The following is a 227,570-nucleotide window of genomic DNA, read 5'->3' as shown; positions in this document are numbered from 1 at the left end:
CAGTTCGGTCCCTATCCGCCGTGCGCGTAGGATACTTGAGAAGGGCTGTCCCTAGTACGAGAGGACCGGGACGGACGAACCTCTGGTGTGCCAGTTGTCCCGCCAGGGGCACGGCTGGTTAGCTACGTTCGGAAGGGATAACCGCTGAAAGCATCTAAGCGGGAAGCCTGCTTCAAGATGAGGTATCCCACCCCACTTTGTGGGGGTAAGGCCCCCAGCTAGACGACTGGGTTGATAGGCCGGAAATGTAAGCCCGGTAACGGGTTCAGTTGACCGGTACTAATAGGCCGAGGACTTGACTACCAAGCTGCTACGCGTCCACTGTGCAACTCTGAACAAACACCCACCCACCGTGTGTGTGCCCGGGGTTGTGGTTGATATGTTCATAGAGTTACGGCGGTCATGGCGGAGGGGAAACGCCCGGTCACATTCCGAACCCGGAAGCTAAGCCCTCCAGCGCCGATGGTACTGCACTCGTGAGGGTGTGGGAGAGTAGGACACCGCCGGACAAACTTTCAGTTAGGGCCACCCCCGATCGGGGGTGGCCCTAACTGCATATCCCCATATCCCCATATCCTCCTGCGTCTGTCCCGGCCTACCCCCTACCCCGAGCCGGGTGATCATGGAGTTATTGCTGCGACACGCCGAGGTCAGTGGCAATAACTTCATGATCACCGCGGGAGGGTAGGGCACCGCGGGAAGGTAGGGCACCGCGGAGAGGTAGGGGCCCGGCGGATAGGCGGGCCCCGGGTGGCCGGAGGGCGCCGGCGTTGGGTGCCGGGGGAGCGGGGGGCAGGGCTCTCGGCGGTTGGTGGTGGTGCTGCTGTGGTGGGCCTTGGCCTAGGGTCTGGTCTGTGGGTGACGTTCTGATCCCTCTGGTCTTCGGCTGCTGTGTGGCTGTCGTGTTGGCCGCGCTCCGGTGGCTCGGCGTCCGTGCTCGTCGCCGTGGCGTCGGTGGTGAGGTCATGGGACCGTTCGAGGAGATGTGGCATCCGGCGGCGACGCGCTACCGCGCGGAGATCCGCGTACAGGAGGAGCGTGTGACGCCGAGACCGTCTGCCGATGACACCGACGGGCGGGCTCAGGAGGGCTTGGGGCCGCAGACGTAGCGCGGCTCGGCGTCGTAGCGCCAGGTGAACTTCTCCCGCTTCACCACCACACCGTCCTTCTTGATGACCCGGAAGGCGTCCTGGGTGAAGCCGTTGATGCCGTTGCTGGGAATGCACTTCGGGCCGGGTTCGAGGTGGATGAGCTTCGGCGTCGTGATGTTGCGTCGCGGGCCGTACTCCGTCTTGACGCTGTCGTAGATCTTCGTGCTCCAGATGGAGACGGTCACCGAACTCGACGTGTACGACGTGTCGATGAGCAGGCCGTACTCGGTGTTGTTGCGGAACTTGAAGTCCAGGTTCGGCCAGAAGATGGTCGACTCGATGACGGCCGGGTACCTGTCGAACCAGTACGAGTGCGGCTTGTGCTCGACGTCCTCAAGGCCGGCGTAGTAGGTGGCGTTGAAGATGGTGGTCGTGAACTGCGACGTGCCACCCCCGACGCCGGGCACCAGCTTGCCGTCCAGGATCACCGGCGCGTCCTGGTAGCCCTGCGCGTAGCCTCGCTCGCCGGTGTGCCCGTTGAGGGAGAACGTCTTGCCCGGCAGCACCACCGTGCCGTCCACCTTCTTGGCGATGGTGGCGATGTTCTGGCTGCGCGGCGACGCCATCCCGCCGGTGAAGCGCGTGGTGAAGGTCGACACCCGTTCCTTGATGCCCAGACCGGCCAGCTTCTCCTTCGTCACCTCCGGCGGCGTTTCCTTCAGCTCACCGGTCACCTCACGCCCGTCGGGTTTCGGGAGCACCGCCAACAGGTCCCGGCCCAGCGTGGCGGTGTCGAGCTGCTGCCCGGCACGCCCGTCGGTGACCGTGGGACGGCCGCCGGCGATGCTCATCGTCGCGTCCTTCGGCGGTACCTCGATGGCGTTCAGGTCGTCGCCGAGGGCCGTCCGCAGCCGCTTGACGTCCACCGCCGGGGTGAGCTTGCCGGCCTTGTCGGCGTTGAACCGGAGGCTCTTCGCGATGGCCGCCGCCGGTACCTGCACCGAACCCCGGTCGGTGCGCAGGGTGACGGGCGCGGCGACGGCAGGCTTGGCCAGTTCCGTGACCAGCCGGTCCACCTCCTCCGCGGTGGTCGCCGGCTGGCTCTCCACCAGTGGCACGGTGACCGGAGTGCCGGCCAGCCAGCCGGTGCGGACGGCGTCGGCCGAGCGCTGCGGGTCGAGGGCGAGGCCGGGCTGGGGCCGTACGACCTTGGGTGTGGTGCCCTTGTAGGTGATGGCCGGCATCGTCATCGGACGGACCTGGTCACCGAACGCCTTGCGCAGGGTCGCGTCCAGGCGGGCCGCGTCGACGGTGACAACGGGTTCGACGGTACGGGAACCGACCAGCCGACTGACCGGGTGCGCGTCGGCCTCGGCCGCTGCCGCGACGGTGGCCGCCACGTCGACGGCGAGCCCCACGTCGGCCGGTCTGATCTCGGCAGTGCGCTCCCCGACCGTGATGCGCAGGGGCGCGGTGAGGGCTGCCGCCCGCCGCTCCAGCTCCGCCCGCAACTCCCGGTCCGCCGCGCTGCGGCTCCGGCCGCCCAACTCGGTGCCGAGCACGCTCGTGCCCCGGGGGACGTCCCCGGCGTACGCCCAGGCGCCGGCGCCCGCTGCGGCGGCGAGCACGCCACCGGCTACGCCCGCTCCGAGCAGCATCCGGACCCGGCGGGGACGGCGACCGCCGTTGTCCGCCTCGCCCGTGGCCGGTGTCACCACGTCCGGCTCCTCGTCCGGCCAGGTGACCGCCGTGACCTGCACGGTGGGCCGGTCGTCGGCGGGTGGACGTTTGTCGCCGTACAGCGTCACTGCAACCTCGATCGCCAGGTGCCGCGGGAGGTCCCCCCTCCCGGAGGACACCACGGTAACCAATGCCCGGCCGTCCGCGCGGGCTGCGCCCGTCCGGTGCTGCTACCGCGTGTCGCCCGGCGTGTCGCGGCGCGTGGGGTCGGTGCCCGTGCCGGGCTGCGGGCGTGGCACGGTGGCGGGGTGGACGCTGCGGAGCGGGTGTTGGCGTACGGCGGCGGTTGGTTGGACCGGGCGGGCCCGTTACGGACCGACCCGGCCCGACTGGAGGCGTTTCTGGCCGACCCGGCGACGGTGGTGCTGCCGCTGTGGCGGGACCGTTGCCTCGTCGACGGTGACGGCCCGGTCCGGCTGACGGCCGACCGCGCGTCACTCGTCCGGTCGGCCGCCGCGGAGACCGTCTTCCTGGGGCTCGACGGGGACGTCGCGGTGTTCGCCGTGGACCTCTCCCCGCTCGGTGAGCCCGCCGCCGTCGAGATGGCCGGGGCGGCGCGGGCCGTCGACGTACGGGCGCTGGTCGGGCGACTCGACCCGGCCGGCGCGGCGACGCAGGCGTACGCGCGGGGGTTGCTGCACTGGCACCGGCAGCAGCGTTACTGCGGCGCGTGCGGTGCGGTGGCCGTCGCCGGTGGTGGCGGCCATGTGCGGACCTGTTCCGGCGCGGAGTGTGGTCGGTTGCTGTTCCCCCGCATCGAACCGGCGATCATCGTGCTGGTCGAGGCGCCCGGGGAGTCCGGGCGCTGCCTGCTGGCCCGGCACGCCGGCGCGGCCGAGGACTCGTACTCGACGTTGGCGGGCTTCGTGGAGATCGGCGAGAGCCTGGAGGACGCGGTCCGCCGGGAGATGGCCGAGGAGGCCGGGATCACCGTCACCGACGTGACCTACCAGGGGTCGCAGGCGTGGCCGTTCCCCGCGGGGCTGATGGTGGGCTTCCGGGCCACCGCGACGTCCGACGAGGTACGCGTGGACGGCGTGGAGCTGCTGGAGGCGCGCTGGTTCACGCGGGAGGAACTGCGGGAGCGGGTCGCGGCAGGTCGCCGGCTCGGTCGGGTGGACTCGATAGATCACCACCTGCTGAACGGGTGGTTGAAGGCAGGCTGAGGATCATCACCAGCGCCGTCGCCGCGGCGGTGCCCAGTGCGCACCACATGATCCCCTGGAACGTGCGTGGGGCGACGGCCATCGTCAGGACGGCCAGGACGACCGCGGCGACCCACAGGGGCGCGGACGGCCAGCGTGCGCCGGCCGCGATCTTGGCGTTGACGGCCGCGAAGACCAGCGCGTAGAGCGCGCCGGTGGCGGCGAAGAACGGGGCGTACCGACCCAGGTTGGCGTAGTCCTCGCCACCGACGAGCCGGAACGCGAGGCCGCCGGCCAGGGCCGAGGCGGCGACGAGCACGGCGCCGCAGCCGGCGACGATGGCGAGCACGGTGGTGCGGACGCGGTTGTCCCCGACGGCCAGGCGGGGAAGGGCGAGCACCACGATCACCTGCGGCGCCCAGAGGGCACCCTTGGTGAGCACCGTGCCCACGGCGTACGCGCCGGAGTCCGCCGGGGACAGCAGCTGTCGGGCGAAGATCAGATCGGCGTACGACACGGCGAGCATCGCCAGTGCTGCCGTGCCGGCGCTGGCGACCTGGCGGATCCGCAGCGCGGCACCTGCGCCGCCGTGCGGGCCCGGGGTGGCACGGTTGGCCGGTCGGGCGATCCAGATCAGCGCGGGCAGCACGAGGTACGCGGTCACCATGCCCGCCACCAGGGTGTCGACGACGTCGGCGCCGAGCACCAACGCGACGATCATGCCGCCGTACCGGCCGGCGGCGACCACGCCCATCGCCCAGGCGAGACGCAGGAAGCGCTGTTCACCCTGCAACTCGCCGAGCCATCGGGCGGCCAGGACGACCGCGACGGTGGTACCCGCGACCAGGGCCACGACCGTCACCGACAGCCGGAGGGCGGCCATCATCAGCGGGGCGGCCACGACGACAGCGCCGGCGGAGACAGCGGTGGTGACGAGGGTGACCCGGCTCGTCGGCGTGCCCGGGTGCCGGGCCCGGTGTACCGCGACCGCCATCTGCAGGCCCACGCCCGCGACGCCGGCGATCGCGACGAGGGCCGCGACGGTTGCCAGGACGCTGAGACCCTCGGCCGCCAGGTGTCGGGCGCCGAGCATCGGGAGCAGGTAGGCCAGCCCGTTCGTCACCATGGCGGCACCGGCGACCGCCGCGCCCGCCGCGGAGAGGCGGCCCGCGCCGGGGCCGGTCGTCGTGTCTGTCATCGCGCCTCGTGGGGGTGTGGCCGGGCCCCGGTGTGGGCGCCGAGCTTCGCGTCGTCGGCGCGGAGTCGCCCGTCGACGTGTGAGGCAAGCTACCGTCCGCGCTCCCCCTGTGCCTAGAGTGCTGTCCGGAGCCCCGGGAGCGACAGTGGGCCCGCTTCCCGTCCAGGTCTGTGGGGGTCCGTGTGCGCCGAGGATCAGCGGGCTCCCGTCCGGCGCTGTCGCGGGCCGTGCTCGTACTCCGTCGCTGGTGGCCGGAGGCGGTGCTCGGCGTCGGGGTGGTCCTCGCGATCCTCGGGCCGGTGCTGGGCCGGGGCTACGTCCTGCGGTACGACCTGGTGTTCGTGCCGGATCCGCCGTTCGGCGCGATGGTCTGGGGCAACGGTGCCGAGTTGCCCCGTGCCGTGCCCAGTGAACTGCTCGCGGTGGGCCTCGCGCACCTGCTGCCGTCCGACGTGGCGGAGAAGGTGCTGCTCGCCGGCGTCCTGGCGCTGGCCGGTGTGGGCGCCGCCCGGCTGGCCCCCGTCAGCCACCCGGTGGCACGGATCGCGGCGGGGCTCGCCTACGTCTGGAACCCCTGGGTGTACGGGCGGCTGCACCTCGGTCAGTGGGCGGTGGTCGCCGGGTACGCGGCACTGCCGTGGGCGTACGCCTGGGTGCTCGGGGTGCTGCGGCCGCCGGGCGGCATCGGGCCGGGCCGGCGTGCCGCCGTCGCCGGTGGGACGGCGGTGGTGCTGGGCGGTCCGGCGCTGGTGCTGGCGGCGGTGCTCTCCTGCGCGCCGGCGTTGGCCCTGGCACGGCGGTGGCGGGCGTTGGTGGCGGGAACGGCGGCGCTCGCCGGTCTCACCGCGCCGTGGCTGGTGGCGCTGACGAACCGGGGCGCTGCGGTCGATCTGGACGAGCGGGGTGTCGCCGCCTTCGCCGTCCGCGCGGACACCCCACTGGGCGTGCTCGGCAGCGTCGCCACCCTCGGCGGCGTCTGGAGCCGGCACGCCGTCGCGGTCGGGCGGGACCGGTGGCCGGTCGCGCTGCTCGCGCTGGCCCTCGCCGCGGCGGCGCTCTGGGGGTACGCCCGGGTCCGTCGCCGCTGGCCGTCGGCGGCCTGGTGGGGTCTGCTCGTCGGGGCCGCGCTGGGCGTCGTCATCGCCCTGCTGCCCGCCTGGTCGGTGGGCGCGCAGGCGATGGTCGCGCTCGTCGAGCACGTTCCGCTGGCCGGTGCGGTCCGGGACGGCACCCGGCTGCTCGCGCCGCTGGCCCTGGTGCAGGCCGTCGGCCTGGGCATGGTGGTCCAGTGGCTGGTGACGGCGGGCCTTCGACCGCTGGCCCCGGTGGTGATGGCCGCGCCGGTGCTGCTGCTGCCCGGCCTGGCCTGGGGGCTCGGCGGCCAACTGGGGACGGTGCGGTACCCGCCCGAGTGGTCGGCGGTCCGCGCGGTGGTGAACCAGGATCCGGCCGGCGGCGCTCTGGTCTCGCTGCCCTGGGCGTCGTTCCGCGCCTACGGCTGGGCGGGGCAGGTCCCGGTTCTCGATCCGGCGTCACGCGCCTTCCGCCGGCCGGTGATCGCCGACCAGGACGTGCTGGTCGGACGGGAGCGGATCCGTGGCGAGAGCCCGGCCGCGGACCGGGTGGCCCAGGTGCTGGCGGTGCCGGGCGATCCGGTGGCGGGGCTGCATCGGCTGGGTGTGCGGTACGTGCTCATCCAGACCGATCAACCCGGCGCGGCCCAGGTCGAGGCCCGCTTCGCTGCCGCCGAACCGGTCCGCCGAGATGGGACCCTGATCCTGCTACGCCTGCCTGATGCTGGTTCTTCCAGCTCGCCAGGGAGTGTCGGCATTGGTCCGGTGTTGGGTTATTCGGTACTCGGGGCCACCGTGTTGATCATCCTTTCGCACCCCGCCGCGAGACGTCGACGCATGTTACTGTGCGGTCACTTTTGTCGAAGGGACCGTCAATGAAGGCATCCTTCAATCCCCTCCTGATCGCGGTCGTCGCCGCGGCGGTGGGTGCCGTGCTGGGCATTCTGGCCGTCTCGGTCGGGACGTCCACCATCACGAACAGCGACACCAAGCCTGCGAACGTGCAGCAGCCCATCATCGTTTACGGCGATCGCTGACGGCCCGTCGTGGAGGTCCTACCTCCTGACGTGTCGTCAGATGTGGTCGTACTCGACGTCGTCGTGCCCGCGTACAACGAGGCGCTCCGGCTGCCCGACACCCTGATCCTGCTCCGGGCGGCGCTGGCCGACCTCGGTGTGCCCTGCCGGGTCACCGTGGTGGACAACGCCAGCACCGACGGCACCGCCGAGGTGGTGACGGGCGCGCCGAACGGCCCGGTCCCCGTCCGGCTGCTCTGGTGCGCCGAGCCGGGCAAGGGCTTCGCGGTACGCACCGGTGTGCTCGCGAGCGACGCGCGCTACGTCGGCTTCTGCGACGCGGACCTGGCCACCGCGCCGGACACGCTCGGGCAGGTGCTCAGTCTCCTGACCGAGGGCGTCGACGCGGTGGTCGGTTCGCGGGCGCACCCCGACTCGGTGGTGCAGGAGCGGCACAGTCTGCTCCGGCGCTGGGGCGCGGTGGCGTTCCGTGCCGCCGTCCGGCAGGTGGTGCGCGGCGTTGGCGAGACCCAGTGCGGGTTCAAGTTCTTCCGCAACGACGTCGCGCGGCGGTCGTTCGCGCCGCTGCGCTGCGGCGGGTTCGCGTTCGACGTCGAGGTCCTGGGCCGTGCGGAACGGGCCGGCGCCCGGTTGGTGGAGATCCCCGTCAACTGGGTGGACGTGCCCGGCTCACGCTTCTCCCCGGCCCGCCACGGATGGCAGAGCTTCGTCGACGTCGCGAAGATCAGTTGGCGGCTGCGCGGTGCCGATGTCGCACCCGCGATGCCGCTGCCGGTCGTCGCCCGACAGGTCGGCAGCGACGTGGCCGGGGGCGCCGCCACCGTGGGATTGCGGCCGTGAGTGTCGGCCACTCCCCGGTCGCCGCGACGCCCACCACCGAACCGGTGGTGGCGGGGCGGCGGATCGCGGTGCTCAACTGGAAGGACCCGTGGCATCCGGACGCCGGTGGCGCCGAGGTCTACGCCTGGCAGGTCGCCCGTGACCTGGTGACCGCCGGCGCGGAGGTCACCTTCGTCACCGCGCGTCCGGGCGGACAGCCCGGCGACGAGACCCGCGACGGCATCCGCATCGTCCGAGTGGGCGGGCGGTGGAGCATCTACCCCCGGGTGCTGGGCTGGCTCGCCCGACACCGGCGTCAGTTCGACGCCGTCGTGGACTGCCAGAACGGCATACCGTTCTTCAGCCCGGCGGTCCTGCCCGCGGATGTGCCGGTCGTCTGCGTGATCCATCACGTGCACGACCGTCAGTTCCGGCTCTACTTCGGCCCGATCGTCGGTCGCTTCGGCGCGTGGCTGGAGGGCCCGGTCGCCCGACGGGTCTACCGCCGAGGGGTGACGCTCGCCGTCTCACCGTCGACGGCCACCGCCGTACGGGACCGGCTCCGCTGGCCCGGCCCGGTGGTGGTCGTACCCAACGGGGCGGACGCGTCGACGTCGCCCGTCGTCGACCCGGCCGCCCGCGACACCCGACCCCGCGTCGTCTGCGTCGGCCGGGTGACCCGGCACAAGCGGGTCGACCTCGTGCTGGACGCCGTCCACCAGCTCCGGTCACGACGACCCGACCTGCGCCTGGACGTCGTCGGAGGCGGCCCGGACGTGGCCACCATCCGCCGACAGGTCGCCGAGCGTGGGCTGGACGACATCGTCACGGTGCACGGTCACCTGCCCTCCGGCGAGCGGGACGCGCTGCTGGCCAGGGCGTGGGCGCACGTCTCCGGCTCGTGGGGCGAGGGCTGGGGTCTGGTGGTGGTGGAGGCCGCCGCCGCCGGGCTGCCCACCGTCGCCTTCGACGTCGACGGGCTGCGCGACGCCGTGCGCCCGGGCCGTACCGGGTGGCTGGTCGACGAGGGCGACGACCCCGCGAGTCGACTGGCCGACGGCCTCGACCGGGCGTTGGACACTCTCGCCGTACCGGCCGCGGCCGATGCGATGGCGGCCGAGTGTCGCCGGTGGAGCGACAGCTTCCGCTGGGCCGACACCGGCCGGCGGGTCCGCGCGGTCCTCGGGGACCTGCTCGCGCCGCGCCGGGTGCCGTGGTCGGAGCGGAACGCGTCACTCCTGATCCGTACGGACCAGCCGGAGAGCCTCCTCGCCCGGGTGTCGCCCCTGCTTCCGTACACCCGGCATGTCGCGGTCGACGACCGCGGCCTGTGGATCGTCGTACCGGCCGCCGACCCGGCAGCGGTCCGGCAGGTGCTCGTCGAAGCGGGCGTCGCGCCCGAGCACGTCAGCGAGCGGGACGCCAGCGGTGAGGAACTGCTCACCGGAGTTCCGGTACGGCAGTGCTGACCGCCTGGTCGACCGCTCGTCGCGCCCCCGGCATACCGTCCGCGACGGTGTCCCTGGCGGTGTGGCGTCTGCGCGAGTTGCTGGTCTGCCTCGCGCTGATCGGTCTCTCTGTCACCCAGGAGCCCGGGCTCATCGTGCCGGACACGAAGCTGGACATGGCCCTGGACCCGGGTGGCTTCCTCGCCCGGGCGGCCCACCTGTGGACGGCGGACTGGCAGTTCGGCACGCTCCAGAACCAGGCGGCCGGCTACTTCTTCCCGATGGGCCCCTTCTTCCTCCTCGGCGAGGCGGTGGGTCTACCGGCCTGGTTCGTCCAACGGCTCTGGATGGCGGCCCTGCTCTGCGTGGCCCTCACCGGAGTGGTGCGCCTGGCCCGCGCCCTGAACCTGGGCGGGCCGGCGTCGCGTCTGGTCGCCGGCGCGGTGTTCGCCCTCTCGCCCCGCGCGCTGACCCTGGTCGGCACGGTGTCGCTGGAGCTGCTGCCGTACTGCGTCGCACCGTGGGTGCTGCTGCCGCTGGTCAAGGGGGCGGCGGGCGGCTCGCTGCGGCGGGCTGCGGCGCTCAGTGGCCTGGCCGTGGTCTGTATGGGTGGGGCGAACGGCGCCGCCGCGGCCTGCGCCGTGCTGCCGGCGTTCCTCTACGTGGTGACCCGGGCGCCCGGCTGGCGACGGGTCCGGCTGCTGGCCGCGTGGACCGTGGCGGTGGCCGCGGCCACCTTCTGGTGGCTGGTCCCGCTGGTGCTCATGCAGCGCTACGGGTTCTCCTTCCTGCCGTACACCGAGACCTCGGCGGTCACGACGAGCGTGACGTCGCTCCCCGCTGCCATGCGGGGCGCCACCCACTGGGTGGGTTACCTGGCCGTGGACGGGGTGCCCTGGTGGCGCTCCGGATGGGCGCTCGTCACGACGTCCTGGATGGTCGTGCTCACCGGCCTGATCGCCTGCGTCGGCCTGGCCGGGTTGGCCCGCAGGGACCTGCCGGAACGACGATTCCTGCTGGTCAGCGCACTGGTCGGCCTGCTGACCCTGACCGCCGGCAACCTGTCGGACGGCGGCGCGGCCTTCGCCGCCGCCGTACGGGAGGCCCTCGACGGTCCGCTCGCGGCGCTGCGCAACCTGCACAAGTTCGACGTCGTGCTCCGCCTGCCGCTGGCTCTGGCGACCGCGCACATGTTGGACACCGTCGGTCGGATCGCGGTCATCCGCCGGTTCACCCGACCCACCAACATGGCGCCCCGACGGGTGGCGCTGGGCCTCACCGCCATCGCGCTCCTCGCCGTCGCCAGTGGCGCGGGGAGCGCGGGCCTCGCGGCCGGCGGTGGTTTCTGGGCGCTGCCCCAACACTGGCGGCAGGCGACCTCCTGGCTCGACCAGCACGCCGGCCCGGGCAGCACGCTGCTCGTGCCCGGAAGCAACTTCGCCGAGTACAACTGGGGGCGTCCGCTGGACGAGCCCCTGCAACCCCTGCTGGACTCGCCGTGGGCGGTTCGGTCGCTGGTACCGGGCGGATCGGCGGGCAACGCCCGGCTGCTCTCCGCGATCGACGAGCGGCTCGCCGCCGGCACCGCCTCCCCCGGACTGGCGGACGTGCTCGGGCGGCTCGGCGTGCGGTACCTGCTCGTCCGCAACGACCTTCGCCAACCCGTCGGCGGATTCGCCTGGCCGGTCCTCGTGCACCGCGCGCTGGACAGCGCCCCGGGACTGTTCCGGGTGGCCGCGTTCGGCCCCGACAGCGGGGTACGACCGGACTTCGGTGGGGCGTGGGACTACGGGCTGCACGAGCCGTACCAGGCGGTGGAGATCTACCAGGTCGACCGGCCGGCCAGCAGAGCCACGCTGGCCGACGCGGCCCAGCCGCTCAACCTGGTCGGCGCCCCGGAGACGCTGCTGGACCTCAGTGACGCGGGCGTGCTCGGCGACCGACCGGTGCTCCTCGACGGCGACGCCCCGCCGGGCACCGCCGGAGGCACCGTGCTCGCCGACAGCCTGCGCAACCGGGAGGTCGACTTCGGAGTCGTACGCGGCAACACCTCGCGGACGCTGACCGCCGACGAACAACCCGAACCCGCCCACGACATCCTCGACCCGGCGTGGCAGGCGTCGCTCACCTCGTCGGGGTACGCCGGAATCGCCGACGTGCGGGCGTCCACCAGCGCGGCGGACGTCACCGGCCCGGCCGGGCTGCGGGACCCCTCCGCCACGCCGTTCTCCGCCGTGGACGGGGACAGCGGTACGGCCTGGCTGTCCGACGGCGCGCGCAAACCCGTCGGCCAGTGGGTGGAGGTCCGCTTCCCCGAGAAGATCCAGGCCGGATCGGTGGAGGTGCAGGTCGTCGACGACGAGGTCGTCGGTGACCCAGTGACGCGGGTCCGGATCAGCACGGCCGGTGGTTCGTACGTGCACTCGGTGGCCGACGCCGGACGAAAGCCGTTGCGGCTGGCGCTGCCGTCGGGGCGTACGACCTGGGTGCGGGTCACCATCGACGGCGTCGCCGGCCTCGACGTGCCGGGACGCCGCGCGGGCATCCGGGAGCTGCGCGTGCCCGGGGTGAGCCCGCAGCGCTACCTGCGGCTGCCGGATTCCCCCGACACCGCCCGCGCCCCGGAGGTCGTCGCGCTCGCCCGCAAGGCCGGCGACCGCTCGGCTTGCGCCGTCGTCGGCGCCCGCTACCTGTGCGCCCCCGACCTGATCCGGCAGGGCGAGGAGACCGGTCTCGCGCCCCGTCGCTTCGAACTGCCGGCGGCCACGACCCCGCACCTCACCGGCCTGGCCCGCGCCACGCCCGGCACCGCGCTGGCCGTGTACGACGAGCTGATGGGCGGGGAGACCTACGGCACGTCCAGTTCATGGTTCGTCGACCCGGTCGCCTCGTCCCGATCGCTGTCCGACGGGGACGACGGCACCGCCTGGTGGGCCGACCCGAACGACCCGCAACCCACCGTGCGGCTGCGCTGGGCCGGGATCCGGAAGGTGAGCTGGGTACGGCTGCGGTTCGCGTCGACCCTCGTCGCCGCGCCACCCAGAACGGTGCGGATCACCGGCGACAACGGCATCCGCGAGGTGGCGGTCGGCCCGGACGGTGTCGCCCGCTTCCCCGCCCTGCGTACGCGCAGCATCGTCGTGGCCGTGACCTCGACGGTGCCGCGGGTCAACCGCACGACCGCGCTGTTCGAGCCACAGCCGCTGCCCGTCGGCCTCAGCGGGGTGGACGTGGAGGGCGCGCCCGAGGCCAACCAGCCGCGTGACCTCGCCCGTACGGTGACGTTGCCCTGCGGTGCCGGCCCGACGATCGTGGTCAACGGGGTGACGGTGCCGACGACGGCCACGGGCAGCCTCCGTGACCTGCGGGACCTGCGCCCGCTGCGGTACCGGGCCTGCGCACCCGCCCCGAAATCGCGGGCGACGACGAACGACGACCGGGTGGGGCTGCGCGCCGGCCCGAACGAGGTCGCCGCGCCGCCGGACCGGTTCGTGGTCGACACCGTGATCCTCAGCGCTGAACCGCCGCGGCGGTCCACGGCCGAGCCGCCCCGCCGGGCCCTGACGGTGCTCGACTGGGACGACCAGCACCGGTCGATCGACGTCGGCGGGGGCGGCGCCAGTTACCTGGTCGTACCGGAGAACGCCAACCCGGGCTGGCGGGCCACCCTCGACGGCGTCCGGCTCGTACCGACCCGGCTCGACGGGTGGAAACAGGCGTGGTTCGTGCCGTCCGGGGCCGCCGGGCGGGTCCAACTGGTCTTCACACCCGGTGAGCAGTACACCCTCGCTCTGCGCGTGGGCGGGGGACTGCTGCTGCTGTTGCTCGTCGCGGCGCTGCTTCCCGCCCGTCGCCACCGGCCGTCGTACCCCGTGGTCCCGGCGACGATGCCGACCGCGCCGGTGCTCGCACTGGCGGTGCCGGCGCTGCTCGGCGGACTGGTCGGCTTCGGCTGCGCCGTCGTGGTCGTGGCGCTGCACCGACGTCGGGTGCCCACCCCCGGTTGGATCTGGGTGCCGGCGGCGGTGGGTCTATCCGCCTACGGGACCCAGCGGTGGTGGCTGCCCCGGGTCGGGTCGGAACGGCTGGCGGACCTGCTCGTCGTGCTCCCGACCGGCCTGCTCCTCGTCGCGGTCGCCGCCCTCGTGCTGCGGTCCCGTCGGGTCCGCGGACGGTACGAGTCGCGCCGCGAGGGCCGGTTGCGCGGCTGGGCCCGACGCCGCGCCCTGCAACGCGGGCACGGGCGCGCCGATGAGGGCGCCGGCCTCGACGGTGCCGGACCGGCGTCGGTCGTGCCGCCGGGCGAGGACTCGGCGCAGTCGCTGCGTCGGCCGCTCGATGACGTAGTACGTGGCCGTCGCGACGGGGATGGTGAGGGCAAGGGTGAGCACGAGGAGCACCCAGAACGAACTGTTCATGCGGGTGAAGCCGAGCAGGCGGATGCAGACCTCGATGGCGAGGAGATGCCAGAGGAAGATGCCGTAGGAGATCCGGCCGAGGAACCTGATCACCGGCTGGCCGAGGAGCGCTCGGGGCACCCCGCCCGAGCCCGGGCCGACGAGCGGGGCGATCACGCACCAGGCGACGAGCAGGAACACCAGGTGCTCGACGAGCGACTCGACCATCGTGGCGGGGTCGACGCCCCGTGGGCCGGCGATCGGCGTACTGGCGATCCACAGCAGCGCGCCGGCGATGAGCCACGAGGTGCCCGGCGCGAACGTGAAGATACGCAGTCCGCGCGGCGTGGCGGACCACAGGTCCTCGTCGCCTCGCCCGGTACCGCTACCGGCCAGGCCACCGAGGAACGCCGACGGGGACCTGTTCGCCGGCCAGGAGGCGAGCACGGCCAGCATGATGCCGACACCGAACCAGTCGAGAAAGGCGGGTAGCCAGAGGACCGCGAGCCCCGGTAGTGGCGAGTCGGGGCCGTGCGCGTACGCGTTCCAGGTGAGACCGGTGAGGACGAGGACGACGCCGAGAGTCAGGTGGCGTCGAGCTCGCTGAAGCGGGGTCCGACCGCCCATTCGGCGAGCGATCACCGCAATCACCGGCAGCGCCAGGTAGAAACTCGCCTCCGTGGCCAGGCTCCAGGTCTGTTCCATCCCGACCGGGAGTCGCAATGGCTGATAAATCTGTGCCAGCAGGAAGGGGATCGCCCAGTCCCAGACCGACCTGAGGTATTCGATGTTGAGCCACGTCAGTGCGACAGCCGCCATTGCCCAGTAACCGGGCAGAATGCGGAGCGCGCGATGCCAGAGGTATCTCCTAACCGGCGGTTGCGGCTGCCCGTGAATGGCGGCGAGAGCGAATGGCCGGTAGAGGAGGAAGCCCGACAGGGCGAAGAAGATCGCCACCCCGACATCCAGTCTGGCCAGCACACCTGCCAGGCGGGCGAACGAGTTGGTCAACCCGCTGAGAAATGAGACGTGGTGGACGACCACGGCGAGTACGGCGACCGCGCGGAGTCCCTCCAATGCGGGCAGCCAGCCATCCGAACGGACGGTATTGGGCGCGGACTCGCCCACTCGCCCGTTGATCGCGTCGGGTTCGACGGGTCGGCTCACAGTTCCTCGACATCCTATTTGACGGGGTGACCCCACGGCTGCGTGCCGCCGGTGTCGGTACGTCCTCGAAGGACGCGACGGACCATATCCGAAAACGGTCTCGTCATGTACTGTCAGCCGACTAGTCGAGCTTTACAAGGGGAGGAGTTTCATGCGACCTACGTCGGGTGCCATCTTGGTGGCGGCGGGCGCGTTCCTGATCGTCGGGGCGGTGGCGACGCCTCTGACCGTCGCGCCCGCTCTCGTCAAGGTGCCCCTGGACCAGAGTTCGGTGACGGTGTCGACGGCTCAGAACGCGACCGTCTTCGACTTCAAGACACTGTCCGAGCGGAGCGGGGTCAGCCTCACGGCCCACCGCGCCGTACGGGGCGATGTGGAAGCCGGGAACAGCGACCGGGCGGTCTTCAACGTCGGCGTCCGGGTCATCGACGACGCCAAGAACGAGATCACCGTCAACACGGACCGTGTCGCCCTCGACCGGCGGACGGCGGAGGCGGTGGCCTGCTGCGCCGAGGACATCAACGGCGCGGCCTTCAAGCACGAGGGCCTGACCTACACCTTCCCGTTCGGCACGGAGAAGAAGACCTACAAGTACTTCGACAACACCGCTCGCAAGGCGTACCCGGTCAGGTACGTGGGCACCGAGAAGCTCCAGGGCCTGACGGTCTACAAGTTCGAGATGACGGCCGAACCGGTCCAGATCAAGCAGATCGACGTACCGGGACGACTCGTCGACTCGACGGAGCCCACGGTGAGCGCCGGCCTCTTCTACACCAACACCCGCACCCTGTGGGTGGAGCCCGACAGCGGTGTCATCGTGAAGGGCCAGGAGAAGCAGGCGCAGACCCTGCGTGACGCCAGCGGCGTGGACAAGGTCAAGATGATCGACGCGACCCTCGCGTTCAACGAGGACACCCAGAAGCAGCAGGCCAAGGCTGCCAAGGACGCGCGCAACCAGATCAACCTGCTGACCACCGTGGTGCCGATCGCCCTCGGTGTTCTCGGCCTGATCCTGCTCCTGCTCGGTGTGTTCCTCATCGTCCGCGCGACTCGTCGCCGGCCCGACGCGACGCCCCCCGTGGCAGCCGACGACCGTCCGACGACCGACCTGCCGTCGCAGGCCTCGTCGGAGCCGGTCGAGGAGGCCACGGTGCCGGCCGGTGGGCGGCACGCCGCGGAGCGCAGCGAGCCGTAACAACCCACACCACCACCGCACGCCGACCTCGGGGCCGGCCGACCCTCGGGTCGGCCGGCCCTTCCTCGTTCCGGGTCGTGGTTTGTCGCGGATCTCTAGGAGCGCCGCACCGCGTACCGGGTGCACACCCAGTCTTCGGTGTACGGCAGGTCGGGCCGCTGCCCGACGATCCGCCCACCGTTGGTGGAGACCAGTCGCGCCATGTCGGCGTCCGGCACGGCGGTCATGCTCATCGGCGCCGGATAGTTGAGCAGGCGACGTTGCGCCCAGCTGATCAGGCGAAACGGCGCGACCTGCCAGATCAGCCCCTTCGCCGTCCGGGCCGGTTCGGTGGGCAGCCCCACGACTGCGGTTCCGCCGGGTCGCAGGACGCGGAGGAACTCGGCGAGGTAGCGGTCGATGGCGGGTCGTGGCAGGTGCTGCAACACCAGGGCGCTGTAGACCAGGTCGAAGTGGCCGTCGGGGAACTGGCTCAGGTCGGGCGCGTCGTTGAGGACGAACCGGATGTTGCCGGCGCTCCGATCCAGTCGTCGGGCGGTCTCCAGCATGGACGGCGCGATGTCGACGCCGACGACCTCGTCGGCGTACGGGGAGAGCCCCTGGGAGAGCCGGCCGGCGCCACACCCGAAGTCCAGTACGCGCTCCCACCGGGTGGGCAGTCCGAGCTGGCCGAGCCATCCGATCGTCTCCTCGACGTCGGCGCGGCCGGTGACCAGGAACTCGTCGACGTCCCACCGGCCACCCCGCTTGCCGGGCTGAACGAGCACGGCCCAGAGCGGATCCTCGGCGCCCAGCTTGGTCCAGTCGCGTCGTACGTCGTTCAGATTCACGCCGAAACCCTAGGGCATCGGGTGCCCTGCCGGCGGGGATGTTCGGATCGGGACGGTCACCCGAACGGCTCGCCCTGACCTGGGCACTTTACATCCGTTACCTGATTGTAATCCGTCGATGTGTTGGTGACCCTCTGTCGCCAGACCGAGGGTTTATGCGCGATCTATTGTGTTCGGGGACGATTTGCGAGCCACCGAATACGAACACATCGTGACCCCGACCTGCCTCTGGGTCGTCGTTGTGTTACCGCCGGGTAATCAAGGGGTTGTGGGCCGTGCCGCGCCGGGTGCACGATCAGGCTCGATCGTTACCCGCCGGGGATAGAAGACGGGCACTGCGTGGACCGCCGCGAACGGCCGCCGCGCACATCCACCCCCAGGAGGAACCCGTGCAGGATCGTTTGGACAACCAGGGTCGTATCCGGTGGCGGCGGTTCGCCGCCATGATGGTGCCCACCACGGCCGCTGCCGGCGCCATCCTCTTCGGCATGTCGACCGGCGCGATCGCGTCCGACATCACCGTCTCCGGGCAGACGTTCAAGATCGGCGCGGACCGCCTGGAGGGCGACGGCTTCACCCAGTACGGCGGCGTCGTCAAGGAGAAGGGCAAGGACGGCAAGAGTGGGACCGTGCATCCCGTCGCCCTCTCCGAGATCCGCAGCGCCGACCTCTACAACCTCTGCCAGTCCGTCCGGGCCGACCTGCCCGGCATGCCGGTGGTGCTCACCATCAACGCCGGCGAGGGCAAGCAGCCCGCCCACGCCGACGGCCTCCTGATCGCCATGGACTCGCTCGACGGCAACGCGACCTTCACCACCATCAAGATCGGTCGCGACGCCACCGACCTGAACCCGACGGCGCAGAGGGGTTCGTTCGGCCAGAACGCGGACCACGTGACCATCACCGACCTCAAGCAGGTGTCCCGGTACACGACCGCGGCGACCTTCAACCTGGTCGGGCTGCGGCTCAAGGTGAACGTGGGCGACGACGCCAAGGGCAAGGAGTGCTTCTGAGCTGAGCGCGGCCTGTGGCGCCCGCCCCACCCCCGTCCCGCCAGGAGGAGTACGTGACAACCGCCAACCCGTCCCATGTCCGGCCGAGCAGTGTGGCCCAGGCGTGGCGGAGGTTCCGTGGCTGGCGACGGAGCCGGCCGTTCTGGGGCGGTCTGCTCACCGTCCTGGCCGGCGTGGAGATGTTCGCCTCCACCCGGATGACCCTCAACGGCCTGAGCTTCCACAGCGGCGCCAGCGGGCTTCTCTCGCTGCTGATCCCGGTCATCCTGGTGACCTGCGGCCTGCTGCTCTGGTTCTCACCGGGACAGCGGCTGTTCTACTCGATCGTCGCGGCGGTCACCGCGGTCTACGCGCTGATCGGGCTCAACCTCGGTGGCTTCTTCGTCGGCCTGCTGCTCGGCATCGTCGGCAGCGCGCTCGCCTTCGCCTGGACGCCGACCCGCCCGGCACCCGACGCGACCGAGCCGACCACGACCGAGCCCGCCGAGGTCGAGCCCACCGTGACCGAATCGGACGCCGCCGTGGACGGGCCCGGGCGGAGCGTCGATCCGCGTACCTTCGGCATGGTCCTGGCGGTGCTCGGCCTCGTCAGCGGCGGCCTGGCCGTCCAGCCCCGGCCCGTGCAGGCCGCACCGATCCGTGCCGCCGCCGTCTGCCCGACCCCGCCCCGGCCGGCGAACCCGTCACCGACCCCCGGCGCGGTGACGCCGACGCCGAGCGCGAGTCCGGAGCGGGACGGCAACATCGTCACCGACATCCTGGACGGGATCGGTGACCTGCTCACCGGTGGCCACCGCCGCACCACCGCGACACCCACGACGAGTCCCACCCCCTCGGCAAAGCCGGCCGCCACACCGACGGCCCGCGCCGGGTCCACGACCTGCCCCGGCCCGGGCCGCCCGGACCGCCCGGGCGCGACAAAGCCGGGTACGACGCCCCCGGGTGCGGCGACCCCCGGCACGGCGCAGCCGGGCAAGCCGTTGCCGCGTATCGCCGCCGACCCGAACCTGCCCCGGGTGGCGCAGACTCCGTCGAAGCTCACCGGCTCGTCGGTGCGCATGACCGGGCTGCGCTTCGACGGAATCACCGAGTTGCAGACCGAGAAGGGCACCCTCGAGGTGCTGAAGTTCAGCATGCGTGAGGCGGTGACGGACGACTTCCTGCTGCGGGCCGATGGGCCGCAGGGGCGCAACCAGCGGTACGCGACCGACCGCCTGACCGTCACCGGGAACGTGGCCTTCTACGCCACCCGGTTCGTCGGCAAGCTGCTCGGCATCAGGGTCACCCTGACGCCCGACCTGCCACTGCCGGACGGACTCCCGGTCACCTCGCCCATCCCGATCACGTTCACCGACCCGGTCATCGACCTGGCCTACGTCACCAGCAACACCCTCACGGCGCGGCCGGCACTGGCGTTGACCCTCGGCTGAGCGGCGGACGATCCGGCCCGGTCACACATCGGGACGCGTGGGCTGTGCCAGCAGGAACAGAAGGATCAACGCGGCCATCGTCGCGACGACGCCAAGAAGCCACGCCACGGCCACGACGACCACGGTCCGGTTGCTGCCAGGGGAAGGCGGGAGCGCTCTGCGGCCGTAGAAACCCAGGCACAGAAGCGCGAGCCACAGTGGGACCAGTAGGGGAGCGAGCGCCGGCCAGATGGGCCAGACCGGCTCGGTGCGCAGGTCCGGGCCGTCTACCAGCACATTCCAGGTGAAGGTCACCCCCGGGAGCAGGCCGACCGTCACGAGGGTGCCGACCAGCAGGGGTGCGGGTGGCTGCCGCCGCGACACCAGCCAGAACAGAACCACGCCGGTCGCGGCACCGAGAAGAGTGCCGGCGATCGTGAAGGCGGTGAACCCGGCCGGCGGCTCCGGGCCGACATCGAGCTGAACCCCGCTCGCCGAATGCTCGAGTGCGACGGTCACGCCGTCCCGGGTGGCCGACCAGTTGTCGCAGAGGTACCCGGTCGTACGGCTTATGCCGTGCCACCCTTGCGCGGCGATGTTGTGCCCCGCCTGCTTAGAGAGCGCGCAGTCGTCAGCGCTGGTGTACCAGAACGTTGTCCGTCCCGAGCCAACGTCGTCGGCGGCGAAGCCGACACCCCACCGAGAGCCGGGCACGACCTGATCCGTGTTGGACGGCGACGCGTTGGGCAGCACCTTGCCCGCCACATCCCGGGCCTGGGCGTAGGTGGGCGGTGTGACACCCCGGCCGCCGAACCAGGAGCCCAGGCTGAGACCGACAGTGCCCAGCAGCAGCGCACCGAGCAGCGACATCGCGACGCGCCGAAGCCGAGGACTCACCTCGTACACCCCTGACTCGACAGGACGGCTCCGCCGCCGGGAGTTCGTTGTATCCCCGGCGGACGGAGCCGTCAAGGCTCGCCAGCTGTCCTAGAGTCGGGCCAGCGCCTTGCGCAGCGGGTCGAGGCCCAGCGCACCCAGGTCCAGCGCCTGCCGGTGGAACTCCCGCAGGTCGAAGTCGGCGCCCTTGCGAGCCATGGCGTCCTCGCGGGCCTGCAACCAGATCCGCTCACCCACCTTGTACGACGGCGCCTGCCCCGGCCAGCCCAGGTAGCGGTTCAGCTCGAAGCGCAGGTTCTCGTCCGGCACCCGGCAGTGCGCCCGCATGAACTCCCAACCCAGCTCGGGCGTCCACCGCTCGCCCGGGTAGAAGCCGAACGGATTGTCCTTCGGGATCTCCAGCTCCAGGTGCATGCCGATGTCGACGATCACCCGCGCGGCGCGCATCGCCTGGCCGTCGAGCATGCCCAGCTTGTCGCCCGGGTCCTGAAGGTAACCCAGCTCGTCCATCAGCCGCTCGGCGTAGAGCGCCCAGCCCTCGCCGTGCCCCGAGACCCAGCAGAGCAGCCGCTGCCAGCGGTTGAGCAGGTCGGCCCGGACAGCCGTCTGGGCGACCTGAAGGTGGTGCCCCGGCACGCCCTCGTGGTAGACCGTCGTCACCTCGCGCCAGGTGGAGAAGTCGGTGATGCCCTGTGGCACCGCCCACCACATCCGACCCGGGCGCGAGAAGTCCTCGCTCGGCCCGGTGTAGTAGATGGCCCCGTCGCTGGTCGGCGCGAGGAGGCACTCGATCCGGCGGACCTGCTCCGGGATGTCGAAGTGGGTGCCGTGCAGCTCGGCGATGGCCTTGTCGGCGAGCGCCTGCATCCAGTCGCGGAACGCCTCCTTGCCCTGGATCGTGCGCGCCGGGTCGGCGTCGAGCCTCGCCACCGCCTCGTCGACCGTCGCACCCGAACCGGCGATGCGCCCGGCCACGACCCGCATCTCCGCCTCCAGGCGGGCCAGCTCCGCGAAGCCCCAGGCGTACGTCTCGTCGAGGTCGATCTTCGCGCCGAGGAAGTACTGCGATGCGAGTTCGTAGCGCTCCCGGCCGGCGGCCTGCTTGTCGCGCCCGTACGGAGCCAGCTCGGCCCGCAGGAACTGGCCGAACTCGGCGGTCGCCGCGGTGGCCGCCGCCGCGCCCCTGCGCAGCTCGGCGGCGAGGGTGCCCTCTGCCCCCAGCCGCTCGACCAGAGCGTGGAAGAAGTTGTCCCCGCTCGGGTCGGTCCAGATGTCACACTGCTTGGCCACCTCGACGAGCTGCACCTTCGAGCTGACCTGCCCGTTGGCGAGCGCCTCACGCAGCGTGGTCTTGTAGCCCTCCAGCGCCCCGGCGAGGCCGTTGAGCCGGGTGGCGATGTTGGCCTGCTCGTCGGCCGTCGCCGTCGGCATCAGGTCGAACACCATACGGACCTCGTGCAGCCCGCTGGTGATCACGCTGACCTCGCTGGTCGTCTCACCGGCCTCGTAACGGGCCAGGTCGAGACCGAGCCGCTCCTGCATGGCCTCCTTGGCGGTGCGCTCCGCCTCGGTGTCCGGCTCGGCCGCCTCCAGCTCGGCGAGCGTCTCGCGGGTCAGGTCGGCGCGCGCCCGGTATCCGTCGGGCGAGAGGTCGTCGAGCTTGTTGTCGTGGCCGGCGATGCCGACGTAGGTCGCGCCGGTCGGGCTCAACGGCGCCCACTTGTCCACGTAGCGGTTGGCGATTTCATCAATTCGTCCCACGGTGCGACACTACGTGACCACCCGGTCCGGATGTCGATGTCAATTGTCGTGTCCAAGCAGCGGAAAGTCGGACGACTTTGTCGCACCCCTCCGGCAGAGTGTCAGGGGTGAACACCGACATCGCTCCTGACAGGGCCCCGCTGCGCGCCTGGTTGCCGGGCTTCTTCGCCCTCGCCGCCATCTGGGGTTCCAGCTTCCTGTTCATCAAGGTCGGCGTGGCCGAGCTGCACCCCGTGCAGCTGACCCTCTACCGCGTCGGCGCCGGCGCGCTGACCCTGCTGATCGTCCTCGCGGTGCTGCGCGACCGGCTGCCCCGTGAGCCCCGGGTGTGGGCGCACCTGACCGTCGTCGCCGCGTTCGGCGTGGCCGTGCCGTTCACCCTCTTCGGTTACGGCGAGCAACGGGTCGAGTCGATGCTCGCCGGCATCTGGAACGCGACGACGCCGTTGATCGTGCTGCCCCTCGCGGTGCTGGTGTTCCGGACCGAGCGGTTGACCCTACGCCGAGCGATCGGCCTCGGGCTGGGCTTCGTCGGCGTGCTCGTCGTGCTCGGGGTCTGGGAGGGCATCGGCGGGGCGCACTTCGTCGGGCAGATGATGTGCTTCGGGGCAGCGGCCTGCTACGGCGTCTCCATCCCGTACCAGAAGCGCTTCATCGCGGGCAGCACGCACTCGGGGCTGTCCCTGTCCGCGGCGCAGTTGCTGCTCGCCGCCGCGCAACTCGCCATCGTCACCCCGTTCGTCGCGGGCGCGCCGCCGCTGCCCACCGAGCTGTCGCTGAAGGTCGTGGCCGCCGTCCTGGCCCTCGGTGCGCTCGGCACCGGGCTCGCCTTCGTCATCAACATGCGCAACATCCGAGTGGCCGGCGCGAGCACCGCGTCCACCGTCACGTACCTGATTCCGATCTTCGCGGTGCTGATCGGCGCGGTGGTGCTCGACGAGCGGCTCAACTGGCACCAGCCGGTCGGCGCGCTCATCGTGCTGTCGGGCGTCGCGGTCGCGCAGGGCGTGCTCGGCCGTCGGACGCCCCGGCCGGTCGTCGGCGCGGATGCACCCGCCGCGCCCCCAGCGCCCCCAGCGCCCCCAGCGCCCCCAGCGCCCGCGGCGCCCGAGGCCGAGCCCGCCCGTCGCTGACAACGCCGGGACCGGACCCGTCGCGCCGCGCTGACCCGCACCGGTCAGGCCCGGTCGCGCGTCCACTCCACCAGCTGCTCGGCCGACCAGGTGTTGATCACCCGGTCGGCCGGCACGCCGCAGCGCGCGGCCCGCTCGCAGCCGAACCGCTGCCAGTCGAGCTGGCCGGGCGCGTGCGCGTCCGTGTCGATCGCGAAGCGGCAGCCCGCTTCCAGGGCGCGGCGGATCAGCCGCTTCGGTGGATCCTGCCGCTCCGGCCGGGAGTTGATCTCGACAGCGGTGTCGTGCTCCGCGCAGGCGGCGAAGACGGCGTCCGCGTCGAAGTCGCTCTCCGGGCGGGTCCGGGCCCGGTGCCCCTTGTCACCCGGACCGGTCACCCCCGCCGGCCGGGACGACACCATCCGACCGGTGACGTGACCGAGGATGTCCAGGTGCGGGTTGGCGACCGCCTTCAGCATGCGCCGGGTCATCTTCGACCGCTCGTCCTTCAGGCCGCTGTGCACCGAGCCGACCACCACATCGAGTCGCGCCAGCAACTCCTCGTCCTGATCGAGCGAGCCGTCGGCGAGGATGTCCACCTCGATGCCGGTGAGGATCCGGAAACCCTCCGGCAGCGCAGCGTTGACCTGCGCCACGTAATCGAGCTGACGGCGCAGCCGCGCCGCGGTCAGCCCTCGGGCCACGGTCAGTCGGGGCGAGTGGTCGGTCAACACCAGGTACTCGTGACCCAACTCGACCGCGGCCAGCGCCATCTCCTCGATGGGTGAGCCGCCGTCGGACCAGTCCGAGTGGGTGTGGCAGTCGCCCCTCAGGGCGGCGCGCAGCGCCGTGGCCTCGGCATCCAGGTCGCTGCCCTCGGTCGCCACCAGCCGGCGTAGATAGACCGGTTCCTCACCGGCCAGGGACTCCGTCACGCAGCGGGCCGTCACATCGCCCACGCCGGTCAGTTCGGTGAGGGTGCCGTTGCCGGCCCGTTCGGCGATCTCGGCCGCCGACAGGCCGGCCAGCGCCGTGGCCGCCGAACGGAACGCCCGTACGCGGTAGGTGGCCTCGTTGGCCCGCTCCAACAGGAAGGCGATCCGACGCAGGTCGGCGATCGGGTCCCGGGCAGCCATGTCAGGGAGCCTTCGGGCAGCCGTGTTCGCGTTGCCACGCGGTCACCTCGGCGGCCGGTTCCCGGTTGCCGCCGCGCCGCCACGAGTCCAGGTAGCGGGCCGGCCAGAGCACACCGCGCCGGATCCACCACCCGTCCTTACCGGTGCACGGCGGCGAGATCCCGAAGTGCACGTGACAGACGTTGTTCGCGTTGCCGGTCCGACCGACCTTGCCGAGCTGCTGTCCGGCTCGGACACGGACCCCCGCCTCGATGCCGGACGAGACGACGCTCAGGTGCGAGCCGTAGTAGCGCACCCCGTCGTCACCGAGCAGCGACACCGACAGGCCGCCGTTGTCCGGGCCCTGCGGTCCGCTCTTGGAGTACCTGTCGACGCGGCTCACCTCCAGCACCTTGCCGTCGGTCACCGCCACGAACGGCTGACCGCAGTTGGCGAACAGGTCCGTCGCCGGGTACGCCCCGTGCGTCGGGTGGTAGTCCACGTTGTCGGCGCGTACCGGAAAGACATGCCGCAGCCCGGCGCGGGGCGCGCTCGGCGACGGCTTGGCCGACGACGGCGTCGGGCTGGCCGGGCGGGTCGCTGCCGGCGCGGTCGTCGGGGCCGCGGGCTGCTCACCGGTCGCCCAGACCGCCGAGGGCGACGGCGCGGCGGCGTCCGGCGGCACCCCCGGCCGGGTGGTCGCGCAGCCGGCGGCCAGCACCGGGGCGAGCAGCAACAGGATCGGGTACGCCGGACGCACGCGGCGACCGATCGTCGGCGAGGGCATTCGGCCATCCTGACAGACCGGTACCGTGGGGACGAGCGACGCGCGTGAGGGAGGGCAGCCGGTGAGCATCGCCCAACCCGACTCCGTCCCGGATCCGGCTGCCGCTCGGCCGGCGTCGCGTACCCCGTCGGGTCTCTTTCCGGCCGGACCACCCGCCAGGCCGACCTACCGCGAACCGCACCCGGTGACCGGCGGCGGTGTCGCCTCCGGCGGCGGCGCGGCCGCCGCCTGGCTTCTGCTGTTCGGGCTCCTCGGCACCGACGTGGTGAGTTACGCGTGGTGGACGGTGGTGGCCGGCCTGCTGGCGTGGCTGACCGCCCTGGTGCTGGTGCGGTACGGCGACCGCGGAGTGGCCACGGGCGTGGCCATCGTGACCGCCGGCGGCTGGAGCATCGCCGCGGCCGTGGTGGCGGTGCGCTGGGCTACCAGCGGTGACTGGCCGTTGTGGTGAGGCAGCCCCGACCGGCCCGGATCGGGGCGTGGACGACTGCGCCGCGTGCCCGGTTGGCTGCGTAGCGAACGCCGTCTTGACGTGGCCGCCGAGACTCGGCACGCTCGGCACTATGGCCTGGACCACCCCGCGGCAGGACCCGGATCGCAACCGCCGCCGCCTCCAGTTGCTCGCCGAGTTGGCGGGCGCACGGGCGGTACGCCAGCGCAGCCGGCCGCAGCGACAGCGCACCGAGCGTCTACGCCAACTCATCGCCACCCGCCGTCGGGTAGCCGGCTGATCTCGACTTTGTCAGGTTTGGCCGGCGTCTCGGGGCGTTGACCGGTCGCCTGCCGACCCGACCGGCTAACGTGCACCCTTGACGAGTCGGCGCTGTGCCGAGGGCTTTTGGGGGAACCGTGTCGTACTTCGCTGCGGCCGTGGTGCGTGATGACAGTGGCTGGACCGCGACCGAGGTCAACCTACGGGGTGCCACCGACATCGACGAGGTCGCCGACCGGCTGCGCGACGTCGACCAGGAAGCCGACGTGTCGCTGCTCTTCGTCGAGGCCGACGACGCGTACCTGGTGATCCTGCGTCTCGACGAGGGCGAGGACCTGCGGGTCTTCGGATCGGACTCGGCGTACGCCGAGGAGTCCCGGCTGGGTCAGCTGCTGGTCGGTGACCTGAAGACGTCGGTGACCGGGCTCGACGGCGACGACGAGCCGCGCCCCGCCGGCGGCGGTGACGAGGAGAGCGAGCAGCCCGCCGTCGACCCGGAGGCCGATCCGGTGGGCGACGCCGACCTGCTCGCCAACCTGGGCATCTCCGCGCAGAAGCTGCTGACGCTCTGCGGCCACGAGGGGATGTTGCCGGCGGACGTCACCGCCGAGATCTGCGAGGTGCTCGGCTGCGCCGACGAGGTCGAGGAGCTGCGTGAGGTCTGAGCCGGCCGACGCCACCGACCCCGCGTTGGAGACGATCCGGCCGGGCCAGCCGACGCCCGGATCGGTGCGGCGCGCCGGGCCGGGTGCGAGCGAGGGCCTGGCCGACCCCGGTGGAATCGGGCGACGGCAGCGGCACGAGCTGTGGATGCGCCGAGCCCTGGAGGTCGCCGTCACCGATCCGACGACCCCCGGCGGTGGCATCGACGACATACCCGTCGGCGCCGTGCTCTACGGCCCGGACGGCGTCGAGTTGGCGATCGGGCGCAACGAGCGGGAGCTGACCGGCGACCCCACCGCCCACGCCGAGGTGCTGGCCCTGCGTCGGGGGGCCGAACGCATCGGCGAGTGGCGGCTGGACGGCTGCACGCTTGTGGTCACGCTGGAACCGTGCACCATGTGCGCGGGCGCACTGGTGCTGGCCCGGGTCTCCACGGTCGTCTTCGGCGCGTGGGAACCCAAGACCGGCGCGGCCGGCTCGCTCTGGGACGTGCTGCGCGATCGCCGGCTCAACCATCGTCCCGAGGTGTACGGCGGCGTGCTGGAGGCTGAGACCGCCGCCGTGCTGCGCGCCTTCTTCCGCTGACACCCCGCGCGGGGAAACGGTGGTCAGAGCGCGGGTAGGGTGACCGTGACGACCAGGCCGCCGCCCGGGCGGGGATGTGCCTCGGCGGTGCCGCCGTGGGCCCGGGCCACCGCGCGGACGATCGACAACCCCAACCCGAAACCACGTGTACCGGCCACCCGCTCGCGTGACAGCCGGCGGAACGGCTGGAACATCGTCTCGACGTCGTAGCCGGCGATCACCGGTCCGGTGTTGGTCACCGTCAGGGTGGGTCGCCCGTCCACCAGGGCGGTGCGCACCTCGACCCATCCGTCGCCGGCCAGGTTGTGCCGCAGCGCGTTCTCCACCAGGTTGAACGTCAGCCGTTCCAACAGCACCGGGTCGCCGTGGGTCGGCGCCGGCGCGAGCGACCGGTGCACCGGCAGGTCGGGCGCCTGCCTGCCGGCCTGGTCGATCACGTGCGCACAGACCTCCGCCAGGTCGACCGCCGTACGCTCGGTCAGCTCGTTTTCCGAGTCGGCGAGGGTCAGCAGCCCGTCGATGAGCCGTTCGTGCCGCTCGTTGACCGCCAGCAGCGACTCGCCCAACCTACGGGTCTCCTCCGGCGCGTCCGGCCGCGTCACCGCCAACTCCACCAGAGCACGGTTCAAGGCCAACGGCGTACGCAGCTCGTGCGAGGCGTTCGCCACGAACCGGCGCTGCCCGTCGAAGGAACGGTCCAACCGTTCCAGCATCTCGTCGAACGTGTCGGCGAGTTCGCGCACCTCGTCACGGGGACCGGCGAGCGCGATCCGCTCGTGCAGACCCCGACCGGCGGTGTCCGCTCCGGCGATCCGGCGGGCCGTGCCGGTGATCTGGAGCAGGGGTTGCAAGGCCCGACCGGCGAGCAGCCAGCCGAACGCGATCGCCACCGTCGACACCACGATCAACGCGATGCCGCCCTGAGTGAGCAGCGACTCCAACGCGTTGCGCTTCGCCTCGTCCTGCACCTCCTGCAACAGGGAGCGCAGGTTGTCCACGTTCTGCCCGCTGGGCGTCGTGGGGGAGGTCTTGGGCAGGTCGCGCAGGCTCACCCCGAACGGCTGCGCCGTCCGCTGATCCACCAGCACGTACGTGACGGCGAGCAGGACCACGCCGGCCAACAGGAAGAGCCCGCCGTAGATGAGGGTGAGGCGGGCGCGGATCGTGAGGCGTTTCATCGGATCTGGTACCCCGCCCCGGGAACCGTCTCGATCACCGGCGGGTCGCCGAGTTTGCGGCGCAACTTCATGACGGTCACCCGGACCACGTTGGTGAACGGGTCGATGTGCTCGTCCCACGCGCGTTCCAGCAGCTCCTCGGCGGAGACCACCGCGCCGTCGGCGCGCAGCAACTCGGCCAGCACCGCGAACTCCTTGCGGGACAGCGCCACGTGCCGGTCGTCCCGGCGTACCTCGTGGCGGGCCGGGTCGAGCTGGATCCCGGCGCGGCGCAACGTCGGCGGCGCCGCCGGGCGGGACCGGCGGGTCAACGCGTGCACCCGCGCCGACAACTCCACCAGGGCGAACGGCTTGGTCAGGTAGTCGTCGGCACCGAGCGCCAACCCCGCCACCCGCTCCCGGACCGCCGCTGACGCGGTCAACATCAGCACCCGGATCTCGCCGCCCGCGTTCACGATTGCCCGGCACACGTCGTCGCCGTGCACCACCGGCAGGTCCCGGTCCAGGACCACCACGGCGTACTCGTTGACACCCAGCCGCTCCAGCGCGGCCTCCCCGTCGTACGCCACGTCGACCGCGAACGACTCGCGGCGCAGCCACTCGGCGATCGCGTCCGCCAGCACGGTCTCGTCCTCGACCACCAGCACTCTCACCCCTCAATGGTGCTCGAAGTGCGGTAACGGCGGCATAACCGCCGACGGTAACGCCGGGGATACGCCCGTTGCCGTGCACTAGGTGTCACGTTCGGCGAACCGCGCCGGACCCGAGCGGAAGCGGACACCATGCGACGACAGATGCTTGCGATCCCGGTCCTGCTCGCCCTGGCGCTGTCCGGGTGCGGCGCGGGAGGCGACGACGGCGGCGGGGTCGCGACCGCCGGCGGGGCGAAGGCCGAGGCCACCGCGAGTGCCGCGCCGGCCAGTGACTCGGAGCGCCAACTCGCCTTCGCCCGATGCATGCGCGAGAACGGGGTGGACATGCCCGATCCGGAGCCGGGTGGCCGTCCGCGCTTTCGGCTCGGTGCGGACGCTGATCAGCAGAAGGTCCAGGCCGCCATGGAGAAGTGCCAGGACAAGCTGCCCAACGGCGGGCAGGGGCCGCAGCTCAACCCCGAGCAAGCCGAGCAGATGCGGGCGTTGGCCAAGTGCATGCGGGAGAACGGGGTGCCGGACTTCCCGGACCCGGACGCCGACGGGCGGGTTCGGATCGGGACGCAGGGCAATGCGATCAACATCGGCGACCCGGCCATGAAGGCCGCCCTGGAGAAGTGCCGGCAGCACGCCCCGCAGTTCGGTGGTGGCCGGTGAGGGGCACCCTTCGACGTCCGTGGCTGCGAGCCGCCGTCACCGGGGGCATCGTTCTGCTGCTCGCCGCCGTGGGCGTGATCGCCGCGGTGGGCTTCGGCGGCGGCGACGCTGGAGGCGATCACGCCCAGGCCGGCACCACAGCACCGGACACCGCCACCGTCACCCGGCAGACCCTCGCCGACTCCCAGACCGCGGACGGCGAGTTGGGGTACGGCACGACGCGTACCGCCACGGCGAGGCTGAGCGGCACGGTCACCGGACTGCCGGCGACGGGATCGACGGTACGGCGGGGCAAGGCGCTCTACCTGGTCGACAACGCGGAGGTGGTGCTCCTCTACGGAGGGCTGCCCGCGTACCGGACGCTCGCTCCCGGTGTCGAGGGCGCCGACGTCGCGCAGTTCGAGCGGAACCTCGCGGCGCTCGGCTACGACGGGTTCACCGTCGACGACGAGTACACCGGGGCGACCGCCGACGCGGTCCGCGAATGGCAGGACGACCTCGGTCTGGCGGAGACGGGTCGGGTCGAGCCCGGCCGCGTCGTGTACGCCGACGGTGAGGTGCGGGTGGAGAGCCACCAGGCCGACATCGGTGAACTCACCCAGCCCGGCCAGGCGGTGCTCACCTACACCGGCACGAGCCGCGTGGTCACCGTCGAGTTGGACGTGGACGACCAGCGGCTGGCCAAACGCGACGCGAAGGTCGCGGTGAAGCTGCCGGACGGCCGGACGGTGAACGGCACGATCAGCACGGTCGAGACCGTCATCCAGGCCGGTTCCGCCGGCGCCAACGGCCAGTCGGCAGAGGCGGAGACGAAGATCGAGGTGACGGTCGCGGTGACCGACCCGAAAGCCCTCGCCGGCTTCGACCAGGCAAGCGTCGACGTCACCTTCACCGCCTCGGAACGCGCGGACGTGCTCACCGTGCCGGTGGCGGCGCTGCTGGCCCTCGCCGAGGGCGGCTACGGCGTCGAGGTCGTCGACGGCGGCGCAAGCCGGATCGTGGCGGTGACCACGGGCCTGTTCGCCGACGGGCGGGTGGAGGTCACCGGTACGGGGATCGCCGAGGGAACGACTGTGGTGGTTCCGGCATGACCGGGGACGTGATCGTGCTGGACCGGGTCAGCAAGCGGTACCCCGGCGGGGTCGTCGCGTTGGACGACGTGTCGTTGCGGATCGGCTACGGCGAGCTGGTGGCCATCGTCGGCCCGTCCGGGTCCGGCAAGTCGACGATGCTGCACCTGATCGGCACGCTCGACCGGCCCTCGTCGGGCAGCGTCCTCATCGACGGGTACGACGCGGCGGCGCTCACCGACCGGGAGCTGTCCGCGCTGCGGGCCACCCGCATCGGCTTCGTCTTCCAGCATTTCCACCTGGCCCCCGGCGTACCGGTGGTGGACAACGTGGCCGACGGGTTGCTCTACTCCGGCGTACCCCTGCGCAGGCGGCGCGACCGCGCGGAGGCCGCGCTGGTCCGGGTCGGCCTCGGCCACCGGCTCGGGCACCGGCCGCACGAACTCTCCGGCGGGGAGCGGCAGCGGGTGGCCGTGGCCCGGGCGGTGGTGGGCGAACCCGCCGTGCTGCTCGCCGACGAGCCGACCGGCAACCTCGACTCGACCTCCGGCGCCGGAGTACTGGAACTGCTGCACGAGCTGCACCGGGCCGGCACCACCGTCGTGGTGATCACCCATGACCGGGAGATCGCCGACAGCCTTCCCCGGCAGGTACGGATGCGGGACGGCGCGGTACGGCACGACTCGCTCCTCGCCACGGGTGGAGTCGGCTGATGGCGGTGCTCACCCCGGCCCGGATGGGCCCCGGAGACGTCCTGCGCGTCGGTGGCGTGGGCCTGCGTACCCGACCACTGCGGGCGTTCCTCTCGGCGCTGGGCATCGCGATCGGCATCGCCGCGATGATCGCGGTCGTCGGTATCTCCTCGTCGTCCCGGGCCGAGCTGGACCGGGCGCTCGACGCGCTCGGCACCAACCTGCTAACGGTGGAACCGGGCAACACCTTGTTCGGCGCGGACGCCCAACTCCCCGAGGAGTCGGTCGCCATGATCGGTCGGATCGGCCCGGTGACCGAGGTGTCCGCGACCGGCCAGGTCTCCGACGCCAAGGTCTACCGGTCGGACCGGATCCCGGCCGCCGAGACGGGCGGGATCGCCGCCCGGGCGGCCCGACTGGACCTGCTCGGCACCGTCGGCGCCCAGGTGACCAGCGGAACGTGGCTCAACGAGGCCACCGCCCGCTATCCGGCGGTGGTCCTCGGCGCGACCGCCGCCGACCGGCTGGGGGTCGACGAGGCGGATCCGCAGGTGCAGGTGTGGGTGGGCGGGCGGTGGTTCACCGTGGTCGGCGTCCTCGCTCCCGCGCCGCTCGCCCCGGAGCTGGACACCTCGGCCCTGATCGGCTGGTCGGCGGCGACCGACTACCTGGGCTTCGACGGGCACCCGACCACCGTCTACACCCGGGCCGAGGAAGCACAGGTCGAAGCCGTCCGGTCGGTGCTCGGCGCGACCGCCAACCCGGAGGCGCCCAACGAGGTGGAGGTGTCCCGGCCCTCCGACGCGCTGGCCGCCGCCGAGGCGACCGACGCCGCCTTCACCGGCCTGCTCCTCGGCCTGGGCGCGGTCGCCCTACTCGTCGGTGGCGTCGGCGTGGCCAACACCATGGTCATCTCGGTGCTGGAACGCCGGGCCGAGATCGGCCTGCGCCGGTCGCTGGGGGCCACCCGAGGTCAGGTACGCACCCAGTTCCTCGCCGAATCGCTGCTGCTCTCCGCTCTCGGCGGGGTCGGCGGGGTGCTGCTGGGCATCCTGGTCACCGCCGGATACGCGTTGTCCCAGGGCTGGCCGACCGTGGTGCCCGCCTGGGCGATGCTCGGCGGAGTGGGCGCGACCCTGGTCATCGGCGGCTTCGCCGGCCTCTACCCGGCGGTCCGCGCTGCCCGGCTCTCCCCGACGGAGGCGCTGACCGCGGTCTGACCGGGGTGCGGGTCGGCCCGGCGTGGGTCGGCCTGGCGTGGCGCGGCCTGGTGTGGCGCGGCCTTGCGCGGCGCGGCCTTGCGCGGCGGGGCCTTGCGCGGCTTGCGCGGGTCGGCCTGGCCCGGCCCGGCCCGGCCTGGCCCGGCCCGGCGTGGCGTGGGCGAAAGAGCGTGATGACTGTGAGGCATCAAGATGCCTGTGAGTCATCACGCTCTTTCGCGCGGTGTGCCGTTTGGGAAGGTCAGACGATGATCGTGTCGAGCGCGATCTCCACCATCTGGCTGAAGGTCTGCTCCCGCTCCTCCGACGTGGTCTTCTCGCCGGTCTTGATGTGGTCGCTGACGGTCAGCACGGTCAGCGCCCGAGCCTTGAACCGGGCCGCGATCGTGTAGAGCGCCGCCGACTCCATCTCCACCGCCAGCACGCCGTAGTCGGCGAGCGTGTCGTAGAGGTCCGGCCGGTCCGTGTAGAAGGCGTCCGCCGCCAGGATCGGTCCGACGTGCATCTCGATGCCGCGCCGCTCGGCCACCTCGACCGAGGTACGCAGCAGACCGAAGTCGGCCACCGGGGCGTAGTCGATCAGACCGTCGAAGCGCATCCGGTTCATGTTCGAGTCGGTGGACGACCCGATCGCCGCCACGACGTCACGCAGTTGCAGGTCGGTGCTGAGAGCGCCGCACGAGCCGACCCGGATCAGGGTCTTCACGCCGTACTCGTTGATCAGCTCGTGGGCGTAGATGGAGGCGGACGGCATGCCCATGCCGGAGCCCTGGACGGAAACCTCGACGCCGTTCCAGCGGCCGGTGAAGCCCAGCATGCCCCGGACCGTCGAGTAGCAGGTCGCGCCCTCGAGGTAGGTCTCCGCGATCCACTTGGCCCGCAGGGGGTCACCCGGCATCAGGACCCGCTCGGCGATCTCGCCCGGCTTCGCGCCGATGTGCGTACTCATGGCAAAGATCCTGCCAGGCCGGCTCGGGCGATACCGGTTCGGCGTCCGAACCGATGGTCCTGTACCCTCGTCGGCGGTGGCGTGTCCGAGTGGCCTAAGGAGCACGCCTCGAAAGCGTGTGAGGGTTTACGCCCTCCGCGGGTTCAAATCCCGCCGCCACCGCTCGCAGCATGCGAGAACGCCCGGTCGGTCCGTGAGGACCGGCCGGGCGTTCCGCTTGTGGTCTCAGTTGCCCCCACGACACCTTGCTGAGCATCCCGGCCGCCGCCGTCGTCCGGGTCGTCGTCAGTCTTCGGCGCGGGCCGCCAGAGCAGACCGCTACCCGGGCCCGGTTGGTATTAGCCCATGCATCGATCCGGCTCTGTGACTCTGAGCGGATCGGTTTTGCGGAGAGTCGGCACACGGCGCGGTACGTGGGTGCTCGCCGGGTGGGGTCGGGGCGGCAGGATGTTGTGATGAGCTATGAGATCTTTGATCCGTTCGAGGGCGCACCGGACACCGTCGCTGTGACGGAATGGCTGGAGGAGAAGGGGTGGTCCGAGCTCTTAGGCATCGGTGGTGAGCATTCGGTCCTGCGAGTTCGGTCGTTCCGGCGGACGGTTGATGGGAGGGATGAGTTCATCGTCGATGTGTGGGACGTGGTGCAGGGGTCTCCGTGGGTCAATGTCGACAACTTCGGGGAGCTGATGGACGTGTTGGCGCGGTGGGCTCCGGCGGCTCAGGCGGCCGCTGTGGTGGCGACGGTGGACGACCTCCGCTTCTCGGGCCTTGACAAGGACGGCCTTGCCGAGTTGGCCGCCAAGGCTGCGTTTGGCGTGTCCGCCGCTCTGCCGGCGCTTCGGCGATACGAGCAGGAGCGGGCGACGCACCGCCGGCAGGTCGCGGCGCAGCGCAAGGCGGCCCGGGAGGCGGCCGCGGGGTCGTCGTCGTAGTCGCGCAATGCGGGTTCTTCCCCGTCGTTTGCGAGCAGGGCTGAACCATGTCGGCAACCTCGGCAGGATCATACCGAAATGTCAAGATCGATGGTTGCCGATCACCGGATTTCGGCAGGGAGTCGGCCCCAACCAGGTAATCACGCGGACCGAAATCCCGGACACTCTTTTGGCTTGAGTGAACGGGAAGAGGTGAAAAGATAGGTGCCATGCGCCAAGTAGCAAGTAATTATGGTTCCAAACGCACGAACCTCCCCGGCGTCTCCTCATAGATGCATGCTACGTTAGCGCTATGCAGGAGCTGTACCAGGTCGTTCCCCGGATCTGACGGAAGTAGCACCGCTTTAGAGCGATGCTGGACGTAACGGGCATAGTCCAGAAGCTGTCCTAAGGCAAGGTGGACGTGGTGGCGTGAAGCCGAGCCCTTGGCCTCCAGCAATTCCCTGCGATGCTCGTCAAAGAGATCTGTATAAAGCGGGCTCGCCAGTTCAGGAAGCCTTATCTCCTGACGAGTTGCTGAGAAGCCCGCTGAATCAAGAAAATAAACATAGCGTCGAACCAAGTCAGCTTCCCGGCGTGCCGCTTCCTTCGGTTCGGAGGCCGTTTGCGCTTCGGACGTATTCTTGAAGATTTCCTCTGTTGGCATATTCCGAATTGCAGGGCTACTAATGCGATCCTCGTTATGAATCGAATCAGGCCCTTCCGCCATCACTGGAAGAAGCCTGAACACAATTACCTTCCGCAACTCGCCGAGCCGGTCCGGTGCCTCCTCGGCATACCAAGGCTGGTTCGGGTCAACCCGGAATTCGCCGATGTAGCGGACGATTGACCGTGCCGCCTCAACGAAGAGTCGCGGTCTCAAGCCTCTGTCCAAATGATCGCGGAGCGCGGCATTTGCCCTTGTAAAAATCTGGTCGCCCACATGGCCTTCGCCGGTGTAGTGGAATGCACCGTCCGACTTCCAGCCGTCGAAGTGGTAGCCGAAGCGGCCTCCTGTGGGCGAGGAAAACAGCAGCAAGTTGTCGGTCCCGGATGCGCGTGTCATACCGCTCTGGCGTGAACCGCCGAAACGATCATGCACCTCGCGACGCGAGAGCTCTTCGCCTAATGCCAGGTCCCAATGCATTCTGCCAGATTTCTTTATTTCAGCCGCCTGTCGTCTCCAAGTGGTGAGTCCGTTCTGTACCGATTCCACATACGGATGGCTGGATCCTAGTACTCGGCGCACGTCACCAAGCAGGCTGCTCAAACTATGGATGGCTGCACTTAAGTTCCCCGATTCCGCTTGCCAGTAAGCAAGGTTGTTTCGAGTGGTGAGCGTGTCGGGATGGTCAGGGCCCAGGGTGTTTAGGCGCTCCAACAAGACCTCGAGTAGTAACTCCCCTGCTTTGGCGGGACGTCCTGCTCGCCCTACTGAAGTCGCGTAGTTGCTACGCGCACTGAGGGTCAAAGGGTGACTAGGGCCAAGGATGCGAGCGAAATCGGACGACAATTCCTTCAGTTGATCGGTGGCCTCGGCTTCATAGCCGAGATCTACCATCAACTGTGCCAGGTTATTTCTAGCTACCAGAGTATCAGGATGGTCAGGGCCAAGAACCCTCAAGGAATCGGACGCCAGTGACCTGAGGGCTGCGATGGCCGACGTGTAGTCCCCAGACTTTGCCTTCCAGTAACCGACGTTTGCGCGAGTAGCCAGAGTGTCTGGATGATCGGACCCGAGAATCCGCAGGTGGTCCTCCAGGAGTCGCTCGAAACTCTCGGCTGCCTTAACGGAGTCGCCCGCTTTACCTTGCCACGATGCGAGGTTGTTCCTGGTCGTCAAGGTATCGGGATGATCCGGGCCGAGCAGGCGTAGTCGGTCCTGCAAGAGCTGCTCCAACTGCGCTGCTGCGCCAGTTGCATCACCAGTCTCTCCACGCCAAAGCGCGAGATTGTTCCGGATCACCATGGCTCTGGGATGGTCGGTGCCCAAGCTACCTAGCGAATCATCTAGTAGCTGCTCGAGTAAATCAACTGCGCTTGCCGCGTCGCCGGCTTGGCCGAGCCAGAAGGCAAGTTTTTCCCGCATCGTCAGCACGAATGATTCATCAATGCTGCCGGTTTGTTGTGCATCTTCTAGGATCGCTTCAATCACCTGTGCGGCGCCGGCCGGGTCCCCCGCTCGGCCCTTCCATGTCGCTGCACTATCGCGCAAGGCAAGAACATCCGGGTGGTGTGCCCCGAGTTTTTCAGTGGAGGCGAGGACGAGGCGAGCGCCATAGTGGGCTGCTTCCGTGAGTCGACCCTCATCTTCCAGGCCGCGACCTGCAAGAAATAGCAGGACATGTACGCGGTGCTGAATCAGGGGAGTCAGGTGACGCGAGGCAAGAACCAGAGCATTGGTCCTGATCGCTTGAGTGCCCGGGTAACTGCCTTCAGATTCCGGCCATAGTTCGACGAGTGCGTCGGCAGCAGCTACGACCGCAGCGCTTAACTCATTACTTGTCTGTCCGTCTCGAATCACCTGCCGCACGAGAGCGTGCATGCGAACAGTCGGGAACCCGCCTGTAGTGCTGCAACTCAGGAGACCGTTCCTCTCCAATTCCGTTATCTCGGCTTCGACGGCGGCCACCGTAGGCGGATCGGCCCTGGGAATCGCCAGGAACTGACGCGCCGCTTGGCTAGTTAGCGCAACCCAAGGGACCCCGCCTCCATCGAGTACGGATACAAGGTCCAGGAGACGGCGCGTGAGCCCAATAGAAGGTACTTGAGAAGCAATTATGGCGGATACTGCCGAGGCAGTGGGAATAGCGTCGCCTGAACGGCTTGCTTCCGTCCCTGATTCACGCGTTTCAGCGAGTAGTATTTGATACTCCGCGGCGGTTATTCCTTCGTTTGCCACGTATCGCGCGGCAATGCTCAACGCCAAGGGATGCCGGCCGAGGCCTTCCACTAACCCGTCAACACCGACTAAAGCGTCTTCGTGCACGGGCTTTCCGTAGCTAGCCAGTTGCTGAGCAAAGTACCGTCTCGCTTCCTCCCGACTGAAGGGAGCGAGTTCGACTACCGCGGACGGCTCAGGCGTTTCTAGCGCTGTATTGCGCGAAGTGACCAGGAGCCGTCCACGCTCGCTCGTAGGCCAGAGACCTTGCAGGTCCTCTACGCGCGATAAGTCGTCTAACACCACCAGCCATGAGCGTCGAGTTGCGCAGAGCCAACTGGCGAAAGCAACTGCCCTCGATAGTGGGTCCTCGTTGTATTCCTCTACAGGCGCAGGCAAGGTTGCCAAACGAGCGGCAGCAAAGGTCGATACAACAGAGGAACGACTCGTAGCGTCGACCCACACTAGGATCTCAGTTCCGCGCTCTGCGGCTCGGCGGAATACCTCTATCGCGGCGGCCGTTTTTCCAGCGCCGGGCGCACCCAGGAGTTTCGTGACGCGGTTATGCTCACACGCCCTTTCTATAGCCCGTGCCGCATCTGGCCGACTATAAAGATCCGTCACGAGACGTGGAGGGTCGCCAATGCTAACCTGCCTGCGGTGCACGCTGCCTGCGAAAAAGTGGTTTACGACGGCGTTGTGGCCTCCCACTTGTACCCCTCGGGCGCCAAGCAAGTCTGCGGCAGCGCCAGTCTGATCCTTATCGCTCATTCGCGCCTCCGAGCCAGCCATCGCCGAACAAGTAGAAGTCGACAATTTTCATCTCGGCCTGCTGTCGAGTCTCGGCGGAAATGCTCTCGCTTATCCGCTTGAGTCGGCGAAGTCGTTCTCTAGTCTTCTCAAATTCGGCGTCGAAACCATCCATCGCTTCTGCGACCCGAGGGAATGCCGTCGCGATATCCCCCATGCGGCTGACAATTAGTGCTCCGCCAACGGCAACGGTGCGATAGTCTAAGGAGAAGGTTCCGCCTGGCTCGGGGGAGATCGTCGGCATGGCGTCGCTTGGATACGACCTTACGAGACCCACGACCGTCTCGCGACCCTCGAAGTGACGTAGAACCGGCCCGCCGGAAAGTCCGCCAGCCTGTTCCGGGACCGCCGCTGCAAGCTCATCGACGTGTAGCTTTATGGCTTGAGTGGTCCCCACCAAAGCTCGTACATCATGGACACGCCCGCCGAGCGAGTGCCCGTTGGGATTTAAACTTGAAATCGGGAAGCCCTCGATGCGAACATCATCGTGATAGTTGCACTCAATGCCTAACGGTAGGGCCAGGCACCCGAGGGTATGCAATGCTTCGGTGGGTCCAAGCCCGTGGAGGCGCTCTGGATCCAGGGCCATGATCGCGACGTCGAGTGTCGCCGAGTGATCATCGTACTTCACGGGCACGGTTAGCGGCTGTGCTAAGGATCCCCGGAACTGGATCCAGCACCGGGCATTAGAGCCCCCGAGGTCCGAAGCGCAATGCCACGCCGTTAGTACGTGTCCACCACGAATTACAAAGCCAGTACGGCAGTCGGCGCCGGGTCGGACCTGGCCGGTGGTTGGGTTGACCTCATCTTCTCCCAGGAGCCGGCCCACTCCGTCATACATGGCCCTACGAGGTTTGACGCTTTAGAGTGATGGCTACCTCTACGTTTGATTCACTCTTCGCCGTGAACAAAGCACTCAGGCCGGCTCCAGAACTCGCTGTGAGCTTCAGCCCGAACGTAATCTCCGCTTCGTCTATAGCGAGGTTGGCGCCCTCGGCGGTGGGATCTGGCCTCCGTGCAAGCTCCGCGCTGATCTCGTCGGCCACCAAAGCAATTTGCGACGCAACTGCTCTCGCGGCGGTTCGTACGGCTGCCTCGCCAAGCTGCGGTACTAGTCGAACGGATATCCCGAGCCGTCCGCTCGATCCCATACGATGCCGGCCGGCCGCGTCTGTGTAAACCTCGCCATCTGGGGTGTCTCCATCCAGGCCGCCAGGCGGCGTGCCTTCGCTCGCCTCGACGAGAAGGCCGACGCTGAACGTTGCAACACCGGGATGATCGAGGTTCATCTCGTTCCTAATTGTCGCGGAACCGATATCGCTGGTCGGAGTCCCGCACGAAGGGTCACCGTCCGGAAGATAGCACATGCAGCGCTCGTGGTGACCGCGTGGTCCGGCGGCTCCAGGGCGGACATGTGTGCGGGTGCAGAGGTGAAGGCTAACTGAGGTACGAGAGCGGTCGGCGGGCAAGATCCCCCGGCCGGCGGGATGGTCTCAATTGCGGTCTCGTTCGCCGCGATACGACTGCGTACGCTGCCGTTCGCTCAGGCAGCATCGCTCCTGGTGACGGCAGTTGCGGGACCTCGTTGGACGCGTGGTCGCAGACCTCGAAAGCGTGTGAGGGTTTACGCCCTCCGGGTTCAAGTCCCGCCGCCACCGCTCGTAGCAAACGAGAACGCCCGATCGATCCGTGAGGATCGACCGGGCGATCGTCGTTTCAGAGCTGCGTTTCGCCGCCGTCGACGAACAGCTCGCTGCCGGTCATGAAGCTGCTCTGGTCGGACGCGAGGAAGAGCGCCGCGTTCGCGATCTCGTCCGGGTGGGCCAACCGGCCCATGGGCACGCTGGACGCGATGGTCTCGAGCAGGGCGGGTGACTCCGCGGCGCTGGGCGCCAGGCCCGCGAGCCCGGGAGTCTCGGTGGAGCCGGGGATGAGGGTGTTGACCCGGATCTTGCGGTCCATCAGCTCTGCGGCCCAGGTGCGGCCGAACGAGCGGATGGCGGCCTTCGAGGCGGCGTAGACGCCGAACGCCGGGATGCCGCTGACAGCCGATGTCGAGCCGGTCAGCACGACCGAGGCGCCTTCGTTGAGCAGTGGCAGCGCCTTCTGCACGGTGAAGATGGTGCCGTAGACGTTGGTGTCGAAGGTGGTGGCCACGTGCTTGACGTCGATCGCGTCGAGCGGGCGGAACTCGCCGCCGCCGGCGTTGGCGAACAGGACGTCCAGCCCCGCGCCGCGCTCCTCGATCGCCCGCATCACCCGGTCCAGGTCATCGAGGTTGCCGACGTCGCTGACGATGCCTGTCGCGTTGTTGCCGATGCTGGCCACCGCCTCGTCCAGCGGGCCCTTGCGGCGACCGGTGACGAAGACGTACGCGCCTTCGGCCGCGAAGCGGCGCGCGGTGGCCAGGCCGATGCCCGTGGTGCCCCCGGTGACGAGAGCGGTCCTGCCGTCGAGCTGTCCCACGATGATCTCCTCCACAGAATTGTGTACCGAGCGGTACGGATGCGACCGTAGCAACCCCTGACCGGGGCCGCAAATTTCTGTACCGATCGGTCTTTTCGTGGGTAGGATGGGTGCCGGAGGTGAGGGGATCGTGCCGGTACGAGGGCGTCCACGCGGCTTCGACGCCGACGAGGCGCTGGAACGCGCGCTTGAGGTGTTCTGGCGTCAGGGGTACGAGGGTGCCTCGATGAGCGACCTCACCGCTGCCATGGGCATCAACAAGCCCAGCCTCTATGCCGCCTTCGGCAGCAAGGAGGAGCTGTTCCGCAAGGCCGTGGCCCGCTATGCCGACCAGGACATGGGGTACGCCCGGCACGCAATCGCCCAGGCCACCGCGTACGAGGTCGTCGCCACCCTCCTGCGGGAGAACGTGCTCGCCGTCACCCGGCCCGACCGCCCGGCCGGCTGTCTGTCGATCCAGGGCGGCACCGCCTGCTCCGTCGGGAACGCCCCGGTCGCCGAGTTCCTCGCCGCCAGCCGCCTGGCCGGTGAGCGAGCCCTCGCCGACCGGTTCGCCCGTGCCGTCTCCGAAGGCGACCTTCCGGCCGGCGCCGACCCGGCCGCGCTCGCCCGCTTCGTCATGAGCGTCACCGAGGGGCAGGCGATCCACGCCGCCGCCGGGGTTCCGCGTGAGCAGTTGCGCCAGACGGCCGAGATCGCGCTCGGCGGATTCGCCGCCGTGTCCGGCGCGCGGCGCCCCACGACTGCGGCTCACCCGGCCTGAGCGTCACGGTCGGACGAGCGCCGCCCACCTGCCGAAGAGCCGTTGCAGCCCGAAATCGAAGAGGCTGTCGGCGTCGAGGTCGATTGCCGACCGGGGCAGTCGGGCCAGGTGCGAAGACTCGCCAGCCGCGAGCAGCGGGCCCAACACGTCGGCCTGCGCCACCATCCGTTACTGCCGTCGCCTGCGGGCCGGAGGCCTTGATCCGGGCGAAGTTCTGTTCGACGTCGACTACGCCGAGGCGCTCACGCCTACCCAGCGGCGGCTCTCCGGCGGGATGGTCGCGCCTGGAGCGACTTCGCCCGCACGGGTCGACCCGGGTGGCCCTGGCAGCGCGACCGTGCCGGGTACGTGCGGGTTCTGGCCGGCGGGTCGGCCCTCCAGTAGGTGGAGGGCCGACCGCCTCGCGTCACGCGGTTGGGGCGTTCCCGTCCCGGTGGGTCAATCGGTACGAGGCGTCGACGGCATCCGTCTCCAGAAGCACCGTGACCGGACCGGCGGGCAGGGTGCAGGTGACGGTCCGCTCGACGGCCTGGCTGGTGGGCCCGCAGTATCGGATGCCCTGGCTGTCGAAGACCGACAGGCGGGCGTCACCCGAGCCGGCGGTACGCGTCCAGGTGAAGCTCTCCCGGCTGGCGTGCTGATCGGCCGGGACGGTGTAACAGGCCGCGAAGTGGTCCGCCCCGGTCGTCGCCGTGGCGCCCGCCGCGTCTGCTGGTAGGACCGGGCAGGCCGGCGGCCCGTCGACCCGGGCGAAGCCCAGGGCGTACGAGGCGGTGGCTTCCCCCTCGTCCGCGGTGAGCAGTACGGAGAAGGGCGCCTCGCCGGTCAGCTCGCAGCTGTACTGCCGCAGCGAGGAGTAGTCGCACACCTGATCGCCGGCGGCGTTCAGCACGCTGATCTCCGGTGAGTTCGCGTCTCCGGCCACCAACTCGGCGACGTGAGCTCCCGACGGGCTGGGCAGTTGGAGGCAGTTGTGCTGCCCCGCGGCGTCGAAGCCGCCCCGGAGTGGGGCGTCCTGCCAGCCGGTGTCGGACACCGGCGTGCAGTCCGACGTCTTCCACGGCAGCAGCGCGACGGCGTACAGGAAATCGTTGTCGATCACCGAGGTGGTGACACCCCCGTTGAGGACCATCGTGTACTTACCTGCCGCAGGGACCTCACACCGGATCCCGGTGCAGACCTTGATCCCGGCGGAGTCGTAGACGGTGGCGTACGCCCGGTAGTTCTCGTCGTCCACCGCCGTGACCCGGTACGCGCCGGCGCTGGGAAGGTCCAGGGTCCGGCAGCGGATGCCACCCAGACCGCCGGCCGGCGTCGAGTTGTACGTGCCCGGGGTGATGGTCGGGCAGCCGACCGCGTCGGAGAGTCGACGGACCTGGACCTTGTAGGTGAGGTCCGTGGCGTCGACGGGCCAGGTCGCCAGGTAGGAGACGACGCGGTAGGTCCCCGTTGCGGGCAGTACGCACCCGTCCTCCTCCGACCAGTCGGTACACAGCACGACACCCTGCTCGTCGACGATCGAGGAGAAGACGTCGTTGTACTGGTCCGGGGCCCGGTAGACGATGACCCGCTCGCCGGCCTCGCCGTGGAACGGTTGGCAATTGGTCTGGACCGGCGAGGTCTGGTGCACCGTCAGGGCCGGTTGGTCCCAGTTGAGCCCGGTGGAGGCGGCGCAACCTGCGGCGCGGTCGAGGCGGGCTGCCGCCACCCGGTAGGTGACCGGCTCCCAGTTCCAGTTCTGCAGCACCAGCGTGTACGCGCCGGCCGCCGGCACCGCGCAGGACCGCCAGGAGTCGTACTCCGTGCACACCACCTGCCCGGCGGGGTCGTACAGCCGCCAGTCGAGGTACTGGTTCGCGTACTGGTCCATCCGAATGATCAGCCGACCGGGGGTGTTGACCCGCAGCGACTGGCAGCCGATTCCCTGGTTCGGTCCCACGGTGCCGGTCCCGACCGCCGTGCCCGGGTCGCCGAAGGTGGCCAGGGGCAGGGCCGGGCAGCCGGCCGACTGCGAGATCCGGGGCATCTTCAGGGTGTAGGGGGCCTTGTTGCCGTACGTCTCCTGCAGGAAGAGCCGGTACGGTCCGGGCTCGCGGAGGGTGCACTCCGTCGGGTACCTCACCGCACAGATCGGCTGGAACTGGGCGTCCAGGATGTCGCCCTGGATGTCCTCGGCGCCGCCCGGATCGGCGAGGTGCAGAACCGAGCCGGTGGGCTGCGTGAAGGCGAAACAGCGGGCGGCAAGGCCGGCGGGCAGCGTGCCGCTGCGCCCGGCGGAGGCGAAGGAGAAGAAGCCCGCGGGCAGGTTGACGCACGCGGACGGGGTACGCGTCGACTCCGCCGACAGCGAGTAGGCGCCCTTGCCGGTTCCGTAGTAGAGCTTCACGGTGATCGTGTAGGTGCCGGCGTCGCCGAGCTTGCACTCGGTGAGGTACGAGCTGACGTAGCAGATGGTGCCGCCGTCGCTGCCCTTCACCTCTGCGCTGACACCATCACCGGAGATTTGGCGGAGTCGGACGAGCAGGGTGTCCTGGTCGACCGTCGAGGTGATCGTCCATTTCTGCTGTGCGGTTCCGGTGATCGACGCGCAGTTCTTGACCGTGCCCGTCGGGAGTTGGCCGCCGCAGGCGGCGGCGAGGCCGACGACGGACTTCGTGTCCGAGGTGGCTCGGCCCGGGGCCGGAGTCGTGGTCGCCGACTTCGGGGTCGTGGTCGCGGTGGACGGTTGCTCGGTGGTCAGCGCCGGTCGCGGCGACGGTTCGGCGGTCGGGGCGGCGGTGGCGGGACCGGCCAGCAGGCCCGCCCCCGTGAGGCTCAGGGCCGCCACCGCGGCCCATCTGGGAAGGTGTCTCCACAGTGGACTGAGCGCGGGTGTACGCACGATGTGTTCCCCCGTTTCTGTCGCGCGAGGTGCGCGGGCGAGGGGATGATTTCACGACGATCCATGGCGGACAATCGGCTTGCCGTCTCAGCCGAGACAGGCCGGTCAGCGGGGACAGGCCGGTCAGCGGGGCCGGGACGGGTCAAGCGTCAGCAGGGGCCGGCACCCTCGTCGAAGAGGCGGCGCGCCCACTCGGCGTACCCGGCGATGGTCTTTCGGACCGTGCGCCCGTCGTGCAGGAACAGGTACGCGCGGTCGCCGCTGCGGGCGAGCAGCCCGTCGAGCCGGTGTGTCCCCTGTGGAGCGGGCAGCCGCGTGACGGACGGGTAGCGGTCCCAGACCTCCTCGACGGGTGAGCCGGCCGTTATGCCCTCCGGTGTCCGCATCGGATCGCCGACCCACAACAGCACCAGTTTGTCCTCGACGAAGACCGGGCTGACCGTGTCGTGGCCGGCGAGCACCGGCCCGCAGGCGTCCAGGTCGGTGCGCAGGATGCCCCGACTGGTCAGCTCGGCCTCGGTGTCGCCGAACTCGATGTTGCGCAGGCCGTTCAGGTCGATGGTCTCGACGTTGCCGGCAGGCCGGTTGGCCGGCATCGGACCGGCAGGCGGCGTACCGCTGCCCGCGATCGAGGCAGCAGCCAGCAGCATGGCAATAAAAGCAAATTGTCGCAATTTCATGGAATCCCCCAGTCCCCCAACGGACCGGGGCCGTTCAGGTTGCTGCCCGTCGGCGGATTACTGGTTTTCCCACTGCTCGATGAGTTCGTCCCAGTAGTCGGCGCTGAGCCGACGCCGCCCGTGGGCCAGCCAGCCGGCCGTGTTGCGTTCCAGATGCAGCCCCAGCTCGGCGAACGGATCGATCCACGCCCCACGCTCGACGCCGAGTCGGCGGAGCGCCGCGTTGATCGGCCACTCCTCCCGTGGGCCTTCCAGGACGTCGTCGAAGCATGGACCCCAGGAGGCCGCCCCGCCCAGCCACACCGCCGCCGACTGGTGACCGACGCCGCCGCCGAACTCCGCCTCCAGGTACGCCACCGGCCCCGACCGCGACCACACCGCCAGCAGTTCGACCAGCGGAGGCGACAGCACGAGGTCGAACGGCTGCTCGGCGCTGCGGTCGTCCGCCGCGTAGTCCGGCAGCGATCCGGTCAGCTCGGTCACCAACTGCGGGGTGACCGGCAGCAGCGCGAAGTCCTGACGCAGCTCACCGAGGACGGCGTGGTCCAGCTCGGCGGTGTGCTCGCGGAGCAGGTCCGCGTCCGCGACCACCGCGCTGAGCTGGTACGCCATCGATCCTCCGCCGCCGTCCACAACCTGTGGATAGAACATGTGTACGACGGTTCCACCGCCGTCCGTGACTGGCACGGTACGCGGCGCTGCGGAACCAGGCGGCCCGGCCGGTGGATGGTCGGGGACTCAGGCGCGATCGGCGAGCTGGGCGACGAACGCGCGCCAGGCCCCCGGCGCGAAGGCGAGCGCCGGGCCGGTCGGGTCCTTGGAATCCCGTACGCCGACCACGCCGGGCAGGTTGTCGGCGACCTCGACGCAGTTGCCGCCGTTGCCGCTGCTGCGGGTGCTCTTGCGCCACCGCGCGCCGTTCAGCTCCATGATTCCGCCACTTCCGTCATCAGCTCGACCGACTGCGAGTGCGACAGCGCCTCGCCGCGCACGTTCTCCCATGCCGCCATCATGGCCGCGATGTCGTCGGGGTCGCTAGCCACTTGTCCCTGAAGCTGGTTGTCCAGGTAGCCGGCGACCCGATGGTCGTGGCTGTGCGCGATCACGAACGGCCCGTTCAGTCCGGCGTACGCGCCGACCGTGGCCGGCACGACATGCACCCGGATGTGCGGCTCGGCGCAGGCCGCGACCAGGGCCAGCACCTGCTCGCGCATGGTCGACCGGCCGCCGACCGGCCGGCGCAGGATCGCCTCGTCGACGACCGCCGTGAACTGCGGCGGGTCGTCCCGCTTGAGCACGCCCTGCCGGTTGAGCCGGACGCTGAGGTGCCGCTCGATCTCGCTCCGGGGGATCAGGCCCGCGCCGCCGAGGACCGCGCGGGCGTACGCCTCGGTCTGGAGCAACCCCGGCAGAACCGTCGATTCGTATGACCGCAGGGACACCGCCTCGCGCTCGATTTCCTGCCAGGGGCGAAACCAAATGGGGTCACGACGTCTCGCAGTGTCCGGCCAGATGTCCGACACGTCCTTGTGGAGGGCTTCCGCTGCCGCCAGGCGGTGCCGAGGATGCGGGATGCGGCCCTCGGTCAACCAGCGCGCGACGGTCTTCGGGTCGACGCCGACGGTCTCGGCGAGGGATTCGGTGGTGTGCCCGGTGTCGTTGAGCGCTACCCGCAACGCGTCGTTCACGGTCCCCTCCATCGGATGTCTCGAATATCTGAGAACCATATAGCTACGCCCTGTACCTGTCTGGTGACGCGCCGCACTGTGGTCCACAGAAGACGGCGTGGCCGGTGGAGGCGCAGCAGCCCGGCGGTCGGCGTCAGTCCGGGGTCGCCCCGACGCGGAGGCGGGGTGAACCCCTTCCACCAGCGAAGGAGGCTCGCCCGTGCCCCGTCGTCGCCACCGGAACCACCTGCCGACCCGACCCACCTGGCGATGTCAGGCCTGCGGCATCGCCTGGCCCTGCTCGGCGGCGAAGCTCCGGCTGCTCGGCGAGTACCGGGGCGATCGGGTGGCGCTGACGGTCTACCTCGCGACGCTCCTGACCGAGGCCAGCGAACAACTTCGAGACGTGGACCCGGCCCGGCTCACCGACCGCTTCCTCTCCTGGGCCCGCGCCCGGGGCTGAGGGGTTCTGAGCCGCGGTCGATGGGTCCGGGCCCGTCCCGGGGCTGAGCGGCCCGCGCTGTCCGCGCTGTCCGGGGTGATCGTGCTGTCCGAGCCGGCGCAGGCGGTCGTCAGGGTCGCCAGATCGCGATGCCGATGTCGCGTGGCCGCTCGGCGAACAGGCCGTCCCGGGCCGCCGATGTCAGCAGCTCGCGCAGGTCCGCCTCGAACGCCGGGAGTCGATCGCCGAACAGGTGCGGCGCCGAGCTGGACAGCGAGAACACCGCCGACGTCACCTCGTCCACCGACCGTTCCACGATCATCCCCTGCTCGACGGTCAGTCGGGTGGGGCCGGAGAAGCCTGCCGCGAGCATGATCTCCGCCTCGCCGCCGGGCGTGCCGGTGGGCAGCAGGCCCTGACCGGCCCGGCGGACCGGCCCCAGGTAGCGCGCGACCAGCTCGTCGATCCGTGGCCAGGGCGGGCGGGGATACGGCAGCGGGTCGTCGTCGGTCACGCCCTGGTGGGTGGTGGCGCCGACGTGGACCCAGGCTCCGTCGGGCGCGAGCATGTCGCGGACCCGCCGGGCCACCAGCGGTCGATCCATCCAGTGGTACGACTGGGCGAACGTCGCCACCCGGAACGTACCCAGGTCGGCCGGCAGTTCCTCGGCCCGCAGGTGCCGCCACTCGACGTTGGTGACCCCGACGTCGCTGGCCCGCCGCCGCGCCTCGGTGAGCATGTCCCGGTCGGCGTCCACCCCGACCGCCGTCTCGAACAGGGGCGCGAGCAGCAGCGTCACTGAGCCCGGCCCGCAGCCCACGTCCAGGAGCCGGCCGGTGCCGTCGAGGTTGAGCGCCGTGCCGATGGCCTCGGCGAGTGCGGGCGGGTACGGCATCCGACCCACGCTGTAGTGGTGCGCGCTGCCGGCGTACAACGTCTCGTCCCACTGCCACGTCGAGTCAGCCACGGCGTCGATGAGACCACAACGACAACGCCCGGCCGACCTGTTATCGGTCTGCCGGGCGCCGATCATGCTCCGCGAGCGGAGGATACGAGATTCGAACTCGTGAGGGTGTAAACCCAACACGCTTTCCAAGCGTGCGCCCTAGGCCTCTAGGCGAATCCTCCGCGAGCCAGGATACAGGCCGCCGTCGACCGGGACACCCCACCACCCCCTGAAGATCGACGAGCCGTCGGGTAGGGTTGGCGTCACCTCCCGTGCGGCGGTATCTCGTGAACCTCCCCAGGGCCGGAAGGCAGCAAGGATAAGCGAGCTCTGCCGGGTGCACGGGAGGCCTTTTCGTTCCCGGGGCGTTGATCCACACCAGGTCGGCGATGTGGGCCTGTCCCGAGACGGCGATACCGCCAACTCGGCGATGTGGAGTCGATCAAGCGCGGCATCCGCGGCACCCGTCGCAGCCCAGCCGGGGCGGCCAACCCACGGCGACCCGGGCGGCCCGGCGGGGTGGGTGGTCACCCGCGCCCGACCGGCGCAGAATGGCTCGGTCGAGAGGAGGCGGGACGAGTGACGCTGGCGCTGTACCGCAAGTACCGGCCACGTACCTTCGCCGAGGTCATCGGGCAGGAGCACGTCACCGAGCCGTTGTCGCAGGCGCTGCGTAGCGGTCGGCTCAACCACGCCTACCTCTTCTCCGGCCCGCGCGGCTGCGGCAAGACCTCCAGCGCCCGGATCCTGGCCCGATCGCTCAACTGTGAGCAGGGCCCCACTCCGGAGCCGTGCGGCAAGTGTGAGTCGTGCCGCTCGCTCGCCACCGACGGCGCGGGTTCGATCGACGTGATCGAGATCGACGCCGCCAGCCACGGTGGTGTGGACGACGCCCGTGAGCTGCGCGAGCGCGCCTTCTTCGCGCCGGCCAACAGCCGCTTCAAGATCTACGTGATCGACGAGGCGCACATGGTCTCGACCCAGGGCTTCAACGCCCTGCTCAAGCTCGTCGAGGAGCCCCCGGAGTACGTCAAGTTCATCTTCGCCACCACCGAGCCGGAGAAGGTCCTCGGCACGATCCGCTCGCGGACCCACCACTATCCGTTCCGGCTGATCCCGCCGAAGGTCCTCCGCCCGTACCTCGAGCAGCTCACCCAGGCCGAGGGCGTCTCCGTCGAGCCGGCGGTCTTCCCGCTGGTGGTCCGTGCCGGTGGTGGTAGCGCCCGGGACAGCCTCTCCGTACTCGACCAGCTCATCGCCGGCGCCGGTCCGGAGGGTGTCAGCTACGCGCGGGCCGCCGCGCTGCTCGGCGTCACCGACTCGGCGCTGATCGACGAGATGTGCGACGCGCTGGCCGCCGGGGACGGCGCCGCCGCGTACGCGACCGTCGACCGGGTGGCAGAGGCCGGGCACGACCCGCGCCGGTTCGCCTCCGATCTGCTGGAGCGGCTGCGCGATCTCATCGTGATTCAGCAGGTGCCGGACGCCGCCGCGAAGGGCCTCATCGACGGCCCCGCCGACCAGATCGAGCGGATGGCCGCCCAGGCCGCGCAGCTCGGCCCGGGCACGCTCTCCCGCTGCGCCGACATCGTCCACGACGGCCTGGTGGAGATGCGTGGCACCACCGCGCCCCGGCTGCTGCTGGAGCTGATCTGCGCCCGCATGTTGCTGCCCGGTGTGGACGACTCCACCGGCGGCCTGCTCCAGCGCCTCGAACGCATGGAACGCCGGCTCACCCTCGCCGGCACCGACGCGCCGCCGGCCACCGCCGGCTCCGCGCCCGCCACGACCCCGGGGGTACGCCCACAGTCGGCTCCCCCCGTACCGGCTGCCGCCGGCCCCACACCCGCCGCCGCCCCGACCTCCGCACCGCCGTGGGACGTCGACCCGACGGCGTCGCCGACCGGAGGCGCCGCAGGTCAGAGCGCCGCAGGTCAGAGTGCCGCAGGTCAGAGCGCCCCAGCTCGGAGTGCCGCCGGTCGGAGTGCCTCGGTCTCGGGTACGTCGGGGTCCTCCGTCGACTCGCCGATCCCGGCGTCGCCCGGCGCGTCGGCTCCCTCAGCCGCAATGGCTCCCGTCTCCCCGGCCGGCGCCGCCGATGGCTCGGCGGGTCCCGGTTCGGTGGCCCCGGGTTCGTCCGGCCCAGGTTCGTCCGGTCCTGGCGCGGCAGATGGCTCGCCGGCCCCGCGTCGGGCGGTGCCGCCGTCGGCCGTGCTGCCCGACCCGGCGACGCCCGCACCGCCCCGCCCCGGCACGCCGGCCCCCGCGCTGGACGCGGTCGCGGTACGCCGGGTCTGGCCCGACGTGGTCGGCAAGGTCAACCGGACCAACAAGCGCATCGCCGCCCTCATGCGTGACGCGGTGGTCCGCGAACTCGACGGCGACATGCTGGTGTTGACCGTGAAGTCCACCGTGCTGGCCAAGATGATGGCCGACCACGCGGCGGTGCTCACCGACGCGCTCTACGAGGAGCTGGGCGGCCGCTGGCAGATCCGCTGCGAGGTGGCCGGCGAGCGGGGCGGCACGTCCCTGTCCGGCCCGCCACGCTCCCAGCCGGCCGCGCCAACTCGATCCGCCACACCGAACGCGGCCGCCTCCAGCCCGACGAGTGCACCGCCCGTCGAACCCGGCCCGAGCGTCGCGCCGACTGCGTCAGCCGCTCCCGGCCCGACGAGCGCGCCGCCCGCGGCACCCCGTCCGAGCGTCGCGCCGACTCCGGCAGCCGCTTCTGGCCCGCCGAGCAGCCCACCGACCGCGCCGACCTCGACCACCGTCGCCAGCCCGGAGGACGACTGGCCGGAGGCGGCCCGACCCGGCGGCGGGGCTGCCGAGGCGACGGATGACGACGACTGGCCGGAGGCCGCCAGCCCCGGCGGTGTCCCGGCCGGACCGGTCCCGAGTTCCGCATCCGCCCGCAACGACGGTGGAACGAGCGGCGGCGGCCCGGCCGCGAACGGCACCCCCACGAACGGTGCCACTCCGAACGGCACCCCCACGAACGGTGCGACCCCGAACGGCGGTGGACCGGGCGGCGGCCGACCAGGCGTTCCGGCGGGTTCCGGCGGGGCGAACGGTGGTGACCCGGGCGGGCGAGGTAACTCGACACCGGGTGCCCGGCAGCCGGCGTCAGCCGGTGGCGCACCGGTGAGCAGCGCCATCGCCGCGGCTCGCGCGGCGGCGGCGGGGCGCGGTGCTCGTACCCCATCGGCGAGCCGGCCCACCGCGGACGCGGAATGGGCGGGCGAACCTCCTTACGACCCGGACTTCGACGGACCGTTGCGCGGCGGACGGCCGAGCGGTGCGGCCCCGGCGGCGAAACCCGCCTACGAGGGTTTCGATCCGGGTGACGAGCCGTTGGACGAGGTCATCGACGAGAAGACGGCCCGGGAGTCGAGCGAGGAGCAGGCGGTACGGCTGCTGCGGGAGACCTTCGGCGCTGAGAAGATCGACGAGGTGGACGCGCGGTAGCGGGCGCTTCGCCCAGCAGGACGCCGAGGCAGCAGGCCCACAGGGGGAAGGGCAGTACGGCGACGCGTTCCAGGCCGCCGATCCCGATGCCGACGTCCTGTTGGGCGATGAACAGCACGGTCCCGGCCAGCGCGGTGAGCCCGGCGGCGAGGGAGATCCGTCGCCACCGGCCGAGCACCGTGGAGTCGGGTGCGAAGCCGGCGAGCAGGAGACCGACGTTGCCCACGCCCATGATCAGAAACGCGCCCAGGACGTGCCGGTTCTCGTCGATGTCGGCGGGATGGAGGGCGACCAGGGCGTACCCGCCGGCGGCCAGCAGCAGCAGGATCTGCGCCGAGCGCACCACTGCGCCCCGGCCGAGGAGTCGCCAGGTCAGCAGCAGTCCGGCGGTGAGCAGGACGGCGGTGGCCAGCATCGCGGCGTTCATCAGCGGATGCCAGGGCGAGCAGACGAAGCGGGGTCTGGTGGTGTCCCAGATCCCGCAGTGGACGTTGCCGAGGTCGCTGATGTTGTGGATGGCCCAACTGTAGGTCGGCTCGCGCCAACGCAGGCCGGTGACCAGACCGGCCACCAGGAAGACCGGCGCGGCCACCGCCCAGCACAGCGCGGCGGCGCGTTGACTGCGGGTGAGGGTCATACCCACGAGCAGACCAGTGCGGGGGTGCCCGGCGCACTACCGCCAGACGGCCGGTTCGGGGTAGTGGTAGCCGTACCGTCGCGGGGTGGACGGTGTTTCCGTGCGCTGTCAGGATGTGCGCCGTGAAGATCACCGCGACTGCGGAGGAAGCCGCCGGCACCGGCCGGTTCGGCCGTGACCAGGCGAAGACCGCGGCGCTGGTGGTCATCGGCCTGGTGATGCTGTTCTCGGCGTGGTCGCTGCCCTGGGTGGCGGTGAGTCGCGGCGAGTACGCCGTGGATCGGATGTTCGGCCGCGCTCCCTCGAGCGAAGTGCGGACGTTCATGCTGACCGATCTGGCGGGCTACTGGCAGCCGCTGGTGGTCGGGTGGGCGGCGCTGCTGGTGTTGCTGGCGCTGGCCTGCGTCCGCCCGGTGTGGCGGTTCTGGCTGCGGTTGGCCGCGATACTGCTCGGTGTGGTGGTGGGCGTCGGCACCCTCCTGCCGGCCACGGCCGCCATCGACGTCAGCGGCTTCCCGTTGGACGATCACCCCGGCACGGATCTGCTCAACGGCGTCTCGCTCGGGCTCTTCGGGGTGGTACTGCTCGCGCGTGCCGTCACGACTCTGCCCGAGCCGCCCGCGCCCGCCGTACCGGAGGCCGCCCCTGTCGTATCCGTGGACGAGCCTGCCGCGACGAACCCGCCGATCGCGGCGAATTCGACGCCCTTCGTCTGGCAGGGCTCACGCCCGAATGTCGGGCCGGCGGCACCCTGGTGGCGGCGAACCGGACCGATCGCCGGCGTCCTGGCAGTTCTCGGCATCGCAGTCCTCCTCATCACGGTCACCTGGCGGGCGATCCATTCGGTCGACGAGCAGACCCCTGACCTCGGCGCGTTGATGGTCGCGGCTCCCGCCGGCTGGGCTTCTGCCGCGCCGGCTGCGGCGGACGATCACGTCGACCTGGGCCGTGTTCTGCCTCTCTCCGAGGCGCGGGCGCACCTGCTCGCCGAGCAGGCGGGCGGCGACGTGATCCATACGGCCGGGTCGGCCTGGACCCGTCCGGACGCGACCCTCGTGTCGATCACCCTGCTCGAATTCAGTTCGGCGGGCTCGGCGGACCAGTTCCAGCGTTCCTACAGCGACCTGCGGGAGGCGACCCCCGGCGAGGTGACGCCGCTCGCCGAATTGCCGGGATCAGCCGTCTTCGTGGATGCCGAGCGGACCGGTGTGTGGGCCGTCGCCGGCCGGGACGAGATCGTTCTGATCGTCAGCGCGGTCGGCGGCCCGCCGGGGACCGTGCCGGTCGTCGAGTCGCTGGTGCGCGAGCAGTACGACCGGCTCTGAGCGCCGCCGTCCCCGGTCCTGTCGGAAGTCCCGAGGGCCCCGGCGTGGGCGGACGCACCGGGCACGGCGACGTCGGTCCCAGCGGCTAGGCTGGTCGGCGGCCGAGCAGACGAGTGCGAGAAGGAGCCATCCGTGCGCCCAGGTGGACAGCCGAACATGCAGCAGATGCTGAAGCAGGCGCAGAAGATGCAGCAGCAGATCGCCGCCGCTCAGGCCGAGCTGGCCGAGGCCGAGCTGACCGGCACGGCCGGCGGTGGACTGGTCACCGCGACCGTGTCCGGCGCCGGCGAGCTGAAGGCCATCAAGATCGACCCGAAGGCCGTCGACCCGGACGACGTGGAGACGCTGGAAGACCTGGTGGTGGCGGCCGTGCACAACGCCGCCGAGGCGGCGCGTGAGTTGACCGAGCGCAAGATGGGCCCGGTCGCCGGTGGCATGGGCGGCCTCGGCCTGCCCGGTTTCTGAGCCGGCAGATGTACGAAGGCGCCATCCAGGATCTGATCGACGAGCTGGGGCGACTGCCGGGCGTGGGCCCGAAGAGCGCCCAGCGGATCGCGTTCCACGTCCTCTCCGCCGATCCGGCCGACGTCAACCGGCTGGCCGGCGCGCTGCGCAAGGTCAAGGAGCTGGTGCGCTTCTGCACGACCTGTTACAACGTGGCCGAGTCCGAGCAGTGCCGGATCTGCCGCGACCCGCGCCGCACCGACGAGGTGCTGTGCGTGGTGGAGGAGCCGAAGGACGTCGTGGCCATCGAGCGGACCGGTGAGTTCCGGGGCCGCTACCACGTGCTCGGCGGAGCGATCAATCCCCTCGAAGGGATCGGCCCGGACAATCTGCGCATCCGCGAGCTGTTGACCCGGTTGAGCGGCGGCGCGGTGCGGGAGTTGATCCTCGCCACCGACCCCAACACCGAGGGCGAGGCGACCGCCACCTACCTGGCGCTGATGGTGAAGCCGATGGGGATCGCGGTGACCCGGCTGGCCAGCGGCCTGCCGGTCGGCGGCGACCTGGAGTACGCCGACGAGATCACCCTCGGCCGTGCCTTCGAGGGTCGCCGCGCCGTCTGACCCGGTGGGCTACAACTGAGTGGGTCCGCGCGTCGAGCGCGGGCCCACCGGCGTACCTGGGGAGGTGGCGTGTGGCGACGCGACGCTCGGACGGGCGGTCCTGGACCCCGGCGGTCCTGGTGGCCGTGCTGGCGCTGGCCTTCGGCGGCGTCCTCGTGGCGATCGAGGTGGCGAGCCGGCGAGCGGCCGCGGACACCAGCGCCCAGGAGGCCGAGGCCGAAGTCGCGGTGACGCGGAACGCCCGGGCGTACGGTGCGGCGGTGGTCGCCACCGGTGATCGGGCGCCGACCGACGAACGGTTGGCGGCGGTCGCGGAGGGCACCCAGGTCGAGGTGCGGGAAGTCCGCCGGGCGCCTGACCTGGTGGTGACCGTGTACGGTTCCGCCCCTTTCGGCGTGGTGTTCGGGGTGAGTCACGTGAACGCCTGCCACCGTGTGACGTTCCATGACCTGGGCGCGGCCCGGGCCGGTGCGGACGTCGAGCGGTTGGAGGTCTGCCCACCGCCCGCGTCCTGATCGACCGCTCCGGATGCCCTTCGTGGCGCGCTGATCCGAGCGCCGGTGGCCGGTCTCGGCCCCCTCCCGGTCAACGTGTTCGATGTGTCGCTCGATGTGTTCGCCGTGCCGTCGACTGTCAGACGTCTGCCCAAGGTGTCGGCTTGGTAGCGATTGCCTGACGGCCGTTCCGCATCCGGTGTTACATGCCATAGCCTCCCGCACACGGACCGAGCCACAGCTCGGCGTGGTCATGCGCATGACAGAGGTGAGAGATGCAGGCGAGAAGGCTCAAATCGGCTGTGGCCATCGCGGCCGTTGCCGCTCTGGCGGTCGGCGCGGCCGGCTGCGCGGAGAGCGAGCGCGGCGGCGACAGTGGCGAGGCCAAGACTGGCGGCACCTTCATCTTCGCGGGTGCCGGTGACCCGAAGAACTTCGATCCGATCTTCAACGACGACGGTGAGTCGTTCCGGCCGGTCCGGCAGATGTTCGACACCCTGGTGAGCCACAAGCCGGGCACCGCCGAGTTGGAGGGCGGCCTGGCCGAGAGCTGGGAGCACGACCCCGAGGGCAAGGTCTGGACGTTCAAGCTCCGTCAGGGCGTGAAGTTCCACGACGGCACCCCCTTCAACGCCGCCGCGGTCTGCTACAACTTCGACCGCTGGTACAACATGAAGGGCGCCGCCGCCCAGTCCCAGATGATCTACTACATGGACACCTTCGGCGGGTTCGCGAAGAACGAGGCCGAGGGCGCCGGCGAGTCGATCTACGACAAGTGCGAGGCCAAGGACGACGGCACCGCCGTCCTCTCGCTCAAGAAGTACAAGGGTGCCTTCCCCGGCGCCTTCGCGCTGACCTCGCTCTCGATCGCCAGCCCCGAGGCGCTCAAGAAGTACGACGCCGACACCGTCACGCAGAACGGTGACTCGTTCTCGTACAGCGCGTTCGCCAACGAGCACCCGGTCGGCACCGGCCCGTTCACCTTCGGTGGCTGGGACAAGGCCAAGAACGAGATCACCCTCAACCGGAACCCGGACTACTTTGGCGACAAGGCCAAGGTGGACAAGGTGATCATCAAGGTCATCAAGGACGAGAGCACCCGCAAGCAGGAGCTCCGTGCCGGCACCGTGCAGGGCATCGACTTCCCGGCGCCGGCCGACCGCAAGGCGCTCGAGGGTGAGGGCTTCCAGGTCATCAACCGCCCGGCCTTCAACATCCTGTACCTGGGCATCAACCAGAAGAACCCGAAGCTGAAGGACCTGCGGGTGCGGCAGGCGATCGCCTACGCGCTCAACCGTCAGCAGCTGGTGCAGACCAAGGGCCCGGGTGGCGCGAAGGTCGCCGACGAGTTCATGCCGGACACCGTGCTCGGCTACGCCCCGGACGTGCAGAAGTACGAGTACAACCCGGACAAGGCCAAGCAGCTCCTCAAGGAGGCCGGCGCCGAGGGTCTGACGCTGAACTTCTACTACCCGCCGGACGTCTCCCGGCCGTACATGCCGAACCCGCAGGAGATCTTCACCGTCCTCGCCAACGACCTCCAGGCCGTGGGTATCAAGGTCAACGGTGTGCCTCGTCCGTGGAACGGTGGCTTCAAGGACGACGTGCAGCAGTTCGGCAAGCAGGACCTGCACATCCTCGGCTGGACCGGTGACTACAACGACCCGGGCAACTTCGTCGGCACGTTCTTCGGCCGGGGCAAGGTCGAGTTCGGCGACCAGTCGATGAACGAGATGTTCGACGCGATCGCCAAGGCCGACGGCACCGTCGACGACGCTGCCAAGAAGGCCGCCTGGGAGCAGGTCAACCGGGACATCGCCGCCAAGTGGCTGCCGGCCGTGCCGGTCTGGCACGCGCCGCCGGCCATCGTCGTCACCAAGGACGTCGAGGGACTGAAGGCCAGCCCGCTGACCGACGAGCGGTTCAACACCGTCAGCGTCAAGAAGTGACGCCAATCGGCTGACGCCGTAGGCGGAATCGGCCCGGGTTGGGGGTTTCTCCCCTGCCCGGGCCGATTCCGCGACCATCGAGAGTCTGGTGTGAGAGATGTTGCGAGTCATAGTCCGCCGCCTGCTGCAGTTGGTGGTGACCCTCATAGCCCTGTCGGCGCTGATCTTCATCTGGCTGCGGAATCTGCCCGGCGGTCCCGTCGAGGCGCTGCTCGGTGAGCGGGCGACGCCCGAGCGCCGCGCCCTGCTGACCAAGGCGCTCGGCTACGACCAGCCGATCCTGGTCCAGTACGGCAAGTTCATGCAGCGCGTCCTCACCGGCGACTTCGGCAACTCGATCCGTACCGGTGACCCGGTCACCGACGTCATCAGCCGAGCCTTCCCGGCCACCGTCGAGCTGGCCATCGCCGCGATGATCATCGCCGTCGGACTCGGGGTGCCGTTGGGGTATCTCGCCGCGCGCTGGCGGGGACGCTGGCCGGACAACCTCACGATCGCCGGCACCCTGCTCGGCATCTCGATTCCGATCTTCTTCCTGGGCTACCTGCTCAAGGACGTCTTCACGCAGAACATCCACTGGTTCCCGCCGTCCGGACGGCTCACGACCGGCCTGGACAACACGAACGTCACCGGGTTCTTCGTCCTCGACGGCCTGCTGACCCGGGAGTTCGACGCCAGCGCCGACGCGTTGTGGCACCTGATCCTGCCGGCGATCACGCTGGCCACGATCCCGCTGGCCGTGATCGTGCGGATCACCCGGGCCAGCGTGCTCGACGTTCTCAACGAGGACTACGTACGGACCGCCGAGGCGAAGGGGCTGCGACACCGCACCATCCGGGGCCGGCACATCCTGCGCAACGCGCTGCTGCCGGTGGTCACCACCATCGGCCTGCAGACCGGTGCGCTGCTCTCCGGCGCGGTGCTCACCGAGAAGGTCTACAACTGGGGCGGCCTCGGCACCCTGATCACGGACTCGATCAGCGGCGGCCGGGACTACCCGGTGCTTCAGGCGATCATCCTGCTGGCCGCGCTGGTCTTCGTGGTGGTCAACCTGTTGGTCGACCTCTCCTACGCCTTCATCGACCCGAGGGTGCGTGTGCGATGAGTGACCCGATCACCCAGCCCGGGACGCCGACGCCCCGCAGCGGAGAAGACAAGCCCCGACCCGGTATGAGCGAGCGCAGCATCGGCGTACTCGGCGACCGCAAGAAGGCCCGGCTGGACGAGTTGGCCCGCGCGACCGCGTCCGACCGGGGTGGCGTCAGCCTCGTCCGGGACGCCGCACGCCGGCTGCGGCGCAGCCCCGTCGCCATCGTCGGGGCCAGCATCGTCGGACTGTTCGTCCTGGTGGCGATCTTCGCTCCGCTGATCGCGCCGCATGACCCGGTGCAGCGCTTCGACGAGCTGACCAGGAATCTCACCGTGGACAGCATCCCGGGCGCCAGCAGCGAGTTCCCGCTCGGCTCCGACCCGCTCGGCCGGGACTTCCTGTCCCGCATGATCTACGGGGCCCGGCAGACGCTCTTCGTCGGCGTGCTCGCCACCCTCATCGGCCTGGCGCTCGGTGTGCTGATCGGCGCGATCGCCGGCGCCTTCGGCGGCTGGATCGACGTGGTCCTGATGCGCCTCACCGACGTGATGCTGGCCCTGCCGAGCCTGCTGCTGGCGATCACCCTGGTCGCGATGGCGAGCCGGTCGAGCCAGTGGACCGTCATCTTCGCGGTGGCGATCGTGAGCGTGCCGATCTTCGCCCGACTGCTGCGCGGCTCGATGCTCGCCCAGCGGGAGAGCGACCACGTGCTCGCCGCCCGCGCGCTCGGCGTCAAGGAGCGCAACATCGTGCTGCGGCACATGCTGCCCAACTCGCTGACCGCGGTGATCGTGCAGGCCACCCTGACCTTCGCGGTGTCCATCCTGGACGCTGCGGCGCTCTCCTTCCTGGGCCTCGGCGACCCGGACATCAACCGGGCCGAGTGGGGCCTGATGCTGGGCGTGGACGGTCAGCGTTACTTCGAGGTCCGGCCGGAACTGGCGTACTACCCGGCGCTGGCGATCATCGTGGTGGCGCTCGGCTTCACCCTGCTCGGTGAGGCCATGCGTGAGGCGATCGACCCGAAGAACCGGCGGTGACCGCCGTGCGCGCATCGCGAGCGATGAACCACAGCAGTGAGGAAGTGACCCGATGAGCCTGCTCGACGTCCGCGACCTGAGCGTCGTGTTCCAGCGGCGGGGCGAGCGACCCTTCACCGCCGTCGACAAGGTCAGCTTCACGGTGGAACCCGGTCAGACCGTCGGCCTGGTCGGCGAGTCCGGCTGCGGCAAGAGCGTGACCAGCCTGGCCATCATGGGCCTGCTGCCCAAACGGGGCAACAAGGTCACCGGGGAGGTGCTGTTCGAGGGCACCGACCTGCTGAAGCTGCGACCGGACGACATGCGTGACCGGCGTGGCCGGGAGATCAGCATGATCTTCCAGGACCCACTGTCGTCGTTGAACCCGGTCATCCCGATCGGTGTGCAGGTGGCCGAGGTGCTGGAACGCCACCAGGGCCGGGACCGCAAGCAGGCGCTGCGGGAGGCTCGGGACCTGCTCGACGCGGTCGGCATCCCCGACCCGCAGCGGCGGCTCAGCGAGTACCCGCACCAGATCTCCGGCGGGATGCGCCAGCGCGCCCTGATCGCCATCGCGCTGGCCTGCAAGCCCCGGCTGCTGATCGCCGACGAGCCGACCACCGCGCTCGACGTGACCATCCAGGCGCAGATCCTCACCCTGCTCAAGCAGTTGGTCGACGACACCGGCACCGCGCTGGTCATGATCACCCACGACCTGGGTGTGGTGGCCGGACTCTGCGACACGGTCAACGTGCTGTACGGCGGCAAGGTGGTCGAGCGGGCGCGGCGGCACGAGCTGTTCGCGCACGCCCGGCACCCGTACACCCACGGGCTGCTCAACTCGGTGCCGCGGCTGGACTCGCCGCGCGGTGAGCGGCTGCACGCGATCCGCGGGTCGGTCGCCGACAACATCCCCTGGGCCGAGGGGTGCGCGTTCGCGCCGCGCTGCGACAACGTCGTGGACGCGTGCCTGGAGGGACCCCCGCCGCTCGAACCCACCGCCACCGGCGGCGACCTGCGCTGCAACAACCCCGTCTCCGAGGAGGTGGCGGTCCGATGACCGACGAGACCACTGCGCTGATCGAGCTGCGCGACGTCAAGGTCCACTTCCCGATCAAGAGTGGCCTGCTCTTCGACCGGACCGTCGGGTACGTCTACGCGGTGGACGGCGTTTCGCTGTCCATCCGCAAGGGCGAGACGTACGGGCTGGTCGGCGAGTCCGGCTGCGGCAAGTCGACGCTGGGCCGCGGCCTGCTGCGGCTCGTCGAGCCCACCGACGGCGAGATCGTGTTCGACGGCACCGACGTGCGCGCGCTCAAGGGCGAGGCGATGCGGCAGGCCCGTCGCCGGATGCAGATGATCTTCCAGGACCCGCTCTCCAGCCTCGACCCGCGCCAGTCGGTGGAGTCGCTGCTGGTGGAGGGGCTGAAGGCGCACGGGCTGGCCGGCGACAAGGCCGAGACGAGCCGGCGACTGCGCGAGACGCTGGAGGCGGTGGGCCTGCCCGCGTCCGCCCTCAGCAAGTACCCGCACGAGTTCTCCGGCGGTCAGCGTCAGCGCATCGGCATCGCCCGGGCCCTCGTGCTCAACCCGGACCTGATCGTCGCCGACGAGCCGGTCTCCGCGCTCGACGTGTCGATCCAGGCGCAGGTGCTCAACCTGCTCGAAGATCTCCAGAACGAGCGCGGCCTGACGTACCTGATCATCGCGCACGACCTGGCGGTGGTCCGGCACATCGCCGACACGGTGGGCGTGATGTACCTCGGCGGTCTCGTCGAGGAGGCGTCCAGCGACGACCTGTACCGGGAGCCGATGCACCCGTACACCCGGGCGCTGATGTCCGCGGTGCCGGTGCCCGACCCGGTCGTCGAGGACCGCCGCGAGCGCATCCTGCTCGCCGGTGACCTGCCGTCGCCCACCAACCCGCCGTCGGGCTGCCGGTTCCACAACCGGTGCCCGTGGGCGCAGCCGACCCGCTGCGCGACCGAGCGACCGCAGCTGCGCGACGTCGTCGGCGGGCACCGGGTGGCCTGCCACTTCGCCGAGGACATCGCCGCCGGACGGATCCGGCCGCACGAGGTCGAGGTGGAGCTGGTCCGCCCGACCGACGGCACCGGCCCGGTCGACCCGCCGGGCGAGCTGATCCCCACCCCGTGACGCGGTCCGGGGCCGTCCGTCACGGACGGCCCCTGACCGGCGTACGGGAGGTCAGCCCTCGGGGCGGTTCAGCAGTCCGACCGCGACGCTGTGCACCGCGTCCAGCCCCGCCGGGTCGGCCAGCGGGGCCGAGCCGCCGGTCACCACGTACCACTCGTCCGCGTCCTTGTACTGCACCCGCAGGGTGACCTTGCCGTCCGCGTACTCGGTGCGCAGAGTCAGGTCACCGGTGACGACGCCGACCTCGTCGGTCATCACCCCACCCGGGCCGGGCACGATGTCGGCGGTCCGGCTCTGCGGGGCGCTCGCGCCGTTCGAGTCCGCGACCATCCCGGCCCCCGGCACGGCGGCCGGCGTGTCGCCGGTGCCGTCGGCGGTCATCCCGGCGGCGGACGGGGCCGTTTCCGCGTCCGTCTTCGTGTCTGTCGCCGGTTCCTCGCTCATCAACAGCCCTCCAGCATGTCGGTCAGAGCCGCCTTCTCGGCAGCGGTCACCGTCAGCTTCCAGTAGTGCTTCACCGTCACCCAGTCCTTGGCGTACTGGCACCAGTACGACCGGTTTGCCGGCTTCCACTGGGACGGATCCTGGTCACCCTTTGCCCGATTGGAGGACGCGGAAACCGCGATGAGCTGCGGACGCGTCGTGTCGTTGGCGAAGTCACCGCGCTTGGCGTTGTCCCACTCGTCGGCGCCCGAGCGCCACGCGTTGGCCAACGGCACCGTGTGGTCGATGTCCACGTCGGAGGGGTCGGTCGCGCTGCGACCGTCGTACACGCTCTCCCAGCGACCACCGACCACGTTGCAGCCGGAGAGCTTCACGTCCTTACCGTCGCGTTGCAGGATCGTGTCCCGCACGTCGCAGTTCTTGCCGGTGTCCCGCCAGTGCGGGAAGCGTTCCCGGCTGTAGCCCTTCATCGAACCAGCGGTGGCGACTGTCAGCTGGCCCAACTGTTCGACGGCGTTACCGCCGCCGCCACCCGGCGCCGGTGTGGTCTCCGCCTCCTCGGGCGGGACGCAGCCGGCCATGACGAGCGCCAGCGCCGCGACGAGCGCGGCCATCGACGCACGCGGTCCTGATCTGGTACGCACAGACGACACCTCTCCAGCTTGCGGGCTCCCGGCGCTTGCGCACAGTACCCGGGCACGGTTTCGGCGTTTCGTGGCGTCTCCCACTATGTGCAAGCAAGATTGGTGGGATGACCACTTCACCGCCGCCCGCACTGCGGATGGGCACCGCCGCCGGCCGGGGAACCCTGCTCGCCGCGGTGCTCGCCTCCGGCATGGTCTTCCTGGACACCACTGTCGTCAACGTGGCGCTGCCGAAACTCGGTCAGGATCTCGGGGCCAACGTCGCCGATCTTCAGTGGACCATCAACGGGTACCTGTTGACGCTCGCGGCGTTCGTCCTGCTCGGCGGGTCGCTCGGGGACCGCTTCGGCCGGCGGCGCGTGTTCCTCATCGGGGTGCTCTGGTTCACCGTCGCGTCGGTGTTGTGCGGGCTGGCCCAGGGCACCGGCACCCTGATCGCGGCCCGCATCGTGCAGGGCGCGGGTGGAGCGCTCCTCACGCCCGGTTCGCTCTCGGTGCTCCAGGCCAGCTTCCACCCCGACGACCGGGGTCGGGCGATCGGCGCGTGGGCCGGACTGTCCGGAGTGTCCACGGCGTTGGGACCGTTCATCGGCGGCTGGCTGATCGACGCGCTCTCCTGGCGGTGGATCTTCTTCCTCAACCTGCCGATCGCCGTACTGGTGGTGCTGGCCGCGGTGCGGTGGGTGCCGGAGAGCCGCGACGAGAACGCCTCCCGTACCCACGGGCCGGGCCGTACGCGCCGCCGCTTCGACGTGGCCGGGGCGGTGCTCGGCGCACTGGCGCTCGCCGGCGTCACGTACGCCCTGATCGACGCGCCCGCGCGTGGCTTCGCGTCGGCGCCGGTGCTGATCGCCGCACTGGTCGGCGTGGTGGCCGCGGTGACCTTCGTGCTGGTGGAACGGCGGCGCGGGGACACCGCGATGCTGCCCACCGGGCTGTTCAGCAGCCGGCTCTTTTCCGTCCTGAACGCCTTCACGGTGGTGGTCTACGCGGCGCTGGGCGGGTTCACCTTCTTCTTCGCCGTCTACCTGCAGAACGTCGTCGAGTGGTCGGCGTTCCGCACCGGGATCGCGCTGCTGCCGATGACGGTGCTGCTGCTCGTCGGCTCGGCACGGGCCGGTGCGCTGTCGGCCCGGATCGGTCCCCGGCTGCCGCTGGCCGTGGGGCCGGTGATCGCCGCTGTCGGCCTGCTGCTGCTGCGCGGCGTCGGCCCCGGCGCGTCCTACTGGACCGACGTGCTCCCCGGAGTGCTGCTCTTCGGCCTCGGACTGACCCTGGTGGTGGCACCGCTGACCGCGTCGGTGCTCGCGGCGGTGCAGGACCGGTTCTCCGGGGTCGCCAGCGGCTTCAACAACGCCGCGTCCCGGGCCGGTGGCCTGCTCGCCGTGGCCGCGCTTCCGCTGCTGGTGGGACTGTCCGGCGGCGGCTACGAGCAGAAGGCCGAGCTGACCGAAGCGTTCCGGGGAGCGCTCGCCTGGTGCGCGGGGCTGCTGCTGGCCGGCGCCGTGCTGGCCCTCGTGCTGGTGCGCCGGCCACCCCGTGCGGCGCCGCCGTCGCAGCCCTGCCACTCGATGCCCGTCGCCACACCCCCGCGATAAGAAACACCCCGAGGTGAGGAAGGGCCCCTTGTCAGCGCCTGGGCGCTGGCAAGGGGCCGTCCTTGCAGATCAGCGGCGGGCGCGGTTGACGGCGCTGGTGACCGCCTTGATCGAGGCCGTCACGATGTTGGCGTCGGTGCCGACACCCCAGACCGTCCGACCGTCCACCTCGCACTCCACGTACGCGGCGGCCTGCGCGTCACCGCCGGAGGACAGCGCGTGCTCGTGGTAGTCGAGCACCCGGACGCCCACGCCGACCGCCTGGAGCGCGTTGACGTACGCGTCGATGGGACCGTTGCCGACCGCGGTGAGCGACCGCCGCTCGCCGCCGACACCGACCTGGGCCTCGATCTCGACCTTGCCGTCGGTGGTGCCGATCGTGTAGCCGGTCAACCGGACCGCCGGGTCCGGCTGGTGGTCGAGCAGGTAGTGCGTCGCGAAGATCTCCCACATGGCGGCCGGGTCGACCTCGCCACCGTCGTGGTCGGTGACCTGCTGCACGACGCCGGAGAACTCGATCTGGAGCCGGCGCGGCAGGTCGAGCTGGTGCTCGCTCTTCATGATGTACGCGACGCCGCCCTTGCCGGACTGCGAGTTGACCCGGATGACCGCCTCGTAGGTGCGGCCCAGGTCCTTCGGGTCGATCGGCAGGTACGGCACGGCCCAGGTGTGCTCGTCGAGCGGTACGCCGGCCGCCTTGGCGTCGGCGGCGAGGGCGTCGAAGCCCTTCTTGATGGCGTCCTGGTGGGAGCCGGAGAAAGCGGTGTAGACCAGGTCGCCCGCGTACGGGTGGCGCTCGTGCACCGGCAGTTGGTTGCAGTACTCGACGGCCCGGCGGATCTCGTCGATGTTCGAGAAGTCGATCATCGGGTCGATGCCCTGGGAGAAGATGTTGAGCCCCAGGGTCACCAGGTCCACGTTGCCGGTGCGCTCGCCGTTGCCGAACAGGCAGCCCTCGATGCGGTCCGCGCCCGCCAGCAGGCCCAGCTCGGCGGCGGCCACACCGGTGCCCCGGTCGTTGTGCGGGTGCAGGCTCAGCACGACGCTGTCGCGGCGCGGCAGGCGCCGGTGCATCCACTCGATCGAGTCGGCGTAGACGTTCGGGGTGGCCATCTCGACGGTGGCCGGCAGGTTGATGATCAGCGGGCGGTCGGGCGTCGGGTCGATCACGTCGATGACCCTGCTGCACACCTCCAGCGCGTACTCCAGCTCGGTGCCCGTGTACGACTCCGGCGAGTACTCGTAGAAGATCTCGGTGTCCGGGGTGTGGATCTCCGCGTACTTCTGGCAGAGCCGCGCGCCCGTGGTGGCGATGTCGGCGATGCCGTCGCGGTCCAGACCGAAGACGACCCGCCGCTGAAGGGTCGAGGTCGAGTTGTAGAAGTGCACGATCGCGCGCTTGGCGCCGCGCAGCGCCTCGAACGTCCGGTCGATCAGGTGCTCCCGGCACTGCGTGAGCACCTGGATGGTGACGTCGTCCGGGATCATGTCCTGCTCGATGAGCTGGCGGACGAAGTCGAAGTCGGTCTGGCTGGCCGACGGGAAGCCGACCTCGATCTCCTTGTAGCCCATCTGCACCAGCAGCTGGAACATCCGGCGCTTGCGCTCGGGCGACATCGGGTCGATCAGCGCCTGGTTGCCGTCGCGCAGGTCCACCGCGCACCAGCGCGGCGCGGCGTCGACGGTGCGGGTGGGCCAGGTGCGGTCCGGCAGGTCGATCCGGAACTGCTCCTGGTACGGCTGGTAGCGGTGGTACGGCATCCGGCTGGGACGTTGCCGGGCGATCGGATCGGGTTCGGCGTCGGTGACAGGTTGAGCCATCTCGGAGTGCTCCCTGGAACATGTGGCGTCAGCAGATCGGAAGGTGTCGGCGGACTGCCGGGCGACGATGCGCGGCGGTGCCGAGAGGAAACTCAGATGTGCTGGACGGCGCGATGCGACTCCGCGACGAGGTGCCGGCCGGTCAGGCCTCGTCGCGGCGGCTAAGGAGGAGAAGCGCCTGCCACATGACCAGGTCACCCTACGTGATGGAACGAGGGGTGCAAAGGCTGGTCCGGACTATGGGATCGATGTCATCGTCGGCTCCGGGGCCTGGGAACCCAGCCTCGGCGTCCGTCGGGCCCAGGCCACGGCGGGCACGATTGCCGCCGCGACCAGCACGAAGATCGCTGCCGTCGGTAACCAACCCCAGCCGCCGGTGCTCACCCCGAGGGCGGTCAACCCGGCCGGGGCGATCAGGTACTGCACCTGCTCGCCGAGCCGCAGCGCCCCCACGTACGCGCCGCGCTGTGCGGCTGGCGGCAGGGTGGCGACGAGCCCCCAGGTGCCCGCCGAGTCGATCAGCTCGGCGAGGATCAGCAGTATCGCGCCGATCACCAGCACCACGACGGTGAGCGGGCCCCGGGTGAGCCCGGAGATCGGCAGGACCAGGCAGGACACGGCGATCAGCAGACCACCACGGCGGGAGGCCCGCGCCGCGCCCGGGGCAGTGTCGGCGCCCCGGCTGACGCGTACCTGAAGCAGCACGATCAGGACCGTGTTGAGCAGCACCAGCGCGGCGATCACCGTCTTCGGGGCGTCGGTGTGGGTGAGGATCCAGAGCGGCAGGACCGTCAGGTAGAGCACCCCGTGGGCGGTGAGCAGCCCGGAGAGCAGCGACACCGCCATGAACGGTCGGTCCCGCAGCACGGCGAGCCGGCCCATCGGCTCGACCGGCCTGGACACCTGCGGCAGCCGGGGCAGTCGCCGGACGAACAGGGCCGTGACCAGGAAGACCGCCGAGATGAACCAGACCATCGCCCGGTACGCCTCGATCGTGTCCACCGCCAGCACCAGGCCGCTGATCACCGCGCCCAGTCCGAAACCCACGTTCAACGACGACCGCTGGTACGCCATCGCCGTGACCCGTTCGGCCGGGGGGAGCGCGTTGATCGAGTAGACCTGCCGCGCCACGCCCGTCGACGCCTCCACCGCCGCCAACGCCACCACCACGGCGAGGAAACTCGCGAAGCCGCCCACGAACGGGTACGACGCGAAGAGCGCCGCGTCCAGCACCAGCCCCACCACCCACACCCGCTGCGGCCCGTACCGGTCGGTGAGGCCGCCCAGCGGCACGGTGCCCAGCAGCGACACCCCCGCCGCGATGGACAGGCCCAGCCCGACCTGGGCGGCGCTGAGCCCCAGCGCCCGGGTGAAGAAGACGGCGCTGCCGGCGTGGAACAGGCCGCTGCCGACGGCGTAGACCATGGCCTGCACGGCCAGCGCGCGGGTCAACCCGGCCGGCGGTACGACGTTCGCCACGGCAGTACGGATGGTGTCTCTGGTCCCCATGGCAGGCAAGTGAACCGTTCCCCCACGAGATCGGGCGAGCCTTTTAGGCTGGGTCGAATCCTGCGGGGGTGTGTGTGTCCGAGTTGCGGTTCAGCCTGGCCGACGTGGCGGGCGTACGGCTCGCCGTGTCGCCGGCCAACGAGACGGTCATGAGCATGTGGGCGCTGGCCAGCCCGGTCCACCACGCGGTGCACCTGCCCTGGATCGACCGCGCCCGGGTGACGCTGCGCCGCCCCGAGGTGGCCGAGCGGGTCCGACCGCTGGTGGAGCTGACCTGGCGGGGGTGCCCGCTGCCCGACTTCATCACCCCGGCGGCCCGGCCGAACGTGGAGATGGCCGACCAGCTCGACCAGATCGCCGACACGCCGTCGGCCGTGGTCGTCCAGGACCTGCTGTCGACCACCTCGCGTCGGCCGCTGAGCCCGTTCGGGCAGGCGCTGCTCGCCGACCCCCGTGGGCTGTTGCCGCAGCTCGTCGACGCGATGCGGGTCTGGTACGACGAGGCGATCGCCCCGGACTGGTCACGGATGCGGGCGCTGCTCGACGCCGACGTGGCCTACCGCGCCGCCCAGCTCGCCGAGAACGGCGCCGGCCGGTTCTTCGAGCAGCTCCACCCGAGCCTGCGCTGGCTCGGCGACCGGGTGGTCAGCGACGACCCGTTCGAGCGGGACTTCGACCTCCGGGACCGTGGGTTGGCGCTGAACCCGACGGTCTTCAGTCAGCGGCGGGTGCTGTGGAACCTGCTCGAGGAGTCGCTGCCGGCCGCCGCGTACCCGGTCCGGGCGGTCGGGACGCTCTGGGAGACGGCCGCGCCGCCACCGGGCGACCCGTTGGCCCGGGTGGTCGGCTCCGGCCGGGCCGCGCTGCTGTACCTGCTCGACGAGGCGTCCACCACCACCGACCTGGCCCGACGTACCGGGATGTCGGCCGGGAACGTCTCCGCGCACCTGACCGCGCTGCACGCCGCCGGTCTGGTCGATCGCGCCCGGCAGGGTCGGCACGTCCTCTACCGCAACACCGACGCGGCGGCGGTGCTGCTGCGCGCCAGCCGGGGCGGCTGAGAGGTCAGGCGAGCAGCAGGTCGGCGACCGGGCGGCGGTGCCGCAGGCCGGTCTCGCTGGCGCGCAGCTCGGCCGGCAGGGCGAACGGGTCGCCGAGTCGTCCGACGGCGGCGACCACCAGCGGTCGGATGCCGCCGGGCAGGTCGAGTTCGGTGGCGAGGCCGGCCCGGTCGAACCGGGTGAGCTGGCGTACGTGCAGGCCGAGCGCGGTGGCCTGGAGAGTCAGATGGGCGATCGCCTGACCGAGGTCGTACGCGGCCCGCTCGGTGTCGCCGCCGGTGTGCGCGCCGACGACCAGGGTCGCGGCGTGGCGGGCCCAGCACTGGTCGCCGTCCGGGAGGTTGATCAGGATGCGCTTGAAGTTCTCGTCGTCTCGGTGCCCGAGGGCGAACCGCCAGGGCTGCCCGTTGTCCGTCGACGGCGCCCACCGCGCGGCCTCCAGCAGCGATGCCGCCTCCTGCGGCGTCAACGTGGCGCTCGGGTCGAAGGCCCTGGGGCTCCAGCGGAAGGCGAGGAGTGGAGTCAGGTCAGCCATGCCGGCAATCGTCCCGTATGGGCGATTAGCGGGGGAAAGTGGGCTGCGGAGATGTGGGCAAGAGCACCCGTAACGGTACGAAGATCAGGACGTTCCCGCGCTCGGGCTGAGTGACGGATCGGGAGTCGGAGGGGCTGCGGTGTCCAGCGGTTCCGCGTCCACGACCGGCCCGGCCAACTGCACGGTGGCGGGGGCCGCGCCTGGCGGGGTGGCCAGCCGCAGCGTTCCGGAGGCCGTCCGGACACCGGTGGGCGTGCCGTCCGGGTCGTAGCAGTAGATGCCGACGTCCAGTGGGGCGTTGAGCGAGGCGGAGGTGGAGTCCACCGAGTAGCAGGCGCCGGTGAGGCCCTTCGGCGCTGCGGCCTCGGCAACCGCGAGCGGCGCGCGCCGGTCCGTCAGCACGTCCAGCCAGTCGGTGAGCGGATGCTGGATCCGCGGGTCCAGCCGGCGGGGGATTGCGTCGTCGCGGTCGCCGAGGCGTACGCAGCGCGCCGGCTCCGGGTGGCCCGTCGAGGGCAGGGCGCACTGGAACAGCCCGTCGGGGGTGGCGGCCAGCGAGATGTCGGCGGCGCCGCCGAGCGCGCCACCCGGCACGTCGACCCGCCAACTGCCGTCGTTCGCGCTGGTGAACACGATGGTGCGGTCGGGCTGGCCGCTCCGGCTGAACACGTACTGCGCCACCAGGTGGCGATCCTGCGCGGCCGCGGCCAGGGCGGCCAACTCGTCACGGGTGCCGTCCACCTGGATCGGCCCGGGGTCGGCCGGCGGCGGGGGCGGGGGCTGGGCGCTGTCGCAGGCGACCAGGGCTACCGGCAGGGCGAGCACGAGCGGTCCGAGCACGCGGCCGGCCGAGCGGGAGAGGACGGGCACCGGCCCATTCTGGTGGGTGCGGGGCACCTGCGGGCAACGGCGCACAGCGGTCGCCTCCCGGCGTGTCGGGGCAGCTTGTCCGCGTACCCCTGGCCTGTCGCGGACCTGGCCAAGCGCGTCGGCCGGACGGCCGCGCGGGCCGGATGGTGGGATCACCCGACCCGCCGTCGTGACCCGCCGGATACGCTCAGGGGGTCTGACACGCGCCGCCGGCCCCAATTCCGGCGGCGTCGGCACGCTCAGGGTCGCTGGGAGGGAGTGCACCGTCGTGGCACTCGTGGTGCAGAAGTACGGCGGGTCCTCCGTCGCCAACGCCGAGCGCATCAAGCGGGTGGCGGAACGCATCGTCGCCGCCCGAAAGGCCGGCGACGACGTGGTGGTGGTGGTCTCCGCGATGGGCGACACCACCGACGAGCTGCTCGACCTGGCCAACCAGGTCAGCCCGCTGCCGCCGGGCCGCGAGCTGGACATGCTGCTCACCGCCGGGGAGCGGATCTCCATGGCCCTGCTGGCCATGGCCATCCACAACCTGGGGTACGAGGCCCGCTCGTTCACCGGCTCGCAGGCCGGCGTGATCACCACTTCGGTGCACGGTCGCGCCCGGATCATCGACGTCACCCCGGGGCGGCTCAAGGGCGCGCTCGACGAGGGTTCGGTGGTCATCGTGGCCGGCTTCCAGGGCGTCTCGCAGGACACCAAGGACGTCACCACGCTGGGCCGGGGCGGTTCGGACACCACGGCCGTGGCGCTCGCCGCCGCCCTGCACGCCGACGTCTGCGAGATCTACACCGACGTGGACGGCATCTTCACCGCCGACCCGCGGATCGTGCCCAACGCCCGGCACATCAGGGACATCACCTACGAGGAGATGCTCGAGCTGGCCGCCTGCGGCGCGAAGGTGCTGCACCTACGTAGCGTGGAGTACGCCCGCCGGGCGGGGTTGCCGATCCACGTCCGTTCGTCATACTCGACCAACACCGGCACGATGGTCACCGGATCGATGGAGGACCTTTCCGTGGAGCAGGCACTGATCACCGGGGTCGCGCACGACCGCAGCGAGGCCAAGATCACGATTGTCGGCGTGCCCGACGAGCCGGGTGCCGCCGCTCGGATCTTCGACACCGTCGCCGGCGCCGAGATCAACATCGACATGATCGTCCAGAACGTCTCCACCGAGGGCACCGGCCGCACGGACATCTCGTTCACCCTGCCCAAGGCCGACGGACCGACCGCGATGGCCGCGCTCAGCAAGATCCAGGAACCGGTCAAGTTCAAGGGCCTCCTCTACGACGACCACGTCGGCAAGGTCTCCTTGATCGGTGCCGGCATGCGCTCGCACCCCGGGGTGGCCGCCGGCTTCTTCGCCGCGCTCGGCGCGGCCGGCGTCAACATCGAGATGATCTCCACCTCCGAGATCCGGGTCTCCGTGGTCTGCCGCGACACCGACCTCGACGCCGCCGTCCGCGCCATCCACGACCAGTTCGAGCTGGGTGGCGACACCGAAGCCGTGGTCTACGCCGGGACGGGTAGGTAGCGCCGATGACGGCGCTGCCCACCCTCGCCGTGGTCGGAGCGACAGGTGCCGTCGGCACCGTGATGTGCGAGCTGCTCACCGGGCGTCGCAACGTCTGGGGCGAGATCCGGCTCCTCGCCTCCGAGCGGTCGGTCGGCAAGCGGGTGCGCTGCCGGGGCGAGGAGATCGTCGTCCAGGCGCTGACCCCGGAGGCGTTCGACGGTGTCGACGTGGCCATGTTCGACGTGCCGGACGAGGTCTCCGCCGAGTGGGCGCCCATCGCCGTCGAGCGGGGCGCGATCGCGGTCGACAACTCCGGCGCCTTCCGGATGGACCGGGACGTCCCGCTGGTCGTTCCGGAGATCAACCCCGAGCAGGTCCGCAACCGACCCCGGGGCATCATCGCCAACGCCAACTGCACCACCCTCGCGATGATCATCGCGGTGGCGCCACTGCACCGCGAGTACGGCCTGCGCGAGCTGGTGCTCGCCTCCTACCAGGCGGTCTCCGGGGCCGGCCAGGCCGGCGTGGACATCCTGCACGACCAGCTCGCCAAGGTCGCCGGGGACCGGGCGCTCGGCTCGCGCACCGGCGACGTCCGCCAGGCGGTCGGCGACGACCTCGGCCCGTTCCCGGCGCCGCTGGCACTCAACGTGGTGCCGTGGGCGGGCTCGTCCGCCGACGCCGGCTGGTCCTCGGAGGAAATGAAGATCCGCAACGAGTCGCGGAAGATCCTCGGCCTGCCCGATCTCAAGGTCAGCGCCACCTGCGTCCGCGTGCCGGTCGTCACCGCCCACTCGGTGGCCGTACACGCCGTCTTCGCCACCGAGGTCGACGCCGAGGGTGCCCGCGAGGCGCTGCGCAACGCGCCGGGCGTGATCGTGGTCGACGACCCCGCGGCCGGCGAGTTCCCGATGCCCATCGACGCGGTCGGCACCGACCCGAGCTGGGTCGGCCGGATCCGCCGCGCCCTGGACGACCCCCGCGCCCTCGACTTCTTCGTCACCGGCGACAACCTCCGCAAGGGCGCAGCCCTCAACACCGCCCAGATAGCCGAACTCCTAGCCAAAGAACTCCGCACCCCGTAACCCCCCTCTGCCTTGCTCCGCGCTGCCCCGCGCGCGTCCCGCCCCCTCCCGCCCGCTCCCACCCCTCCCGCCGCGCCGATCTTGCACTTTCTGTCGCCGCAAATCGCGTGAAGGTGGGCAAAACGGCAACCGAAAGTGCAAGATCGGCGCGCTAGTGGCGCGGGCGCGGGCGCGGGCGGGGGGCGGGTGCGCGGCGGGGGCTAGGCCGCGGAGAGGTGGACTCCGTCTCGGCCTTGGCGCTTGACCGCGTAGAGGGCCTGGTCGGCTCTTTTCAGGGTGCGGTCGGGGGTTTCGCCTGGTCTCGGCAGCGCGACGCCCACGCTGATCGTGCGGCCCGTACGGCGCGCCGCCTCGGCCAACCGTTCGGCGATCCGGACCGCCTCCTCGGGGCGACTCACCTCGATCACCGCCACGAACTCGTCGCCGCCGATCCGGTACAGCTCGTCGCCGTGCCGCAGCGCGCCCTCCAGCGCCCGCGCCAACCCGACCAGCACCTGGTCGCCGGCCTGGTGCCCGTACGTGTCGTTGACCGTCTTGAAGCCGTCCACGTCGATCGCCAGCAGAGCCGTACGCCCCGGGGTGGCCGCCGCGATCCGCTGCCCGAACGGGCCGGTGTGCCGCAGCCCGGTGAGTGGGTCCGAACTGGCCTGCTCCCGCAGTCGGGCGAGCGTATGCAGCCGGTCCAGGCTGGTCCACGCCTGCCCGGCCAGCAACTCCATGAGGCTGATCGTGGTCGGGTCCGGGTGCAGGGCGCGCTCGTCGGCGACCAGCAGCACTCCGCCGGCGTCCGCCGGGCCGACCGGCACGGCGACCAGCGTGCATACCCCCGCCCGGGTCAGCGGTCGATAGTCCTCGGTCGGAGGATGCCCGGCCTCGCCCAGCGTGTATCCGGCGCCGTACCGGTGTGCCCGTTCGACCATCCTCTCCAGGGCGGCCGGGCCCGCGCCGGCCAGCTCGGCACGGATCAGGGTCTCCAGGTCATCCGGCGCCGCCGGGGACGGGCCGAGCTGACCGCCGATCACCAACAGCGCGGTGGAGAGGGTGGACACCTCCCGGGCGGCCTCGGTCGCCGCGCTGATCACGGCCGCCTCGGTGGGGGCGGCGGACAGTGCCGCGGCGTGCCGGAGCAGCTTCTCGCTGCGGCTCTCGGACGGAGGGCCGCCCAGCGCGGCGATCCGCGCGCCGAGCCGGCCCGCCAGCCGCTGTGCGGTCTCCCGCCACGGCCGCAGGTCGACCGGGTCGCTCCACTGCACGTCCAGTACGCCGATCACCCGGCCGTGCGGGTCGCGAACCGGAACGCACAGCTCGGTCGTGACGTCGGGGCGTACGGGTAGGTAGTCCGGGTCGACGGTGACGTCCGGGACCACGGCGGCGGTGCCGGTGGCGTACACCCGGCCGACGATTCCGGTGCGCGCCGGCACGGTCGCGAAGACCTGCCACGCGCCGGTCGCCGCCACGCAGCGCAGCCGGTCGTGCGCCTCGAGCAGCACCGAGATGGTGGCCGGGGTGTGGTGGGACAGTGCGCTGACCGTCCACCGACAGGCTTCCGGCGCGCTGGACGCCATCGACAGGCGGACGGTGACGTCACGGATGACTCGCTGATGATCCACTCGCACGTCGTTCCAGGTAGGGGAGGGGCTGGATCAAGCGTACTCACGTTTGCGGGGCGGCCTTCCGGCTTCGTACACATGTGCTATCCACAGGCTGTGGACGGGCCTGTGGGGAAAGGCGGCGGGCGATAGCGTGGGGGTTTCGGCGTCCCGGAGGCGAGCATGCTCATCGCGCAGATCAGCGACCCGCACCTGACCACCGGCCTGCTCGCCGCCGAGCCCGCCGCCGGGCTGCACCGGGCGCTCGGTCGCGTGCTCGCCCTGAGCCCGCGACCGGACTGCGTGGTCATCACCGGCGACCTGGTCGACCACGGCCGACCCGACGAGTACGCGGCGCTGCGCGAGTTGATCGGGCGCTTCCCACTGCCAATCCACCTGACCACCGGCAACCACGACGACCGCGAGTCGCTGCTCGACGCCTTCGGCGGCACGCCGTGGCTCGGCGGCGGGTTCTCCGCCTACTACCACGTCGACCACGAGGCGGCGACCATCGTCGTGCTCGACTCGCTCGTCCCCGGCAGCGACGCCGGCCAGCTCGGCGAGGAGCAGCTCGGCTGGCTCGACGGGGTTCTCGCGGGCCGGCCGGAGGTGCCCGCCATCGTCTGCCTGCACCACCCGCCGGTCGCGGTCGGCATCCCCGCGGCGGACTCCATCCGCCTCGCCGACGGGCCCGCGCTGGCCGAGGTGATCGGCCGGCACCGGCACGTCGTGCGGGTCGCCGCCGGGCACCTGCACCGCACGGTCACCACGGGGTACGCGGGCACGGTGCTGACCGTGGCGCCCAGCACCTGGAAACAGAGCACCCTCACCATGGCCACGGACGAGGTGATCGGCTGGGTCGCCGAGCCGAGCTCCTTCCTGCTGCACCGGATCGAGCCGGACGGCTGCGTGACCCACTCGGTGCAGGTCAGCCATTCGGCCGGCCAGACCTGCGGCTTCTGACGTCGTGCTCGTCTGGTACGTCGCGTACGGCTCGAACATGCACGCCGCCCGGCTGGCCTGGTACATCAACGGCGGCTGCCCGCCCGGCGGTCGGCGGACGTACCCGGGTTGCCGCGACACCCGCCCACCGAGCCGCTCGGCCCCCGTGTGGATGCCCGGCGGGATCTACTTCGCCGGCGAGTCCGGCGCGTGGACCGGCGGCATGGCCTTCTACGACCCGGAGCTGCCAGGCGAGGCCGCGGCGAGGGCCTACCTGGTCACCATCGACCAGTTCACCGACATCGCCGCCCAGGAGATGTACCGTCCACTGGGCGACACCGCCGACCTGCTCCCGGCGACCGGCGCAGCCGTCGACAAGGCCGTCGCGGACGGGCGGGCGATGCTCGGCCCGGGGCGCTACGAAACCCTTCTCTGCCCCGGCCGGCGTGCCGGCATCCCGATGCTCACCTTCACCGCCCCCGAACCGGCGTCCGCCGTGCCGCACCGGCCACCGGCACCCGCCTACCTGCGCATGATCGCGCAGGGGCTGCACGAGTCCCACGCCTGGCCGGCCGAGCGGATCGTCGACTACCTGGCGCAGCGCCCCGGAGTCGCGGTCGGCTGGCCGCCCGACGCCGTCGCGACACTGGTCCGCGACGCGCTCGCCACCGCGTGACCGGCCGAGCCCGGCTTCATCCGGGTCGGCGGCGATGTTTCACCGGCCGGATCGACCCGCGTGATCATCGGACCGGATGGACGGGCCGGCGGGAGTTTCGTCGTGTGTTGCGCCTCCCGCTGAGCGAGCGACGCCAGCGGAGTCCCTCGTGGACGTCGATCGCGGTGATCTGGTCGGTGACCGACGATGGGCCGATCGGTGTATTCGCAGCTCTGCCATCGTGCTCGGCTCGACGGGTCAGCGTCCGGATGAGAGGCTGGCCGGGCGGGCGACGACACAACCGCCGCCAAGCGTGATCGATCCTTCCGACGGCGTCGACAGGCGGCCGCCCGACCCACCGGCCGGGCACCGTACACGCCGATTCTCACGAGGAGTTCCATGTCCATTCCCGGGATGCGTCGGGCCGCTGTCGGCCTGACCGCGCTCGCGGTGGCTGCGCTCGGCGCGGTCGCCACCACGCCTGAGCAGGCCGACGCACGACCGAAGCCGGTCGACGTCACCCTGCTGGCTCTCAACGACTTCCACGGCAACCTCGAACCGCCGAGCGGCTCCAGCGGCACCATCGCCGGGCAGACCGCGGGCGGTGTCGAATACCTCGCGACCCACCTGGCCGAGCTGCGTGCCGCCGCCAAGAAGAAGAACACCATCACCGTCGCCGCCGGCGACCTGATCGGCGCGTCCCCGCTGCTCTCGGCCGCGTTCCACGACGAGCCGACCATCGAGGCGCTGAGCATGGCCGGCCTGGACTACGCCAGCGTCGGCAACCACGAGTTCGACGAGGGCGCCGCCGAGCTGCTGCGCATCCAGAACGGCGGCTGCCACCCGGTCGACGGCTGCGCCGACGGCACCCCGTACCGGGGCGCCGGCTTCACGTACCTCTCCGCCAACGCCTTCAAGACCGCCACCGGCAAGCCGCTCATGGCGCCGTACGCGATCCACAAGGTGCAGGGCATCAAGGTCGGCTTCATCGGGATGACCCTGGAGGGCACCCCGCAGATCGTCAGCCAGCAGGGCGTCGCCGGTCTCACCTTCGCCGACGAGGCGGAGACCGCCAACCGGTACGCCCGCGAGCTGCGTCGCAAGGGCGTACAGACCATCGTCGTGCTCCTGCACGAGGGCGGCGCCCAGGCGGCGACCGGGGGCATCAACGACTGCGTCGGCATGACCGGGCCCATCGTGGACATCGCCAACCGGATGGACCCGTCGATCGACGTGGTGGTCAGCGGCCACACCCACCAGGCGTACAACTGCAACATCAACGGCAAGCTGGTCACCAGCGCCAGCTCCTTCGGCCGCCTCGTCACCGACATCGACCTCAAGATCGACCGTCGCAGTGGGGACGTGGTCTCCGCCGCCGCCAACAACGTCGTCGTCACCCGCGACGTCGCCAAGGACCCGAAGCAGACCGCCCTCATCGACCGGTACAAGACCGTGCTCGGCCCGGTCGCCGACCGCCAGGTCGGCGTGACCACCGAGGCCATCACCAAAACCCAGGAAACCCTATTCGGTACGACCCTGGGCGAATCCCCGCTGGGCAACGTGATCGCCGACGCGCAGCTGGCCGCCACCGACGACGAACAGGGTGCGGTGGCCGCGTTCATGAACCCGGGTGGTGTCCGGGCCGACCTGAACGCTGGTCCGGTGACCTACGAAGAGGCATTCACGGTGCAGCCGTTCGCCAACAACCTGGTGACCCTCGACCTGACCGGGGCGCAGCTCTACTGTGTCCTGGAGCAGCAGTTCGTCACCGCCCGGACCCTGTACCCGTCGTCGACCGTCGGCTACGTGGTCGACCCGGCCGGCACCACCGGGACCGCGGCCGACCCGTGTGCCGGCACCCGCGTGGTCCGGGGCAGCCTCACCATCGGCGGCACCGCCGTCGACACGGCAGCCACCTACCGGGTGACGGTGAACAACTTCCTGTCCGGCGGCGGCGACGGCTTCAGCGCCCTCACCGCCGGCACCAACCAGGTCACCGGCCAGATCGACCTGGACGCTTTCGTGGCGTACCTGACCGCGCAGTCGCCGGTCTCCGCCCCGGCGCTCGACCGTATCCGCACCACTGCCGAGGTCCCCGCCGCCTGACGGCCGACCCCGCGACATCGGGCCCCGGAGCGAATGCTCCGGGGCCCGACCCGTCCCTGCTGCCGTCTGGCCGCGCTGGCGTCTGGCCGTGCATCCGCCTCGTCCCGCATCCGCCTCGCCCTGTTCCTGCCGGTCACCTGATCGCGCTCGATCCTGGAAGTAGTGGCCTCCGGGCGTCCCGATGCCACTCGATCCAGGATCGAGCGCGATCTTGCGGAAATCGGCGGATCCGCGAGCAAGATCCGCGCAACATCAGGGATGTTGCTGCTTCCCGCGCCCCGGAGACAGCAGCATCGGTGAACTTGCGCGGATCTTGGGTGGCACCCCGGGCATCCCGTGCTGGGTGCCGGGCATCCCGTGCCGGTCGCCGCGTGCCGGTGCGCGCGGCACCCCCCAGCCGGCACGCCTCCCACCCGACGCGCGCCGCGCGGCATGCGGCACCCGTGGCCACCCGGACGGGGCGGGGCGTGTCGGGCGGGGCGGGTGGCGGGTGTCAGGCGGGGGTGGGGGTCGGGTCGAGTGAGGTGGGGATTCGCGTGGTCCGGCCGTCCTGATCAGGGCTGAGCAGTCGGCGCAGCGAGAGCGCGACCAGGGAGGCGGCCAGGCAGCCGCCGACCACCGTCGCCACCCAGACCTTCCCGTCGGCGGCGCCGATCAGCGGACCGGCGGTCACCGGGCCGATGACACCGCTGATTCCGAAGATCATCGAGCTCATCGCGTTGTACCGGCCGCGCAGCTCGTCGGTGGCCAGCGCGTTTGTCAACGCGGGCATGACCGGTGACAGCATCGTCTCGCCGAAGCCGAAGATCGCCGAGCAGGCCACCACGCAGACGGCGGCCAGCAGGGCGTTCTTACCGCTGATGAGGCCAGCCGCGCCGAGGACCAGCCAGGCGGTGGCGAACACGGCGCCCACCAGGGCCAGCGCCCGGGTACGGCTGCGTCCGTCCATCCGGCGGATCACCACCAGTTGGGCGAGGACGATCATCACGGTGTTGGCGGCTAGCGCCCACGCCACCACCCGGGTTTGCACCTCGGCGACCCGCACCGCGTACGCGGCGAAGCCCACCTCGATCTGTCCGTATCCGCAGGTGGTGAGGATCAGGCCGAAGATCACCAGCCGTCGGAACGGGCGGTCGCGGAGGACGGTGAGGTAACCGCCGGGCGACGGGTCGTCGACGCCGCGAGGGTTGCCGAGCCGGTGACCCACCCCGGGCAGGGTGAGCAGGATGACCGCCGGGAGCAGGTAGGTCACCGCGTCCAGCAGGTAGATCGTCTGGAAGGTACCGAGGCGGGCGGTGTCGACGATCGCGCCGGACGTCATGCCACCGATGCCGATACCCAGGTTGAGCAGGGCGAAGTTCAGCCCGAAGACACGTTGCCGCTCACCGTCGTCGGTCAGCGAGGCGAGGATCGTGTTCTGCCCGGACCAGATCGCCGAGCTGCCGACGGCGATCACGGTCATCACCAGCAGGGCCGACCCGGCCGAGTCGACGAGCGCCAGCGAACCGGTGCCGACCGCCTCGATCACCAGGCACGGCAGTACGACCCGACGGGCGCCGAACCGGTCGATCAGCGTCCCGCCCAGCGGCGACAGGGCCAGGGTGACGGCGCCGTACCAGCCGATCACGAGCCCGGCGCGGGCATCGGTGAGCCCTCGCACGTCGGTCAGGTAGATGAACAGGAACGGCAGTGTCAGGCCCCGCCCGATCGCCGACAGCAGGGTGCCGACGAGGAGCCGGCGGGCTTCCGGACGGCGAGGCAGGGCGCGACGCAGCATGTCCGGCATTCTGTGCGGTGGGTGTGACGTCGGGCGAACCGTTTTGGACGGAGCCCGGGTGCGCGGTGACCAACGCCACGACAACCACCGGTGTCGGCCCGGTCTGCGATGCTGGCCCGATGACCGGCACCTGGCGACACCTGCCCGCTTCCGCCCGCGCCATCGCGGTGACCGCCACGGCAGCCGTCGCCGCTGCTCAGGCCCGCGACGACCAGGCGTACGACGAGGCGGTGGACGACCTGGCGGCTGACGAGCGGTCCGGTCTGGTGCTCGGGACGGTGGTCCGGCTCCTGCTGGAGGAGAGCCACCCGGACGGGTTGGACGGCGACGACGTCCGCCAGGTGCTGACGCGCTGCGTGCAGGGCGCGACGCGCTGGCGTTCGGATGTCGACCCGCACGTCGTGCTCGTACTGCTGGCTGGCGCGCTCGGGGTGTACGACCCCGAGGGTGACGACGCGCCTCCCGGCGCGTCCGCGCTGGCCCGGCATTCCCCGCTGCTCGTGGCCGATCTGCTGGCGGCGACGGGTGGGCCGTTGGACGGGTACCTGGCCGCCGCGTTCACCGAGATCGAGCGCACCGAGCGGCACGACTGACGGACGGGGGCGGCCACCCGAATGTGTGGCCGCCCCCGGTTCGGCAGGTCAGGAGGCGGAGGCCGCTACGTCGAACCAGTACCAGTTGGGGTAGTCGCTGAGCGTGCCGTCGGCGCGGACGGCGTAGACGGTCAGCTCATGGAACCCACTGGTGGTGGGCGCCCAGGTGATCGTGGCCCGGCCGCTCGCGTCGGCCGACACCTCGATCGGCTCGGCACCGTTGAAGCTGTACTGGTACGCCCTGGTGTCCGTCCAGCCCGGCGGCGGGGAGAAGGTGAAGGTGCCCTCGATCCCCACCCCGCCGACGGCCGAACCGTCGGGCGAGTAGTAGACGTCGGACTTCACCCCGGGGCCGGGATCGAAGTACACCGACCACTGGCCCGCCGCCGAGACGAACCCGTTGTCGCTGTGGCTGCGAACCGAGACACTGTGGCCGTCCGGCCTGTTGGCGACGAAGCTGAAATAGCCCGTCCCGTCCTCCTGGGCGGCCCGCATCTCCGGGTCCCTTCCGTCCAGGGTGATCTCGTACTCGCGGACGCCGGTGACTCCGGACGCCGGGACGAACTTCAACACCACCTCCTGGCCCCACTCGGGAGCACCGCTCTCCACCCGTACCGTCGGCTCACTCGGCGCTACCAGGGTGCTGTACGTCACGGTGTCGGAGACGTTGCCCGCGAGGTCGACCGAGCGGACGCTCAGGCGCTGCAGCCCGGAGCGGGGCGCGTTGAGCGTCACGGTCGCCGAGCCGCCCGGGGTGTTCGCCCGCACCGATCCGGGCAGGTCGAGAGGATGCTGGCACTCCAGCTGGCCGTAGTCGCCGCTCGCGGAGCAGCCGTGTCCGCCGAGGCTGTTCCAGGAGTACTCGAAACCGGCGATGTCCTTGTTGCCGTTGCCGGTGAAAGTGAAGATCCCCGGCACGCCCGGCGGCCCCCACTCGCCGGTGGTGTCGGACGGGTAGTTGGCCGAGGTGACGGTGGGCTCGTCGGGGCCGGTGCGGTCGTACGTGAAGAAGCACTTCTGCGACCAGGGCGAGTAGTCGGCGCCGTCGGTGACCCGGGCCTGCCAGACGTACGCCTTGCCGTCCGTGAGAAAGCCGTCGGGCAGGGTGACCGTGTTGGCGCGGCCGGAGAGGCCGTGCTCGCCGGTGAACACCTGACGAGCTTCGGAGTCGGCCTTCGGCCAGATGGCGACCTCGGTCTTCACCGCACGCTGGTCGTACTCGTCGGCGTCACTACCGACCGCTTGCAGGATCTTGGCGAAGCCGCCGATGCGCGGGTAGGGCGCGAGTTGGGTGCAGGGGAGGCCGCCGTTGTACAGGTGGGCGTTGTCGATCTGCGGCACCGAGTTGAACTGGACGTTCAGATCGACGTGGCGGTACGGGTGCAGCCCTCGGCCGTAGGACGCGTCACTCTCGTAGTGCTCCGGCACCCGGACCTCGAACGTGATGTAACGCTGGCGGTGTGCGACCGCGTCCTGCACGGCCGCGCCCACGTCGAACGTGATGCTCGCTCCCGGGCAGAACTGCACCGGAGTGAGGACCTCGCCGAGCTTGGCGAGTGGTTCGGGCGCCCGGTTCCAGGTGGGCGTAGCGGTGACCGGCTTCGTACGCCAGATCTCCACTGCGCGCCTGCTGCAGTCGGCGACGGTGCGTTCCTCTACGAACACCTTGCCGCCGTAGATCTTCTTGCCCTCGTAGGCGGAGAGGTCGAAGGTGGCGTACACCCGCGAGGTGTGGCTCTTACCCGCGGCGTCCTGCCAGGTGCCGAGCGGGACGTTCGTGGTGTTGTCCGCCGGGTACGCCTTCTTCGGCGTCGCCGAGTCGGTCCAACCGACCTGCACCGACGGCGGATCGTCGTAGTGCGGTGCCGCGACGGCGGCACTGGCGGTGGCGATGAGACCGAGCCCGCTGAGGCCCATCGTCAGTGCGAGTGCCCCACCAGGGCACGGCGTGGCCTTGATCTGATCACAGTGGATGTTCTCCCCGTGTGCCATCCGCTCCACCGAGCCGATGATCATGCGCATCAAACCTCGGGAGCTGGAGGGGCAGCAACCACCGTTCGGGCAGGCGGGGAGCCGCCCGAACGGATCGATGATCTTCCGGCGGAGTATGCCGGGAAAGCAAAGAGGGCGCATCCGAACGATCGGATGTGCCCTCTTACCTCTGGTCGGGGTGGCCGGATTCGAACCGACGACCTCTTCGTCCCGAACGAAGCGCGCTACCAAGCTGCGCCACACCCCGAGGCGTGCCGACAAATAGTAGCCCACCCGCTCCGATGGTCAAACTCGGTACCCCCCGCCGCCCGACCCGGCCAAACCGCGCACGGAGCCGTCAAGATCCGCACAACTTCCGGGATGTTGCTGCCTCCCGGACGTCCGAGGCAGCAACATCCCCGATACTGCGCGGATCTTGAGCCGCCCGACCGCCGACCGCCGACCGCCCGACCGCGCTGACCGCACGCACGCGCGCAGGCCCGAGCGTCTCGCGGGCGCTCGGGCCGAGCGGTGGGTCAGCGGGGGATCAGGGTGAGGATGCTCGCCTCGGGTGGGCAGGCGAAGCGGACCGGGGCCGTCGGGTGGGTGCCGAGGCCGGCGGAGACGTGCAGCCACGAGTCCGAGCCCGGCCACCGGTGCAGACCGCGCGCCATCGAGCGGGGCAGACCGCAGTTGGTGACCAGCGCCCCGTACCCAGGGACGCAGACCTGCCCGCCGTGGGTGTGCCCGGCCAGCAGGAGGCCGAAGCCGTCGGCGGCCATCTGATCGAGCACCCGCGGTTCGGGGGAGTGCGTGACGGCGATGGACAGATCGGCGGAGGAGGCCACCCGGCCCGACACGGCCGGGTAGTCGTCCCGGTCGATGTGGGGGTCGTCGACGCCGACGAGGTCCAGCTCCCGACCGCCGGCCTTGAGGCTCGTCCGGGCGTTGTTCAGGTCCACCCAGCCGGCGCCGGTGAACACCTGGCGCAGCTCCTCGTAGGGCAGCTCGACGCCCTCGGTGTACTCCCGGTCCGGCAGGAAGTAGGTGAACGGGTTCTTCAGCACCGGCCCGGTGTAGTCGTTGGAGCCGAACACGAACGCGCCCGGATAGTCCAGCAGCGGTTGCAGCGCCCGCAGCACGCCCGGTACCGCCCCGGGGTGTGCCATGTTGTCGCCGGTCACCACCACCAGGTCGGGGTCCAGGGCGGCCAGCGACGCCACCCAGCGCTGCTTGCGGGCCTGGTTGGGCATCATGTGCAGGTCCGACAGGTGCAGCACGCGCAGCGGCTCCGCGTCGGCCGGCAGCATCGGCACGTCGTACCGCCGCAGGGTGAACAGGTTGCGCTCGACGAGCGACGCGTACGCGAGGGTGGTCGCTCCGACCGCTGCGGTTCCGGCGGCGAGGCGGAATAGTGTGCGCTTTCGCATGGCGTTCAGGGTAGTTTGACCGTCCATGAGCACGCTGAAGGACCGCCTCACCGCCGACATGCGTTCCGCGCTCAAGGCGCGCGACGAGCTGACCACCTCCACGCTGCGGATGGCCCTGGCCGCCGTCGGCACCGCCGAGGTGGCCGGCAAGGCCAAGCGCGAGCTCACCGACGACGAGGTGCTCGCGGTGTTGACCAAGGAGGCCAAGAAGCGCCGGGAGGCGGCCACCGCCTTCGCCGACGCGGGCCGCGCCGAGCAAGCCGCGAAGGAGACCGCCGAGGGTGAGGTGCTGGACCGCTACCTGCCCAAGCAGCTCTCGGATGCCGAGCTGGCCGACCTGGTCGCGGGGGCGCTCGCCGCGGGCGGCTTCACCGGGAAGGCCCAGATGGGCCCGGCCATGAAGGCGGCCCAGGCCGCGGTGGCCGGCCAGGCCGAGGGTGGTCGGGTGGCAGCCGAGGTACGGCGACAGCTCGGCCTCTGACCCCGCCACGCGGCTCCGGTTCGACCCAACGAGACGGGCGGGCACCCCCGAGAGGGTGCCCGCCCGTTCGCGTGTGTCGCCGCTGCCTCAGCCGCCCGGACGGTTACCGGGTCGGCCGGGCGGATTGCCGGGCTGCCCCGGCTTGTTGCTGTCCGGCGGGGTGCCGCCGGCGCCGCTGCTGACCTGGATGGTGACGATGCCACCCTTGACGGTGCGCCCGTCCGGGCTGGTGCCGTGGGCGGTGCCCGCCGGGCAGGTGGACGGCACCTTCGTCTCCGATACGACCGGCTCGAAGCCCGCGCCCTTGATCCGGGACTTCGCGGTGTCCACCGGCTGGCACTTCACGTCGGGAATGCTGCGCTGCTCACCCTCGGAGATCTTCTGACCCGGGGTTTCGAAGTTGATGCGCGGCTTGCCCTTCATAGCGTCCCGCAGCGTCTCGTACACCGGCGGGTTGATGCCGTCCTTCTCCGCGTGCTTCATCTTGACGTTCGTCTGCGGCCAGTCCGGGTCGGCCATGATGCCGGCCACCGCGTACTGCTTGGTCATCGCGACCAGCGCAGCCGTCTTCTCGGAGTCGGTGGTGCCGGACTTGCCGGCCACCGGCGCGTCGACGATGCCCTTCACCACGGCGGCCGTACGGCTGCTGCCGCACTTGCTGGTCTTGGAGTTGTCGCCGACCGGACAGCGGGCGGCGTCGACGGCGGCACGGGCCACGTCGGTGCTGAACCGCTTCTCGCAGCGCGGGTTGGCGATGTCCAGCTTCTTGCCCTCGGGGTCGCGGATCTCCTGCACCGGGATCGGCTCGCAGTACTTGCCGTCCGCCGCGAGAGTCGCGTACGCGTTGGCCAGGTCCAGCGGCGTGGTGGAGGAGACGCCCAGGGTGAAGGCGCCCCACTGGTGGGCGGCATCCTTGGTGGCGGCGAAGCTGGCGTCGTTGCTGGCCCGGAACTGGATGCCGGCCCGCTTGGCGACGTCCACCACCTTCTCGGCGCCGACCTGCTGCTGAAGCGGCACGAAGTAGGTGTTGATCGACTGGGCGAACGCGGTCCACATGTTCTGCACGCCGCCGGCCTTCTTGCCGGAGTTGGTCGGGCAGTAGAAGTGGGTGCCGGGGCAGGCCGCGGGGCTGCTGCTGTCGATGATGTATTCCGACTTGAACTGCTGCGGCGCGTTGATCGAGTAGCTGAGCGGGATGCCCTTCTCCAGGGCCGCCACGATCGTGAAGATCTTGAACGTCGAGCCCGCCTGGTAGCCGGCGATGCCGTCGCCGCCGGTGAGCAGCGGGTTGACCGTCGCCGGGTAGTTGCCCCGGATGCCCCGCTTGCTCTTCGCCGGATCGCTGGAGATCCGGTTCTTCGGGTTCTTCGGGTCGTCCAGCTTGAACTGCCGGTTGACCGCCAGCGCCCGCACCCGGCCCGTGCCCGGCTCGACCACGGCGACCATGGCGGCTTCCTTGCTGGTCTCCTTCTTGGCGCGGCGGACCGCAGCGTCCGCGCCCTTCTGCGCCTGGACGTCGATCGACGTGACGACGGTGTAGCCACCGCTCTTGAGCCGCCGCTCGCGGTCGTACGAGGTGGAACCGAACGTCTCCTGCTGCATCCACCAGCGGTAGAAGTAGTCGCAGAAGAAGCCCCAGCTGTTGACGTTGGTCGCGACACAGCCGTTCGGGGTGCGCTTGTCCTGCACCTTCAGCTTGACCGCCTTGGCGGCGTCGGCCTCCTGCTGGGTGATGGCCTTGGTGTCGACCATGTTCTGGATGACGTAGTTACGCCGGTCCAGCGCCAGCGGATAACCGCTCTTGGTGGTCGGGTCGTTCGTCGTCGGCGCCTTGACCATGCCGGCCAGTAGCGCCGCTTCCTCGATCTTCAGCTTGCTCGGCGGCTTGCCGAAGTAGACCTGGCTGGCGGCGTAGATGCCGTACGCGCCGTTGCCGAACGAGGCGAGGTTGAGGTAGCGGGTCAGGATCTCGTCCTTGGAGAACTCCTTGTCGACCTGGAGGGCCAGCCGCATCTCGCGGAGCTTGCGGGCGCTGGTGTCCTCGGTCGCCGCGACGACGTCGGCCGGGTGGGTGGCCGAGTAGGCGATGGCCAGCCGGACGTACTGCATGGTCAGCGTCGAGGCGCCCTGGCGGCCGGCGCCCTCGCTCTGGTTGTTGACGAACGCGCGGGCGACACCGTTGATGTCGACGCCGTTGTGCTTGTAGAAGTCGTGGTCCTCGGCCGCGATGATCGCCTTGACCATGTACGGCGAGATGTCGGCCAGCTTCACGTCGCGGCGGTTCTCGTCGTACATCGTCGCCAGCGGCGTCTTGCCGTCCGACGCCAGCAGGTAGCTGATCTGTGGCGCGCGGGCCACCGTCAGCTCCGTGGGCAGGTTGCCGAATGTCTCGGCGCCGGCCTTCGCGGCCAGTCCGGACATCGCCACCGCGGGGAAGGCCGCCGCAGCAACCACCACGCCGGCCAGCAGGCCACATATGAGCAGCGATGCGGCGTTGGTCAGCACATTGTGGTCACGTTTCCGCATCCAGGTCACCTCGGCATGGTACGCGAGTAGGGAACGAGGGGCGCCTGGGCGTCTTTCCCCATTTCCTGCGCGCGCTGCCCTCGTTGTGCTAAACGCATGACCCCCGGTACGAGGTTGCGTGTGATCGGCGTGAGTCTCCTCCGTTCGGTGGAGGACGCGCAGCGTTTTCGTGGACCTCGGCGGGGTAACCGGCGGTCAAGAGCCCGGGAAGCCGGGAGTGTCCGGAATGATGGATTTCGCCGACAACGTTGCGTAATCGGTCGACTACAGAGCATGATGATGGCGGCGACAGCGCCACATGTCGTCCGCGCCGCCTTGGGGAAGGCGGGCCGGGCGATCGGGGGGAATTGCCGGCTGCCGTGCAACGAGGTCGGTAGGTACTGCAAGGGGGGACGAGTACACATGGGCATGATCACTGACTGGCCGTCGCTGGCGGCGTGTCAGAACGGGGACCCGGACGCGTTGTTCGTACAGGGCGCCGAACAGAACGTGGCCAAGCGGATCTGCCGGAGCTGCCCAGTTCGGTACGAGTGCCTGGCCGACGCGCTGGACAACCGGATCGAGTTCGGTGTGTGGGGTGGTATGACCGAACGTGAACGCCGGGCGTTGCTGCGTCGTCACCCCCAGGTGACGAGCTGGCGCAAGATGTTCGAGGCAGCGATGAAGAAGAACAGCAAGGACAAGGCCGGCAAGGACAAGATCCTGGTCACCGCGGCAACCTGACGCGGGTCACGACCGGCTGATCGCCGCGCCGATCGTCCGTAGCCCGTCGACGTCGTGCACGTCGGCGGGCTGCGCCGTCACCGACACCGCCGGCACCGCCGGGAACGCCTCGGTGAAGCGCGCCGCGACCCGCTGCTCGCGTACCGCCTGACGTGCCAGCGCCGCGTGCGCCCGCAGCACGTCGGCGGTGCCCTCGTGCCCACCCAGCTCGGCCAGCCGCTCCGCGGCGGCGCGACTCTGCTCGGCGTCCAGCTCCGGAACCACCGGTCGGTGCACCCGGTTGAGCACCAGGCCGGCCAGCGGCATCTTCTCCTCGCGCAGCCGGCCCGCGAAGTAGGCGGCCTCCCGGACCGCGTCCGGCTCGGGCGCCGCGACCAGCACGAAGGCCGTCTCCCGCGCCTGCAGGATGCGGTACGTCTGCTCGGCCCGCTGCCGGAAGCCGCCGAACATCGAGTCGAGCGCGGCCACGAAGCCGGACAGGTCGGTGAGCAGTTGCGCGCCGAGAACCTTCTGCACGACCTTGGAGAACATCCCGAACGACGCCGTGACCAGGCTGAACATGCTCCGCCCGCCACTGCGCGCCGGTGCCAGCAGCAGACGCAGCATCCGGCCGTCGAGGAAGCGCGAGAGTCGGGCCGGCGCGTCCAGGAAGTCCAGTGCCGAACGGGACGGCGGGGTGTCCACCACGATGAGGTCCCACTCGCCGCGCGCGTGCAACTGGCCCAGCTTCTCCATCGCCATGTACTCCTGGGTGCCGGCGAATGTCGAGCTCATGGCCTGGTAGAACGGGTTCGCGAAGATCTCGGCCGCCTTCGCCGGGTCGGTGTGCTGGAGCACCACGTCGTCGAAGGTGCGCTTCATGTCCAGCATCATGGCGTGCAGCTCACCGCCGCTGGCCTCGACGTCGATGCCCTTGACCTGCCGGGGCGTGTTGTCCAGCTCGGTCAGGCCCAGTGACTGGGCCAGCCGGCGGGCCGGGTCGATGGTGAGCACCACCGTGCGGCGGCCGTGCTGCTCGGCGGCCCGCAGCGCCAGGGCAGCGGCCGTGGTCGTCTTACCCACCCCGCCGGCACCGCAGCACACGACGATCCGCACGCCCGGGTCGGCGAGGATCTGGTCGACGTCCAGCTGCGGCGCCGCGTCTTCGGAAGGCACCAATCGAGCGTATCGGGCCGCGTCGGTCCATGCGCCCGTGCTGAGCCCAGGTGTGAGTCAATCGGCGTGGACGAGGGCCTGGGCCAGGGTCGCGAGGCCCGTACGGTCGACCCCGTCGGGCAGCAACGGCAGCTCGACCATCGGCAGCCCCAGCTCCACCAGGTCGGCGCGGAGGGAATCCTCCAGTTCGCGCCGGATGAGCTGGTCCCGTGCCTCGTCGTGCAACCCGGACACGATGTCCTGATCGGCCGGCAGCCCAGCGGCGACCAGCCCCCGCCGCAGGTCCGCCGCGGTGACCGCCGGACCGGCCGGCAGCGAGGGCCGGGCGCCGTTGACGATCACCTTCCCGATGCCGAAGCCGAGGGAGGTCAGGTCGGCGATGGCGTCCACCGTCTCCTGCACCGGCATCTCCTCCAGGAGCGTGACCACGTGCACGGCGGTCATCGGGGAGCGCAGCAGCGCGGAGACCCCCTCGCTCTGGGTCTTGATCGGGCCGACCTTGGCGAGGCGGGCCGTCTCGGCCGTCACGTTGAGGAAACGGCCGATCCGACCGGTGGGCGGCGCGTCCAGCACCACCGCGTCGTACGCGCGCCGCTGACCGGAGGTACGGGTCGTGGCCTCCTTCACCTTCCCGGTGAGCAGCACGTCCCGCAGGCCCGGGGCGATGGTGGTGGCGAAGTCGATGGCACCCAGCTTGCGCAGCGCCCGGCCCGCCGCACCCAGCTTGTAGAACATGTCGAGGTATTCGAGCAGGGCCTCCTCGGCGTCCACCGCGAGTGCGCGCACCTCGCCGCCGTCCGGCGCGTCGGCGAGGTGCCGCTCCTCGTACGGCAGTGGATCGAGGCCGAAGAGTTGGGCGATGCCCTGCCGGCCCTCGACCTCCACCAGCAGGGTGCGCCGGCCACCGGCGGCCAGCGCCAGGGCCAGCGCCGCCGCCACGCTGGTCTTGCCGGTGCCGCCCTTGCCGGTCACGACGTGGAGGCGGGCCGACCATCCGCTACCGGCCGGGTCGGACGGCCGCTCAGGTGCTCGCACCCGTCGAGCCTATCCAGGGTGACGGGTCACGCGACCTCGCAGACCCACCAACCCGTCTTCTGGACCACGGTGAAGCGCAGGTCCTGGTCGGCCACCTTCTCGTCGGCCGTGGTCATGGTGATCCGGGTGGAGACGGTGGCCCGGTCGCCGGTCTCGTTGTCGACCTTCGGGGTGGTCCACTTGAACCGGGGGTTCTGGTACGTGGAGGCGTACTTCTCCACCTCGGCGACCTTGGCGGCGATCTTCTTGTCGTCGCGCGAGGCGGCGCAGACGTGCTCGGCGGCCTTGCCGGCGTCCCGATCCTTGTAGACGGCGGTGAGGAACTCGTCGACGGCGACCGCCGGCTCCTTCGCGCCCTCGCCGGACTCGGCGTTGCGCAGGGTCAGGAACGTCACGACGCCGCCACCCACGCAGAGCACCATGATCACGGCCAGCGCGATGGCCGCGATCAGCAGACCGCGCTTCTTCTTCGGCTCGGCGGTGCCGGCGTACGGCGGGTAGCCGGGCGGAGGCGGCGGAATCGCGCCCGGGGAGACGGGCAGCGCGGAGGTGTCGGTCGGGCCGCCGCTCTGCGGGACGCCACCGGGCGGGGCGGGCGTGGTCGGTGCCCCCGGCTGGGCGGGAAGCGCCCCGGCCCCGAGCTGGCCAGCAGAGACAGGCTGACCGGAGACAGGCTGACCGGGAAAGGGCTGACCCGAGACGGGCTGGCCGGGAAAGGGCTGACCCGAGACGGGCTGGCCGGGAACGGGCTGAGCGGAGATCGGCTGGCCGGGGAGAGCAAGCTGCCCACCGGGGGCGGACTGGCCGGACCCCGCGGGTTGGTCGGGCTGCGTCGACCGGCCGGGCTGCGTCGACGGGCCGGGCTGCGTCGACGGGCCGGGCTGGGCGGGGACGACCGGCTGGCCCGGCGTGGTCGCCGCGCCGGACTCGGCGGCGGCGGTCGTCGGGTCGGACTGCCCGGGGCCGGCCGCCGCCTCGGGCTGGCGGGTGGGGTCCGGGTGGGCCGGCGGAAGAGCGCGCGGGCCGGTCTGGTCGCCGCTGGGCGGTTGGGTCATCTCGTTCCCCCGGGGGTGCGGCGCCCGGCCGCCACCCCTGGCGCCGAGCGAGATCGAGCGGGTGGCCGGGCGCTGCGCGACCGTCCGACCGAGAGGGTAGCGGCCGGCCGCCGATTCGGTGTCGCCCCTACCGCGCCGTACGTCACTTCTCGACCCGGAGAAGCGGATGGTGACATCCGACGCAGTCGGGATTCCTGCCGTCGGTCTGTCACATATGTGACTCTGGGTGACTGATCGTGCGCGTCCTGTTGGCGGAACCGCCTCCGCAGACCTACCTTCGTCCCGGTGCGGGGGACCGGAACGGTTGGTTGAACCGGACCGGAAGCGTGGTCCGACAGGTACGACCGGAGGCAGTTCATGCGCGACGCGGACAACATCCCTCGCACCCAGTTCCCGACGAACGACCGGCAACGGCGGCTCGGATCCGTGGGTGAGGTGGCCGGCGGGCTGGTCGGCAACCTGCCCATCAACGAGCGGTCGTACCGTCGGGTTTCGGAGCCGCCGGAGATCGCCCGGGCGTCGAACCGACCGGTCGAGCGGTTGCGGGACGACGACGAGCCGGGTTTCGTCATCCACCTGCCGATCCGGGTCCCCGATCTGGCGGCGGCGACCACGCTGGCCGGGCGGGTCGCGGTGTCGCTGGGCTTCCTGCCGGAACTGGACGCGGGCGAGACGACCGTGTCCAACGCGGACGACCAGAACAACCGGCACCGGGTCTTCTGCGACCTGTTGCTGCCGGACCGCTCGCGCTGCCCCCAGGGGTACGGCCACGAGGGGCCCTGTGGAGAGTTGCCGGCCACGCCGGAGCAACGTCCCGCGCCTCGTCCGGCCAGCGGACCGTAGGCTGTGCCTCGACGAAATCCGCACCACGAGGGAGCCCTCCAGCGATGCAGAAGTGGGAATACTCCACGGTCCCTCTGCTGGTCCACGCGACCAAGCAGATCCTCGACAACTGGGGTGAGGACGGGTGGGAACTCGTCGCCGTCGTCCCCGGCCCGAACCCGGACCAGCTCGTGGCGTACCTGAAGCGGCCCAAGGCGTGAGCGCCGGAACTCCGGCGCGGCGACGCCCCGCGGCCGCGGACGAGGTGACCCGATGAGCAACGGTCCCCACGCCAAACTCGCCGAGCTGGGCTTCGAACTGCCCGACGTGGTGCCGCCGGTGGCCAGCTACGTGCCGGCCGTGCAGTCCGGGCAGCACGTGTACGTCTCCGGCCAGCTGCCCATGGCTGAGGGCAAGCTCCTGGCGACGGGCAAGGTCGGCGCCGGCATCTCCGCCGAGCAGGCGAAGGATCTCGCCCAGCGGTGCGCGCTCAACGCGCTGGCGGCGGTCGACTCGCTGGTCGGCCTGGAGAACGTCGTCAAGGTGGTCAAGGTGACCGGCTTCGTGGCCTCGGCCCCCGGGTTCGTCGGCCAGCCCGCCGTGATCAACGGGGCCTCCGACCTGTTCGGCACCGTCTTCGGCGAGGCCGGCCGCCACGCAAGAAGCGCGGTAGGCGTGGCCGAACTCCCCCTGGACGCCCCGGTGGAGATCGAACTGATCGTCGAGGTCGCCTGACCCCACCGCGATCTTGCACTTTCTGTCCCGACGAATGCCGTGAACAGGCATGAAGCAACAACAGGAAGTGCAAGATCGCGGGGAGTGGGGGGCGGGGTCGTACGATCGCAGCCATGAGCGGGCACGTGACGGGGGCTACAGCGGCACTTGCCGAGGAACTGCCCAGCTGGGTTTCGCTGCTGCGCGCGCCCAACCCGGGGCCGATGACCCTCGACGGGACCAACACCTGGGTGCTGCGCGCACCGGCGGCCGGGTACGGCGTCGTGGTCGACCCGGGGCCGGCCGACGAGGGGCACCTGAAGCGGATCGCGGAGCACGGCCCGATCGGCCTGATCCTCATCACCCACGGCCACCCCGACCACACCGAGGGCGCGGCCCGCCTGCGCGAGCTGGTCGGCGCGCCGGTCCTCGCCGCCGACCCGGCCCACACCATCGGCGGTACGCCGCTGGGCGCCGACACCGCCCTCGACGAGACCCTCGGCATCCGGCTGCTGCGCACCCCCGGCCACACCGCCGACTCGGTCTGCTTCCTGGTCGAGTGCGGTGACGAGCGGGTGGTGCTCACCGGTGACACCATCCTGGGCCGGGGCACCACCGTGGTCGCCCACCCGGACGGGCACCTCGGCGACTACCTGAACAGCCTCGAGCTGCTGTCCTCGTACACCGGGATCGCGGCGCTGCCGGGCCACGGCCCGGCGCTGGCCGACTGCGCCGCCGCCGCCGAGTTCTACCTCGCCCACCGGCGTGCCCGGCTCGACCAGGTCCGGTCGGCGGTCGACACCGGCGCCCGGACGCCCGCCGACGTGGTCGCGGCGGTCTACGCGGACGTGGACCGCTCGCTCTGGTGGGCGGCGGAATGGTCGGTCCGTGCCCAGTTGGAGTACCTGGGCGTCGACAGCGGGGAATCCGCACCGGGGGTCAGTGGGTTGGAGCACACGTGACCTGCCCGGTGTGCGGAACCGTCGCCGTCCCCGGCGCACGGTTCTGCCACAACTGCGGTGCCGCGCTGCCGGCGGCCGCCACGTTGCCGGCGGCCGAGCGCCGGGTCGTCACCGTTCTCTTCGGCGACCTCTCCGAATTCACCTCCTGGTCGGAGGACCTCGACCCGGAACGCGTCGGCGCGGTCACCGACCGCGTGCTCGCCGCCCTGGCCGGTGCCGTCAAGACCTTCGGCGGGCACGTCGACAAGCTGACCGGCGACGGGATCATGGCGGTCTTCGGTGCCCCGGTGGCCCACGAGGACGACGCCGAACGGGCCGTCCGGGCCGCCCTGTCGATGCAGCGGGCGGTGCGCCGGGTGCTCGACGACGAGCGGGGCGGAGGAGCGCCGCTCGGTCTGCGGGTCGGTCTGAACACCGGTGACGTCATCGCGGGCATCCAGGCCGCCATCGAGTACACGGTCATCGGCGACACGGTGAACACCGCCGCCCGGCTGGCCGACGCCGCTGCCGTCGGCGCGGTCTACGCCGGCGGGCGCACCGCCGCCGCCACCCGGCACGTCGCCTCCTGGCGGGCGCTGCGCCCACTGCGGCTCAAGGGCAAGCGGGAACCGGTCGAGGCGTACGAGCTGCTGGGCCTGTTGGACGCGCCGGGCACCCGCTCGGGTCTCGGTGACGAGGCGCCCTACGTGGGCCGGGAGACCGAGATCGGGCGGGTCGCCGGCCGACTCGCCGAGGTGATCGACCAGGGTGACCCGCGGGTGCTGCTGATGACCGCCGAGGCGGGCATCGGCAAGTCCCGGTTCGCCGCCGAGGTCGAACGCCTCGCGGCCGGGTACGACGTGGGCGCCGGCCGGTACGCGGCGCACACCGGCGCGCGGGTGCTGTCGGTGCGCTGCGCCGCCTTCGGTGAGCGTCGTCGGCTCGCGCCCCTGGCGGACCTGGTCCGTGCCGCCGTGGGTCTCCCCACCGACGCGGCCACCGCGTTGACCCGGCCGGCCGTGGAGGAGCGGCTGCGCCGACTGGGCCAGCGTCTCGCCCGCTCCGGTGAGACCGCCCCGATCGCCAACGACCAGCTGCTCGCCCTGCTCGGCTACGCCGAACTGCCCGCGCACGGCGGCACCGACAACGGCGAGTGGGGTGCCGCGGGCACGGCCGCCGCCGACGCCGAGGCGGTGCCGAACGCGGTGGCCGACCTGCTCAGCGGGCTCGCCTCGGAAGCGCCGCTGGTGATCGTCGTGGACGACCTGCACGACGCGACGGCCGAGACCATCAGCGCGCTCGGGTCGACCCTCTCCCGACTCACCGGTCCGGTGCTCGTACTGCTGCTCGGCCGTCCCGAGCTGGTCCGTACCGCCGGTGCGTTGACCCGCGTCGCGGACGCCGAGGTGCACTCCCTGCCGCCACTGCGGGGCGCCGACGCCGCCCGCCTGCTCACCAGCTATCTCGGCGGCGGGAAGCTGCCGCCGGCCGACGCCGACCGGCTGCTCGCCACCGCCCAGGGCAACCCGTTCTACCTGGCGGAGCTGGTCACCCTCCTGATCGAGCGCGGCGCGCTGACCACCGCCGCCGGCACCCGGGACCAGGATTCGTCCGGCTGGCGGCTGGTGCCCGGCTCGCTGGGCAGCCGGCTGCTCTCCCGGGACCTGGCGGCCGTCCTCGCCGCCCGGATCGACGCGCTGCCCCCGGACGCCCGTTCCGTGCTGCGCGACGCCGCCGTCGTCGGCGACACCGTGCCGACCGGCGCGCTGGAAGCGCTCCGCGAGCAGCGGGCCGGCCGGGACGGCAGACCGTCGGCGGTGGTCGCCGTCGAGTTCGACCGGGCCGTCGAGGAGCTGCTGCAACGCCGCATGCTGCACCGCACCCGCTCCGGGTACGCGTTCGCCACCCCGCTCATGCGGGAGGCCGCGTACGCCGGGGTGAGCAAGGCGGAGCTGGCCGAGCGGCACGCCGCGCTGGCCCGCTGGGCCGCGCCGGCCGAGGGCGTCACGGCGGGCGGTTTCTCCGAGGAGGACCGCGACGACTTCGTCGCCGCCCACGTGCAGCGGGCGGCCACGCTCGCCGACGCGGTGAAACTGCGACCGGACGCGCCGGCCCGCGCCGTGGTCCCGCTCGGGATCGCCGCGCTCGGCCGGGCCGCCCGCCGGTCGCTGTCCGCCGGGGAGCCCGCACTCGCCGTCGAGTACGCCGAACGCGCGAGCGAACTGGCCCGCGACGGGGTGCCGGCGACCGACCGGGTGGTGCACGCCCGCGCGCTGTTGCAGATCGGTCGGGTCGTGGACGCGCTCGCCTTCGCCGAGAAGATCGCCGCGAACGCGGGGGACGACGCCACCCGGGCCAGCGCCCTGCTGCTCGCCGGGCAGGCCCAGCAGACCCTCGGTGACCAGGGCCGGGCGGAGACCGCCTGGCAGGAGGCGTTGCAGGTGGCCACCGCCGGAGGGCTGCCCACGCTGCGCGCCTCCGCCATGCGCCGGCTCGGCATGGGCGACTTCGTGGCCGGCCGACTGAGCCAGGCGAGCAGCCGGCTGGCCGCCGCGTACCAGGTCAGCCTCGCCGCGCAGGATCGGCGCGGGCAGGCCTGGTCGCTGCAGAACCTGGCGTGGGTGACCACCACCCGTGGTGACTTCGCCGGCACCGACGCCGTGCTCGGTCGGGCCGCACGGCTCTTCGCCGAGCTGAAGGACCCGTACGGTCGGGCGTGGCTGCGGGGCACCACCGCGTTCGCCCGGCTGCTCGCCGGTCGGCTGCGGGAGGCGTGCCGCCTGGCGCAGGTCTTCCTGCCCTTCGGCGAGCGCGTCGGCGAGGCGTGGGCGGTGGGTACGCTGCGCGCGGTCGCGGCGTTCGCCACCGCGGAGCTGGGCGACCTGGCCGAGGCGGACCGGGAGGCCCGCCGCGCGTACCGCGAGTTCGCCGCCGCCTCCGACGACTGGGGGCGCGGGTTCGCGCTGGTGGTCCGGGCCGTGGTGGCGCGCGGGCTGGGCGAGCCGGAACACGCTGCCGACCTGCTCACCGACGCCCTGGTGTACGCCGAGCAGACCTCCCACCCGCTGCTCACCGGAATGGCCGGTACGCTGCGCGGCTTCGTGGCGCTGGACATGGGCGACCACGAGACCGCCGAGCAGGCTGCCCGGGCGGTGCTGACGGCCGTCGAGCCGCACAACCCGCAGGCGCCGGCGCAGGTGGCGCCCCGGGTGCTGCTGGCCACCGCCCGACTGGCGGCCGGTGACCCGGCGACCGCGGTCGGGCTGCTCGCCCCCGTGGCGACGGCCGCCGCCACCGTGCCCTCCCTGCTGCTGTCCCGCCGCCAGACCATGGCCCGGTACGCGTCGGCGCTGCTCGCCCACGGTCAGCGGGAACAGGCGCTGGACTGGGCCCGGCGGGCGGTCGCCGCTCCCGCCGAGGACGTGCGCAGTCAGGTGATCGCGGCGAGCGTGCTCGCCGAGGCGTTGGCGGCCTGCGGCCACCCGGCCGAGGCCCGGTCCTGCGCCGACGAGGCGGTCCGCCTGGCGTACGCCACCGAACAGCGCAGCGAACGAGCAGCCGCCGAGGCCCTCCGAGAGCGCCTGACCCCCGCGGAGTCCCACCCCGCCCGGTGATCATGAAGTTACCGCGCCGACACGCCGGCGTTGGTGGCAACAACTTCATGATCAGCGCGCCGTGGAGTTCGGTGGGTTTTGGCGGTTCTGGGGATGTGGTTTGTCCCGGGGAGCGGCTAGCGTGTCACCACCGTGCGGTGGTCCACAGTGGCGACCGTCGCCGTGCCTGGGGGAGGCCCACCTTGAAGCTGCCGCGTTCCGTCGCCGGCTGGACCATCGCGGTCTTCGGCGTCCTGGCGCTCGTGATGGGCGGCGTCGGGCTGCTCTGGCCGGAGGCGCAGTTGCGCATGCTCGGGTTCGAGGTGCCGGCGACGCGTTCCTCCGGCGACTACACCGGCACCTTCCTGTTGGCGTCCTCGATGGCGGCGTTCAACATGGGCGTCTACTACCTGCTCGCGACGGTCACCGAATGGCGGGCGTTCTACCGGTTCACGGTGGTGTTCCGGTTGGTCACCTTCACCGTGTTCACCATCGCCGTACTGGCCGACATCGCGCCCGAGCGGTTCTTCGGCGTGGCCGCGTGGGAAGGGCTCGGCGCGGTCGCCACGGCGGTCGGCCTGCGGGTGGACGCCCGCCGGGGCGCGCCGGCCGCCCCCGCCACCCCCGCGCCGGCCGCTCCGGCGGACGCGGCGCGCTGAGCCACCGGCCGGGTTGGGTATTTTCAAGCGGTGACCGACACCCCGAGCGGCGGCCTGCCGGTGCCGATCGTGCCCGGTCTGACTGATTTGCGGGTCTTTGCCCGAGGTGGTTACGCCACCGTCTACCAGGCCACCCAGATCTCGGTCGGCCGTGAGGTCGCCGTCAAGGTCGAGAACCGCACGCTTGACAGCGAGCGCGACCAGGCCCGTTTTCTGCGCGAAGCGCGGGCGGCCGGGCGGATGTCCTCGCACCCGCACGTCGTGGACCTCTTCGACGTCGGCGTCACCGTCGACCAGCACCCGTACCTGATCATGGAACTCTGCGACGGGTCGTACGCCGAGCGGATGCGCAACTCGCCACTCGACCCGGTGGAGGCCCGCGACCTCGGCCTCAAGATCGCGGACGCGCTGGCCCACTCGCACGGCGCCGGGGTGTTGCACCGCGACGTGAAGCCCGCGAACATCCTCTACTCGCACTTCAACTCGGCGGTGCTGGCCGACTTCGGGCTCGCCGTGCTGGCCGAGGCCCGGGACGCCTCGGTCACCCTGGAGGTGCTCACCCCGGCGTACGCGCCACCGGAGATGTTCAGCCACAGCCCGCCGTCGCCGGCCGTCGACGTGTACGCGCTCTGCGCCACCCTCTACGCGGTGATGCACGGCCGGCCGCCACGGTGGCAGTCCGAGCGCAACCCCAGCCTGGTGACCGTGCTGGAGATGTTCAACCAGCCGATCCCCGCCCTGCCCGGAGTGCCGGACGAGCTGATCGACGTGCTGCGGCTCGGCATGGCGAACGACCCGGGCGAGCGGCCGTCCGCTCTCGAACTGCACGAGTTGCTCGCCGGCCTGCCGTTCGGCGCACCGACCGCCCCGGTGAGCGGCGCCCCGATCGGTGGGGGCACGCCGGGCGGCGGCACCCCGATCGGCGGCTCGACGCGCTCCGGCCTGTACGGCACCGCCCAGCCCGGCCCTCGTTCCGCGGTCGAGGACACCCGTCCGAGCGTGACCGGTGGCCGGCGGTGGCGGCGGCGCTGGTTCCTCGGAGGGGCCGGAGTGCTGGCGCTCGCGGCCTCGGCCACCACCGGCGCCTGGGTGGCGAGCAGTGGCGGGCCGCCGAGCCCGTCTCCCTCGGTGACCCGGGTCGCGGCGCCGGCGACCGGACCACTGCCCGGTTGTGCCGGCGCGCCGACCGTGCTGCCCAGCGGTGCTCGCTGTCTGCCCGAGTTGGAGTGCTTCGGCCCGGTACGCATCCGCGGCGAACGTGCGGAGGCGGCGCGGGTCCCCTGCGACGGCCGGCACACCTGGGAGGCGTACGCCGAGGGCATCCTGCCGGTGCCGTTGGTGGGCGCGAACCACGACGAGGTGGTCGCCGCCGAGCAGGTACGCCAGGTGTGCAGCTCCACGACCTTCCGGCTGACCACCGAGATCACCCAGCCGGCCGGCTGGCACCTGGAGGTGTTGCCGCCCGTCGACGGCAACGTCGACCGGGTCTACCGGTGCCTGGCGGGCCGGGGCGTCGACGCGCTCACCGCCCCCACTCTCACCGGTCGCTGAACCCGCCGCGCGTCCGGCCCCGGTCACGCACCGCACGCAACGCGTCCCGGCTGTCCAGTGCGTCCAGGGTGTCCGCGTCGATGCCGTACGGCATCAGGTCCGGCGGGCCGGTGGGGCTCGGCGGCTCCGCCGGCTCCGGTTCGTCACGCTGGCGGGCGGCCGACACGGCGACCGCGGTGACCGTGGCCAGCAGCACGCACAGCAGCGCGAGAACGACCCCGACGAGGTCCTGCCGACGCAGGACGACCAGCAGGATCAGCAGCGCGAGGGCACCCGGCGCCGTGACCGCCGCCACCATCCGCGCATCGATCCTGGACAGTCGATTCACCCTTCCAGCATGTCGTGACGTGGCCCGGTGTCAACTCGAGAGGCGATCCGCCACGCCGATCGCCGTCGATCGAACGGACGGGTCGACCTGACCGAACGGTATGCGTACGCACTGGACTTGTCTCGCTACTCTCGGTGTTCCGCAGGCTGCTCCGTCAGCGAGGTCGCCCATGAACATCCGTATTACCCAGTCCCGGCTCCGCTCGGTCGCGACGACGCTGGCGGTCGCCCTGACCCTCACCCTGGCCGCCGCCGCCGGGTGCGACAGCCGCAAGGAGCCCGACCTGCCGTCCGTGCAGGAGAAGATGCGCGAGTCGCACATCTACGGCCAGGCCAAGCTGCGCATCGGTGTCGCCACCAACGAGCCGCTGATGGGCGACCTCCGCAACGGTCAGCATGTCGGCTTCGACGTCGAGATCGGCCGGTACATCGCCGCCTCCCTCGGCTACGAGGGCGAGCAGCAGTTGGAGTTCGTGTCGGTGGCCACCGAGGACCGGATTCCGTACCTCCAGGGCGGCACTGTCGACCTGGTGGTGTCCAGCTTCTCGATCACGGAGGAGCGCGAGAAGCTCGTCAGCTTCGCCGGGCCGTACTTCGTCACGACCCAGGAGGTGCTGGTGCCGGTCCGGCTCAAGGACGACATCCGCACCATCGAGGACCTGCGGAACCCCAAGTACAAGATCTGCACCAGCGGTGGCTCCACGACCGAGGCCGAGTTGGAGAAGCGCCAGGTCAAGGCGTTGGTGGTGAAGGACGTCTGGGACTGCGTGAACGGCATCCGCGCCGGCCGGTACGACGCCGTCAGCTCGGACGAGACGATCCTCGCGGGCTTCCTCGCCACGTACCCCAAGGAGTTCGAGATCGTCGACCTGCCCTTCGGTACGAGCGAGCTGCTGGGCATCGGCGTGCCGATCGGCGACCCGGCGCTGCGTGACCTGGTCGCGTTCTTCCTTCAGAAGAGCTATGAGCAGGGCCGCGACGGGGAGGCGAGCCCCTGGCAGACCGCGTACAACCGGACCCTGGGTCCGTGGCTGAAGGCGGAGAAGCGCCAGCCGCAACCGTTGGAGGTACCGAATCTGGTCGACTTCGACGACAAGGCGCCCCGGCGGTGAGCGCGGCGCGGACCGCGACGGGTGACGCGGGCGCCGAGGGTCCGGTGCCGACGCCACGCGCGTCAGTACCGGCGGACCACGTCGATCCGGGCGTCGACGACGGCCCGCACGCCCAACCCACCGCATCGGCCGCCGACGTCGAGCGAGCCGCCGACGTCGAGCGAGCCGCCGACGTCGAGCGAGCCGCCGACGCCGAGCGAGCCGCCGACGCCGTGCCGGTCCGGTGGGATCCGGCGGAGCGGCGGGCGCGGGCCAGCCAGTCGTTCTGGACCGCCGTCGTGGGCGTACCGGCGATCTTCTCGGTGCTCCGGCTCGGCGTGGAGGCGGGCGGGGAGCTGCAGACCACGCTGTTGCTGGTCGCCAACGTCGGGACGGTCAACCTGCTCGCGGGTTTCCTCACCACCGCGGCCCGACTGCTCTCCACCGGGCTGGTCGCCGTCTTCGCCCTCGGCGCGGTGCTGGCCGTGAGCGTGGAGCGCCTGCCGCCCGGCACCCGACGTCGGCCACTCTTCGCCCGCTGGGCGGACCTCACCCCGGCCTGGTTCGTGCTGGCCAGCTTCCTGCTGGCCCTGCTCACCTGGCCGTTGCTCTACCTGCCGCTGCTGCTGCCGGCGTTCGCGGCCGCGTTCCAGCTCCGGCCGGAGCGGTTGCACGAGTGGGTCGTACCCCGGTTGCTGGCGATCGTCGCGCTGTTCGCCGGGTACGGGTGGCTGATGGTGCCGACGCTGCGCGACGCCGGCGCGCAGGGTGAGCTGCTGGTGCTGGCCCTGCTCGTGGTCCCGCCGGTGCTGGTGCTCTTCATCGCCGGGCCGCTGCCCGGCGTGGTCATCCGCCCGCTGGCGTCGGTGACCGAGGTGGCGGTGCTGGTCATGCTCGTCTGGGCCGCGCTGCCGGTGATCAGCACACCGGTGCTGCCGCTCACCGTCACCACGGTGGGCGCCGAGAACGGCCCGACCGAGGACGTACGGGGGCACGTGGTGACCACCGATGACGTCAACATGGTGATCCTGCAGGAACGCGGCGGGGTCCGGTACGTGCCCGTCGGTCTCGTCCGGGCGCAGGTGCTCTGCCCGAGCGAGGAGGAGTTGCCCCGACACCGGCTACGCATCCACGACTTCCACGTCGAGGACTCGCTGCTGGAAGGGCTGGGCCGCCGCGTCCGCCCCGTGCACCGCATCGACGCCGCCTGCCGTGCCCCCGGGCTGACCGTCGCCGCGCCCCCGGGTTGACCCTCGCCGCCGATTCAGTAGGACTTCTCCTGACCCAGGACGTGCTGGGCGACGAAGTTGAGGATCATCTCCCGGCTCACCGGGGCGATCCGCCCCGCCCGTACCGCGCCGAGGAGCGTCGCCACCCCGTATTCGGTGGTCATGCCGGCCCCGCCGAGGGCCTGCACGGCGGTGTCCACGGCGAGCGCGGCGGCCTCGCCGGCCGCGTACTTGGCCATGTTGCCGGCCACCCCGGCCTCCAGGTCGCGGCCGGCGTCGTACAGCGTGGCCGCCTTCTGGATCATCAGGCGGGCCAGCTCCACCTGCACGGCGGCGTGTGCCAGCGGATGGGACACCCCCTGGTGCGAGCCGATGCTCCGGCCACCCCAGACCCTGCGCGTGGCGGTGTACTCGCTGGCGCGTTCGATGGCGTACCGGCCGGTGCCGGCACCCATCGCCGCCACCGTGATCCGCTCGGGGTTGAGCCCGCTGAACAGCGCCGGCAGCCCGGCGTCCAGCGATTCGCCGACCAGCGCGTCGGCGGGTACCCGCACGTCGTCCAGGTAGAGCAGGAACTGGTTCTCCGGAGACACGATCTCCATGTCCAGCTTCGACCGGGTCAGCCCGGCCGCGTCGGTCGGCACGAGAAACAGGGCGGGCTTGAGCTTCCCGGTCGAGGAGTCCTCGGTCCTCGCGACGACGAGCACGTGACCCGCCTCGTCGACCCCGGAGATGTAGCACTTGCGGCCGTTGAGGACCCAGTCGTCGCCGTCGCGGCGCGCCACCGTGCCGAGGCGGTGGAAGTTGGAACCGGCCTCCGGCTCGGTGATCGCGAAGACGATCTTCGCCGAGCCGTCGGCGAGACCGGGCAGGTGCCGTTTGCGCTGGTCCTCGGTGCCGTGTCGGGCGATCACGGTGGCCGCGATGGCGGGGGACACCACCAACAGCAGCAGCGGACAGCCGGCCGCCGCCAGCTCCTCGCAGACGATGGCCAGCTCGGTGATGCCGCCGCCCCCGCCGCCGTACTCGGTGGGGATGTTGACCCCCAGGTAGCCGAGCCGGCCCGCCTCGGCCCACAGCTCGGTGGTGTGTTCACCGGCCTTCGCCTTCTCGACGAAGTAGCCGTGCCCGTACCGGCGGCCGAGCGCCCGTACCGCGTCGCGCAACTGGTCCTGTTCGGAAGTGAGGTCGAAGGTCATCAGTGGTCCTTTCCGAGAACGGCCAGCACGGCGCCCGTCCGCACCTGACCACCGGCGGGTACCGGTAGTTCGGCGACCACGCCGTCGGTCGGTGCGAGCACGGGATGTTCCAGCTTCATCGCTTCCAGGGTGAGCAGGAGGTCGCCGGCCGCGACGCGCTGGCCGACCTCGACGTGCACCCGGGTCACCGCGCCGGGCAGCGGCGCGAGCAGCGACCCGGCGGCCAGCTCCGCGGTCGGCAGTGGGAGACGCGGCAGCTCGGCGAGGCTCGCCGCCCCGTCCGGGCCGTCCACGAAGAACTCCGACCCCGCCCGGTGTACGCGGTACGACCGCCGCACCCCGTCGACGTCGAGCACCACCCGGTCGGGCGTGGCCGCGACCAGCTCGACCACCGGCCGCTCGGCGCTGTCCTCGGCGGCACCGGGTTGGCCGGCGGTCCGGCGCTCGTCGGTGTCGCGCGTGTCGCCGTGCTGCGCGACCGACCACTCCGCCAGCCGGCCCGTGCGGTCGAGCCGGTAGTGGACCTCGATCTCGCCGTCCGGGCCGGTGAAGCGGGTGACCTGTCCGACGGCCGGCACGTTGCGCCAGCCGGAGGGGAGACCGGCGAGGACCGGCGCGGTCGATCGACGGTGTGCGGCGCCGGCCAACGCGGCGGCGAGCGCGGTGACCGGGAGCTGGTCGGCGGGGAGCAGCGGCGCGAAGACCTCCGGGTGCCGGTCCAGGAAGCCGGTGTCGATCTCGCCGGCCGCGAACTCCGGGCTGCGGAGCACCCGGACCAGCAGATCGCGGTTGGTGGCGACACCGTGGATCTCGGCCCGGGCCAGCGCGCCGGCCAGCGCGCGGATCGCCTCCGAACGGGTCGGCGCCACGGCGATCAGCTTGGCGAGCAGCGAGTCGTAGTGCACGCCCACCACCGAGCCCGCCACCACGCCCGAGTCGAGTCGCAAGCCGACGCGGTCGACCCCGCCGAATTCGCCGTCCACCCCTGGTATGTGGAAGCGGTGCAGCGTGCCGGTGGCGGGCCGCCAGCCCTGCGCCGGCTCCTCGGCGCAGAGCCGCACCTCGATGGCGTGGCCACGCGTGGCGGGTTGGTGGTGTGGCGCGGGCAGCGGCTCACCCTCGGCCACCAGCACCTGCATCCGGACCAGGTCCAGCCCGTCCGGGGTGGTCAGTTCGGTGACCGGGTGCTCCACCTGGAGTCGGGTGTTCATCTCCAGGAAGTGGACCGCCCCGTCGGGCGTCAGCAGGAACTCGACGGTGCCCGCGCCCACGTAGTCGACCGCCCGACCGGCGGCCTCGGCCGCCTCGTGCAGACGCTCCCGCACCTCGGCCGGCACGAGACCGGGCGCCTCCTCGATGATCTTCTGGTGCCGGCGCTGGATCGAACACTCCCGGACGCCGAGCACGTGCACGCTCCCGTGGGTGTCGCCGAGGATCTGCACTTCCACGTGCCGGCCGCGCTCGACGTACCGCTCGATGAAGACCGTGCCGTCGCCGAACGCTGCGGCCGCCTCGCGACGCGCGGAGGCGACGGCCTCGGCAAGCTCGGCGGCGTCCCGGACGATCCGCATGCCCCGCCCGCCACCGCCGGCGGACGCCTTCACCAGCACCGGGAAGTCGGTGACCTGGTCGGCGTCGGTCCAGCTCGGCAGCATCGGCACGCCCGCCTCGGCGAGCAGCGCCTTGGCCGCCAGCTTGTCGCCCATCGCGGCGATGACCTTGGCCGGCGGACCGACCCAGGTCAGGCCCGCGTCGGTCACCGCCGCCGCGAACTCGGCGTTCTCGGCGAGGAATCCGTAACCCGGGTGGACGGCGTCCGCGCCGCTGCGCCGGGCCGCGTCCAGGATGAGATCCACCCGCAGGTACGTCTCGGCCGGTGTGGCGCCCGGCAGCCGGACCGCCTGGTCGGCCTCCGCCACGAACGGCGCGTCGGCGTCCGCGTCCGAGTGCACGGCGACGGTCTGCACACCCATCGCCCGGCAGGTGGCGAAGACCCGACGGGCGATCTCGCCCCGGTTGGCCACGAGCAGTCTGGTGATCATTGGCGGCCCCCTCTACATCCGGAAGACGCCGAAGCCGTCGGCGCCCTTCACCGGTCCGCTGTGGATCGCCGAGAGGCAGAGCCCGAGGACGGTACGCGTGTCCCGCGGGTCGATCACCCCGTCGTCGTAGAGCCGGCCGGAGAGGAACAGCGCGCCGGACTGCGACTCGATCTGCTGCTCGACCATCATCCGCATCGCCGCGTCGGACTCCTCGTCGTAGTCACGTCCACGGGCGGCGGCCGCCTGCCGGGCCACTATCGACAGCACGCCGGCGAGCTGCGCCGGGCCCATCACGGCCGACTTGGCGTTCGGCCAGGTGAACAGGAATCTCGGCTCGTACGCCCGGCCGCACATGCCGTAGTTGCCGGCCCCGTACGAGGCACCGAGGTTCACCGTGAGGTGCGGCACCGTCGAGTTGGACACGGCGTTGATCATCAGCGCGCCGTGCTTGATGATCCCGCGCTGCTCGTACTCGGTGCCGACCATGTAGCCGGTGGTGTTCTGCAGGAAGATCAACGGGGTGTCGGAGGCGTTGGCGAGCTGGATGAACTGGGCCGCCTTCTGCGCCTCCGCGCTGAACAGCACCCCTCGCGCGTTGGCGAGCACACCGACCGGATAACCGTGCAGCTCGCCCCAGCCGGTGACCAGCGAGTCCCCGTACGCCGGCTTGAACTCGTCGAAGTCGCTGCCGTCCAGGATGCGGGCCAGCACCTCACGCGGGTCGAACGGCACCTTCAGATCGGAGCTGACGATGCCCAGCAGCTCCTCCGGGTCGTACTTCGGTGGCTGCGGCGCCGCCGTGCGTGGCGCGGGACCCTGCTTGCGCCAGTTCAGCCGGCGTACGCACTGCCGGGCCAGGCGGATGCCGTCACGTTCGTCCTCGGCCAGGTAATCGGCCAACCCGGACGTGCCGGCGTGCATCGCCGCGCCGCCCAGCGACTCGTCGTCGGTGACCTCACCGGTGGCCATCTTCACCAGCGGCGGCCCGGCCAGGTAGACCTGCGACCGGTCCCGAATCATGATCACGTGGTCGGACATTCCAGGCACGTACGCGCCACCGGCCGTCGCGTTGCCGAAGACCACGCTGACCGTGGGGATGCCGGCCGCCGAGAGGCGGGTCAGGTCACGGAACACCCGACCGCCGGGGATGAAGATCTCCGCCTGCGTGGGCAGGTCCGCCCCGGCCGACTCGACCAGGTTGACCATGGGCAGCCGGTTGGCCAGGGCGATCTCGCCGGCCCGTCGGGTCTTCGCCAGTGACCAGGGATTGACCGCGCCGCCGCGTACCGTCGGGTCGTTGGCGACGATCAGGCACTCCACGCCCTCGACGACCCCGATGCCGGTGACCACGCTGGCCCCGACCGGGAAGTCCGTACCGTAGGCGGCGACCGGCGACAGTTCGAGGAACGGGCTGTCCGCGTCGACGAGCAACTCGATCCGTTCCCGGGGCAGCAGCTTGCCGCGCGCGTGGTGCCGCGACACGTACTTCTCACCGCCGCCGGCCCGCGCCTGGTCGAGCGTGGCGTCCAACTCGGCCAGCCGTTCCACGAGGGCCGCCCGGTTCGCCGCGTACCCGGGCGCGGCCGGGTCAATGGCGCTGTCCAGAATCGTCACCGTGCCTCCTTCGTTCGCGACTGCGGGGCTCGCAAGCCCGGCTCACTCCTCGCGCTCACAGAGCCACCCTTCGTTCGCGACTGCGGGGCTCGCAAACCCGGCTCACTCCTCGCGCTCACAGAGCCACCCTTCGTTCGCGACTGCGGGGCTCCGCAAACCCGGCTCACTCCTCGCGCTCACAGGCCCATGCCCTTCGCGATGATCTCGTTCATGATCTCGGTGGTGCCGCCGCCGATGCCGAGGATCCGGGCGTCGCGGTAGTGCCGTTCCACCTCGGCGTCGCGCAGGTAGCCGAAGCCACCGTGCAGTTGCAGCGCCTGGTCGACGACGTGGTCGCAGGCGGCCACGGCCACGTTCTTCGCCATCGCCACCTCGGTCACCACCGGCTCGCCCGCAGCTACCCGGGCGGCCACCTCGTGCACGTACGACCGGGCCGCCTCGGCCCGCGTGTGCATCTCGGCCAGCCGGTGCCGGACCACCTGCCGGCCGACCAGCGGACGCCCGAAGGTCTGCCGGTCCCGGCACCAGCGCACCGCCAGTTCCACACAGCGTTGCGCGGTCGCGTACGCCTGCGTCGCCAGCGAGAGCCGCTCCGCCGCGAAGTGCTGCATGATCGCCAGGAAGCCGGTGTTCTCCGCGCCGATCCGGTTGGTGACCGGCACCCGGACGTCCACGAAGGACAGCTCGGCCGTGTCCGAGCAGTGCCAGCCCAGCTTCTCCAACCGGCGTCCCACGGTGAACCCGGGCGAGTCCTTGTCGATCACGAGCAGGGTCAGCGCACCGCTGCCGGGGAAGTCGGTGCACACCGCCGTGGTCACGAAGTCTGCCCGGTGACCGCTGGTGATGTACGTCTTCGACCCGTTCACCACGTAGTGGTCGCCGTCCCGGATCGCGGTCGTGCGGATGCCGGCCACGTCCGAACCACCGTCCGGCTCGGTGATGGCCAGGGCGCCGATCATCGTGCCGGCCAGGGTGGGCCGCACGTACCGCTCGATCAGGCCGTCGTCGCCGGGGGAGGAGGCGCCGGTGAGCCGGCCGCCCAGCGAACCACCGGTGCGGGCGCCGACCGCGGCGACCATGTGCGGCAGCGCGATGCCGTGCGTGAACAGGGCCGCGACCAGCCCGGACGACCCGCCCGAGCGGATCAGCTCCTCGGTCACGATGATCGAGTCGAGCAGGTCGCCGCCGCTGCCGCCGACCGACTCGGGAAAGCCGATGCCGAGCAGGCCCAGCTTCGCGGCGGTGGCGTGCAGCGCCCGGGGGACCTCGCCGGCCCGCTCCCAGTCGTCCAGGTGCGGCAGCACCTCCCGGGTCACGAACGCCCGGGTCAGCTCGCGGAGCTGTCGGCGCTCCGGGGTGTCCACGATGCTCATCGGGAAACCTCCGCCGGCAGGTCGACGATCCGCGCGCGGAGCAGCTCACCGAGCGCCTTGGCCTGCGGGTCGAACCGGGTGGACGCGGCGACCCCGGCCCCGAGCAGGCCCTCGATCACGAAGTTCACCGCGCGCAGGTTCGGCAGCTCGTAGCGCCGGACGGTCAGTGCCGCCGTCTCCGGCAGCAGCTCGGCCAGACGGTCGACGGTCAGCCAGGGGCGCAGCCACGCGTACCCGGCATCGGAGCGCGCCCAGACGCCGAGGTTGGCGTCCCCGCCCTTGTCCCCGGAGCGGGCGCCGACCAGCTCGCCGAGAGCTCCGCGTCGGGTCCGGCCGCCGACCGCCGCGTCGCCACCCGGGGCCGTCTCGTCCGGCGTGATCGGGGCCGTGCGGACCGGCGGGGCGATCGACACCCGCTCGCCGCCGGGCAGGACCGCCACCTGCGCCACCTCGTCCTGCGGCACGGCGTCGGCGGTGAAGACGCCGTACGGGGTGGCCTCGCCCGGCAGGGTGGTCAACGTGCAACCCGGGTACGAGGCGAGCGCCAGCTCCACGGCGGCCGCCGAGAAGGCCCGTCCGGCCCGCGTCCGGTCACTGTCGCGCAGGTGTACGTGCAGCAGGGCGCTCGCCGCCTCGGTGTCGACGGCATCGGGGTGATCGGTGCGGGCGAGCGTGAACTCCAGCCCGTCCCTGCCGACCGCCTCCTCGATCTGCCCTCGTACCAGGGCCGCCTTCGCCTCGATGTCGAGGCCGCACAGGACGAACGTCATCGAGTTCCGGAAGCCCCCGAGGTTGTTGACGCCCACCTTGAGCGTGGGCGGCGGTGGGGTGCCCCGCACACCGCTGACGCGTACCCGGTCCGGTCCGTCGGGGTGCAGTTCCACCGTGTCCAGTCGGCTGACCACGTCCGGCCCCAGGTACGCCGGCCCGCCGACCTCGTACAACAGTTGGGCGGTGACGGTCTCCACGGTGACCGCGCCACCGGTGCCCGGATGCTTGGTGAGTACGGCGGAACCGTCGCGGTGCACCTCGGCGATCGGGAAGCCGGGCCGGCGCCCGCCGTCGGGCAGCTCGGTGAAGAAGCTGAAGTTGCCGCCGGTGACCTGTGCGCCGCACTCGACGAGGTGCCCGGCGACGGTGGCCCCGGCCAGCGCGTCGAGGTCGTCACGGCTCCACCCGTACCGCGCGATGGCCGGCCCCACCACCAGCGACGCGTCGGTGACCCGGCCCGTCACCACCACGTCGGCCCCGGCGTCGAGACAGGCGGCGATCCCGAACGCGCCCAGGTACGCGTTGGCGGTGAGCGCGTCGGCGCGCGGGAGTGCGTCACCCTCGACGTACCCGACCTTCGCCGCCAGGCCCAGGCGGCCGGCGAGAGCCTCGATGGCGGCGGCCAGGCCGGCCGGGTTCAGCCCGCCGGCGTTCGTCACGATCCGTACCCCCCGGTCGAGGGCCGTGCCGAGGCACTTCTCCGCCTGGCGGAGGAACGTCTTCGCGTAGCCGAGGTCGGGGTCACGCAGCCGGTCCCGACCGAGGATCAGCATGGTCAACTCGGCCAGGTAGTCACCGGTCAGCACGTCCAGCTCGCCGCCGTCGAGCATCTCCTGCCAGGCGGTGAACCGGTCACCGTAGAAGCCGGAGGCGTTGCCGATACGGATCACGGGCGTACTCCGTCTCCGCCGGCCGGCGTCCGGCCGTCGCCCGGCGGCCCGGCGAAGGCCTGGGCCACGTCGAGCCATTCGTCGGCGACCGGGCCGGTGGGCCGCAGGGCGAGATCCGCCCGGTGCCGGCGCTGGGTGACCAGGAGGCAGAAGTCCCGGGCCGGACCGCTCACCCGGTCGGTGGCGTCCGCCGCCCCCCAGACCCAGGTGTCGCCGCCGGGCGCGGCCAGCTCGACCCGGACCGGCGTCGTCGGCGCCTCCCGACCGTGGGCGGCGAAGCCGTGCCCGAGGGTACGAACACCGAGGTGCGCCACGTGGCGGAGGCGGTCGGTGGGCGGGCGGACGACACCGAGGGCGTCGGCCACGTCCTCACCGTGCGCCCACGTCTCCATGATCCGGGCAGTCGCCATCGAGGTGGCCGACATCCGGGTGCCGTACCAGGGCAACTTCTCGCCGGACGGAACGGCGGCCAGGGCGTCGGTGAGAGCGGCCCGGCCGACCCGCCAGCGGGCCAGCAGGTCGACGGGGGGTGCCAGGAACTCGTCGACCCCGGCGTCCACCAGCCGGGTCACGTCCGGCGCGGCGGTCACCGTGGCGTAGAACGCCTCGACGTCGGTGGCGGCCAGCAGCGCCATGTGATCGGTCCAGGTGAGGTGGGCGATCTGGTGCGCGATGGTCCAGCCCGCCGCCGGGGTCGGGCTGGCCCAGTCGGCCACGGACAGCGGCGCGACCAGCGCGTCCAGGTCAGCGGATTCGTCGGCCAGGTCCGTGAGCAGGTCGTTGAGGTCGACCATGGTGCCTCCGGTCGGTGGGGCCGGTGCGGCCGGCGGTCAGGGCGTGAGCAGGGTGGCGAGCTGGCGTTTCCAGGTGACGAGCAGGGCGGTACGGCGGGCCGAGTCGTCGCTGAGCAGGTTGGCCACTCCGAGCCCGCGCATCAGGTCGAGGGTGGCCTGCACCGCCTCGCGGACGCCGGGTCGGCGCTCGTCGACCCCGAGCAGCGCGACGGTGAGGCGGTGCATCTCCCGGCCTACCGTCGCCTCCAGCGGCACGAGGGCGTCGCGAAGCTCGCGGTCGGTGCGGGCGGCCACCCACAGTTCGAGCGCGGCGACGAAGAGCGGCCCGGTGAAGGCCACCCCGAGCAGGTCGATCACCCGATCCAGCCGTTGCGGGCCGGCCGGTAACGCCTCGGCCTCGGTGCGTAGCTCGTCGGCCCGGCGCTCGGCCAAGTGGGCTACGGCGGCCGTGACCAGCGCGGCCTTGGTGGGGTAGTGGTGCAGTTGCGCGCCCCGCGAGACGCCGGCCCGGGCGGCCACGACGGTGGTCGTGGTGCCGGACCATCCGTGCTCGATCAGGCAGTCGACGGTCGCCTCCAGCAGGCGGGCCTGGGTGGCGCGACTGCGCTCCTGCTGCGGGACACGCGTCGATGCGGCGGGGGTTGATGCGGGAGACACGCGAACAGCCTGTGGCCTCAGAAACAAACAGTCAAGACTGACTTTTTGTGGAGAGTGCTCGTTCGGCGGCGGGGCGGGGTCTCGTTCGTGCGGCCTGCGCCTTGCGGCCTGCGCCGTGCGGCCTGCGCCGTGCGGGCAGGCTGCGCGCGGTGCGAGGTCGGCACATGCTGTGTGCTCGCTTTGGAGCTGATGTCACAAACGAATTGCCGGCCGTTGCCGAGGGGCATCCGGCTGTCGCCCGCGCTGATGTCGTTGACGATTCAGCTCCAAAGGCACTCCGACCCTGTACCCCGAGGTCTCGGGGGAGCGGCGATTCGCCGGCCCGCCAACCGGGGTCAGCGGCCGTCGCGGGGGCCGAAGACGGCCAGCGCGTCGGCGTCGCTGTGCTGGGAGCGCAGGTACTCGTCGGCCCAGGCCGCGGCGTCGGGGAAGGCCGATTCGGCTGCCACCCGGGCGCACGCCGCCTCCACGTCGAAGGCGGTACGGCGTAACTGGACGCCCGGCCCGAGCAGGGCCCACCATGCGCCAGCGCCCCCGTACGGCATGCCGACGCTGCCCGGGTTGACGACCAGCCGTCGGTCGACCAGCCGGGCGAAGGGCATGTGGGTGTGCCCGCAGACCACCGTCGAGATCTCGGCCGGCAGACCCGCGAACACCTCGGCCCAGCGCTCCATCCGCGAGTCGACGAGCACCACCTCCTCGTCGTCGCGGGGGGTGGCGTGACAGAACAGGGTCGGACCGAGGCCGTCGATCTCGAAGGTCGCCGTCGTCGGCAGCGCGGCCAGCCGAGCGACCTGGTCGTCCCGGAGTTGGCCGGCGGCCCAGTTCGACACCTCGATCGAGGCGGGTCGGCCCGCGCGGGCCTCGACCAGCTCACGTTCGCAGTTGCCACCTACCCAGCAGGCCCGGTCGCCGAGGTCGGCGAGCAGATCCAGCACCTCGACCGGCTGCGGGCCGGCCGCGATGTCGCCGGTCAGCACGACGAGGTCGGCGGCGGCGACGTCCGGCTCGGCCAGCACGGCCTCCAGCGCGGGCACTACGCCATGGATGTCGGAGAGCACGGCGACGGTGTTCAGCATGGTCCCACCCTCGCCCCGCCGGTCGCCCCCGACCCAGCGATTCTGCGCCGGGCAGACAAAGACGTCCCCGCCTTGGCCGTCGGGAACGGAAGGCGGGGACGTACCGATGTCTCAGACGCGGGCGCGGCGGGCCAGACGCTCCGGGTCCAGGATGATGATGCTCTTGCCGTCCAGCCGCAGCCAGCCGCGCGAGGCGAAGTCGGCCAGCGCCTTGTTGACCGTCTCCCGGGAGGCGCCGACGAGCTGGGCGATCTCCTCCTGGGTGAGGTCGTGGGTCACGCGCAGGACGCCGCCGTCGCGGGTGCCGAAGCGCCCGGCCATCTGGAGCAGATTCTTGGCCACCCGGCCCGGCACGTCCGTGAAGATCAGGTCGGCGAGCGAGTCGTTGGTCCGGCGCAGCCGCCGGGCGAGCACGCGGAGCAGCTGCTCGGCGATCTCCGGGCGGTTGTTGAGCCACGGCCGCAGCGCCTGCTTGCGCAGCCGTACCAGCCGGGTGTCGGTCACGGCGGTGGCCGTCGCCGTACGCGGACCCGGGTCGAAGAGCGACAGCTCGCCGACCATGTCCGACGGGCCCATCACCGCGATCAGGTTCTGCCGACCGTCCGCCGCCCGGCGGCCGACCTTGATCTTCCCGGACAGCAGGATGTAGAGGCTGTCACCGGGCTCGCCCTCATTGAAGACGATCTCGCCCTTGCGGACCTCGATCGTCTCCATCTCCTTGGCGAGCGCCTCGGCAGCTTCCGGGTCGACACCCTGGAAGATCCCGCTGCGGGCCAGTACCTCGTCCATTGCGCACCTCCGGTTGCGCGTGCCGTCCGTCGGCCGGGGCCGCCGTCCGCTGATCCCCTCGCGCGCCGCCAAGTCTAGGCGCACGTGAGCACGAATCAGAGGTCGCCCCTGGAATCTTGATCGTTGGGCGTAACCTGCCCGACGTGCTGAGGGACCCGATTCTGACCAGCCGCGTCGAGGGCGGGCGGTCCGTGCCGCTGCTCGTCTGGCGGGCCGACGGCCCCCTGCGGGCGGTCAGCAGCGGCCCGCTGGGCGGTGGCGTCGGCGTCCGGCAGTGGGTGCTGAACGCGACCGTGCCCATGTCGTACGACCGGGACGACCCCGCCGCCCACCTGGCCGCGCTCGCCGCGGACCTGGCCCTGGACGGGCCCGGGGTGGGTCTGCTGACCGGCGTCGACGTGACCGAGGTGGTGGCCCGGACGGACACCGGGGTGCGGGCGTGGGCGACCGTCGGACTCGGCACCCCGGTGCCCGCCGCCGCGCCGGCCGCGGGAGCGCTCACCCAGCGGGTGGGCACGGTGAACATCGTGGTGTACGTGCCGGCCCGGCTCGCCGACCCGGCGCTCGTCAACGCCGTCGCCACCGCCACCGAGGCGAAGACGCAGGCGATCAGCGAGCTGGGGTTGCCGGGAACGGGCACCCCCACCGACGCGGTCACCGTGCTCTGCCCGGTGGACGGGCCGGAGGCCGCGTACGGGGGGCCACGCTCGATGTGGGGCGCCCCATTGGCCCGAGCCGTCCATGCCGCCGTGCGCGCGGGCGGGGAACGGCCGGTCGTGCCCTGGTCAGACCGGCTGACCGGCTGAACTTCCGGCCGATCGGCCCTCGTCGGCGCGTTCCTGGGTCGGTAGGGTCGCGGGCGATGTACGCTACCGCCCCTTCCGCGTCCCGCCCGTTCCGCCGCGTCGCCGTCGGCCTCGCGGCGCTGCTGGCCGCCCTGCTCGTCGCCGGCTGCGCCGACAGCGGGGAGGACCCGGTGTGGCAGCCCGGCGCCGGTGGCGGCGGCACGGGCGCGCCGGTGAACACGGCCGGCCCGAAGCCCAGCGGCGGCGCGACGGCCTCCGGCGGCGCCATCTCGCTCTCCGCGACCGGCGACATCATCATGGGCAACGCGCCCGGTCGACTGCCCGCCGCCGGTGGGAAGGGCTTCTTCGACTCGGTCACCGGGGCGCTCAAGGCCGACCTCGTCATGGGCAACCTGGAGGAGCCGCTGACGGTGGACACCGGCACCGGCAAGTGCGGGGCCAACTCCACCCGCTGCTTCCAGTTCCGGGCCCCGCCCGAGTACGCGGCGCACCTGCGCGACGCCGGCTTCCGGGTGCTCAACCAGGCCAACAACCACGGCTACGACTACGGGCCGAAGGGCTACGAGAACACGCAGAAGGCGCTGAAGAAGTACGACCTGGAGCACACCGGCGCGCCGGGTGAGATCACCGTGGTCGACGTCAAGGGCGTCAAGGTCGCCGTGGCCGGCTTCTCCTCGTACGTCTGGTCCAACAGCCTGGTCGACATCGCCAAGGCCAGGACGGTGGTCGCCAAGGCGGCCACCATGGCCGACCTCGTCGTGGTGCAGGTGCACATGGGCGGCGAGGGAGCGGACAAGACCCGGGTGAAGCCGGGCACCGAACTGTTCCTGGGCGAGAACCGGGGCGATCCGGTCAAGTTCTCCCACGCCATGATCGACGCTGGCGCGGACCTGATCGTCGGACACGGGCCGCACGTTCTGCGGGGCATGGAGTTCTACAAGGGGCGGCTGATCGCGTACAGCCTGGGCAACTTCGCCGGCGGCGGCAACTCGCTGAGCAACGCCGGGCGGTTGGGCTGGGGAGGCGTGCTGAAGGTGTCGCTCAAGCCCGACGGGAGCTGGAGCGGCGGGACGTTCACCTCGACGTACATGAACTCGGCCGGCAAGCCGACGATGGACCCGGACGACCGGGGCCTGGGGCTCGTCACCGAGTTGAGCCGCACCGACTTCCCCAGGAGCGGGGCCCGGCTCGACGGGCAGGGCAGGATCACCGCGCCGACGGGCGGTTGACCGAGGAGGAACGTCCGGCGTGCGACGTAGGCTGACCGTCGTGACCAGTAGCCCTCCCGCCGCCAGCGAGACCGACCTCGGGCGCACCCGCCGCGCCCGCAAGATCGGCCGGGTGCTGACCGAGACCCACCCCGACGCGCACTGCGAGCTCGACCACTCCAACGCGCTGGAGTTGTCCGTCGCGACCATCCTGTCCGCCCAGTGCACCGACAAGAAGGTCAACGAGGTCACCCCGAAGCTCTTCGCCCGCTACCCGGACGCCGCCGCGTACGCCGGCGCCGACCGGGGCGAGATGGAGGAGCTGATCCGACCCACCGGGTTCTACCGCAACAAGACGGACTCCCTGCTGAAGCTCGGGCAGGCCCTCGTCGACAGGTACGACGGCCAGGTTCCCGGCCGGCTCGCCGACCTGGTGACGCTCCCCGGGATCGGCCGCAAGACCGCCAACGTCATCCTCGGCAACGCCTTCGACGTGCCCGGCATCACCGTCGACACACACTTCCAGCGGCTGGTGCACCGGTGGCGGCTGACCACCGAGACCGACCCGGTCAAGATCGAGCACGCGGTCGGCGCGCTGTACCCCAGGCGCGACTGGACCATGCTGTCGCACCGGATCATCTTCCACGGGCGGCGGGTCTGCCACGCCCGCAAACCAGCCTGTGGCGCGTGCACCCTCGCGAAGCTCTGCCCCTCGTACGGGACCGGGCCGACCGAGCCGGCCGCGGCCGCCAAGCTGCTCAAGGGCCCCCGGGCGCGTGACCTGGCCGTGGCGGCCGGGGTCGACCCGGAGCTGGTGCCTCCGCAGGCGGTCGCCGCGGAGGTGCCGTGAACCGCAGGCTCACGGAGGCGGCGGCCCGGCGGCTCGCCCTGCTGGCCGTGCCGCTCGCGCTGCTCGTCGGCGGTTGCACCGACAGTCCGGCCGACGACCCCGCACCCAGACCGGCCGCCGCCGCCGAGCGACCGTCGCCCTTCCGGGACTGCTCCGCGTTGGGCACGGCACCGACGGCCAGTCCAGGGGCTGCCTCCGCCTCGCCCGGCGCGGGCCCGACTGCGGGTGGGCAGACGCTGCCGGCGCTGACCCTGGCCTGCTTCACCGGCGGTGCGCCGGTCGCGTTGCGGGACGTGGCCGGCCCAGCCGTGATCAACGTGTGGGCTTCCTGGTGCGGGCCGTGCCGCAAGGAGCTGCCGGCCTTCCAGCGGCTCAGCGAGCGGACCACCGGTCGGCTCCAGGTGGTCGGGGTCAACACCCGCGATAGCCGGAGCGGGGCCCAGTCCATCGGCGAGGACTTCGGCGTACGGTTTCCGATCCTCGTCGACCAGGGTGACGCCCTGCAACGGGAGCTGAGGCGCAACGCCTTCCCGCTGACCCTCTTCGTCGACTCGGGAGGCCGGATCCGGCACATCGACGCCACCGGGGCCCTCGACGACGCCTCGCTCACCGCGCTGGTACGCCAGCACCTGGGCGTGGCGGTGCCGGCGTGACCCGTCGCCCTCCCGGCTGGATCGACCCGCTGCTGAGCCGACTGGGCACAGCTCGGGTCGAGGACTTCACCCGCCTCACCACCCCCGCCGAAGGTGGCCGGGAGAGCGCCGTGCTGGTGCTGCTCGGCGAGCAGCCCGACACCGGGCCGGACGTGCTGATCCTGCAACGGGCCGCCACCCTGCGTAACCACGCCGGCCAGCCGGCCTTCCCCGGTGGGGCGGCCGACCCGGAGGACGCCGACGCCCGCGCCACCGCGCTCCGCGAGGCCAACGAGGAGGTCGGTCTCGATCCGGCCAGCGTGACCGTGCTGGCCGAGCTGCCCAAGCTGTGGATCCCGGTCAGCGACTTCGTGGTCACCCCGGTGCTGGCCTGGTGGCACGACCCGCACCCGGTGCACCCCCGGGAGCCCGCCGAGGTGGCGCACGTGGCACGACTGCCGATCCGCGAACTGGTCGACCCGGCCAACCGGCTGCGGGTCCGCCACCCCAGCGGCTGGGTGGGTCCGGCGTTCTCGTCGCGCGGCATGCTCGTCTGGGGCTTCACCGCCGGGGTGTTGGCGGCTCTGCTCGAGATGGGCGGCTGGGCCCGCCCGTGGTCGCCCGGCCAGCTCGTCGACCTGCCGCCCACCGGCGCCACTCCGGCCCCCTCGGCCGGCACCGACGAGGTCGACGAGACCGCCCTACGCTGACCACGCGGTCACCTTCCGCAAGCGATGGTCATCCGCCGGGCGCGGTGCCCGTACGCTGGACCCCGTGTCCGTCGTGGATCTCGTCCTGCTGCTGCTCATGCTCGTGTTCGCGATCAGCGGATACCGTCAGGGTTTTGTCATCGGCATCACCTCGCTGTCCGGCTTCTTCCTGGGGCTCCTGCTCGGCCTGCAACTCGGGCCGCTGTTCGCCCGGCAGTTCGTCGACGCCGGCACCCGGGTGCTGATCTCCCTGGTCGCGATCTTCGGATTGGCGGTGATCGGGCAGGCGCTCGCCGGCTGGCTCGGTTCGCACCTGCGCAAGACGATCACCAGCGACGTGGGCCGGCGGATCGACGACATCGGTGGGGCCTTCGTCTCCCTGTTCGCGGTGCTCCTGCTGGCCTGGCTGGTCGCCGTACCGCTCGGATCGTCGTCGGTGCCCTGGCTCGCCGCCTCGGTGCGCAACAGCGCGTTGATCAGCGTGGTGAACGGGATCCTGCCGGAGGAGGCACACCGGCTCTCGACCGCGTTGGAGGACACCGTCGACACCGACGGTTTCCCGGACGTCTTCGGTGGCCTCGCGCCCACCCGCGCCCGGCAGGTCGAGCCGCCCGACCCGGCGCTGGCGGGCTCGCAGGTGGTGGTCAACGGTCAGCGTTCCGTGGTCAAGGTGCTCGGCTCCGCGCCGAGCTGCTCGCGCCGCATCGAGGGCTCCGGCTTCGTGTACGCCGACGATCGGGTCATGACCAACGCCCACGTCGTCGCCGGTACGCGTTCGGTGGCCGTGGAGCTGGGCGGCGAGCGGTACGACGGCCAGGTGGTGGTGTACGACCCCAACCGGGACCTGGCCGTGCTGCTGGTGCCGGGGCTCCCCGGCCCGTCGCTGCGGTTCGCCGCCGGCAACGCGGGCAGCGGCTCGGACGCCATCGTGCTCGGCTTCCCGCTCGACGGCCCGTACAACGCGCAGTCGGCCCGGGTGCGTGACGTCGACCGGATCAAGGGACCGGACATCTACTCCTCCGGTGACGTCACCCGGGAGATCTACACGATCCGTGCGCTGGTGCGCAGCGGCAACTCCGGCGGCCCGCTGCTGTCGGCCAACGGCCTGGTGCTCGGCGTCATCTTCGCGGCGGCTGCCGACGACCCCAACACCGGCTTCGCGGTGACCGCCGCCGAGGCCCGCCCGGTGGCGTTGGCCGGCGCCGAGCGCAACCGGGGCGTCGCCACCGGCGAGTGCACCTAGGCGCGCATCGGATCAGGTCCGGGCCGGTTCTGCGGTCGGCAGCTTCGCGCGTCCCCAGCGCAGACTCCGGTCCAGGACCGCCCGAGCCATGATCGCGACGCAGGTGGTGCCGTTGATGAACGACGCCAGCACGTCGCTCGGGTGGTGCATGCCCCGGTACATGCGGGTGAGCGCCACACCCACCGGCACCATCACGAGCAGGGTCCACCAGGCGACCTTCGCCCCGGTGCTACGCGCCCGCAGGGCCATGAGCACCGCGATACCCACGTAGAGGGCGGTCGCCGCCGACGTGTGCCCGGACGGGAAGCTCGACGTGGGTGGCGAGACGTCCATGTGCTCCACCGCCGGCCGCTGCCGGTCGATCACCATCGTGGTGAACAGGAACACCAGCGCCTGGGCGATCACCACCGCGCACAGGAACAGCGGCTCGCGCCAACGCTTCAGCCAGAGTCGCAGCGCCAGGGCCACCAGCACGGTGACCACGACGATCATCTGGGTGCTGGCCAACGTGCTGAACACCAGCGACACGTCGTTCCAGCCGCCGGTGCGGTCACCGGCGAGCTCCCGGTTGACCGCGTCCTCGACGGTGAACGGCCAGGTGCGGTTCAACACCCGGGTGACCAGCACCCCGAGCAGCACCATGACGCCGAAGAGGAGGGACACCGGCAGCAGCACCCGCCGGACGATCTGGACCATGGTGTCGGACATGAGCCGGCCAATACCCGGTCGGCGTCTCCGTCACGCCTCAGGTCGCGTCGGGTCGCCGCTCGACCTCGGGCGCGACGCCGTCACGGGTGGGCCGGACCGGCCGCAGGCCCGTGTGCGCCCGCCAGCTGGTGAACGCGGCGGTGGTCGCCGCAACGACCGCGACGCCGAGCAGCCAACCGCCGAGGACGTCGCTGGTGAAGTGCACGCCGAGGGCGACTCTGCTCAGCCCGGTCACCACTGTGAGCAGCGCCGCGGCGACCCAGAGCGCGACTCGCGACGCCCAGCGCCGGACGTACGGCAGGAACACCAGCAGCAGCACGCCGGCGGTCAGGGTGGCGTTGAGCGCGTGCCCGGAGGGGAAGGAGTAGCCTGCGGCCCGCGCCACCGGATCGAGCAGTTCCGGCCGGTCCCGGCCGACGAGCAGCTTGAGCAGCGGCCCCATCAATCCGCCGACGACCATGGTGGTCGTCGCCCAGAGGGCCAACCGGCGGGCCTGCCGGCGCACCAGCCAGATCACCACCAGCAGCACGACGACCCGCAGCGGCATCGGCGCGAACACCTCGCTCCACACCCGCATCAGCGCGACCCAGGCCGGATGGTCCACCGCGTGTTCGTGCAGCGCGTCGGTGATCGTCGTGTCCAGCCGGTGCAGTGGCGCCCACGCGCCGAGCACCAGCAGCGCGAGCAGGGCGAACGGCACCAGCACCAGGAACGCCGCCGTCGCCGCCAGGGTCAGCCGCAGCCCCAGCGAGTGCTCCGGGTCGAGGCGACGCCGCCGCCAGGACGGGCGTCGGGTGGTGTCGAGGGTACGGGTGGGGGGCGTACTCATGCGGTCGGTTCTACCCCACCCGCCGGGCAGTCAGGCCTGTCGTGGGCGGCGTTCAGCGAGCGCGTCGGCGGAACCGGCGCACCATCAGCGCCGCGCCGGTGACCAGAGCGACGAAGAGCGCAGCCCCCGTCCACAGTTGCTCCGGCGGGGATTCGGCCGGCACGCCCGCCGGACGTGCCGTCCACCCCGTCTGCTGCCGGGGAGCGGTGAAACCGAGCGGGTCGCTGCCGGCGCCGCTCACCGCCTCGTCGTCGCCCGAACCGGGGGCAGGCCCGAAGCCGACCACGCCGGGCGAGGTCTGATCGTCCAGCGGGTTGGCGGCGACGGGCGGAACGTCCGCGGTCAGCGCGGCCACTGGGTCGACCACCCCGTACCCGAATCGGTCGTCCCGGCCGGTCGGACCGATGTCCCGCGCGGTGACCAGGAGCCGGTTGACCACCTGGCCGGCGGGCATGTCCGGGTAGCGGGACCGGACCAGCGCGGCGGTGGCCGCCACCAGCGGCGCCGCGAAGCTGGTGCCCTGCACCCGCCAGTACCCGTCGGTCGGACGGGCGCCGACCAGGCCGCTGGCCGGGGCGGTGAGAACGGTCGCCCGTCCGGTGATCGAGCCGGACCACAGGTTGTCGCTGTTGCGCTCCAACCCGGCGACCGCGATGACGCCCGGTTCACGAGCCGGGTACCAGGGCTTGGAGTCGGGCGAGGTGGCCAGGTTGCCGGTGCAGGCGACCACCACCACGTCGCGGGCGAACGCGTAGTCCAGAGCCGCGGCCAGGGCCGGGCTGTCGCCGCTGCCGCCCAGCGACAGGTTGATCACCCGGGCGCCGTGGTCGACCGCCCACCGGACGCCCTTGGCGACGATCAGGGCGTCGTCGTACTTGTTGCGTTCGTCGAGCACGCGTACCGGAAGAATCCGGGCATCCGGTGCCAGGCCGACCACGCCGCGCTTGTCGTCGTTGCGCCCGGCGATCAGGCCGGCGACCGTGGTGCCGTGGCCCACCGGATCCGGGCCGGCGCCGCCGGCCGGCCCGACCAGGTCGAGCCCGGGCAGCACCTGACCGGCCAGGTCGGGATGGTTGGGGTCCACGCCCGAGTCGACCACCGCGACGGTCACGCCCCGGCCCGTCGAGGTGCGCCAGGCCGTGTCGGCCCGCAGCTCGTCGAGCTGCCACTGCTCGTCACGCACCTGGTCGGTCCGGGAGACGCTGTCACCGGGGGCGATCGCGGCCGGCGCGCCGGCGAGTTGCCCACCGCTGCTCGGCGCGGCGACGGGTGCGGCGCCCGGCACCGCGACAGCGGCCAGCGCCGCCACGCCGAGCAGCGCCCGACCGGCCCGCCGGGCCACTGCCGGAGCGCTGTGCCGAACCCCAGTCACATCCACTGCCATTCATCCCGACGGAACCATGACGATCGGAGATTACCGGTTTCCCCACGCGTCACGGGGGGAACCGCGAAGACAGGTCACGGTGGCGGCAAAAGTGCCAGCTGAACGAGGCGTACGCCCTCCCGTCGGGTGACCAGCCGACCACGGCCCGGCGGCAGCGGTCCGGGTCGTACCGGTCCGACGAGCGCGCCCTCCTCGGGGCTGCCCGCCATCACCAGTCCGGCGGTGGACAGTTCCCGCAGCCGCTGCACGATCGGCTCGTACTGGGCCCGGCCCGCCCCGCCGGAACGGCGGGCCAGCACCAGGTGCAGGCCGACGTCGCGGGCGTGCGGCAGGTGCTCCTCCAGCGCCCGCAACGGGTTCGCCGGCCCGGTCGCCACCAGGTCGTAGTCGTCGACCAGCACGAACAGCTCCGGCCCCGACCACCACGAGCGGTCGCGCAACTGCTGCGGCGTGACCTCCGGGCCGGGCGCCCGTCGTTGGAGGTAACCGGCGGCCGACTCCACCAGGTCCGCGGTGTGCGCGGCAGCGGTGCCGTAGCCGATGAGGTGCGGCGTCTCGATGGCACCGAGCAGGCTGCGGCGGTAGTCCACGAGGATCACCCGAGCCTCCTCCGGCGTGAACCGCGCGGTGATCGATGCGGCCAGCGCCCGCAGGAACGAGGACTTGCCGCACTCGGCGTCCCCGAAGACCACGAAGTGCGGCTCGGCCGCGAAGTCGAGCTGCACCGGCCGCAGGTCGGCCTCGGCGACACCGATCGGCAGCCGCAGCCCGGTGGTGGCGGTGAGATCCAGATCGGCGTACGGCAGCACCGGTGGGAGCAGCCGGACCGGAGGTGCCACCGGTCCGGACCAGCTCTCAGCGATCCGCTCGACCAGCTCGGCCGTGCCACCGTTCGGGCCGGCGAGCCGGGGGAGCGCGGTCAGGAAGTGCAGGCTCTGGGCCGTCACCCCCCGTCCGGGACGCTCCGGCACGTTCGCCGCGGCCCGCCGGGCGACCAGGGAGTCGGCCGGGTCGCCGAGGCGCAGCTCCAGCCGGGAGCCGAACAGGTCCCGGATCGCCGGACGGAAGTCCAGCCAGCGCAGGGCCGTGGCGACGACGTGCAGCCCGTACGACAGGCCGCGGGTCGCCAGGTCGGTGACCAGCGGTTCCAGGTCGTCGTACTCACTGCGCAGCGTGCTCCATCCGTCGACCACCAGGAAGACGTCGCCGAACGGGTCGGCGTCCGGCTGGTCGGTCGTCGTCGCGGCCCGACGTCGCCGGTACGTGGCCATCGACTCCACACCCAGCTCGGCGAAGCGGCGCTCCCGGTCGGCCAGGAGAGTGGTCAGCTCGCCGACGGTGCGTCGTACGGCGGTCGGGTCGGCGCGGCCGGTCACGCCACCCACGTGCGGCAGGTCGCGTAGCGCCGCGAGGCCTCCGCCGCCGAAGTCGAGGCAGTAGACCTGCGCCTCGGTCGGGGTGTGGGTGAGCGCCAACGCGCAGATCAGCGTCCGCAGCGCCGTGGACTTGCCGCTCTGGGGAGCGCCGACCACCGCCACGTGCCCGGCCGCACCGTCCAGGGCCAGCCAGAGCAGGTCCCGGCGCTGCTCCAACGGCCGGTCCACCACGGCCACCGGCACGCCCAGCGCCCCGTGCAGCTCGGGGTTGGCCACGGCGAGCCCGCGCGCCGGGTCCACCTCGACCGGGCCGACCAGCTCGTCCAGGGCCGGCGGGTCGCCGAGCGGCGCGAGCCACACCTGGTGTGCGGGTGGGCCCTGCCCGACGAGCCGGTCGACCAGCAGGTCGAGCAGGGTTTCCCGGTCGGTGTCGTTCTCGGCCACCATGGGCAGGGCCGGTGTCGCCGGTTCGGGCAGCGGTACGGCGTGGGTGGTGAACGTGAGCAGGCGGGCCTCGTCGCCGGCCGTGACGCCGGCGGTGGCGGCCCGACGGCGCACGGTGCCGGAGACGTACGCGGCCTTGAACCGGGCCAGCGGATCGGTGCCGGCGCGCAGGTAGCCGTGGCCCGGCGAGCGGGGCAGCTCGTGGGCGTCCGGCACGCCGAGCACCGTGCGGGACTCCAGCGCGGAGAAGGTGCGCAACCCGATCCGGTACGACAGGTGTGTGTCCAACCCGCGTAGCCGACCCTCCTCCAGGCGCTGGCTGGCGAGCAGCAGGTGCACGCCGAGCGACCGACCCAGCCGACCGATCTGCACGAACAGGTCGATGAAGTCGGGCTTGGCGGAGAGCAACTCGGAGAACTCGTCGCAGATCAGCAGCAACGACGGCAGCGGGGCGAGCGGGCTACCGGCCGAGCGGGCGCGCTCGTAGTCGCGCACGCTGGCGAAGTTGCCGGCGCGGCGCAGCAGTTCCTGCCGGCGGACCAGCTCCCCGTTGATCGCGTCGACCATCCGGTCCACCAGGGGCAACGCGTCGGCCAGGTTGGTGATCACGGCGGCGGTGTGCGGCAGTCGGTCGAACGGCGCGAACGTGGCGCCGCCCTTGAAGTCGACCAGGACGAAGTTGAGCTGTTCCGAGCTGTGCGTCGCGGCCAGACCCAGCACGAGCGTACGGAGCAGCTCGGACTTGCCCGACCCGGTGGCACCGATGAGAAGACCATGCGGGCCCATCCCGTCCTGGGCGGACTCCTTGAGGTCCAGCTCGATGGCGCCGCCGTCGACGCCCACCCCGATCGGCACCCGCAGCCGGTCCCGGGGCGAACGCGGCACCCAACCCTGCTCGGCGGTGAAACTCTCCGGGTCGCCGAGCCCGAGCAGCTCCGGCAGCCCCAGCTCCACCTCCAGTGGGGCGTCGGGGCCGCGGGCCGTACCGGCCAGCCGCAGTGGCGCGAGCCGTCGGGCGACCGCCTCGGCGTCGACGAGGTCGAGGTGGTCGGCGCTGCCCACCTCGGCGTGCCCCTCGACCGACCACGAGTGCAGCCGCCGGCCGCGCAGCTCGAGCAGCAGCGCGTACCGGTCGAGCAGACGCGGGGGTGGCGTGTCCAGGTCCAGCACGGTGACCGCGTCGATGCCGCCGTCGCCGGTCAGGTCGGTGGCGCCGGTCAGGTCGCCGCCGTCGAGGACCACCACCACGTGCGGGCCGTCGGTGGCCGGGCCGGTGGGGCTGAACCGGGAGCGGGTGGCCACCACGTCCGTGAGCAGCCGTTCCAGCTCCGCGCCCGACGAGGTCACCAGCCGGGCGGGCCCGAGCGCGTCGGTGCGCCCGGGGTGGTGCGCGTGCGGAAGCCACTTCACCCACTCCCAGTCGGCGCGGCGTTCGGGGCCGGCGCAGACCGCGATCAGCAGCTCGTCGGGCGCGTGGAACACGGCCAGCTGGATCAGCACGGCACGGGCCAGGGCCTGCGCCGCCAGGTCACCGGTCGGCGTGGGCGGCCCGCCGGTGGTCGGGCCGCTGCCGGCGGCGCTGCGCACGTGCACCCGGGCGAAGCTGCGCAGGGACAGGGCCACCGGCAGCTCCGGCACCACGGAGTACGCGTCCAGGAAGCGGCGCAGCGCGCCGGCCGTCATCGGCTCCAACTCCTCGAGCGGCCGGGTGACCGGCGGCACCAGCGGGGTGGCCAGCGTCTGCGGGCCGACGGCGACGCGTACCACCGCGAAGTCCGGATCGCCGGGGCGGCGTTCCCAGAGCCGGCGACTGTCCACCGTCGACCACAGCCGGGCCGGGTCGGGATGTCGGTAGTAGAGCCCCGCGCGCTGCTGTCCGGCGGTCTGCCGGACCCGACGGCGCAGCGTCGCCAGGTGGCGCAGGTACTCGCGGCGGGCCGCCATCATCTCGGACTTCTTCGGCGTGCCCGAGGCGCTGCCCCACGTGGTGACGAGCATCGCGAGCGACGAGAGTCCGAACATGCCGCCCACCACATACGAGTACGCGCCGCCGCCCCGCCCGAACATCATCGCCATCGCCACCGTGCCGCCGAGCATGGGCAGGACCATCAGCGCCTGCTGCCACCGGCCGCCGGCCACCGCCGGGATCTCCGGCGGCGCCTCGACGGGCAGCTCGCCGACGGGGATCTCGGGTGCCGGCCGACGTGGTGGGCGCTTGATGACGACGGTGGACACTCGGCCTCCTGACTGCGCTGGGTAACCCGAGCCTGGCTCATGGTAGGTAAAGTCCTGTCGTCCCCGCAGCCTCCGACACCGCTCGATATGGAGACCGGTCGATGACAACCGGACTGGCCCGCGTCACCATCAGCGCGCCCCAGCGGCGGGTGGACGTCGCCCTGCCGGAGCAGGTCCCCCTGGCCGAGCTGCTGCCCGACGTGCTCCGGCACGCCGGCGAGGGACTGGCCGACGACGGGGAACGGCACGGCGGCTGGGTGTTGCGCCGCACCGACGGGGCGCTGCTGGCGACCGCGCAGGCGCTTCTGCCACAGGGCGTACGCGACGGCGAGGTGCTGCACCTGGTACCGGCCCGTGCCCACTGGCCCGAGCTGGAGTACGACGACGTCGTGGAGGCGATCGCCGAGGGGACCCGTCGACGTGGCGGAGCCTGGTCCCCCGCCGCCACCCGGGTCGCCGGTCTCGCCGGTGCCGCCGTGCCGCTCGCCGTCGGGTTGCTCGCCCTGCTCGCCAGCGGCCCGACGGCGAGAAGCGGCTGGGTCGCGGCGGCCGCCGTGGCGCTGCTGCTCACCGTGGCCGGCACCGTCGCCAGCCGGGCGAATGGCGACGGCACCGCCGGAGCGACGCTCGGCGGCTACGCGCTCCCGTACGCCTTCACGGCCGGCGCCCTGGCGGTCGGCTCGGGTGACCCGGTCGGCCCGCTCGTGCCGGCGCGCTGGGTCGGCGCGCCCGAACTGCTGGCCGGCTCGGTGGCCCTGCTGCTCGTGGCGCTGGTCGGTCTGCTCGGGGTGGCGAGCCGACAACGGATCTTCGTAGCCGGTGTCACGGTCGGTCTGCTCGGTGCCGGCGCGGCGCTCGGCGCGCTGCCGCTGACTCCCGCCGGCACGGCGGCGGTGCTGCTCAGCGCGCTGGTCTTCGCCATCGGGGTGATCCCGCTGCTGGCCATCCGGCTCGGCAAGCTGCCACTGCCGCCGATCACCCTGCCGGCCGCACCGCCCGCCGCCGAGCCGGAACGGGCCGGCGACCTACCGGACCGGGGTCGGGTGCAGGCGGCGGTCACCCGCACCGAGGAGATGCTCACCGGAATGCTGCTTGGGCACGCGGTGCTGGCGGTCGGCGCCGCCGTCGTACTCGGGGTGGCTGGTGGGACGGCCGGCCCGCTGCTGGTGGCGGTGGTCTCGGCCGTGCTGCTGCTGCGGTCCCGGCTGTTCGTGGCGCTACGGCACCGGGTGCCGACGGTGCTCGCCGGGCTCGCCGGCTACGCGGTGCTGGGCGCGGTGCTTGTCGACCGGACCGACGACACCGGCCGCCTGGCCCTGGTCCTCGGCGGGGCGGCGGTGGGTCTGGTGACCGTGGCCGCGGGCGTCGGGTACGCGCGACGGCCGGTCTCGCCGTACCTGGGAAGGGTGGCGGATCTCGTCGACACGGCCCTGGTGGTCGCCGTGGTGCCGGTCGCCTGCGCGGTGCTCGACCTGTACGACAGAGCCCGGGGGCTGCTCGGGTGAGCAGCGCCCGGGCTCGGCCGGTCGTCGTACGTCAGTGGGCGGACTCGCCACGCGCCTCGGCGTCCCGCGCCCGCTGGTAGGAGGCACGGATCTCGGCCTCGGCCTCGGTGCGGCCGACCCAGGTCGCGCCCTCGACCGACTTGCCGGGCTCCAGGTCCTTGTACACCTCGAAGAAGTGCTGGATCTCCAGGCGGTCGAACTCGCCGAGGTGGTGGATGTCGCGCAGGTGCTCCTGGCGAGGGTCCTCGTAGGGAACGCAGAGGACCTTGTCGTCGCCGCCCTTCTCGTCGGTCATCCGGAACATCCCGATGGTCCGGCAGCGGATGAGGCAGCCCGGGAAGGTCGGCTCGGGGACCAGCACCAGCGCATCCAGCGGGTCGCCGTCCTCGCCCAGCGTGTCCTCGATGAAGCCGTAGTCGGCCGGGTACTGGGTGGACGTGAACAGGGTGCGGTCCAGCCGGATCCGGCCGGTCTTGTGGTCCACCTCGTACTTGTTGCGGTGACCTTTGGGGATCTCAACCGTCACGTCGAAATCCATCTGCACGCTCCCTCGTCTGCCCACGCTGGCTAACGGAACCACTGGCGGCCCTCCGGACAGGTGAATGCCCACCCGCCGACTCCGGCCGCCGCATAGTCTTCGGACCGAAGTAGTGTCACCCAAGCCGATTTTCGTTGGGGGAGGAGGGGGTCGTGGGGAGGGAAGATTCACACTACCGCCCGGACGAGGGCGTCGTACGCGGTACCGGACGATCCGGCCCCGGTGGGGCGACCGGCCGAGTCCCCGTCCCGGACGCGCACTTCCCCCGGGTGCCGGAGGAATCGGTTCCCGAGCGGCCACCGCCGCTGCCGTGGCGTCCGTCCGGCTCGGCCCCGGCAGGCCCGAACAACGGTCGCTTCCCGGTCCTGGGCTCGGACCGCCCCGCGGATGGCGCGCACCCCGCGGGTCGCGCGTCGGTCCGACCCGCCCCCAGTGGCCCGACCTGGGGCGGCCCGGCGTCCAATGACGGCCCGAACGTCGGCAATCCGAACGGCGCACCGCCGCTGGGCCCGCCGATCTCCGCGCTGCCCTCGACGGCCGACGTCGAACCGCCGGTGACGCCGCCGACCCCGCCGCGCCGTCGCCGGCGACTGGTGGCCGTGCTGGCCGTCGCGGTGCTGCTGGTGCTGGTCGGTGTGGGTGTCGTGGTGACCCGTCCCGGCCCGGTCGCGGGCTGGCTGGGCGAGGACGGCCCGTCCGCTCCGACCGCCGCCGGCGCCAGCGCCGAACCCGACCCTTCGGACGTGTTGAACGGGCCCGACCCGAACGCTCCGCTGCCCACCGCCGACGGGGTACGGGCCGCGCTCGACCCGCTGGTCGGCGTGTCCGCCCTCGGCGACCGGGTGAACGTCTCGGTGGCCGACGTGAGCACCGGCCAGACGCTCTACGACAAGGGGGCGGACGACGGGACGGTGCCCGCCTCGGTGACCAAACTGGCGACCGCGGTGACCGTGCTGGCCGCCCGCGGCCCCGGATTCCGCATCCCGACCCGGGCGGTGGCCGGCACCAAGCCGGGCGAGGTGGTGATCGTCGGCGGCGGTGACCCCACGCTCGCCGTGAACAAGAAGGGCTACTACCCCGGCGCGGCGCGCCTGGACGACCTGGCGGCGCAGGTGCGTACCGCCCTCGGCGGCACCGCCCCGACCAGCGTCACCGTCGACGGCACGGTCTACTCCGGCCCGGTGTACGGCCCCGGCTGGGACGACGACATCCCGACCGGCGGGTACGGCGGCGCGGTGACCGCGCTGATGACCGACGGCGCGCGCAAGGACCCGGGCGCCGAGCCCGGAGGCGCCGAGCGGGTCGCCGAGCCCGACCTGGCCGCCGGCCGGTCGTTCGCCCGGCTGCTCGGCGTACCGACCAGCGCCGTGAAGCGGGGTACGGCCCCGGCCCTGGCGACCGCCGCCGGTGGCACTCCGCCCGCCGGTACGGAGCTGGGCGTGGTGCAGTCCCCACCGCTGATCCGGCTGGTCGACATCATGATCAGCGAGAGTGACAACCTGCTGGCCGAGGCGCTGGCCCGTCAGGTGGCGCTGGCCCGCAACCAGAAGGCGTCGTTCGACGGCGGCGCCGCCGCGATGGACGCCGAGGTGGCGGCGCTGGGCCTGCCCGCCGAGGAGATCACCCTCTCCGACGGCAGCGGACTGTCGCGCCGCAACCGGATCAGCCCGTCCCTGCTCACCGATCTGATCCGACTGGCCGCCAGCCCGGATCATCCGGAGCTGGCCGGGGTCTTCGGAGGCCTGCCGGTGGGCGGCTGGTCCGGCACGCTGGGCGAGCGCTACCGGGGCGCCCCGGGGACCGCCACCGGCGCCGGCGCCGTACGCGCCAAGACCGGCACCCTGACCGGGGTGCATGCCATCGCCGGCCTGGTCACCACCGCGGACGGCCGACTGCTCACCTTCGCGGTGCTCACCGACAAGGTGCCCGGCGGGACGGACACCGCCCAACCGGCGCTGGACCGTATCGCCTCCGCACTGGCCGGCTGCGGCTGCCGCTGACCGTACGCGCCGGCCGGCAGCGGCAGCCGCCGAGCACCGTGCGCGGCCCGATCCGGGTCGCGCGCGGGGCCGCGACCGGTGTCGATCGCCGACGCGAGCCCGGGCCGGGGTGTCGCGACGCGGGTACGGTGGGTTCATGGCGCAGTTCGTGGACTGGGATCTGGCCGCCGCGACCGCGGGGGCGTTGAGCAAGTCGGGCCCCCGGGTGTCGTACGCCGAGGCCACCGACGTGGTCGGCGACCTGCGTCGGCTGACCGACGAGGCGGCCGGGCACGTGGCCGACTACACCGGCCTGCGGGCGCAGGTGGCGCACCCGCCGGTGCGGGTCGTCGACCGGCGGGACTGGGCGGCCACCAACATCGCCGGGCTGCGTGAGGTGATCACACCACTGGTCAGCCGGCTGTCCGGCGACAAGCAGCCCGGCGCGCTCACCGAGGCGATCGGGTCACGGCTGACCGGGGTGCAGGCCGGCACCGTCCTGGCCTACCTGTCCGGCCGGGTCCTCGGCCAGTACGAGGTCTTCTCCGCCGACCCGGGGCAGCTGCTGCTGGTGGCACCGAACATCGTCGAGGTGGAGCGCAAGCTCGAGGCCGACTCCCGGGACTTCCGGCTGTGGGTCTGCCTGCACGAGGTCACCCACCGCACCCAGTTCACCGCCGTGCCGTGGATGCGGGCCTACTTCCTCGGCGAGGTGCAGGCGTTCGTCGACGCGTCGTCCAACGGCGGCGAGCATCTGGTCGAGCGGCTGCGGCGCGGTGTCGCGACGCTGTCCGAGGCGGTCCGCGACCCGGAGAGCCGGACGAGCGTGCTGGACATCGTGCAGACCCCGGCGCAGCGGGCCGTCCTCGACCGCCTCACCGCGCTGATGACCCTGTTGGAGGGGCACGCCGAGTTCGTGATGGACGGCGTCGGCCCGCAGGTGATCCCGAGCGTGGAGCGGATCCGGGCCTCGTTCAACCGTCGGCGCGAGGCGGGCAACCCGTTGGAGAAGGCGATTCGCCGGCTGCTCGGGGTGGACGTGAAGATGCGCCAGTACGCCGAGGGCCGCAAGTTCGTGCACGGCGTGGTCGAGCGCGTCGGCATGGACGGCTTCAACCAGATCTTCAACTCACCGCTCACCCTGCCCCGACTCTCGGAGTTGGGTGACCCGGACGCCTGGGTGGCACGCGTGCACGGCCCGGCCGGCACCGTCCCGTCCGCCGGCTGACCCTGCGCCGGTGGCCGCGCTCGCCCCACCGGTGGCCGCGATCCGGGTGGCGGTCCGTCGCGCGCTGACCCATCTGCCGTCCGGCGGTCCGGTGCTGGTCGCCTGCTCCGGTGGGGCCGACTCCCTGGCCCTCGCGGCGGCGACCGTGTTCGTGGCGTCCCGGCTGGGTCGGCCCGCCGGCCTGGTGACCGTCGACCACGGCTTGCAGGACGGCTCGGCGCGGCGCGCGGAGGCGGTGGCCGCCTGGGCCCGGACGGCCGGGTTCGCGCCGGTCGTGGCGGTGCGGGTGGAGGTGGCCGGGCGTTCCGGTGGGCCGGAGGCGGCGGCCCGCGAGGCCCGCTACGAGGCGTTGACCGAGGCCGCTCGGCAGCACGGGGCGGTCGCGGTGCTCACCGGCCACACCCGGGACGACCAGGCGGAGACGGTGCTGCTCGCGCTCGCCCGGGGCGCCGGCCCACGCGGGCTGGCCGGGATGCCCGGCCGACGGGAGCTGGCCGGGGTGCCGCTGCTGCGCCCGCTGCTCGACGTCGGCCGGGAGCAGACCCGCGCCGCCTGTGCCGTCCTCGGGCTCAGTCCGTGGCAGGACCCGCACAACACCGACCCGTCGTACGCCCGCTCCCGGGTGCGGGCCGACGTGCTGCCCGCGCTGGTACGGGCGCTCGGGCCGGGTGTGGTGGACAACCTGGCGCGTACCGCCCGGCTCGTGGCGGCGGACAACGCCGCCCTCGACGAGATCGCGGCGGCGGCGCTGGTGTCGGCTCGGCACGCCGAGGGTGGGCTCGCGGTGGCGGAGCTGGCCGGCCTGACCGCCGCCGTACGCGCCCGGGTGCTGCACGCCTGGGCCCGGGAGTTGGGCGCGGTCGGGGGCGCGCTGTCGCACCGGCACGTCGCCGCGCTGGACGCCCTGGTCACCGACTGGCACGGTCAGGGGCCGACCGACCTGCCCGGCGGCATTCGCGTACTCCGTAGCGGCGACCGCCTGGCGACCCTCAGCCCGGGCTGAGAGCCGCGCCCTCCGTCCGGTCCCGGAAGGTGGTCCGGTAGCTGTGCGGGGTCGCGCCGACCCGGCGGCTGAAGTGGTGGCGCAGCGCCGCGGCATCACCGAAACCGGCCTGGTCGGCGACGGCCTCCACGCTCAACGGGGTCTCCTCCAGCAGGCGTCGGGCCAGCAGGACGCGCTGGTTGGTGAGCCAGTCGTGCGGGGTGGTGCCGGTCTCGGCCCGGAACCGCCGGGCGAACGTGCGGGGGGCCATGCCGGCGCGGGCGGCCAGCTCCTCCACCGTGATCGTCCGGTCCAGGTGGCCCATCAGCCACTCCAGCACCGGCTCGAGGGTGGGCGCCTCGGGGGCCTTCGGGATGGGCGCCTCAATGTACTGCGCCTGGCCGCCGTCGCGGTGCGGCGGAACCACCATCCGCCGGGCCAGGCGCGTCGCGGTGGCCGAGCCGTGCTCCTGCCGTACCAGGTGCAGGCAGGCGTCGATGCCGGCCGCCGTGCCGGCGCTGGTGAGCAGCCGGCCGTCCTGGACGTACAGCGAGTTGCAGCGCACCCGGGCGCGAGGGTGCCGGCGTTGCAGCTCGTCCACGTACCGCCAGTGGGTGGTGCACTCCCGGTCGTCGAGCAGGCCGGCCTCGCCGAGCAGGAAGGCCCCGGAGCAGACGCTGATCAGGTAGGCCCCGCGCGCGTCCGCGCGGCGCAGCGCGTCGAGCACACAGTCGGGTACGACGGTGCCCTGACCGTGTGCCGGAACGGCCACCAGGTCGGCCTCCTCGAGCGGGGCCAGGTCGGCGCTCGGCGTGAGGTGGAAGCCCGCCGAGGTGCGTACGACAGCGCCTTCGGGGCTGCACACGTCGAAGCGGTACGCGGGGAAGCCGTCGGCCGTCCGGTCGGTGCCGAAGACCTCGGCCAGCACTCCGAGCTCGAAGGGGGCGACCTGGTCCAGGGCGAGGACGGCGACTGATCGGAGCATGTGACGAGGGTAACCCGAGAGGTGGCAGTAAATCGATGCCCAATGGCATCTCTGCCACTGTCCGGGTGGTGCGAGTCGGCGCAGACTGGTCTCAGTCCGGTGCGCACCGGCGGCGAAACCAACAGCAATCATGCGAAAGTGAGCGCCGCCATGGAGTTCCTGCTCTTCCTCCTGTTTCTCGTCCTGCTCGTCGCCGCCTCGGCGGCCGGCCTCACCGTGGACAGCCACGACTCGGCCGACTGGAAGCCCAGCGAGGACGGCCGCCGTTGGCGGTCCCGTACCAGCTGATGCCTTTAGTACTCTTTGCCGCGAAAATCCTGGGCGGGGGCGTGCCGAAAGGTGCGGCCCCGCCGACGGAGGCCATCCGACGTACGGCAGGCTAGGAGTCATGGCTGACGGCTCCTGGTACGACGCCGACATCGACCACGTGATCATCTCCGAGGCGCAGATCCGCGAGAAGACGGCGGAACTGGCCAAGCAGGTCTCCGCCGACTACTCCCACGTGGGTGACGGACTGCTGCTGGTCTGCGTGCTCAAGGGCGCGGTGATGTTCATGGCGGACTTCGCCCGGGCTCTGGGCCGCAACGGCCCTCCGGCCGAACTCGACTTCATGGCCATCTCCTCGTACGGCCAGGGCACGACCTCGTCCGGCGTGGTCCGGATCCTCAAGGACCTCGACCGTGACATCGCCGGTCGACACGTCGTGGTCGTCGAGGACATCGTCGACTCCGGCCTGACGCTCTCCTGGCTGCTGCGCTACCTCGAGTCGCGTTCGGCGGCGAGCGTCGAGGTGGTCGCCCTATTCCGCAAGCCGGAGGCGGTCAAGGTGCCGGTGCCGGTGAAGTACGTCGGCTTCGACATCCCCACCGAGTTCGTGGTCGGGTACGGCCTCGACTTCGGCGAGCGCTACCGGGAGCTGCCCTACGTCGGGGTGCTCAAGCCCGAGGTCTACGCCCGCTCCTGAGCCGGTGCGCCGGCCCGCCGCCGGTCCGTCTGAGGGTGACTCGTATCGGCGTTCGTCAAGCCGACGTTCAGCGGGCTCTCAGCTCTTGCGGTTACGGTGGACCCCGGTGGCGTGGAGGTACCTCCGCGTCCGACCTCTCGACCGCGTGACCGGGCGTTCGGGTGGCCGGGCCGGACTCCCCGCCACGCCGGTTCCTCCCCGGACCCGCCGTGCGCTGGTTTCGGGCTGGTGGGCCTACCCAACGCGCGTGCCGTCGATACTCAATGTGCGCCGGGTGCGGGGGCCCGCGAGCCCACTCCGCGCGTACACGCGGATTTGATGGCGCACGACTGCGGGGCTCGCAAGCTCACTCCTCGCGTACACGGTGTACCGTCGAATGACCGCGGCGCGGCAGTTTCGGCGCCTCGGGGTCGAGGCCGGCCCGCACGGCGGCTCCGGCCGCCGCTCAACGCGGCGACACCATCAGACGGTCAGGACGTCGATCAGGAGGATGCGGGCGCTCCGGCGCTCGACAACAGTATGGAACGTACGCGTTTCTTCCGCCGACCGGTGGTCTGGATCATCCTGGTCATCCTCGGCGCCGTTGTGCTCAGTCAGCTGTTCACCGCTGGTCCCAGTTACCACCGCGTGGACACTTCCGTTGCGCTCGACCAGCTCCACACCGCACAGATCAACAAGGTCATCTTCCAGGACAAGGAGCAGACGCTCCAGCTCGACCTGAAGAACAAGACCAAGTTCGGTGGGACCACCACCGACCGGATCGAGGCCCAGTTCCCGTACCAGGTGGGCGACGAGATCTGGAACGAGGTGCTGGCCGCCAAGGCGGCCAACCGGGTGACCGGCCCGGCCGACGCCAAGGTCTCCTCGGACAGCATCTGGGTGAGCCTGCTGGTCAACCTGCTGCCGATCGCGCTGCTCGTGCTCCTGCTGCTGTTCTTCATGTCGCAGATGCAGGGCGGCGGCTCCCGGGTGCTCAACTTCGGCAAGTCCAAGGCGAAGATGATCACCAAGGACACCCCGAAGACGACCTTCGCGGACGTCGCGGGTGCCGAGGAGGCCGTCGAGGAGCTGCACGAGATCAAGGACTTCCTGCAGAACCCCGCGAAGTACCAGGCCCTGGGCGCCAAGATCCCGAAGGGCGTGCTGCTGTTCGGTCCGCCCGGAACGGGTAAGACGCTGCTGGCCCGCGCGGTCGCCGGCGAGGCCGGGGTGCCCTTCTACTCCATCTCCGGCTCCGACTTCGTGGAGATGTTCGTCGGTGTCGGCGCGAGCCGCGTCCGCGACCTGTTCGAGCAGGCCAAGGCGAACGCTCCCGCCATCGTCTTCGTCGACGAGATCGACGCCGTCGGTCGGCACCGTGGCGCCGGCATGGGCGGCGGCCACGACGAGCGCGAGCAGACGCTCAACCAGCTGCTCGTCGAGATGGACGGCTTCGACACCAAGGGCGGCGTCATCCTGATCGCCGCCACCAACCGGCCGGACATCCTCGACCCGGCGCTGCTGCGCCCGGGCCGGTTCGACCGCCAGATCCCGGTGGACGCCCCCGACATGGAGGGCCGCAAGGCCATCCTGCGGGTGCACGCCAAGGGCAAGCCGTTCACCCCCGACGTCGACCTCGACTCGGTGGCCCGGCGTACCCCCGGCTTCAGCGGCGCCGACCTGGCCAACGTGATCAACGAGTCGGCCCTGCTGACCGCCCGCAAGGACCAGCGGGCGATCACCAACGACTCCCTGGAGGAGTCGATCGACCGGGTGATCGCCGGTCCGCAGCGACGGACCCGGGTGATGAGCGACCAGGAGAAGAAGATCACCGCGTACCACGAGGGTGGGCACGCGCTGGTCGCCTGGGCGCTGCCGCACGCCGCGCCGGTGCACAAGGTGACGATCCTGTCCCGTGGCCGCTCCCTGGGCCACACCCTGGTGCTCCCCACCGAGGACAAGTACACCCAGACGCGCGCCGAGATGATCGACACCCTGGCGTACGCGCTGGGTGGCCGGGCCGCCGAGGAGCTCGTCTTCCACGAGCCGACCACCGGCGCCGGCAACGACATCGAGAAGGCCACCCAGCTGGCCCGCGCGATGATCACCCAGTACGGCATGAGCTCCAAGCTCGGCGCGATCAAGTACGGCACCAGCGGGGACGAGCCGTTCCTCGGCCGCAACATGGGCCACGAGCGGGACTACTCGGACTCGGTGGCCGCCGAGATCGACGGCGAGATGCGGGCCCTCATCGAGCTGGCGCACGACGAGGCCTGGGAGATCCTGGTCGAGTACCGGGACGTCCTGGACAACATCGTGCTCGAGCTGATGGAGAAGGAGACCCTCTCCACGGCCGACATGGCCCGGATCTGCTCCCGGGTGGTCAAGCGCCCGCCGCTCGCCCCGTACAACGGGTTCGGCAAGCGTCAGCCGTCCACCGAGCCGCCCGTGCTCACCCCAGCGGAGAAGGACAAGCTCAAGGCGCAGGCCCAGGCCGACGGCGCGCAGGCGTCCGTCGGCGGCGGGTCGCCGTCCAGCAACAACTCGGACGGTACGCACTGAGCAACGACCCGACGGCCAGCTCCCCTCACCGGGAGCTGGCCGTTTCCGCGACCGAACCCGATGGGGACGACGAGCTGGACTACGTCGCCGCCCGACTGATCAGCGGCAAGCTGACCGGCCGGCCCGTCGAGGACGCGGTCGACCTCGGCCGGATCGAAAAAGCCGTCCGCGAGATCCTGATCGCGGTCGGCGAGGACCCGGACCGGGACGGCCTCCAACAGACCCCGGCCCGGGTCGCCCGCGCGTACGCCGAGCTCTTCGCCGGTCTGCGCGTCGACCCGGCGCAGGTGCTCAGCACCACCTTCGAGGCCAACCACGAAGAGCTGGTGATCGTCCGCGACATCGACGTGATGAGCCTCTGCGAGCACCATCTGCTGCCGTTCCGGGGCAGCGCGCACATCGGCTACATCCCCGGCCCGGACGGCCGGATCACTGGGCTGTCCAAGTTGGCCCGCCTCGTCGAGGTGTTCGCCCGCCGGCCTCAGGTGCAGGAGCGGCTCACCTCGCAGGTAGCCGACCTGCTGATGAGCAGGCTGGCCCCGCGCGGCGTCGTGGTCGTGCTGGAATGCGAGCACATGTGCATGGCGATGCGCGGCATCCAGAAGTCCGGTGCCAAGACCATCACCTCGGCGGTGCGCGGCATCCTGCAGACGGACTCGAAGTCGCGGGCCGAGGCCATGGCCCTGATCCTTCCCCGCTGACCGACCCGGCCGCCCCTCGCACGGCCGGGCGGGTAACCGGCGGGTCAGCCGGCCAGGAGGGCCAGCAGCAGGCCGGCCGTGACCAGCACCGCCGGCACCAGGCAGACCAGCACGCCGAAACGCACCGTGCGGTCCACCTGGTCGTCGGGAGCGGCCCGGAACAGGCGGCCGACACCCACCCAGCCGACGACGAAGGCGGCCGCCGGCATCGGCAGCCCGCCGATCAGGGCCGTCACGCTGGCCGGACCCGACCCTGTCGTCGCGTACACGATGATCTGGACCAGCGGCACCAGCAGCGCCAGCGGCCCGTACACCAGGAGATTGCGGGCCCGCGCGGGCCAGGAGGCCGGTCGGAGGCCGCGGCGCGCGGTCAACGCCGCGTCCGCCGCCTCGGCCCGACCCCGCGCGGTCCGCAGCGCCGCCAGGACGGCGGCCGGACCGCCGGCCATCGACCGGGCGGCCTCGGTCAGTTCCGGTGGCGACGGCACCAGCGAGATCGCCGGTACGCCCCGCTCCCGCAACCGCTCCTGCTGGCTCGCCAGCCCGGTGCGCACCACCGTCAGCTCCTCCCGGGCGGCTTCCGCCGAGCGGGCCTGCTCACCGGCGGCGGTCGCCGCGCTGCGACGAACCGCATCGAGCTGACGGGCTGCGGCCAGGTACTCGGACCAGGAGTCGGCAGGCACCGTGTCGGCGTCCGAACCGGCGGTCCGCTGCGGGCCCGGAACGGTCACCGTCACCTCGGCACCTTCCGTACGCATCGCCGGTTCACCCCGCATCGTCCGCTCGGCCCGTCTCGCCCGCGTGCTCTGCCTGCTCGGCGTGGCCTGCCTGGTCCGCGTGGCCTGTCTGGTCCGTGCGGCCTGTCTGGTCCGTGCGGCCTGTCTGGTCCGTGCGGCCTGTCTGGTCCGTGCGGCCTGTCTGGTCCGTGCGGCCTGTCTGGTCCGTGCGGCCTGTCTGGTCCGTGCGGCCTGTCTGGTCCGCGAACGGCACCAGGATCGTGGCCCGCTCGTCGGGGCCATCCCACAGCGCCGCCCGGTCCGGCTGCGCCCGCCACTGGACCGGCCGGCCGAACACGGCGGCGAGCTGCGCCGCCGGCACGTCCAGTGCCACGACGGCGGCCAGCTTGTCGACCTCGCCGTCGGGTTCCAGCAGCGCGGCGAACGGCGGCACCGCCCGCCACCAACCCAGCAGGTGCCGGCCCGCCGGTGGCCCGTCCCGCAGCAGCGCCCGCAGCCGATCCGCCGGCAGATCCCGGGGCCCGGGCCGATCCAACCCGAACACCACCAGGTACGTCGGCAGCTCGTCGTCGGCGTCCGCCAACAGCGTCGGCAGGTCCACCAGCCGGGCCGGATGACGGGCGGCCAGCTCGGCCGTCAACGCCTCCGCCAGCGGGCGAGCCCCCTGGTCGGGCGCGGCCACCAGGAACCGGGCGGCGCCCGGCGCATGGTGGGCCGCGGTGCTCCGGGCCGCCGTCGCCAGCAGGCCACCCGCCGCCGCGCCCGAGCCCAGCAGCGCGAGATTACGTCCGGGCGCCGGCCCCATCGGTACGGCGACCGTCGTACGGGCCACGTCCACCGCACGGCCCAGCAGAACCGCCGGGCCACCAGCCTGCCCCGCCAGGGCCGCCCGGTGACGCGGATCGTTGCCCAGCAGCGGACGGGCGTACCCGGCGAACACCACCGGCGGCGACGCATCCGAGGGTCGGGCCGCCCACAGCTCGTGTCGCAGCCGTTCGACCACGGCCGGATCGTCGAGCGGATCGGGGTGGCGGATCAACCGCTCGTGACCTCGGATCGCACCCCGTGGGCCGCCCAACCCTCCGGCGGTGTTCACCACCGCGCTGCCCACCGGCAGGCCGGCCGCCGAATCGTTTGTCGGCTCCAACACCGGGCCGCCGCCCGGCAGCGCCACCCGCACCGGGAACTGCCCGAGCACCGAATCCCGGTGCCCGGCGTCCGTGCGGGCACTCAATCCCAGCTCACCCGCGCCGGCCAGCACCAGGTGCACGCCGTACGCCCGACCCGACCGGGCCAGGCCGTCCACCTGCGCGGCCAGCTCCGCAGCCAACCGATCCCGCTCGGCGAAGAGCAGCGGCACATTGTCCACCACACACACGATGCGGGGCATCGGACGGTGCTGACGCAGCTCCGCGAAGCGCTGCCCGCCGGCCCGCTCGGCCGCCTCCGCGCGGCGCTGCACCTCGACCGTCAGCTTCTCCAACAGGTCCCGGACGTACTCCCGGTCGGCCGCCATGGCCGCGGCCCGCACGTGCGGGACCCAGGAGCGGTCCCGCTCGGTCTGCAGAAACTCCACGAACGACTCACCGTCGCCCAGGTCCGCCAGGTAGAGCGCCAGATCATTCGGGCCGTACCGGGCGACCAGCCCCAGCAGGGCGGTCGTCAGGAACGCGGCACGGCCTGCGCCGGACCGGCCACTCACCAGCCAGTGCGGCGTCAGCTCGGTGAAGCCCAACGGCACCGGTCGACCCCCCGCGTCACCCACCATCGTGGTGAGACTGTCCGAGGAGTCCGCCGTCCACAAGCTGTCACCCGTCTCCGGCAGCAGATCCGCCAACGCCAACCGGGAGCCCGCCTCCACCTGGGCAGCGAGCCGCCGACAGACCCCGTCGACGAGATCCGCCGGTGGGTCCGCCTCCACGAAGACCGGCGAGTTCAGCCCACCCGGCGCCTCCGCCCCGGGGCTCGCGAACGACGCGCCCGGCGGGTCACCGAGCAGCGCGTACGCGTTGCGCAGCACCAGCGAGGTGGCCCGTGGCAACGGGTCCCGGGACGCGTACGGGCCGGGCGGCGGCCACCCCGCCACCACCAGGTGCAGCCCCGCAGCCGGCCCCTGCTCGGCCAGCGCCTCGATCCGCGCCAGGTCGGTCGGGCCGGTCAACTCCGGCAACGCGGCGACCACCAGCAGCAGCGTACGGTCGTGCCGACGTCGTCCGCTCGCCCCCGGCGTCACCCACTGCTCCGCCTCCGTCAACACCGCGCGCAGACCCGCCACGTCCACCGCCGGCGGTGGCAGCAACCCGGCGTCGGCCAGCGCGCCGAACGGCGTCAGCACGGCACCCGTGGCGTCCACCGCGCGTACCAGCAGCGCGCCCGCGGGCGCGGCGCCCAGCAGCCGCAGCACCACGGCCCGCAACAGCCCCGCCACCCGCGGCTCCCGCCCATCGGCGTCCACGCTCAGGTGCCCCGTACCGACCAGCGGCACCAGGGCGGGGAAACGGGCGTCATCCAAGGGCGCCGCCGTGCCGACCCGCACGAACGCCGGCGGGCCGTCACCCGCCGGAGAACCCACGTCGAGTGAATCCAGCGCGGCTCCCGACCAGCCCGGGGCCAGCCGCGCCGCAACCACCTGAAGCCGCTCGGCCAACTTGTACTGGCGGCGCTGGTCCGCGGGGGCCGGCCGCACCTCGTCGAGGATCCCGGCGGCGGCGGTGACGACAGCGGCAGCCCGGCGGTGCAGCGCCGCGGCGCGGTTCGTGCGTGCCTTCGGACCGGCCACCGTGTCCACCCCCTCACCCGAGGTCGGCAACCCCTCCCCGAGCAGTGACGGTATCCCAGCCAGAGCCTCACCTCCGGGAGGTACCGCGGCGGTGCGCCGGTGTTGTCGCGGATGTCACCGGTGGGGAGGGGTCCGTCACGATCCGCTGGATCTGAGGCATTGGCTCCGAGCCGTCCAGCCGTTAACGTCAGGAGGTGGAATCAGTGCAGCCCCCCGCCGGTTCCCAGGTCTCCCGCGTACCGGCCCAGCGGACTCCGTCCGAACAGCTGCCGCCGGCCGCGCCAACGCCGGCACCACAGCCACGACGCCGCCGGCTGCGCACCGTGCTCGTCGTTGTCGGAGGGGTGCTCGCCCTGCTGCTGGCCGGCGGGGTGGTGACGGGTCTGGTGCTCTACAACCGCGCCGCCGCCCCGGACCGAAGCGCTCCCGACGTGGTCGTCGACAACTACCTGCGTGCCTTCCTCGTGGACCGCAACGATGCGCGAGCCAACCTGTATACCTGCGAAGGTCCAACACAATTGGATCCAGTTCGCTCGCTACGAACCGATCTTGATGCACGCGGGCAGCAACTGGACGTAACCATCATGGTCAGTTGGGGGAGCCTTGCAGTCGAGAAACACGGTAAGAGTGCCTCCGTCGTAACAACAATCCGGCGCAGCGCCACTGTCGATGGAGCTCAGCAAAGCCTGACTGACACGTGGCAGTTCGAGGTCAGTGAGCAAGATGGTTGGCGGGTTTGCAGCGGAGCCGAAGTTAGCTGACAATTACTCGATCCACAGCAGATGGACGGGTACCTCAAGCGTGGTGGGTGACTGGCCGCGCCACGCCCAGCGGTACCACTCCACCTCGGGCGTGATCCGCACGCAGATGTCGCCCTCGGCCCCCGAGTAGGTCTCCGTCACCGCCCGCATGTCCCGGTGTTCGCGTCCGTCCTCGACGTGCACCACGCGGCGTCCGGTGACCGCGTCCGCTTCGAACACGGGTGTGGGGGCGCGGTGGGAGGGGCCGTCCAGCGAGACCAACCGGATGCCGGTGTCCCGTGTGCTCTCCGATGTGGGTCGTTCACCGACGGTCTCCACCCACACCCGGTCCACCGGCACCAGTGGCGCGAACACCTCGACCTGATCGGCCTCGGCCCGGTACCACTCGTGTTCGGGGATGACCGGCACGTAGGTTCGCGCTCCCTGCACGACCCGGTCGTCCGCGCGCAGGTCGCCTCGCCAGCCCAGTCCTGGCAGACCCACGAGCACCCGTTGCCCGCGCAGCTCCACGCGCCCGGTCGCGGGCACGATGGTCAGGGGGCGCGGTGGTCGGGGCGCCCAGTCGGGCTGGTCGGCGAACGGGTCCGGCAGCGGTCCGGTCATGCCAGGAACGGCCTCACTCCGCGGCGCGCAGCGGAGCGCCACGCGCGCGCATGAAGGGAATCGGGTCGGTCGCGCCCCGGCTGGACCGGTCGCTGCGCAGGTGCACCTCGAAGTGCAGGTGCGGCCCGGAGGAGTTGCCGCTGCTGCCGACCTGCCCGATCACCTGGCCGGCCGGGACGATCTGGTCCGGCGAGACGCGGGGCTGGACCACCATGTGGCAGTAACGGGTGATGTAACCACCGGCGTGCAGGATGTCGACGAACCAGCCGCAGCCACCCTTGCCCGGATACCCGTCCACGTCGCAGCTCCGGCGTCCTCGGTTGTCCGGGTCGCAGCGGGCAACCAGCACTCGGCCGGCGGCCGCGGCACGGATCTCGGTGCCCTTCGCCGCTCCGATGTCGACACCGTTGTGGCTGGGCCGATCGGCGGTCCGGAAGCCGGAGCCGACGTCGCCGGGGATCGGCGCTGTCCAGCCGGAGGCGGCGATCTGGCCGCGCTCGGCCGCGTCGCACACCGCCTTGCCGTTGATCTGAACGGTGCGGGCCGCACCACCGGCGAGTGCGTCCACCATCTTTCCGGCCAGCTCCTCGTGCTTGGCGTACGCGTCCGGATAGGCGCTGACCTGGACCTGCTGCGCCACGACGGTCAGCGGTCGGTGCTGCCAGCTGCGAACCTTCACGAGCTTCTCGTAGAACTTCCGGGCGGTGTACGCGGGAGTCAGCCGCTCCGCGATCGAGCCCCATCCCGGACGCTGCTGGAAGAGGCCCAACGAGTCGTGGTCGGCGCCGACGCCCTCGTGTGGCAGGGACAGCGACTCGGGCACGCCACTGTTGGCCAGGTTGCGCAGGGCGGACTCCTGCATCGCCGTGGCGAGGGCGATCACCCAACCACGTGAGGGGACCCCCATGTCCTGGCCGACCTTGATGATGATCGCCGCGTTGCGAACCTGCGCGTCGCCGTACTCGCTGAACCGGGGCAGCTCGCCGGTGATGTCGACGGGACGCACGGGCCCGCAGCCCCAGCCGGCCAGGGTGTCACCGTTCTCCGCGTCACCCCCGAGACCACTGAGGAAGAACGCCGCGGTCCCCCCGGTGCAGCAGAGAAGGAGCAGCACGCCGGTGAGCACCGAGGCGACCACCCCGGCCCGGATCGGCCGACGAAGAGCCCGGCCCGCTCGGCCGGCGGTCACTGCCGCTCCCAGTCGACCACGTCTACCAGCCAACTCTTGTCCGCCATCACCAGCTCCAACCGGAGGCGGCCGGTGTCGAGCGGTAGCAGCACCTCGACGAAGGTTGCGGTGCGTGACCGTACGGTCGGCGGGCCGGTCACCTCCTCGGCCGGCACCCCGCCCGGCTCGGCACCGGCCAGCTTTTCGGTCAGCGCCGGCGTCGACATCGGCCGGAGGCCGGCCTGCCACTGGTCGGCCGTCATGCCGGGCCGGCCGAGCCAGGCCGAGGCGAACCGGTCGGCGACCTGCTCCGGTGTGCGAGCACCGGGCGGAGTGACCGGCGACGGTGGGGCCTCGGTGGCGATGAGGCCGTCGTCACCGGCCGTCGGGTCGACGGTGGTGATCGGCCGGTTCGGCCGGTTGCTCAACCCGTCCGTGGGGTCCGGCGGACCGGATGCCAGGCGGGCCGCTCCGATCACCCCGAAGATGAGGACCGCGATCACCACGGCCACCCCCAGCCGGGATCGCAGCCCCCGGGTGAAGAGGAACTCCAGGGCCCGTCGCATCGCTGTCACCGAGCCTCGGAGCGCACCCGCGGTCCGGTGCGGTCCGGCGCACGTTCCGTGGAGCCCGGCCGATAGACCACGAACGAGGGGTTCTCCGCCGGGACGTCCGGTTCGGTCCACGTCGCCGGTTGGCGGCGACGGGGCTGTGGCGGCACGGGACGGGCTCGGCCGCCCGTCTCCCCGGTCGGCGCTTCGTCGGCGCGTTCGTGACCATCCGGACGAACGTCGTCGGTGCGTCGGCTTCCCGCCGGGGTGGGCGTCGGCGCCGGGGCCGCGTCCTCCCGGCGTGCCTCCGGGCGCAGCCGGGTCTGTTCGGCATCCGGTGAACGGCGGCGCCCGCCCACCGGTTCGGCCGTGCCCCCGGGCTCCACGACGTCGAGTCGCGCCGCGACCCGCATGTCTCGGAAGAACCGGCGGTGCCAGGAACCGGCCGAACTGACCGCCTCGCTGCTGTCCTTACCGCCGAGCTGGGTGATCCGCCGGTACGGCCGCAGCAGTAGCCAACCGACCACTCCGCACAGCCACACCAGCACCACCTGGAGCCACCCGGGCAGGGTGGGCGTACTCATGATCAGATCGACCGCGAACAGGTAGATGGCGGCCCCGGTGCCGAAGATGGCGATGTTGAAGATCGCGGCGACGACGGCGTTCGCCAGCCGTCGCAGGCCGGCGCTGGCGGGTCGGAGCAGTCCGACGGTGCCCAGGATGGGCGCCGCGATCACCGCCCATCTGAAGATGAGGAAGCCCAGCAGGACCAGCAGCGACGCCGTCAGGTCGAACATGGCGAACAGCACCGATGCCAGCACCGCGATGAAGCCCGCCCCGACCCGGTCCATGTCCCGGACGCCTTGGAGGTACTCGTACGCCTCCGGGTCCTCGGTCTGGATCTGCTGGGCCACCCGCGCCCACTGCTGCTGCTTGGCCTTGATCGTCGCCTCCCGGGTGGCCGGGTTGGCGCGCAGTTTCTCCACTTCGTCCCACGACAGCGCCTTCGCGTCGTACAGCGCCGGCCCGTACTTGCGAGCCGTCTCGCTGTCGGCCGATCCGAGGACTCCGCGGACCCAGTTCCGATAGAGCATCGTCTCGGTAGCGGTGTCGCTGGCCCGAACGGCCGGAGTGCGCAGGTCTTTGCACCGATCCGGATCAATGCATCGGCCGGGGTCCGGCTCCTTCGCTTGTGGGCCCACTGCATCGTGCACCACACCGAGGCTGGTGATCAGCGTGCCGTCCGCGATGTTCGCCGACTTCACCGGCCAGGCGGCCAGCGCCGTGACCGCGACCATCACGAGGAGGGCCCAGCCTGCCGTTGTCATCGCGTTGCTCATGTCCGACTGGCGGGAGCGCCAGAGCAGGTAGAGCCCCACCACGCACAGCGTGACGATCCCGAAGACGCTGAACACCTTCTCGTAGACGGACTTCGTCGCCTTTTCCACCAGCGGATCGGCCCAGCCCCACATGGACCGGGGATCCCAGGCACGCTCGCGCAGGGCGTTCGATGCACCGATGATCGCCGTGGCGGCCATGAACTCGCCGTTTGCGATCGTCGTAGTGAACTTGTAGTCCGGGTGCAGGACGCTCGATGCGCAGCCGCCGTCGATGTCGTAAGTGTTGTAGCTGTAGCCCGCGTATCCATAGAGGCTGTAGCGACCGACGATGCCGTTCGCCGCCTCCGCCGGTGGTGCTGCTGCAAACCAGCCGGCGAGGCCGGAGTCGGGTGTGCCCGGGGTCGGCGCGTTACGGCACTTGACCTCGTCCTCGCTGACCTCCTGGAGCTTCCCCACGCAGGCCCGGAAGTCGGCCTGCCACTCGGCTGTGGTGCAGAGTTCGGCTCTGGCCTGGGTGACGGGTGGGGCGGCTGCGGCCGCTTCCGCGCCGAGCAGCGGCCAACTGAGAGTGGCCGTCGCCAGGACGCCGAGCGCGAGCAGGAACGACGCGATCCGAACCCGGGCCCCAGCCATGTCACGCCTCCAGATCGGGCAGGGAGATGCTCGGTAGGACTCCGGCCGCCGCGGCGATCGCGGCGGGCGTCGTGTCGAGGTGGTCCAGCAGGCCGTCGACGTAGGAGACGTCGACCCGGACCTTCTGCACCCGGCCGTCGACGTCGCGCATCACGAACTCCCGGAAGCCGAGGCGGGAGGCCGAGTTGCTGTCGGCGGCGGAGAGCGAGGCCAGGGTGGCCTCGTACCCGTCGTTGACCGGCACCCGCAGCAGGCGCAGCGCCTCGGAGGCGATCTCGGCGTCTTCGGCGATCCGGCCGACGAAGACGGTGGAGACCAGGTTCTGCACGTCGAGGCCGAGGATGTCGCGGGGGTTCTGCGAGGCGACCAGCGCGGCGAGGTTCCACTTCCGGGAGTCGCGGGCGAGCCGGACCAGGAACGATCGTCCGGACCGCCAGCCCTCCATGAAGTGCGCCTCGTCGAGGCCGACGAGTTTGCGGGACGACATCGACCCGCCGTAGCAGCGGCGGACGGCGAGCCGGTGGGCGGTGTGCAGCATCGGCAGGGCGAGGGCTTCCTCGGCCGACCAGTACTCACGCTCGATCTTGAGGTCGGGCAGTCGGAGCCCGGCCATGGTGATCACGGTCAGCGCCGCGTCCGCCCCGAGCAGCCCTTCGGGCGGCCGGCCGAAGAACAGCATGGCGAGCGGCATCTCGGCGGTGTCGAGGAGGAGGTTCGCCAACTCCTTGCCGGCATCGTCGTCGAGACGCCCGAGGCAGCTCACCACGTCGTCCAGGGTGGACGTCTCCTCGGCGGGCACCTGCCGGACGGCGTGCCGGAACAGGGTGGCGGTCGACGCCTCCCGGGCCACCTGTGGCGGCACGAGCATCATGCAGATGTCCTGGACCAGCATGCGGCGTTCGGCGCGCGCGTTGGAGACGGCGATCTCGAACTCGCGGTCGCCGGCGGCCCCGCTGGCGAACTCGCTGCGCAGGGGGGTGGGGATGAGCGAGTAGGGCGCCAGGGTGCCGTGCTCGGACCCGGTCAGGTTCAACACCCGGGAGTACGGGCGCAGTTCGGGCATGGCGCAGAGCCGGGCCAGCGGCCCGGACGGGTCGAGGAGGGTCACCTGCACACCTCGTCGGGCGGCGAGGTAGCCCAGCGCGCCGAGCAGGGTCGACTTGCCACCACCCGGCTCGGCCACGAACACCGCGAGCCCGGAGCGTTCGCGTACCTCCATGGGGAAGTGCAGGTCGAGGAAGACCGGACGGCGGCAGGTGCCGGCGGTACGACCGATCAGGTCGCCGCGGCGGTCGCCGACGGTGGAGGCCGCCTGGGGGAGCGCGGCGGCGAGCAGCGGGACGGGCATCCGGCGGACGTAGCCGGTGTTGGCGATCGGTTCGCCGGGGATGAACTCGCGGGCGAGCCAGTCCTGGTTCTTCGGGTGCTGCAGCGAGATGCGCAGCTCCCGGGAGTAGAGCTGGATGAGCCGGCGGGCCCGCTCCAGGCACTCCTCTCTGGTCCGGCCGCCGACCGCGATGCGGTGCCAGCCGTGTGCGCGCGCCGAGTCGACAGGTAGCCCGGTGGTCATCTCGTCGCCGATCACCAGCGCCCGTTTGGCGAGGCGTTCCAGCTCCGGCGGCGCGTCGATGCCGTGCTCGGCGTAGTCGAGCTGCTGGGAGCGGATCATGCGGAGTCGGTGTTCGAGGTTACGGAACGAGTCGCCGGAGCCGAGGATGTCGACCCGGGTGGAGATCTCCATCGGCCAGGGCAGTCGTTCGTGGAAGTGCAGCCACGGCTCGTGCCGTTCCGGGATCTCCAGCGGTTCCATCCGGCCGACGGCGAGTACGGCCACGTGCCGTTCCTCGCCGGTCATCCGGTTCACCAGCTTGACGGTCGAGCCGTACGGGGTGCGGTAGCGCTCGACCTGTTCGGTGAGGGCGAGCAGGTCACCGCGCTCCCACTGCCCGTCGGTCACGGGCGAGAGTCGCCCCGGGGGCGCCATGCAGAGCGCGACCGAGCGGTAGAGCAGCCACTCCAGCTCCTGCGCGGTGACCCGTCGGCCGCGCATGCCGAACGCGCCCAGCACCTCGTCGAACTGCTCGACCGTGCGGCCCAGCTTGCGGCGTTCACCCTCGGCCGTGCCCCGGCCGAAGGTGCGCAGCAGCCGTTCGGTCATGGAGTCGCCGAGGGAGCGTCGGGCGAAGGTGACGCCCAGGTAGGTCTGCCCCTCGGCATGGTTGACCGCCATCAGGTGCCGTTGGGCGGCGACGAGGTGGTCCGCCCAGCCGGTCGTGCCGGGAACGTCGGGCAGCGGCGCGGCGGTGTGGGTGTCGATGGTGCGGGCCCACTCGTCGGCAGGGAACGGCCGGGTGGTCCGCCGCAGGTGCAGCCGGAAGCCGGCGAGGCCCGCGTACTGCTCGGAGATCGCCGACAGCAGCGCCTCGCGTTCGGCGTCCGGGCGGAAGGCCCAGCGCACCTCGGGCAGCCAGTACCAGGCGGTCACCGTGTTCGGCGTGAAGGTCAGGTGGCCGGCGATCTCGGTGATGGCCAGCTCGACCGACGGGTCCCGGTCACCGAACTTGATCTTCGGGGCGCGGACCCGGACCGGCTTGATCGGCCGGTCCTGACGGTTGGCGGTCCGCTGGCGGGGCGTGACGACCTCTCGACCCGCTCCCTTGGGCCGCTCCGACCCGGTGCGGCCCGGTGCGCGTTCCAGAGCCGGCTGGTCACTCGGGGCGGCGCTGGTCGAGCGTGCCGCCGGCGCGCTCGGCTGCTCGGCCGGCGCGCTCGGCTGCTCGGCCGGCGCGGTCGGCCGCTCGGTTGGCGATGGGACGGGTGTGGTGCTGGACGCCCGGGGCGCCGGGCCGGTGGCCGTCGACGCGGAGGCCCCTGTGGTGGTCCGCTCGCCTTCGGGCGAGGCGTGCAGCGTCGGCCGTCGGTCGCCCGTCTGATGTGGCACGCGGGTCTCGCCGGCCGGGTGGGTGTCGGCCCGTCGGCCGACGCCGGAGGAGTCGTCAGGCGTCCACGGCGGCTCCAGCTCGGGAGCCGGCCGGGCCGGTGTCGCCGGCTGCTGGGGGATCGCCGGCTGGCGGCTGCCGGCGGGCGCCGCGGTCACGGCCCGGGGCCCAGCGGGCCGCGCGCCGCCGAACAGGTCGAGAAATGGCGAGTCGATGTCGGCGTTCTCGCCGGCCGAGACCGCGCTGGGCTCGGCGGGGGGCGTCCGGCGGCTGACCGGCCGGGGCGCCTGGAACACGCCGACCGCGCCGTGGCCGGGCGAGGTCACCAGCGCGGGGTCGAGCGCGACCTCATCCTCGGCCTCGGGGTAGTCGAACGACTGCGCACGGTGACTGGCCGGCACGGCCGGGCGGCCGGCCGGGGAACCCGGCGTGGAAGAGCGACTCATGCGACCGCCTCACCCGCGTGAAACAGACCGATCGACGTAGCCCCGGTCATGCCAGCTCCTCCCGGATCCTGATCCGGCTGCCGACCAGGCGCGGGTCGCGCTGCTCGACCGCCGGCTCCCGGGTACGTCGCCAGTCGGTCAGCGCGGTGCGGATGACCACCCGCGCCGGCCGGTCCGGATCGACGTGCCGGAAGATGAACGACGTGGTCACGATGGCGAGCGCGATCTCCCAGGCAGGGAAGAGGTCGACCGTCAACGTGAACAGCCAGTGGATGAACATGTAGAGGGGGACGAGCAGGATGAAGAGCCCGTACTGGGCGTAGGGCAGGTGGACCGGAAGGGTGTAGCCGGGCGGCCCGAGGTAGACCAGGCGGGCCCGGTAGATGTCGTCGTCGGTGCGCAGCCGCATCTGGTGACCGCGCCTATTCGAAGATTAGGTCGATTAGGTAATCGCCGACGAAGAAGAGTGTTGCCGCGCCGGCGATGAAGGCCAGCCCGACGATGGCGATCGCCGAGCTCGTCAGGACCTTGGAAATCTCGCCCCGGCTGGCGCGACCGATGAAGATGACGCCCAGGACCGCGAGCAGGATCGGTGCGATCTTGCTGGCGAAGAAGGTGACCACACCGTTGGTGTCGATCCCCTTCGGTGCCGGCTCGGCGAGCGGAGCCGACGCCAGGGTGGAGAGCGCGTGGGCGACGCCGGACGACGCCGTCTCCATGAGCTCGAAGGCGATCACTGGAACCTCCCCATATCGCGGCCGGCGGAGCCGCGGCGGTGCAGTAGGCAAGCCTGGCGGGAAATCTGCTGACATAGCGCAGCTATTTCGACCCTGTGTTCGTTACTCACCACGAAGAGTGGCGAGCTTTGGGCGGTTTTTCCCCGCTTCGGCCCTCCCTCCAGACTTCGCCATCTCCATGCTGGCCAATTCCAAAGCGTACGGGCCGCCCCGGATTGCGACAAGCCGCGAAGGGCCTGCCCGTTGCTGCCCGGACGACCGATCGTACACCTGTTTCAATATGCACGTCAGGGATGGTCGACCCGGGTCGCCGAGCTCCGTCGGCACGACCGGTACCGTCTAGTCGTGACCGATCTGGTACGGGCTCCGGGCCCGGTGGTGATGGGCGTCCTCAACGTCACGCCGGACTCCTTCTCCGACGGCGGACGGTACGCCGACCTCGACGCTGCCGTCGGACACGGCGTCCGTCTGCGCGAGGCCGGTGCGCACCTGGTCGACATCGGCGGTGAGTCGACCCGGCCGGGCGCCGAGCGGGTCGACGCGGCGACCGAGGCCGCACGCGTACTGCCGGTCATTCGCGAGCTGAGCGCCGCCGGGGTACCGGTCAGCATCGACACCAGCCGCGCGCGGGTGGCCGAGGCGGCGCTGGGCGCGGGGGCCGCGGTGGTCAACGACGTGTCCGGCGGACTTGCCGACCCCGACATGGCTCGCGTCGTGCGGGACGCCGGCTGTCCCTGGGTCCTCATGCACTGGCGTGGCCACTCCCGGCAGATGCGCGACCTGGCCAGCTACACCGACGTCGTCACCGACGTACGCGTGGAGCTCGGGCAACGCGTCGACGCGGCGCTGGCCGCCGGGGTGGCCGCCGACCGCATCGTCATCGATCCCGGTCTGGGCTTCGCCAAGACGGCCGCCCACAACTGGGAACTCAGCGCGCGCCTGGGGGAACTGCTGGACCTCGGACACCCGCTGCTCTTCGGCGCCAGCCGCAAGTCGTACCTGGGTCGCCTGCTCGCCGCCGCCGACGGCACACCCCGGCCGACCGCAGACCGGGAGGCCGCCACCGTGGCCACGAGCGTGCTGGCCGTCGCGGCCGGCGCCTGGGGCGTACGCGTGCACGACGTGCGGGCCACCGTGGACGCGCTCGCCGTGTGGGCCGCCACCGGCCGGCCACGCCTCACGCCCGCCCGACCCGACGGCCGGACCGTGGGCCGGGAAGAGGCGATCCGATGAGCGACCGGATCCAGCTGACCGGCCTGCGGGCCCACGGCCGGCACGGGGTGTACGACTTCGAGCGGGAGCAGGGGCAGGATTTCGTGGTCGACGCCGTCCTGGAACTGGACCTCGGCCCGGCCGCCGCCAGCGACGACGTCACCGCCACGGTGCACTACGGCGAGCTGGCCGAGCGGTTGGTGGCGGTGGTGACCGGAGAGCCGGTCAACCTGATCGAGACCCTGGCCGATCGGCTGCTCGCGGTCTGCCTGGCCGACGAGCGGGTCGTCACCGCGACGGTCACCGTGCACAAGCCGGAGGCGCCGGTGCCGCACACGTTCACCGACGTGGCCGTCACGATGACGCGGGGGCGTACCCGGTGACCCGGGCCGTGCTGTCGCTCGGCAGCAACCTCGGTGATCGCCTGGACCACCTCCGGACGGCCGTCGCGACGCTCGGTGACGCCGTGCTGGTGGTCTCTGGGGTGTACGAGACTCCACCGTGGGGAGACGCGGACCAGCCCGCGTACCTCAACGCCGTGGTGCTCGCCCAGGACGAGAGCGCGACTCCGCGCGACTGGCTGGAGCGGGCCCACGAGGCGGAGCGCGCGGCCGGTCGGGTCCGTGACCCGCGGCGGCGGTTCGGGCCGCGCACCCTCGACGTGGACGTGATCGCGGTGTGGGGCGACGACGACGAGCCGCTGCTCAGCGACGACGAGGACCTGACCCTGCCGCATCCCCGCGCGCACCTGCGCGCGTTCGTGCTGCGACCGTGGATCGACATCCAGCCGTACGGGCGGCTGCCCGGCCACGGTTGGCTGACCGATCTGCTCACCTCCGGCCCGGCCGCCGACGACGCGCTGGAACTGCGTCCCCGGCCGGAACTGGCGTTAGAGTCGACGGCATGACCCAGTGGAGCCGGCCGGCATGAGCCAGGCGAAGTCCCCACCGCCGGGCCCCGACGGGTCGCGGATGGGCCCGACCCGGATCTCGACGCTGGTCGTGGCCGCCCTGGCTGCGGCGGCGGTGGCCTGGCTGCTGATCAGCGCGTTCTACTACAGCGGGATTCCCCGCCTGCCGTGGCTGCCGGTGGTGACGCTGGCCGCGCTCGCGGTGCTGGAGGCGTACGCGGCCGTCAACACGCGTGGCCGCATCGACCGCAAGCCCGGTCGGGAGCCCGTCAATCCGCTGCTGGTCGCTCGGTTCGTCGTGCTGGCCAAGGCGTCGGCGCTGGCCGGGTCCATCTTCGCCGGGTTCTACGCCGGTCTCAGCGGCTGGCTCTTCGTGGAGACCACCCGCGCCGCCACCGAGGACCGACCGGCTGCCGGAGGCGGGTTGCTGGCGTCGCTGGCGCTGGTGGGCGCCGCGTTGTGGCTGGAGCGTTCCTGCCGCGTCCCCGAGCGCCCGGACGACGAGCACGAGCAGGACCAGCGCGAGAGCCGCCCCGGCCAGCGCTGAGCAGGGGGTTACGTCCGGCTCCGGCCGCGGGTACGGTGCCTCCGATCGGAGAGCAACGGCCGCCCCGGTCCGACCGGGTGCCGGGACGGAAGCGGCCGGCCACTGGGGAGGCGGTGCCATGGGGTACGAAGACACGGGCCGGGAGCGGTCGGTCGACCCCTCGCCCGCGGTTACCGCCGCCGTCCTGGAGAACGTCTTCGACGATCCCACCCACGGCGAGCCGGGCCGCGACCGCGTCGGCGTGCACGTGTTCTGGGAACTCCTGCTGCTGGCCGGTCTGGCCGCCCTGGGCTGGCTGCTCTGGCGGGCTGATCCGGACTCTCTGCGCGGCGACGACCTGCGCACGTTGCTGGTCGACGCGGTCGGCCTGGGGCTGCTCGCTCTGGCCGCCGGGCTGAGCCTGCGCACCGCCGCTCCCAACCTCGCCGTCGGCCCGGTGGCGGTCGCCGCCGCGCTGCACTACGCGGAGCAGGGCGACCGGGGCCTGGCCACGTCCGTCGGGTCGGCGGTCGTGGTCGCCGCGGCGGGTGGTCTCGTGCTGGCGCTCGCCGTGGTGGCGTTGCAGGTGCCCGCGTGGGCGGCGAGTCTGGCCGGTGCCGCCGGGGTGGTGGTGTACATCGAACGCCGGTCGGCTCCGGTGCTGGTGCAGGGGGACTACGACCCGAGGCGTACGGCCGGTTACCTCTTCGCCGGGTTCGCCGCCGTGGCGGTCCTCGCCGGTCTGTTCGGCGCGATCCGGGCGATCCGCCGGCTGGTGGGTCGGTACCGGCCGGTCGCCGATCCGGCCCGCCGGCGGGGCGCGCTGGCCGCCGTGGTCACCGCGCTGGCGCTGGTGGGCTCCACCGTGCTGGCCGCGCTCGCCGGCGTCCTGCTCGCTGCCAACCCTCCCGGCGTGGTCACCCCCACCTCCGGGCTGGACTGGACCGTACTGGCCATCGGCGTGTCCCTGCTCGGCGGCACCAGCGCGTACGGCCGGCGTGGTGGCGTGTTCGGCACGCTGCTGGCGGTCGGCCTGGTCGTCGTCTTCGAGGCGTACGCGCCGGAGCGCGACTGGTCGGTGGGTCGCTGGGCGGTGGGCGGGGTGGCGCTCGGTGTCGGGCTGTTGGTGACCCGGCTGGTCGAGACGTTCGGGCGGCCCCGGCCGGGTGCCGTGGAGAAGCCCGAGCCGGTCGGCGACGGCACGATCAGCTCCGGGTGGAGCGTGCCCCGGCCCCACCCGGCCGACAACTGGCCGCCGACGCTGCCGACGCAACCCGCTCCGGAACCGGCCGACCCGTGGCGTGATCCCCGCTGGGAGGACGGCCCGCGGCGCTGGGATGCCGGCGACCGGTGAGCCGTGTGGCGTCCGCCGAGCCGGGGGTGATCTCGACCGTTAGGCTCGCCGCATGACCGACACACCAGCCGCCGCCCCCGGCGGAACCTCGTTCGAGGAACTCGACGCGCTGTCCACGGAGGAACTGCGGGAGCGGGCGTTCGCCCTGGCCCGGGAGCGCCGCGACGTGGGCTTCTACTGGTCGGTGCTGCGACACCTGCCGAACGCGGACGAGGCCACGGTGCTGGACGGCGCGCCGAACTCGATCGGCCCGACGATCGACGAGGCGAACGCGTTGTGGCGGGAGTTGACCGGGCACGGCTACGAGGAGTCGGCGCCGCTGCTGCGGGCCGCCTTCATCGACTACCTGCTGAAGCACTGAGCCGTCCGCCGCAGCCCAGGTCCGCCCGGTCGGCCGGGAGGGGCCCTGGGCGGATCATGGGACTCGTCCGTACGGGCCCGGTCAGGGGCTACGGCACGGCCGCCGGCACCGGCGCGCTCGCCGTACTGCTGCTGGTCGGCGTCTGCGGCAGCCCGGCGTACACGGGTTGGGCCGCCGCGACGTTGACCGACCCGACCTCGGCGGGCGGTTTCTACCTGCGCCTGCTCGCCTGGCCGGCCTGGCGACTGGACGCGGACGGACAGGCCGGCGGTCTGTTCGCCGCCGACCTGCGGGCCGTCGCGCTGGTCCTCCTCGCGGTGGCGCTGCTCTATCTGCTGCCCGCCGCGCAGGTGGCCCGGGTACCCGGCCCGGTCAGCCAGTTCTTCTCCGGCTGGGCCGCGTACGTGCTGGCCGGCGGGCTCGCCGCCGTGCTGGCGGCGCTGCTCGGTCCGGACCCGTCGCTGCTGAAGGCGATGCAGGACGCGAGCGGCGGCGCCGGCTACGGCTTCCTCACCGGCTGGATCATCGGCACCGCGAGCCTCGGCGGCCGCGCCTAGCCGGCCACGCTGGGCTTGGCCCCCCAGGTCGGGCCAGCCAGCCGGCCACGCTGGGCCTGGCGACCCGACCCGACCCGGGCCAGCCAGCCGGCCAGACAAGCGGAGCGGAGGCCGGGCCTCACCAGCAACGCCGAGCAGGCTCGGCCTAGCGCCCCAGGCCCAGCAGGCTCTGACGGGTGAGCGCGCCCACCGGGCGGCCGTCGTCGGTCACCAGGAGCCGGTCCTGTCCCGAGGTCAGCAGTGCCGCCAGGGCGTCGTACGCCGTGCCGTCCAGCCCCACGGTGGGCAGGTCCGCGGGGGCGTCGCCGGGGACGGGCTCCAGGGACTCCCGGTCGAGCGGGGTGACCGCCAACCGGCGGATGCCCCGGTCGGCGCCGACGAACTCACGGACGAACGCGGTGGCGGGGGCGCCGAGCAACGCGGCCGGCGTGTCGTACTGCTCGAGGTGCCCGCCCTCGGACAGCACCGCGATCCGGTCGCCGAGCCGGACGGCCTCGTCGAGATCGTGGGTGACCAGGACGATCGTCTTACGGACCTCGGCCTGGAGGCGGAGGAACTCCTCCTGCAGGCGGGCCCGGACGATCGGGTCCACGGCCGAGAACGGCTCGTCCATCAGCAGCACCACCGGGTCGGCGGCGAGCGCGCGGGCCACGCCGACCCGCTGCCGCTGGCCGCCCGACAGTTCGTGCGGATAGCGGCGGCCGAACTCGGACGGGTCCAGACCGACCAGGTCGAGCAGTTCGTCGACCCGGGCGCGGGTGCGGTCCCGGGACCAGCGGAGCAGACCCGGGACGGTGGCGACGTTCGCCCGGACCGTCTGGTGTGGGAAGAGGCCGACGTTCTGGATGACGTAGCCGATCCGGCGGCGTAGCCGTACCGGATCGGCGTCCGTGACGTCCTCGTCGCCGAGCATGATCCGCCCGGCCGTCGGCTCGATCAGGCGGTTGATCATGCGGAGCACCGTCGACTTGCCGCAGCCCGACGGGCCGATCAGCACCACCAGCTCGCCGGCCCTGACCTCCAGGCTCAGGTCCCGGACCGCCTCGGTGCCGTTCGGGTAGCGCTTCTGGATGCCCTGTAGGGAGATCGATGCCGCACGAGGGGATTCGGCCGCGCCGGGGGCCTCCGGGGTAACGTCCACGTATGTCCTTCCGCCTGAGCTACCGGGCCGACCCGGGTAACCCCTGGTTCTCCTGGCAGTACGTGCGGGACAACTCTGACACGATCCTCGCCGCCGTGCGCGAACACGCCTCCCTCACCGGACGCGCGGTGCTGATCGCGGTGCTCATCGCCCTGCCGTTGTCCGTGCTCGCGTACTGGGTCCGCCCGTTGGCCGGCCCGATCCTCGGCGTCACCGGAGTGATCTACACCATCCCGTCGCTGGCGTTGTTCGCCTTCATCGCGCCGTACCTGGGGACCGGCGCCACCACCGTACTGGTCGGGCTGGTCCTGTACGCGCTGCTGCTGATCGTGCGCAACGTGGTGGCGGGGCTCAACCAGGTGCCGCCCGAGGTCGGCGAGGCCGCCGAGGGCATGGGCTACGGCCGGTGGCGGCGGCTGTTCCGGATCGACCTCCCGCTGGCCATCCCGGGCATCCTGACCGGGCTGCGACTGGCCACCGTGTCGACGGTCGCGCTGGTCACGGTCGGGGTGCTGGTCGGGCACGGTGGGCTCGGGCAACTGATCTTCGCGGGCTTCCAGAACAACCTCTACAAGGCCGAGATCATGACCGGGACGGTGCTCTGCGTGGCGCTGGCGGTGCTGCTGGACCTGCTGCTGGTCCTCGTCGGCCGGCTGGTCACCCCCTGGGCCGCTCGGAGCGTCCGGTGAGCGCCGCCGAGAACCCGCTGCGGCAGGGGGTTCTCTGGCTCAACGACCCGCTGAACTGGACGAACCCCGGCGGCATCCTGGACCGTCTCGGCGAGCACCTGACGATCTCCGCCCTGGCGGTGGCGCTCGGCTGCCTGGTGGCCTGGCCGGTCGGGCTCTGGCTCGGGCACGCCGGTCGGGGCGGTGGTCTCGTGGTGCTGGTGTCCAACGCCACCCTGGCCATCCCCACCCTGGCGCTGCTGACCATCCTGCCGCTGACGTTCCTCGGCTTCGGGCGTACGCCGGTGGTGGTGGCGCTCGCTGTCTTCGCCGTACCGCCGTTGCTGGCCAACGCCTACACCGGCGTACGCCAGGTGGACCCGGAGGCACGCGACGCGGCCCGGGGGATGGGCCTGTCCGGCGGGCAGTTGCTGCGGCGGGTGGAGCTGCCGTTGGCGGTGCCGTACCTGGCCGCCGGCTTCCGGACCGCGGCCGTGCAGGTCATCGCCACGGCCGCGCTGGCCTCCTTCGTCAACGGCGGCGGGCTTGGCGAGATCATCCGCACCGGGTTCGGTCTGAGCATCGCCGTCGGCGGTGGGCAGATCGTGGCCGGTGGTGTGCTCGTGGCCGGGCTGGCGCTGCTGGCCGAACTGCTGCTCGGGATCGTCGAACGGGTGGTGACCCCGCGTCCGCTGCGCCGGGGCCGGCAGCGCTCGGGCCGTCCGCGCCCCGCCGACGCCACCGGCCGGGCCTGACGCGGCACCGGGCGTGGTCCGTCCGGGTGAGTGGACGCCGAAGCGGCGACCAGCGGCGGGCCGGTCGGTGACGATGCGGTGACGAAGCCCATCCCGAGTTGTCGGTCGGCCGTGGACCATGTTGGGTGGGAATTGCGGGCGACCGAGATCCAGGATCGCCCGTCGGACACGCGGCCGGCCCGGGACGGGTCGCGCCGGGACACGGAAGGCGGGCGGCACATATGCGCGCACGTACACGTCTCGCGATCGGCGCCGTCGGCGTCGTCGCCGGGGCAGCACTTCTCACCGGGTGTGGGGACGCCGGCTCGTCCGGCACCGACGCCCCCCAGACCAGCGCCTCGGGTGCCGGGTGCGCACCGGTCGCCGGCAAGCAGCTCATCGCTCTGACCGACGACAAGAAGCTCCAGAACTCCGACAACGTCATTCCGGCGGTCAACAGCAAGGCGGCCAACCCACAGCTGATCGCCGCGTTGGACAAGGTCTCCGCGGCGCTCGACACGCCGAAGCTGGTCCAGCTCAACAAGGCCGTCGACGTCGACCGCAAGACCCCCAAGGTCGCCGCCGAGGAGTTCGCCGGCGCCAACAACCTCACCGCGGGCATCGCCAAGGGCCCGGGCGGCGAGATCGTGGTGGGCGCCGCCAACTTCAGCGAGAGCCAGATCCTGGGCGAGCTGTACCGCATCACGCTCACCGCCGCCGGTTACCAGGTCAAGGTGCAGCAGATCGGCAACCGGGAACTGTACGAGCCGGCGCTGGAGAAGGGCGAGGTCCAGGTCGTCCCGGAGTACGCCTCGACCATGGCCGAGTTCCTCAACACCAAGGCCAACGGCCAGAACCCTCCGCCCGTCTCCTCGCCCGACATCAACACCACGGTGACGGCGCTCAAGGCGGAGGGCGACAAGGTGGGCATCACCTTCGGCGCGCCGGCTGCCGCGCAGGACCAGAACGCCTTCGCGGTGACCCAGGAGTTCGCCGACAAGTACGGCGTGCGGACCCTCTCCGAACTGGCCGCGAAGTGCTCCGGCAGCGCCACGGTGCTGGGCGGCCCGCCGGAGTGCCAGCAGCGGCCGTTCTGCAAGCCGGGCCTGGAGAAGACCTACGGCCTGTCGGTGGGCTCGTTCTCCTCGCTCGACCAGGGCGGACCGTTGACCAAGAACGGTCTGCGGGAGGGCAAGATCAGCGTGGGTCTGGTCTTCTCCTCGGACAGCGCCTTCGCCACGAGCTGAGGCCCCTTCCTGCGCGTCACGAACGCCCCTTCCCCCGCGCGGGGCAGGGGCGTCCGTGCGTCCGGGGACCCGTTCCCTCCGGTGCGGATCGTCGGTAGGCTGCACTTCCATGCCAGCCCCGGTCACCCCCGACGCCCGGCGTCAACCACTCCTGCTGACCGTGCTCTTCTGGGGCGGCGTGGCCCTGGCGCCCGTCGCGGCGTTGATACTCCTGGTGGCTGACGGCAACGGTCCCCTGCGTCTCGCGGCCGTGCTCGCCATCGTGGCGGTGGTCCTGATCGGTCTCTCCATCGCGCTGCGCCCCGACGGTGACGGCGCAGCGGCGCGGACCGACGAGCTGCTGGACGAGATCGAGGAGTTGCGCCGGGAGTTGCGCGCCGAGATCGTGGCCGCCGCGCAGCGCGGCAACCAGGCGCTCGACCAGGCGCAGCGCGCCCAGGAGGGGATCGCCGCCATCCGTCGCCGCCTCGACGCCACCGGCGCGGCCCTCGCCGGCGGCGCTCCGGCAGCCGAGCCGGCGGCGGCCAGCCGTGCCCGCGTGCCGGCGGTCGAGTCGGTGGACGACACCCCACCCGCGCGCAGTCGGGTACCGCTCCCCGGCGACACCCCGGTCGCCCGGGTGCGGGTACCGGCTCCGGGCGAGGCCGCCGGCCGGGTTCCAGGGCCGGCCACGGACGAGGACGCCCCTCGGGTTCGGGTGCCGGCGCCGGACGAGTCGGCCGGTCGGTGGGGTCGCGACGAGCGCGCCGACGACGAACCGGCGTACCGGCACCGCGCCGCCGAGGCTCCCGAGGCCCCCGCCGGCAACGTGTACGGCGCCGCCGCGCGCCCGCCGGAGCACGACCGAGCGCGGGAGTACAACCCGCCACGCGAGTACGACCGCCCGCGTGAGCGCGACCGCCCGGAGCCGACGCACCGGCCGGTTGGCGTTGTGCGGCACACCGAGACCGTGCACGTCACGACGCGGCACACCGTCGTCGACGGCGGCCCGGCCGAGTCGGGTGGGCGCTACGGGGGTGGGTACGCCGGCCAGTGGACGCCGCCGGCCCAGGAGTGGACCCGGGGTGGCGGCGCCCAGGGGCGTGCCCCTTCCTGGGATGACGCGCAGGAGTCCCGGTCCGCGTACGCCGCCGACGACCGCGACCGCCGCGCCGACGACCGGTCCTGGGGTACGCAGCAGGCCCCTCGGGGGGAGTCGGCTCCGGCGGGCCCTCGCGAGGGTTCGGGATGGGGCGGGCCTGAGCGTGGCCACGAGGAGCCGCGCTGGACGGCTCGCGGCGACGAGCCGGAGTGGACCGACCAGCGCGACGCGTACGCACCGGCCGACGAGTCGGCATGGGACGGTCGGGCGCAGCGCCGGGGTTGGTCGGAGCAGGCCGAGCCGGAACGTGCCGGTGCCCCGCAGCCCGGTCCCGCCCTGCGCGCGGACGACACCGGCGAGTACTGGTCCCAGCTGCGGGCCGGCGACCGGTGGGCGGCGGTCCGCGACGACGACAACGGCCGAGAGCTGCACGTCGGGGAACGCCGGGCCGAGGTGCACGCCGATGCCACGGGCACCGAGTACCGGATGGCGGACCGCTGGGCGTCCGTCCGCCACGAAGAGGCACGCCGTCACGAGGACCCGCGCCGTCACGAGGACGCCCGCCGCCAGGAGGATCCGCGCTGGCAGGACGAGCGCCGGCCGGAGCTGCCGGTCGGCGGGGTGCCCGTACCGGACGAGTGGCGTCCGCCGCGTCAGCGCGGCTACGAGCCGGAACCCGCCCCCGAGCGGGGTGGCCGCCGCCGGGTCGAGGAACGGTACGGATACCCGCCGCAGGACGACGCGCCCCGCGCCGGCGGCGCGCCGGTCACCGACCGCTGGCGCTGACGGTTCGGCCGACCGCCGGCGTCGAGGCCAGGCCGACCCCCGTCACTTGTCGATGTCGCCGACCACGAAGAACATCGAGCCGAGGATGGCGATCAGGTCCGGCACGAGACAACCGGGCAGCAGGGTGGCCAGCGCCTGCACGTTCGCGTACGACGCGGTGCGCAACTTCAACCGCCACGGCGTCTTCTCACCCCGCGACACCAGGTAGTAGCCGTTGATACCGAGCGGGTTCTCCGTCCACGCGTACGTGTGCCCCTCCGGCGCCTTGAGCACCTTCGGCAGTCGGGTGTTGATCGGCCCGGTGAGGCGGTCCACCCGGTCGAGGCACTGCTCGGCGAGGTCCAACGACGCGTACACCTGGTCGAGCAGCACCTCGAAGCGGGCGTGGCAGTCCCCGGCGGTCTTGGTGACCACCGGGACGTCCAGCTCGTCGTAGGCCAGGTAGGGGTCGTCGCGGCGCAGGTCCAGGTCGAGGCCGGAGGCGCGGGCCACGGGCCCGGACGCGCCGAACGCAGCGGCGTCGGCGGCGGACAGCACGCCCACTCCGACGGTACGGGCCAGGAAGATCTCGTTGCGCCGGATCAGGTGGTCCAGGTCGGGCAGCCGCCGACGGACCTCGCCGATGGCCGCACGTGCCCGTCCCGTCCAGCCGTACGGCACCTCCTCCTTGAGGCCGCCGACCCGGTTGAACATGTAGTGGATCCGGCCCCCGGAGACCTCCTCCATGACCGCCTGGATGGTCTCCCGTTCCCGGAAGGCGTAGAAGACCGGGGTGATCGCGCCGATCTCCAACGGGTACGAGCCGAGGAACATCAGGTGGTTGAGCACCCGGTTCAGCTCCGCGAGGGCCATCCGCAGCCAGGTCGCCCGCTCGGGCACCTCCATGCCCATCAGGCGTTCCACGGCGAGCACCACGCCCAGCTCGTTGGAGAACGCCGACAGCCAGTCGTGCCGGTTGGCCAGCACGATGATCTGCCGGTAGTCGCGTACCTCGAAGAGCTTCTCCGCGCCCCGGTGCATGTAGCCGACGATCGGTTCGCAGGCGATGACCCGTTCGCCGTCGAGCACCAGCTTCAACCGCAGCACCCCGTGCGTCGACGGGTGCTGCGGGCCGATGTTGAGCACCATGTCGGTGCCGAGCTGCTGACCGCCGGTGCCGGCGACCAGCCCGGCCCCGGTGCCGACGGTCAGTTCGCGGAGGTCCCCGGCGTCGGTGGTCATGCCCGTCATCGTGCCACGGCCGGCGGTAGCGGGATGCCGACCGGTTGGCGCAGCCACCAGTGCCCGCCGAGCCCGGCCGGGTCGGTCAGCTCGGCCACCGCCGACGCGGCGGCCAACGCCCGCACGTAGCCGGCCGGGTCGGTACCGGCCAGGCTGAGCGACGGTCGGCCACCGTCGGCCCCGAGCGCCCGCAGCGCCTCCCGCTGCGAGACCAGGGAGTACGCGCACCGGGCGGCCGCTGCGCCGGCGGAGGCGACCGAGTCCACCGCGACGTGCGCGGTGACATCGCTCGACCCGTCCGGCACCGGAGGCACCTGCCGCCCACTCCGGTAACCGGTCAACGTCCCGTCCACCGGTCTGCCGTCCCGCAGATGCCCGTAGTCGACCGCCACCGCCAGCCCTCGGCTGATCCTGCCCACCGCGTCCGCCCAGGCTTCGTCCCGTGATCTGCCGATCTCTGCGCGGTGGCCGCTGTGGGGGGTTTCCGGGCAGCCCGACCGGCTCCGGGCGGTCAGGCTTGATCCCTGCGCCGGCCGGGCTGCCCGGAGCCCCGACCCGCTTGCGCTCGTCGCATCCGGCGAGGTTGGACCACCGGTCATGGCACGGTCCGCACTGCGAGGGCTCGCGGGACCGGGCCACCAGGCGGCCAGCCAATCAAGGTCAGCAGCGTCGACGCGTTCGCCGATCGTCTCCACACCGGTCGAGGGTTCGACGAGCACATACCGCCAACCGTCGCTGGTGTGTACCGCCACATCGAGCGGGACGTTGTCCAACCACTCGGTCGCCAGCAGTAGTCCGGTGATGCCGTCGGGGATCTCGGTGGTCCAGTTGATCTCCTCGGGCAGGCTCTCCGGCCGGTCGGCGTACTCGACTGCGGTAAAGCGGACTCGTTCCGCGAGCGACGGACGACCGGCGAGCGACGACGGCTCGTCGGGCGACCGACGGACGGCGGCCGTGGAGGTCAGGGTTTCCGGGGAGCCCGACCACGCAGGGATCAAGCCTGACCGCCCGGAGTGGGCGGGCTCCCCGGAAACCCCCAACGCGAGTCCGGCGGAGTGGGCGGGCTCCCCGGAAACCCCCACCGCAACCAGCAGGGACATCAGCAGTTCCCCCCGCCCAGCCCCGACGTCGACCACGTCGAGCCGCGACGGATGGCCCAGGGCCGCGTCGACCTGCGCGAGAAGGCGCAGCAGCGCGGCGGCGAAGGCGGGGGAGGCGTGCACGCTGGTCCGGAAGTGGTCGGCCGGCCCGGCGCCGGCCACGAAGAAGCCGTCCGGCCCGTAGAGGGCCCGACTCATGGCGTCTCGCCAGCCGACAGGCATCAGCAGGATTCTGGCACCGCCCGCCCCTACAAGGCATGCCAAGATCACGTCGATCTTGCACTTTGAGTTGCCTTTATGCGTCACATGCCCCTTATGTCGCCACCGGAAGTGCAAGATCGCGGGGCGGGTGCGGGGGCTTTTCAGGGCGGGCTGCGGTGGGTTCTGGTTCGTGGTGAAGGTTTTCACATGTCCTGTTTCGGGTCTGTCACGCGGGCGCATACTTGCGATCGACCGGTACCCCTTCTCGAGGACTGGATCGTCGTCATGAGCGCACCGTTGCGCCCGCGACCGGCCGCCCCACACGGGCCTGCCGGGTCGTGGGATCGCGCCGACACCGGCGCCCGCGCCACCTCCCGCCCACTCACCGTCGGTGTCGTCGGCGCGGGTCGGGTCGGGGCGGTGCTGGGCGCGGCCCTCGCCGCCGCCGGCCATCGGGTGATCGCCGTCGCCGGTGACTCCGGGGCCAGCCGCGCCCGACTCGCCCTGCTGCTGCCCGACGTGCCCCGCCGGTCGGCGCTCTCCGTCGCCCGCACCGCCGCCGACCTGCTGCTGATCGCGGTACCGGACGACGCCCTGGCCGGGGTGGTCACCGATCTCGCCCAGCGTGGCGCCCTGCGCCCGGGTCAGGTGGTCGCGCACACCTCCGGCGCGCACGGTCTGGCCGTGCTGGCGCCGGCCGCCGCGGTCGGGGCCCGTCCGCTGGCCCTGCACCCCGCCATGACCTTCACCGGTACGCCGGACGACCTGGCCCGCCTCGACGGCATCTCGTACGGGGTCACCGCCCCGGCTGACCTGCGCCCGTTGGCCGCCCGGCTCGTCACCGACCTCGGTGGCGTGCCCGAGTGGGTGGCGGAGGCGGACCGCCCGCTGTACCACGCCGCGCTCGCGCACGGCGCGAACCACCTGGTGACCCTGGTGAACGAGGCCACCGACCGGCTGCGTGACGCCGGGGTGGCCCGCCCGGAGAAGGTGCTCGCCCCGCTGCTGCGGGCCGCCCTGGAGAACGCGTTGCGCCTCGGCGACGACGCGCTGACCGGTCCGGTGTCCCGGGGCGACGCGGGCACGGTCGAGCGGCACCTGGCCCGGCTGGCCGCCACCGCGCCGGAGTCGGTCCCCGCCTACCTGGCGCTGGCCCGGCGTACGGCCGACCGGGCGATCGCCGCCGGCCGGCTCCGAGCGGTGGACGCGCAGTCGCTGCTCGGCGTGCTCGCCGGGACGGATCGGGAGGTGGCGGCATGACCCAGGTGGTGCACACCCGTGCCGAGCTGGACGAGGCCCGGGGCGCGCTGAAGGGCACCGTCGGCGTGGTGATGACCATGGGCGCGCTGCACGAGGGCCACGAGACCCTGCTGCGGGCGGCCCGGGAACAGGCCGACCACGTGCTGGTGACGATCTTCGTGAACCCGTTGCAGTTCGGGCCGAACGAGGACTTCGACCGCTATCCGCGCACCCTCGACGCCGACCTGGAGGTGTGCCGGCGGGCCGGTGCCGACCTCGTCTTCGCCCCCTCGGTGGCCGACATGTATCCGGACGGCCAGCCCCGGGTGCGCCTGGACCCGGGGCCGCTCGGCGCGGAGCTGGAGGGCGCGAGCCGTCCCGGCTTTTTCCACGGCGTCCTCACCGTGGTCCTGAAACTGCTCCAGCTCACCCGCCCCGACCTGGCGTTCTTCGGCGAGAAGGATTACCAGCAGCTCACCCTTGTCCGGCGGATGACCCGGGACCTGGACGTCCCGGTCGAGGTGGTCGGCGTACCGACGGTCCGGGAGCCGGACGGGCTGGCGCTGTCCAGCCGTAACCGTTATCTGAGCGAGCCCGAGCGTGCGGCGGCGCTCAGCCTCTCCGCCGCGCTGCGCGCGGGAGCCCGGGCCGCCGACGACGGCCTGGACGCGGGCGAGGTGCTGTCCGCCGCGCACTCGGCGTTCGGCGCCGGTACGCCCGGCGCCCAGCTCGACTACCTCGTGCTCACCGATCCCGAGCTGGAGCCGGGGCCGGTGTCCGGGCCGGCCCGCCTGGTGATCGCCGCCTGGGTGGGCACCACCCGGTTGATCGACAACGCGGCCGTCCACCTCGCCCCTCGTCCCTGACCTCGGCCGTACTCCACCACCACCGTTTTTCGAAAGGCCAGCCCGATGCTGCGGACCATGCTCAAATCGAAGATCCACCGCGCCACGGTGACCCAGGCCGACCTGCACTACGTCGGTTCGGTGACGGTCGACGAGGACCTGCTCGACGCCGCCGACCTGCTCCCCGGCGAGCAGGTCGCGATCGTGGACATCACGAACGGCGCACGACTGGAGACGTACGTGATTCCGGGTGCCCGGGGCAGTGGTGTGATCGGCATCAACGGCGCTGCCGCGCACCTCGTCCACCCCGGTGACCTGGTCATCCTGATCTCGTACGGGCAGATGGACGACGCCGAGGCCCGGTCGTACCGGCCGCGGGTGGTGCACGTGGACGCCGACAACCGGGTGGTCGAGCTGGGTGCCGACCCGGCCACGGCGGCGCCGGGCACGGCCGGTGACCCGGTGCCGAACCCGTTCGCCGTGTCCGGAGTCTGATCTCGCGCGAGGCGATTCCGGTCTGTCACCGGAAGGTCATTTCCGGTTACCCTGGGCACGCTGGCGGAAGCCGGTAGGTGGCTGGGGGAGGCCGCGATGCGCCGTGCGATGACGACCCTGCTCGCCACTGCCGTCACGGCAGTGTTGCTGGTGGGCTGTGCCACCTCCGGTGGCCTCGACGGTGACCTGACCGACGACTGGGCGGCGCTGCCGCCGGCCACGGCCTTCACGCCGGCCGTCGGGGTGTGCCAGGCCGCCGACTTCACCGAGGTGGTCACGCTGGCCGCCTACCAGCCGATCGACTGCGCCGGCCCGCACCGGGTGGAGACCGTCCACGTGGGGACGTTCCCCGCCGAACGGCCCGCCGTGCCGGCCACCGGCTCGGTGGAGCTGCGCGGCGCGTTCGCCGAATGCGACACCAGGGCCTCCGCGTACGTGGGTGACGACTGGCGGGCCGGGCGACTGCGGCTGTCGGTGGCGCTGCCCTCCGGGCCGGGTTGGACGGCCGGCGCCCGCTGGTACCGGTGCGACGTGACCGAACTGACCACGGTCGAGACGGCGGCCACGGTGGTGGTCCGCTCGGGCAGCCTGCGGAACGCGTTGAAGGGTGCCAGCAGGCTGCGGTTGGGTTGTCAGCAGAGCCGTGGTGGGGCGGGCCGGGACGTGCAGACGCTGGTCCCGGTGGAGTGCGCCGGCCGCCATGACGCCGAGTTCGTCGGGGTGTGGCGCGCGCCGGACAAGCCGTACCCGGCCAAGAATGCCGACTGGGCGCCCCTCTACGACGGCTGCCGCAGCCTCCTCGGCCGCTATGTGGGCGTGCCGGACGACTCCGACCTGCGGTTCCGCAGCGGCGTGGTGGTCCGCCCGCCCGGCGCGGGGCGCTGGCGGGTCGGCGACCGGGGGGTCCGCTGTTACCTGTGGTTGAGCGACCGTACGGTCACCGCGTCGTTGAAGGGCGCGGGCCCGGCCGGCCTGCCGGTGCGGACGAAGTGAGCGGCCGGACGGGGTAGCCCAAACCACTCGTTGAGCCCCCGCCGCCCCCGGCGAGGATCGTTCGGGTTGACTGGTGGGATGGACCTTCCGACCGTCGACCTGCCGGCCCTGCCCAGACTGCTGGCCGCGCCCGAGCCCGGCTGGGTGGAGACCACGGACGTGATCGTGGTGGGGTCCGGGGTGGCGGGGCTGACCGCCGCGCTGCACCTGCGTGAGGCGGGTCTGCACGTCACGGTCGTCACCAAGGTCAACATCGACGACGGCTCGACCCGGTGGGCGCAGGGCGGCATCGCGGCCGTGCTCGACCCTGCGGACACCCCGGCGGCGCACGCGCGGGACACCGAGATCGCCGGGGTGGGGCTCTGCGATCCGGCGGCGGTGCGGGTTCTCGTCGAGGAGGGGCCGACCCGGCTTCGGGAGCTGATGCGGATCGGCGCGGAGTTCGACCGCCATCCGGACGGCTCGCTGATGTTGACCCGCGAGGGTGGGCACCGGGCGGACCGGATCGTGCACGCGGGCGGCGACGCGACGGGCGCGGAGGTGCAGCGGGCCCTGCACGCCGCCGTGCAACGTGACCCGTGGATCCGGCTTGTCGAGCACGCCCTCGTGCTGGACCTGCTGCGCGCGCCGGGTGACGGTCCGGACGGCCTCGGCCCGGCCTGCGGGATCACCCTGCACGTGCTCGGTGAGGGCAGCGAGGACGGTGTGGGCGCGTTGCTCGCCCGGGCGGTGGTGCTGGCCACCGGCGGGATGGGGCAGGTCTTCGCGGCCACCACCAACCCGGCGGTCTCCACGGGCGACGGGGTGGCGCTGGCGCTGCGGGCGGGTGCGGCGGTGACCGACGTCGAGTTCGTCCAGTTCCATCCGACCGCGCTGATCACCCCCTCCGGCGTCGGGGTGCCCGGCGCGGGCCACGCGCAGCAGCCGCTGGTCAGCGAGGCGCTGCGCGGCGAGGGCGCGTACCTGGTGGACACCGACGGCAAGCGGTTCATGGTGGGTCAGCACGAGCTGGCCGAGCTGGCCCCCCGGGACGTGGTGGCCAAGGGCATCCACCGCGTGCTGCTGGCCAGCGGCGCGGACCACGTCTTCCTCGACGCCCGGCACCTGGGCGGCGACTTCCTGGCCGCGCGTTTCCCGACCATCGTGGCGTCCTGCCTGGCGATCGGCGTGGACCCGGCCATCGACCTCATCCCGGTCGCCCCGGCCGCCCACTACGCCTCCGGCGGCGTCCGCACCGACCTGCGCGGCCGTACGTCGATCCCCGGCCTGTACGCCTGCGGCGAGGTCGCCTGTACGGGCGTGCACGGCGCGAACCGGTTGGCCAGCAACTCGCTGCTGGAGGGGCTCGTGTTCTCCCGACGCATCGCCGACGACATCGCGGCCGGCCTGCCCGAGCAGGCGCAACCGGCGGACGTCGGCGCGTGGCGCGGCGGTGCGGGCTGGGTGGTGCCGGCCGAGGCGACGTCGGCCCTGCAGCGCGCGATGACCCGTGGCGCCGGGGTGCTGCGCTCGGCCGCGACGCTGGCCGGGACGGCGGCGACGCTGACGGAGCTGGGCGCGGCGCGGGGTCGACCCCGGACCGCCGACTGGGAGGCGACGAACCTGCTCACGGTGGCGTCGACGCTCGTCGGGGCGGCGTACGCGCGCGCCGAGACGCGGGGGTGCCACTGGCGGGAGGACTACCCGACGGCCGGCGAGCGGTGGCGGGGCCACCTCGTGGGGTCGGTCGGGGCGCAGGGCGCGGTGACGCAGCAGTGGGAGGCAAATTCATGATCGAGTCGACTCGGACGGCGCTGCGGGCGGCGGGACTGGACCCGGAGCAGGTACGACGGGTGGTCGAGACCGCGCTGGTCGAGGATCTGGGGCCGGATTTCCTGGACGTCACAAGCGTGGCGACCATCCCGGCCGAGCAGACCGACACCGCCGATCTGGTGGCCCGCGCGGATGGCGTGGTGGCCGGGCTGGCGGTGGCCGCCGCCGTGTTCGAGCTGGTGGGCGAGGTGACGGCTGCCGGTCGTACCGTCGAGGTGTCGGTGTCGGCCCGCGACGGGGAGCGGGTGGCCCGCGGCGACGTGCTGGCGACGGTGGCCGGCCCGACCCGGCTGCTGCTCACGGCCGAGCGGACGGCGTTGAACCTGCTCTGCCGGATGTCCGGGGTGGCCACCCACACCCGTGCCTGGGCGGACGCTCTGGCCGGTACGAAGGCCATGGTGCTGGACACCCGCAAGACGACGTCGGGCCTGCGGGCGCTGGAGAAGTACGCGGTGCGGGCCGGCGGCGGCACCAACAAGCGGATGGGCCTCTACGACGTGGCCATGATCAAAGACAACCACAAGCTGGCGGCCGGGGGCATCACGGCGGCGTACCGGCGGGTCCGGGAGTCGTTCCCGGAGGTGCCGGTGCAGGTCGAGGTGACCACCGTCGCCGAGGCCGTGGAGGCGGTGGAGGCCGGCGCGGACTTCCTGCTCTGCGACAACATGACGCCCGAGGTGCTGGCCGAGGCGGTGGCAGCGGTGGGTGATCGGGCGGAGCTGGAGGCGACCGGCGGGCTGACCCTGGAGGTGGCGGCCCGCTATGCGGCCACCGGCGTGGACTTCCTCTCGGTGGGCGCGTTGACCCACTCGTCGCCGATCCTGGACATCGCGCTGGACCTGCGCACGGAGTAGTTGTCTAGGCTTCGAGCGTGCTGCTCTGCATCGACATCGGAAACACCAACACCGTGCTGGCGACCTTCGACGGCGACAAGCTGGTGCACTCCTGGCGGATCAAGACCGATGCCCGCTCGACGGCGGACGAGCTGGGCCTGATGTTCCGGGGTCTGCTCGCCGGGGACAACGTCGAGATCACCGGTGTGGCCGCCTGCTCGACGGTGCCGGCCGCGCTGCGGTCGCTGCGCACCATGCTCAGCCGGTACTACGCCGACCTGCCGAGCGTCGTGGTCGAGCCGGGCGTGCGGACCGGGGTGCAGTTGGCGATCGACAACCCGAAGGAGGTGGGCGCCGACCGGGTGGTCAACACCCTCGCCGCGTACACCCTCTACGGCGGCCCGTCGATCGTCGTGGACTTCGGCACCACCACCAACTTCGACGTGATCAGCGAGCGCGGTGAGTTCCTCGGCGGTGCGTTCGCCCCGGGCATCGAGATCTCCTTCGACGCGCTGGCCGCCCGGGCTGCGCAGCTGCGCAAGGTCGAGGCCACCAAGCCCCGCTCGGTGATCGGCAAGAACACCGTGGAGTGCCTCCAGGCCGGCCTGTACTTCGGCTTCGCCGGGCAGGTGGACCGGATCGTCGAGCGGATGACCGAGGAGTTGGGCGAGGTGAAGGCGGTGATCGCCACCGGCGGCCTCGCCTCGCTGGTGCTCAACGAGTGCCGCAGCATCACCCACCACGAGCCGATGATCACGCTGATCGGCCTGCGGATGGTCTACGAACGCAACCTCTGACGGGTCAGCGGCGTCGGGCGCGCAGGACCAACGTCCGGTACGGCAGCTCGACGGTTTCCCGGCCGGCCAGGGCGGGGTGGGTGTCCAGCAGCTCGGCCAGCTCGCGCTCGACCCGCCGCTGATCGTCGGTCGAGGCGGTGAGCCAGTACGAACGGGTGCGGATCATGCCCAGCACCTCGTCCGGGGTGAGAACCGTGCGGTGCCCGAACTCGCGCGCCTCGACGGCCGTGAACCCGGGTCCGAAGTCGGTGTTGTTCTGGACCAGATCGGCCGACTTGTCATCGAGGTGGGCGATCCGACCCAGCTCTGCCACCCATTCGACGCTGTCGTCACGGATGTTCCAGATGGGAGCGAAGGTGCCGCCGGGGCGCAGTACCCGGGCGATCTCGGCGTGCGCGGGCTCCCGGTCGAACCAGTGGTAGGCCGTTCCGACCAGCACCGCGTCCGCCACGCCGTCGGACAGCGGCACGGCCTCCGCGCTGCCCGCCAGCGCCGTCGTCCCCGGCGTGGAGACCGCGAGTTGCGCCCGCATCCCCGCATCAGGCTCCACGGGTACGACGTGGAAACCCAGAGCCCGCACGGCGCGCGTCAGGATGCCGGTGCCGGCGCCCAGGTCGACGACCTCTCCGCCGTCGCCCAGGCCGTCGAGTGCCCACCGCAGCGCCGCGGCGGGATAGGTGGGTCGGAACCGGTCGTAATCGCTCGCCGCGGCACCGAAGGAGAGGGCGTGAGTGTGATCGACCATGTCGGGCAGGTTATCCCGTAACAGCCTCCGGAGCGCTTGAGTACGCTCAGGCCTGACCCCCTGTATCTCCCGTGACGAGGAAGCGTGCCGTGAGCGAGCAGAACGCCGTGCCAGTGGACCCCGCCGACGACCTTCCCGAGCAGATGAAGGTCCGCCGGGAGAAGCGGGACCGGATGCTCGCCGAGGGCGTCGAGCCCTACCCGCTCGGATTCCCGCGGACCACGACGTTGGCCGAGGTCCGGGAACGCTACGCCGACCTGGAGACCGACACCGCCACCGGCGACGAGGTCTCGGTCACCGGCCGGGTGATCTTCGTACGCAACACGGGAAAGCTCTGCTTCGCGACCCTGCGGGACGGCGACGGCACCGAGTTGCAGGCCATGCTCTCCCTCGACCGGGTCGGCGCGGAACGGCTGGAGGCCTGGAAGCGCCTGGTCGACCTGGGTGACCACGTCGGCGTGACCGGCGAAGTGATCACCAGCCGCCGGGGCGAGTTGTCGGTGCTGGCGCAGCGGTGGGAGATGACCGCCAAGGCGCTGCGGCCGTTGCCGGTGGCGCACAAGCCGCTCTCCGAGGAGGCGCGGGTCCGGCAGCGTTACGTGGACCTGATCGTCCGCCCGCAGGCCCGGCAGATGGTCCGGACCCGCGCGGCGGCGGTACGCAGCCTGCGCGATTCACTGCACGGTCAGGGTTTCATCGAGGTGGAAACTCCGATGCTGCAACTGTTGCACGGTGGCGCGACGGCCCGACCGTTCGTGACCCACAGCAATGCGTTGAGCACCGATCTGTATCTGCGAATCGCTCCGGAACTGTTTTTGAAGCGCGCCCTCGTCGGTGGCGTGGACCGCGTCTTCGAGATCAACCGCAACTTCCGTAATGAGGGTGTCGACTCTTCGCACTCGCCCGAGTTCGCGATGCTGGAGACGTACCAGGCGTACGGGGACTACGACACGATCGGCGAGTTGACCCGCAATCTGGTGCAACAGGCGGCCATCGCGGTGAGCGGCTCGACGGTGGTGACCCACGCCGACGGGCGGGAGTTCGACCTGGGCGGCGAGTGGCGATCGGTGTCCCTGTTCGGGGTCCTTTCCGAGGCGCTCGGCGAGGAGGTCACGGTCCGTACCGAACGCTCCCGGCTGGTCGAGTACGCGGACAAGGTGGGATTGGCCGTGGACCCGAAGTGGGGCCCGGGCAAGCTGGCCGAGGAGTTGTTCGAGGAACTGGTCGTCCCCGGCCTGCAGGCGCCCACCTTCGTGCGGGACTACCCGGAGGAGACCAGCCCGCTCGTCCGGGCGCACCGCAGCGAGCCGGGACTCACCGAGAAGTGGGACCTCTACATCCTCGGTTTCGAGCTGGGCACCGGGTACTCCGAGCTGATCGACCCCGTGGTGCAGCGGGAACGGCTGGTCGCCCAGGCGCAGCTCGCGGCCCGCGGCGACGACGAGGCGATGCGTCTCGACGAGGACTTTCTTCGGGCCATGGAGTACGGAATGCCTCCGGCCGGGGGTATGGGAATGGGAATCGACCGCCTCTTGATGGCCCTCACCGGCCTCGGAATTCGGGAAACGATCCTCTTCCCGTTGGTACGCCCGGAGTAGTCGACCGCCGACTCCCAGCGAGTCGTAACGGCATCCTATTGACGGGGTAAGCGGCACGCGGGTTATTGTGCTCTCGTTAGCAGGAGCGCCCTGCTCGAAAGGAATGTGGGACGTGGCCAAGCAGATCATTCACAAGCTGGTCGATGACCTGGACGGCGGGGACGCGGACGAGACCGTCAAGTTCGCGCTCGACGGCGTTCAGTACGAGATCGACCTGTCCGGCGCCAACGCCGCGAAATTGCGCGACGTATTCGCGCCGTACGTCGGTGCCGGCACCAAGGTGGGTCGCGGTGGCGTGGTGATCGGTGGGCGGGCCGCCCGCGGTCGCGGTGGCGCCACCGCCGACCGGGAGCAGAACAAGGCGATCCGGGAGTGGGCCAAGAAGGCCGGCAAGGACATCTCGGACCGCGGCCGTATTCCGCAGGAGATCGTCGACGAGTACCACGCCAAGCGCTGATTTCGTTCAGCTGAGCGGTGGCAGCGGCCACCGCGGGGCGACACCGACGCCGGACCGGAGCACCCTCCGGGCCGGCGTCGCCGTCTCTGCACCCCCGGGCGGGCGGTGTCCGGCGGCCGGGTCGGGCGGGAATGTCGTGCGGCCGGGTCGGGCGGGAATGTCGTGCGGCCCGGGCGACGTTGTCCACAGGCGGTGGAGAAGTTGTCCACAACCTGTGGATGACCGTCCGAGGCCCCCACGGGGCCTCTCCGGAGGCCGTGGAGGGCTTCCGCATGGTCGACCGGATTTCGCTCTACGCGTAGCGACAGGGGTACCGGAACACCTCCTGAGCGCGGACGGTTGTGCAAAACGACGTGGAACCGACCCGGACCGGAGAGACACGACCTCAGCTGAGTCGGTCAGCGACGATAGAGTAAGGAGGCACGGACGCCCGTCCCGGACGTTCGTGCACCGGCCCCGCCAAGATCTTGACCATCAAGGCGCACGGCACGTGAGGAGCACGAGGGCATGTTCGAGCGGTTCACCGACCGAGCGCGACGGGTTGTCGTCCTGGCCCAAGAAGAGGCCCGGATGCTCAACCACAACTACATCGGTACGGAGCACATCCTGCTGGGCCTCATCCACGAGGGTGAGGGCGTCGCCGCCAAGGCTCTGGAGAGCCTCGGCATCTCCCTGGAGGGCGTGCGCCAGCAGGTCGAGGAGATCATCGGCCAGGGCCAGCAGGCGCCGAGCGGGCACATCCCGTTCACGCCGCGGGCCAAGAAGGTGCTGGAGCTGTCGCTGCGCGAGGCGCTGCAGCTCGGCCACAACTACATCGGCACGGAGCACATCCTGCTCGGGCTGATCCGCGAGGGTGAGGGCGTCGCCGCCCAGGTGCTGGTCAAGCTCGGCGCCGACCTCAACCGGGTCCGCCAGCAGGTGATCCAGCTCCTCTCCGGCTACCAGGGCAAGGAGCCCGCCGCGGCGGGTGCCGCGCCGGGTGAGGCCGCGCCGTCGACCAGCCTCGTGCTGGACCAGTTCGGCCGCAACCTGACCCAGGCCGCCCGTGAGGGCAAGCTCGACCCGGTCATCGGGCGCGAGAAGGAAATCGAGCGGGTCATGCAGGTGCTCTCCCGCCGTACCAAGAACAACCCGGTCCTGATCGGTGAGCCCGGCGTCGGTAAGACGGCCGTGGTGGAGGGGCTGTCCCAGAAGATCATCAAGGGCGAGGTGCCCGAGACTCTGAAGGACAAGCAGCTCTACACGCTCGACCTCGGTGCGCTGGTCGCCGGTTCCCGCTACCGCGGTGACTTCGAGGAGCGCCTCAAGAAGGTGCTCAAGGAGATCCGCACCCGCGGCGACATCATCCTGTTCATCGACGAGATCCACACCCTGGTGGGTGCGGGTGCCGCCGAGGGCGCGATCGACGCCGCGAGCATCCTCAAGCCGATGCTGGCCCGTGGTGAGCTGCAGACCATCGGCGCCACCACGCTCGACGAGTACCGCAAGCACCTGGAGAAGGACGCCGCTCTCGAGCGCCGCTTCCAGCCGATCCAGGTGGGTGAGCCGTCGCTGGCGCACACCATCGAGATCCTCAAGGGCCTGCGGGACCGTTACGAGGCGCACCACCGCGTCTCGATCACGGACGCAGCCTTGGTGGCTGCCGCAACTCTGGCCGATAGATACATCTCCGACCGCTTCCTGCCGGACAAGGCGATCGACCTGATCGACGAGGCCGGAGCCCGCATGCGCATCCGCCGGATGACCGCGCCGCCAGACCTGCGTGACTTCGACGAGCGCATCGCCCAGGTGCGCCGCGACAAGGAGTCCGCGATCGACGCGCAGGACTTCGAGCGGGCCGCCCAGCTGCGCGACAAGGAGAAGCAGCTCCTCGGCCAGAAGGCGCAGCGGGAGAAGGAGTGGAAGGCCGGTGACCTGGACGTCGTCAGCGAGGTCGACGACGAGCAGATCGCCGAGGTGCTCGGCAACTGGACCGGTATCCCGGTCTACAAGCTGACCGAGGAGGAGACCTCGCGCCTGCTGCGCATGGAGGACGAGCTGCACAAGCGCGTCATCGGCCAGGAGGACGCGGTCAAGGCTGTCTCGAAGGCGATCCGGCGTACCCGGGCCGGCCTGAAGGACCCGAAGCGCCCGTCCGGCTCGTTCATCTTCGCCGGTCCGTCCGGTGTCGGTAAGACCGAGCTGTCCAAGGCGCTCGCCGAGTTCCTCTTCGGCAGCGAGGACGCCCTCATCCAGCTGGACATGTCCGAGTTCCACGACCGGTACACGGTGTCCCGCCTCGTGGGTGCCCCTCCCGGCTACGTCGGCTACGACGAGGGCGGGCAGCTCACCGAGAAGGTGCGTCGTCGTCCGTTCTCGGTGGTCCTGTTCGACGAGATCGAGAAGGCCCACCCGGACGTGTTCAACACGCTCCTCCAGATCCTGGAGGACGGGCGGCTCACCGACGGTCAGGGCCGGATCGTGGACTTCAAGAACACGGTCATCATCCTGACCACGAACCTCGGTACGCGGGACGTGGCCAAGGCGGTGTCGCTGGGCTTCCAGGCGTCGGAGGACTCCGAGTCCAACTACGACCGGATGAAGCAGAAGGTCAACGACGAGCTCAAGCAGCACTTCCGGCCTGAGTTCCTCAACCGGATCGACGACACCATCGTCTTCCACCAGCTGCGCCAGACCGAGATCCTCTCGATCGTGGACATCATGATCCAGCGGATCGAGACGCAGCTGCGCAACAAGGACATGGGTCTGGAGCTGACCGACAACGCCAAGAAGTACCTGGCGGCCAAGGGCTTCGACCCGGTGCTCGGTGCCCGTCCGCTTCGTCGCACGATCCAGCGCGACATCGAGGACAACCTCTCCGAGCGGATCCTGTTCAACGAGCTGACCCCCGGTCAGATCGTCGTGGTGGACTGCGAGGGCGACCCGAACGACATCGACAAGTCCAAGCTCGTCTTCCGGGGTGCGGAGAAGCCCGTCGAGGTTCCGGACGCCGTTCCGGCCGACCTCGGGGGCACCGCCGCCGGCACCGCGGCAGCGGCGACGGACGAGGTGGCATAACCAGCAGCAGACAAGAGGCGGGGCTCCGGCGGCACAAGCCACCGGGGCCCCGCCCCTTTCTGCGCACCGCCCTCAAGCGGCCGCGTCCGTCGGTCGGGCGCTGTCTGCTCTGCGGTTGCGTTCGTCGGTCGGGCGCTGCCTGCTCTGCGGTCGTGCTCATCGATTGGGCGCTGCCTGCTGTGCGGTCGCGTCCGCCGATTGGGCGCTGCCTGCTGTGCGGTCGCGCTCGTCGATTGGGCGCTGCCTGCTCTTCGGTCGCGCTCGCCGATCGGGCGCTGCCTGCTCTTCGGCCGCGTCCGTCGATCGGGCGCTGCCTGCTCTTCGATCGCGTCCGCCGGCCCGGCGCTGCCCCGCGCAGTCGTGCGCCAAACGGCACGCCTGCGCTGCCGCACCGTCGTATCCGCCGATCCCTCACGCAACATCAGGGAAACTGCTGCCTCCCGGCGGTCGGAGGCAGCAGTTTCCCTGATGTTGTGCGGCGATCCGGCTGCGGGCGCTGGCAAGATCGCGCAGCTTCCTGGATGTAGTGGCATCCGGCGCGGCCGACACCACTACATCCAGGATCGAGCGTGATCTAGCGTCGGCGCGGGGCGCGGGGCGCGGGGCGCGGGTCAAGCGGCGGGTCAGGTGGTCAGGTTGGCGGTGGGGGTCGACGGGCCGTCGCCGGCCAGCCGGAAGGAGTCGTCGTCGACCGGTTCCACCAGCCCGTCCTGCACCAGGCCGGCCAGCGCGCGGGCGCGCTGCACGTCGTCGGTCCACACCTGGTCGAGGCGCTGGTGCGGGACCGGCCCGGTGGTCTCCCGGAGCACCCCGAGCAGCAGGCCGCGTACCTGTCGGTCGGTGCCCGCGTACCGCTGGGGGCGGCGGGTCGGGCCGGTCGGCGGCTCCTGCCCGGAGGCTCGCCAGGCGCAGACCGACTCGACCGGGCAGGCCGTGCAACGCGGTGCGCGGGCCGTGCAGAGCACCGCACCCAGCTCCATGAACGCGGCGCTGGCCAGCGCGGCGGCGACCGGCTCCGGGGGCAGCAGTTCCTCGGTGGCGACCAGGTCGGCGGGGCGGGTGACCGGGCCGGCGTCCGGCTCGCCGGCCACTGCTCGACAGACCACTCGTCGTACGTTGGTGTCGACCACCGGGTGCCGCTGGCCGAACGCGAACGCCGCCACCGCACGTGCCGTGTACGTGCCCACGCCGGGCAGCGCCAGCAGCTGTTCCAGCCGGTCGGGCACCTGTCCGCCGTGCCGGTCCACGATGGCCACCGCGCACTCGCGCAGCCGGACCGCGCGGCGGGGATAGCCGAGGCGTCCCCACATGCGGATCGCCTCGGCCGGGGTGTCCGCCGCCAGGGCCGCCGGGTCGGGCCAGCGGGCCAGCCAGGCGTGCCAGGCCGGTACCACCCGTACCACCGGCGTCTGCTGGAGCATGACCTCGCTGACGAGGATGGCCCACGGGGTCACGTCGGGTCCCCGCCACGGCAGGTCACGGGCGTGCTGCTGGAACCATCGGCTGACCAGGGTGGCGAAATCGGGTTGAGTCATGGCGTCGTCGATGATGTCACGCGCTCCGGTCCCGCTGGTTGGGCGGCTCGGGCGGGGTGTCGAGGCGGCGGTGGGCGGATCGGGCAGAATGCGCGGATGAACGAGCTCGCGATCACCGTCATCGGCCGGGACCGGCCGGGCATCGTGGCCGACGTCGCCGAGGTGCTGGCGCGGCTGGGCGCGAACCTGACCGACAGTACGATGACCCGTCTGCGGGGGCATTTCGCGATGACCCTCATCTGCACCGGCCCGGCCGCCGCCGAGGTGGAGGCGGCGTTGGCGCCGCTGGCGGCCGAGGGGCAGCTTCTGGCGACCGTACGTGCGGTGACTCCGGACGGAGAGGTGGCGCCGGCCGGCGAGCCGTACGTGCTGGCGGTGCACGGGTCGGACCGGATGGGCATCGTGGCGGCGATGACCCGGGTGCTGGTGGACGCCGGTGGGAACGTCACCGACCTGAGCACCCGGCTGGCCGGTTCGCTGTACGTGGTGTTGGCCGAGGTCGAGTTGCCGGCGGGGGTCGTCGAGGCGTTGACCGAACGGCTGCACCGGACGGCCGCCGAGGTGGGGGTCGAGGTCACCCTCCGGCCGGCAGACCCGGATCTGCTGTGAGCGAGAGACAGGACGAGGCGTACGTCGGTCTGGGGGACTGGACGCCGGATTCGCTGGCCATGACGGGTGCGGTGCGAGCCGTCGTGTCGGCCCCGGACCCGGTGTTGAGCCGGGCCGGAGGCGACGTCGATCCCACCGCCGAGGAGACCATTCGGTTGGCCGCCGACCTGGTCGCCACCATGCGGGTCTCGCCGGGGTGCGTGGGTCTGGCGGCGCCGCAGGTCGGCGTGGGCGCCCGGGTCTTCGCCGTCGACGTGACCGGCCATCCGAAGGCGGTCACCGTGCACGGCACCTTCGTGCTCTGCAACGCCCGGGTGGTGGAGGCGACCCGATGGAAGCCGGGCCGCGAGGGGTGCATGTCCGTGCCGGACCTGACGGGGGACGTGAAGCGGGCCAGTCGGCTCGTGGTGGAGGGCGACCTCCCGGGTACGGGAGCGGCGGTCCGGTTGGTGACGGACGGCTTCGAGGCGCGGGCGTTGCAGCACGAGATCGACCACTGCGAGGGGCTGCTCTTCCTGGACCGGGTGGCCGGCGCGCACGCGGTCTACCAGCGCAAGGTCTACCTCTGAGCGGGTGGCCGGACGCCGACTCGTCCGTCCTCAGTGGAGGTTCGTCGCGTTGCCCCGCTGACGCTCCGGCGCGTCGTGGCCCGCCGGTGGGTGCGGCGCGACTACGGTGGGGGGCATCATGCGTCTGACGGTCGGCCCCCTGCCACCCGCCGTGTACTGGCGGCGTCGCGCCGTCGTACTCGGAGCGGGGCTTCTCTTCCTGATTGTCCTGCTCTACTCCTGCACCGGTTCGGGTGGCTCCGGCCGGCGGACGGGGGCGGGGACGACGTCGAGCCCGGGGCCCAGTGGTTCGGTGCTGACGCCGCAGACCGGCGCGCCGTCGGCGTCCGGCACCCCGGAGGCGAATGCCTCGGGCCGGTCCGCCGATCCGAACGCCTCGAACGCGAACGCCACGGATCCGAGCCCCGAGGTCACCAGCAACGACCCGCCGCCGGGCGCGGCCGCCGGTTCGGGCGATGACGGCACCTGCACCGACGCGGAGATCAGCGTGACATCGGTGGCGCGGCCCACTTCGGTCCAGAGCGGCGCGGTGGTCGATCTGCAACTGAAGATCAAGAACACGTCGGACCGTACGTGCAGTCGTAACGTCGGCGCCGACCTTCAGGAGATCTTCGTCAAGGCCGGCGCCGAGAAGGTGTGGTCGTCCGACACCTGCGGCAAGGTCCAGGGCTCGGACGTGCAGTCGTTCACACCCGGGTTCGAGCGCTCCTACCAGGTGGGCTGGAACGGGCGGGACACCAGCCGGTGCGACGGCGCCGGGCTGGCTGCCGGGCCGTTCGCGCCGGCGGGGACGTACCAGGTGTTCGCCCGAGTCGGCACCAAGTACAGCGCGCCCGCGAAGATCACGATCACCGGCTGAGTCGACACCCCGACCAGCCGGATCGGCGGCGGATCAGACGTACCGCTCGAGGATGGACGCCTCGGCGAGCCGGGACAGGCCCTCGCGGACGCCCCGGGCGCGGGCGTCGCCCACGCCCTCGACGGCCTGCAGGTCCTCGACGGTCGCGCCCAGCAGCCGCTGGAGGCTGCCGAAGTGCAGCACCAGGCGGTCGACCACGGCCACCGGCAGGCGCGGAACCTTGGCCAGCAGCCGGAAGCCACGCGGGCTGACGGCGGCGTCCAACGCGTCCGATGCCGACGGGTAGCCGATCGCCTTGGCGACCGACACCAGGTCGATCAGCTCGGTGGCACCCAGCAGATCAAGCTCCACCAGCGCCTCGTCGAGGGTGCGGGACTTACGACCGACGGGCAGGTAGTCCCGGATGACGAGCGTGCGGTCGGCGTCGACGCCGGCCATCAGCTCGTCGAGCTGGAGGGCGAGCAGTCGACCGTCGGTGCCCAGCTCGACGACGTAACCGGCGATCTCGTCGGCGATCCGGCGGACCATCTCCAGCCGCTGCACCACCGCCACCGCGTCCCGTACGGTGACCAGGTCTTCGATCTCGAGCGCGGAGAGCGTGCCGGAGACCTCGTCCAACCGGAGCTTGTAGCGCTCGAGGGTGGCCAGCGCCTGGTTGGCCCGGGAGAGGATCGCCGCCGAGTCGTCCAGGACGTGTCGCTGACCGTTGACGTAGAGGCTGATGATCCGCATCGACTGGCTGACCGAGATCACCGGGTAGCCGGTCTGCCGGGCGACCCGCTCGGCGGTGCGGTGCCGGGTGCCCGACTCCTCCGTCGGGATGGACGGATCGGGCATCAGGTGCACGGCCGCCCGGACGATGCGGGTGCCGTCACTCGACAGCACCACGGCGCCGTCCATCTTGCACAGCTCCCGGACCCGGGTCGCGGAGAACTCGACGTCCAGCGGGAAGCCGCCGGTGCAGAGACCCTCGACGACCTTGTCGTAACCGAGCACGATGAGCGCTCCGGTGCGACCCCGCAGGATGCGCTCCAACCCGTCGCGCAGCGCGGTGCCGGGCGCCATCAGGGCGAGATTCGCCCGTAGCGGGTCGCCGGCGCCCCCGGCAGCGGCGGTCACGCTCACGCTGATCGGGCGGGCCGGCGCGCCCACGGTGCCGGTGCGGGCCTGGGGCGGCGCTCCGGCAGGCTTGGTGGTATCGCGGTCGATCGGCACGGGCACAGTCTACGGACTGCCGTGCGGTGGGTGCTGTCGTGGTTACTGTGATGTGTCACGATGCCGCCCTTCGAACCGTTTTCACTTGCGGCGATGCTGTCCGTTATCGCCGTTGCCGTCGGCACGCTGAGTCACTCGGCGGACGCACGGGCCGCATGGTGCAGGGCCGAGCGCACGTCAGTGACCTCGGTCACCCGCATCTGATCGGGCCCCGCACCGGTGCTGGCCGGGCCACAACCCGGCGGAACCAGCGCCACCTTGAACCCCAGGCGGGCGGCCTCGGCCAGCCGGCGCGGCACCGCCCCCACCCGGCGCACCTCGCCGGTCAGCCCCACCTCGCCGATCGCCACGAGATGCGGCGCGATCGCCAGGTTGAGCCCACCGGAGGCGACCGCCAGCGCGACGGCCAGGTCGGCCGCCGGCTCCACCACCCGGATGCCGCCCACGGTGGCGGCGAACACCTCGCGGTCGTGCAGGGTCAACCGTTCGGTACGCCGTTGCAGGACCGCGAGCACCATGGCCAGGCGCGCCGAGTCGAGGCCCGACACCGTACGGCGGGGAGAACCGGCCACCGTCGCGCCGATCAGGGCCTGTACCTCCGTGACCAGAGCCCGCCGCCCCTCCATCGCCACCGTCACGCAGGTGCCGGGCACCGGTTCCGAGTAGCGGGTGAGGAAGAGCCCGGACGGATCGGCCAGGCTGCTGATGCCGCCCTCGTGCATCTCGAAGCAGCCCACCTCGTCGGCGGCGCCGAACCGGTTCTTGACGCCGCGCACCAGCCGCAGCGAGGAGTGCTTGTCGCCCTCGAAGTGCAGCACCACGTCGACCAGGTGCTCCAGCACGCGCGGGCCGGCCACCTGGCCGTCCTTGGTGACGTGCCCGACCAGCACGGTGGCGATGCCGCGTTCCTTGGCGACCGACACCAGCGCGGCGGTGACCGCACGGACCTGTGTGACGCCGCCCGGTACGCCCTCGGTGCCGGTGGTCGAGATGGTCTGCACCGAGTCGAGGACCAGCAGGCCCGGCTTGACCGCGTCGAGGTGCCCGAGCACCGCGCCCAGGTCGCTCTCGGCCGCCAGGTAGAGCTGGTCGTGCAGGGTGCCCATCCGCTCGGCGCGCAGCCGGACCTGACTGACCGACTCTTCTCCGCTGACCACCAGCGACGGGCTGCCGGCGCCCACCGCCCACTGCTGCGCCACGTCGAGCAGGAGGGTCGACTTGCCCACGCCGGGCTCGCCGGCGAGCAGCACGACCGCCCCGGGCACCAGGCCGCCACCGAGCACCCGATCCAGCTCGCTCACACCGGTCGGCCGAGCGCGGGCCGGAGCGGCGCTGATGGTGGCGATCGGTCGGGCCGGCTCGGCCGGCAGTCGGGAGCTGACCACCCGGCCTGCGACGGTCGGCCCGGTCAGCGTCGACTCGACCACCGAGCCCCACTCGCCACACTCCGGGCAGCGGCCCACCCACTTGGGCGGCTGGTGCCCGCAGGCGTCGCACTCGTACGCCGGGCGCGGCTCGCGGGTGGCCGACCGGGCGCGGGGCGCACCGGCCGCGCCGCCACGGCCAGAGGTCGATCGGGAGGTGGTCACATCAGGACGCTAGCCCTCTCGTACGACGAAAACACCCCGGCGTGGTGGTTCCCACGCCGGGGTGTCTCGGTGCTCGATGACCGCTGTCACTCGTGGGTCGTGCCGCCCTCGTTGCCCTCGTAGCCGCCCTCGCGCTCGATGATCGGCGAGGCGGGGGCCGCCGGGGTGAGTGGCACCGCGATCGGCGCGGGGCCGGTGACCGTGTTGCCGTTGCCGAAGTCGAAGGTCACGACGACGTTCTGGCCGGAACGCAGCGCCTCGGTCAGGCCGACGAGCCGCAGCTGCGAGGTGGCCTCCGAGTTGAGCTGGAGGTAGCTCAGCGGGGCCAGCTCGATACGGGCGGGCTGACCCGGCGCGGCCGCGCTGGCCGAACCCGAGGCCCGCGCCGACTCCGGGGCGGACGGGGTCGCCGACGACGAGCCGGTCTCGGACGGCGTCGCGGACGGGCTGGCCGAGCCGGATTCGCGGGTCGACGGGCTGGCCGACCCGGACGGGCTGGCCGAACCCGACGGGGTGGCGGAAGCCGACTCCGCGGCGGACGGCGTCGGGCTGGCCGAGCCACCCGAGATCAGCACCTCGCGGGCGCTCTGCGTGGTGATGGTGACCGTTACGGTGCTCTTCGAGTCGTTGTAGATCACCGCGTTGAGCGGGGCGTCCTGCCCGGCCCGGTAACCCTCGGTGCCGGGGTAGGTCACCAGCAGGCCGCGCACCGAGTAGGCGCCGTTGGGGGTCGTGAGGTTGACGCCCTGGACCGACGGCTCCTTCAAAGCCGTCTCGGCGATCTGGCCGGCGCCGCATCCGGACGCGAGCAGGCTGGTAGCCGCCGCGATCCCGGACAGCACCAGGGCCGCCCGCCGAGATCGGTTGATCGAGCGCGTCACGTCGGTCCTCCTCGTTACGATCCCCACCCGGGCGCACGCCGGGGGAGGTGGCCATACCCGCGCAGACCGCGCTCCAGGGTAGTTGGAGCTGATCGAGGCCCGCACGGGGACCCGGCAATGCCACCCGGCGGGGTGCCCTCACACCACCCGACCACTCGCCACCAGCAGCGCGACGTCGATGAGCGCCACCAGCATCACCGCCCGGAAGGCAGCCACCGGCCGCCGGCCCGCCCGGGTCGCCGAGCGTCCGGCGTACCAACTCAGTGGCGGCACGACCGCGGCCGTGCCGACCGCCGCGAGCCCGAGGATCGACGGCGGCCCGGGCGGACCCAGAACCAGGACGGCGGTCGCGGCGAGGAGCAGCCCGGCGGCGGCGGCCCGGCTGCCCGCCGCGCCGAGGCGGTGCGGCAGCCCGCGGACGCCCGTGCGGGCGTCGTCGGCGAGGTCGGGCAGCACGTTGGCGAAGTGCGCGCCGGCCCCGAGGCAGGCCGCCGCCGTCAGGAGCCAGAGCGGTGGGGTCGGCTCGCCCGGCAGCGCCAGCACCACGAAGCCGGGCAGCGCGCCGAAGGAGACGGCGTACGGCACGACCGAGAAGGCGGTGGCCTTGAGCGGCCAGTCGTAGAGCAGTGCGGAGACCAGGGCGACCGTGAGCCAGAGGGCCGCCCGGGGGTTCGTGGTCAGCGCCAGCAGCGGACAGGCCAGCGCGGCCACCGCCGCGGCCCAGGCCGTGACGCGCCGGCCCACCGCGCCGGCGGCGACCGGCTTGTCGGTACGCCCCACCGTGGCGTCCCGCTCGGCGTCCAGCGCGTCGTTGGTCCAGCCGACCGCGAGCTGGCTGGCGAGGACCGCGAGCACCACGGAGACGATTCCCGAGGGCCGGTGCCCCACTCCCCAGGCCAGCAGACCGGACACTGTGGTCACTGCGGCGGCCGGTTCCGGATGGCTCGCCCTGACCAGCCCTAACACCCTCGACGACATAAGGGAAGTCTGGTCGTTACCGAGCAGTCGTGCCACGCTCGGAGCCATGCGAGACGTGGCGTCGACCGCTCAGCGGGTGCTGCCGCGCAATGACCCGCGCCAGTACGACGACCTGGCCGGCGAGTGGTGGCGGCCGGACGGCGCGTTCGCGATGCTGCACTGGCTGGCCGAGGCCCGCGCGGCGCTCGTACCGCCGGCGAGGAGTCCGGACGCGGTCCTGGTCGATCTGGGCTGCGGCGCCGGGCTGCTCGCACCGCACCTGGCCGGCAAGGGTTACCGGCACGTCGGGGTGGACCTGACCCGTTCGGCGCTGGTCCAGGCCGCCGGGCACGGCGTACGCGTGGTGCAGGGTGACGCGACGGCGGTGCCGCTGCCCGACGGGTGCGCCGACGTGGTCTCCGCCGGTGAGCTGCTGGAACACGTTCCGGACTGGCCGCGTGCCGTGGCCGAGGCGTGCCGCCTGCTGCGCCCCGGCGGGCTGCTCGTGCTGGACACGCTCAACGACACGGCGCTGGCCCGGCTGGTCGCGGTGCGGATCGCCGAGCGGCTGCCGACCGTGCCGCGTGGGATCCACAATCCACGGTTGTTCGTGGACGCCCGGGCGCTGGTCGCCGAGTGCGCCCGACACGGCGTCGAGCTGCGTCTGCGCGGGCTACGACCGCAGGTCGGAGGACTGCTCGCCTGGCTGGTGCGGCGGGCCCGCACGGCGCGGACGCCCGGTGCGCCGTCGACCGGCCGTGCGCCGCGCATCGTGCCGACCCGGTCCACCGCCGTGCTCTACCAGGGCCAGGGGGTCCGCAGAGGATAGTCGGCTCGTGGCGGGGTATGGGACGCCGAGGAGGGAGCGATATGACGGTGCACGCGCTTGAGGCGGCCCGCCGATTGACGCCGCGGTTCGCCGCGCGGGCGGCGGAGCACGACCGGGACGGCTCCTTCCCGGCCGAGGACTTCCGTGACCTGCGGGAGGCCGGCCTCTTCGGGTTGATGGTCCCGCGCGCGCTCGGTGGCCTGGGCGCGAGCTTCGCGGAGTACACCGCGGTCGCCACCGAGCTGGCCCGGGGCAACGGCGCGACGGCGCTGGTGTTCAACATGCACGCCTCGGTGACCGGCGCGCTGGGCGCGGTCACCGAGGAGCTGGCCGAGGCTCTGGGTGTGTCGGACGAGGCGCTGGCCGCCCGGGACCGGCTGCTCACCGCCGCAGCCCAGGGGGCCTGGTACGGCGTCGCGATGAGCGAGCGGGGCACCGGCGCCCGCCTCTCGCAGTTGAGCACGGTCTACGAGCCGACCGACGGTGGTTGGCACCTCAAGGGGAGCAAGACCTTCTGTTCCGGGGCCGGGCACGCCGACGGCTACCTGGTGGCCGCGCGCAGCTCCACCGACCAGTCGGTGGTGTCGCAGTTCCTGGTGCCGGCCGGTGCGGGCCTGACCGTCGAGCCGACCTGGGACGCCCTCGGCATGCGGGCCACCTCGTCGCACGACCTGCACCTCGACCTCACCGTGCCACGTGACCGGCTGCTCGGCGGGGTGGAGGGGCTGGCGCTCGTGATCGCCCAGCTCATGCCCCACTGGTTGGTGGCCAGCTACGCGGCCGTCTACGTGGGAGTGGCGCGGGCGGCCATCGACGCGGCGGCCGAACACCTCAACACCCGCAACCTGGCCGGCCTCCCGGCGGTGCGCTCACGGCTGGGCCGGGCGGACGCGGCGACGGCGGCGGCCGAGCTGGCGGTGGCGGAGGCGGCCCGCCGGGTGGACGACGAGCCGGGTGACGCGGAGACGAACCGCTGGGTGTGGCGGGCGAAGCTGCTGGCCGGGACCACGGCCGCCGAGGTGGCGGCCTCGATGCTGGAGGCGGCGGGCACGTCGGCGACCCGGCGTGGCCACCCGTTGGAACGGCTCTACCGGGATGCCCGCTGTGGCTCTCTGCACCCGGCCACCTCGGACGTCTGCGCCGACTGGCTGGGCATCGCGGCGTTGGGCGGGGACCCGGATCGCGACGGATCGGCACCGCGTTGGTGAGCGGGTGTCGCGGAGGACGTTCGAGGGTGAGGCCGGCCGAGGTGGCCGGTGGGACGGCCAGGGGGAGGACAGCGTTTGACGAGAGGTGGGGATCGTGTCCGTACCAGTGATCGCGGGGCTCGGGACAGCGCAGCCGCCGTCCGCTTCGCAGGACGAGCTGTGGGAGGGCTTCTTCTCCCAACACTTCACCGGCAGCACCCGGGCGTTGGCCGAGCGGATCTTCGCGAACTCGGGGGTGACCCGCCGGCAGGCCGCGGTCAACCCGTTGATCGAGGACGTCTCGGACTGGCCGACCGAGCGCCGGATGCGCCGCTACCAGGTGGAAGCGCTGCCGTTGGGCAAGGAAGCCGTAGGGCGGGCGTTGACCGCCTCCGGTCTGGACGCCAGCGACGTCGGCATGTTCATCGTCTGCTCCTGCACCGGGTACGCCACCCCGGGGCTGGACATCCTGCTCGCCCGCGATCTGGGCATGGCGGCGGACACCCAGCGCATGTTCGTCGGCCACATGGGCTGCTACGCGGCCCTTCCGGGGCTGGGCGCGGCGAGTGACTTCGTCACCTCCCGGGGCCGGCCGGCGTTGCTGCTCTGCGCGGAGCTGACCAGCCTGCACATCCAGCCGTCCACGGCCCGGGTCGACACCCAGCAGATCATCTCGCACGCGCTCTTCTCGGACGCCGCCGTCGCCGCCGTGGTGGTGCCCGGCGGCCGGGGGTACGCGTTGCGCGAGGTCGCCTCGGTCACCGACACCTCGACGGCCGACCACATGACCTGGGACGTCACCGACGCGGGGTTCCGGATGGGGCTGTCGTCGAAGGTTCCGCAGGTCCTCTCCCGACACGTACGCGGTCTGGTCGACGACCTGTTGGCCCGGCACGGCGGCACCGTCTCCGACGTGGACGGGTGGGCCGTGCACCCGGGCGGCCCGCGGATCCTCAACGTGGTCGAGCGGGAGCTGGCCCTGCCGCCGGAGGCGTTGGCCGCGTCCCGGGCGACGCTCGACGAGCACGGCAACTGCTCGTCCCCGACGGTGCTGTTGATCCTGGACCGGCTGAGTCGTTCGACGCCGCCGCCTCGGCGAGTGGTCATGCTGGCGTTCGGTCCGGGCCTCACCCTGTACGCCGTCCTGCTCGATCGACAGGAGTGAACGAGTACGACCCGACCGCTACGCTCCTCGCATGAGTGCGGCGGAGGACGACCGGCTGCGGTCGGCGGCGCTGGTCGGTATCGCCCTGGGCGCGCTGGCGATCGGCGGCTGGTGGTGGCGTGCCGCCGCGCCGGTTCCGGTGGCCGGATCGGTACGCTCGCCGGTGGTCGCGCCCAGCGTCAGCACCGAGGTGGAACGTTTCATGGCCCGTCTTGAGCCCGAGTCACGGGTGACGATGCGGGTCGATCCGCAGAGGGGCGAGGTCGTCCGGCTGGACGGCGATCGGCGGGTCGTCATCGACCCGGAGACGGGTGAGGCCACCGACCTCGGCGCCGACATGGGGGTCCTCGTCCCCGGGAGCGACCTGCCCTCGTTCCGCGGCACGATCTGGCGGGAGCAGCGGGAGCTGGCGCCCGGCGAGGGGCGGACCCGCCAGGCGTCCGACGACGGTTCCCGCTTCCTGCTCCAGTACCGGTGCACCCGACCGGGCACGCTGGCGGTGACGAGCACCGGGGCCGAGATCGCCGGCCCACCGCGTATCGACTGCGACGGCACGCTCGCCTCCGCCCGGGTGCTGCCCGGCGGCGGGCCGTTCCGGGTGTCGCTGTCGGCCGTCGGCGACCAGCCCATCGACGTCGAGGCGCAGCTCGTCGCGCTGCCCCCGTCGTAGGCGTCGCGCTGCCCCCGTCCTAGACGTTTCAGCGGGCCAGCGCGGTCAGGTCGTCCTGGTACGCGTCGACCGGCCCGACACCGGGCAGCACCCGGGTCACCACGCCGACGCGGTCGACCAGCAGCGCGTTGGCGGCCCCCGGACCCAGGAACGAGCGCAATCCGCCGGCGGGGTCGGCCAGCGCGCGCACGCCGTCGACGGGCGGTGCGGTCGTGACGGCGCGGCCCTCGGTCACGGTGACCACCGTGACGCCGACGGGCGCGGCCCGCACGGCCTCGCTGACGACATCGGGGCAACCGCAGTCGTCCACGAGGATGATCATGGCGGGTAACAGGCCGCGCAGCGGCACGGGCGACTGCCCGGCGTCGACCAGGTCCAGTGCGGGCAGGGACCGGCCGGTGAGGGACGCCGGTGGCGTGGAGGGGGCCGGGGTGGGCCGCTCGGTGCCCCGGCCGACGCGGGGCCAGGTCACGGCGAGCAGGCCGGTCAGGGTGGTGAGCAGGGCCACCAGCAGGACGAGCAGCGGCAGGGCGAGCGCCCGGCGTCCGGCGTACCGGCCGGTGGTCCGGCGCAGCTCACGGCGTACCTGGGCAGCCTCGCTGGCGAGGGCGGAGGCGTCGTCGGGAATGACGATGCGGCCCCACTCGGGCGGTAGGCCGGGCAGGCCGTCGGGTGGCCCGTGGCCCTCTGCGTCCGGCTTGCCCATCGGACCCCCCCAGGAAGCGTCTCGAGAGCGGAGTGTGGCTCGGACTCCAGGGTCCCGCACCGGGGGCACGTCCCGCTACATCTGGGCGCGGTCCAGCACGCCGGGATACCATGGGAGGAGCGCATAGCCCTTGATCTCGACGTTCTGTTCATCCGTATCGGGAAGTCATCCGATCGTCACGGAGCGTGTTCGAACCATCGGTTTGACCGCCTGTCAAGCTGAAGAAAGACCTCTCACAGGGCCCCTGAGCTGCGCCAACGGTCAGGACATCGGTGAGACATCGTTGCCTGAGCGTGTTACCCTAGACACAGCGAAAGGGGTTTCGAACCTATGGTTTTCAGTGTCGGCGAGACCGTTGTTTACCCCCACCACGGGGCCGCACTCATCGAGGCAATCGAGACTCGGGTCATCAAGGGCGAGCCTAAGCAATATCTCGTCCTGAGGGTCGCGCAGGGTGACCTGACGGTCCGGGTGCCGGCTGAGAACGCCGAGATCGTGGGCGTTCGCGAGGTGGTCGGCGAAGAGGGCCTCGGTAAGGTCTTCGACGTTCTCCGGGCTCCGCACACCGAGGAGCCGACCAACTGGTCGCGGCGTTACAAGGCCAACCTGGAAAAGCTGGCCTCGGGCAACCCGCTGAAGGTCGCCGAGGTCGTGCGTGACCTGTGGCGTCGGGAGCGGGAGCGTGGCCTCTCCGCAGGCGAGAAGCGGATGCTGGCCAAGGCCCGCGACATTCTCGTCGGCGAGGTCGCGCTGGCTGAGAAGAGCACCAAGGACGAGGCGGAGACGCTGCTCGACAAGGTCCTCACCGAGGCCTAGTCCGCACAGCATCGTCGTACCCACTTCGTAGCGAAGAAACCACCGAGGACCGCGACGTGACCGCGCAGCTCAACCCGCGCGGTGACGTCGCGGTCCTCGTGCCTGCGGCCGGTGCCGGCGTACGCCTCGGGCCCGGCCGACCCAAGGCGCTGCGCCTGCTCGCCGGCGAACCGCTGCTGGTCCACGCCGTACGTCGGCTCGCCGCTGCCGCGTCGGTCCACACGATCGTGGTGGCCGCACCCGCAGCCGATGTCGAGGGCGTCCGTGACCTGCTGGCCCCGGTGGCGCCGGTGATCGTGGTGGCCGGTGGCGCCGAACGGCAGGCCTCGGTCGCCGCCGCGCTCGCGGCCGTGCCGGCCGGCCCGACGATCGTCCTGGTGCACGACGCCGCCCGCGCGCTGACCCCACCCGAACTGGTCGAGTCGGTCGCCGCCGCGGTCCGGGGCGGCCAGGCCGCGGTGATCCCGGTCCTGCCGGTCGTCGACACGATCAAGGAGGTCGGCGCGGGTGAGGTGGTGCTGGGCACCGTCGACCGGTCCGCCCTGCGCGCGGTGCAGACCCCCCAGGGCTTCCGCCGGTCCGTGCTGACCGCCGCGCACGCCGCCGCGGGTGATCCGCTCACCGACGACGCCGGCCTGGTCGAGAAGCAGGGCGTGGCGGTGACGTGTGTGCCCGGTTCGGAGTACGCACTGAAGATCACCCGTCCGTTCGACCTGGCCCTGGCGGAGCACCTGCTCGCCGCCGCCGACTGACCCCTCGCGGCCGCACACCAGGACCGCACGGTCGTTCAACGCGTACCCTCTGATCATGATCGTTCCTCGGGTGGCCATCGGCACCGACGTGCACGCGTTCGAGCCGGGCCGGCCCTGCTGGGTGGCCGGTCTGCTCTGGCCCGACCAGGACGGTCTCGCCGGCCACTCGGACGCCGACGTCGTCGCCCATGCCGCCTGCAACGCCCTGCTCTCCGCGGCCGGGCTCGGTGATCTCGGCTCTGCCTTCGGGGTGGACCAGCCCGAGTGGGCCGGGGCGTCCGGCGTGGCGCTGCTGACCGAGACGGCCCGCCGGGTGCGGGCCGCCGGCCTGGCGATCGGCAACGTGTCCGTGCAGGTCATCGGCAACCGGCCCAAGATCGGCCGCCGGCGGGAGGAAGCCCAGCGGGTGCTCTCCGAGGCCGTCGGCGCACCCGTGACCGTCTCCGCCGCGACCACCGACGGGCTCGGCTTCACGGGGCGTGAGGAAGGTCTGGCGGGCGTCGCCGTGGCGCTGGTGTACGACGCGCCGGCCGCCTAGGCTCGCCGCGATGTCCACCGATCCCGCACCCGACCGGTTCGCCGCCGACGGCTATCTCGAACGCGCCCAGCTCCTGGCCGAGCTGGGCCGCCACGACGAGGCGGCCGGCGAGTTGACCGAGGGGCTCGCGCTCAAGCCCGCCGACCCGGAAGCCCTCACCATGCTGGCCCGGGTGCATCTCGCCGCCGACCGGCCGGCCGACGCGCTCGCCGCCGCCGACTCGGCCGTGGCCGCCGCACCGGACGCCCCGCCGGCGCTCGTCGTGCGGGCGATGGCGCTGGCCGACCTGGGACGGTACGCCGAAGCGGCCGCCACCGCCGACCGGCTGTTGGCGCTCGGGCCGGCCGACGCGTACGCCCAGCGCAGCGCCGCGGCGATCTTGGCCGACGCGCGCAACGGCCAGCCGGCGCTGAACGCGGCCTGGCGCGGGGTCGAGCTGGCCCCCCAGGAGGCGCAGGCGCATCTGGTGCTCAGTCTGGTCGCGGCTCGGCTGGAGCTGTTCGACCTGGCCGAGCGTGCCTACCGGGAGGCGTTGCGGCTCGACCCCCGCCTCGCCGAGGTCGGGCACGACGTCGGCGTTCTGCGGCTGGAGCAGCGCCGCTGGTCGTCGGCGCTGGAGCAGGTGGCCGAGATGGTGACGTTCGGCCCGAGCCGGATCGACTCCCCACGGACCCTCGCGCACGGCCTGCACCGCCTGGTGTTCTACGGCGCGGGCTGGTCACTGGCCGCCGCGGTGGTGGTCGCGTTCGCGGCGTCGGCGAGCGACGGGTTCTCCCGGGTCCTGGCGGTGCTCGCCGCCCTGACCGGCGGCGTCGTCGTGTGGCAGCTCGCGGCACGGCTCCCGGGGTTCACCCGGACCGTCCTGCCCACGATGCTGCACGCCGACCGGACGATGGCCCTGGCGATCTACGCGGTGGCGGCCGCGCCGCTGCTGCTACTCGTGTACGCCCTGGTCGGCTCACCGTGGCCGCTGGTGCTCGCCATCGCAGCCACGGCGATAGCCGAGTTCACCGCCTTCACCAGAACGACCTTCCGCTAGGGGCGGCGCGCCCAGGTCCAGGCGTAGGCGTCGTCCTCGCAGGCGCGTGCCGCGTCGCAGAGGTCGAGAGGGCGGAAGGTGTCGACCATGACGGCCAGTTCGTCGAAGTAGTCCGCGCCGATGGAGCGTTCGGCAGCGCCCGGCTGGGGGCCGTGGGTGAACCCGGAGGGGTGCAGCGAGATCGAGCCCTGCTCGATGCCGGAGCCGCGTCGGGCCTCGTAGTTGCCGCCGGTGTAGAAGAGCATCTCGTCGGAGTCGACGTTGTGGTGGTTGTACGGCACCGGGATCGACTGCGGGTGGTAGTCGACCTTGCGGGGCACGAAGGAGCAGATGACGAAGTTGGGCCCCTGGAAGGTCTGGTGCACCGGCGGGGGCTGGTGGATGCGCCCGGTGATCGGCTCGAAGTCGTGGATGGAGAACGCCCACGGGTAGAGGTGGCCGTCCCAACCGACCACGTCGAACGGGTGGTTCGCGTAGACGTGGCGGGTCCAGCCGCGGCGGTGCCGGACCAGGACCTCGACCTCCTCGCCGTCCACGAGCAGGGGCGTGTCCGGGCCCCGGACGTCACGTTCGCAGTACGGCGAGTGTTCCAGGAACTGTCCGCGTACGGAGAGGTAGCGCTTGGGCGGACCGATGTGCCCGGACGCCTCGACGGCGAGCAGCCGGACGGGCGTGTCGCCGGTGGGGACCAGCCGGTGGATGGTCGAGGTGGGGATGACGACGTAGTCGCCGGCGACCGCGTCCAAGGCTCCGAACGGCGACTCGACCCGTAGGGTGCCTGCCTCGACGTAGAGGCAGTGGTCGCCGGTGGCGTCGCGGAACAGCGGGGAGGGCCGGTCGGCGAGGACGTACCCGATGCGGACGTCCTCGTTGGCGAGCAGGTACTGCCGGCCGAGGATCGGGTCGGCGTCACCGGCGTCGAGCTTGTGGGTGCGCAGGTGGCGGGGCTTGAGCGGCAGGTTCGGCGTCCGGGTGAACGCGGGCGGGGTGAACTCGTCGGCGGCCAGGATCGCGGTGGGCGCGTGCCGGTGGTAGAGCAGGGACGAGTCGGAGGAGAAGCCCTCCTGACCCATCAGCTCCTCGGCGTAGAGGCTGCCGTCGGGCTGGCGGAACTGGGTGTGGCGCTTGCGTGGCACCTCGCCGACGCTGCGGTAGTACGGCATCTCGCCTCCCGATATATCCCGTTCACCGGCCGAAGGCGTCCGATAATCGGACGCTGTTGTCCGTTCCTTGTAGCGTCCCGTAGATTCTTGTTCCGTGTCAACGCAGGTGCCCGCGCTCCTCGACGGCCTGGTGGACGACGCCGCCGTCTTCCCTCCGGGCAGCGCCACGCTGCCCGACGCCGTGAAGGCGCACCGCCAGCACCGTGCCGCCTGGTACGCGGACCTGGTCGGCCCGCTGCTCGTCCCCGCCTCGACCGTCGCGTCGGGCGACCTGAATCGTCTCGTCGATCCGGCTGAGGGCTTCGTGATCGGGCTGATCGGTGACACCGGGATCGCCGGCCTGCCCTTCGCGCTCTCGTTCCTGCCACCCGACGGCGTCACGGCCCGACAGGTCGAGGTGGCCGTCGCCAAGCGGGGCGAAGATCCGCTGCCCGGCGTCGCCGAGTTGCTGCGGCTCACCGGAGCCATGTCGGGCGTCGAGGCCGTCTACGCCGAGCTGCCGTTGACCTTCGGCCTGATGGGCGCCCTGGACGCGCTCGCCGTGGCTCGGGCCGACGGCGTGCCGATCGCCGCCAAGTTCCGCACCGGCGGCCTCGCCGCGGAGCTGTTCCCCACCCCGGCCGAGCTGGCGGCGGTGATCTGCGCCTGCCGCGACCGCGACCTGCCGTTCAAGCTCACCGCCGGGCTGCACCAGGCGGTGCGGCACCTCGACCCAGAGACCGGCTTCACCCACCACGGATACGCCAACGTGCTGGCCGCGACGCTCGCCGCCGCCGACGGGGAGAGCGTCGGGATGGTCGCCGAACTGCTGGCTGCGCTCGATCCGCGTCCGCTGCTGGAACGCGTCAACGGACAGCTGGACGCGCCGCGCCCACTCTGGGTCGGCTTCGGCTCGTGCAGCATCCTGGAACCACTTACCGATCTGATCCGGCTGGGGCTGGTGAACGGGGGCTACGACGCATGACCTGGGTGAGCGGCGTTGACGGTTCGCCGTACGGCGTGACGAACCTGCCGTACGGGGTGTTCTCCTCGGGCGGCGACGAGCCGCGGATCGGCGTACGCATCGGGTCGTGGATTCTCGACCTGGCCGGTGCGGAGGCCGCCGGCCTGGTGCTCGCCGCCGGCGCGCTGGGCCGGCCCACCCTCAACGACTTCATGGCGCTCGGGCGTCCGCAGTGGACGGCGGTCCGCCAGCGGATCGTGGAGCTGCTCACCGATCCGGCGCACCGGCCGGCGGTCGAGCCGCTGCTGGTGCCCCTGGCCGACGTGGAGATGCTGCTCCCGTTCGAGGTGGCCGACTACGTCGACTTCTACTCCTCGGAGCACCACGCCTCGAACGTCGGGCAGATCTTCCGCCCCGGGCAGCCACCGCTGCTGCCGAACTGGAAGCACCTGCCGATCGGCTACCACGGCCGCGCCGGGACCGTCGTGGTCTCCGGCACGCCGGTGGTCCGGCCCACCGGGCAGCGGGCGTCCGCCGACGGTCCGGTGACCGGTCCGTCGGTACGCCTCGACATCGAGGCCGAGGTCGGCTTCGTGGTGGGTGTGCCCAGCGTGCTCGGCGACCGCGTCCCGGTGGAGGACTTCGCCGACCACGTCTTCGGGGTGGTGTTGGTCAACGACTGGTCGGCCCGCGACATCCAGGCCTGGGAGTACCAGCCGCTCGGCCCGTTCCTCGGCAAGTCCTTCGCCACCTCGGTCTCGGCCTGGGTGACGCCCCTCGAAGCGTTGGCCGACGCCTTCGTGCCGGCCCCGGACCAGGACCCGCCGGTCGTCGACTACCTGCGCGACGTGCCGCACCTGGGGCTCGACCTGCGGCTGTCGGTCGAGTGGAACGGCGAACGGGTCAGCGAGCCGCCGTTCGCCGGCATGTACTGGACGCCGGCCCAGCAGTTGGCGCACCTGACCGTCAACGGCGCGTCCCTGCGCACCGGCGACCTGTACGCCTCGGGCACCGTCTCCGGTCCGGACCGCTCCCAGGTCGGCTCGTTCCTGGAACTGACCTGGGGCGGGGCCGAGCCCGCCAAGGTCGGCGCGGAGAGCCGTACCTTCCTCGTCGACGGTGACACCGTCACCATCACCGCCACCGCGCCCGGCCCGGACGGCACCACCATCGCCCTGGGCGAGGTCACCGGAACGGTGCAGCCGGCCCGCTGACGCACCCTCCGCCGGACCGTCTCATCGATGAGACTCGTGGTCGCACCGTCTGTGCGATCACCAGACCCCGTTACCCCGTTGATCACGCGGATCACAATGCCCCGCCACCCCTTCTGGTCGGATCTTCCTCCGGCCGGGGTGGTGGGGCATCCCGACGCACACGGAGGTAACAACCATGCACGATCTCACCGGAGCGCTCTGGCGCACCAGCAGCCGGTCCAACGACCAAGGGCTCTGCGTGGAGGTGGCGGACAACCTGGTCGACGTGATCGGTCTGGTGGCGGTTCGCGACTCCAAGGACCAGAGCGGGCCCACACTGGCTGTCAGCCCGCCGGGATGGACAGCCTTCGTCGGCGCGATCAGGTCCGGTCGCTTCGAGCGCTGAGCGGTGTCGCACCGGTGAAACGGTGCGACGTGGCCGCCGAAACGGGCAACGTGGCCTCCGGGTGGTGGAAATTCCGTCCGGGGGCCTCGTCCTGCCCGCACCGCGCGTACCGTCGGTGGCACGGGAGGGTGGCATGTCGACGGTCGCGGTTACCGGTTTCATCGAGGCGGACGCCGTCGATGTCTGGTGTCTGCTGACCGACCTGTCCGGCCGGGCCACCCGACTGACCGGCGCCGGTCCGGTCCAGGTGCTGACCCCGGGCCCGTTCGGGCCGGGCACCGCCTGGCGTGAGGAGCGCGCCCAGCCGGGCGGCGGCACGCTCACCGAGGAGTTTCTGGTGGTGGAGGCGCTCGCGCCCCAGCGGCTGGTGCTCTGCTCGTCCGGCGCCGGCGCGGACTACCGGATCACCTGGCACCTGCGCCCGGCCCGGGGACGCCGTCGCCCGCGCACCTCGGTCACCGTCACCCAGGAGGCGGTGCCCACCGCCCCGTACGGTCGGGTGGTTGCCCTGCTGCTCGGTGGCCTCGCCGCCCGGGCGGTCGAGGTGGCGCTCCGGCGTGACCTCGCCGACCTGGCCGTCGCGGCCGGTGCCGCCGGTTCGCTCGAAGCGGCCTGAGCCCACGTGCCAGGAGCTCGACCCGTACAACCTGACCGGGCTCCCACCCACTGCGCTGGGTAGGGTGCCGGGCGGAGGTGCGGCATGGGGTTCCCGAGGGGCCGGCGACGGCTCGTGCTGGCGGTGGCGGTGCTACTCGCCGTGGCGGCCGTCGCGGTCGTCGTCCACCGGGTGCTCGCGCCGGCCGAGGTGAGTACGCCGGCCCGAGCGGAGTACCCGCCAGCACCCGAACGCGCGCCCGGTGTGATCGGCCGCCTGCCGGTCGCCCCGTTGATCGTTGACGGGAGGCTGCGGGTGTACGCCGCCCACCGCCAGGTCTACGCGGACCGGCCGGTCGACGGCCGCTACCGGACCACCCCGTTCTGGTCGTACCGGCGTTGGCCGGCGGAGCTGACCGGTGTGGTGGCGAGCGGCACCATCGTGGTCAGCCGCTGGTCGGACGGCCGATTGGTCGCGCTCGACGCGTCCACCGGGCGGGTGCGCTGGCGGGCCGACGGACCGGTGCCCGTGCCCAGCACGGCGGTGGTCCGGCGCACGGGCGCCGCCACCGTCTGGAATCCGAGCGGTCTCCTCCTCAGCGACCTTCCGGACGGCCGGACCGTGGTGGCCGTAACCGGGGAGACTCGGGCGAGCGGGGTGGAGCTGTCCAGCGGTCGGGAGCTGTGGCGGACCGACCTGCCCGGGGACTGCCGCAGCGACGTCGGCACCACGGCGACCGGGCGGTTGATCGGTCTGGACACCTGCGCCGGAACGCCCACGGTCGAGTTCCGGGACGCCGCGACGGGCCTGGTCGGCGAGCGCTGGCGACCGCCGGGCGGCCCGGATGCTCTGGTGGTCACCCCGCTCGGATGTCGTACCGGCCGGTCGGAGTGCGTGGCCCTGCGCACGGCCGGTCCGGGTGACGCCGGTGGCCGGGGTTGGATTCTGGGCGGTGGTGAGCCGTCGGCCGCGCCGACGTTGGACCCGGCCGGTGTCGTCGTGGTAGGTGAACAGGCTGTCGGCGTCGTCGACGGGGTGGCGGTGGGTCGGTCGGCGCGTACGGGTGCCGAGTTGTGGCGTTACGCCGGCCTGGGCCCGGCGCGGGTGCTCACCGCCCAGCCCGGCCGGGTGCACCTGCTGACCGAGGCGAACGACCTGGTGACGCTCGACCCGACGACCGGGCGTCTGCTGTCCCGCAGCACCCTCAACGTCGGCTCGGATGGCACGGGCTGGGCACCCGGGGCGGTCTGGGCCGAGGCGGGCTACGTAGCGATGGAACGGCTGCGCGAACCGGTCGATCCGGACGCTGAGGACCAGCGCTACTACCTGACCTCGGAGGCGGTGATCCTGGCCGCCACCTGATCGGGTCACCCATCCCCTGAAACTTTCACCACATGCGACCGTAATAGGTACTTTTCTCACGGTTCAGGTTTCCGGAGGAAGGGTCGACGCGTGGACAACAGGGCAGCCAGATGGTTGATCGCCGCCACCGCAGGCCTCGTGATCATGGTGCCACCGACGCTCGTCGCGAACGGGACGCGGGCGACAGCGTCCGCCGCCGTGCGGGTCGCGCCGTCGGACGACACGAATGTCACCTTCGAGGTGGTGCCGGTGTCGCCGACCGTCACACCGCCGACGCCCCAGCCCACGCCGCACACTCCGACGCCCTCCCACGGTGGAAAGCTGCCGGTCACCGGGCCAGGTGGCGGGTCGGTTCCGCTCCTCGTCGCTGTGGGCATGACGCTGGTGGCCATCGGTTGGCTGGCCGCGCGCCGCAGACGACAGAGTGGCGACGAACCCGCCGCCACTCGTCGTGCGCGATAGGTGCTGGTCGTCAGGCGAGCGCCGCCTCCGCGGCGGCCAGGAACGCGTCGTTCTCGGCCGGGGTGCCGATGGTGACCCGGACGCCATCGCCGGCGAACGGGCGAACGATCACCCCGCGCGACTCGCACGCCTTGCCGAACGGCACGGCCTGCTCGCCGAGCGGCAGCCAGACGAAGTTCGCCTGGCTGGACGGCACGTCAGGCACGAACTTGCGCAGCGCCTCGGTGACCCGGTCCCGTTCGGCGACGACGAGCGCGCAGCGGCGCTCCACCTCCTCGGCCTGTGCCAGCGCCGCGAGCGCGCCGGCCTGCGCGGCCGTGCTCGTGGAGAACGGCGTCACGACCTTGCGGACCGCCGCCGCCACCGAGGGCTGCGCGACCAGCCAGCCGATCCGCAGCCCGGCGAGGCCCCACGCCTTGGACAGCGTGCGCAGCACCGCCACGTTCGGCCGTCCGAGGTAGTCCAGGCCGTCCGGCACCTCGGGGTCCGTGACGAACTCCCGGTACGCCTCGTCGATGACCACCAGCACGTCGTCCGGCACCGCGTCGAGGAACCGGTCCAGTTCGGCCCGGCGGACGGCCGTGCCGGTCGGATTGTTCGGATTGCAGACCAGGATCATCCGGGTCCGATCGGTCACGGCCGCCGCCATGGCCGCCAGGTCGTGCCCGTGCCCGGCGTCGTTGGCGACCCGCACGCTGGTCGCGCCGCTGGTCGCCGCGATGATCGGGTACGCCTCGAACGACCGCCACGCGTAGAGCACCTCGTCACCCGGCAGGCAGGTGGCCCGTACGAGGTGCTCGGCGAGCGCCACCGACCCGCAGCCCGTGGCGATGCGGCCCGCGTCCACCCCGTACCGCTGGGCCAACGCGTCGCGCAGCGCGACCACGCCCATGTCCGGGTACCGGTGCGAGCCGGCGACCGCCTCGGTGACCGCCTCGACCACCCCCGGCAGCGGCCCGTACGGCACCTCGTTGCTGGCGAGCTTGATGGCCTCGGGCAGACCCAGCTCGCGGGCCAGGTCGGCCGGGCTGCGTCCGGGCACGTAGCTGGGCAGCGCGTCCAGGTCGGCGCGGGTCAGTCGCACCGCCGGCTGGTGACGTCCGGAGTCGGTCATGGGGTGTCTCCCGAGGGCTGAGGGTGATCGTCGGTGGCGGGGGGACCGGTGGTGGCGGGGACCTCGACGACCACGGTCTGCGCGTACTTGTCGTGCAGCGCCCGGCGCAGCGGGTGGTCGACGAGCGGGGACACGGCGACGAAGAGCTGTACGAGCAGGCCGAGCCCGCAGCAGCTCCACAGCAGAGTCGGCATGCCCAACGGCGTCCAGCGACGTAGCGCCCGCCCGAAGCCCAACGGCTGGTCGGCCTCGACGGGCACGGCGCGGATCCGCATGACCCGCTTGCCGAGGGTCTGCCCGTTGGCGGCCATGGCGGGTACCTCGTACGCCAGCCACAGTGCGGTGGCGATCAGCACGATCACGATCTGGAGGAGTTGCGTCTGCTCGCTGATCGGCGGCAACCCCTCGGTGGAGCGGTTGCCCTCCATCCCGCGCCGGAACGCCTCCCGCCAGTACGGCAGCAGCTCATCCAGCAACCGCCAGACGAACCAACCGTTGACGAGCACGTTCAGCGCGAGGAGCAGAGCGATGTCGATCAGCCGGGCGACGAGCCGCCGGCCGTAACCGGCCAGCCTGAACCCGTGCGGGCGCGGCTCGGGCGGGCGGCCGGGCCAGCCGGGGACCCAGCCGGGTGGCGGCCCCTGCGGCCCCCAGCCGGGCGGACCGCCCTGCGGACTCCAACCGGGCGGGGTGCCGTGTGGGCCATGACCGGGCGGACCGCCCTGCGGACCCCAGCCGGGCGGCGTGCCCTGAGGGCCATGACCGGGCGGGGTGCCCTGCGGACCCCAGCCGGGCGGGGTGCCCTGCGGGCTCCAGCCCGGAGGTGGGCCGGCCTGCGGGCCGTGTCCCGGATGCGGCGGCTGGCCGGGATGCGGCGGCCAGCCCTGCGCGGTCTCCGCCGACGGGGAGCCGGCCGGCGCGGCCGGGGCGACCGGCACGGGGGGCGGCTCGGGCGGGGGCGGGCCGTCGGGCGGGGTCGCGTCGACGGGGATGGGTGCGCCGAGCCAACCCTCTCCGTCCCAGTAGCGACGGGTCTCCGGGTCGGCGGGGTCGACGTACCAGCCGGGTTGCACGCTCACGCCGACGCTCCGCTGCCGTACCTGTTGGTTCGCTCGCTCACGAGGCAACCTTAACGACGACCGTCGCGGCGAACTTGTCGTGGAGGCACTGCTGCCAGGGCTTGTCCCAGAGCTGCCAGAACCCGTCGGCGTAACTCAGGCCGGGGACCAGCGAGCACGCCAGGTACTGCACGAGCCAGCGGCGGCCGGCCATCCGCCGGTCCAGCGTGCGGGTGGGATCGAGCGGCACCACGCGCAGCTTCATGATCTTCTTGCCGAGCGTCTGGCCGCCACGCTTGAGGTATTCCACGTGGTAGAGCCAGTAGAGCCCGAGCAGCACGACGAAGATGCCGATCTCGAACAGCAGCAGCGGCAGGAAGAAGTCAATGAGGAAGGTGGCCGGGTCGGGCTCCACCAGCGTGCCGTCCGGGTTGGTCCGGGTCACCTCGCGGAACATGCGCCACCACAGGACCAGGAAGACCGGCATGAACAGCACCATCACCACGACGGTCGCCAGCGCGGTGTCGATGAGCCAGGCCAGCAGCCGGTCGCCGAAGCTGGCCAGCGACTGCCCGGTCGGGCTGAGCGCGGGCGGGGCGGCCGGCCAGTGCGGCGGAGGGTAGCCGGGCGGCGCGTACTGCGGTGGCACGGCGTACCCCGGCGGGACGTGGTGCGGCGGGCCGCCGTACCCCTGGGGGTGTGGGCCGGGCGGTGGCGCGATGCCGCCGGCGGCGGGCGGAGGCCCACCGACCGGCGGCGTCGGGTACGACGGAGGCTGCGTCACGCTCGACAGTGTTACAGGTTGCCGCGCGCTTCCTGCTCCCGCTCGATGGCCTGGAAGAGCGCCTTGAAGTTGCCCTTGCCGAAGCCCAGCGAGCCGTGCCGCTCGATCAGCTCGAAGAAGACCGTGGGGCGGTCCTGCACCGGCTTGGTGAAGATCTGGAGCAGGTAGCCGTCCTCGTCCCGGTCGACCAGGATCTTGCGGTCCTTGAGCTGCTCGATCGGCACCCGCACGTTGCCGATCCGCTCCCGCAGCTCCGGGTCGTCGTAGTACGAGTCCGGCGTGTCCAGGAACTCGACCCCGGCGGCGCGCATCGCGTCGACGCTGGCCACGATGTCGTTGGTGGCGACGGCGATGTGCTGGGCGCCCGGGCCCTGGTAGAACTCCAGGTACTCGTCGATCTGCGACTTCTTGCGGGCGATGGCCGGCTCGTTGAGCGGGAACTTCACCTTGCGGGTGCCGTTCGCGACGACCTTGCTCATCAGCGCCGAGTAGTCGGTGGCGATGTCGTCGCCGACGAACTCCGCCATGTTGGAGAAGCCCATCACCCGCTTGTAGAACTCGACCCACTCGTCCATGCGGCCCAGCTCGACGTTGCCGACCACGTGGTCGACGGCCTGGAAGAACCGCTTCGGCTGGATGCCGGCGTCGATCATGGGCTGCCGGTCGACGATCGGGCCGCGGGCCACGAAGCCGGGCAGGAACGGGCCGCGGTAGCGGGACCTGTCGACGAGCGTGTGCCGGGTGTCGCCGTACGCGGCGATGGAGGCCATCCGGACGGTGCCGTTCTCGTCGGTGACGTCGTGCGGCTCGACGACGCCGGTGGCGCCCTGGCCGACCGCGTGCGCGTACGCGGCGTCGACGTTCGGCACCTCGAGCGCGATGTCGCTGATGCCGTCGCTGTGCTTCGCCACGTGGTCGGCGCCGTCGGCGTCGGGGCGCACCGCGCCGGTCAGCACGAAGCGGGCCGAGCCGCTGGTCAGCACGTACTGGGCGTGGTCACGGTAGCCCTGCTCGGGGCCCCGGTACGCCACGCAGGTCATGCCGAACGCGGTGGAGTAGTAGTGCGCGGCCTGCTTGGCGTTGCCCACCAGGAAGTGCACGTGGTCGAGCCCACGGACGGGGAACGGGTCGTGGCTGATGTCGTGGTCGACAGCGCCGACGAGCCGGTCGATGTCGACGTCCTCGGTCGACTGGGGTCGGTCGATCGCCTGGGTCATGATGGCCTCCCTCGCGTACCGGCCGGCCTCGTGGGCCGGTTCCTGACCGAAGGATCGCGGCGCGGACGGCGAGTGGGCAACTGTCGACGTAAATGCTGGTCAGGTTGCGCATTCGGTATGGTCTGGACCCATGAATGGTGAGCAGTCTGTACAGCTCGACGCGCTGGATGTTCGGTTGGTCGAACTGCTCGCCGAGGAGCCGCGGATCGGGGTGCTGGAGTGCTCCCGGCGGCTCGGCGTGGCCCGGGGCACCGTGCAGGCACGGCTGGACAAGCTGATCGAGCGGGGTGTCATCCGGGGCTTCGGTCCGGAGATCTCACCGGCCGCGATCGGATTCGGGGTGACCAGCTTCGTCACGTTGGAGATCAGCCAACGGCAGGGCCACGACCCGGTCACGACCCACCTGGCGGCGATCCCCGAGGTGCTGGAGGCGCACACCATCACCGGCTCCAGCGACCTGCTCTGCCGGATCGTGGCCCGCTCGAACACCGACCTGCAACGGGTCATCGACCAGATCGTCTCGTTCGCCGGCATCACCCGCGCGTCGACGATCATCGCGCTGGCGGAGCAGATTCCCTATCGCACGCTCCCACTGGTCCGCAGCGCCGTAACACCTTCCGGCGCAGAAAGCGCGGCGACACGGCGGCGCGGGCGTACGGAAGATCCGTGATCGTGGCTACGGTGTGCGGGTGGCGAAGGGGAGCGTGCGCGTCGGCCTGCTGGCCGGCCTCGCCGTGGTCGTCGCCCTCGCCGCCACCGGCGTCTGGAACCCGTTCCCCGGCATCTGGGACTGGGTGGACCGCAGCGAACCCATCTCCGAGCCGGACGTGGTCTGGCAGCAGCGGGTCGGCGGCACCCCGCGCAGTGTGACCATCGCCGGCGACACCGTCGTGGTCGAGCAGCGCACCCGGGTGGAGGCCCGCAGCCTGGCCACCGGCGCCCAGCTCTGGGAACGCAAGGCGGACTGGTCGGCGGTCGCGGGCGGCGACCGCGACCCGGTCGTCGCCGTGGGCAAGCTCCTGGTCAAGGGGTACGAGCTGCTCGACCCGACCACCGGGGCGACGCGGCGGCGCGACGACGACGCCGTGGCCGTGTGGACGTACCGGAACCTGCTGCTGGACGCCCGCTGCACGGACGCCACCGACTGCACGCTGAGCGCGTGGGACCCGCGCGGCACCGCGCCACTGTGGACGGCCTTCCTGCCCGGTGTGCACAGCGGCCTGCTCGCCGACAACCCCGGCCTGCGCGGCACGCGCCGGTTCACCGCCACCCGCATCGACGACGGGGTGGCCGGACCGGAGGCGGCGCCTCCGCTGCTCGGCTTCCCGGTCGACGGCCGGGTGCACGTCGTCGACACCGCCACCGGTCGGGTGCTCCAGAACGTCGAGCCGGGCCGGGACGAGCGGCTGTCGGTGGTGGGCGGCCGGATGCTGCGGATCGCCGCCCGCTCCCAGGACGGCACCTGCTACTTCGCCATCTCCGCGCGGGACCCGGCGACCGGGCAGGAGGCGTGGCAGCGGGCCGGGGTCAACCTGCGCACCGCCGACAGCGCCGGCTGCGTCCAGCGCGAGGACCCGCAGGGTGCCCGGAACGTCCTGATCGGCGTCGGCCCGGACGGCCGCGAGGCGGTCATCGACGGGTACGACGGACGGCTGCTCTGGGTCGGCGAGCCCGGCACCAAGCTCGTCGCCGTCGACGACCGCTACGCGGTGTTCCGCTCGGGCGACAAGCGTTCGGTGGTGTCCCGTGAACTCGGCGTCGACAAGGTGCGGTGGACCAGGCCGGCCAGCGCCAAGGCGGGCGCGGCGCTCACCCCGTACGCGGCGGTGCTCGCCGACGAGAAGCCGTCGAGGCTGGTCGCCCTCGACCCGCGCACCGGGCGGGAGCTGGCCGTCCTGCGTACCTCCGCGAACGCCCTCGCCGTCGGCCCGCAGGGCATGATCATCGGTGAGGGTCGGGAGATCGGGTACGTCCGCTTCGGCGCCACGCCCGGCGCACCCGTCCCGCCGCCCGGCGACGGCAACCCCGGCCCGGGCGGCACCCGCCCCGGGTCGGGCGACGGCGACGGCGACTGCGGGCCCAAGGGCGAGCTGTGCACCGAACCGGACGGTGGCAAGGACGGCTGAGCTGGTGGGATTTCGGGGCGCTGAGCGCTGTCGACCTCGGCGGATGAGAGCGGCGTCCCAGACCCAGCCCGGCGGGTGGGAATGATCGACCGGTCTGCCCTAGGCTTGCCGCTCATGAGCAGTGCCGCCGCATTCTCGTACGCCCCCCTGCTGCCGACCGGCCCCGACCAGACGGAATATCGCCTGGTCACCGACGAGGGCGTGGACGTCGTGCACGGCCCCGGGGGTCGTCGTTTCCTCACCGTGGAGCCGGCCGCGCTGACCGCGCTGACCGCCGAGGCGATGCACGACATCGCGCACTTCCTGCGCCCCGCGCACCTGGCGCAGCTCCGGGCGATCATCGACGACCCGGCCGCGTCGCCGAACGACCGGTTCGTCGCGCTGGACCTGCTGCGCAACGCCAACATCGCCGCCGGTGGGGTGCTGCCGATGTGCCAGGACACCGGCACGGCGATCGTGATGGGCAAGCGTGGCCGGCACGTGCTGACCGACGGGGCGGACGCCGAGGCCATCTCCCGGGGCGTCTACCAGGCGTACACGAGGCTCAACCTGCGCTACTCCCAGCTCGCCCCGTTGACCATGTGGGACGAGCGGAACACCGGCAGCAACCTGCCGGCCCAGGTGGAGCTGTACGCCGAGGACCCGGACGGGCACCCGGACGCGTACAAGTTCCTGTTCATGGCCAAGGGCGGCGGCTCGGCGAACAAGTCGTACCTCTACCAGGAGACGAAGGCGCTGCTCAACCCGACGCGGATGATGCAGTTCCTGGAGGAGAAGCTGCGGCTGATCGGCACCTCCGCCTGCCCGCCGTACCACCTGGCCATCGTCATCGGCGGCACCTCCGCGGAGTACGCGTTGAAGACCGCGAAGTACGCCTCCGCGAAGTACCTGGACGCCCTTCCGACCCAGGGTTCGATGAGCGCCCACGGCTTCCGCGACCTGGAGCTGGAGGCGGAGGTGCTGGAGCTGACCCGGAACTTCGGCATCGGCGCGCAGTTCGGCGGGCGCTACTTCTGCCACGACGTACGGGTGGTGCGGCTGCCCCGGCACGGCGCCTCGTGCCCGGTGGCGATCGCGGTCTCCTGCTCGGCGGACCGGCAGGCGGTCGCCAAGATCACCCCGTCGGGTGTGTGGCTGGAGCGCCTGGAAACCGACCCGGCGCGGTTCCTGCCCGAGGTCACCGACGATGCGCTCGACGCCGAGATGGTCGTCCGGGTCGACCTCAACCGGCCGATGGACGAGATCCGCGCCGAGCTGTCCAAGTACCCGGTGAAGACCCGCCTGTCACTGTCCGGCCCGCTCGTCGTTGCCCGGGACATCGCCCACGCCAAGATCGCCGAGCGGCTGGATGCCGGTGAGCCGATGCCGCAGTACCTGCGCGACCACGCGGTCTACTACGCCGGCCCCGCGAAGACGCCCGAGGGGTACGCGTCCGGCTCCTTCGGCCCGACCACCGCCGGCCGGATGGACGCGTACGTGGAGAAGTTCCAGGCCGCCGGTGGCTCGCAGGTGATGCTGGCCAAGGGCAACCGGTCGGGTCAGGTGACCCGCGCCTGCCAGCAGTACGGCGGCTTCTACCTCGGCTCGATCGGCGGCCCGGCGGCCCGCCTCGCCCAGGACTGCATCAAGCACGTCGAGGTGCTCGAATACCCGGAGCTGGGCATGGAGGCGGTCTGGAAGATCGAGGTGGAGGACTTCCCCGCCTTCATCGTGGTCGACGACAAGGGCAACGACTTCTTCGCCGAGGTCACCAAGCCGGTGCTCACCATCGGCCGCCGCTGATCGGTCCGTCCCGCACGCGAAGAGGCGCCAGGCGTTCGCCTGGCGCCTCTTGCGTCGGCCGTGCTCACCGACATCGGTACGCCCGCCCGCTGGGGGGTGGGACGGTCGCACCGCCCCCGTCGGATGTCGTCACCGGCAACCTCGAACAAGTCTGCGGCGCACCACACTCGATCCGCTCTCACATCGCTATCACCGGACTGCGTCGGGTGGTGATCGCCGGACTACGCTGCTGTTTGGTGCCATCGACACGGGGGAGCAGATGCGGTTCGGGATCCTTGGGCCTCTGCGCGTCGGCGGTGGCGAGTCCACCGTCACCGCCGGCCGGGACCGCACCGTGCTCGCGATGCTGCTGCTGCGCGCCGGTCAGCTCGTGCCGGTCGAGGAGTTGGTCGACGCGGTCTGGGAGGAGAACCCTCCGGCGACCGCGCGTGCCCAGTTGCAGACCTGCGTCTCGCGGCTGCGGCGTCGCCTCGCCGAGCTGGGGCTGGCCCCGGAGACCATCGTCACCGACCCGGCCGGGTACGGCGTCCGTACTGCTTCCGCCGACGTGGACGCGCACCTCTTCGCCCGTGGTGTCGAGGTGGCCCGCGCCGCGGGCGCGGCAGGTCGCCTGGCCGACGCCCGTACGCACTTCCGGGCGGCCCTGGCTCTGTGGCGGGGCCCGGCCCTGAGTGGCATCACCAGCCGCAGCGTTCGTCGTCGGGCCCAGGCGCTCGACGAACAGCGGCTCAGCGTGCTGGAAGAGTGCGTCGACGTCGAGCTGCGCCTCGGGCGGGCCGCCGAGCTGATCGAGGAGTTGACCGAGAGCGTCGACCGACACCCGCTGCGGGATCGGCTGCGGGGTCAGCTGATGCTCGCGCTGTCCTCGGTGGGTCGCCAGGCCGACGCGCTCGCGGCGTACCGGGAGGGCCGGCGGCTCTACGCCGACGAGCTGGGCATCGAACCGGGTGCCGCATTGCAGGAGCTGCACCAGCGGGTACTCGCCGGCGACCTCGCCCTGGCCGGCCGGGAGACCCGACCTGTCGACCCGGTCCGCGCGCTGCCCCGCGCGATCGGCGACTTCGTGGGACGGCAGGAGACGGTGGCCCGTCTGGTCAAGCAGATCGACGAGGACGGCACCAGGATCCAGTTGATCGACGGAATGCCCGGGAGCGGCAAGACCACGCTCGCCGTGCACGTCGCCACCGCCCTCGTCGACCGCTTTCCCGACGCGCAGCTCTTCATCGACCTGCACGGGCACAGCGAACGTCGACCTCTGACGCCGGCGACCGCCGTGGCGGCTCTGCTGCGTCAGCTCGGCGTACCGCCGGAGGGGTTGCCGGAGAACACGGACGATCGGTTGGCGCTCTGGCGGACGGAGCTGGCCGGCCTGCGGGCCTGTGTGGTGCTGGACAACGCCGCCAGCGCCGACCAGGTGGCACCCCTGCTGCCCAACGGCTCGCACTGTCTGGTCATCGTCACCAGCCGTCGCCGCTTGGTCGGGCTCGACGAGGGGCGGCCGACGTCGCTGCCGGTCCTCGACCCCGACGAGGCCATCGAGTTGCTCGGCCAGGTGGCCGGCGTGGAGAGGATCGCCGCGGAACCGGAGGCCGCGGCCGAGGTGGCGCGCCGCTGCGGCCACCTCCCGCTCGCCATCCGGATGGCCGGCGCACGGTTGGCCCACCGTGCGCGCTGGCGGGTCGCCGACCTCGTCGATCGGTTGGTCGCCGAGGCGGGCCCGCTGGCCGAGCTGACCGTCGGCCAGCGTTCGGTGGGGCAGGCGTTCGCCCTGTCGTACGAGCAGGTCTCACCGTCGGCGCAGCGGTTGTTCGCGATGCTCGGCCTCCATCCGGGGGGACACCTGGATGTCTCGGCGGCCGCCGCCCTCGTCGGGCTGCCTCTGAACGCCGCGCAGGACGTGCTGGACGAGCTGGTGGACGCGCACCTCGTGGAGGAGGCGCAGCCGGGCAGATTCCGCTTGCACGACCTTCTCCGGGAGTACGCCCGGCTGCTGCTCGCGCCCCCGGAAAGGCGGGCCGAACGCCGGGCCGCCCTGGAACGGCTGCTGGACCATCATCTGTCCGTCATGCTGGCGATCGCCCGGACGATCGAGGCGGCGGGCAGTCGCTCCAACCTCCCGGCGCACCCGCCCGGCCGACCCGACCTGTTGGCCGGCCCGGTGTCGAGGAAGCACGCGTGGTTCGAGGAGAACCACGTCGGGCTCACCGCTCTGGTCCGGCTCGCCGAGGAGGAGGACTTCCCGGTCGAGTGCTGGCAGTTGGCGCGGGCCTGCTGGCGGCTCAACTTCGACGGTGGGCACCTGGACGAGCTGATCGAGACCCACACGATCGGGCTTCGGGTCGCCGAACGGCTGGGTGACGAGGCGGCGATCGCTGCCATGCTCAACTACCTCTCCTCGGCGTACTTCCGGCTGGCCCGTTTCCCGGACGCGATCAGCGCGATGGAGGTCGCGCTCACGTTACGTCGCCGGCTCGGGTTGCGTGGCGATGTAATCAGCACGCTGTGGAACCTCGGAATCTCGTACGCCGCGAACGACGACTTCCGGCAGAGCAGGGCGATGTTCGACGAGGCGCTCGGCATGATCCGCGGCCTGGGTGATCCGAGCGAGCTGGCCAACCTCCTGACCAACCTGTGCTACGCGTTGATCCGCTGGGGGCGATACGACGAGGCGCTGCGCTACGCCCGGCTGAACCTGCTGCTCGCTCGTCAGGCAAAGGACCTGCGGCAGACCGACAAGGCGATCGGGCACATCGCGGTGGCCCGGCGCCGGATGGGAGACCTGGGTCCGGCTCGTCGTCTGTTGCGGACGGCGCTGCACCTCAAGCGTCGAGTGGGTGACCGCTTCGGCGAGGGGCAGGTGCTCAACGAGATGGGTGTGATGGAACGCGTCGCGGGACAACCGGACCGTGCTGCCGCCCTGCACCGGGAGGCGTTGGTGGCGATGATGAAGACCGGCGACCGGGCCGGAAGGCTGACGAGCCGTAACCTGCTGGCCCGGGCCATCCTGGAGCAGGGTGACGTGATGAGCGCTCTCGACCTGCATCGTCGGGTGCTCGTCGACGCTACCGGCCTGGGCGCACGCTATGAGCAGGCCCGCGCGCTGGAGGGCATCGCCTGCTGTGTACGCGACACCGACCCACCTGCGGCGCGTGCGCACCTGACCCGGGCCCTGTCCCTCTACCGACAGATCGACGTGCCGGACCAGCACACGGTGGAACGGCTGCTCGCCGAGCTGGGCTGACGGATCATCTGCGGTTCGGCGGTGGGCGCGGCAGGATGGTACGCGTGACGACTCCAGAGGCGACCGGTTACCGGATCGAACGCGACTCGATGGGCGAGGTGGAGGTGCCCGCCGAGGCGCTGTGGCGGGCGCAGACCCAGCGCGCGGTGCAGAACTTCCCGATCTCCGGCCGGGGCATCGAACCCGCCCAGATCAAGGCGCTCGCGCAGATCAAGGGCGCGGCGGCCGAGGTCAACGGCGAGCTTGGCGTGATCGACGCCACCGTGGCCGCCGCGATCGCCGCCGCTGCCGCGCACGTCGCCGACGGTGGGTACGACGACCAGTTCCCGGTCGACGTCTTCCAGACCGGTTCCGGGACGTCGTCCAACATGAACGCCAACGAGGTGATCGCGACCCTGGCGAGCCGGGAGCTGGGCTCGCCCGTGCACCCGAACGACCACGTCAACGCGTCCCAGTCCAGCAACGACGTGTTCCCGTCCTCGATCCACCTGGCCGCCACCCAGTTCATCGCCGAGGACCTGCTGCCGTCGCTGACCCACCTCGCCGAGGCGTTGGAGAGCAAGGCGGCCGAGTTCGAGACGGTGGTGAAGGCGGGTCGTACGCACCTGATGGACGCCACGCCGGTCACCCTCGGGCAGGAGTTCGGCGGGTACGCCGCCCAGGTCCGCTACGGCATCGAACGGTTGGAGGGCTCGCTGCCCCGGCTGGCCGAACTGCCGCTGGGCGGTACCGCCGTGGGCACCGGGATCAACACGCCGCTGGGCTTCGCCGCCGCCGTGATCGGCAAGCTGCGGGAGTCGACCGGGCTGCCACTGGCCGAGGCCCGTAACCACTTCGAGGCGCAGGGCGCGCGCGACGCTCTCGTGGAGACCTCCGGGCAGCTCCGCACCATCGCGGTGGGCCTGTACAAGGTCGCGAACGACATCCGCTGGATGGGCTCGGGCCCCCGCGCCGGCCTGCGCGAGCTGCGCATCCCCGACCTTCAGCCCGGGTCGTCGATCATGCCGGGCAAGGTCAACCCGGTGGTCGCCGAGGCGATGCGGCAGGTCTGCGCCCAGGTCATCGGCAACGATGCGACAGTCGGGTTCGCCGGCTCCCAGGGCGACTTCGAGCTGAACGTCATGCTCCCGGTGATGGGCCGCAACCTGCTGGAGTCGATCCGGCTGCTGGCCGCCGCGAGTCGGCTCTTCGCCGACCGCCTGGTGGCCGACCTGGTCGCGGACGCCGAGGTCTGCCTGGCGTACGCCGAGGGCTCGCCGTCGATCGTCACCCCGCTGAACCGCTACCTCGGGTACGACGAGGCGGCATCCATCGCCAAGGAGGCGCTGGCGAAGCAGGCGTCCATCCGCGAGGTCGTCATCTCCCGAGGGCACGTCGACTCCGGCAAGCTCACCGAGACCCAGTTGGACGAGACGCTGGACCTGCTCCGGATGACCCACCCCTGACCCGTTGCCGGGTGGCTCCTCGCCGACCGGCTCAGGGCGGGTCGCCGCGCGGCGTCGCCCAGGCGAGGAACCGCGTGTAGAGGGCCTTCGGGTCCGGGCCGTCGTGCGGGTTGAGCCGGTACAGGTCGGCGGCCGCGTCGTGCAGGACCGTGCACAGGTAGATGCTCAGGGCGATCCGGTCGTGGGCGTACTCCTGGCGCAGGGCGAGTCGGGCCACCGGGCACGGCCACGGCGCGGCGCAGACCCGGCACAGCCACAACGGCCGCAGCGGCAGGTGCGGTCGACGGGGTGCGGCCGCATGGTCCTCCAGGACGGTCGGGGGCATGGTGTGGGGGTCCTTTCGAGCTGACTCGTTTGTGACATCACCCCCGCACCCGCCCCAGCGTCGCCCCAAGATCGTGCACGATCCTGGATGTAGTGGTCTCGGCACGTCCGAAAGGCCACTGTTTCCACGATCGAGCACGATCTTGCGGGGTGGGACCGCCCGGCACGGGGGTTCGGGCGGTCCCGTGCGATGCCGCTGAGCCCGGGGGACGGGGAGCGGCGTCGCACTTCACAGTCTGGTGATCGGACGACTACGGTCGGAAGGGTTCGGCCGACCTGTCGTGGCTGCCCTGTTTCCGGGCGGTGCCGGCTCTGTTGGCCCTTTGGAGTTGATCGCCGGCGGGTTGGAGAGTGGTCGGGCATGGCCGATGGGCAGATGACGGCGGCGGCGTTCCTGGTCGCGGAGCTGCGCCGGGCGCGGGCCCGCCGAGGCTGGAGCCAGGACGAGCTGGCCAAGGCGGTCAACTACTCGCCGTCGATGGTGAGCGCGGTCGAGCTGGGCCAGCAGCCGCCCACCGCCAAGTACCTGGAACTCCTCGACCGCGCCCTCGACACCGGCGGCCTCTTCAGCCGCATGTCCACCGAATTGGTCAGCCTGGACCGGGCGCAACCCTGGCTGCGCGGCTGGCAGGCGATCTTCGCGCAGGCGCGCACGATCCGGTGGTACGAGCCCCGCTACGTGCCGGGGCTCTTCCAGACGGAGGCCTATGCGCGGGCGGTCTTCGAGGCGGGCAACCTGCTCGACTCCGATGAGGTGGATCGACGGCTGACCGACCGGATGAACCGCCAGGAGGTGCTGCACGGCGAGAATGCGCCGCAGATCGTGGCGGTGCTGGACGAGGCGGTGCTCCGACGGCGGGTGGGCGGCCGAAAGGTGATGCAGGACCAAGCGTTGTACCTCGCCCGCATCGCCACCGAGCACCCTCGGGTTCGGCTGCACGTGGTGCCGCGATCCGCCGAGGAGTATCCCGCGCTTGGTGGGCAGTTCGCGCTCGCTACCCTGCCCGACGGCACGGAAGTGGCCTACCTGGACTGTCAGGTTCGCGGCCAGGAGCTGGACCAGCCCAAGGATCTGCTGCGCTTGCAGCGGGTTTGGGAGGTTACCTTGGGCGAAGCCCTGCCTCCGCAGGCGTCCATCGAGTTCATGAGCGAGGTGGCCGAGTCATGGAGTTGACCGAGGCTCGCTGGCGCAAGAGCAGCCGCAGCAACCAGGACGCCAACTGCGTCGAGGTGGCTACGAATCTGGGGGGCGTGGTCGGGGTGCGGGACAGTAAGGACCCGGGCGGACCCGTGCTGGTTGTCGACGCGTACTCCTGGCGGCTCTTCGTGGTCGCGCCCCCACGCTGACGCGATGGCCCTGCCCGCGACGGTGGTCGCGGGGTTTCCTGCGCAACTTCGGGGAAACTGCTGCTTCCGCGCGGCCTGAGACAGCAGTTTCCCCGAAGTTGCGCGGATCTTGCGGGTAATCGGCTCGACGGCCTCCCGCGGCGGCGCGATGATCCGGCTCATGGGTGGACAACCTCCGGCGACCGAGCGGCTGCGGATGCGCCGGTTGACCATGGCCGACGTGGACGCGTTCGTCGAGCTGGACAGCGATCCCGAGGTGATGCGGTTTCTCACCGGCGGTGCCGCCACGCCGCGCGCCACCGTGCGGGACGAGCAGTTGCCGAGGCTGCTCGCCCAGTACGAGCGGTATCCCGGCCTGGGGCGGTGGGCGGCGCTCGACCGGACGTCCGGTGAGTTCCTGGGCTGGTTCGCGCTCGACCCGTCGGAGGACGGCGGCGAGGCCGAGTTGGGCTACCGGCTGCGCCGCGCGGCGTGGGGGCGTGGCCTGGCGACGGAGGGGTCCCGGGCGCTGGTCCGGTACGCGCTCGACGTCGTGGGCGTGCGCCGGGTGTGGGCGCAGACGATGGCGGTGAACGAGCGGTCCCGCCGGGTGATGGAGAAGGCGGGGCTGCGGTACGTGCGCACGTTCCACCTGGACTTCGACGACCCGATCCCGGGGACCGAGCACGGCGAGGTGGAGTACGAGCTGCGGGCCGCCAGCGACGTCGCTCAGGGCCGGCCGGCGGCCTTGCGGGCCCGGTAGGCGGTCACGGCGGCCCGGTTGCCGCAGCCCGCCTCGCAGAACCGCCGCGACCGGTTGCGGGAGAGGTCGACGACGACGTTGTCGCAGTCCGGGTGGTCGCAGATGCGCAGTCGGCTCAGCTCGCCCGACCGGACCAGGTCGGCGACGGCCATGGCCGCCTCCACCGCCATGCGGGTGGCCAGCGGCGCGTCGCGGGGTACGGCGTGCAGGTGGTACGGCTCGTCGTCGTGCTCGATGAGCTGCGGCAGCGCCCGGTGTTCGCGGAGCAGGCCGTTGACGATGTCGACGACCTCGGGCGGTTCGGCGTCCCAGATGCGGCGCAGGCGGGGCCGCAACTGCCGTACGGCCCGCAGCTCGGCGTCGGTGTGTTCGTGCCGTCCGCTGTAGGCGTGTCGGATGAAGAACGCGTCCAGCGCGGCGACGTCGGGCAGCAGCTCGCCGTCGCGGCCTCCGGTGTTGACCAGCGCGGTGGCCGCGATCAGCGAACATTCGGTGTCATGAGCGAACAGCAACTTGACTCCTGTCACGGTGGCCGCCTAGCGTCATGGGCACAAGGATAGTTTGCCCATGACACCCGTGTCGCAGCGAGGAGCGCGAGATGCCGCAACGATCCGCCGTCGGCGCCGCGCTGGCGCTGCTCTCCGCCGTCACGTTCGCGACCTCGGGCACCTTCGCGCGCTCGCTCATCGAAGCCGGGTGGTCGGCCGAGTCCGCGGTCGTCGCCCGGGTCGGCGTGGCCGCCCTGGTGCTCGCGATCCCCGCCCTGCTGTCCCTGCGCGGCAGGTGGCACGTGCTGCGCGACAACAGCGCGGCGGTCGTGATGTTCGGGCTGCTCGGGGTGGCCCTGGCGCAGGTGTGCTTCTTCAACGCCGTGCGCTACCTGCCGGTCGGCATCGCGCTCCTGCTGGAATACCTGGGCATCATCCTCGTCGTCGTCTGGATGTGGCTGCGACACGGCCAGCGCCCCCGGCGGCTCACCGTGGCCGGCTCCGCCGCCGCGCTGTGCGGGTTGGCGTTCGTCCTGGACCTCACCGGTAACGCCGGCTTCGACCCGGCCGGCGTGCTGTGGGGGCTGGGCGCCGCGTTCGGCCTGGCCGGCTACTTCGTGATCGCCGGTCGGGTCGACCCCCGACTGCCCTCGGTCGCCATGGCCAGCGGCGGGATGGCCGTCGGCGCCGCCGTGCTGCTGCTCGTCGGTCTGACCGGGCTGCTGCCGCTGCGCGCCACGTTCGGCGAGGTCACCTTCGCCGGGCACCGCACCACCTGGCTGCTGCCCATCGTCGGGCTCACCCTCGTCGCCGCCGTGATCGCGTACCTGGCCGGCATTGCCGGCAACCGGATCCTCGGCCCCCGGCTGTCGTCGTTCGTCGGGCTGACCGAGGTGATGTTCGCCGTACTCATCGCCTGGCTGGTCCTCGACGAACTGCCGACCGCCTGGCAACTCCTCGGCGGCCTGCTGATCATCGCCGGGGTCGCCCTGGTCCGCCTCGACGAGCTGCGCGGCGTGCCCACGCCCGCTGCGCCCGAGCCCGCGCTGGCGGCCGCCGCTCGATAAGGCCGCCGCTCGATAAGGCCGCCGCGCGGTGAGGTCGCCGCTGGTGAGGTCGTTTCTCGGCAAGGTCGCCGCTGGGTGAGGTCGGCCGCCCGGTGAGGTCGGCCGTTCGGTGAGGTCGGCCGTTCGGTGAGGTCGCTTCTCCGTGGGGTCGGCCGCCCGGTGAGAGAGTGGGTGCCGTGCTGACCACTGTGGTGTTCGACGCCGACGAGACCCTGCTCGACCTGCGGCCCGCGGTGACCGGCGGGCTGGCGGCCGTCCTCGACGAGATGCGGCGTCGCACACCCGACGCGGCCGGCGTGACGCTCGCCGAGTTGGAGTCCGACTGGGGAGCGGTCTTCGGTGAGCTGAGCGCAGCCCCGGTCATGGAGATTCGCCGCGCCGCGCTGGCCCGGTCGCTGGCCCGCGCCGGCCTCGGCGACCACCTCGACGAGATCGCCACCCTCTTCTTCGCCCGCCGGTTCGCCCTCACCCGGCCGTTCCCGGACGTCCCGCCGGCGCTGGCGGCGCTGCGCCGTCGGTACACGCTGGGCTTCGCCACGAACGGCAACAGCCGCGCCGAACGCTGCGGGCTCGCCGGCGAGTTCGCCTTCGAGGTGTACGCACACGAGAACGGCCTGCCCAAGAAGCCCGCACCGGAGTTCTACGCGGCGGTGGTCGAGGTTGCCGGGGTGCCCGCCGAGCAGATCGTGTACGTCGGCGACTCGTGGGAGCACGACGTGGTGGCGCCCCGGCGGGCCGGCCTGCGGTCGGTGTGGCTGAACCGGCACGGGCTGCCCCGCCCGGCCGGTCTCATCCCCGACGCGGAGGTGTCCACCCTGGCCGAACTGCCCACGGTCCTGTCGGATCTGCCGGCGGCATCGTCCGACCGGGTGGATCTGGGCGTCGGCCAGGGCGGATGAAGGACAGATTCACCGGCATAACGGACGTTCATCTGGCGGGAACCCGCCGGGTGTTGTGTGATGACGCCACGTCCCTCAACGAGAGGATTCGATGTGGTGAGCAAGCGCTTCACCGTCGGTGCCGTCGCGACCGCGGCGGTACTGGCACTTACGGCAGCGAGCCTGGGTGTACCGGCCAGTGCCGCGCCGAGCACGTCCCGCACCTTCACGGTGGTCGCCGAGGACGGGGTCGCCGTCGACACGGCGGTCGCCGCCATCCGGGCCGCCGGCGGCACGGTGGTGTCCTCGTCCGACGAGGTCGGCATGTTCCAGGTCACCAGTGACCGGGCCGACTTCGCGGCCCGGGCGGCCGCCGCGCCGACCCTGGTCGGCGCCGCCGAGCAGAAGGCCATCGGCCGCAAGCCGAAGCTGGACCGGGTCGAGCAGGAGCACCTGACGGCCGCCACCAAGGCCGCCGCCGGCGCTGCCGCCCGGCGCGGAGCCAAGATGGACCCGCTCGACGACAAGCTCTGGGGCCTGGAGATGATCCGGGCCGACAAGGCCCGCAAGATCGAGCCCGGTGACCGTCGGGTGACCGTCGGCGTGCTGGACACCGGCGTCGACGCCAGCAACCCGGACATCGCGCCCAACTTCAACTGGGCGTTGTCGCGCAACTTCGCACCCGACCTGACCGACGTGGACGGCCCTTGCGAGGTGCCGAGCTGCCTCGACCCGGTCGGCACCGACGACGGCGGGCACGGCACCCACGTGGCCGGCACCATCGGCGCCGCCGCCAACGGCTTCGGCCTCTCCGGTGTCGCCCCGAACGTGTCGCTGGTCGAGCTCAAGGGCGGCCAGGACTCCGGCTACTTCTTCCTCGACCCGGTCGTCAACGCCCTGGTCTACGCCGGTCGCAACGGGATCGACGTGGTCAACATGTCGTTCTACGTCGACCCGTGGCTCTACAACTGCACCGCCAACCCGGCCGACTCCCCCGAGGCGCAGGCCGAGCAGCGGGCCATCATCAAGGCCATGAAGCGGGCGCTGGTCTTCGCCCACAACAAGGGCGTCACCCTGGTCGGCGCACTCGGCAACAACCACGAGGACCTGGGCGCGCCGCGCACTGACACGTCCAGCCCCGACTACGGCGCCGACCCGTACCCGCGGCCGATCGACAACAACAGCTGCTGGGACCTGCCCACCGAGGGCCCGCACGTGATCGGTGTGTCGTCGGTCGGCCCGTCCGGCAAGAAGGCCGACTACTCCAACTACGGCACCGAGCAGATCTCGGTCGCCGCGCCGGGCGGCTGGTTCCGCGACGGCTTCGGCACGGACACGTACCGCGCCGACGCCAACATGATCCTGTCGTCGTACCCGAAGCACGTGCTCCAGGAGGAGGGCTCGGTCGACGCCGACGGCAACATCGTCGCCGGTTTCGAGGAGTCCGTCTTCAAGCAGTGCAAGGCCAACGGTGAGTGCGGCTACTACACCTACCTCCAGGGCACCTCGATGGCGTCCCCGCACGCCGCCGGTGTGGCCGCGCTGATCGTCAGCCGGTACGGCAAGCCGCAGCCCCGGGGCGGCTTCGGCCTGTCCCCGGACCAGGTCGAGCAGCACCTCTACCGCACGGCGGCCGAGCACGCCTGCCCGGAGCCGCGCCTCCAGCAGTACCGCAACGAGGGCCGTGACGAGACCTTCGACGCGTACTGCGCCGGTGGTCTCAACTTCAACGGCTTCTACGGGTACGGGATCGTCGACGCCTACGCGGCGGTGAAGACCCCGCTCAAGCCCAACGCCCGTCCGTAACGCACCGTCCGCAGGGCCCGGTCGACGCTCGTCGGCCGGGCCCTGCCGCGCGCGTGACCCGGCATGCTGCGTTGGGGGTGATCCACTTCAGGTCGCCGATGTGGCGGTGTCAGGTGAAGGAGATACCCCCATATCGGCGAGCTGGAGTCGATCACGGCCGGTGTGGTCAGCGGCGCCAGCCGCGCGAGAGCAGAGCCGACCGCACCTCGTTGAGCACGGCCGGGAACTCCCTGTGGAGCCTTCTGCTGGTCACGTGCAGCACCAACCAGCCCGCCCCGACGAGGAGATTGAGCCGCCGACGGTCGAGGTGCAGTTGCTCCGGGTCGGCGTGCCATCGACCGTCGTACTCCACCGCCACGCGGAACTCGGGCCAGGCCAGGTCGGGATGGACCACCAGTCCGCCAGGCAGCCGGATCGGGTGCTGGGTGACCGGTCGCGGGAGGCCGCCCATCACCAGACGCACCCGCAGTTGTGACTCGGGTGGCGATTGCGCCCCCGGATCGGCGAGATCGAAGGTCCAGCACGCGCGCCGTCCGCCGGGCCGACCGGCATTGGTGGTGGCGACGGCGGTCAGCGCGGTGCGGGTGGTCAGGCCGGATGCGAGTAGCGAGTCGACGATTCCGACCGCGCGAAACGGATCCAACCAGACCGCCGTCTCCCACGCCGCCGATGCGGGATCGGTCCTGCGGAGGGTGGCGCTGCCGGGCAGGGGGCGCACTGACACGGGTGGCTGCGGGCGGGTGGTCGGCGGGGGCGACGGCGTCGTGGCGGTATCGGCGTCGACCGTGTGTACGTGCAGGCCGGGTCGAGAATCGACGCGGGCGGCCTTCGGCACCAGCACGTGCACGTCGTCGTCGAACCCGGCGGCATGCTCGACGCCGTGCAGGTAGGCCGACGAGGGGCCGGCGATCAGCGCCTGCGGTGGCAGCCGTAGGGCCGCAGCGCGGCAGGCCAGTTCGTGGTTGCGTTCGAGGCGGGCGTCCGCGTACACGTCATGGCGGAGGCGAACCCACGACGAGCCGCGTAGTTGGTGCCTGGTGATCAGGCCCTGTTGGGTCACTACGGAGCCACGGAAGACCTGCCAGGCGAGGGCGGGAGGCCGGTGCGGGTGTGGGGGCATGCGGCCAGCCTGTAACTTCCGAGCTGGCGGCGGATATCCCTGTGGACACTGCCCGAGGCGCGCCCCGCACGTGCCTGTGGACAACCACCGAGAAGTCGAGGGACGTGCTATACGGCGAGATCATCACCAGGTCGGGGTAGTGGCGCTATCGAAGGCCCGTGATGGCGCCACATCGGCGAACCCGGGGTGGATCAAGGGGTCAGCGGAGGGTTGCTGCCACCGTCGTAGCGGCAGCGAGCACCTGGGGGCCGACCAGGTCCACGTCCAGCGGGGCGAGCGCGACCACGCCGACGCTGGCCTCCAGACCCGGTACGCCGAGCACCGGCGCGGCCACCCCGTACGCCCCGGACTCCAACTCGCCGCTGCTGCTCACCGGCTCGGCCGCACCGCTTCGGCCGGCCAGGATCGCCCGACCCGCCGCGCCCCGCTCCAGGGGGTGCCGTGCCCCGGTCCGGTACGCGACGTGGAACGACGTCCAACTCGGCTCGACCACGGCCAGGGCGACACCCTCGTCGCCCTCGACCATGGTCAGGTGGGCGGTCGCGCCGGCCTGTTCGGCGAGTCGGCGCAGTGCCTGCATCGCTCCCTCGGCGAGCAGCGGCTGGGCACGTCGGGCCAGGTGCAGCACGCCCGCGCCGATCCGGAGTCGGCCATCGCTGCCCCGGCGCAGCATGCCGTGCGCGGTCAGCGGGCCGACCAGCCGATAGACGGCGGCCCGGCCGACGCCGAGCAGGTTCGCCGCCTCGCTGACGGTCAGCCCCGTCGGCGTATCGGCGACCAGGTGCAGAAGCCGTAGACCCCGGTCGAGCGTCTGGGACGTCTCTCCGGTCCGGCCGGACCCTGCCGTCGCATCCACAGCACGCAGCGTACGACCCGGCACCGGCGGACCCGGACAGGCGCGGACGGCTACCCTTGTACGGTGACGCTACGCCTGTATGACACCGCCACCCGATCGGTGCGGGACTTCGTCCCGCGGGAAGCCGGCAAGGTGGGGGTCTACCTGTGTGGTCTCACCCTTCAGGCGCCACCGCACATCGGCCACCTTCGCTCGGGCGTCAACTACGACGTGCTGCGCCGCTGGTTGCTGGCCGCCGGCTACGAGGTCACGTTCATCCGCAACCTGACCGACATCGACGACAAGATCCTCGTCAAGGCGGGTGAGCAGGGTCGGCCGTTCTGGTCGATCGCGTACGCCAACGAGTTGGTTCTCGCCGAGTCGTACCGGGCCTTGAACGTGCTGTCGCCCACCTACGAGCCCCGCGCCACCGGGCACATCCCGGAGATGCACGAGCTGATCACGAAGCTGATCGCGGACGGGCACGCGTACCCGGCCACCGACGGCTCGGGTGACGTCTACTTCGACGTGGCGTCCTGGCCGTCGTACGGGTCGCTGTCGGGTCAGTCGCCGGACGCGATGCAGTCGGCCGGCGACGCGCCGGACCGGGGCAAGCGCGATCCGCGCGACTTCGCCCTCTGGAAGGGTGCCAAGCCGGACGAGCCGGCGGACGCGTACTGGCCGTCGCCGTGGGGGCTGGGCCGCCCGGGTTGGCACATCGAGTGCTCGGCGATGTGCTGGCGCTACCTGGGTCCGGAGTTCGACATCCACGGCGGTGGTCTGGACCTGACGTTCCCGCACCACGAGAACGAGATCGCCCAGTCCCAGGCGGCCGGGCTGCCGTTCGCCCGCTACTGGGTGCACCACGGCCTGCTCAACATCGGTGGGGCCAAGATGGGCAAGTCGGCGGGTAACGCCCTGGGCCTCGCGTACGTCGACTCGCTCGGTGTGCGGCCGGTGGAGCTGCGGTACTACTACGCCGCCGCGCACTACCGCTCGGTGATCGACTACTCGGAGGACTCGCTGCGTGAGGCCGCCACCGCGTACCGCCGGATCGAGGGGTTCGTCCAGCGGGCCGTCGAGCGGGTGGGCGTCGGGCAGCTCGGCGAGCTGCCGGCCGCTTTCGTCGCGGCGATGGACGACGACCTCAACACGTCCGCCGCCCTGGCCGTGCTGCAACAGCACCTTCGGGACGGCAACACGGCGCTGAGCGCGGGCGACGATGTGACCGTCCGCACCACCCTGGCCGTCGTACGCGCGATGCTGGATATCCTCGGCATCGACCCCCTCGACGAGGCGTGGACCGGCGGCGGTCGCTCGGACGATCTGCGTGCCGTGGTCGACTCCCTGATCGCGCTGGCCCTGGAGCAGCGCGCGCAGGCCCGGGGCCGCAAGGACTGGGCCGCCGCCGACGCGGTACGTGACCAGCTCAAGCTGGCCGGCGTGGTGGTCGAGGACACCCCCCAGGGCCCCCGTTGGACTATTGGAGAGCAGGACTGATGGCCGGCAACTCGCAGCGCCGTGGCCGGCGACTGACGCCGAAGGCGGGCGCCCCCAAGGGCTCCGGCGGCAAGAACAGGGACGCCCTGGCCGGGCGGGGGCGCACCCTGCCCGCCGACGAGCGACCCTGGCACAAGGGTTACTCGGGCACCGAGAAGCTGCCGCAGCGCACCGCCTGGAAGCAGGACAAGGAGCGCCGCGCGGCGGCCGAGGAGGGGCGCGCCCCGAAGATCGGCCAGCCGGGCACCAAGGACACCACCTGGGGCAAGGGTGGCGGTCGGGGCGTACCGGCGGGTCGAGGCACCGCGGGCCGGGGCGGCAAGCCCACCGGCCGGACGGGCCCCCGGGTCGCGCCGGGCCGCAAGTCCAACCCGTCGAAGGACTCCCCGGAGCTGCTGGTCGGGCGTAACCCGGTGCTGGAGGCGCTGCGCGCCCAGGTGCCGGCGACGGCGCTCTACACGGCCCAGGGCATCGACATGGACGACCGGGTCAACGAGATCATCCGGACGGCCGCCGACCGGGGCATCGCCAACCTGGAGATCAGCCGCAACGAGCTGGACCGGATGACCGGCGGGGTGCTGCACCAGGGTGTCGGGTTGCAGGTGCCGCCGTTCGCGTACGAGCTGTTCGAGGACATGGTCGCCGCCTCGCTGGAGCAGCAGGCACCGCTGCTGGTCGCGCTGGACGGGGTCACCGACCCGCGCAACCTGGGCGCGGTGATCCGTTCGGCCGCCGCGTTCGGCGCGCAGGGTGTCTTCGTACCCGAGCGTCGTGCTGCCGGGATCACCGCGACCGCCTGGCGGACCAGCGCCGGCGCGGCCGCGCGGGTGCCGGTGGCCCAGGTCACCAACCTGACCCGGTCGCTGAAGGCGTGCCGGGACGCCGGCTTCATGGTGGTCGGCCTGGACGCCGACGGTGAGACCGACCTGTACGACCTGGAGGCCGCCGTCGGCCCGCTGGTGGTGGTCGTCGGCTCCGAGGGACGCGGGTTGTCCCGGCTGGTCGGGGAGACCTGCGACCTGACCGTCAGCATCCCGATGATCTCCGAGGTGGAGTCGCTCAACGCGAGTGTGGCCGCCGCGGTCACCCTCGCCGAGGTCGCCCGCCGCCGCTCGGTCGAGCTGTAACGACGTCGACGAAGCCCTCTTCCGCACCTGGCGGAAGAGGGCTTCCTCGTCAGATCTGGTGGAGCCAGGCCACGAAGAGGACCGCCCCGGCCACCGCCGTCAGCAGCGTGGTCGGCAGCAGCCAGGCCGGACCCCGCTCCCCGTCGAGGCGTCGGGTCAGTCGTTGGTGCACGGCGGCGATGCCGATCAACGCGGCCAGCCCGGCGGCCGCCAGTGGCAGGCCGACGAGAAAGTGCGCCACCCACGCGCCGGCCCGGCTCGGACCGCCCCAGGAGTGGTCGTACGGGCCGGGATCGACCACCCCGTACAGAACGCCGCGCAGCACCATCAGCAGCTCGACGCCGATCGGCAGCAGGGCCACGAGGCCGAGCAGCAGGCTGAGCACAGCGTGGCCGAGCACCGCGAGCGTGCCGGGTCGCCGGCCGGGCACGGCCGTCGGGGGTGCGCCGAGCAAGCCGGTCCGCAGCCCTCGCCACCGCGCGACGGCGGCGTCGGCCCCGCCCACCGGAGTGGTCGCCAGCGCGAGCAGGGCGACCGGCACCAGCGCCGCACAGTAGGCGAGGCTGCGGCCGGTACGGCGGATGATCTGGTTCCGGTGCGCGGTGGCGGTGGCGGCGGACATGGCGTCTCCTCGGGCTCGGTGTGCCACGAACGCTAGGAAAACGGAACACCCCGCCGCGTCACCCCGGGGAGCCACGCCCGCGCTGGCTCCCGGGGATGACAACCCATCAGGGGTACGACGAAAGGGGCGGCCCGCCGAAGCGGACCGCCCCTTTCCGGTACTGCGTTACGTCAGATCCGGCTGCCGGTGGCGGCGTGGAAGACGTGGCTGCGGCCGGCGCGCGGCTTGACGAACACGGTGTCGCCCATGTTCGGCATGCTGCGCCGGTCGGTGCGGACGACGAAGCGCTCCGAGTTGCCACCCAGGGCGGCGTGGCCGTAGACGTTCGCGTCCGAGCCGAGGTCCTCGACCAGCTCGACGACGACCGGCATGCCGCCCTCGGTCGGGCTGACCAGGTCGCAGTCCTCCGGACGGAAGCCGACGGTGACCTTGCCGTCGCCACCCTCGGCGCGGGCCGCCTCGACCTGCTCGCGGGTCAGCGGGATGCGCAGCTCGGCGAACTCGGCGCCCTGCTCGTGCAGCGGGACGGTCTTGATGTTCATGGCGGGAGAGCCCATGAAGCCGGCGACGAACACGTTGGCCGGGGTGTCGTAGAGCGCCCGCGGGGTGTCGACCTGCTGGAGCACACCGTCGAGCAGCACGGCGACCCGGTGACCCATGGTCATGGCCTCGACCTGGTCGTGCGTCACGTAGACGGTGGTGACGCCCAGCTTGGCCTGGAGCGACGCGATCTGCGTACGGGTCTGGACACGCAGCTTGGCGTCGAGGTTCGACAGCGGCTCGTCCATGAGGAAGACCTGCGGCTCGCGGACGATCGCCCGGCCCATGGCCACACGCTGACGCTGACCACCGGAGAGCGCCTTCGGCTTGCGGCTGAGGAACTCCTCGAGCTGGAGCAGCCCGGCCGCCTCCTTGACCCGCCGGTCGATCTCCGACTTGGAGGTCTTGCGCAGCTTCAGGGCGAACGCCATGTTCTCGTACACCGTCATGTGCGGGTAGAGGGCGTAGTTCTGGAAGACCATCGCGATGTCGCGGGCCTTCGGGGGCAGGTGGGTGACGTCACGCTGGTCGATGTAGATCGAGCCGGCGTCGACGTCCTCCAGCCCGGCGAGCATCCGCAGGCTGGTGGACTTGCCGCAACCCGACGGGCCGACGAGAACCAGGAACTCACCGTCGCCGATCTCGAGGTTCAGCTCGTTGACGGCGGGACGCTCGGTGCCCGGGTAGATCCGGGACGCCTTGGAATAGGTGACCGTAGCCATGGTGGTGCGCTTCCTTTCACCGGCAGGAACGTGCCGGACGATCCGAGTGAAGGAGCAACCGGCACGAGCCCGTGCCGGTCAGCGGACGGCAGTCGGTCGCGGGGGCGGCCGGGCTGTCGCCCGTGTCACTGCACCGTAATTGGCTTTCCCCGCGCTGCCAAGGCGAGGGACCCTCGGAAGTGACCCAACGCCTACGCATTACGGGCAGTCGGGCACGGGCGGGCATCAATCGACGTCGCGGTGGAGCGTCGTCCGTCGGGTTGTTGACGTTTCCCGTGCTCGGGAGCACTCGCGAGCGGGATAACCGGACGTCAGTCGCTATGCTGGCGTCGACACACGCGCCCCTGTAGCTCAGCTGGCCAGAGCACTCGCCTTGTAAGCGAGATGTCGCCGGTTCGATCCCGGCCGGGGGCTCCATATCCAGAAGGCGCTTTCTCGGCCAGCGCGGCGTCGACCTCGCCGGGTCGGGCCGGGTGCCGGGGCAGCGTGGCGGTGGCGAGGTTTGAGCAGTTCAAGAGGCTTGCCGCGGGCCGTGTGGCGGTCGAGGGTCTGTGGCTCTTGCTCCTGTGCCAGGTCCGGGTACTTCAGGGGACGCTCCGATTCTCACCGAAACGCCGCGTAAGCGAGACGTCGGGCAATCGGCGAGGCAGCAAGAAGGCAGCGAACACTTCGATGCGGGTCGGTCCCGGACGTCAACCGACGAGGTGTAGCACCTGCCTGTTGAGCCAGGCCGCCACCAGTTGCCAACGGTCGCCAGCTTGTGTCTGCATCCCCCGCCGGGTTTTACACCTGCTCGCCGTCCGCTCCCGAGCGGGCGGGCGGGCGGCAGCAGCGAAGAACGCCGGGGCCAGACGAGGGGGCATGGACGAACGAGTGTGTGGACAATCGCCCGAGGTCGCGAACACGGACAGGCGACGCCGGACGACCTGCAGCGAGCTTGTAAGCGAGATGTCGCCGGTCCGCTCGCGGCCGGAGGCTCAGAATCTCCGGCACACCCCGGCCGTGCGGCCGGTACGGGCCATCGATGGGCGGCCACTCCTATAGTTCGGGTATCACCCGACGTCGAGGGAGTCGCATGAGCCCGCTCGTCGCGATCGCCGGCAGCGCCCAGATCAACCGCTCCTACTCGCCGGCCGTACGCGATCCGGAGGCCGCGCCCGCCGCGGCGGCCGAGCTGGGCGCGGAGCTGGCGAAGCAGGGCTGCCGCATCGTCGTGTACTCGAACGATCCCGACTTCGTGGAACGGGACGTGGTGCGCGGTTACGTGGGTTCGGGTCGGGCGGAACCGGGGTCGATCCTGGTCCGGGGCCGGTACCAGCAGGACGTGGACTTCGAGGAGGCCCAGCAGCACCCGGAGTTGTTCGCCGTGGTGCCCGAGTCGACCGACGACTGGGAGGTCAGCTTCTACCGGTCACTGCTGACGGTCGACGCGCTGCTGCTGATGGGCGGCGGACGCTCCACGTTCATCGCCGGGCTCATCGGCCTGTCCCGTCGGATCCCGGTCGCTGCGGTCGCGGCCTTCGGCGGTGGCGCGGAGAAGACGTGGCAGCGACTCACCAACGAGCGTGGCGTCGCCACCGAGGAGGAGGTGGCGTTGCTGGCCCGACCCTGGCAGTCGGCAGCGGCCGGCCCGATCGTCACCGCGCTCTGCGCCCAGGTGCGGCGTCGCGCGGATGAGGAACGCGCTGAGGGCGCCGCTGGTCGGCGTACGGTGGCGGGCCTGGTGACCGCGCTGGTCCTGCTGCTGCTCGCGCTGGCCACGATCCCGTTGGCGTACGCCGCGCCGGCCGGTGGCTGGCAGAACGTGGCGGTCCTGGTGGCCGCGCCGATGTTCGCGTCGGTGTGGGGCGCGATCGTGCGCAACGCGTACGACGGCAACGGCAACTGGTTGCGGGCGGCGGCGTTGGGTTCGGCCGCCGGTGTCATCGCCTTCCTGCTGTTCGTGGCGGCGCAGCTCAGCACCAACCCGGGCCTGCTCGACGGTGACGCGGCGCGAAGGTTGGTCTTCTTCGTGCTGGCCATCGGGTTCATCGGCGGGTTCACGTCCGAGGTCGTCTACGCCAAGCTGCGCGATCAGGACGTGACGCAGACGCCGGTCCTGCCGCCCGGGGGTCCGCGGTGAGTCGGGCCGTGGAGGAGTCCAACCGGGCGATGCTGCGCGCCCGTGACGCGATGGACCGGTCGTACGCCGAACCGCTGGACATCCCGGCGCTGGCCCGGATCGCGCACGTCTCCGAGGCGCACTTCATCCGGACGTTCCGGACTACCTTCGGTGAGACGCCGCACCGCTACCTGCAACGCCGTCGGGTGGAGCGGGCCATGACGCTGCTGGTGGAGACGGACCGGGACGTGACGGACATCTGCTACGCGGTCGGCTTCGGCAGTCTGGGCACGTTCAGTCGGACGTTCCGGCAGATCGTCGGGGAGTCGCCCTCGGAGTTCCGGCGTCGCCGCGTCGCCGTCGGCAACGTGCCGTCCTGCTTCACCAAGGCGTGGACGCGTCCCAGCAGTTTTGGATAAGCAGCAGGTCAGGGCCACCCTCTACGGTCGTGGCATGACGATGAACGCGATCAGCCGCTCCCAGATCTACGTCCTCGACCAGGACGAGGCGCTCGACTTCTACGTGAACAAGCTCGGCATGGAGGTCAACACCGATCAGGATCTCGGCTTCATGCGCTGGCTCACGGTCAACCTGCCCGGTGACCCGGAGCGCGAGATCCTGTTGGAGAAGCCCGGCCCGCCGGCGCTGGACCCGGCGACGGCCGAGCAGGTGCGGGAGCTGCTCACCAAGGGCGCCCTCGGTGGATACCTCTTCATGACCACCGACGATGCCCACAAGACGCACGAGGACCTGGTGGCGAAGGGCGTCGAGATCACCGACGAGCCGACCGAGCGGCCGTACGGGATCGACTTCGGCATCCGGGACCCGTTCGGCAACAAGATCCGCATCGGCCAGATGTTCCCCCGGGCGTAGTCAAAAGATCCAGAAACCGGAGGGCGCGGGCCAGCACCGCGCCTTCCGGTGTGTTGGGGTGTACGTCATGCGAACGCGGCTGCTGTACCTGGTCCGACACGGCGAGCAGGATCTCACCGGGTACGCCGAAACGGGCTCGACCGAGCCGGACACCGGCCTGTCCGAGCGCGGCAGGCGGCAGGCGGCGCTGCTCGCCGAGCGCCTGCGGGGCCGGCCGTTCGCGGCCGTCCACCACGGGCCGCTGCGCCGGGCCGCGCAGACGGCCGAGGTGGTCGCCGCGGCACTGCCCGACGTTCCGGTGTACGTCACCGAGCTGGCCGGTGACCATCTCCCGCACGACACGGACCCGACCGGCCTGCCGTCGGCGTACGCCGAGTTCCTGGCCGGATTCTCGACGGCCGAGCGGGCCGACGGGCCGCGCGTGACGGCGGAGGCCGTGCGGCGCTTCACCGGACCGGTCGCTCCCGACGATGCCGTGGTCGTGGGGGAGCCGGTCCGCGAGCTGGTGGTGACGCACACGTTCCTGATCGCCTGGCTGGTCCGGCACGCCCTCGACGCGCCGGAGCGGCGGTGGCTGGGCTCGAACCACCACAACGCGGGGTTGACCGTCATCCGGTACTCCCCGGCCGGGCCACCGAACCTGATCGCCGTCAACGACGTGGCGCACCTGCCGGTCGAGCTGCGCGGCACCGGTCTTCCCCCGGACTACCTCGTGTGACTCGCCGTCAGGCGGTGACCTTCAGCAGCAGCTCGACAAGCGCCCGGGTGGCGGGCGGCGGTGCGGGGTCGGCGGGGCAGTCGACGTACCCGGTCTCGACCGTCCCGACCGTGAGGCGGTAGCTGAACGCGTCGGCGCAGCTCGACGCGGTGGCCGTGCGACGGGCCTCGGCGTTCAGCCGTGGGTCGGCGGCCAGCCCGCGCAGCCGGCCGAGGTCGGCGGTGCCGAGCTTGCCGGTACGACGGCCGCCGGCCCGATCCACCACGGTCCACCGCCCGTCCGGCTCGACGGTGATGTTGTCGCCGCGCCCGGCGAAACCGCCGGAGCGGAACAGCGCGACGCGAGCCCGGTCGTCGGCTTTCGGACCGCTGGGAACGGGTCCGCTCGGTGCGGGTGCGCTCGGGACGGGTCCGCTCGGCACCAGGCCGCTCGGCGCCGGGATGTTCGTGGGGTCCGGGCCTGCGGTCGCGCCGCTGCCCGAGGGCAGGTCGCTGGGGGTGGCGGCCCGGTCGGTGCCGGTGCAGCCGGCCAGGAGGGCGGCCAGGAGCGCGATCGTGACGCCGGTCGTCGAGGCGGGTCTCATGTCCGTCGGACGCGCCAATGCGTGCGTTGGTTCCCTTGTCAAGGCAGTCATCCGTTCGGCCAGTCTCAATGTCTGGGAGCGGTCCAAGGCTTCTCTTTTCTTCAACACATAGCTATATCTACATCCGTGACTACCCCCGTCACACCCTTTCTCCTTCCAGGAGGGCACGTGAAACGACCCCTTGCGGCCGTCAGCGCAGCGCTGCTCACCAGTGGCCTGTTGACCTGCGTCGCCACCGCGGCGCACGCCGCTCCACCTCCCGCTCCCGCGCCGGACGCCTCCGCCGCGGCCCGGGCGGCGACCGTCCTGCAGACGAACCCCGGCGCGGTCCAGGGTTCC

Annotated in this window: 203 protein-coding genes, 4 tRNA genes, 2 rRNA genes, 1 other RNA gene and 2 pseudogenes (2 of these 212 running past the window's edge); 125 read left to right on the top strand and 87 right to left on the bottom strand. The window is 71.9% G+C overall.

The window, feature by feature from the left end; genetic code table 11:
• Positions 1-303, top strand: a 23S ribosomal RNA gene (locus ACQPZK_RS30455); it begins 2,807 nt to the left of the window's first position.
• An 89-nt stretch (positions 304-392) separates the two neighbouring features.
• Positions 393-509: ribosomal RNA gene (rrf, locus tag ACQPZK_RS30450) — 5S ribosomal RNA — on the top strand.
• Positions 510-1,081: 572 nt separating this feature from the next.
• On the opposite strand, the gene ACQPZK_RS30445 is transcribed toward rrf, so the two are convergent.
• A complete protein-coding gene (locus ACQPZK_RS30445) occupies positions 1,082-2,899 on the bottom strand; it encodes a VanW family protein (protein ID WP_433536161.1) in 1,818 nt (605 codons plus the stop codon).
• A gap of 180 nt (positions 2,900-3,079) precedes the next feature.
• On the opposite strand from ACQPZK_RS30445, the gene nudC reads away from it, so the two are divergent.
• Positions 3,080-3,997, top strand: coding sequence for an NAD(+) diphosphatase (gene nudC / locus ACQPZK_RS30440; RefSeq protein ID WP_433536160.1), 918 nt, complete (start codon positions 3,080-3,082; stop codon positions 3,995-3,997).
• On the opposite strand, the gene ACQPZK_RS30435 is transcribed toward nudC, so the two are convergent.
• Positions 3,894-5,174 (bottom strand): polysaccharide biosynthesis protein, encoded by a 1,281-nt coding sequence (locus ACQPZK_RS30435; protein ID WP_433536159.1) that lies wholly within the window; start codon positions 5,172-5,174, stop codon positions 3,894-3,896. The genes nudC and ACQPZK_RS30435 overlap by 104 nt on opposite strands.
• Before the next feature lie 227 nt (positions 5,175-5,401).
• Between ACQPZK_RS30435 and ACQPZK_RS30430 the strand changes: the two genes are divergently transcribed.
• From ACQPZK_RS30430 to ACQPZK_RS30410, 5 genes and pseudogenes are all read left to right on the top strand, one after another.
• Complete coding sequence (locus ACQPZK_RS30430) at positions 5,402-7,126, top strand: hypothetical protein (RefSeq protein ID WP_433536158.1); 1,725 nt, start codon at positions 5,402-5,404, stop codon at positions 7,124-7,126.
• Positions 7,123-7,284, top strand: coding sequence for a hypothetical protein (locus tag ACQPZK_RS30425; RefSeq protein WP_433536157.1), 162 nt, complete (start codon positions 7,123-7,125; stop codon positions 7,282-7,284). The genes ACQPZK_RS30430 and ACQPZK_RS30425 overlap by 4 nt, the downstream gene beginning before the upstream one ends.
• A gap of 30 nt (positions 7,285-7,314) precedes the next feature.
• The gene (locus ACQPZK_RS30420) at positions 7,315-8,124 is read left to right on the top strand and encodes a glycosyltransferase (protein ID WP_433536156.1); all 810 of its coding nucleotides are present in this window, start codon (positions 7,315-7,317) and stop codon (positions 8,122-8,124) included.
• Positions 8,121-9,572 (top strand): glycosyltransferase family 4 protein, encoded by a 1,452-nt coding sequence (locus ACQPZK_RS30415; protein ID WP_433536155.1) that lies wholly within the window; start codon positions 8,121-8,123, stop codon positions 9,570-9,572. Before ACQPZK_RS30420 ends, ACQPZK_RS30415 begins: the two co-directional genes overlap by 4 nt.
• Before the next feature lie 155 nt (positions 9,573-9,727).
• Positions 9,728-12,739 (top strand): annotated as a pseudogene (locus tag ACQPZK_RS30410) (alpha-(1->3)-arabinofuranosyltransferase domain-containing protein); the annotation flags it as partial.
• A gap of 843 nt (positions 12,740-13,582) precedes the next feature.
• On the opposite strand, the gene ACQPZK_RS30405 reads toward ACQPZK_RS30410, so the two are convergent.
• The gene (locus ACQPZK_RS30405; RefSeq protein WP_433539368.1) at positions 13,583-14,992 is read right to left on the bottom strand and encodes an acyltransferase family protein; all 1,410 of its coding nucleotides are present in this window, start codon (positions 14,990-14,992) and stop codon (positions 13,583-13,585) included.
• Positions 14,993-15,266: 274 nt separating this feature from the next.
• On the opposite strand from ACQPZK_RS30405, the gene ACQPZK_RS30400 reads away from it, so the two are divergent.
• Positions 15,267-16,310 (top strand): DUF3068 domain-containing protein, encoded by a 1,044-nt coding sequence (locus tag ACQPZK_RS30400; RefSeq protein WP_433536154.1) that lies wholly within the window; start codon positions 15,267-15,269, stop codon positions 16,308-16,310.
• 95 nt (positions 16,311-16,405) lie between these two features.
• Here the strand turns inward: ACQPZK_RS30400 and ACQPZK_RS30395 are convergent, their stop codons facing one another.
• Complete coding sequence (locus tag ACQPZK_RS30395; RefSeq protein ID WP_433536153.1) at positions 16,406-17,140, bottom strand: class I SAM-dependent methyltransferase; 735 nt, start codon at positions 17,138-17,140, stop codon at positions 16,406-16,408.
• 389 nt (positions 17,141-17,529) lie between these two features.
• Between ACQPZK_RS30395 and ACQPZK_RS30390 the strand changes: the two genes are divergently transcribed.
• On the top strand, positions 17,530-18,153 hold the full coding sequence (locus tag ACQPZK_RS30390) for a DUF6230 family protein (RefSeq protein WP_433536152.1): 624 nt from the start codon (positions 17,530-17,532) through the stop codon (positions 18,151-18,153).
• A gap of 53 nt (positions 18,154-18,206) precedes the next feature.
• On the top strand, positions 18,207-19,583 hold the full coding sequence (locus ACQPZK_RS30385; protein ID WP_433536151.1) for a DUF6114 domain-containing protein: 1,377 nt from the start codon (positions 18,207-18,209) through the stop codon (positions 19,581-19,583).
• A gap of 21 nt (positions 19,584-19,604) precedes the next feature.
• On the opposite strand, the gene ACQPZK_RS30380 is transcribed toward ACQPZK_RS30385, so the two are convergent.
• Both ACQPZK_RS30380 and ACQPZK_RS30375 read right to left on the bottom strand, forming a co-directional pair.
• A complete protein-coding gene (locus ACQPZK_RS30380) occupies positions 19,605-20,459 on the bottom strand; it encodes a hypothetical protein (protein WP_433536150.1) in 855 nt (284 codons plus the stop codon).
• A gap of 90 nt (positions 20,460-20,549) precedes the next feature.
• Positions 20,550-22,220, bottom strand: coding sequence for a DUF885 domain-containing protein (locus ACQPZK_RS30375; RefSeq protein ID WP_433536149.1), 1,671 nt, complete (start codon positions 22,218-22,220; stop codon positions 20,550-20,552).
• A gap of 107 nt (positions 22,221-22,327) precedes the next feature.
• Here ACQPZK_RS30375 and ACQPZK_RS30370 point away from each other — a divergent pair, with 107 nt between their 5' ends.
• Positions 22,328-23,353 carry a DMT family transporter gene (locus ACQPZK_RS30370; RefSeq protein WP_433536148.1) on the top strand — a complete coding sequence of 342 codons (1,026 nt, stop codon included), beginning with the start codon at positions 22,328-22,330 and terminating at the stop codon, positions 23,351-23,353.
• Between the two features lie 44 nt (positions 23,354-23,397).
• Here the strand turns inward: ACQPZK_RS30370 and ACQPZK_RS30365 are convergent, their stop codons facing one another.
• On the bottom strand, positions 23,398-24,468 hold the full coding sequence (locus ACQPZK_RS30365; protein ID WP_433536147.1) for a PHP domain-containing protein: 1,071 nt from the start codon (positions 24,466-24,468) through the stop codon (positions 23,398-23,400).
• Position 24,469: 1 nt separating this feature from the next.
• Entirely contained in the window at positions 24,470-25,234 is a 765-nt protein-coding gene (locus tag ACQPZK_RS30360) for a M23 family metallopeptidase (protein WP_433536146.1), read from the bottom strand.
• Positions 25,235-25,295: 61 nt separating this feature from the next.
• Here ACQPZK_RS30360 and ACQPZK_RS30355 point away from each other — a divergent pair, with 61 nt between their 5' ends.
• From ACQPZK_RS30355 to ACQPZK_RS30340, 4 genes are all read left to right on the top strand, one after another.
• Positions 25,296-25,685, top strand: a complete 390-nt coding sequence (locus tag ACQPZK_RS30355; RefSeq protein WP_433536145.1) for a hypothetical protein — start codon at positions 25,296-25,298, stop codon at positions 25,683-25,685.
• A gap of 112 nt (positions 25,686-25,797) precedes the next feature.
• Positions 25,798-25,965: a hypothetical protein gene (locus ACQPZK_RS30350; protein ID WP_167626078.1), complete on the top strand. Its 168-nt coding sequence runs from the start codon at positions 25,798-25,800 to the stop codon at positions 25,963-25,965.
• Positions 25,966-26,083: 118 nt separating this feature from the next.
• Entirely contained in the window at positions 26,084-26,611 is a 528-nt protein-coding gene (locus tag ACQPZK_RS30345) for a tRNA adenosine deaminase-associated protein (protein WP_433536144.1), read from the top strand.
• Between the two features lie 145 nt (positions 26,612-26,756).
• A complete protein-coding gene (locus ACQPZK_RS30340) occupies positions 26,757-27,194 on the top strand; it encodes a nucleoside deaminase (RefSeq protein ID WP_433539367.1) in 438 nt (145 codons plus the stop codon).
• 23 nt (positions 27,195-27,217) lie between these two features.
• Here the strand turns inward: ACQPZK_RS30340 and ACQPZK_RS30335 are convergent, their stop codons facing one another.
• On the bottom strand, positions 27,218-28,372 hold the full coding sequence (locus ACQPZK_RS30335; RefSeq protein ID WP_433536143.1) for a sensor histidine kinase: 1,155 nt from the start codon (positions 28,370-28,372) through the stop codon (positions 27,218-27,220).
• Entirely contained in the window at positions 28,369-29,025 is a 657-nt protein-coding gene (locus ACQPZK_RS30330; RefSeq protein WP_433536142.1) for a response regulator transcription factor, read from the bottom strand. The genes ACQPZK_RS30335 and ACQPZK_RS30330 overlap by 4 nt, the downstream gene beginning before the upstream one ends.
• 141 nt (positions 29,026-29,166) lie before the next feature.
• On the opposite strand from ACQPZK_RS30330, the gene ACQPZK_RS30325 reads away from it, so the two are divergent.
• The 4 genes from ACQPZK_RS30325 to ACQPZK_RS30310 are packed head-to-tail and all read left to right on the top strand — an operon-like array spanning position 29,167 to position 32,661.
• On the top strand, positions 29,167-29,679 hold the full coding sequence (locus tag ACQPZK_RS30325) for a hypothetical protein (RefSeq protein WP_433536141.1): 513 nt from the start codon (positions 29,167-29,169) through the stop codon (positions 29,677-29,679).
• Entirely contained in the window at positions 29,676-30,770 is a 1,095-nt protein-coding gene (locus ACQPZK_RS30320) for an efflux RND transporter periplasmic adaptor subunit (RefSeq protein WP_433536140.1), read from the top strand. The genes ACQPZK_RS30325 and ACQPZK_RS30320 overlap by 4 nt, the downstream gene beginning before the upstream one ends.
• Positions 30,767-31,462 carry an ABC transporter ATP-binding protein gene (locus ACQPZK_RS30315; protein ID WP_433536139.1) on the top strand — a complete coding sequence of 232 codons (696 nt, stop codon included), beginning with the start codon at positions 30,767-30,769 and terminating at the stop codon, positions 31,460-31,462. The genes ACQPZK_RS30320 and ACQPZK_RS30315 overlap by 4 nt, the downstream gene beginning before the upstream one ends.
• Positions 31,462-32,661: an ABC transporter permease gene (locus tag ACQPZK_RS30310; protein ID WP_433536138.1), complete on the top strand. Its 1,200-nt coding sequence runs from the start codon at positions 31,462-31,464 to the stop codon at positions 32,659-32,661. Before ACQPZK_RS30315 ends, ACQPZK_RS30310 begins: the two co-directional genes overlap by 1 nt.
• Positions 32,662-32,902: 241 nt before the next feature.
• Here ACQPZK_RS30310 and deoD read toward each other — a convergent pair whose 3' ends face one another.
• Positions 32,903-33,610: a purine-nucleoside phosphorylase gene (deoD, locus tag ACQPZK_RS30305; RefSeq protein WP_433536137.1), complete on the bottom strand. Its 708-nt coding sequence runs from the start codon at positions 33,608-33,610 to the stop codon at positions 32,903-32,905.
• A gap of 75 nt (positions 33,611-33,685) precedes the next feature.
• Between deoD and ACQPZK_RS30300 the strand changes: the two genes are divergently transcribed.
• Positions 33,686-33,772 (top strand) — tRNA-Ser (locus ACQPZK_RS30300).
• Between the two features lie 293 nt (positions 33,773-34,065).
• The gene (locus tag ACQPZK_RS30295) at positions 34,066-34,542 is read left to right on the top strand and encodes a hypothetical protein (protein ID WP_433536136.1); all 477 of its coding nucleotides are present in this window, start codon (positions 34,066-34,068) and stop codon (positions 34,540-34,542) included.
• Between the two features lie 229 nt (positions 34,543-34,771).
• Here the strand turns inward: ACQPZK_RS30295 and fxsT are convergent, their stop codons facing one another.
• From fxsT to ACQPZK_RS30275, 4 genes are all read right to left on the bottom strand, one after another.
• Positions 34,772-38,173 (bottom strand): FxSxx-COOH system tetratricopeptide repeat protein, encoded by a 3,402-nt coding sequence (gene fxsT, locus ACQPZK_RS30290; RefSeq protein ID WP_433536135.1) that lies wholly within the window; start codon positions 38,171-38,173, stop codon positions 34,772-34,774.
• On the bottom strand, positions 38,163-39,053 hold the full coding sequence (locus ACQPZK_RS30285; protein ID WP_433536134.1) for a trypsin-like peptidase domain-containing protein: 891 nt from the start codon (positions 39,051-39,053) through the stop codon (positions 38,163-38,165). Before ACQPZK_RS30285 ends, fxsT begins: the two co-directional genes overlap by 11 nt.
• Before the next feature lie 4 nt (positions 39,054-39,057).
• The gene (locus tag ACQPZK_RS30280) at positions 39,058-39,501 is read right to left on the bottom strand and encodes a CU044_2847 family protein (RefSeq protein WP_433536133.1); all 444 of its coding nucleotides are present in this window, start codon (positions 39,499-39,501) and stop codon (positions 39,058-39,060) included.
• Positions 39,502-39,928: 427 nt separating this feature from the next.
• A complete protein-coding gene (locus ACQPZK_RS30275; protein ID WP_433536132.1) occupies positions 39,929-40,678 on the bottom strand; it encodes an SDR family oxidoreductase in 750 nt (249 codons plus the stop codon).
• A 130-nt stretch (positions 40,679-40,808) separates the two neighbouring features.
• On the opposite strand from ACQPZK_RS30275, the gene ACQPZK_RS30270 reads away from it, so the two are divergent.
• Positions 40,809-41,441, top strand: coding sequence for a TetR/AcrR family transcriptional regulator (locus ACQPZK_RS30270; protein ID WP_433536131.1), 633 nt, complete (start codon positions 40,809-40,811; stop codon positions 41,439-41,441).
• Between the two features lie 3 nt (positions 41,442-41,444).
• Here the strand turns inward: ACQPZK_RS30270 and ACQPZK_RS30265 are convergent, their stop codons facing one another.
• The 6 genes from ACQPZK_RS30265 to ACQPZK_RS30240 all read right to left on the bottom strand — a co-directional run bounded on the left by ACQPZK_RS30265 (position 41,445) and on the right by ACQPZK_RS30240 (position 46,690).
• On the bottom strand, positions 41,445-41,606 hold the full coding sequence (locus ACQPZK_RS30265) for a hypothetical protein (RefSeq protein ID WP_433536130.1): 162 nt from the start codon (positions 41,604-41,606) through the stop codon (positions 41,445-41,447).
• Between the two features lie 241 nt (positions 41,607-41,847).
• Positions 41,848-44,268, bottom strand: coding sequence for a hypothetical protein (locus ACQPZK_RS30260; protein ID WP_433536129.1), 2,421 nt, complete (start codon positions 44,266-44,268; stop codon positions 41,848-41,850).
• Positions 44,269-44,471: 203 nt separating this feature from the next.
• A complete protein-coding gene (locus ACQPZK_RS30255) occupies positions 44,472-44,966 on the bottom strand; it encodes a hypothetical protein (RefSeq protein WP_433539366.1) in 495 nt (164 codons plus the stop codon).
• Positions 44,967-45,059: 93 nt separating this feature from the next.
• Positions 45,060-45,614 carry a hypothetical protein gene (locus ACQPZK_RS30250; protein WP_433539365.1) on the bottom strand — a complete coding sequence of 185 codons (555 nt, stop codon included), beginning with the start codon at positions 45,612-45,614 and terminating at the stop codon, positions 45,060-45,062.
• Positions 45,615-45,740: 126 nt separating this feature from the next.
• Positions 45,741-45,932 carry a DUF397 domain-containing protein gene (locus ACQPZK_RS30245; protein ID WP_433536128.1) on the bottom strand — a complete coding sequence of 64 codons (192 nt, stop codon included), beginning with the start codon at positions 45,930-45,932 and terminating at the stop codon, positions 45,741-45,743.
• The gene (locus ACQPZK_RS30240) at positions 45,923-46,690 is read right to left on the bottom strand and encodes a helix-turn-helix domain-containing protein (RefSeq protein WP_433536127.1); all 768 of its coding nucleotides are present in this window, start codon (positions 46,688-46,690) and stop codon (positions 45,923-45,925) included. Before ACQPZK_RS30240 ends, ACQPZK_RS30245 begins: the two co-directional genes overlap by 10 nt.
• A gap of 199 nt (positions 46,691-46,889) precedes the next feature.
• On the opposite strand from ACQPZK_RS30240, the gene ACQPZK_RS30235 reads away from it, so the two are divergent.
• A complete protein-coding gene (locus ACQPZK_RS30235) occupies positions 46,890-47,132 on the top strand; it encodes a flavin reductase (RefSeq protein WP_433536126.1) in 243 nt (80 codons plus the stop codon).
• Between the two features lie 109 nt (positions 47,133-47,241).
• Here ACQPZK_RS30235 and ACQPZK_RS30230 read toward each other — a convergent pair whose 3' ends face one another.
• Positions 47,242-48,078 (bottom strand): class I SAM-dependent methyltransferase, encoded by an 837-nt coding sequence (locus tag ACQPZK_RS30230; protein WP_433536125.1) that lies wholly within the window; start codon positions 48,076-48,078, stop codon positions 47,242-47,244.
• A 76-nt stretch (positions 48,079-48,154) separates the two neighbouring features.
• Positions 48,155-48,239 (bottom strand) — tRNA-Ser (locus tag ACQPZK_RS30225).
• A gap of 82 nt (positions 48,240-48,321) precedes the next feature.
• Between ACQPZK_RS30225 and ffs the strand changes: the two genes are divergently transcribed.
• Both ffs and ACQPZK_RS30215 read left to right on the top strand, forming a co-directional pair.
• An RNA gene (ffs, locus tag ACQPZK_RS30220) (signal recognition particle sRNA small type) lies at positions 48,322-48,411 on the top strand.
• 225 nt (positions 48,412-48,636) lie between these two features.
• On the top strand, positions 48,637-51,525 hold the full coding sequence (locus tag ACQPZK_RS30215; RefSeq protein ID WP_433536124.1) for a DNA polymerase III subunit gamma and tau: 2,889 nt from the start codon (positions 48,637-48,639) through the stop codon (positions 51,523-51,525).
• On the opposite strand, the gene ACQPZK_RS30210 is transcribed toward ACQPZK_RS30215, so the two are convergent.
• The gene (locus ACQPZK_RS30210; RefSeq protein WP_433536123.1) at positions 51,422-52,162 is read right to left on the bottom strand and encodes a DUF998 domain-containing protein; all 741 of its coding nucleotides are present in this window, start codon (positions 52,160-52,162) and stop codon (positions 51,422-51,424) included. The two genes, ACQPZK_RS30215 and ACQPZK_RS30210, sit on opposite strands and share 104 nt — an antisense overlap.
• Before the next feature lie 122 nt (positions 52,163-52,284).
• Here ACQPZK_RS30210 and ACQPZK_RS30205 point away from each other — a divergent pair, with 122 nt between their 5' ends.
• The 9 genes from ACQPZK_RS30205 (at position 52,285) to ACQPZK_RS30165 (ending at position 61,263) form a co-directional block, all read left to right on the top strand.
• Entirely contained in the window at positions 52,285-53,487 is a 1,203-nt protein-coding gene (locus ACQPZK_RS30205; protein ID WP_433536122.1) for a hypothetical protein, read from the top strand.
• Positions 53,488-53,643: 156 nt separating this feature from the next.
• The gene (locus ACQPZK_RS30200; RefSeq protein ID WP_238433593.1) at positions 53,644-53,952 is read left to right on the top strand and encodes a YbaB/EbfC family nucleoid-associated protein; all 309 of its coding nucleotides are present in this window, start codon (positions 53,644-53,646) and stop codon (positions 53,950-53,952) included.
• Between the two features lie 8 nt (positions 53,953-53,960).
• Positions 53,961-54,554 (top strand): recombination mediator RecR, encoded by a 594-nt coding sequence (gene recR / locus ACQPZK_RS30195; protein ID WP_355052561.1) that lies wholly within the window; start codon positions 53,961-53,963, stop codon positions 54,552-54,554.
• A 71-nt stretch (positions 54,555-54,625) separates the two neighbouring features.
• Positions 54,626-55,069 carry a hypothetical protein gene (locus ACQPZK_RS30190; protein WP_433536121.1) on the top strand — a complete coding sequence of 148 codons (444 nt, stop codon included), beginning with the start codon at positions 54,626-54,628 and terminating at the stop codon, positions 55,067-55,069.
• 254 nt (positions 55,070-55,323) lie between these two features.
• Positions 55,324-56,997 (top strand): ABC transporter substrate-binding protein, encoded by a 1,674-nt coding sequence (locus ACQPZK_RS30185; RefSeq protein WP_433536120.1) that lies wholly within the window; start codon positions 55,324-55,326, stop codon positions 56,995-56,997.
• A 97-nt stretch (positions 56,998-57,094) separates the two neighbouring features.
• A complete protein-coding gene (locus ACQPZK_RS30180) occupies positions 57,095-58,102 on the top strand; it encodes an ABC transporter permease (protein ID WP_433536119.1) in 1,008 nt (335 codons plus the stop codon).
• Between the two features lie 65 nt (positions 58,103-58,167).
• Positions 58,168-59,127 (top strand): ABC transporter permease, encoded by a 960-nt coding sequence (locus ACQPZK_RS30175; protein ID WP_433539364.1) that lies wholly within the window; start codon positions 58,168-58,170, stop codon positions 59,125-59,127.
• Positions 59,128-59,179: 52 nt separating this feature from the next.
• Positions 59,180-60,166 carry an ABC transporter ATP-binding protein gene (locus ACQPZK_RS30170; protein WP_396800235.1) on the top strand — a complete coding sequence of 329 codons (987 nt, stop codon included), beginning with the start codon at positions 59,180-59,182 and terminating at the stop codon, positions 60,164-60,166.
• Positions 60,163-61,263, top strand: a complete 1,101-nt coding sequence (locus tag ACQPZK_RS30165) for an ABC transporter ATP-binding protein (RefSeq protein WP_433536118.1) — start codon at positions 60,163-60,165, stop codon at positions 61,261-61,263. The genes ACQPZK_RS30170 and ACQPZK_RS30165 overlap by 4 nt, the downstream gene beginning before the upstream one ends.
• A 51-nt stretch (positions 61,264-61,314) precedes the next feature.
• Here ACQPZK_RS30165 and ACQPZK_RS30160 read toward each other — a convergent pair whose 3' ends face one another.
• Both ACQPZK_RS30160 and ACQPZK_RS30155 read right to left on the bottom strand, forming a co-directional pair.
• Positions 61,315-61,707 (bottom strand): hypothetical protein, encoded by a 393-nt coding sequence (locus ACQPZK_RS30160; RefSeq protein ID WP_433536117.1) that lies wholly within the window; start codon positions 61,705-61,707, stop codon positions 61,315-61,317.
• Positions 61,707-62,321, bottom strand: coding sequence for an HNH endonuclease family protein (locus tag ACQPZK_RS30155; RefSeq protein ID WP_433539363.1), 615 nt, complete (start codon positions 62,319-62,321; stop codon positions 61,707-61,709). Before ACQPZK_RS30155 ends, ACQPZK_RS30160 begins: the two co-directional genes overlap by 1 nt.
• 137 nt (positions 62,322-62,458) lie before the next feature.
• Between ACQPZK_RS30155 and ACQPZK_RS30150 the strand changes: the two genes are divergently transcribed.
• Entirely contained in the window at positions 62,459-63,949 is a 1,491-nt protein-coding gene (locus ACQPZK_RS30150; protein WP_433536116.1) for an MFS transporter, read from the top strand.
• 69 nt (positions 63,950-64,018) lie between these two features.
• Here the strand turns inward: ACQPZK_RS30150 and leuA are convergent, their stop codons facing one another.
• Together leuA and ACQPZK_RS30140 are read right to left on the bottom strand one after the other, a co-directional pair.
• Complete coding sequence (leuA, locus tag ACQPZK_RS30145) at positions 64,019-65,770, bottom strand: 2-isopropylmalate synthase (protein WP_433536115.1); 1,752 nt, start codon at positions 65,768-65,770, stop codon at positions 64,019-64,021.
• A 237-nt stretch (positions 65,771-66,007) separates the two neighbouring features.
• Positions 66,008-67,279 carry an MFS transporter gene (locus tag ACQPZK_RS30140; RefSeq protein ID WP_433536114.1) on the bottom strand — a complete coding sequence of 424 codons (1,272 nt, stop codon included), beginning with the start codon at positions 67,277-67,279 and terminating at the stop codon, positions 66,008-66,010.
• A 74-nt stretch (positions 67,280-67,353) separates the two neighbouring features.
• Here ACQPZK_RS30140 and ACQPZK_RS30135 point away from each other — a divergent pair, with 74 nt between their 5' ends.
• Positions 67,354-68,340, top strand: coding sequence for a DUF5937 family protein (locus ACQPZK_RS30135; protein ID WP_433536113.1), 987 nt, complete (start codon positions 67,354-67,356; stop codon positions 68,338-68,340).
• A gap of 4 nt (positions 68,341-68,344) precedes the next feature.
• Here ACQPZK_RS30135 and ACQPZK_RS30130 read toward each other — a convergent pair whose 3' ends face one another.
• The gene (locus ACQPZK_RS30130; RefSeq protein WP_433536112.1) at positions 68,345-68,875 is read right to left on the bottom strand and encodes a nitroreductase family protein; all 531 of its coding nucleotides are present in this window, start codon (positions 68,873-68,875) and stop codon (positions 68,345-68,347) included.
• Positions 68,876-68,959: 84 nt separating this feature from the next.
• Entirely contained in the window at positions 68,960-69,745 is a 786-nt protein-coding gene (locus ACQPZK_RS30125) for a hypothetical protein (protein ID WP_433536111.1), read from the bottom strand.
• Between the two features lie 268 nt (positions 69,746-70,013).
• Here ACQPZK_RS30125 and ACQPZK_RS30120 point away from each other — a divergent pair, with 268 nt between their 5' ends.
• Both ACQPZK_RS30120 and ACQPZK_RS30115 read left to right on the top strand, forming a co-directional pair.
• The gene (locus ACQPZK_RS30120) at positions 70,014-71,279 is read left to right on the top strand and encodes an aspartate kinase (RefSeq protein WP_234583260.1); all 1,266 of its coding nucleotides are present in this window, start codon (positions 70,014-70,016) and stop codon (positions 71,277-71,279) included.
• Between the two features lie 5 nt (positions 71,280-71,284).
• Positions 71,285-72,346, top strand: a complete 1,062-nt coding sequence (locus ACQPZK_RS30115) for an aspartate-semialdehyde dehydrogenase (RefSeq protein ID WP_433536110.1) — start codon at positions 71,285-71,287, stop codon at positions 72,344-72,346.
• A 200-nt stretch (positions 72,347-72,546) separates the two neighbouring features.
• Here the strand turns inward: ACQPZK_RS30115 and ACQPZK_RS30110 are convergent, their stop codons facing one another.
• Positions 72,547-73,956 carry a diguanylate cyclase gene (locus ACQPZK_RS30110; protein WP_433536109.1) on the bottom strand — a complete coding sequence of 470 codons (1,410 nt, stop codon included), beginning with the start codon at positions 73,954-73,956 and terminating at the stop codon, positions 72,547-72,549.
• A 162-nt stretch (positions 73,957-74,118) separates the two neighbouring features.
• Here ACQPZK_RS30110 and ACQPZK_RS30105 point away from each other — a divergent pair, with 162 nt between their 5' ends.
• The 3 genes from ACQPZK_RS30105 (at position 74,119) to ACQPZK_RS30095 (ending at position 77,638) form a co-directional block, all read left to right on the top strand.
• Positions 74,119-74,898: a phosphodiesterase gene (locus ACQPZK_RS30105; RefSeq protein ID WP_433536108.1), complete on the top strand. Its 780-nt coding sequence runs from the start codon at positions 74,119-74,121 to the stop codon at positions 74,896-74,898.
• Positions 74,899-74,902: 4 nt separating this feature from the next.
• Positions 74,903-75,553, top strand: coding sequence for a histone deacetylase (locus ACQPZK_RS30100; RefSeq protein ID WP_433536107.1), 651 nt, complete (start codon positions 74,903-74,905; stop codon positions 75,551-75,553).
• A 378-nt stretch (positions 75,554-75,931) separates the two neighbouring features.
• A complete protein-coding gene (locus ACQPZK_RS30095; RefSeq protein ID WP_433536106.1) occupies positions 75,932-77,638 on the top strand; it encodes a bifunctional metallophosphatase/5'-nucleotidase in 1,707 nt (568 codons plus the stop codon).
• 493 nt (positions 77,639-78,131) lie between these two features.
• On the opposite strand, the gene ACQPZK_RS30090 is transcribed toward ACQPZK_RS30095, so the two are convergent.
• Positions 78,132-79,415 (bottom strand): MFS transporter, encoded by a 1,284-nt coding sequence (locus ACQPZK_RS30090; RefSeq protein WP_433536105.1) that lies wholly within the window; start codon positions 79,413-79,415, stop codon positions 78,132-78,134.
• A gap of 119 nt (positions 79,416-79,534) precedes the next feature.
• Between ACQPZK_RS30090 and ACQPZK_RS30085 the strand changes: the two genes are divergently transcribed.
• Positions 79,535-80,008, top strand: a complete 474-nt coding sequence (locus tag ACQPZK_RS30085) for a hypothetical protein (RefSeq protein WP_433536104.1) — start codon at positions 79,535-79,537, stop codon at positions 80,006-80,008.
• Positions 80,009-80,056: 48 nt separating this feature from the next.
• Here the strand turns inward: ACQPZK_RS30085 and ACQPZK_RS30080 are convergent, their stop codons facing one another.
• The 3 genes from ACQPZK_RS30080 to ACQPZK_RS30070 all read right to left on the bottom strand — a co-directional run bounded on the left by ACQPZK_RS30080 (position 80,057) and on the right by ACQPZK_RS30070 (position 83,409).
• Positions 80,057-82,030: a hypothetical protein gene (locus ACQPZK_RS30080; RefSeq protein WP_433536103.1), complete on the bottom strand. Its 1,974-nt coding sequence runs from the start codon at positions 82,028-82,030 to the stop codon at positions 80,057-80,059.
• Between the two features lie 140 nt (positions 82,031-82,170).
• Positions 82,171-82,247 (bottom strand) — tRNA-Pro (locus tag ACQPZK_RS30075).
• Between the two features lie 268 nt (positions 82,248-82,515).
• Positions 82,516-83,409 (bottom strand): metallophosphoesterase, encoded by an 894-nt coding sequence (locus ACQPZK_RS30070; RefSeq protein ID WP_433536102.1) that lies wholly within the window; start codon positions 83,407-83,409, stop codon positions 82,516-82,518.
• A 25-nt stretch (positions 83,410-83,434) separates the two neighbouring features.
• Between ACQPZK_RS30070 and ACQPZK_RS30065 the strand changes: the two genes are divergently transcribed.
• On the top strand, positions 83,435-83,890 hold the full coding sequence (locus tag ACQPZK_RS30065) for a GatB/YqeY domain-containing protein (RefSeq protein WP_433536101.1): 456 nt from the start codon (positions 83,435-83,437) through the stop codon (positions 83,888-83,890).
• An 87-nt stretch (positions 83,891-83,977) separates the two neighbouring features.
• Here the strand turns inward: ACQPZK_RS30065 and ACQPZK_RS30060 are convergent, their stop codons facing one another.
• A complete protein-coding gene (locus ACQPZK_RS30060; RefSeq protein ID WP_433536100.1) occupies positions 83,978-86,416 on the bottom strand; it encodes a transglycosylase domain-containing protein in 2,439 nt (812 codons plus the stop codon).
• Between the two features lie 402 nt (positions 86,417-86,818).
• On the opposite strand from ACQPZK_RS30060, the gene ACQPZK_RS30055 reads away from it, so the two are divergent.
• The gene (locus ACQPZK_RS30055; protein WP_396800206.1) at positions 86,819-87,139 is read left to right on the top strand and encodes a WhiB family transcriptional regulator; all 321 of its coding nucleotides are present in this window, start codon (positions 86,819-86,821) and stop codon (positions 87,137-87,139) included.
• Between the two features lie 6 nt (positions 87,140-87,145).
• Here ACQPZK_RS30055 and ACQPZK_RS30050 read toward each other — a convergent pair whose 3' ends face one another.
• Genes ACQPZK_RS30050 through ACQPZK_RS30040 form a run of 3 tightly spaced genes read right to left on the bottom strand, consistent with a single transcriptional unit; the run spans position 87,146 to position 89,871 of the window.
• A complete protein-coding gene (locus ACQPZK_RS30050; protein WP_433536099.1) occupies positions 87,146-88,297 on the bottom strand; it encodes an ArsA family ATPase in 1,152 nt (383 codons plus the stop codon).
• Between the two features lie 54 nt (positions 88,298-88,351).
• The gene (locus tag ACQPZK_RS30045) at positions 88,352-89,329 is read right to left on the bottom strand and encodes an ArsA-related P-loop ATPase (protein ID WP_433536098.1); all 978 of its coding nucleotides are present in this window, start codon (positions 89,327-89,329) and stop codon (positions 88,352-88,354) included.
• 26 nt (positions 89,330-89,355) lie between these two features.
• Complete coding sequence (locus ACQPZK_RS30040) at positions 89,356-89,871, bottom strand: Rv0361 family membrane protein (protein ID WP_433539362.1); 516 nt, start codon at positions 89,869-89,871, stop codon at positions 89,356-89,358.
• A gap of 870 nt (positions 89,872-90,741) precedes the next feature.
• Here ACQPZK_RS30040 and ACQPZK_RS30035 point away from each other — a divergent pair.
• The 7 genes from ACQPZK_RS30035 to ACQPZK_RS30005 all read left to right on the top strand — a co-directional run bounded on the left by ACQPZK_RS30035 (position 90,742) and on the right by ACQPZK_RS30005 (position 98,664).
• A complete protein-coding gene (locus tag ACQPZK_RS30035) occupies positions 90,742-91,227 on the top strand; it encodes a hypothetical protein (protein WP_433536097.1) in 486 nt (161 codons plus the stop codon).
• A gap of 44 nt (positions 91,228-91,271) precedes the next feature.
• Positions 91,272-91,427, top strand: coding sequence for a DUF4177 domain-containing protein (locus ACQPZK_RS30030; protein ID WP_007466198.1), 156 nt, complete (start codon positions 91,272-91,274; stop codon positions 91,425-91,427).
• 52 nt (positions 91,428-91,479) lie between these two features.
• A complete protein-coding gene (locus tag ACQPZK_RS30025) occupies positions 91,480-91,941 on the top strand; it encodes a RidA family protein (protein ID WP_433536096.1) in 462 nt (153 codons plus the stop codon).
• Between the two features lie 113 nt (positions 91,942-92,054).
• A complete protein-coding gene (locus ACQPZK_RS30020; RefSeq protein ID WP_433536095.1) occupies positions 92,055-92,882 on the top strand; it encodes an MBL fold metallo-hydrolase in 828 nt (275 codons plus the stop codon).
• On the top strand, positions 92,879-96,475 hold the full coding sequence (locus tag ACQPZK_RS30015) for an adenylate/guanylate cyclase domain-containing protein (protein ID WP_433536094.1): 3,597 nt from the start codon (positions 92,879-92,881) through the stop codon (positions 96,473-96,475). The genes ACQPZK_RS30020 and ACQPZK_RS30015 overlap by 4 nt, the downstream gene beginning before the upstream one ends.
• A 182-nt stretch (positions 96,476-96,657) precedes the next feature.
• Positions 96,658-97,113: a hypothetical protein gene (locus ACQPZK_RS30010; RefSeq protein WP_433536093.1), complete on the top strand. Its 456-nt coding sequence runs from the start codon at positions 96,658-96,660 to the stop codon at positions 97,111-97,113.
• 30 nt (positions 97,114-97,143) lie between these two features.
• On the top strand, positions 97,144-98,664 hold the full coding sequence (locus ACQPZK_RS30005; protein ID WP_433536092.1) for a serine/threonine-protein kinase: 1,521 nt from the start codon (positions 97,144-97,146) through the stop codon (positions 98,662-98,664).
• Here ACQPZK_RS30005 and ACQPZK_RS30000 read toward each other — a convergent pair.
• Positions 98,651-98,992 carry a hypothetical protein gene (locus ACQPZK_RS30000; protein ID WP_433536091.1) on the bottom strand — a complete coding sequence of 114 codons (342 nt, stop codon included), beginning with the start codon at positions 98,990-98,992 and terminating at the stop codon, positions 98,651-98,653. The genes ACQPZK_RS30005 and ACQPZK_RS30000 overlap by 14 nt on opposite strands.
• Before the next feature lie 169 nt (positions 98,993-99,161).
• Between ACQPZK_RS30000 and ACQPZK_RS29995 the strand changes: the two genes are divergently transcribed.
• Together ACQPZK_RS29995 and ACQPZK_RS29990 are read left to right on the top strand one after the other, a co-directional pair.
• Positions 99,162-100,103 carry a transporter substrate-binding domain-containing protein gene (locus ACQPZK_RS29995; RefSeq protein WP_433536090.1) on the top strand — a complete coding sequence of 314 codons (942 nt, stop codon included), beginning with the start codon at positions 99,162-99,164 and terminating at the stop codon, positions 100,101-100,103.
• Positions 100,100-101,332, top strand: coding sequence for a hypothetical protein (locus ACQPZK_RS29990; protein ID WP_433536089.1), 1,233 nt, complete (start codon positions 100,100-100,102; stop codon positions 101,330-101,332). Before ACQPZK_RS29995 ends, ACQPZK_RS29990 begins: the two co-directional genes overlap by 4 nt.
• 14 nt (positions 101,333-101,346) lie before the next feature.
• On the opposite strand, the gene ACQPZK_RS29985 is transcribed toward ACQPZK_RS29990, so the two are convergent.
• From ACQPZK_RS29985 to ACQPZK_RS29945, 9 genes are all read right to left on the bottom strand, one after another.
• Complete coding sequence (locus tag ACQPZK_RS29985; protein WP_433536088.1) at positions 101,347-102,510, bottom strand: acyl-CoA dehydrogenase family protein; 1,164 nt, start codon at positions 102,508-102,510, stop codon at positions 101,347-101,349.
• Positions 102,510-104,552, bottom strand: coding sequence for a biotin carboxylase N-terminal domain-containing protein (locus ACQPZK_RS29980; RefSeq protein WP_433536087.1), 2,043 nt, complete (start codon positions 104,550-104,552; stop codon positions 102,510-102,512). The genes ACQPZK_RS29985 and ACQPZK_RS29980 overlap by 1 nt, the downstream gene beginning before the upstream one ends.
• A 12-nt stretch (positions 104,553-104,564) precedes the next feature.
• Positions 104,565-106,166 carry an acyl-CoA carboxylase subunit beta gene (locus tag ACQPZK_RS29975; RefSeq protein ID WP_433536086.1) on the bottom strand — a complete coding sequence of 534 codons (1,602 nt, stop codon included), beginning with the start codon at positions 106,164-106,166 and terminating at the stop codon, positions 104,565-104,567.
• Between the two features lie 176 nt (positions 106,167-106,342).
• On the bottom strand, positions 106,343-107,539 hold the full coding sequence (locus ACQPZK_RS29970) for an acyl-CoA dehydrogenase family protein (RefSeq protein ID WP_433536085.1): 1,197 nt from the start codon (positions 107,537-107,539) through the stop codon (positions 106,343-106,345).
• Positions 107,536-109,140, bottom strand: coding sequence for an acyclic terpene utilization AtuA family protein (locus ACQPZK_RS29965; RefSeq protein WP_433539361.1), 1,605 nt, complete (start codon positions 109,138-109,140; stop codon positions 107,536-107,538). Before ACQPZK_RS29965 ends, ACQPZK_RS29970 begins: the two co-directional genes overlap by 4 nt.
• A gap of 56 nt (positions 109,141-109,196) precedes the next feature.
• Positions 109,197-109,994, bottom strand: a complete 798-nt coding sequence (locus tag ACQPZK_RS29960) for a TIGR03084 family metal-binding protein (protein WP_433536084.1) — start codon at positions 109,992-109,994, stop codon at positions 109,197-109,199.
• 36 nt (positions 109,995-110,030) lie between these two features.
• Positions 110,031-110,651: a TetR/AcrR family transcriptional regulator gene (locus tag ACQPZK_RS29955; protein ID WP_433536083.1), complete on the bottom strand. Its 621-nt coding sequence runs from the start codon at positions 110,649-110,651 to the stop codon at positions 110,031-110,033.
• A gap of 335 nt (positions 110,652-110,986) precedes the next feature.
• Positions 110,987-111,730: a metallophosphoesterase family protein gene (locus ACQPZK_RS29950; protein WP_433536082.1), complete on the bottom strand. Its 744-nt coding sequence runs from the start codon at positions 111,728-111,730 to the stop codon at positions 110,987-110,989.
• 111 nt (positions 111,731-111,841) lie between these two features.
• Positions 111,842-112,519, bottom strand: a complete 678-nt coding sequence (locus ACQPZK_RS29945; protein ID WP_007466162.1) for a Crp/Fnr family transcriptional regulator — start codon at positions 112,517-112,519, stop codon at positions 111,842-111,844.
• Positions 112,520-112,662: 143 nt separating this feature from the next.
• Here ACQPZK_RS29945 and ACQPZK_RS29940 point away from each other — a divergent pair, with 143 nt between their 5' ends.
• The 6 genes from ACQPZK_RS29940 to ACQPZK_RS29915 all read left to right on the top strand — a co-directional run bounded on the left by ACQPZK_RS29940 (position 112,663) and on the right by ACQPZK_RS29915 (position 117,968).
• Positions 112,663-113,325: an adenosylcobinamide amidohydrolase gene (locus ACQPZK_RS29940; protein ID WP_433536081.1), complete on the top strand. Its 663-nt coding sequence runs from the start codon at positions 112,663-112,665 to the stop codon at positions 113,323-113,325.
• 56 nt (positions 113,326-113,381) lie between these two features.
• The gene (locus tag ACQPZK_RS29935; protein WP_433536080.1) at positions 113,382-114,554 is read left to right on the top strand and encodes a CapA family protein; all 1,173 of its coding nucleotides are present in this window, start codon (positions 113,382-113,384) and stop codon (positions 114,552-114,554) included.
• 40 nt (positions 114,555-114,594) lie between these two features.
• The gene (gene nth / locus ACQPZK_RS29930) at positions 114,595-115,383 is read left to right on the top strand and encodes an endonuclease III (protein WP_433536079.1); all 789 of its coding nucleotides are present in this window, start codon (positions 114,595-114,597) and stop codon (positions 115,381-115,383) included.
• Positions 115,380-116,036, top strand: coding sequence for a TlpA family protein disulfide reductase (locus ACQPZK_RS29925; RefSeq protein ID WP_433536078.1), 657 nt, complete (start codon positions 115,380-115,382; stop codon positions 116,034-116,036). The genes nth and ACQPZK_RS29925 overlap by 4 nt, the downstream gene beginning before the upstream one ends.
• Positions 116,033-116,725 (top strand): NUDIX hydrolase, encoded by a 693-nt coding sequence (locus ACQPZK_RS29920; RefSeq protein ID WP_433536077.1) that lies wholly within the window; start codon positions 116,033-116,035, stop codon positions 116,723-116,725. Before ACQPZK_RS29925 ends, ACQPZK_RS29920 begins: the two co-directional genes overlap by 4 nt.
• A 64-nt stretch (positions 116,726-116,789) precedes the next feature.
• Positions 116,790-117,968, top strand: a complete 1,179-nt coding sequence (locus tag ACQPZK_RS29915) for a MarP family serine protease (RefSeq protein ID WP_433536076.1) — start codon at positions 116,790-116,792, stop codon at positions 117,966-117,968.
• A 12-nt stretch (positions 117,969-117,980) separates the two neighbouring features.
• Here the strand turns inward: ACQPZK_RS29915 and ACQPZK_RS29910 are convergent, their stop codons facing one another.
• The 4 genes from ACQPZK_RS29910 to eccCa all read right to left on the bottom strand — a co-directional run bounded on the left by ACQPZK_RS29910 (position 117,981) and on the right by eccCa (position 124,944).
• Positions 117,981-118,676 carry a phosphatase PAP2 family protein gene (locus tag ACQPZK_RS29910; protein WP_433536075.1) on the bottom strand — a complete coding sequence of 232 codons (696 nt, stop codon included), beginning with the start codon at positions 118,674-118,676 and terminating at the stop codon, positions 117,981-117,983.
• 37 nt (positions 118,677-118,713) lie between these two features.
• Positions 118,714-119,505, bottom strand: coding sequence for a phosphatase PAP2 family protein (locus tag ACQPZK_RS29905; RefSeq protein ID WP_433536074.1), 792 nt, complete (start codon positions 119,503-119,505; stop codon positions 118,714-118,716).
• Positions 119,506-119,557: 52 nt separating this feature from the next.
• The gene (mycP, locus tag ACQPZK_RS29900; protein WP_433536073.1) at positions 119,558-120,889 is read right to left on the bottom strand and encodes a type VII secretion-associated serine protease mycosin; all 1,332 of its coding nucleotides are present in this window, start codon (positions 120,887-120,889) and stop codon (positions 119,558-119,560) included.
• Positions 120,890-120,963: 74 nt separating this feature from the next.
• Positions 120,964-124,944, bottom strand: coding sequence for a type VII secretion protein EccCa (gene eccCa, locus ACQPZK_RS29895; protein ID WP_433536072.1), 3,981 nt, complete (start codon positions 124,942-124,944; stop codon positions 120,964-120,966).
• 101 nt (positions 124,945-125,045) lie between these two features.
• Between eccCa and eccD the strand changes: the two genes are divergently transcribed.
• Complete coding sequence (eccD, locus tag ACQPZK_RS29890) at positions 125,046-126,449, top strand: type VII secretion integral membrane protein EccD (protein ID WP_433536071.1); 1,404 nt, start codon at positions 125,046-125,048, stop codon at positions 126,447-126,449.
• A gap of 31 nt (positions 126,450-126,480) precedes the next feature.
• Here the strand turns inward: eccD and ACQPZK_RS29885 are convergent, their stop codons facing one another.
• Positions 126,481-126,987 carry an inorganic diphosphatase gene (locus ACQPZK_RS29885; RefSeq protein WP_425730805.1) on the bottom strand — a complete coding sequence of 169 codons (507 nt, stop codon included), beginning with the start codon at positions 126,985-126,987 and terminating at the stop codon, positions 126,481-126,483.
• 554 nt (positions 126,988-127,541) lie between these two features.
• On the opposite strand from ACQPZK_RS29885, the gene dacB reads away from it, so the two are divergent.
• The 3 genes from dacB (at position 127,542) to tilS (ending at position 131,197) form a co-directional block, all read left to right on the top strand.
• Positions 127,542-128,987, top strand: coding sequence for a D-alanyl-D-alanine carboxypeptidase/D-alanyl-D-alanine endopeptidase (gene dacB / locus ACQPZK_RS29880; protein ID WP_433539360.1), 1,446 nt, complete (start codon positions 127,542-127,544; stop codon positions 128,985-128,987).
• Between the two features lie 136 nt (positions 128,988-129,123).
• Positions 129,124-130,194, top strand: coding sequence for a zinc-dependent metalloprotease (locus ACQPZK_RS29875; protein ID WP_433536070.1), 1,071 nt, complete (start codon positions 129,124-129,126; stop codon positions 130,192-130,194).
• Positions 130,195-130,204: 10 nt separating this feature from the next.
• Positions 130,205-131,197, top strand: a complete 993-nt coding sequence (tilS, locus tag ACQPZK_RS29870) for a tRNA lysidine(34) synthetase TilS (RefSeq protein WP_433536069.1) — start codon at positions 130,205-130,207, stop codon at positions 131,195-131,197.
• On the opposite strand, the gene ACQPZK_RS29865 is transcribed toward tilS, so the two are convergent.
• Positions 131,184-132,161: a GlxA family transcriptional regulator gene (locus ACQPZK_RS29865; protein ID WP_433536068.1), complete on the bottom strand. Its 978-nt coding sequence runs from the start codon at positions 132,159-132,161 to the stop codon at positions 131,184-131,186. The genes tilS and ACQPZK_RS29865 overlap by 14 nt on opposite strands.
• 138 nt (positions 132,162-132,299) lie before the next feature.
• On the opposite strand from ACQPZK_RS29865, the gene ACQPZK_RS29860 reads away from it, so the two are divergent.
• The 4 genes from ACQPZK_RS29860 (at position 132,300) to folE (ending at position 136,367) form a co-directional block, all read left to right on the top strand.
• Positions 132,300-132,449 carry a hypothetical protein gene (locus ACQPZK_RS29860; RefSeq protein WP_167626026.1) on the top strand — a complete coding sequence of 50 codons (150 nt, stop codon included), beginning with the start codon at positions 132,300-132,302 and terminating at the stop codon, positions 132,447-132,449.
• 100 nt (positions 132,450-132,549) lie between these two features.
• Positions 132,550-133,125: a hypoxanthine phosphoribosyltransferase gene (gene hpt / locus ACQPZK_RS29855; RefSeq protein ID WP_433536067.1), complete on the top strand. Its 576-nt coding sequence runs from the start codon at positions 132,550-132,552 to the stop codon at positions 133,123-133,125.
• Between the two features lie 519 nt (positions 133,126-133,644).
• On the top strand, positions 133,645-135,666 hold the full coding sequence (ftsH, locus tag ACQPZK_RS29850; RefSeq protein ID WP_433536066.1) for an ATP-dependent zinc metalloprotease FtsH: 2,022 nt from the start codon (positions 133,645-133,647) through the stop codon (positions 135,664-135,666).
• Positions 135,667-135,701: 35 nt separating this feature from the next.
• Positions 135,702-136,367: a GTP cyclohydrolase I FolE gene (gene folE, locus ACQPZK_RS29845; protein WP_433539359.1), complete on the top strand. Its 666-nt coding sequence runs from the start codon at positions 135,702-135,704 to the stop codon at positions 136,365-136,367.
• Between the two features lie 44 nt (positions 136,368-136,411).
• Here the strand turns inward: folE and ACQPZK_RS29840 are convergent, their stop codons facing one another.
• Together ACQPZK_RS29840 and ACQPZK_RS29835 are read right to left on the bottom strand one after the other, a co-directional pair.
• Positions 136,412-137,125 (bottom strand): hypothetical protein, encoded by a 714-nt coding sequence (locus ACQPZK_RS29840; protein WP_433536065.1) that lies wholly within the window; start codon positions 137,123-137,125, stop codon positions 136,412-136,414.
• A gap of 220 nt (positions 137,126-137,345) precedes the next feature.
• Positions 137,346-139,892, bottom strand: a pseudogene (locus tag ACQPZK_RS29835) (FtsK/SpoIIIE domain-containing protein); the annotation flags it as partial.
• Between the two features lie 194 nt (positions 139,893-140,086).
• Between ACQPZK_RS29835 and ACQPZK_RS29830 the strand changes: the two are divergent.
• Positions 140,087-140,644 (top strand): hypothetical protein, encoded by a 558-nt coding sequence (locus ACQPZK_RS29830; protein ID WP_433539358.1) that lies wholly within the window; start codon positions 140,087-140,089, stop codon positions 140,642-140,644.
• Between the two features lie 3 nt (positions 140,645-140,647).
• On the opposite strand, the gene ACQPZK_RS29825 is transcribed toward ACQPZK_RS29830, so the two are convergent.
• Genes ACQPZK_RS29825 through ACQPZK_RS29795 form a run of 7 tightly spaced genes read right to left on the bottom strand, consistent with a single transcriptional unit; the run spans position 140,648 to position 149,061 of the window.
• The gene (locus ACQPZK_RS29825; protein ID WP_433536064.1) at positions 140,648-141,247 is read right to left on the bottom strand and encodes a hypothetical protein; all 600 of its coding nucleotides are present in this window, start codon (positions 141,245-141,247) and stop codon (positions 140,648-140,650) included.
• 13 nt (positions 141,248-141,260) lie between these two features.
• Positions 141,261-142,436 carry a M23 family metallopeptidase gene (locus tag ACQPZK_RS29820; protein WP_433536063.1) on the bottom strand — a complete coding sequence of 392 codons (1,176 nt, stop codon included), beginning with the start codon at positions 142,434-142,436 and terminating at the stop codon, positions 141,261-141,263.
• Complete coding sequence (locus tag ACQPZK_RS29815) at positions 142,433-142,990, bottom strand: hypothetical protein (RefSeq protein ID WP_433536062.1); 558 nt, start codon at positions 142,988-142,990, stop codon at positions 142,433-142,435. Before ACQPZK_RS29815 ends, ACQPZK_RS29820 begins: the two co-directional genes overlap by 4 nt.
• Positions 142,987-144,939 carry an MFS transporter gene (locus ACQPZK_RS29810; RefSeq protein WP_433536061.1) on the bottom strand — a complete coding sequence of 651 codons (1,953 nt, stop codon included), beginning with the start codon at positions 144,937-144,939 and terminating at the stop codon, positions 142,987-142,989. The genes ACQPZK_RS29815 and ACQPZK_RS29810 overlap by 4 nt, the downstream gene beginning before the upstream one ends.
• Before the next feature lies 1 nt (position 144,940).
• The gene (locus ACQPZK_RS29805) at positions 144,941-148,324 is read right to left on the bottom strand and encodes an ATP-binding protein (RefSeq protein ID WP_433536060.1); all 3,384 of its coding nucleotides are present in this window, start codon (positions 148,322-148,324) and stop codon (positions 144,941-144,943) included.
• A gap of 46 nt (positions 148,325-148,370) precedes the next feature.
• On the bottom strand, positions 148,371-148,733 hold the full coding sequence (locus ACQPZK_RS29800; RefSeq protein ID WP_393221499.1) for a hypothetical protein: 363 nt from the start codon (positions 148,731-148,733) through the stop codon (positions 148,371-148,373).
• 13 nt (positions 148,734-148,746) lie between these two features.
• Entirely contained in the window at positions 148,747-149,061 is a 315-nt protein-coding gene (locus tag ACQPZK_RS29795) for a hypothetical protein (protein ID WP_053654780.1), read from the bottom strand.
• A 345-nt stretch (positions 149,062-149,406) separates the two neighbouring features.
• Between ACQPZK_RS29795 and folP the strand changes: the two genes are divergently transcribed.
• The 7 genes from folP to ACQPZK_RS29760 all read left to right on the top strand — a co-directional run bounded on the left by folP (position 149,407) and on the right by ACQPZK_RS29760 (position 153,981).
• Positions 149,407-150,294 (top strand): dihydropteroate synthase, encoded by an 888-nt coding sequence (gene folP, locus ACQPZK_RS29790; protein WP_433536059.1) that lies wholly within the window; start codon positions 149,407-149,409, stop codon positions 150,292-150,294.
• Positions 150,291-150,656 carry a dihydroneopterin aldolase gene (gene folB, locus ACQPZK_RS29785; RefSeq protein WP_433536058.1) on the top strand — a complete coding sequence of 122 codons (366 nt, stop codon included), beginning with the start codon at positions 150,291-150,293 and terminating at the stop codon, positions 150,654-150,656. The genes folP and folB overlap by 4 nt, the downstream gene beginning before the upstream one ends.
• Positions 150,653-151,180, top strand: coding sequence for a 2-amino-4-hydroxy-6-hydroxymethyldihydropteridine diphosphokinase (gene folK, locus ACQPZK_RS29780; protein WP_433536057.1), 528 nt, complete (start codon positions 150,653-150,655; stop codon positions 151,178-151,180). Before folB ends, folK begins: the two co-directional genes overlap by 4 nt.
• A 19-nt stretch (positions 151,181-151,199) precedes the next feature.
• A complete protein-coding gene (locus ACQPZK_RS29775) occupies positions 151,200-151,730 on the top strand; it encodes a DUF3180 domain-containing protein (RefSeq protein ID WP_433536056.1) in 531 nt (176 codons plus the stop codon).
• A gap of 118 nt (positions 151,731-151,848) precedes the next feature.
• A complete protein-coding gene (locus tag ACQPZK_RS29770) occupies positions 151,849-153,063 on the top strand; it encodes an ABC transporter permease (protein ID WP_433536055.1) in 1,215 nt (404 codons plus the stop codon).
• Between the two features lie 52 nt (positions 153,064-153,115).
• Complete coding sequence (locus tag ACQPZK_RS29765; protein WP_355052488.1) at positions 153,116-153,424, top strand: hypothetical protein; 309 nt, start codon at positions 153,116-153,118, stop codon at positions 153,422-153,424.
• A gap of 56 nt (positions 153,425-153,480) precedes the next feature.
• Complete coding sequence (locus tag ACQPZK_RS29760; RefSeq protein WP_433536054.1) at positions 153,481-153,981, top strand: hypothetical protein; 501 nt, start codon at positions 153,481-153,483, stop codon at positions 153,979-153,981.
• Positions 153,982-154,126: 145 nt separating this feature from the next.
• On the opposite strand, the gene ACQPZK_RS29755 is transcribed toward ACQPZK_RS29760, so the two are convergent.
• Positions 154,127-155,122, bottom strand: a complete 996-nt coding sequence (locus ACQPZK_RS29755; protein WP_433536053.1) for an ABC transporter ATP-binding protein — start codon at positions 155,120-155,122, stop codon at positions 154,127-154,129.
• A gap of 2 nt (positions 155,123-155,124) precedes the next feature.
• On the opposite strand from ACQPZK_RS29755, the gene ACQPZK_RS29750 reads away from it, so the two are divergent.
• From ACQPZK_RS29750 to ACQPZK_RS29735, 4 genes are all read left to right on the top strand, one after another.
• Positions 155,125-155,811, top strand: a complete 687-nt coding sequence (locus ACQPZK_RS29750; protein ID WP_433536052.1) for an ABC transporter permease — start codon at positions 155,125-155,127, stop codon at positions 155,809-155,811.
• Positions 155,808-156,545: an ABC transporter permease gene (locus tag ACQPZK_RS29745; RefSeq protein WP_433536051.1), complete on the top strand. Its 738-nt coding sequence runs from the start codon at positions 155,808-155,810 to the stop codon at positions 156,543-156,545. The genes ACQPZK_RS29750 and ACQPZK_RS29745 overlap by 4 nt, the downstream gene beginning before the upstream one ends.
• Before the next feature lie 221 nt (positions 156,546-156,766).
• Complete coding sequence (locus ACQPZK_RS29740) at positions 156,767-157,771, top strand: glycine betaine ABC transporter substrate-binding protein (RefSeq protein ID WP_433536050.1); 1,005 nt, start codon at positions 156,767-156,769, stop codon at positions 157,769-157,771.
• Between the two features lie 109 nt (positions 157,772-157,880).
• Positions 157,881-159,638: a hypothetical protein gene (locus tag ACQPZK_RS29735; RefSeq protein WP_433536049.1), complete on the top strand. Its 1,758-nt coding sequence runs from the start codon at positions 157,881-157,883 to the stop codon at positions 159,636-159,638.
• 42 nt (positions 159,639-159,680) lie between these two features.
• Here ACQPZK_RS29735 and ACQPZK_RS29730 read toward each other — a convergent pair whose 3' ends face one another.
• The gene (locus ACQPZK_RS29730) at positions 159,681-160,868 is read right to left on the bottom strand and encodes an NADH-quinone oxidoreductase subunit D (protein WP_433536048.1); all 1,188 of its coding nucleotides are present in this window, start codon (positions 160,866-160,868) and stop codon (positions 159,681-159,683) included.
• Positions 160,865-162,157 carry an SAM-dependent methyltransferase gene (locus tag ACQPZK_RS29725; protein ID WP_433536047.1) on the bottom strand — a complete coding sequence of 431 codons (1,293 nt, stop codon included), beginning with the start codon at positions 162,155-162,157 and terminating at the stop codon, positions 160,865-160,867. Before ACQPZK_RS29725 ends, ACQPZK_RS29730 begins: the two co-directional genes overlap by 4 nt.
• Positions 162,158-162,445: 288 nt before the next feature.
• Between ACQPZK_RS29725 and ACQPZK_RS29720 the strand changes: the two genes are divergently transcribed.
• From ACQPZK_RS29720 to ACQPZK_RS29690, 7 genes are all read left to right on the top strand, one after another.
• Entirely contained in the window at positions 162,446-163,420 is a 975-nt protein-coding gene (locus ACQPZK_RS29720) for a Rossmann-like and DUF2520 domain-containing protein (RefSeq protein WP_433536046.1), read from the top strand.
• Entirely contained in the window at positions 163,417-164,265 is an 849-nt protein-coding gene (gene panC, locus ACQPZK_RS29715; protein WP_433536045.1) for a pantoate--beta-alanine ligase, read from the top strand. Before ACQPZK_RS29720 ends, panC begins: the two co-directional genes overlap by 4 nt.
• Before the next feature lie 45 nt (positions 164,266-164,310).
• Positions 164,311-164,739, top strand: a complete 429-nt coding sequence (panD, locus tag ACQPZK_RS29710; protein ID WP_433536044.1) for an aspartate 1-decarboxylase — start codon at positions 164,311-164,313, stop codon at positions 164,737-164,739.
• A gap of 96 nt (positions 164,740-164,835) precedes the next feature.
• The gene (locus ACQPZK_RS29705) at positions 164,836-165,732 is read left to right on the top strand and encodes a septum formation family protein (protein WP_433536043.1); all 897 of its coding nucleotides are present in this window, start codon (positions 164,836-164,838) and stop codon (positions 165,730-165,732) included.
• Positions 165,733-165,810: 78 nt separating this feature from the next.
• Complete coding sequence (locus tag ACQPZK_RS29700; RefSeq protein ID WP_433536042.1) at positions 165,811-167,505, top strand: L-aspartate oxidase; 1,695 nt, start codon at positions 165,811-165,813, stop codon at positions 167,503-167,505.
• Positions 167,502-168,398, top strand: coding sequence for a carboxylating nicotinate-nucleotide diphosphorylase (nadC, locus tag ACQPZK_RS29695; RefSeq protein ID WP_433536041.1), 897 nt, complete (start codon positions 167,502-167,504; stop codon positions 168,396-168,398). Before ACQPZK_RS29700 ends, nadC begins: the two co-directional genes overlap by 4 nt.
• A 17-nt stretch (positions 168,399-168,415) precedes the next feature.
• Positions 168,416-169,174, top strand: a complete 759-nt coding sequence (locus ACQPZK_RS29690; RefSeq protein ID WP_433536040.1) for a type III pantothenate kinase — start codon at positions 168,416-168,418, stop codon at positions 169,172-169,174.
• Between the two features lie 4 nt (positions 169,175-169,178).
• Here ACQPZK_RS29690 and ACQPZK_RS29685 read toward each other — a convergent pair whose 3' ends face one another.
• Positions 169,179-169,919 (bottom strand): class I SAM-dependent methyltransferase, encoded by a 741-nt coding sequence (locus tag ACQPZK_RS29685; RefSeq protein ID WP_433536039.1) that lies wholly within the window; start codon positions 169,917-169,919, stop codon positions 169,179-169,181.
• Positions 169,920-170,008: 89 nt separating this feature from the next.
• Here ACQPZK_RS29685 and lysS point away from each other — a divergent pair, with 89 nt between their 5' ends.
• The 3 genes from lysS (at position 170,009) to ACQPZK_RS29670 (ending at position 175,031) form a co-directional block, all read left to right on the top strand.
• Entirely contained in the window at positions 170,009-171,517 is a 1,509-nt protein-coding gene (gene lysS, locus ACQPZK_RS29680; protein WP_433536038.1) for a lysine--tRNA ligase, read from the top strand.
• A 112-nt stretch (positions 171,518-171,629) separates the two neighbouring features.
• Entirely contained in the window at positions 171,630-171,974 is a 345-nt protein-coding gene (locus tag ACQPZK_RS29675; RefSeq protein ID WP_007466057.1) for a histone-like nucleoid-structuring protein Lsr2, read from the top strand.
• A gap of 507 nt (positions 171,975-172,481) precedes the next feature.
• Entirely contained in the window at positions 172,482-175,031 is a 2,550-nt protein-coding gene (locus ACQPZK_RS29670) for an ATP-dependent Clp protease ATP-binding subunit (protein WP_422737260.1), read from the top strand.
• Positions 175,032-175,654: 623 nt separating this feature from the next.
• Here the strand turns inward: ACQPZK_RS29670 and ACQPZK_RS29665 are convergent.
• Entirely contained in the window at positions 175,655-176,566 is a 912-nt protein-coding gene (locus ACQPZK_RS29665) for an A/G-specific adenine glycosylase (protein WP_433536037.1), read from the bottom strand.
• A 96-nt stretch (positions 176,567-176,662) separates the two neighbouring features.
• Here ACQPZK_RS29665 and ACQPZK_RS29660 point away from each other — a divergent pair, with 96 nt between their 5' ends.
• From ACQPZK_RS29660 to ACQPZK_RS29650, 3 genes are all read left to right on the top strand, one after another.
• Entirely contained in the window at positions 176,663-177,175 is a 513-nt protein-coding gene (locus tag ACQPZK_RS29660; protein ID WP_433116075.1) for a glycine cleavage system protein R, read from the top strand.
• 59 nt (positions 177,176-177,234) lie between these two features.
• Positions 177,235-177,744, top strand: coding sequence for a peptide deformylase (locus ACQPZK_RS29655; protein ID WP_433539357.1), 510 nt, complete (start codon positions 177,235-177,237; stop codon positions 177,742-177,744).
• Positions 177,745-177,862: 118 nt separating this feature from the next.
• Positions 177,863-178,603 carry a hypothetical protein gene (locus ACQPZK_RS29650; protein WP_433536036.1) on the top strand — a complete coding sequence of 247 codons (741 nt, stop codon included), beginning with the start codon at positions 177,863-177,865 and terminating at the stop codon, positions 178,601-178,603.
• Between the two features lie 33 nt (positions 178,604-178,636).
• Here ACQPZK_RS29650 and disA read toward each other — a convergent pair whose 3' ends face one another.
• From disA to ACQPZK_RS29630, 4 genes are all read right to left on the bottom strand, one after another.
• A complete protein-coding gene (disA, locus tag ACQPZK_RS29645; RefSeq protein WP_433536035.1) occupies positions 178,637-179,818 on the bottom strand; it encodes a DNA integrity scanning diadenylate cyclase DisA in 1,182 nt (393 codons plus the stop codon).
• A 131-nt stretch (positions 179,819-179,949) separates the two neighbouring features.
• Positions 179,950-181,407 (bottom strand): DNA repair protein RadA, encoded by a 1,458-nt coding sequence (gene radA, locus ACQPZK_RS29640; RefSeq protein ID WP_433536034.1) that lies wholly within the window; start codon positions 181,405-181,407, stop codon positions 179,950-179,952.
• A gap of 86 nt (positions 181,408-181,493) precedes the next feature.
• Complete coding sequence (locus ACQPZK_RS29635; RefSeq protein WP_433536033.1) at positions 181,494-182,288, bottom strand: hypothetical protein; 795 nt, start codon at positions 182,286-182,288, stop codon at positions 181,494-181,496.
• Between the two features lie 138 nt (positions 182,289-182,426).
• The gene (locus ACQPZK_RS29630) at positions 182,427-183,266 is read right to left on the bottom strand and encodes a UbiA family prenyltransferase (protein ID WP_433536032.1); all 840 of its coding nucleotides are present in this window, start codon (positions 183,264-183,266) and stop codon (positions 182,427-182,429) included.
• Positions 183,267-183,312: 46 nt separating this feature from the next.
• Here ACQPZK_RS29630 and ACQPZK_RS29625 point away from each other — a divergent pair, with 46 nt between their 5' ends.
• From ACQPZK_RS29625 to ACQPZK_RS29610, 4 genes are all read left to right on the top strand, one after another.
• Positions 183,313-184,074 carry a class I SAM-dependent methyltransferase gene (locus ACQPZK_RS29625; protein ID WP_433536031.1) on the top strand — a complete coding sequence of 254 codons (762 nt, stop codon included), beginning with the start codon at positions 183,313-183,315 and terminating at the stop codon, positions 184,072-184,074.
• A 41-nt stretch (positions 184,075-184,115) separates the two neighbouring features.
• Positions 184,116-185,282: an acyl-CoA dehydrogenase family protein gene (locus tag ACQPZK_RS29620; protein WP_433536030.1), complete on the top strand. Its 1,167-nt coding sequence runs from the start codon at positions 184,116-184,118 to the stop codon at positions 185,280-185,282.
• Positions 185,283-185,367: 85 nt separating this feature from the next.
• Complete coding sequence (locus tag ACQPZK_RS29615; RefSeq protein WP_433536029.1) at positions 185,368-186,426, top strand: type III polyketide synthase; 1,059 nt, start codon at positions 185,368-185,370, stop codon at positions 186,424-186,426.
• Between the two features lie 31 nt (positions 186,427-186,457).
• Positions 186,458-187,096 (top strand): hypothetical protein, encoded by a 639-nt coding sequence (locus ACQPZK_RS29610; protein WP_433536028.1) that lies wholly within the window; start codon positions 186,458-186,460, stop codon positions 187,094-187,096.
• A 28-nt stretch (positions 187,097-187,124) separates the two neighbouring features.
• On the opposite strand, the gene ACQPZK_RS29605 is transcribed toward ACQPZK_RS29610, so the two are convergent.
• The gene (locus tag ACQPZK_RS29605) at positions 187,125-187,802 is read right to left on the bottom strand and encodes a hypothetical protein (protein ID WP_433536027.1); all 678 of its coding nucleotides are present in this window, start codon (positions 187,800-187,802) and stop codon (positions 187,125-187,127) included.
• 330 nt (positions 187,803-188,132) lie between these two features.
• On the opposite strand from ACQPZK_RS29605, the gene ACQPZK_RS29600 reads away from it, so the two are divergent.
• The 4 genes from ACQPZK_RS29600 to ACQPZK_RS29585 are packed head-to-tail and all read left to right on the top strand — an operon-like array spanning position 188,133 to position 190,947.
• On the top strand, positions 188,133-188,618 hold the full coding sequence (locus ACQPZK_RS29600; RefSeq protein WP_007073334.1) for a CarD family transcriptional regulator: 486 nt from the start codon (positions 188,133-188,135) through the stop codon (positions 188,616-188,618).
• A gap of 56 nt (positions 188,619-188,674) precedes the next feature.
• The gene (gene ispD / locus ACQPZK_RS29595) at positions 188,675-189,370 is read left to right on the top strand and encodes a 2-C-methyl-D-erythritol 4-phosphate cytidylyltransferase (protein ID WP_433536026.1); all 696 of its coding nucleotides are present in this window, start codon (positions 188,675-188,677) and stop codon (positions 189,368-189,370) included.
• 52 nt (positions 189,371-189,422) lie between these two features.
• Positions 189,423-189,908 (top strand): 2-C-methyl-D-erythritol 2,4-cyclodiphosphate synthase, encoded by a 486-nt coding sequence (gene ispF / locus ACQPZK_RS29590; protein WP_433539356.1) that lies wholly within the window; start codon positions 189,423-189,425, stop codon positions 189,906-189,908.
• 10 nt (positions 189,909-189,918) lie between these two features.
• Positions 189,919-190,947 carry a tetratricopeptide repeat protein gene (locus tag ACQPZK_RS29585; RefSeq protein WP_433536025.1) on the top strand — a complete coding sequence of 343 codons (1,029 nt, stop codon included), beginning with the start codon at positions 189,919-189,921 and terminating at the stop codon, positions 190,945-190,947.
• On the opposite strand, the gene ACQPZK_RS29580 is transcribed toward ACQPZK_RS29585, so the two are convergent.
• Entirely contained in the window at positions 190,944-192,110 is a 1,167-nt protein-coding gene (locus ACQPZK_RS29580; RefSeq protein ID WP_433536024.1) for a homogentisate 1,2-dioxygenase, read from the bottom strand. The two genes, ACQPZK_RS29585 and ACQPZK_RS29580, sit on opposite strands and share 4 nt — an antisense overlap.
• Before the next feature lie 94 nt (positions 192,111-192,204).
• On the opposite strand from ACQPZK_RS29580, the gene ACQPZK_RS29575 reads away from it, so the two are divergent.
• The 5 genes from ACQPZK_RS29575 (at position 192,205) to ACQPZK_RS29555 (ending at position 196,609) form a co-directional block, all read left to right on the top strand.
• The gene (locus ACQPZK_RS29575) at positions 192,205-193,074 is read left to right on the top strand and encodes a hypothetical protein (RefSeq protein ID WP_433536023.1); all 870 of its coding nucleotides are present in this window, start codon (positions 192,205-192,207) and stop codon (positions 193,072-193,074) included.
• Entirely contained in the window at positions 193,071-194,267 is a 1,197-nt protein-coding gene (fahA, locus tag ACQPZK_RS29570; RefSeq protein ID WP_433536022.1) for a fumarylacetoacetase, read from the top strand. Before ACQPZK_RS29575 ends, fahA begins: the two co-directional genes overlap by 4 nt.
• A gap of 175 nt (positions 194,268-194,442) precedes the next feature.
• Positions 194,443-194,652: a DUF397 domain-containing protein gene (locus ACQPZK_RS29565; RefSeq protein WP_355050986.1), complete on the top strand. Its 210-nt coding sequence runs from the start codon at positions 194,443-194,445 to the stop codon at positions 194,650-194,652.
• Positions 194,653-194,785: 133 nt separating this feature from the next.
• Positions 194,786-195,268, top strand: coding sequence for an SRPBCC family protein (locus ACQPZK_RS29560; RefSeq protein ID WP_433536021.1), 483 nt, complete (start codon positions 194,786-194,788; stop codon positions 195,266-195,268).
• An 84-nt stretch (positions 195,269-195,352) separates the two neighbouring features.
• Positions 195,353-196,609 (top strand): PQQ-binding-like beta-propeller repeat protein, encoded by a 1,257-nt coding sequence (locus ACQPZK_RS29555; RefSeq protein ID WP_433536020.1) that lies wholly within the window; start codon positions 195,353-195,355, stop codon positions 196,607-196,609.
• A 56-nt stretch (positions 196,610-196,665) separates the two neighbouring features.
• Here ACQPZK_RS29555 and ACQPZK_RS29550 read toward each other — a convergent pair whose 3' ends face one another.
• The 5 genes from ACQPZK_RS29550 to hppD form a co-directional block, all read right to left on the bottom strand.
• On the bottom strand, positions 196,666-196,941 hold the full coding sequence (locus ACQPZK_RS29550) for a hypothetical protein (protein ID WP_433536019.1): 276 nt from the start codon (positions 196,939-196,941) through the stop codon (positions 196,666-196,668).
• A 140-nt stretch (positions 196,942-197,081) separates the two neighbouring features.
• Positions 197,082-198,185 carry a histidinol-phosphate transaminase gene (gene hisC / locus ACQPZK_RS29545; RefSeq protein ID WP_433536018.1) on the bottom strand — a complete coding sequence of 368 codons (1,104 nt, stop codon included), beginning with the start codon at positions 198,183-198,185 and terminating at the stop codon, positions 197,082-197,084.
• A complete protein-coding gene (locus ACQPZK_RS29540; RefSeq protein ID WP_433536017.1) occupies positions 198,182-199,264 on the bottom strand; it encodes an RDD family protein in 1,083 nt (360 codons plus the stop codon). Before ACQPZK_RS29540 ends, hisC begins: the two co-directional genes overlap by 4 nt.
• Positions 199,265-199,301: 37 nt before the next feature.
• Entirely contained in the window at positions 199,302-200,027 is a 726-nt protein-coding gene (locus ACQPZK_RS29535; RefSeq protein WP_433536016.1) for an RDD family protein, read from the bottom strand.
• A gap of 11 nt (positions 200,028-200,038) precedes the next feature.
• Complete coding sequence (gene hppD, locus ACQPZK_RS29530; RefSeq protein WP_433536015.1) at positions 200,039-201,244, bottom strand: 4-hydroxyphenylpyruvate dioxygenase; 1,206 nt, start codon at positions 201,242-201,244, stop codon at positions 200,039-200,041.
• A 130-nt stretch (positions 201,245-201,374) separates the two neighbouring features.
• On the opposite strand from hppD, the gene ACQPZK_RS29525 reads away from it, so the two are divergent.
• From ACQPZK_RS29525 to ACQPZK_RS29505, 5 genes are all read left to right on the top strand, one after another.
• Complete coding sequence (locus ACQPZK_RS29525) at positions 201,375-201,914, top strand: Lrp/AsnC family transcriptional regulator (protein ID WP_433536014.1); 540 nt, start codon at positions 201,375-201,377, stop codon at positions 201,912-201,914.
• A 13-nt stretch (positions 201,915-201,927) separates the two neighbouring features.
• The gene (locus ACQPZK_RS29520) at positions 201,928-203,370 is read left to right on the top strand and encodes a PQQ-binding-like beta-propeller repeat protein (protein WP_433536013.1); all 1,443 of its coding nucleotides are present in this window, start codon (positions 201,928-201,930) and stop codon (positions 203,368-203,370) included.
• A 114-nt stretch (positions 203,371-203,484) separates the two neighbouring features.
• On the top strand, positions 203,485-205,152 hold the full coding sequence (locus ACQPZK_RS29515) for a fumarate hydratase (RefSeq protein ID WP_433536012.1): 1,668 nt from the start codon (positions 203,485-203,487) through the stop codon (positions 205,150-205,152).
• A gap of 259 nt (positions 205,153-205,411) precedes the next feature.
• Positions 205,412-208,393, top strand: coding sequence for a BTAD domain-containing putative transcriptional regulator (locus ACQPZK_RS29510; RefSeq protein ID WP_433536011.1), 2,982 nt, complete (start codon positions 205,412-205,414; stop codon positions 208,391-208,393).
• 35 nt (positions 208,394-208,428) lie between these two features.
• Positions 208,429-209,838, top strand: coding sequence for a class II fumarate hydratase (locus ACQPZK_RS29505; protein ID WP_433536010.1), 1,410 nt, complete (start codon positions 208,429-208,431; stop codon positions 209,836-209,838).
• Between the two features lie 31 nt (positions 209,839-209,869).
• Here ACQPZK_RS29505 and ACQPZK_RS29500 read toward each other — a convergent pair whose 3' ends face one another.
• The gene (locus ACQPZK_RS29500; RefSeq protein ID WP_433536009.1) at positions 209,870-210,163 is read right to left on the bottom strand and encodes a hypothetical protein; all 294 of its coding nucleotides are present in this window, start codon (positions 210,161-210,163) and stop codon (positions 209,870-209,872) included.
• A gap of 360 nt (positions 210,164-210,523) precedes the next feature.
• On the opposite strand from ACQPZK_RS29500, the gene ACQPZK_RS29495 reads away from it, so the two are divergent.
• From ACQPZK_RS29495 to ACQPZK_RS29485, 3 genes are all read left to right on the top strand, one after another.
• Positions 210,524-211,336, top strand: coding sequence for a helix-turn-helix domain-containing protein (locus tag ACQPZK_RS29495; RefSeq protein ID WP_433536008.1), 813 nt, complete (start codon positions 210,524-210,526; stop codon positions 211,334-211,336).
• The gene (locus tag ACQPZK_RS29490; protein ID WP_433536007.1) at positions 211,327-211,509 is read left to right on the top strand and encodes a DUF397 domain-containing protein; all 183 of its coding nucleotides are present in this window, start codon (positions 211,327-211,329) and stop codon (positions 211,507-211,509) included. The genes ACQPZK_RS29495 and ACQPZK_RS29490 overlap by 10 nt, the downstream gene beginning before the upstream one ends.
• 151 nt (positions 211,510-211,660) lie before the next feature.
• A complete protein-coding gene (locus tag ACQPZK_RS29485) occupies positions 211,661-212,251 on the top strand; it encodes a GNAT family N-acetyltransferase (RefSeq protein WP_433539355.1) in 591 nt (196 codons plus the stop codon).
• Here the strand turns inward: ACQPZK_RS29485 and ACQPZK_RS29480 are convergent.
• Positions 212,218-212,763, bottom strand: a complete 546-nt coding sequence (locus ACQPZK_RS29480) for a CGNR zinc finger domain-containing protein (protein ID WP_433539354.1) — start codon at positions 212,761-212,763, stop codon at positions 212,218-212,220. The genes ACQPZK_RS29485 and ACQPZK_RS29480 overlap by 34 nt on opposite strands.
• An 86-nt stretch (positions 212,764-212,849) precedes the next feature.
• On the opposite strand from ACQPZK_RS29480, the gene ACQPZK_RS29475 reads away from it, so the two are divergent.
• The 3 genes from ACQPZK_RS29475 (at position 212,850) to ACQPZK_RS29465 (ending at position 216,490) form a co-directional block, all read left to right on the top strand.
• The gene (locus ACQPZK_RS29475; RefSeq protein ID WP_433536006.1) at positions 212,850-213,806 is read left to right on the top strand and encodes an EamA family transporter; all 957 of its coding nucleotides are present in this window, start codon (positions 212,850-212,852) and stop codon (positions 213,804-213,806) included.
• Positions 213,807-213,982: 176 nt separating this feature from the next.
• The gene (locus ACQPZK_RS29470) at positions 213,983-214,705 is read left to right on the top strand and encodes an HAD family hydrolase (protein ID WP_433536005.1); all 723 of its coding nucleotides are present in this window, start codon (positions 213,983-213,985) and stop codon (positions 214,703-214,705) included.
• Between the two features lie 96 nt (positions 214,706-214,801).
• Positions 214,802-216,490, top strand: a complete 1,689-nt coding sequence (locus tag ACQPZK_RS29465) for a S8 family serine peptidase (protein WP_433536004.1) — start codon at positions 214,802-214,804, stop codon at positions 216,488-216,490.
• A 166-nt stretch (positions 216,491-216,656) separates the two neighbouring features.
• Here ACQPZK_RS29465 and ACQPZK_RS29460 read toward each other — a convergent pair whose 3' ends face one another.
• Positions 216,657-217,610 (bottom strand): hypothetical protein, encoded by a 954-nt coding sequence (locus tag ACQPZK_RS29460; protein ID WP_433536003.1) that lies wholly within the window; start codon positions 217,608-217,610, stop codon positions 216,657-216,659.
• A gap of 199 nt (positions 217,611-217,809) precedes the next feature.
• Positions 217,810-218,475, bottom strand: a complete 666-nt coding sequence (locus ACQPZK_RS29455) for an IclR family transcriptional regulator (RefSeq protein WP_433539353.1) — start codon at positions 218,473-218,475, stop codon at positions 217,810-217,812.
• Between the two features lie 54 nt (positions 218,476-218,529).
• Here ACQPZK_RS29455 and cysS point away from each other — a divergent pair, with 54 nt between their 5' ends.
• Positions 218,530-219,945, top strand: a complete 1,416-nt coding sequence (cysS, locus tag ACQPZK_RS29450; protein ID WP_433536002.1) for a cysteine--tRNA ligase — start codon at positions 218,530-218,532, stop codon at positions 219,943-219,945.
• Entirely contained in the window at positions 219,945-221,072 is a 1,128-nt protein-coding gene (gene rlmB, locus ACQPZK_RS29445) for a 23S rRNA (guanosine(2251)-2'-O)-methyltransferase RlmB (RefSeq protein ID WP_433536001.1), read from the top strand. The genes cysS and rlmB overlap by 1 nt, the downstream gene beginning before the upstream one ends.
• Positions 221,073-221,121: 49 nt before the next feature.
• Here rlmB and ACQPZK_RS29440 read toward each other — a convergent pair whose 3' ends face one another.
• Positions 221,122-221,694: a hypothetical protein gene (locus ACQPZK_RS29440; RefSeq protein ID WP_433536000.1), complete on the bottom strand. Its 573-nt coding sequence runs from the start codon at positions 221,692-221,694 to the stop codon at positions 221,122-221,124.
• A gap of 170 nt (positions 221,695-221,864) precedes the next feature.
• Positions 221,865-222,956, bottom strand: coding sequence for an ABC transporter ATP-binding protein (locus tag ACQPZK_RS29435; protein WP_433535999.1), 1,092 nt, complete (start codon positions 222,954-222,956; stop codon positions 221,865-221,867).
• A 340-nt stretch (positions 222,957-223,296) separates the two neighbouring features.
• Between ACQPZK_RS29435 and ACQPZK_RS29430 the strand changes: the two genes are divergently transcribed.
• The 5 genes from ACQPZK_RS29430 to ACQPZK_RS29410 all read left to right on the top strand — a co-directional run bounded on the left by ACQPZK_RS29430 (position 223,297) and on the right by ACQPZK_RS29410 (position 226,648).
• Positions 223,297-223,373, top strand: a tRNA-Thr gene (locus ACQPZK_RS29430).
• 658 nt (positions 223,374-224,031) lie between these two features.
• Positions 224,032-225,078 carry a hypothetical protein gene (locus ACQPZK_RS29425; RefSeq protein WP_433535998.1) on the top strand — a complete coding sequence of 349 codons (1,047 nt, stop codon included), beginning with the start codon at positions 224,032-224,034 and terminating at the stop codon, positions 225,076-225,078.
• Positions 225,075-225,476, top strand: coding sequence for a helix-turn-helix domain-containing protein (locus tag ACQPZK_RS29420; RefSeq protein WP_433535997.1), 402 nt, complete (start codon positions 225,075-225,077; stop codon positions 225,474-225,476). Before ACQPZK_RS29425 ends, ACQPZK_RS29420 begins: the two co-directional genes overlap by 4 nt.
• A gap of 34 nt (positions 225,477-225,510) precedes the next feature.
• Positions 225,511-225,930: a VOC family protein gene (locus ACQPZK_RS29415; RefSeq protein ID WP_355050955.1), complete on the top strand. Its 420-nt coding sequence runs from the start codon at positions 225,511-225,513 to the stop codon at positions 225,928-225,930.
• Positions 225,931-225,997: 67 nt separating this feature from the next.
• Positions 225,998-226,648 (top strand): histidine phosphatase family protein, encoded by a 651-nt coding sequence (locus ACQPZK_RS29410; protein ID WP_433535996.1) that lies wholly within the window; start codon positions 225,998-226,000, stop codon positions 226,646-226,648.
• A 7-nt stretch (positions 226,649-226,655) separates the two neighbouring features.
• Here ACQPZK_RS29410 and ACQPZK_RS29405 read toward each other — a convergent pair whose 3' ends face one another.
• On the bottom strand, positions 226,656-227,231 hold the full coding sequence (locus ACQPZK_RS29405; protein ID WP_433535995.1) for a hypothetical protein: 576 nt from the start codon (positions 227,229-227,231) through the stop codon (positions 226,656-226,658).
• 168 nt (positions 227,232-227,399) lie between these two features.
• Between ACQPZK_RS29405 and ACQPZK_RS29400 the strand changes: the two genes are divergently transcribed.
• A protein-coding gene (locus ACQPZK_RS29400) for a M4 family metallopeptidase (RefSeq protein WP_433535994.1) crosses the window boundary here: on the top strand, positions 227,400-227,570 show its beginning. Its footprint extends 2,217 nt past the window's final position; the window shows 171 of its 2,388 coding nt (coding positions 1-171); it begins with the start codon at positions 227,400-227,402; its stop codon lies beyond the right edge, outside the window.

The organism is Micromonospora sp. CA-249363 (assembly GCF_050950185.1).
Taxonomy (GTDB): Bacteria; Actinomycetota; Actinomycetes; order Mycobacteriales; family Micromonosporaceae; genus Micromonospora.
The sequence above is the reverse complement of the archived record's forward strand: the minus strand, read 5'-3'. Positions and strand labels throughout refer to the sequence as shown.

Coding starts and splice junctions, on each gene's coding strand:
- ACQPZK_RS30435 (WP_433536159.1), bottom strand. CDS start 5,174: ATGACAGACACGACGACCGGCCCCGGCGCGGGCCGCCTCTCCGCGGCG.
- ACQPZK_RS30425 (WP_433536157.1), top strand. CDS start 7,123: ATGAAGGCATCCTTCAATCCCCTCCTGATCGCGGTCGTCGCCGCGGCG.
- ACQPZK_RS30400 (WP_433536154.1), top strand. CDS start 15,267: ATGCGACCTACGTCGGGTGCCATCTTGGTGGCGGCGGGCGCGTTCCTG.
- ACQPZK_RS30365 (WP_433536147.1), bottom strand. CDS start 24,468: ATGGCTGCCCGGGACCCGATCGCCGACCTGCGTCGGATCGCCTTCCTG.
- ACQPZK_RS30360 (WP_433536146.1), bottom strand. CDS start 25,234: ATGCCCTCGCCGACGATCGGTCGCCGCGTGCGTCCGGCGTACCCGATC.
- ACQPZK_RS30350 (WP_167626078.1), top strand. CDS start 25,798: ATGGCCTGGACCACCCCGCGGCAGGACCCGGATCGCAACCGCCGCCGC.
- ACQPZK_RS30340 (WP_433539367.1), top strand. CDS start 26,757: ATGCGCCGAGCCCTGGAGGTCGCCGTCACCGATCCGACGACCCCCGGC.
- ACQPZK_RS30335 (WP_433536143.1), bottom strand. CDS start 28,372: ATGAAACGCCTCACGATCCGCGCCCGCCTCACCCTCATCTACGGCGGG.
- ACQPZK_RS30325 (WP_433536141.1), top strand. CDS start 29,167: ATGCTTGCGATCCCGGTCCTGCTCGCCCTGGCGCTGTCCGGGTGCGGC.
- ACQPZK_RS30315 (WP_433536139.1), top strand. CDS start 30,767: ATGACCGGGGACGTGATCGTGCTGGACCGGGTCAGCAAGCGGTACCCC.
- ACQPZK_RS30310 (WP_433536138.1), top strand. CDS start 31,462: ATGGCGGTGCTCACCCCGGCCCGGATGGGCCCCGGAGACGTCCTGCGC.
- deoD (WP_433536137.1), bottom strand. CDS start 33,610: ATGAGTACGCACATCGGCGCGAAGCCGGGCGAGATCGCCGAGCGGGTC.
- ACQPZK_RS30295 (WP_433536136.1), top strand. CDS start 34,066: ATGAGCTATGAGATCTTTGATCCGTTCGAGGGCGCACCGGACACCGTC.
- fxsT (WP_433536135.1), bottom strand. CDS start 38,173: ATGAGCGATAAGGATCAGACTGGCGCTGCCGCAGACTTGCTTGGCGCC.
- ACQPZK_RS30285 (WP_433536134.1), bottom strand. CDS start 39,053: ATGTATGACGGAGTGGGCCGGCTCCTGGGAGAAGATGAGGTCAACCCA.
- ACQPZK_RS30280 (WP_433536133.1), bottom strand. CDS start 39,501: ATGAACCTCGATCATCCCGGTGTTGCAACGTTCAGCGTCGGCCTTCTC.
- ACQPZK_RS30265 (WP_433536130.1), bottom strand. CDS start 41,606: ATGGTGGCGCAGGCCGACGTGTTGGGCCCGCTGCTCGCGGCTGGCGAG.
- ACQPZK_RS30250 (WP_433539365.1), bottom strand. CDS start 45,614: ATGGCGTACCAGCTCAGCGCGGTGGTCGCGGACGCGGACCTGCTCCGC.
- ACQPZK_RS30245 (WP_433536128.1), bottom strand. CDS start 45,932: ATGGAGCTGAACGGCGCGCGGTGGCGCAAGAGCACCCGCAGCAGCGGC.
- ACQPZK_RS30210 (WP_433536123.1), bottom strand. CDS start 52,162: ATGACCCTCACCCGCAGTCAACGCGCCGCCGCGCTGTGCTGGGCGGTG.
- ACQPZK_RS30200 (WP_238433593.1), top strand. CDS start 53,644: ATGCAGCAGATGCTGAAGCAGGCGCAGAAGATGCAGCAGCAGATCGCC.
- recR (WP_355052561.1), top strand. CDS start 53,961: ATGTACGAAGGCGCCATCCAGGATCTGATCGACGAGCTGGGGCGACTG.
- ACQPZK_RS30185 (WP_433536120.1), top strand. CDS start 55,324: ATGCAGGCGAGAAGGCTCAAATCGGCTGTGGCCATCGCGGCCGTTGCC.
- ACQPZK_RS30180 (WP_433536119.1), top strand. CDS start 57,095: ATGTTGCGAGTCATAGTCCGCCGCCTGCTGCAGTTGGTGGTGACCCTC.
- ACQPZK_RS30175 (WP_433539364.1), top strand. CDS start 58,168: ATGAGCGAGCGCAGCATCGGCGTACTCGGCGACCGCAAGAAGGCCCGG.
- ACQPZK_RS30170 (WP_396800235.1), top strand. CDS start 59,180: ATGAGCCTGCTCGACGTCCGCGACCTGAGCGTCGTGTTCCAGCGGCGG.
- ACQPZK_RS30165 (WP_433536118.1), top strand. CDS start 60,163: ATGACCGACGAGACCACTGCGCTGATCGAGCTGCGCGACGTCAAGGTC.
- ACQPZK_RS30160 (WP_433536117.1), bottom strand. CDS start 61,707: ATGAGCGAGGAACCGGCGACAGACACGAAGACGGACGCGGAAACGGCC.
- ACQPZK_RS30155 (WP_433539363.1), bottom strand. CDS start 62,321: ATGGCCGCGCTCGTCGCGGCGCTGGCGCTCGTCATGGCCGGCTGCGTC.
- ACQPZK_RS30150 (WP_433536116.1), top strand. CDS start 62,459: ATGACCACTTCACCGCCGCCCGCACTGCGGATGGGCACCGCCGCCGGC.
- leuA (WP_433536115.1), bottom strand. CDS start 65,770: ATGGCTCAACCTGTCACCGACGCCGAACCCGATCCGATCGCCCGGCAA.
- ACQPZK_RS30140 (WP_433536114.1), bottom strand. CDS start 67,279: ATGGGGACCAGAGACACCATCCGTACTGCCGTGGCGAACGTCGTACCG.
- ACQPZK_RS30130 (WP_433536112.1), bottom strand. CDS start 68,875: ATGGCTGACCTGACTCCACTCCTCGCCTTCCGCTGGAGCCCCAGGGCC.
- ACQPZK_RS30115 (WP_433536110.1), top strand. CDS start 71,285: ATGACGGCGCTGCCCACCCTCGCCGTGGTCGGAGCGACAGGTGCCGTC.
- ACQPZK_RS30105 (WP_433536108.1), top strand. CDS start 74,119: ATGCTCATCGCGCAGATCAGCGACCCGCACCTGACCACCGGCCTGCTC.
- ACQPZK_RS30095 (WP_433536106.1), top strand. CDS start 75,932: ATGTCCATTCCCGGGATGCGTCGGGCCGCTGTCGGCCTGACCGCGCTC.
- ACQPZK_RS30090 (WP_433536105.1), bottom strand. CDS start 79,415: ATGCTGCGTCGCGCCCTGCCTCGCCGTCCGGAAGCCCGCCGGCTCCTC.
- ACQPZK_RS30085 (WP_433536104.1), top strand. CDS start 79,535: ATGACCGGCACCTGGCGACACCTGCCCGCTTCCGCCCGCGCCATCGCG.
- ACQPZK_RS30080 (WP_433536103.1), bottom strand. CDS start 82,030: ATGCGCATGATCATCGGCTCGGTGGAGCGGATGGCACACGGGGAGAAC.
- ACQPZK_RS30070 (WP_433536102.1), bottom strand. CDS start 83,409: ATGCGAAAGCGCACACTATTCCGCCTCGCCGCCGGAACCGCAGCGGTC.
- ACQPZK_RS30065 (WP_433536101.1), top strand. CDS start 83,435: ATGAGCACGCTGAAGGACCGCCTCACCGCCGACATGCGTTCCGCGCTC.
- ACQPZK_RS30060 (WP_433536100.1), bottom strand. CDS start 86,416: ATGCGGAAACGTGACCACAATGTGCTGACCAACGCCGCATCGCTGCTC.
- ACQPZK_RS30055 (WP_396800206.1), top strand. CDS start 86,819: ATGGGCATGATCACTGACTGGCCGTCGCTGGCGGCGTGTCAGAACGGG.
- ACQPZK_RS30035 (WP_433536097.1), top strand. CDS start 90,742: ATGCGCGACGCGGACAACATCCCTCGCACCCAGTTCCCGACGAACGAC.
- ACQPZK_RS30030 (WP_007466198.1), top strand. CDS start 91,272: ATGCAGAAGTGGGAATACTCCACGGTCCCTCTGCTGGTCCACGCGACC.
- ACQPZK_RS30025 (WP_433536096.1), top strand. CDS start 91,480: ATGAGCAACGGTCCCCACGCCAAACTCGCCGAGCTGGGCTTCGAACTG.
- ACQPZK_RS30020 (WP_433536095.1), top strand. CDS start 92,055: ATGAGCGGGCACGTGACGGGGGCTACAGCGGCACTTGCCGAGGAACTG.
- ACQPZK_RS29995 (WP_433536090.1), top strand. CDS start 99,162: ATGAACATCCGTATTACCCAGTCCCGGCTCCGCTCGGTCGCGACGACG.
- ACQPZK_RS29985 (WP_433536088.1), bottom strand. CDS start 102,510: ATGACCTTCGACCTCACTTCCGAACAGGACCAGTTGCGCGACGCGGTA.
- ACQPZK_RS29980 (WP_433536087.1), bottom strand. CDS start 104,552: ATGATCACCAGACTGCTCGTGGCCAACCGGGGCGAGATCGCCCGTCGG.
- ACQPZK_RS29970 (WP_433536085.1), bottom strand. CDS start 107,539: ATGAGCATCGTGGACACCCCGGAGCGCCGACAGCTCCGCGAGCTGACC.
- ACQPZK_RS29965 (WP_433539361.1), bottom strand. CDS start 109,140: ATGCTCGACGGCGGCGAGCTGGACGTGCTGACCGGTGACTACCTGGCC.
- ACQPZK_RS29960 (WP_433536084.1), bottom strand. CDS start 109,994: ATGGTCGACCTCAACGACCTGCTCACGGACCTGGCCGACGAATCCGCT.
- ACQPZK_RS29950 (WP_433536082.1), bottom strand. CDS start 111,730: ATGCTGAACACCGTCGCCGTGCTCTCCGACATCCATGGCGTAGTGCCC.
- ACQPZK_RS29945 (WP_007466162.1), bottom strand. CDS start 112,519: ATGGACGAGGTACTGGCCCGCAGCGGGATCTTCCAGGGTGTCGACCCG.
- ACQPZK_RS29935 (WP_433536080.1), top strand. CDS start 113,382: ATGTACGCTACCGCCCCTTCCGCGTCCCGCCCGTTCCGCCGCGTCGCC.
- ACQPZK_RS29910 (WP_433536075.1), bottom strand. CDS start 118,676: ATGTCCGACACCATGGTCCAGATCGTCCGGCGGGTGCTGCTGCCGGTG.
- ACQPZK_RS29905 (WP_433536074.1), bottom strand. CDS start 119,505: ATGAGTACGCCCCCCACCCGTACCCTCGACACCACCCGACGCCCGTCC.
- mycP (WP_433536073.1), bottom strand. CDS start 120,889: ATGGCAGTGGATGTGACTGGGGTTCGGCACAGCGCTCCGGCAGTGGCC.
- eccD (WP_433536071.1), top strand. CDS start 125,046: ATGACAACCGGACTGGCCCGCGTCACCATCAGCGCGCCCCAGCGGCGG.
- ACQPZK_RS29885 (WP_425730805.1), bottom strand. CDS start 126,987: ATGGATTTCGACGTGACGGTTGAGATCCCCAAAGGTCACCGCAACAAG.
- ACQPZK_RS29875 (WP_433536070.1), top strand. CDS start 129,124: ATGGCGCAGTTCGTGGACTGGGATCTGGCCGCCGCGACCGCGGGGGCG.
- ACQPZK_RS29865 (WP_433536068.1), bottom strand. CDS start 132,161: ATGCTCCGATCAGTCGCCGTCCTCGCCCTGGACCAGGTCGCCCCCTTC.
- hpt (WP_433536067.1), top strand. CDS start 132,550: ATGGCTGACGGCTCCTGGTACGACGCCGACATCGACCACGTGATCATC.
- ftsH (WP_433536066.1), top strand. CDS start 133,645: ATGGAACGTACGCGTTTCTTCCGCCGACCGGTGGTCTGGATCATCCTG.
- ACQPZK_RS29840 (WP_433536065.1), bottom strand. CDS start 137,125: ATGCGTACGGAAGGTGCCGAGGTGACGGTGACCGTTCCGGGCCCGCAG.
- ACQPZK_RS29825 (WP_433536064.1), bottom strand. CDS start 141,247: ATGACCGGACCGCTGCCGGACCCGTTCGCCGACCAGCCCGACTGGGCG.
- ACQPZK_RS29810 (WP_433536061.1), bottom strand. CDS start 144,939: ATGGCTGGGGCCCGGGTTCGGATCGCGTCGTTCCTGCTCGCGCTCGGC.
- ACQPZK_RS29805 (WP_433536060.1), bottom strand. CDS start 148,324: ATGAGTCGCTCTTCCACGCCGGGTTCCCCGGCCGGCCGCCCGGCCGTG.
- ACQPZK_RS29800 (WP_393221499.1), bottom strand. CDS start 148,733: ATGCGGCTGCGCACCGACGACGACATCTACCGGGCCCGCCTGGTCTAC.
- folB (WP_433536058.1), top strand. CDS start 150,291: ATGAGCGACCGGATCCAGCTGACCGGCCTGCGGGCCCACGGCCGGCAC.
- ACQPZK_RS29775 (WP_433536056.1), top strand. CDS start 151,200: ATGAGCCAGGCGAAGTCCCCACCGCCGGGCCCCGACGGGTCGCGGATG.
- ACQPZK_RS29770 (WP_433536055.1), top strand. CDS start 151,849: ATGGGGTACGAAGACACGGGCCGGGAGCGGTCGGTCGACCCCTCGCCC.
- ACQPZK_RS29765 (WP_355052488.1), top strand. CDS start 153,116: ATGACCGACACACCAGCCGCCGCCCCCGGCGGAACCTCGTTCGAGGAA.
- ACQPZK_RS29760 (WP_433536054.1), top strand. CDS start 153,481: ATGGGACTCGTCCGTACGGGCCCGGTCAGGGGCTACGGCACGGCCGCC.
- ACQPZK_RS29750 (WP_433536052.1), top strand. CDS start 155,125: ATGTCCTTCCGCCTGAGCTACCGGGCCGACCCGGGTAACCCCTGGTTC.
- ACQPZK_RS29740 (WP_433536050.1), top strand. CDS start 156,767: ATGCGCGCACGTACACGTCTCGCGATCGGCGCCGTCGGCGTCGTCGCC.
- ACQPZK_RS29735 (WP_433536049.1), top strand. CDS start 157,881: ATGCCAGCCCCGGTCACCCCCGACGCCCGGCGTCAACCACTCCTGCTG.
- ACQPZK_RS29730 (WP_433536048.1), bottom strand. CDS start 160,868: ATGACGGGCATGACCACCGACGCCGGGGACCTCCGCGAACTGACCGTC.
- ACQPZK_RS29725 (WP_433536047.1), bottom strand. CDS start 162,157: ATGAGTCGGGCCCTCTACGGGCCGGACGGCTTCTTCGTGGCCGGCGCC.
- ACQPZK_RS29720 (WP_433536046.1), top strand. CDS start 162,446: ATGAGCGCACCGTTGCGCCCGCGACCGGCCGCCCCACACGGGCCTGCC.
- panC (WP_433536045.1), top strand. CDS start 163,417: ATGACCCAGGTGGTGCACACCCGTGCCGAGCTGGACGAGGCCCGGGGC.
- panD (WP_433536044.1), top strand. CDS start 164,311: ATGCTGCGGACCATGCTCAAATCGAAGATCCACCGCGCCACGGTGACC.
- ACQPZK_RS29705 (WP_433536043.1), top strand. CDS start 164,836: ATGCGCCGTGCGATGACGACCCTGCTCGCCACTGCCGTCACGGCAGTG.
- ACQPZK_RS29700 (WP_433536042.1), top strand. CDS start 165,811: ATGGACCTTCCGACCGTCGACCTGCCGGCCCTGCCCAGACTGCTGGCC.
- nadC (WP_433536041.1), top strand. CDS start 167,502: ATGATCGAGTCGACTCGGACGGCGCTGCGGGCGGCGGGACTGGACCCG.
- ACQPZK_RS29685 (WP_433536039.1), bottom strand. CDS start 169,919: ATGGTCGATCACACTCACGCCCTCTCCTTCGGTGCCGCGGCGAGCGAT.
- ACQPZK_RS29670 (WP_422737260.1), top strand. CDS start 172,482: ATGTTCGAGCGGTTCACCGACCGAGCGCGACGGGTTGTCGTCCTGGCC.
- ACQPZK_RS29665 (WP_433536037.1), bottom strand. CDS start 176,566: ATGACTCAACCCGATTTCGCCACCCTGGTCAGCCGATGGTTCCAGCAG.
- ACQPZK_RS29660 (WP_433116075.1), top strand. CDS start 176,663: ATGAACGAGCTCGCGATCACCGTCATCGGCCGGGACCGGCCGGGCATC.
- ACQPZK_RS29655 (WP_433539357.1), top strand. CDS start 177,235: ATGACGGGTGCGGTGCGAGCCGTCGTGTCGGCCCCGGACCCGGTGTTG.
- ACQPZK_RS29650 (WP_433536036.1), top strand. CDS start 177,863: ATGCGTCTGACGGTCGGCCCCCTGCCACCCGCCGTGTACTGGCGGCGT.
- ACQPZK_RS29630 (WP_433536032.1), bottom strand. CDS start 183,266: ATGTCGTCGAGGGTGTTAGGGCTGGTCAGGGCGAGCCATCCGGAACCG.
- ACQPZK_RS29625 (WP_433536031.1), top strand. CDS start 183,313: ATGCGAGACGTGGCGTCGACCGCTCAGCGGGTGCTGCCGCGCAATGAC.
- ACQPZK_RS29620 (WP_433536030.1), top strand. CDS start 184,116: ATGACGGTGCACGCGCTTGAGGCGGCCCGCCGATTGACGCCGCGGTTC.
- ACQPZK_RS29610 (WP_433536028.1), top strand. CDS start 186,458: ATGAGTGCGGCGGAGGACGACCGGCTGCGGTCGGCGGCGCTGGTCGGT.
- ACQPZK_RS29605 (WP_433536027.1), bottom strand. CDS start 187,802: ATGGGCAAGCCGGACGCAGAGGGCCACGGGCCACCCGACGGCCTGCCC.
- ACQPZK_RS29600 (WP_007073334.1), top strand. CDS start 188,133: ATGGTTTTCAGTGTCGGCGAGACCGTTGTTTACCCCCACCACGGGGCC.
- ACQPZK_RS29585 (WP_433536025.1), top strand. CDS start 189,919: ATGTCCACCGATCCCGCACCCGACCGGTTCGCCGCCGACGGCTATCTC.
- ACQPZK_RS29580 (WP_433536024.1), bottom strand. CDS start 192,110: ATGCCGTACTACCGCAGCGTCGGCGAGGTGCCACGCAAGCGCCACACC.
- fahA (WP_433536022.1), top strand. CDS start 193,071: ATGACCTGGGTGAGCGGCGTTGACGGTTCGCCGTACGGCGTGACGAAC.
- ACQPZK_RS29565 (WP_355050986.1), top strand. CDS start 194,443: ATGCACGATCTCACCGGAGCGCTCTGGCGCACCAGCAGCCGGTCCAAC.
- ACQPZK_RS29560 (WP_433536021.1), top strand. CDS start 194,786: ATGTCGACGGTCGCGGTTACCGGTTTCATCGAGGCGGACGCCGTCGAT.
- ACQPZK_RS29555 (WP_433536020.1), top strand. CDS start 195,353: ATGGGGTTCCCGAGGGGCCGGCGACGGCTCGTGCTGGCGGTGGCGGTG.
- hisC (WP_433536018.1), bottom strand. CDS start 198,185: ATGACCGACTCCGGACGTCACCAGCCGGCGGTGCGACTGACCCGCGCC.
- hppD (WP_433536015.1), bottom strand. CDS start 201,244: ATGACCCAGGCGATCGACCGACCCCAGTCGACCGAGGACGTCGACATC.
- ACQPZK_RS29525 (WP_433536014.1), top strand. CDS start 201,375: ATGAATGGTGAGCAGTCTGTACAGCTCGACGCGCTGGATGTTCGGTTG.
- ACQPZK_RS29515 (WP_433536012.1), top strand. CDS start 203,485: ATGAGCAGTGCCGCCGCATTCTCGTACGCCCCCCTGCTGCCGACCGGC.
- ACQPZK_RS29510 (WP_433536011.1), top strand. CDS start 205,412: ATGCGGTTCGGGATCCTTGGGCCTCTGCGCGTCGGCGGTGGCGAGTCC.
- ACQPZK_RS29505 (WP_433536010.1), top strand. CDS start 208,429: ATGGTACGCGTGACGACTCCAGAGGCGACCGGTTACCGGATCGAACGC.
- ACQPZK_RS29500 (WP_433536009.1), bottom strand. CDS start 210,163: ATGCCCCCGACCGTCCTGGAGGACCATGCGGCCGCACCCCGTCGACCG.
- ACQPZK_RS29495 (WP_433536008.1), top strand. CDS start 210,524: ATGGCCGATGGGCAGATGACGGCGGCGGCGTTCCTGGTCGCGGAGCTG.
- ACQPZK_RS29490 (WP_433536007.1), top strand. CDS start 211,327: ATGGAGTTGACCGAGGCTCGCTGGCGCAAGAGCAGCCGCAGCAACCAG.
- ACQPZK_RS29475 (WP_433536006.1), top strand. CDS start 212,850: ATGCCGCAACGATCCGCCGTCGGCGCCGCGCTGGCGCTGCTCTCCGCC.
- ACQPZK_RS29460 (WP_433536003.1), bottom strand. CDS start 217,610: ATGCCCCCACACCCGCACCGGCCTCCCGCCCTCGCCTGGCAGGTCTTC.
- rlmB (WP_433536001.1), top strand. CDS start 219,945: ATGGCCGGCAACTCGCAGCGCCGTGGCCGGCGACTGACGCCGAAGGCG.
- ACQPZK_RS29440 (WP_433536000.1), bottom strand. CDS start 221,694: ATGTCCGCCGCCACCGCCACCGCGCACCGGAACCAGATCATCCGCCGT.
- ACQPZK_RS29435 (WP_433535999.1), bottom strand. CDS start 222,956: ATGGCTACGGTCACCTATTCCAAGGCGTCCCGGATCTACCCGGGCACC.
- ACQPZK_RS29425 (WP_433535998.1), top strand. CDS start 224,032: ATGAGCCCGCTCGTCGCGATCGCCGGCAGCGCCCAGATCAACCGCTCC.
- ACQPZK_RS29415 (WP_355050955.1), top strand. CDS start 225,511: ATGACGATGAACGCGATCAGCCGCTCCCAGATCTACGTCCTCGACCAG.
- ACQPZK_RS29410 (WP_433535996.1), top strand. CDS start 225,998: ATGCGAACGCGGCTGCTGTACCTGGTCCGACACGGCGAGCAGGATCTC.
- ACQPZK_RS29405 (WP_433535995.1), bottom strand. CDS start 227,231: ATGAGACCCGCCTCGACGACCGGCGTCACGATCGCGCTCCTGGCCGCC.